The organism is Agrobacterium sp. RAC06, from assembly GCF_001713475.1.
Classification (GTDB): domain Bacteria; phylum Pseudomonadota; class Alphaproteobacteria; order Rhizobiales; family Rhizobiaceae; genus Allorhizobium.
In genome coordinates, this window is record NZ_CP016499.1 from 2,147,080 (window position 1) to 2,377,765 (window position 230,686).

General features: G+C 60.4%; 200 protein-coding genes, 2 tRNA genes and 1 pseudogene (2 of these 203 running past the window's edge). 79 read left to right on the forward strand and 124 right to left on the reverse strand.

The genetic code is table 11. From position 1 onward, the window contains the following. The 30 genes from BSY240_RS10380 to flgF all read right to left on the reverse strand — a co-directional run. Positions 1–244, reverse strand: partial view of a flagellar biosynthetic protein FliQ gene (locus BSY240_RS10380; protein ID WP_054150832.1) — the 5' portion only. The gene continues 23 nt to the left of window position 1, outside the view; the window shows 244 of its 267 coding nt (coding positions 1–244); its start codon is at positions 242–244; the stop codon falls past the left edge of the window. A gap of 58 nt (positions 245–302) precedes the next feature. Continuing rightward, positions 303–746 (reverse strand): flagellar hook assembly protein FlgD, encoded by a 444-nt coding sequence (flgD, locus tag BSY240_RS10385; protein ID WP_069042258.1) that lies wholly within the window; start codon positions 744–746, stop codon positions 303–305. After that, on the reverse strand, positions 737–1,186 hold the full coding sequence (flbT, locus tag BSY240_RS10390; RefSeq protein ID WP_054150834.1) for a flagellar biosynthesis repressor FlbT: 450 nt from the start codon (positions 1,184–1,186) through the stop codon (positions 737–739). The genes flgD and flbT overlap by 10 nt, the downstream gene beginning before the upstream one ends. After that, entirely contained in the window at positions 1,183–1,530 is a 348-nt protein-coding gene (gene flaF / locus BSY240_RS10395) for a flagellar biosynthesis regulator FlaF (RefSeq protein ID WP_006726381.1), read from the reverse strand. The genes flbT and flaF overlap by 4 nt, the downstream gene beginning before the upstream one ends. Positions 1,531–1,566: 36 nt before the next feature. Then, positions 1,567–2,631, reverse strand: coding sequence for a flagellar hook-associated family protein (locus BSY240_RS10400; RefSeq protein ID WP_069042259.1), 1,065 nt, complete (start codon positions 2,629–2,631; stop codon positions 1,567–1,569). 5 nt (positions 2,632–2,636) lie between these two features. Next, complete coding sequence (flgK, locus tag BSY240_RS10405) at positions 2,637–4,091, reverse strand: flagellar hook-associated protein FlgK (RefSeq protein WP_054150836.1); 1,455 nt, start codon at positions 4,089–4,091, stop codon at positions 2,637–2,639. Positions 4,092–4,112: 21 nt separating this feature from the next. After that, a complete protein-coding gene (locus tag BSY240_RS10410; RefSeq protein WP_054150837.1) occupies positions 4,113–5,339 on the reverse strand; it encodes a flagellar hook protein FlgE in 1,227 nt (408 codons plus the stop codon). A gap of 138 nt (positions 5,340–5,477) precedes the next feature. Further along, entirely contained in the window at positions 5,478–6,149 is a 672-nt protein-coding gene (rem, locus tag BSY240_RS10415; protein ID WP_054150838.1) for a transcriptional activator Rem, read from the reverse strand. A gap of 280 nt (positions 6,150–6,429) precedes the next feature. Then, the gene (locus BSY240_RS10420; RefSeq protein ID WP_054150839.1) at positions 6,430–6,987 is read right to left on the reverse strand and encodes a transglycosylase SLT domain-containing protein; all 558 of its coding nucleotides are present in this window, start codon (positions 6,985–6,987) and stop codon (positions 6,430–6,432) included. Then, the gene (locus BSY240_RS10425) at positions 6,935–8,332 is read right to left on the reverse strand and encodes a flagellar hook-length control protein FliK (protein ID WP_069042260.1); all 1,398 of its coding nucleotides are present in this window, start codon (positions 8,330–8,332) and stop codon (positions 6,935–6,937) included. The genes BSY240_RS10420 and BSY240_RS10425 overlap by 53 nt, the downstream gene beginning before the upstream one ends. Position 8,333: 1 nt before the next feature. Then, positions 8,334–9,656 (reverse strand): chemotaxis protein MotC, encoded by a 1,323-nt coding sequence (gene motC / locus BSY240_RS10430; protein WP_069042261.1) that lies wholly within the window; start codon positions 9,654–9,656, stop codon positions 8,334–8,336. 2 nt (positions 9,657–9,658) lie between these two features. Beyond that, positions 9,659–10,981 carry a MotB family protein gene (locus tag BSY240_RS10435; RefSeq protein ID WP_069042262.1) on the reverse strand — a complete coding sequence of 441 codons (1,323 nt, stop codon included), beginning with the start codon at positions 10,979–10,981 and terminating at the stop codon, positions 9,659–9,661. After that, entirely contained in the window at positions 10,978–11,625 is a 648-nt protein-coding gene (locus BSY240_RS10440) for a GTPase (RefSeq protein WP_069042263.1), read from the reverse strand. The genes BSY240_RS10435 and BSY240_RS10440 overlap by 4 nt, the downstream gene beginning before the upstream one ends. Before the next feature lie 263 nt (positions 11,626–11,888). Then, positions 11,889–12,848 carry a flagellin N-terminal helical domain-containing protein gene (locus tag BSY240_RS10445; protein WP_054150844.1) on the reverse strand — a complete coding sequence of 320 codons (960 nt, stop codon included), beginning with the start codon at positions 12,846–12,848 and terminating at the stop codon, positions 11,889–11,891. Positions 12,849–13,153: 305 nt separating this feature from the next. Next, positions 13,154–14,152, reverse strand: coding sequence for a flagellin N-terminal helical domain-containing protein (locus BSY240_RS10450; protein WP_054150845.1), 999 nt, complete (start codon positions 14,150–14,152; stop codon positions 13,154–13,156). Between the two features lie 222 nt (positions 14,153–14,374). After that, a complete protein-coding gene (locus BSY240_RS10455) occupies positions 14,375–15,370 on the reverse strand; it encodes a flagellin N-terminal helical domain-containing protein (protein ID WP_069042264.1) in 996 nt (331 codons plus the stop codon). A gap of 402 nt (positions 15,371–15,772) precedes the next feature. Then, positions 15,773–16,699 (reverse strand): flagellin N-terminal helical domain-containing protein, encoded by a 927-nt coding sequence (locus BSY240_RS10460; protein ID WP_069042265.1) that lies wholly within the window; start codon positions 16,697–16,699, stop codon positions 15,773–15,775. 248 nt (positions 16,700–16,947) lie between these two features. Further along, complete coding sequence (gene fliP, locus BSY240_RS10465) at positions 16,948–17,685, reverse strand: flagellar type III secretion system pore protein FliP (protein WP_069042266.1); 738 nt, start codon at positions 17,683–17,685, stop codon at positions 16,948–16,950. Continuing rightward, positions 17,682–18,200, reverse strand: a complete 519-nt coding sequence (locus tag BSY240_RS10470) for a flagellar basal body-associated FliL family protein (protein WP_069042267.1) — start codon at positions 18,198–18,200, stop codon at positions 17,682–17,684. The genes fliP and BSY240_RS10470 overlap by 4 nt, the downstream gene beginning before the upstream one ends. A gap of 19 nt (positions 18,201–18,219) precedes the next feature. Next, positions 18,220–18,939: a flagellar basal body L-ring protein FlgH gene (gene flgH, locus BSY240_RS10475; RefSeq protein WP_069042268.1), complete on the reverse strand. Its 720-nt coding sequence runs from the start codon at positions 18,937–18,939 to the stop codon at positions 18,220–18,222. Then, on the reverse strand, positions 18,936–19,472 hold the full coding sequence (locus BSY240_RS10480; protein WP_069042269.1) for a MotE family protein: 537 nt from the start codon (positions 19,470–19,472) through the stop codon (positions 18,936–18,938). Before BSY240_RS10480 ends, flgH begins: the two co-directional genes overlap by 4 nt. After that, entirely contained in the window at positions 19,469–20,572 is a 1,104-nt protein-coding gene (locus BSY240_RS10485) for a flagellar basal body P-ring protein FlgI (RefSeq protein ID WP_371418506.1), read from the reverse strand. Before BSY240_RS10485 ends, BSY240_RS10480 begins: the two co-directional genes overlap by 4 nt. Positions 20,573–20,586: 14 nt before the next feature. Continuing rightward, positions 20,587–21,063, reverse strand: a complete 477-nt coding sequence (gene flgA, locus BSY240_RS10490; protein ID WP_069042271.1) for a flagellar basal body P-ring formation chaperone FlgA — start codon at positions 21,061–21,063, stop codon at positions 20,587–20,589. 17 nt (positions 21,064–21,080) lie between these two features. Continuing rightward, positions 21,081–21,869, reverse strand: a complete 789-nt coding sequence (gene flgG, locus BSY240_RS10495) for a flagellar basal-body rod protein FlgG (RefSeq protein ID WP_006726361.1) — start codon at positions 21,867–21,869, stop codon at positions 21,081–21,083. Positions 21,870–21,884: 15 nt separating this feature from the next. Continuing rightward, positions 21,885–22,220, reverse strand: a complete 336-nt coding sequence (locus tag BSY240_RS10500; RefSeq protein WP_054150854.1) for a flagellar hook-basal body complex protein FliE — start codon at positions 22,218–22,220, stop codon at positions 21,885–21,887. Further along, positions 22,217–22,639: a flagellar basal body rod protein FlgC gene (flgC, locus tag BSY240_RS10505; RefSeq protein WP_054150855.1), complete on the reverse strand. Its 423-nt coding sequence runs from the start codon at positions 22,637–22,639 to the stop codon at positions 22,217–22,219. The genes BSY240_RS10500 and flgC overlap by 4 nt, the downstream gene beginning before the upstream one ends. Then, positions 22,639–23,034 (reverse strand): flagellar basal body rod protein FlgB, encoded by a 396-nt coding sequence (gene flgB / locus BSY240_RS10510; protein WP_054150856.1) that lies wholly within the window; start codon positions 23,032–23,034, stop codon positions 22,639–22,641. The genes flgC and flgB overlap by 1 nt, the downstream gene beginning before the upstream one ends. 75 nt (positions 23,035–23,109) lie before the next feature. Continuing rightward, positions 23,110–23,685, reverse strand: a complete 576-nt coding sequence (locus BSY240_RS10515) for a flagellar protein (protein ID WP_069042272.1) — start codon at positions 23,683–23,685, stop codon at positions 23,110–23,112. A gap of 2 nt (positions 23,686–23,687) precedes the next feature. Further along, positions 23,688–25,076, reverse strand: coding sequence for a flagellar protein export ATPase FliI (gene fliI / locus BSY240_RS10520; protein ID WP_069042273.1), 1,389 nt, complete (start codon positions 25,074–25,076; stop codon positions 23,688–23,690). Positions 25,077–25,094: 18 nt separating this feature from the next. Continuing rightward, on the reverse strand, positions 25,095–25,829 hold the full coding sequence (gene flgF / locus BSY240_RS10525) for a flagellar basal-body rod protein FlgF (RefSeq protein ID WP_054150859.1): 735 nt from the start codon (positions 25,827–25,829) through the stop codon (positions 25,095–25,097). Between the two features lie 222 nt (positions 25,830–26,051). Here flgF and motA point away from each other — a divergent pair, with 222 nt between their 5' ends. From motA to BSY240_RS10555, 6 genes are all read left to right on the forward strand, one after another. Continuing rightward, the gene (gene motA / locus BSY240_RS10530) at positions 26,052–26,930 is read left to right on the forward strand and encodes a flagellar motor stator protein MotA (protein ID WP_054150860.1); all 879 of its coding nucleotides are present in this window, start codon (positions 26,052–26,054) and stop codon (positions 26,928–26,930) included. A gap of 2 nt (positions 26,931–26,932) precedes the next feature. Continuing rightward, on the forward strand, positions 26,933–27,880 hold the full coding sequence (locus tag BSY240_RS10535; RefSeq protein WP_054150861.1) for a FliM/FliN family flagellar motor switch protein: 948 nt from the start codon (positions 26,933–26,935) through the stop codon (positions 27,878–27,880). A 61-nt stretch (positions 27,881–27,941) separates the two neighbouring features. Next, positions 27,942–28,571, forward strand: a complete 630-nt coding sequence (fliN, locus tag BSY240_RS10540) for a flagellar motor switch protein FliN (protein WP_054150862.1) — start codon at positions 27,942–27,944, stop codon at positions 28,569–28,571. Positions 28,572–28,599: 28 nt separating this feature from the next. Continuing rightward, positions 28,600–29,640 (forward strand): flagellar motor switch protein FliG, encoded by a 1,041-nt coding sequence (fliG, locus tag BSY240_RS10545; protein ID WP_006726285.1) that lies wholly within the window; start codon positions 28,600–28,602, stop codon positions 29,638–29,640. 182 nt (positions 29,641–29,822) lie between these two features. Next, positions 29,823–30,905, forward strand: coding sequence for a flagellar biosynthesis protein FlhB (gene flhB, locus BSY240_RS10550; protein WP_069042274.1), 1,083 nt, complete (start codon positions 29,823–29,825; stop codon positions 30,903–30,905). Between the two features lie 5 nt (positions 30,906–30,910). After that, complete coding sequence (locus BSY240_RS10555; RefSeq protein WP_054150864.1) at positions 30,911–31,351, forward strand: hypothetical protein; 441 nt, start codon at positions 30,911–30,913, stop codon at positions 31,349–31,351. Between the two features lie 7 nt (positions 31,352–31,358). Here BSY240_RS10555 and visR read toward each other — a convergent pair whose 3' ends face one another. The 13 genes from visR to BSY240_RS10620 form a co-directional block, all read right to left on the reverse strand. Continuing rightward, on the reverse strand, positions 31,359–32,108 hold the full coding sequence (visR, locus tag BSY240_RS10560) for a transcriptional regulator VisR (protein ID WP_054150865.1): 750 nt from the start codon (positions 32,106–32,108) through the stop codon (positions 31,359–31,361). Between the two features lie 10 nt (positions 32,109–32,118). Further along, a complete protein-coding gene (gene visN, locus BSY240_RS10565; RefSeq protein ID WP_054150866.1) occupies positions 32,119–32,868 on the reverse strand; it encodes a transcriptional regulator VisN in 750 nt (249 codons plus the stop codon). Between the two features lie 268 nt (positions 32,869–33,136). Continuing rightward, positions 33,137–34,831, reverse strand: coding sequence for a flagellar basal-body MS-ring/collar protein FliF (gene fliF, locus BSY240_RS10570; RefSeq protein ID WP_069042275.1), 1,695 nt, complete (start codon positions 34,829–34,831; stop codon positions 33,137–33,139). A gap of 172 nt (positions 34,832–35,003) precedes the next feature. Further along, positions 35,004–35,393: a chemotaxis protein CheT gene (gene cheT, locus BSY240_RS10575; protein ID WP_006726291.1), complete on the reverse strand. Its 390-nt coding sequence runs from the start codon at positions 35,391–35,393 to the stop codon at positions 35,004–35,006. Positions 35,394–35,406: 13 nt separating this feature from the next. After that, positions 35,407–35,961 carry a chemoreceptor glutamine deamidase CheD gene (gene cheD, locus BSY240_RS10580; RefSeq protein ID WP_069042276.1) on the reverse strand — a complete coding sequence of 185 codons (555 nt, stop codon included), beginning with the start codon at positions 35,959–35,961 and terminating at the stop codon, positions 35,407–35,409. After that, positions 35,958–36,347 (reverse strand): response regulator, encoded by a 390-nt coding sequence (locus tag BSY240_RS10585; RefSeq protein ID WP_006726293.1) that lies wholly within the window; start codon positions 36,345–36,347, stop codon positions 35,958–35,960. The genes cheD and BSY240_RS10585 overlap by 4 nt, the downstream gene beginning before the upstream one ends. Then, positions 36,347–37,393 (reverse strand): protein-glutamate O-methylesterase CheB, encoded by a 1,047-nt coding sequence (gene cheB, locus BSY240_RS10590; RefSeq protein WP_054150869.1) that lies wholly within the window; start codon positions 37,391–37,393, stop codon positions 36,347–36,349. Before cheB ends, BSY240_RS10585 begins: the two co-directional genes overlap by 1 nt. Then, a complete protein-coding gene (gene cheR, locus BSY240_RS10595) occupies positions 37,393–38,295 on the reverse strand; it encodes a protein-glutamate O-methyltransferase CheR (protein WP_054150870.1) in 903 nt (300 codons plus the stop codon). Before cheR ends, cheB begins: the two co-directional genes overlap by 1 nt. Beyond that, complete coding sequence (locus BSY240_RS10600) at positions 38,292–38,762, reverse strand: chemotaxis protein CheW (protein WP_069042277.1); 471 nt, start codon at positions 38,760–38,762, stop codon at positions 38,292–38,294. Before BSY240_RS10600 ends, cheR begins: the two co-directional genes overlap by 4 nt. A gap of 4 nt (positions 38,763–38,766) precedes the next feature. Further along, on the reverse strand, positions 38,767–41,034 hold the full coding sequence (locus BSY240_RS10605) for a chemotaxis protein CheA (protein WP_069042278.1): 2,268 nt from the start codon (positions 41,032–41,034) through the stop codon (positions 38,767–38,769). Positions 41,035–41,050: 16 nt separating this feature from the next. Continuing rightward, positions 41,051–41,416 (reverse strand): chemotaxis response regulator CheY1, encoded by a 366-nt coding sequence (gene cheY1, locus BSY240_RS10610; RefSeq protein ID WP_006726298.1) that lies wholly within the window; start codon positions 41,414–41,416, stop codon positions 41,051–41,053. Further along, the gene (locus BSY240_RS10615; protein ID WP_054150873.1) at positions 41,413–41,712 is read right to left on the reverse strand and encodes an STAS domain-containing protein; all 300 of its coding nucleotides are present in this window, start codon (positions 41,710–41,712) and stop codon (positions 41,413–41,415) included. Before BSY240_RS10615 ends, cheY1 begins: the two co-directional genes overlap by 4 nt. A 135-nt stretch (positions 41,713–41,847) precedes the next feature. Beyond that, on the reverse strand, positions 41,848–43,485 hold the full coding sequence (locus BSY240_RS10620; protein WP_069042279.1) for a globin-coupled sensor protein: 1,638 nt from the start codon (positions 43,483–43,485) through the stop codon (positions 41,848–41,850). A gap of 415 nt (positions 43,486–43,900) precedes the next feature. On the opposite strand from BSY240_RS10620, the gene ku (BSY240_RS10625) reads away from it, so the two are divergent. Together ku (BSY240_RS10625) and ligD are read left to right on the forward strand one after the other, a co-directional pair. Continuing rightward, positions 43,901–44,740: a non-homologous end joining protein Ku gene (gene ku / locus BSY240_RS10625; RefSeq protein WP_069042280.1), complete on the forward strand. Its 840-nt coding sequence runs from the start codon at positions 43,901–43,903 to the stop codon at positions 44,738–44,740. A 2-nt stretch (positions 44,741–44,742) separates the two neighbouring features. Then, the gene (gene ligD / locus BSY240_RS10630) at positions 44,743–47,331 is read left to right on the forward strand and encodes a DNA ligase D (RefSeq protein WP_069042281.1); all 2,589 of its coding nucleotides are present in this window, start codon (positions 44,743–44,745) and stop codon (positions 47,329–47,331) included. Between the two features lie 7 nt (positions 47,332–47,338). On the opposite strand, the gene ku (BSY240_RS10635) is transcribed toward ligD, so the two are convergent. Next, the gene (ku, locus tag BSY240_RS10635; RefSeq protein WP_069042282.1) at positions 47,339–48,145 is read right to left on the reverse strand and encodes a non-homologous end joining protein Ku; all 807 of its coding nucleotides are present in this window, start codon (positions 48,143–48,145) and stop codon (positions 47,339–47,341) included. 287 nt (positions 48,146–48,432) lie between these two features. Here ku (BSY240_RS10635) and BSY240_RS10640 point away from each other — a divergent pair, with 287 nt between their 5' ends. Together BSY240_RS10640 and glgA are read left to right on the forward strand one after the other, a co-directional pair. Then, on the forward strand, positions 48,433–48,696 hold the full coding sequence (locus BSY240_RS10640) for a DUF2934 domain-containing protein (RefSeq protein ID WP_054150877.1): 264 nt from the start codon (positions 48,433–48,435) through the stop codon (positions 48,694–48,696). A gap of 128 nt (positions 48,697–48,824) precedes the next feature. Beyond that, a complete protein-coding gene (gene glgA / locus BSY240_RS10645; RefSeq protein ID WP_069043933.1) occupies positions 48,825–50,276 on the forward strand; it encodes a glycogen synthase GlgA in 1,452 nt (483 codons plus the stop codon). Between the two features lie 272 nt (positions 50,277–50,548). Here glgA and BSY240_RS10655 read toward each other — a convergent pair whose 3' ends face one another. After that, positions 50,549–50,827, reverse strand: a complete 279-nt coding sequence (locus BSY240_RS10655; RefSeq protein ID WP_069042284.1) for a hypothetical protein — start codon at positions 50,825–50,827, stop codon at positions 50,549–50,551. 100 nt (positions 50,828–50,927) lie between these two features. Here BSY240_RS10655 and BSY240_RS10660 point away from each other — a divergent pair, with 100 nt between their 5' ends. Together BSY240_RS10660 and BSY240_RS10665 are read left to right on the forward strand one after the other, a co-directional pair. Next, positions 50,928–51,248 carry a hypothetical protein gene (locus tag BSY240_RS10660; RefSeq protein ID WP_069043934.1) on the forward strand — a complete coding sequence of 107 codons (321 nt, stop codon included), beginning with the start codon at positions 50,928–50,930 and terminating at the stop codon, positions 51,246–51,248. Between the two features lie 2 nt (positions 51,249–51,250). Beyond that, positions 51,251–51,442: a hypothetical protein gene (locus tag BSY240_RS10665; RefSeq protein WP_054150881.1), complete on the forward strand. Its 192-nt coding sequence runs from the start codon at positions 51,251–51,253 to the stop codon at positions 51,440–51,442. A gap of 5 nt (positions 51,443–51,447) precedes the next feature. Here BSY240_RS10665 and BSY240_RS10670 read toward each other — a convergent pair whose 3' ends face one another. Both BSY240_RS10670 and BSY240_RS10675 read right to left on the reverse strand, forming a co-directional pair. Then, positions 51,448–51,678: a hypothetical protein gene (locus BSY240_RS10670; protein WP_054150882.1), complete on the reverse strand. Its 231-nt coding sequence runs from the start codon at positions 51,676–51,678 to the stop codon at positions 51,448–51,450. 62 nt (positions 51,679–51,740) lie between these two features. Continuing rightward, positions 51,741–53,432 (reverse strand): sensor histidine kinase, encoded by a 1,692-nt coding sequence (locus BSY240_RS10675; RefSeq protein ID WP_083229615.1) that lies wholly within the window; start codon positions 53,430–53,432, stop codon positions 51,741–51,743. Between the two features lie 101 nt (positions 53,433–53,533). Between BSY240_RS10675 and BSY240_RS10680 the strand changes: the two genes are divergently transcribed. Next, a complete protein-coding gene (locus BSY240_RS10680) occupies positions 53,534–53,809 on the forward strand; it encodes a BON domain-containing protein (RefSeq protein WP_069042286.1) in 276 nt (91 codons plus the stop codon). A gap of 149 nt (positions 53,810–53,958) precedes the next feature. On the opposite strand, the gene BSY240_RS10685 is transcribed toward BSY240_RS10680, so the two are convergent. Next, complete coding sequence (locus BSY240_RS10685; protein ID WP_069042287.1) at positions 53,959–54,213, reverse strand: hypothetical protein; 255 nt, start codon at positions 54,211–54,213, stop codon at positions 53,959–53,961. Positions 54,214–54,578: 365 nt separating this feature from the next. On the opposite strand from BSY240_RS10685, the gene BSY240_RS24140 reads away from it, so the two are divergent. Next, on the forward strand, positions 54,579–54,755 hold the full coding sequence (locus BSY240_RS24140) for a hypothetical protein (RefSeq protein WP_171901566.1): 177 nt from the start codon (positions 54,579–54,581) through the stop codon (positions 54,753–54,755). Between the two features lie 22 nt (positions 54,756–54,777). Here the strand turns inward: BSY240_RS24140 and BSY240_RS10695 are convergent, their stop codons facing one another. Next, a complete protein-coding gene (locus tag BSY240_RS10695; protein ID WP_069042289.1) occupies positions 54,778–55,872 on the reverse strand; it encodes a glycoside hydrolase family 25 protein in 1,095 nt (364 codons plus the stop codon). A gap of 265 nt (positions 55,873–56,137) precedes the next feature. Between BSY240_RS10695 and BSY240_RS10700 the strand changes: the two genes are divergently transcribed. The 3 genes from BSY240_RS10700 to BSY240_RS10710 all read left to right on the forward strand — a co-directional run bounded on the left by BSY240_RS10700 (position 56,138) and on the right by BSY240_RS10710 (position 58,419). Beyond that, positions 56,138–56,677, forward strand: coding sequence for a histidine phosphatase family protein (locus tag BSY240_RS10700; protein WP_236759341.1), 540 nt, complete (start codon positions 56,138–56,140; stop codon positions 56,675–56,677). A 396-nt stretch (positions 56,678–57,073) separates the two neighbouring features. Further along, positions 57,074–57,583: an acyl-CoA thioesterase gene (locus BSY240_RS10705; protein ID WP_054150889.1), complete on the forward strand. Its 510-nt coding sequence runs from the start codon at positions 57,074–57,076 to the stop codon at positions 57,581–57,583. A gap of 80 nt (positions 57,584–57,663) precedes the next feature. Further along, positions 57,664–58,419: an SDR family oxidoreductase gene (locus BSY240_RS10710; RefSeq protein ID WP_069042291.1), complete on the forward strand. Its 756-nt coding sequence runs from the start codon at positions 57,664–57,666 to the stop codon at positions 58,417–58,419. Positions 58,420–58,442: 23 nt separating this feature from the next. Here BSY240_RS10710 and BSY240_RS10715 read toward each other — a convergent pair whose 3' ends face one another. Continuing rightward, a complete protein-coding gene (locus BSY240_RS10715; RefSeq protein ID WP_069042292.1) occupies positions 58,443–59,093 on the reverse strand; it encodes a GntR family transcriptional regulator in 651 nt (216 codons plus the stop codon). Positions 59,094–59,457: 364 nt separating this feature from the next. Between BSY240_RS10715 and BSY240_RS10720 the strand changes: the two genes are divergently transcribed. From BSY240_RS10720 to BSY240_RS10740, 5 genes are read left to right on the forward strand one after another with little or no spacing between them, the layout of a single operon-like run. Next, positions 59,458–60,672: an NRAMP family divalent metal transporter gene (locus BSY240_RS10720; RefSeq protein WP_150127541.1), complete on the forward strand. Its 1,215-nt coding sequence runs from the start codon at positions 59,458–59,460 to the stop codon at positions 60,670–60,672. Positions 60,673–60,694: 22 nt separating this feature from the next. Next, positions 60,695–61,459 (forward strand): LamB/YcsF family protein, encoded by a 765-nt coding sequence (locus BSY240_RS10725; protein WP_069042293.1) that lies wholly within the window; start codon positions 60,695–60,697, stop codon positions 61,457–61,459. Positions 61,460–61,480: 21 nt separating this feature from the next. Beyond that, positions 61,481–62,287 (forward strand): putative hydro-lyase, encoded by an 807-nt coding sequence (locus tag BSY240_RS10730; RefSeq protein WP_069042294.1) that lies wholly within the window; start codon positions 61,481–61,483, stop codon positions 62,285–62,287. Between the two features lie 7 nt (positions 62,288–62,294). Continuing rightward, positions 62,295–63,896, forward strand: a complete 1,602-nt coding sequence (locus BSY240_RS10735; RefSeq protein WP_069042295.1) for a 5-oxoprolinase/urea amidolyase family protein — start codon at positions 62,295–62,297, stop codon at positions 63,894–63,896. Positions 63,897–63,943: 47 nt separating this feature from the next. After that, the gene (locus BSY240_RS10740; protein WP_069042296.1) at positions 63,944–65,680 is read left to right on the forward strand and encodes an acetyl/propionyl/methylcrotonyl-CoA carboxylase subunit alpha; all 1,737 of its coding nucleotides are present in this window, start codon (positions 63,944–63,946) and stop codon (positions 65,678–65,680) included. Between the two features lie 115 nt (positions 65,681–65,795). On the opposite strand, the gene BSY240_RS10745 is transcribed toward BSY240_RS10740, so the two are convergent. The 3 genes from BSY240_RS10745 to BSY240_RS10755 all read right to left on the reverse strand — a co-directional run bounded on the left by BSY240_RS10745 (position 65,796) and on the right by BSY240_RS10755 (position 68,697). Then, entirely contained in the window at positions 65,796–65,987 is a 192-nt protein-coding gene (locus BSY240_RS10745; RefSeq protein ID WP_054150897.1) for a CsbD family protein, read from the reverse strand. A gap of 276 nt (positions 65,988–66,263) precedes the next feature. Continuing rightward, a complete protein-coding gene (locus BSY240_RS10750; protein WP_054150898.1) occupies positions 66,264–67,091 on the reverse strand; it encodes a p-hydroxycinnamoyl CoA hydratase/lyase in 828 nt (275 codons plus the stop codon). A 49-nt stretch (positions 67,092–67,140) separates the two neighbouring features. Beyond that, complete coding sequence (locus BSY240_RS10755; RefSeq protein WP_069042297.1) at positions 67,141–68,697, reverse strand: AMP-binding protein; 1,557 nt, start codon at positions 68,695–68,697, stop codon at positions 67,141–67,143. A 165-nt stretch (positions 68,698–68,862) separates the two neighbouring features. Between BSY240_RS10755 and BSY240_RS10760 the strand changes: the two genes are divergently transcribed. Next, complete coding sequence (locus BSY240_RS10760; protein WP_054150900.1) at positions 68,863–69,375, forward strand: MarR family winged helix-turn-helix transcriptional regulator; 513 nt, start codon at positions 68,863–68,865, stop codon at positions 69,373–69,375. Between the two features lie 64 nt (positions 69,376–69,439). On the opposite strand, the gene BSY240_RS10765 is transcribed toward BSY240_RS10760, so the two are convergent. Next, complete coding sequence (locus BSY240_RS10765) at positions 69,440–70,885, reverse strand: aldehyde dehydrogenase (RefSeq protein ID WP_069043936.1); 1,446 nt, start codon at positions 70,883–70,885, stop codon at positions 69,440–69,442. Positions 70,886–71,092: 207 nt separating this feature from the next. Continuing rightward, entirely contained in the window at positions 71,093–72,265 is a 1,173-nt protein-coding gene (pobA, locus tag BSY240_RS10770; protein WP_069042298.1) for a 4-hydroxybenzoate 3-monooxygenase, read from the reverse strand. Between the two features lie 122 nt (positions 72,266–72,387). On the opposite strand from pobA, the gene BSY240_RS10775 reads away from it, so the two are divergent. Beyond that, positions 72,388–73,308 (forward strand): helix-turn-helix domain-containing protein, encoded by a 921-nt coding sequence (locus BSY240_RS10775; protein ID WP_069043937.1) that lies wholly within the window; start codon positions 72,388–72,390, stop codon positions 73,306–73,308. On the opposite strand, the gene BSY240_RS10780 is transcribed toward BSY240_RS10775, so the two are convergent. Next, on the reverse strand, positions 73,295–74,896 hold the full coding sequence (locus BSY240_RS10780; RefSeq protein WP_069042299.1) for a sulfatase: 1,602 nt from the start codon (positions 74,894–74,896) through the stop codon (positions 73,295–73,297). The two genes, BSY240_RS10775 and BSY240_RS10780, sit on opposite strands and share 14 nt — an antisense overlap. A gap of 134 nt (positions 74,897–75,030) precedes the next feature. Here BSY240_RS10780 and BSY240_RS10785 point away from each other — a divergent pair, with 134 nt between their 5' ends. Continuing rightward, positions 75,031–75,951 (forward strand): lysylphosphatidylglycerol synthase transmembrane domain-containing protein, encoded by a 921-nt coding sequence (locus BSY240_RS10785; protein ID WP_069042300.1) that lies wholly within the window; start codon positions 75,031–75,033, stop codon positions 75,949–75,951. A gap of 8 nt (positions 75,952–75,959) precedes the next feature. Here BSY240_RS10785 and BSY240_RS10790 read toward each other — a convergent pair whose 3' ends face one another. Genes BSY240_RS10790 through ribA form a run of 3 tightly spaced genes read right to left on the reverse strand, consistent with a single transcriptional unit; the run spans position 75,960 to position 78,662 of the window. Continuing rightward, positions 75,960–76,718: an FkbM family methyltransferase gene (locus BSY240_RS10790; RefSeq protein ID WP_069042301.1), complete on the reverse strand. Its 759-nt coding sequence runs from the start codon at positions 76,716–76,718 to the stop codon at positions 75,960–75,962. After that, positions 76,715–77,527 (reverse strand): CDP-alcohol phosphatidyltransferase family protein, encoded by an 813-nt coding sequence (locus BSY240_RS10795; RefSeq protein ID WP_069042302.1) that lies wholly within the window; start codon positions 77,525–77,527, stop codon positions 76,715–76,717. The genes BSY240_RS10790 and BSY240_RS10795 overlap by 4 nt, the downstream gene beginning before the upstream one ends. Positions 77,528–77,555: 28 nt before the next feature. After that, positions 77,556–78,662, reverse strand: coding sequence for a GTP cyclohydrolase II RibA (ribA, locus tag BSY240_RS10800; protein WP_069042303.1), 1,107 nt, complete (start codon positions 78,660–78,662; stop codon positions 77,556–77,558). Here ribA and BSY240_RS10805 point away from each other — a divergent pair. Genes BSY240_RS10805 through BSY240_RS10820 form a run of 4 tightly spaced genes read left to right on the forward strand, consistent with a single transcriptional unit; the run spans position 78,633 to position 82,069 of the window. Next, a complete protein-coding gene (locus tag BSY240_RS10805) occupies positions 78,633–79,823 on the forward strand; it encodes a zinc-dependent alcohol dehydrogenase (protein ID WP_236759342.1) in 1,191 nt (396 codons plus the stop codon). The genes ribA and BSY240_RS10805 overlap by 30 nt on opposite strands. Before the next feature lie 13 nt (positions 79,824–79,836). Continuing rightward, entirely contained in the window at positions 79,837–80,235 is a 399-nt protein-coding gene (locus BSY240_RS10810) for a 6-pyruvoyl trahydropterin synthase family protein (protein WP_054150908.1), read from the forward strand. Beyond that, positions 80,232–81,275, forward strand: coding sequence for a glycosyltransferase family 4 protein (locus BSY240_RS10815; RefSeq protein WP_069042305.1), 1,044 nt, complete (start codon positions 80,232–80,234; stop codon positions 81,273–81,275). Before BSY240_RS10810 ends, BSY240_RS10815 begins: the two co-directional genes overlap by 4 nt. Then, on the forward strand, positions 81,272–82,069 hold the full coding sequence (locus tag BSY240_RS10820; protein WP_069042306.1) for a class I SAM-dependent methyltransferase: 798 nt from the start codon (positions 81,272–81,274) through the stop codon (positions 82,067–82,069). The genes BSY240_RS10815 and BSY240_RS10820 overlap by 4 nt, the downstream gene beginning before the upstream one ends. On the opposite strand, the gene BSY240_RS10825 is transcribed toward BSY240_RS10820, so the two are convergent. The 3 genes from BSY240_RS10825 to BSY240_RS10835 all read right to left on the reverse strand — a co-directional run bounded on the left by BSY240_RS10825 (position 82,022) and on the right by BSY240_RS10835 (position 84,711). After that, positions 82,022–82,831 carry a RibD family protein gene (locus tag BSY240_RS10825; RefSeq protein WP_069042307.1) on the reverse strand — a complete coding sequence of 270 codons (810 nt, stop codon included), beginning with the start codon at positions 82,829–82,831 and terminating at the stop codon, positions 82,022–82,024. The genes BSY240_RS10820 and BSY240_RS10825 overlap by 48 nt on opposite strands. A gap of 22 nt (positions 82,832–82,853) precedes the next feature. After that, the gene (locus BSY240_RS10830) at positions 82,854–83,390 is read right to left on the reverse strand and encodes a cytochrome b (RefSeq protein ID WP_069042308.1); all 537 of its coding nucleotides are present in this window, start codon (positions 83,388–83,390) and stop codon (positions 82,854–82,856) included. A 142-nt stretch (positions 83,391–83,532) separates the two neighbouring features. Further along, positions 83,533–84,711, reverse strand: coding sequence for a hypothetical protein (locus tag BSY240_RS10835; protein WP_069042309.1), 1,179 nt, complete (start codon positions 84,709–84,711; stop codon positions 83,533–83,535). Positions 84,712–85,039: 328 nt separating this feature from the next. On the opposite strand from BSY240_RS10835, the gene BSY240_RS10840 reads away from it, so the two are divergent. After that, positions 85,040–86,002, forward strand: a complete 963-nt coding sequence (locus tag BSY240_RS10840; RefSeq protein WP_083229616.1) for a transglutaminase-like cysteine peptidase — start codon at positions 85,040–85,042, stop codon at positions 86,000–86,002. Between the two features lie 33 nt (positions 86,003–86,035). Here BSY240_RS10840 and BSY240_RS10845 read toward each other — a convergent pair whose 3' ends face one another. The 6 genes from BSY240_RS10845 to BSY240_RS10870 form a co-directional block, all read right to left on the reverse strand. Continuing rightward, a complete protein-coding gene (locus tag BSY240_RS10845; protein ID WP_236759343.1) occupies positions 86,036–86,692 on the reverse strand; it encodes a ribbon-helix-helix domain-containing protein in 657 nt (218 codons plus the stop codon). Positions 86,693–86,695: 3 nt separating this feature from the next. Further along, positions 86,696–87,988, reverse strand: a complete 1,293-nt coding sequence (locus BSY240_RS10850; RefSeq protein ID WP_054150915.1) for an HlyD family type I secretion periplasmic adaptor subunit — start codon at positions 87,986–87,988, stop codon at positions 86,696–86,698. Beyond that, positions 87,985–90,138 carry a type I secretion system permease/ATPase gene (locus BSY240_RS10855; RefSeq protein WP_069042311.1) on the reverse strand — a complete coding sequence of 718 codons (2,154 nt, stop codon included), beginning with the start codon at positions 90,136–90,138 and terminating at the stop codon, positions 87,985–87,987. The genes BSY240_RS10850 and BSY240_RS10855 overlap by 4 nt, the downstream gene beginning before the upstream one ends. 21 nt (positions 90,139–90,159) lie before the next feature. Then, complete coding sequence (locus tag BSY240_RS10860; RefSeq protein WP_069042312.1) at positions 90,160–91,512, reverse strand: TolC family outer membrane protein; 1,353 nt, start codon at positions 91,510–91,512, stop codon at positions 90,160–90,162. Between the two features lie 541 nt (positions 91,513–92,053). Further along, the gene (locus BSY240_RS10865; protein WP_069042313.1) at positions 92,054–102,400 is read right to left on the reverse strand and encodes a DUF5801 repeats-in-toxin domain-containing protein; all 10,347 of its coding nucleotides are present in this window, start codon (positions 102,398–102,400) and stop codon (positions 92,054–92,056) included. A gap of 323 nt (positions 102,401–102,723) precedes the next feature. Further along, the gene (locus BSY240_RS10870; protein ID WP_069042314.1) at positions 102,724–103,521 is read right to left on the reverse strand and encodes an NAD-dependent epimerase/dehydratase family protein; all 798 of its coding nucleotides are present in this window, start codon (positions 103,519–103,521) and stop codon (positions 102,724–102,726) included. Positions 103,522–103,667: 146 nt separating this feature from the next. Between BSY240_RS10870 and BSY240_RS10875 the strand changes: the two genes are divergently transcribed. The 9 genes from BSY240_RS10875 to BSY240_RS10915 all read left to right on the forward strand — a co-directional run bounded on the left by BSY240_RS10875 (position 103,668) and on the right by BSY240_RS10915 (position 112,668). Next, positions 103,668–104,411 carry a FadR/GntR family transcriptional regulator gene (locus BSY240_RS10875; protein WP_069042315.1) on the forward strand — a complete coding sequence of 248 codons (744 nt, stop codon included), beginning with the start codon at positions 103,668–103,670 and terminating at the stop codon, positions 104,409–104,411. A gap of 69 nt (positions 104,412–104,480) precedes the next feature. Next, the gene (gene kdgD, locus BSY240_RS10880) at positions 104,481–105,386 is read left to right on the forward strand and encodes a 5-dehydro-4-deoxyglucarate dehydratase (RefSeq protein ID WP_054148998.1); all 906 of its coding nucleotides are present in this window, start codon (positions 104,481–104,483) and stop codon (positions 105,384–105,386) included. 17 nt (positions 105,387–105,403) lie between these two features. Beyond that, a complete protein-coding gene (locus tag BSY240_RS10885) occupies positions 105,404–106,543 on the forward strand; it encodes a mandelate racemase/muconate lactonizing enzyme family protein (RefSeq protein ID WP_069042316.1) in 1,140 nt (379 codons plus the stop codon). Beyond that, complete coding sequence (locus tag BSY240_RS10890; protein ID WP_069042317.1) at positions 106,540–107,418, forward strand: amidohydrolase family protein; 879 nt, start codon at positions 106,540–106,542, stop codon at positions 107,416–107,418. The genes BSY240_RS10885 and BSY240_RS10890 overlap by 4 nt, the downstream gene beginning before the upstream one ends. A gap of 62 nt (positions 107,419–107,480) precedes the next feature. After that, entirely contained in the window at positions 107,481–108,455 is a 975-nt protein-coding gene (locus BSY240_RS10895; RefSeq protein ID WP_054149001.1) for a TRAP transporter substrate-binding protein, read from the forward strand. 64 nt (positions 108,456–108,519) lie between these two features. Beyond that, entirely contained in the window at positions 108,520–109,047 is a 528-nt protein-coding gene (locus BSY240_RS10900; RefSeq protein WP_054149002.1) for a TRAP transporter small permease, read from the forward strand. Further along, a complete protein-coding gene (locus BSY240_RS10905; protein WP_054149003.1) occupies positions 109,047–110,327 on the forward strand; it encodes a TRAP transporter large permease in 1,281 nt (426 codons plus the stop codon). The genes BSY240_RS10900 and BSY240_RS10905 overlap by 1 nt, the downstream gene beginning before the upstream one ends. Before the next feature lie 194 nt (positions 110,328–110,521). Further along, the gene (locus tag BSY240_RS10910) at positions 110,522–111,574 is read left to right on the forward strand and encodes an ornithine cyclodeaminase (RefSeq protein WP_069042318.1); all 1,053 of its coding nucleotides are present in this window, start codon (positions 110,522–110,524) and stop codon (positions 111,572–111,574) included. Between the two features lie 86 nt (positions 111,575–111,660). Further along, a complete protein-coding gene (locus tag BSY240_RS10915) occupies positions 111,661–112,668 on the forward strand; it encodes a GGDEF domain-containing protein (RefSeq protein ID WP_171901567.1) in 1,008 nt (335 codons plus the stop codon). Positions 112,669–112,690: 22 nt separating this feature from the next. Here BSY240_RS10915 and BSY240_RS10920 read toward each other — a convergent pair whose 3' ends face one another. Genes BSY240_RS10920 through BSY240_RS10930 form a run of 3 tightly spaced genes read right to left on the reverse strand, consistent with a single transcriptional unit; the run spans position 112,691 to position 115,272 of the window. Beyond that, on the reverse strand, positions 112,691–113,248 hold the full coding sequence (locus BSY240_RS10920; RefSeq protein ID WP_069042320.1) for a regulatory protein RecX: 558 nt from the start codon (positions 113,246–113,248) through the stop codon (positions 112,691–112,693). A 60-nt stretch (positions 113,249–113,308) separates the two neighbouring features. Next, positions 113,309–114,031 carry a response regulator transcription factor gene (locus BSY240_RS10925; RefSeq protein WP_054149007.1) on the reverse strand — a complete coding sequence of 241 codons (723 nt, stop codon included), beginning with the start codon at positions 114,029–114,031 and terminating at the stop codon, positions 113,309–113,311. Beyond that, a complete protein-coding gene (locus BSY240_RS10930; RefSeq protein WP_069042321.1) occupies positions 114,028–115,272 on the reverse strand; it encodes a GAF domain-containing sensor histidine kinase in 1,245 nt (414 codons plus the stop codon). The genes BSY240_RS10925 and BSY240_RS10930 overlap by 4 nt, the downstream gene beginning before the upstream one ends. A 258-nt stretch (positions 115,273–115,530) precedes the next feature. Between BSY240_RS10930 and BSY240_RS10935 the strand changes: the two genes are divergently transcribed. The 5 genes from BSY240_RS10935 to BSY240_RS10955 all read left to right on the forward strand — a co-directional run bounded on the left by BSY240_RS10935 (position 115,531) and on the right by BSY240_RS10955 (position 120,925). After that, entirely contained in the window at positions 115,531–116,547 is a 1,017-nt protein-coding gene (locus tag BSY240_RS10935; RefSeq protein WP_069042322.1) for an ABC transporter substrate-binding protein, read from the forward strand. Between the two features lie 85 nt (positions 116,548–116,632). Further along, the gene (locus BSY240_RS10940) at positions 116,633–118,099 is read left to right on the forward strand and encodes an ATP-binding cassette domain-containing protein (RefSeq protein WP_150127452.1); all 1,467 of its coding nucleotides are present in this window, start codon (positions 116,633–116,635) and stop codon (positions 118,097–118,099) included. Beyond that, positions 118,096–119,043 (forward strand): ABC transporter permease, encoded by a 948-nt coding sequence (locus tag BSY240_RS10945; protein ID WP_069042323.1) that lies wholly within the window; start codon positions 118,096–118,098, stop codon positions 119,041–119,043. Before BSY240_RS10940 ends, BSY240_RS10945 begins: the two co-directional genes overlap by 4 nt. Next, positions 119,040–119,993 carry an ABC transporter permease gene (locus BSY240_RS10950; protein WP_069042324.1) on the forward strand — a complete coding sequence of 318 codons (954 nt, stop codon included), beginning with the start codon at positions 119,040–119,042 and terminating at the stop codon, positions 119,991–119,993. The genes BSY240_RS10945 and BSY240_RS10950 overlap by 4 nt, the downstream gene beginning before the upstream one ends. 20 nt (positions 119,994–120,013) lie before the next feature. Further along, the gene (locus BSY240_RS10955) at positions 120,014–120,925 is read left to right on the forward strand and encodes an SMP-30/gluconolactonase/LRE family protein (protein WP_069042325.1); all 912 of its coding nucleotides are present in this window, start codon (positions 120,014–120,016) and stop codon (positions 120,923–120,925) included. Positions 120,926–121,062: 137 nt separating this feature from the next. Here the strand turns inward: BSY240_RS10955 and BSY240_RS10960 are convergent, their stop codons facing one another. Beyond that, positions 121,063–121,962, reverse strand: coding sequence for an SDR family oxidoreductase (locus BSY240_RS10960; RefSeq protein ID WP_069042326.1), 900 nt, complete (start codon positions 121,960–121,962; stop codon positions 121,063–121,065). Positions 121,963–122,089: 127 nt separating this feature from the next. Here BSY240_RS10960 and BSY240_RS10965 point away from each other — a divergent pair, with 127 nt between their 5' ends. Together BSY240_RS10965 and BSY240_RS10970 are read left to right on the forward strand one after the other, a co-directional pair. After that, a complete protein-coding gene (locus tag BSY240_RS10965) occupies positions 122,090–122,551 on the forward strand; it encodes a winged helix-turn-helix transcriptional regulator (protein WP_082347620.1) in 462 nt (153 codons plus the stop codon). A 98-nt stretch (positions 122,552–122,649) separates the two neighbouring features. Continuing rightward, positions 122,650–123,942 (forward strand): TadE/TadG family type IV pilus assembly protein, encoded by a 1,293-nt coding sequence (locus BSY240_RS10970; protein WP_054149015.1) that lies wholly within the window; start codon positions 122,650–122,652, stop codon positions 123,940–123,942. A gap of 17 nt (positions 123,943–123,959) precedes the next feature. On the opposite strand, the gene BSY240_RS10975 is transcribed toward BSY240_RS10970, so the two are convergent. Further along, positions 123,960–125,222, reverse strand: coding sequence for a PAS domain-containing protein (locus BSY240_RS10975; protein ID WP_236759345.1), 1,263 nt, complete (start codon positions 125,220–125,222; stop codon positions 123,960–123,962). Positions 125,223–125,342: 120 nt separating this feature from the next. Between BSY240_RS10975 and BSY240_RS24145 the strand changes: the two genes are divergently transcribed. Then, a complete protein-coding gene (locus BSY240_RS24145; protein ID WP_171901568.1) occupies positions 125,343–125,513 on the forward strand; it encodes a hypothetical protein in 171 nt (56 codons plus the stop codon). 12 nt (positions 125,514–125,525) lie between these two features. On the opposite strand, the gene BSY240_RS10980 is transcribed toward BSY240_RS24145, so the two are convergent. The 4 genes from BSY240_RS10980 to BSY240_RS10995 form a co-directional block, all read right to left on the reverse strand. Next, positions 125,526–126,446, reverse strand: coding sequence for a sugar kinase (locus tag BSY240_RS10980; protein WP_083229617.1), 921 nt, complete (start codon positions 126,444–126,446; stop codon positions 125,526–125,528). A gap of 29 nt (positions 126,447–126,475) precedes the next feature. Beyond that, complete coding sequence (gene kduD / locus BSY240_RS10985) at positions 126,476–127,231, reverse strand: 2-dehydro-3-deoxy-D-gluconate 5-dehydrogenase KduD (RefSeq protein ID WP_069042327.1); 756 nt, start codon at positions 127,229–127,231, stop codon at positions 126,476–126,478. Between the two features lie 42 nt (positions 127,232–127,273). Continuing rightward, a complete protein-coding gene (locus BSY240_RS10990) occupies positions 127,274–128,008 on the reverse strand; it encodes a GntR family transcriptional regulator (protein WP_236759346.1) in 735 nt (244 codons plus the stop codon). A 125-nt stretch (positions 128,009–128,133) separates the two neighbouring features. Continuing rightward, a complete protein-coding gene (locus BSY240_RS10995; protein ID WP_069042328.1) occupies positions 128,134–128,937 on the reverse strand; it encodes a class I SAM-dependent methyltransferase in 804 nt (267 codons plus the stop codon). A gap of 125 nt (positions 128,938–129,062) precedes the next feature. Between BSY240_RS10995 and BSY240_RS11000 the strand changes: the two genes are divergently transcribed. The 3 genes from BSY240_RS11000 to BSY240_RS11010 all read left to right on the forward strand — a co-directional run bounded on the left by BSY240_RS11000 (position 129,063) and on the right by BSY240_RS11010 (position 132,072). Then, the gene (locus BSY240_RS11000) at positions 129,063–130,193 is read left to right on the forward strand and encodes an ABC transporter substrate-binding protein (protein ID WP_171901617.1); all 1,131 of its coding nucleotides are present in this window, start codon (positions 129,063–129,065) and stop codon (positions 130,191–130,193) included. A 68-nt stretch (positions 130,194–130,261) separates the two neighbouring features. Next, entirely contained in the window at positions 130,262–131,326 is a 1,065-nt protein-coding gene (locus BSY240_RS11005) for a FecCD family ABC transporter permease (protein WP_054149022.1), read from the forward strand. Beyond that, positions 131,320–132,072 carry an ABC transporter ATP-binding protein gene (locus BSY240_RS11010; RefSeq protein ID WP_054149023.1) on the forward strand — a complete coding sequence of 251 codons (753 nt, stop codon included), beginning with the start codon at positions 131,320–131,322 and terminating at the stop codon, positions 132,070–132,072. The genes BSY240_RS11005 and BSY240_RS11010 overlap by 7 nt, the downstream gene beginning before the upstream one ends. A gap of 4 nt (positions 132,073–132,076) precedes the next feature. Here the strand turns inward: BSY240_RS11010 and BSY240_RS11015 are convergent, their stop codons facing one another. Both BSY240_RS11015 and BSY240_RS11020 read right to left on the reverse strand, forming a co-directional pair. Further along, the gene (locus BSY240_RS11015) at positions 132,077–132,703 is read right to left on the reverse strand and encodes a YitT family protein (protein ID WP_054149024.1); all 627 of its coding nucleotides are present in this window, start codon (positions 132,701–132,703) and stop codon (positions 132,077–132,079) included. Positions 132,704–132,707: 4 nt separating this feature from the next. After that, entirely contained in the window at positions 132,708–133,880 is a 1,173-nt protein-coding gene (locus BSY240_RS11020; RefSeq protein ID WP_069042330.1) for an amino acid aminotransferase, read from the reverse strand. Positions 133,881–134,047: 167 nt separating this feature from the next. Between BSY240_RS11020 and BSY240_RS11025 the strand changes: the two genes are divergently transcribed. Continuing rightward, entirely contained in the window at positions 134,048–134,518 is a 471-nt protein-coding gene (locus BSY240_RS11025) for an Lrp/AsnC family transcriptional regulator (RefSeq protein ID WP_054149026.1), read from the forward strand. A 56-nt stretch (positions 134,519–134,574) separates the two neighbouring features. Here BSY240_RS11025 and BSY240_RS11030 read toward each other — a convergent pair whose 3' ends face one another. From BSY240_RS11030 to BSY240_RS11065, 8 genes are all read right to left on the reverse strand, one after another. Beyond that, positions 134,575–135,417: a dipeptide ABC transporter ATP-binding protein gene (locus tag BSY240_RS11030; protein ID WP_054149163.1), complete on the reverse strand. Its 843-nt coding sequence runs from the start codon at positions 135,415–135,417 to the stop codon at positions 134,575–134,577. An 8-nt stretch (positions 135,418–135,425) separates the two neighbouring features. Then, a complete protein-coding gene (locus BSY240_RS11035; protein WP_076391946.1) occupies positions 135,426–136,274 on the reverse strand; it encodes an ABC transporter ATP-binding protein in 849 nt (282 codons plus the stop codon). A gap of 2 nt (positions 136,275–136,276) precedes the next feature. Then, positions 136,277–137,185 (reverse strand): ABC transporter permease subunit, encoded by a 909-nt coding sequence (locus tag BSY240_RS11040; protein ID WP_069042331.1) that lies wholly within the window; start codon positions 137,183–137,185, stop codon positions 136,277–136,279. 14 nt (positions 137,186–137,199) lie between these two features. Next, complete coding sequence (locus BSY240_RS11045; RefSeq protein ID WP_069042332.1) at positions 137,200–138,204, reverse strand: ABC transporter permease subunit; 1,005 nt, start codon at positions 138,202–138,204, stop codon at positions 137,200–137,202. 162 nt (positions 138,205–138,366) lie between these two features. Then, positions 138,367–139,965, reverse strand: a complete 1,599-nt coding sequence (locus BSY240_RS11050) for an ABC transporter substrate-binding protein (RefSeq protein ID WP_054149029.1) — start codon at positions 139,963–139,965, stop codon at positions 138,367–138,369. A 531-nt stretch (positions 139,966–140,496) separates the two neighbouring features. Then, positions 140,497–143,568, reverse strand: a complete 3,072-nt coding sequence (locus BSY240_RS11055; RefSeq protein ID WP_069042333.1) for an efflux RND transporter permease subunit — start codon at positions 143,566–143,568, stop codon at positions 140,497–140,499. A 36-nt stretch (positions 143,569–143,604) separates the two neighbouring features. Further along, complete coding sequence (locus BSY240_RS11060) at positions 143,605–144,762, reverse strand: efflux RND transporter periplasmic adaptor subunit (RefSeq protein ID WP_069042334.1); 1,158 nt, start codon at positions 144,760–144,762, stop codon at positions 143,605–143,607. Between the two features lie 24 nt (positions 144,763–144,786). Continuing rightward, the gene (locus BSY240_RS11065) at positions 144,787–145,389 is read right to left on the reverse strand and encodes a TetR family transcriptional regulator (protein ID WP_069042335.1); all 603 of its coding nucleotides are present in this window, start codon (positions 145,387–145,389) and stop codon (positions 144,787–144,789) included. 520 nt (positions 145,390–145,909) lie between these two features. Here BSY240_RS11065 and BSY240_RS11070 point away from each other — a divergent pair. From BSY240_RS11070 to BSY240_RS11080, 3 genes are read left to right on the forward strand one after another with little or no spacing between them, the layout of a single operon-like run. Beyond that, positions 145,910–146,671: a helix-turn-helix domain-containing protein gene (locus BSY240_RS11070; protein WP_069042336.1), complete on the forward strand. Its 762-nt coding sequence runs from the start codon at positions 145,910–145,912 to the stop codon at positions 146,669–146,671. Between the two features lie 53 nt (positions 146,672–146,724). Then, positions 146,725–147,108 (forward strand): type II toxin-antitoxin system RelE/ParE family toxin, encoded by a 384-nt coding sequence (locus BSY240_RS11075; protein WP_069042337.1) that lies wholly within the window; start codon positions 146,725–146,727, stop codon positions 147,106–147,108. After that, positions 147,092–147,409, forward strand: a complete 318-nt coding sequence (locus BSY240_RS11080; protein ID WP_069042338.1) for a helix-turn-helix domain-containing protein — start codon at positions 147,092–147,094, stop codon at positions 147,407–147,409. The genes BSY240_RS11075 and BSY240_RS11080 overlap by 17 nt, the downstream gene beginning before the upstream one ends. A gap of 153 nt (positions 147,410–147,562) precedes the next feature. On the opposite strand, the pseudogene BSY240_RS24370 reads toward BSY240_RS11080, so the two are convergent. From BSY240_RS24370 to BSY240_RS23975, 3 genes and pseudogenes are all read right to left on the reverse strand, one after another. Next, positions 147,563–147,697 (reverse strand): annotated as a pseudogene (locus BSY240_RS24370) (integrase); the annotation flags it as partial. Between the two features lie 306 nt (positions 147,698–148,003). Further along, positions 148,004–152,932: a glycosyltransferase gene (locus BSY240_RS11090; RefSeq protein WP_069042340.1), complete on the reverse strand. Its 4,929-nt coding sequence runs from the start codon at positions 152,930–152,932 to the stop codon at positions 148,004–148,006. A 396-nt stretch (positions 152,933–153,328) separates the two neighbouring features. After that, positions 153,329–153,637 (reverse strand): hypothetical protein, encoded by a 309-nt coding sequence (locus BSY240_RS23975; protein WP_150127454.1) that lies wholly within the window; start codon positions 153,635–153,637, stop codon positions 153,329–153,331. A gap of 255 nt (positions 153,638–153,892) precedes the next feature. Between BSY240_RS23975 and BSY240_RS11095 the strand changes: the two genes are divergently transcribed. Beyond that, positions 153,893–155,203: a hypothetical protein gene (locus BSY240_RS11095; protein WP_069042341.1), complete on the forward strand. Its 1,311-nt coding sequence runs from the start codon at positions 153,893–153,895 to the stop codon at positions 155,201–155,203. A gap of 296 nt (positions 155,204–155,499) precedes the next feature. On the opposite strand, the gene BSY240_RS11100 is transcribed toward BSY240_RS11095, so the two are convergent. Beyond that, the gene (locus BSY240_RS11100) at positions 155,500–156,402 is read right to left on the reverse strand and encodes an ArdC family protein (protein ID WP_069042342.1); all 903 of its coding nucleotides are present in this window, start codon (positions 156,400–156,402) and stop codon (positions 155,500–155,502) included. A gap of 677 nt (positions 156,403–157,079) precedes the next feature. Here BSY240_RS11100 and BSY240_RS11105 point away from each other — a divergent pair. Continuing rightward, positions 157,080–158,060 carry a sugar-binding transcriptional regulator gene (locus BSY240_RS11105; RefSeq protein WP_069042343.1) on the forward strand — a complete coding sequence of 327 codons (981 nt, stop codon included), beginning with the start codon at positions 157,080–157,082 and terminating at the stop codon, positions 158,058–158,060. Positions 158,061–158,119: 59 nt separating this feature from the next. Further along, positions 158,120–160,174 carry a bifunctional aldolase/short-chain dehydrogenase gene (locus BSY240_RS11110; RefSeq protein WP_069043942.1) on the forward strand — a complete coding sequence of 685 codons (2,055 nt, stop codon included), beginning with the start codon at positions 158,120–158,122 and terminating at the stop codon, positions 160,172–160,174. A 100-nt stretch (positions 160,175–160,274) separates the two neighbouring features. Here the strand turns inward: BSY240_RS11110 and BSY240_RS11115 are convergent, their stop codons facing one another. Genes BSY240_RS11115 through BSY240_RS11125 form a run of 3 tightly spaced genes read right to left on the reverse strand, consistent with a single transcriptional unit; the run spans position 160,275 to position 163,931 of the window. Beyond that, entirely contained in the window at positions 160,275–161,318 is a 1,044-nt protein-coding gene (locus BSY240_RS11115; RefSeq protein ID WP_069043943.1) for a substrate-binding domain-containing protein, read from the reverse strand. Between the two features lie 49 nt (positions 161,319–161,367). Further along, positions 161,368–162,417, reverse strand: coding sequence for an ABC transporter permease (locus tag BSY240_RS11120; protein ID WP_069042344.1), 1,050 nt, complete (start codon positions 162,415–162,417; stop codon positions 161,368–161,370). After that, positions 162,414–163,931 carry a sugar ABC transporter ATP-binding protein gene (locus BSY240_RS11125; RefSeq protein ID WP_069042345.1) on the reverse strand — a complete coding sequence of 506 codons (1,518 nt, stop codon included), beginning with the start codon at positions 163,929–163,931 and terminating at the stop codon, positions 162,414–162,416. The genes BSY240_RS11120 and BSY240_RS11125 overlap by 4 nt, the downstream gene beginning before the upstream one ends. 145 nt (positions 163,932–164,076) lie before the next feature. On the opposite strand from BSY240_RS11125, the gene mtnK reads away from it, so the two are divergent. Genes mtnK through BSY240_RS11150 form a run of 5 tightly spaced genes read left to right on the forward strand, consistent with a single transcriptional unit; the run spans position 164,077 to position 169,501 of the window. Continuing rightward, the gene (mtnK, locus tag BSY240_RS11130; RefSeq protein ID WP_069042346.1) at positions 164,077–165,348 is read left to right on the forward strand and encodes an S-methyl-5-thioribose kinase; all 1,272 of its coding nucleotides are present in this window, start codon (positions 164,077–164,079) and stop codon (positions 165,346–165,348) included. Beyond that, complete coding sequence (mtnA, locus tag BSY240_RS11135) at positions 165,345–166,439, forward strand: S-methyl-5-thioribose-1-phosphate isomerase (RefSeq protein ID WP_069042347.1); 1,095 nt, start codon at positions 165,345–165,347, stop codon at positions 166,437–166,439. Before mtnK ends, mtnA begins: the two co-directional genes overlap by 4 nt. A gap of 4 nt (positions 166,440–166,443) precedes the next feature. Then, a complete protein-coding gene (locus tag BSY240_RS11140; RefSeq protein WP_069042348.1) occupies positions 166,444–167,379 on the forward strand; it encodes a transketolase in 936 nt (311 codons plus the stop codon). A gap of 2 nt (positions 167,380–167,381) precedes the next feature. Next, positions 167,382–168,383, forward strand: coding sequence for a transketolase family protein (locus BSY240_RS11145; protein ID WP_069042349.1), 1,002 nt, complete (start codon positions 167,382–167,384; stop codon positions 168,381–168,383). Next, positions 168,383–169,501 carry a RuBisCO large subunit C-terminal-like domain-containing protein gene (locus BSY240_RS11150; protein WP_069042350.1) on the forward strand — a complete coding sequence of 373 codons (1,119 nt, stop codon included), beginning with the start codon at positions 168,383–168,385 and terminating at the stop codon, positions 169,499–169,501. The genes BSY240_RS11145 and BSY240_RS11150 overlap by 1 nt, the downstream gene beginning before the upstream one ends. An 856-nt stretch (positions 169,502–170,357) precedes the next feature. Here BSY240_RS11150 and BSY240_RS11155 read toward each other — a convergent pair. Further along, complete coding sequence (locus BSY240_RS11155) at positions 170,358–170,648, reverse strand: hypothetical protein (RefSeq protein ID WP_069042351.1); 291 nt, start codon at positions 170,646–170,648, stop codon at positions 170,358–170,360. Next, entirely contained in the window at positions 170,645–171,319 is a 675-nt protein-coding gene (locus BSY240_RS11160) for a ParA family protein (protein WP_069042352.1), read from the reverse strand. The genes BSY240_RS11155 and BSY240_RS11160 overlap by 4 nt, the downstream gene beginning before the upstream one ends. A 235-nt stretch (positions 171,320–171,554) precedes the next feature. On the opposite strand from BSY240_RS11160, the gene BSY240_RS11165 reads away from it, so the two are divergent. Then, on the forward strand, positions 171,555–171,818 hold the full coding sequence (locus tag BSY240_RS11165) for a hypothetical protein (RefSeq protein ID WP_069042353.1): 264 nt from the start codon (positions 171,555–171,557) through the stop codon (positions 171,816–171,818). Positions 171,819–172,183: 365 nt separating this feature from the next. Continuing rightward, the gene (locus BSY240_RS11170; RefSeq protein ID WP_069042354.1) at positions 172,184–172,894 is read left to right on the forward strand and encodes an SOS response-associated peptidase; all 711 of its coding nucleotides are present in this window, start codon (positions 172,184–172,186) and stop codon (positions 172,892–172,894) included. Between the two features lie 602 nt (positions 172,895–173,496). Here the strand turns inward: BSY240_RS11170 and BSY240_RS11180 are convergent. From BSY240_RS11180 to traA, 3 genes are all read right to left on the reverse strand, one after another. Further along, on the reverse strand, positions 173,497–173,982 hold the full coding sequence (locus tag BSY240_RS11180; protein WP_069042356.1) for a thermonuclease family protein: 486 nt from the start codon (positions 173,980–173,982) through the stop codon (positions 173,497–173,499). A gap of 317 nt (positions 173,983–174,299) precedes the next feature. Beyond that, positions 174,300–175,433 carry a Fic family protein gene (locus BSY240_RS11185; protein ID WP_069042357.1) on the reverse strand — a complete coding sequence of 378 codons (1,134 nt, stop codon included), beginning with the start codon at positions 175,431–175,433 and terminating at the stop codon, positions 174,300–174,302. A gap of 364 nt (positions 175,434–175,797) precedes the next feature. Continuing rightward, positions 175,798–179,259, reverse strand: coding sequence for a Ti-type conjugative transfer relaxase TraA (gene traA, locus BSY240_RS11190; protein WP_069042358.1), 3,462 nt, complete (start codon positions 179,257–179,259; stop codon positions 175,798–175,800). A gap of 202 nt (positions 179,260–179,461) precedes the next feature. Here traA and BSY240_RS11195 point away from each other — a divergent pair, with 202 nt between their 5' ends. Next, on the forward strand, positions 179,462–179,779 hold the full coding sequence (locus tag BSY240_RS11195) for a mobilization protein (protein ID WP_069042359.1): 318 nt from the start codon (positions 179,462–179,464) through the stop codon (positions 179,777–179,779). Beyond that, the gene (locus BSY240_RS11200) at positions 179,776–181,377 is read left to right on the forward strand and encodes a type IV secretory system conjugative DNA transfer family protein (RefSeq protein WP_069042360.1); all 1,602 of its coding nucleotides are present in this window, start codon (positions 179,776–179,778) and stop codon (positions 181,375–181,377) included. The genes BSY240_RS11195 and BSY240_RS11200 overlap by 4 nt, the downstream gene beginning before the upstream one ends. Before the next feature lie 312 nt (positions 181,378–181,689). Here BSY240_RS11200 and BSY240_RS11205 read toward each other — a convergent pair whose 3' ends face one another. Next, positions 181,690–182,580: a LysR family transcriptional regulator gene (locus BSY240_RS11205; RefSeq protein ID WP_069042361.1), complete on the reverse strand. Its 891-nt coding sequence runs from the start codon at positions 182,578–182,580 to the stop codon at positions 181,690–181,692. Between the two features lie 201 nt (positions 182,581–182,781). Between BSY240_RS11205 and BSY240_RS23980 the strand changes: the two genes are divergently transcribed. The 7 genes from BSY240_RS23980 (at position 182,782) to BSY240_RS11235 (ending at position 197,149) form a co-directional block, all read left to right on the forward strand. Beyond that, positions 182,782–183,021, forward strand: coding sequence for a transcriptional regulator (locus BSY240_RS23980; protein ID WP_150127455.1), 240 nt, complete (start codon positions 182,782–182,784; stop codon positions 183,019–183,021). Positions 183,022–183,562: 541 nt separating this feature from the next. Then, positions 183,563–184,984, forward strand: a complete 1,422-nt coding sequence (locus BSY240_RS11210; RefSeq protein ID WP_210183758.1) for a DNA cytosine methyltransferase — start codon at positions 183,563–183,565, stop codon at positions 184,982–184,984. A 103-nt stretch (positions 184,985–185,087) separates the two neighbouring features. Beyond that, a complete protein-coding gene (locus BSY240_RS11215) occupies positions 185,088–186,179 on the forward strand; it encodes an MvaI/BcnI family restriction endonuclease (RefSeq protein ID WP_171901569.1) in 1,092 nt (363 codons plus the stop codon). A 99-nt stretch (positions 186,180–186,278) separates the two neighbouring features. After that, on the forward strand, positions 186,279–186,665 hold the full coding sequence (locus BSY240_RS11220) for a very short patch repair endonuclease (RefSeq protein ID WP_335622544.1): 387 nt from the start codon (positions 186,279–186,281) through the stop codon (positions 186,663–186,665). 71 nt (positions 186,666–186,736) lie between these two features. Beyond that, positions 186,737–189,763 carry a hypothetical protein gene (locus BSY240_RS11225; RefSeq protein WP_069042364.1) on the forward strand — a complete coding sequence of 1,009 codons (3,027 nt, stop codon included), beginning with the start codon at positions 186,737–186,739 and terminating at the stop codon, positions 189,761–189,763. Continuing rightward, positions 189,732–195,200 (forward strand): DEAD/DEAH box helicase, encoded by a 5,469-nt coding sequence (locus BSY240_RS11230; protein WP_069042365.1) that lies wholly within the window; start codon positions 189,732–189,734, stop codon positions 195,198–195,200. The genes BSY240_RS11225 and BSY240_RS11230 overlap by 32 nt, the downstream gene beginning before the upstream one ends. Further along, positions 195,197–197,149, forward strand: a complete 1,953-nt coding sequence (locus BSY240_RS11235) for a DNA/RNA helicase (protein WP_069042366.1) — start codon at positions 195,197–195,199, stop codon at positions 197,147–197,149. Before BSY240_RS11230 ends, BSY240_RS11235 begins: the two co-directional genes overlap by 4 nt. Before the next feature lie 14 nt (positions 197,150–197,163). On the opposite strand, the gene BSY240_RS24260 is transcribed toward BSY240_RS11235, so the two are convergent. Beyond that, entirely contained in the window at positions 197,164–198,033 is an 870-nt protein-coding gene (locus BSY240_RS24260; RefSeq protein WP_069042367.1) for a hypothetical protein, read from the reverse strand. A gap of 865 nt (positions 198,034–198,898) precedes the next feature. Here BSY240_RS24260 and BSY240_RS11245 point away from each other — a divergent pair. Both BSY240_RS11245 and BSY240_RS11250 read left to right on the forward strand, forming a co-directional pair. Next, positions 198,899–199,123 carry a hypothetical protein gene (locus tag BSY240_RS11245; RefSeq protein ID WP_150127456.1) on the forward strand — a complete coding sequence of 75 codons (225 nt, stop codon included), beginning with the start codon at positions 198,899–198,901 and terminating at the stop codon, positions 199,121–199,123. Further along, positions 199,120–200,211, forward strand: a complete 1,092-nt coding sequence (locus BSY240_RS11250) for a tyrosine-type recombinase/integrase (RefSeq protein WP_069042369.1) — start codon at positions 199,120–199,122, stop codon at positions 200,209–200,211. The genes BSY240_RS11245 and BSY240_RS11250 overlap by 4 nt, the downstream gene beginning before the upstream one ends. A gap of 70 nt (positions 200,212–200,281) precedes the next feature. Here BSY240_RS11250 and BSY240_RS11255 read toward each other — a convergent pair. From BSY240_RS11255 to BSY240_RS11300, 10 genes are all read right to left on the reverse strand, one after another. After that, positions 200,282–200,357, reverse strand: a tRNA-Phe gene (locus BSY240_RS11255). Between the two features lie 206 nt (positions 200,358–200,563). Beyond that, positions 200,564–200,776, reverse strand: a complete 213-nt coding sequence (gene yacG / locus BSY240_RS11260) for a DNA gyrase inhibitor YacG (RefSeq protein ID WP_054149033.1) — start codon at positions 200,774–200,776, stop codon at positions 200,564–200,566. A 2-nt stretch (positions 200,777–200,778) separates the two neighbouring features. After that, positions 200,779–201,399, reverse strand: coding sequence for a Maf-like protein (locus tag BSY240_RS11265; RefSeq protein WP_054149034.1), 621 nt, complete (start codon positions 201,397–201,399; stop codon positions 200,779–200,781). A gap of 40 nt (positions 201,400–201,439) precedes the next feature. Next, on the reverse strand, positions 201,440–201,658 hold the full coding sequence (gene infA / locus BSY240_RS11270) for a translation initiation factor IF-1 (RefSeq protein WP_004435948.1): 219 nt from the start codon (positions 201,656–201,658) through the stop codon (positions 201,440–201,442). A 143-nt stretch (positions 201,659–201,801) separates the two neighbouring features. Then, positions 201,802–202,263: an arsenate-mycothiol transferase ArsC gene (locus BSY240_RS11275; protein ID WP_069042370.1), complete on the reverse strand. Its 462-nt coding sequence runs from the start codon at positions 202,261–202,263 to the stop codon at positions 201,802–201,804. Between the two features lie 5 nt (positions 202,264–202,268). Continuing rightward, positions 202,269–202,742: a UPF0262 family protein gene (locus BSY240_RS11280; protein ID WP_069042371.1), complete on the reverse strand. Its 474-nt coding sequence runs from the start codon at positions 202,740–202,742 to the stop codon at positions 202,269–202,271. 3 nt (positions 202,743–202,745) lie between these two features. Then, entirely contained in the window at positions 202,746–204,044 is a 1,299-nt protein-coding gene (gene hisD / locus BSY240_RS11285) for a histidinol dehydrogenase (protein ID WP_069042372.1), read from the reverse strand. A gap of 108 nt (positions 204,045–204,152) precedes the next feature. Next, on the reverse strand, positions 204,153–204,590 hold the full coding sequence (locus BSY240_RS11290; protein ID WP_054149038.1) for a DUF2948 family protein: 438 nt from the start codon (positions 204,588–204,590) through the stop codon (positions 204,153–204,155). Positions 204,591–204,728: 138 nt separating this feature from the next. Continuing rightward, positions 204,729–206,021 (reverse strand): UDP-N-acetylglucosamine 1-carboxyvinyltransferase, encoded by a 1,293-nt coding sequence (gene murA, locus BSY240_RS11295; RefSeq protein WP_069042373.1) that lies wholly within the window; start codon positions 206,019–206,021, stop codon positions 204,729–204,731. A 126-nt stretch (positions 206,022–206,147) separates the two neighbouring features. Further along, positions 206,148–206,462, reverse strand: a complete 315-nt coding sequence (locus BSY240_RS11300) for a hypothetical protein (protein WP_069042374.1) — start codon at positions 206,460–206,462, stop codon at positions 206,148–206,150. A 154-nt stretch (positions 206,463–206,616) separates the two neighbouring features. On the opposite strand from BSY240_RS11300, the gene BSY240_RS11305 reads away from it, so the two are divergent. After that, positions 206,617–206,691: transfer RNA gene (locus BSY240_RS11305), tRNA-Thr, on the forward strand. 69 nt (positions 206,692–206,760) lie between these two features. On the opposite strand, the gene BSY240_RS11310 is transcribed toward BSY240_RS11305, so the two are convergent. Together BSY240_RS11310 and BSY240_RS11315 are read right to left on the reverse strand one after the other, a co-directional pair. After that, the gene (locus BSY240_RS11310) at positions 206,761–207,381 is read right to left on the reverse strand and encodes a hypothetical protein (protein WP_069042375.1); all 621 of its coding nucleotides are present in this window, start codon (positions 207,379–207,381) and stop codon (positions 206,761–206,763) included. Positions 207,382–207,435: 54 nt separating this feature from the next. Continuing rightward, a complete protein-coding gene (locus BSY240_RS11315) occupies positions 207,436–208,356 on the reverse strand; it encodes a hydrogen peroxide-inducible genes activator (protein ID WP_054149041.1) in 921 nt (306 codons plus the stop codon). Between the two features lie 260 nt (positions 208,357–208,616). Here BSY240_RS11315 and katG point away from each other — a divergent pair, with 260 nt between their 5' ends. Continuing rightward, on the forward strand, positions 208,617–210,794 hold the full coding sequence (katG, locus tag BSY240_RS11320; protein WP_069042376.1) for a catalase/peroxidase HPI: 2,178 nt from the start codon (positions 208,617–208,619) through the stop codon (positions 210,792–210,794). Between the two features lie 88 nt (positions 210,795–210,882). Here the strand turns inward: katG and BSY240_RS11325 are convergent, their stop codons facing one another. The 6 genes from BSY240_RS11325 to mscL all read right to left on the reverse strand — a co-directional run bounded on the left by BSY240_RS11325 (position 210,883) and on the right by mscL (position 218,973). Continuing rightward, entirely contained in the window at positions 210,883–211,995 is a 1,113-nt protein-coding gene (locus BSY240_RS11325) for an ABC transporter permease (protein WP_069042377.1), read from the reverse strand. Positions 211,996–211,998: 3 nt separating this feature from the next. After that, the gene (rbbA, locus tag BSY240_RS11330) at positions 211,999–214,776 is read right to left on the reverse strand and encodes a ribosome-associated ATPase/putative transporter RbbA (protein ID WP_069042378.1); all 2,778 of its coding nucleotides are present in this window, start codon (positions 214,774–214,776) and stop codon (positions 211,999–212,001) included. Position 214,777: 1 nt separating this feature from the next. After that, a complete protein-coding gene (locus BSY240_RS11335) occupies positions 214,778–215,848 on the reverse strand; it encodes an HlyD family secretion protein (protein ID WP_069042379.1) in 1,071 nt (356 codons plus the stop codon). A gap of 191 nt (positions 215,849–216,039) precedes the next feature. Continuing rightward, positions 216,040–217,071 (reverse strand): UDP-glucose 4-epimerase GalE, encoded by a 1,032-nt coding sequence (galE, locus tag BSY240_RS11340; RefSeq protein WP_069042380.1) that lies wholly within the window; start codon positions 217,069–217,071, stop codon positions 216,040–216,042. Between the two features lie 175 nt (positions 217,072–217,246). Continuing rightward, on the reverse strand, positions 217,247–218,416 hold the full coding sequence (locus tag BSY240_RS11345; protein WP_069042381.1) for a pyridoxal phosphate-dependent aminotransferase: 1,170 nt from the start codon (positions 218,414–218,416) through the stop codon (positions 217,247–217,249). Positions 218,417–218,547: 131 nt separating this feature from the next. Continuing rightward, positions 218,548–218,973: a large conductance mechanosensitive channel protein MscL gene (gene mscL, locus BSY240_RS11350; RefSeq protein ID WP_054149048.1), complete on the reverse strand. Its 426-nt coding sequence runs from the start codon at positions 218,971–218,973 to the stop codon at positions 218,548–218,550. A gap of 200 nt (positions 218,974–219,173) precedes the next feature. Between mscL and BSY240_RS11355 the strand changes: the two genes are divergently transcribed. Beyond that, positions 219,174–222,680, forward strand: coding sequence for a hybrid sensor histidine kinase/response regulator (locus BSY240_RS11355; RefSeq protein WP_069042382.1), 3,507 nt, complete (start codon positions 219,174–219,176; stop codon positions 222,678–222,680). 33 nt (positions 222,681–222,713) lie between these two features. On the opposite strand, the gene BSY240_RS11360 is transcribed toward BSY240_RS11355, so the two are convergent. Both BSY240_RS11360 and BSY240_RS11365 read right to left on the reverse strand, forming a co-directional pair. Continuing rightward, complete coding sequence (locus BSY240_RS11360) at positions 222,714–224,192, reverse strand: pyruvate kinase (protein ID WP_069042383.1); 1,479 nt, start codon at positions 224,190–224,192, stop codon at positions 222,714–222,716. A gap of 78 nt (positions 224,193–224,270) precedes the next feature. Then, positions 224,271–225,986: a GH32 C-terminal domain-containing protein gene (locus BSY240_RS11365; RefSeq protein WP_069042384.1), complete on the reverse strand. Its 1,716-nt coding sequence runs from the start codon at positions 225,984–225,986 to the stop codon at positions 224,271–224,273. Between the two features lie 94 nt (positions 225,987–226,080). On the opposite strand from BSY240_RS11365, the gene BSY240_RS11370 reads away from it, so the two are divergent. Beyond that, positions 226,081–227,175 carry a glycerophosphodiester phosphodiesterase family protein gene (locus tag BSY240_RS11370; protein WP_236759246.1) on the forward strand — a complete coding sequence of 365 codons (1,095 nt, stop codon included), beginning with the start codon at positions 226,081–226,083 and terminating at the stop codon, positions 227,173–227,175. Between the two features lie 72 nt (positions 227,176–227,247). Here BSY240_RS11370 and BSY240_RS11375 read toward each other — a convergent pair whose 3' ends face one another. The 3 genes in view from BSY240_RS11375 to BSY240_RS11385 are tightly spaced (at most 31 nt apart) and all read right to left on the reverse strand, a layout consistent with a single transcriptional unit that may run on beyond the window. Then, positions 227,248–229,464 carry an FAD-dependent oxidoreductase gene (locus tag BSY240_RS11375; protein ID WP_083229618.1) on the reverse strand — a complete coding sequence of 739 codons (2,217 nt, stop codon included), beginning with the start codon at positions 229,462–229,464 and terminating at the stop codon, positions 227,248–227,250. 31 nt (positions 229,465–229,495) lie between these two features. Beyond that, on the reverse strand, positions 229,496–229,693 hold the full coding sequence (locus tag BSY240_RS11380; protein ID WP_069042386.1) for a hypothetical protein: 198 nt from the start codon (positions 229,691–229,693) through the stop codon (positions 229,496–229,498). Between the two features lie 10 nt (positions 229,694–229,703). Beyond that, positions 229,704–230,686, reverse strand: partial view of an acetyl-CoA C-acetyltransferase gene (locus BSY240_RS11385; RefSeq protein ID WP_069042387.1) — the 3' portion only. The gene runs 226 nt beyond the window's last position; only the last 983 of its 1,209 coding nucleotides appear in the window; its start codon lies beyond the right edge, outside the window; it ends in the stop codon at positions 229,704–229,706.

The window sequence follows — 230,686 nt, forward strand, 5'->3', positions numbered from 1 at the left end:
AGAAAACGAGGTTGCTGAAGAGATTGATCTGGGCTCCGACGAAAGGCGCCGAGATGCCGATCGTGATCATGATGGCAAGGATCTTCGGCACGAATGTCAGGGTCATTTCCTGGACCTGGGTCAGCGCCTGGATCAACGCGATGACGACACCGACGATCATGCCGGCGGCCACGGCCGGCCCGGAAGCGATGATGATTGTCCAGATTGCAGCCTGGAGAATGTCGAGAGCGTCTGCCTCATTCATGAGACGGTATCCTTTCGGAGTGGCGAATCACGCCTTCCACTCCGAAAGGCCTAGCATGTCACGTGCCGCTCGTCGTGGGCTTGGTCCCGACGCGGACGCCCACGGTGATGGGGATTTCCTTGCCCTCAGCGGTCGTTGCCACCATCGTGTCGCTATAGACGCGAACCGAGGCGATGACGCCGGTGGTCTTTTCATCGGCGCTGGTGATGGTCTTGCCGATGTAGGAGGAGGCGTTGCTCAGCGCGTTGCCGGTGATCAACGTCTCGAGGTTCGAGTTCGTCTGGATCGTCTGCTCGACCTGGGAGAAGGTGGCAAGCTGCGAGATCTGCTCCGTCGCATCCATAGGATTCGTCGGATCCTGGTTCTTCATCTGGGCGATCAGGAGCTTCAAGAAGCTATCGTAATCGATCGATGCCTTCTCGGCAGCCTTGCTCGCCGTGCTGCTGGTGGCAGACGATGTCGTCGTGGCCGCAGTGGTGGCAGCTACACCGTCTACCGCCATGGCGCAATCTCCTTGCGGATCTGCTCGATGGTCGCCGGCGTCATTTCCTGGTTGTTCAGGATGCGGTCCTCAATCGGATAGAGCTGACGGATCGCCTTCAAGGCATCGAAAGCGCGACCGGAGGAGACCATGCCATCGATGCGCTTCAGCTCAGCGAGGATCTCTTCGTTCTCGAAGCAGGACAGCAGCATGATGACCGACTTGCGGAACATCGCCAGCGACTGATCCTTGCCTTCCGGATTGATCAGCATCATCTGGGCGATGAAGTAGAGCTGACGCAGCGGCGTGGTCGCCTGCTCCGGCTGCAGAACGTGGTTCTCGAGCAGGAAAGTGACATCGTTCAGGAACTCGAGGGCAACCTTGCGGTCGACGCGCAGAACCGCTCCATTGATGAAAATACGTTCGCCCGACTTGAGCGAGATGCGCAAAGTGCTCTTCATTTAAGTCCATCCCTGATGATGGTTGTCACGTCGATGATGCCCTGGAAGTTCTCGGACTCACGCTTGCGGATCCGGTCACACTCTTTCAAAATCCAGATGGCGATGGAAATCAGATTGGCGCGTACTTCGTCGCCGAGCTGGTTCTCGGGGTTTTGCAGATCTTCGATCAGCCGGATCCAGACCCGGCGGGTATAAAACAGAGCTTCGATCGCCTCGCGGGAGTAGCCCTTCTTTTCACGGGCCGCGCTCAGAAGCTGGATGCAACGGTCAAGGGCCTGCCGTTCGCGCTCCTTGGCGTCAGCGACGCCATCTTCCATAATCTCGGCATATGAGAACTGGTACATTCAGTTGCCCTTCAGGTTCATTTCACCCTTTGCTCATCAAAGGTAGTTTACAAGACTCAAGCCCTGGATCCTCGATGTCAGCGTGTATGATGCTTCCACCATGGCAAGCAGAGAGTTAACGCGAGTCGACGCTTCGTACGCATCTACTTCAATTTTGCTCGACAGGCTGGTTTCGATAATATCCACCTGAACCTTGAGCGAGGCATCCGCCTTCTCAATTCGGTTCTCGGAAAGACCAAGTTCCGAGCGCGTCGAGTTGATGCCGGTGATGGCGCGGCCCGTGTAGTCGATCGCCTTGTTGATCGCGACCGTCACTGCGGCGGCCGGCGCACCGATCGTCATGAGTTCCTTGGTCACGATGGCAGAGAGCGCGAAGTAGCGGAAACCGTCTTCATTGGCCGAGGCCGATGTCTGGACAGTTTCAGACTGCGTGATGCGGCTGGTCATCGCCTGGTCGGTCGCGTTCGACCAATCGGTGTTCCAGTCGGCTCCGGTATACATCGGCTCCAGCGTGGAGGTGATGAAATCCTCCATGCTCGGGACTGCACCACTCGGGACGATCGTCGCGACGCTCGCCGTATCGGTCGGCGCGAAGCCGAAATAGGCGGTAAAGGCGTTGTCGAAAGCCGTCTTCGCCGGCGACGTGTCCGTGTACTCGCTGAACGGCTTCACATCGGTGTTGATGCCTGCGAACAGGAATTCACCATTGGCCGACTGGTTGGCCATGCTCGTCATCGTCGAGAGGGAGTTCGATACGGTCATCACGGTGGTGTTGATCGTGTCGCTGTTCGACGACCCGGAGATGGTGATCAGCGCGTTGTTCATCTCTTCGGCGGCGGTCGCGATCTGCTTCAGCGCTTCCTGGGAGGCGGACAGTCGCTGCGTCGCGATCGAGTTGTTGCTGATCATCGAGTTCAGCCGCAGGCTTTCACGGTTCAGGTCCACGACGGTCGAGGTCTTGCTGCCCAGTTCGGCACCGATGTCGGCGTAGAAGCCGGTGCTGACTTCCTGCTGTGACTTCAAGAGCTCATTTTGCGCCTGCCGAATGGTCAGTCGCATGGATGTCTGGGTGGAAAGATTGGAGACGCTAGCTGTCGACATTGGGATTACCTCACCATATCCATGACGGCCTTCAGCATCTCATCCACCGTTGAGACGAGCTTGGCTGCGGCCTTATAGGACTGTTCGACATCGAGCAGCATCGAGAGTTCTTCGTCGAGACTGACCGCCGTCTTGGAGGAGTAGGTCTGGAACGTACGCTCATAGAGCGCCTGCTTGTTTTCAAACGCCGTCGAGGCGTTCGAACGCAGCTCTTCGAGCCAGCCGATCGAGTTGCTGGCGAAGGACAAAACACTTGCATCCGTCTTCAGGTCCGCATCGGCGGAGAAGCTTCTGTTCGCGGCGAGTTCGTCGACATAGCTGTTGATCAGATCGGTGAAGCCCGATGATCCATCGACGTTCTGCACATAGGCGGCGCCATTGATGCCACCGTCACGGATCAGCATGGGATCGCCGCCGGCATCCGAGCGAACGGCCGGATTGACTTGAATGAGGGCAGCCAGGCCAGGCTCGACCGTTCCCGTCAAGGGAATTGTGCCGGTCGGCCAGGTGAACAGGCCCGGCAGTTCGCCGCCGCCGCCGGTGTCGACTTCCTGGAAGGCTTCGATCAGGCCACGCGCGATTTCATCGAGCTGGGTCTGGAAGGTCGGCGCAATGACATCGCGGATCTGAACGAGCGAAGCAAGCGAACCCTGGCCATCGGTATTGCCGCCGATGCCGGCGCGAACCGCCGTTCCGTCGATGTAGATGGCATTGCCGGAGACGGTCGAATCATAGGTAAAGGTGCGCACGAAGCTGACTTCGCGCGGCTCCGTCTCGAACAGCGTCGTGCCGTCATAGGTGTACAGAACCATGTCGCTGTTATCGCGCATGTTCACGGACACGCCGACGATATTGGAGATCTCCTTGAGGAGCGTGTCGCGGCGATCGAGATAGTCGTCGGCATTGCCGCCGGTCGCCGTCTGACGCACGACCGTGTCGTTGACGATCTTGAACTCGGCAAGCAGCTTGTTCAGCGACTCGACCTGCTGAAACATCTGCGCATCGGTGTCTTCGCGCAGTTTCTGCGTCGACATCGTCGTATTGTTCAGCGAGTTGACGACGTCGATTGCATCCGTCACGACCGTGGAAGCGAGTGCGTATTCGCCCGGGGCGGCGGCGAAAGCCTGCAGGCTGCTTTGCAGGTTCGCGAGATAGTTGGATGGCGACAATTCCTTGTCATTGCCACCAAGCGCATTGGAAAGCGTGGTCAGGCCGTCCAGAAGTGTCGACTGCGCACTCTGCTGCCCCGTCGACGATGCCATCTGGCGCAGCAGAGCCATCTGCTGCGACCGTTCATTCTGCACCGTCGAGAAACCGTAGACGGTCTGCGTGACCACCGCATCACGGCGCACGTAGTTCTCGTTGCCGGTGTTGGCGATGTTCGTCGAGATTACGGACGTCTGCTGGGACGTATTCCGGAAAATCGAGTTGGCCGTATTCAGTGACGATGCAAGCGACATAGGACTAACCTACTCTTTCGATTATCTCTTCAGGTTGACCAGGACTTCCATCAATTCGGAGCCGGTCTGGAATACCTTGGAGTTTGCAGTGTAGTTGCGCTGGGACTCGATCATCGCGGTGAGCTCTTCAGCGACATCCACGTTGGAGTCTTCAAGTGCGCCCGACAGGATCGTGCCGAAGCCGCTGGAGCCGGCATAGCCAAGGATGACGACACCGGAGTCGTTCGACTGGGTGTACATGTTGCCGGCCACCGGATTGAGATTGTCCGGGCTCTGGACACTGGCGAGCGCGACGCGGAAGGTCGGCACCAAATCGCCGTTGTCGTAGGCAATCGAAACGATGCCCTTGTCGTCGATTTCGTAACCCTTGACCTTCGAGGCGGCGTTGCCGTCCACCTTGCCCAGCTGGACGGAGAAATCCGAGGCGAGCTGGGTCGTATCGCCAATGCTGATCAGGATACCGGTACCAGGGTCGCCGACTTCAGCGCCGTCTACAGTGTAGGGATCAAGCGGCAGCTCGGCTGGATCGGGAGTTACGAGTTTGCCGTCCGCGTCAAAAACCAACGTTTGGGGCGCAAGGACCTGAGTGCCGTTATCCCGTTCAACCGCAGAGACCTCCCACGTATTGTCGGCGATCTTCTCATAGGTGAAATCGATCAATCGGCTTGATCCTTGACTGTCAAAGACGGTCAGAGACGTCTTCTTGATGTCAGTGGCAACACCTACCTCGGCCGAGTTCGGCAGGTTCACGTTCAGCGTGCCTGTCAGTGATCTGACTGCCGAAATCCCCGAACCGGAGAGGTCCACTGGCTCCAAGCCATCGAAACCATTCACGACAATCGTCGGATCGACCTCAGAATCATAGGGATAACCCTGCAGCGTATAGCCGGCCGTGTTCTTCAGGGTTCCGTCGTCCTGCAGAACAAAGGAACCGGCACGCGTCATATAGGGGGTGCCGTCGTCGCCCTTGACGATGAAGAAGCCGTCGCCATTGATGGCGAGGTCCGTCGTCGACGTCGTGTAGCTGAAGGTACCCTGGCTCGAAATCGAGTAGCGCACGTCCGTTTCGACACCGCCGGAATTGTAGGCGCCGTTCGTGGTCGGCAAAATCATGGATGAAAATTGCACCGAGGCCTTTTTGTAGCCGACAGTGCTGGAATTGGCGATGTTGTCAGCGACGGTGCTCAGCCGGTTCGACTGGGCATTCATGCCGGAGACACCCGTTCGCATGGTTCCGTAAAGGCTCATGTCAAAATCCTCGTTTGCTAGTCGATTTGGAGAGTATGAGGTGGGCCTTGCGTGAAGCTGTCTGGCTTGAGCGCCCAGCTTTTTCCCTCGCGTCGAGGGAAAAAAATGCGGCCGCTCAAGGGCGGCCGCAGGTAGAGATCAGCTCCAGTCGATGCAGTAGCCGAGGAAGCGTTTGGAATCGACAGGATCGAAACCCAGCTTCTTGCGCAGCTTCTTGCGAAGCTTGGAAATGTGACTTTCAACGACGTTCTCTTCGACTTCCTCGTCGAAGATCCCGTAGATCGCGTTGAAGATCTGCGTCTTCGATACGCGTCGGCCGCGGTTTGCGACCAAATATTCCAGGATGCGGCGCTCGCGGCGCGGCAAGGGGAAGACGTCGCCGGCGATCTCGGGATCACGGCCGTCGGAGAAGACCTTGATCGGACCGATCTCGGTGAAATTGGTGATTGCCCGCAGACGCCGGCGGATAGCCGCAGCGCGCGCCAGGATTTCACGGGGATGCACGGGCTTACGTACGACGTCATCGACTCCGCAATCGAAGAGCGCCAAAGTAGCCTCCAGGGATGGATGATCGCTGACCGCGATCACCGGCGCCTGGGTCCGGTCACGAATTGCCCGCGGCAATTCGAGGGTCATCTCGCCCTGGCCGAGGACGAACGCCTCAACCGCTGCAATGTCGGAATCGGCCGCTGTATTGACCCATTCCCCGAACTCCCGGGGGTCGAACCCCGTCGAGGGAATCCCCTCGCGTCCAAATAGTGATGTGTATCCGTCTTTCACGAGCTCGCGCTCATCTACCACGACGATCATTCAGCCGCCTCCGAATCAGTGTGGTGTTTCGATGCACCATGGGTACGAATCGGGGGATTCATGAACAACTAGGAGAACTTAACCATAGTAATTAACGATTGATTAACCATTTGGTGCCGATTTGAACTAGATCTAGTATGTTTTGAACTACGCTGACACAATTTTTCGGTGGAAAAGTTAACGCAAGTTTCGCACAAGGTCTTGCATGAGCTCTCGTTACCGCAGTGTCGCCACAATTCGCAAATCGGCACAATCGTGGCTGTCAAACAATCATGGGTTGCTATTCACCGCAAAATTGTCGCGCATTGGGCGTCCAGTTCCCATAGCCCGTGGCAACCAGATTGGAGATCACACGGCACACGTAACGCTTCTGGGCGGGATCATTATTAGGTCCTGCATGATAGCGCGCAACCGCCATCGTCCAGGTTTCATGACGATTGTGAAGGTTGCTGAGGAAGCGAGCGGCATATTCCACGTTGCGCCTCGGGTCAAACATCGCCTCGACTGAGGTAAAGTGCTCCCCGTGGAAGTGCTGATTGATCTGCATGCAGCCGACATCGATCAACTTCGCTCCGCCCATTCTTGCACGCTCGAAGCCGTCGAGAGCAGCATCCAGATCGTCGAAGTAATAGGCTTTGCCCTCGACGTTCATGGCATAGGGGGCAAGACTGCCCTTGCGGCCAGTCTCTGTCAGGCCGACCGAATAGAGAATGCCTTCGGGAACGCCGTATTTGGCAGCGGCCGCGCTGATGGCGCCCTCACAGGCACCGCGACTTGCCTCTACCTCAGACGTAAAGCTGATCAGGGCGAGCGCCGCGATTGCCGGAAGCGGGAACATCCGTCGTATCAGCAACACGCTCATCCGCCATCCTCACGCTATTTCCTGGCGCGTCACCGCGCTGCTGTCGTTCACCGCCCTGATTTCCGGGCTGGAATGCCTGTTGGCCGGACTGCTGGTTCTGCGATCCATTCTGTCCTGCATCTGCGCTGCGATCCGCCGACGGGGTCTGCATGGTCACCTGGACCTGGTCGACGACCAGACCCTGGGCCCGGAGTGCCTTCAGGATGTCGCTCTGATCGTTTGAGAGCTGGCGGAAGGCCGCCGGGTTGTCGACGGTCAGTTGAACACTCAGCTCTTCGCCTGACAGGCGCAGGGTAGCGGTGACACTGCCGAGCTCAATCGGTGTCATCTGGAGCTTCAACGTATGCACGACCTTGCCCTGGCTGGACTGGGCAGCGGCATTGGCGAGCTCTGAGCCGGGCGCCATGGCACCGAGCCACTCATTGTCGCCCAGCATCGCTGCAGTAATGGACGCGGCATTGGATGTGGAGACTGGAGCGATATAGCGGCGGCTATCGACGACCGTGACCGTTTCAACCACTTTCTGCTCGGTCTGCTCCGGAGAAGACGCCCCCTCCCCGCGCAGAACAAGTGGCTGCCCCTTGCCGTCTGCCCGGATGAAGCGGAAATCGCGATCGCCGTCCGAGCTGTCGTCATCCGAAGCGGCGTTATCGGCGGCGTCATGGGCCTTGGCGTCAATAAGGTTCCCGGCGAGAACCTTCTGATCGTCCTTGTCCGACTTGTCGCCCTTGGCTGGCTCTTTGCCCTTCTCGGCGGGATCAATCTTGCCACCCGCCAGAAGCTGAAGCACATCGGCGAGGTCCGCCACCGGAGTTTCGGACGGGGACGCCTCGCCTGCAGCCTGCTCGGTCGCCACTGGTTCGCCTTCACCGGTTTCCTTGCGATCCCGAACGGCCGCCATCGCCTTCGCCAGTTGCGCCTTCAGTTCCGGATCGAGGCCTTCGATCTCGACCTGAGGCTCCTTATCGCCCTGAGCATTTGCTTTGGTCTTGGCCTGCGCCTTGGCGAGAGCCCGGATCAGATCCCCCGTCGAGACGTCATCCGGAAGTGCATCGAGTTCCGCCAGCAAAGCATCATCGATGAAGGATCGTTCACTCGCCCGCGCCATCTTTGCATCTGGCTGATTTACCTCTGCCTCCGAGGCTTCCGTCTCGTCGCGTGTGCGATCCTGCTTCGACGCACCTGCCTCCTGCTCGCCGGATTTGGAGAGCACCTTGGAGAAGCTGCCGTCGTCCGCCGCCTTGTCTGCGCGGCCCGAGCCGCTTGCAGCCGCCGGGCCATCCGTCGCGGGCATTCTGGGGGCGGAAAGTGCGTCCATCATGTTACGGGCCTTCTTTCTGGAGAAGATCGTCGATTGCGTCGAGCTTAGAGCGTCCGGAATCGACGAAGCTACGCAATTCCGGGTCGATTTCGGTTTGCTCGGCAGGAAGTGTCGCGGCTGCGTCGGCGACTGGCTGCGTTGCGTCAGCCTGCGTAACTGAGGCCGGCTCCGGCTGGGCAAACGGATCCTGCAGGTCCGGATCAGCCGATGCGGATTGTGCCGGATCGTCGATGCTCACAGCTTCCGCCAAAGGCGTCTGGGAACGCTGAATGGGTTCGGGTTTGCGCAGGACTTCTTTAGCGATGGTTTCAGCCGCCTGCCTCAAGGCGCGATCCCTGGGCGACAACATGTCTTCCGGGACCTGCATCAAGGCCGCCATCGCGTCGGTGACATTCTCAGTGGGGACACGCACGAGGCTGCCATAGAGTTTCGCCAGAGCGTCGGCACCTTCCTCGGTGCCGGAAAGCAGCTTTGCCTGCTCGGCCGCCATGGTCGCCAGTTGGTTGTGGCCGGCAATGGCCGCCTCACGGGCAATCCGTAGGTAGACCTCACGGCGCCGATCCGCGTCCATGTAGCCGAGTGTGGCTTCGATGTCGGTGGGCTTCAGCACCTCGTAATGCTCCACGACGAAACGGACGAACAGATCAGCGAACTGGCTGGCATAGGGAGAATAGAGGAAGCGACGCGCATAGCCATTGGCGTAAAGCGAGGCCTTGTCGACGATCTTGGCATCGACCGCGACCGCAAGCGACCGTCGCAGGGCCGCTTCCTCTACGATGGTGCCGGGCGCCGTAAGGCGGGCCCAATCGTAGAACTTGAGCGCAGCGGCCGGATCGCGCGTCAGGGTCACATTGCCGGCGACCAGCGCCAGATAGGGGCCGATCTTGTCATTCTTGTATTCGACGGCCATGTCGCCGAGGGTCTTGCCGATGAGAGTACCCTTGCCGCTCAGATACTTGCGCAAGGCATCACTGACCCGGTTGTCGAAGTTGCCCTCGATGTCGCGGGCGACCAGGAATTCCAGGGTTGCCGGATTTCCTCCGCTCATCGCGTAAATCAGGGCTGCATCGACGTTGCGAGGATCCTGGAAAATCTTCGGGTCGGCCGTGCGCAAACGCTCGTCGATCGTGTTGAGCACGAACCGCTGCATGTCGGCTGCAGAATGGTCGCCGCGCACCACAGTATCCTGGACGAATTGCAGCGATCGCAGCATTCGATACGGCTCGATCGCCTCGTCCGTCGACTGCGCATGGCCGAACGATCCGACCGAAAAGACGGTCAGACCGGACAGCAGCAGGCGGAGGGTGAGACGGCGGATGAGCATGGTCAGCCCTGCTCCGCTTCGATCAGGATCTCGATGCGACGGTTGGCGTCTGCGAGCGGATCCTCCGGCACCTGCAGGCGCCGATCGGCAAAGCCGGAGACCTGTTCGACACGATCTTCGTCAAGACCGCCGCGGACCAGCATGAAATAGGCGCTGTGGGCGCGGGCCATGGAAAGCCGCCAGTTGTCATTTTCCGTGCCGCGGAACGGGCGGGCGTCCGTATGGCCACGGATCACGATGCGGCCCGGCTTTTCCTGCAGGATCTGACCGAGTTTCTCCATGGCGACCACCAGTTCCCGGCGTGGCACGGCCGAGCCGAGATTGAACATGGCGGCATCGCTCTGATCGCTGATCGTGACCAGCAAGCCACCTTCCGTCGGCGTGACGATGAGCCCCTCGGCCAGCTTGCCGGCTGCTCCGCCAATGGCATTTGCGATTTCAGCCTTGAGGGTGTCCGCCGCCGCAAGCTGAGCCTCGAGCTCAGCCTCGGCGGTTTCCGGCTTCTCAGCAACTCCCTCGAGCGGCTGTTCGGTCTGGCCGATCTCCGACGCGTCTGCGTCGGCCGGCTTGTCAGCGGCCATCGCTTCTGATGGCGTGGCTGCCGGATCCGGTTTCTGACCGGGCACTACAAGGGCGATCTGCTGTTCGGGCTCGGTCGAAGGTTCAGACGTGTCAGCGTCGGATGGCGAGGCGGTCTGTGCCTGCTCGGCCGGCGTCTGCGCGTCGGTCGGATCGCCCGGCGGACCGTTGGCGGTCTGAACCTGCTGCGTCCAGAAATCCGGATCGAAAGGATCGCGATAGGCCTCACCGCCCTGAGCGCCGGTAGACGGGCCAGAGTCGGCTGCGCCGCCTTCGCCCTTGGCGCTGACATTGGCCTGTTGCCCGACTTCCTGGGCAATTTCAGCCAGAACCGAATAGGGGTTTTCGAAGAAGTCGGCCTCCGAATAATTGGCTTCGTCGCCCGAGGAGGCCGTCTGGTCGTCACCGGTCGCGGCGGCGGAACCTACCTTGTCCTGGTCTTCATCGACCTGGGAGCGTTCCTTCTTCTCTTGGCCCTCGCTGGTTTCGACCGGCTTCTCGAGCCCCTTTTCGGTGGGCTTTTCGTCGGCAAGCTGAATTGGATTGAAGTAACTGGCCACCGTGGCCTTGGTCTCTTCATTGGCAGCATTGACCAGCCACATGACGAGGAAGAAGGCCATCATCGCTGTCATGAAGTCGGCAAAGGCGATCTTCCACGCTCCGCCATGCGCGCCATCGTGGTCACCCTTGCGGCGCTTGACGATGATGATCTGGCTCTTGCCGTGGTGGTGGTTCTCGTCGCTCATGCCAGCACTTTCTTCAGGCTCGCCGTAAAGGCCGAGATGCGGGTGACGAGCGCGGCATCGCCGAATTCAGCCGAGAGATCGAGGTCCGGATCCTCGACATGGCGCAGGAAACTTGTCTGCTCCGGCATTTCCGACTGCAGCTTTTCAAACAGGAGACGAGGCCCCTTGACCTCAATCGTGCCTGCCTCGCCCGCATTTATGGCTGCCTTCAAGAGTTCAGCCAGGTCTTTCACAGCCTTCTCGGCAAGGGCCTCGCCAATCGCCGGAGCGAGCGCAATCGCCGCCTGTTCGCTCACGGCCATCGAGAGCCTCTCGATCACGTCCGGCAGCTTCGTCGCGAGCAGGTCTGCAAATTCATCACGCAGTTTCTGGTCACGCTCGGCCAGCGCCTGCGCGTGGGCTATCTCGATTGCCTGCCGGTCCACCTCGAAACGCTCCGCAGCTGCCTTTTCACCGGCTTCATGACCCTCGGCATAGGCCTCCCGCTTGATGGCCTCGACGTCGACTGCCTCGGGTTCGGGAAGCGCCGGGAAGTCCATGTCGAAGGCATCCACCGACGGCATATCGAAGGCCGGCGCCGGCGGCGCAGGTGGCGCGACCGTTGTCGAAAAGTCCTTGAGATAACGGGCCAAAGGCATGCTCATGGGCAATCGCCTCCATCGGCGACAGATTGGACACGGCTGAAGTGCAATTCCAGGAGAAGAAGATCAAACATCAGCATGTCCGTACGCGTTCTCTCATCTTCAAGGATCGTTCAAAGCTCATTCGGCACGGCTTGGCTTCTGATGCCACGTGCGCTTCCTGAAGCTAGGGGTTCAAACTTGCGCGAAGATGAATGAGGCTGGTGGCGACCTGCTTCAAAACGGCACGGAACCGCTGGATACCAGTATATCCAGCGGTTCAAGGCTTATCGCTGGAAGAGCGTCAGGAGCTTTTCTGCGCTGCTATTGGCGATCGAGAGTGCCTGGATGCCAAGCTGCTGCTGGGTCTGCAACGCCTTCAGACGCGTCGATTCCTCGTTCATGTCGGCATCGACCAGACGGCCAATGCCCTTGTCGATCACGTCCATGAGGTTCGAGACGAAGGTGTCCTGCATCTCGATACGGCTGGTGATGGCGCCGAGGGTGGCGGCGGCATCGGTCAGCTGCTGGATGACGTTGTCGACGACGGCAATCATGTCGTCGAGCGCTTCCTTGGACGTGTTGGTGTTTATCGCGATCTCGTCGCCACCGGTCGGCGCCCCCATGTCGAGGAGGTAATATTCGCGTGCACCGGTACCGGTGTTGCGCAGCACGTCGGCGTCGATTGACTTGGTGAGGAAGCCGCGAGACGCATCCTGGATATCGATCAGCACGGATTCGGCGGTGTCAAAGTCGAGGGTCGTGACCTGAACGCTGCCGTCGGCTCCGCGGACGAAGGAGGAAACGACCTGCTTGGTACCCAACTCCAGCGCATTGGTGTTGTAAAGCCAGTTTTCACCCGAGAAGGATGCGGACTGGGCAGAAGAAATCAGCTGGTTCTTCAGCTGCGTCATTTCTTCGTTGATCTTGTTCTTGTCGACGCCGGGCTCGCTCGCGGCAACCAGCTTTGCCTTGATCGTGGACATCACGTCGACGACATTGTCGAGCGCCGTGTAAGCGGTATCAACGGTTGCCGCACCGAGGCCAAGTGCGTCGGAAACTGTCGAGAGCGCAGCATTGTCGGAACGCATCGTCGTGGCGATTGACCAATAGCCGGCATTGTCGGCTGCCGTTTCGACCCGGTAACCCGACGATACGCGCCGCTGGGTCATCTCGAGATTGTTGTCGATCGAACGAAGTGTCTGCAGCGCCGCCATGGCGGCCGCATTGGTCATAATACTGGTCATGCTTGGTGCCCCTAAGCGTGTCGGACTGCGCATCCGGCGACTTGCCGGCACGACGGGAGGGCATCATGCAAAACGCGCGAACGCGCGATCCCCGTCACTGTTAACAAATCGTTAACAGCGGCAGTTAACAAACAGACCAAGGACATGGCAAGGCACAGGCTTGTCTTTTGTAGTTCAAACGAAATTGCCAAAAGTTTCGCGCAAGGCTCAAACGAAAATCCGCGCCTCTTGCGAGGCGCGGATTCACACCGAGAACATCCGACACTGTCAGGGCGGGACGAAGTCGCCCCTAGCCAGAGCGCCGCTTACTGACGGAAGAGTGTCAGGATGCTTTCGGAAGAGGTGTTGGCGATCGAGAGCGACTGGATGGCCAGCTGCTGCTGGGTCTGCAGCGCCTTGAGGCGGGTCGATTCTTCGTTCATGTCGGCATCGACGAGACGACCGACACCACTGTCAATCGAGTCGGTCAGAGCCGCAACGAAGTCCTCCTGCATGCCGATGCGCATGGAAATCGAACCCAAGGCTGCTGCCGCACTGGTCATCTGCTGCAGGCCGTATTCAACCAGAGACAGGGCTTCCTGCATGCCGGCAGTGGTCAGGCCGGTGATGTCGAGCTGATCGATGGAAACGCCCGCGATTTCAGCCGCGGCTGCACCGACCACGCCGTCATTGTCCCAGTCGACAAAGGCGTCGAAGGTATCGGATACGCTGCCAATGATACCGGAGTTGTAGTCGATCAGGCCGGTCGCGTCGCCACCGAACAGAACTGTCATGCCGTCTGCTGTCGTTGCATCGAGAGAGTAGAGAGTGGTCGACACGGAAACATTGCCGCTGGAGTCGCGAATGAAGCCTGACACAACCGTCACGTCGACGGGTGCCGTGACCGTATCGGGGCCGGTTGCGACCCAGTTCTGGCCGCTGAAGCTCGCCGATTCGGAGATCGAGCGAAGCTGCTCCTGCAGCTGGTCGATTTCTTCCTGAATCTTCGACTTATCGACGCCTTCTTCCGTGGCGGCGACGACCTTTGCCTTGATTTCCTTCATCACCTCGATGGAGCTTTCCATCGCGGCATAGGCCGTATCGATCTTGGCGGCGCCGAGACCAAGTGCGTCCTGGACGGCGGAGAGCGCCATGTTGTCCGAGCGCATCGTTGTTGCGATCGACCAATAGGCGGCGTTGTCGGAAGCTCCGCCGACACGCAGACCGGAGGATACACGCGCCTGGGTATCCTGCATCTTCGAGTCGATGGAACGGAGAGTCTGGAGTGCAGCCATCGCTGCATTGTTCGTCAAAATGCTGGTCACGGTCGTGTCCCTTAAATGGCTAGATTTGGGGACATCCCGGTCTTTCCGGGAACGATGAAGCGGCCTAATGCCCTTAACCAGTTCTTCGTCTTGGTTAACTCATCGTTACATGAGCCCATGTAACGACCGTATGGTTAACGCATGGTTAAAGAGATCTGATAAAATCGTTAAAATGCAAAAAGCCGCCCCGGAGGGCGGCTTCTATTTTCAGACTCTTCGGTCTTAACGGAAGAGCGAAAGGATAACTTCCGAAGAAGAGTTGGCGATCGAGAGCGACTGAACGGCCAGCTGCTGCTGGGTCTGCAGTGCCTTGAGGCGGGTCGATTCTTCGTTCATGTCGGCGTCGACGAGACGACCGACGCCCGAGTCGAGCGAGTCAGACAGCTTGTTGACGAAGTCTTCCTGCAGATCGATGCGCATCGAGATCGAACCAAGGTCAGCGCCGGCGCTTGTCATGTAGGCCAGAGCTGCATCGACGAGCGTCAGGGCTTCTGCCATGGCCGCGCCGTCAAAACCGTTGATGTCCAGCGTGTAGACAGACATACCACCTACGGCGGTCGCTGCGGCGTCGGTACCGGCGGCGGTCGGGTCGAAGTCGGTGGTCGTGAAGTCGGCTGCATTCGTGCCAAGGATACCACTGGTTGTATCAACTGCACCAGTCGCGTCGCCGCCGAACAGAAGGGTCATGCTACCAGCCGTTTCGGCGTCGAGCGTGTAGGATGTGGTCTTTACGGCAACGTTGTTGGCGGCATCACGGACGAAGCCGGATACAACGGTCACCTGGGCAGCGGTCGTCGAAGTGTCAGTGCCACCAGCGATCCAGTTTTCGCCGGAGAAAGAGGCCGAGTCGGCGATCGACTTCAGCTGGCCCTGAAGCTGCGTGATTTCTTCCTGGACCTTGGCCTTGTCGACACCTTCTTCGGTCGCGGTGACCAGCTTGGCCTTGATTTCCTTCACGACATCGATGGCCGATTCCATACCGGCATAAGCGGTATCGATCTTGGAGGCGCCGAGGCCGAGGGCGTCAGACACGGCGGAGAGCGCCATGTTGTCGGACTTCATGGTGGTGGCGATCGACCAATAGGCGGCGTTGTCGGAAGCTTCGCCGACGCGCTGACCAGACGAAACGCGGGCCTGAGTGTCTTCCATGCTGCTGCCGATGGAGCGCAAGGTCTGGAGTGCCGACATGGCGGCGATATTGGTAAGAATGCTCGTCATGGTAGTGTTGCCCCTTGAATGGCTGACTAAGAAGGGACATTCCGGTCTCACCGGTAACGGCGCACAGCATCATGCCTGCTAACTGGCTGATTTTTAATAGTTAGCTCGCCGTTTCGATAGACTTAGATAAAACCATCAAGGTTAATGAAGACCTAAACGAAACGATGTGACGGCAGATTTTCGTTTTTTTTTGCAACCTTCGCGCGTACGCGCGCGTAGCAGATGATGATTAATAAAACGCAAAGGCCGCGTTCGTTTGCGAACGCGGCCTTCGTGTAGCTTCCGTTCCGGTTCAGCCTCCGGAGGGTTAAGCCTTCCCTTCGCACGCCTCTGGTCAGCCACCAAGGCATATCGGCGTCGGGATAGTCTAGCCGGCCCTTACGGGCCGACCTGATCTTGCGATTAACGGAAGAGCGACAGGATGTTCTGCGAGTCGTTGTTCGCGATCGAGAGAGCCTGGATCGCCAGCTGCTGCTGGGTCTGCAGGGCCTTCAGGCGGGTCGACTCTTCGTTCATGTCGGCGTCGACAAGACGGCCAACGCCCTTCTCGATGGCGTCAGACAGCTTGCCTGCGAATTCAGTCTGAAGGTCAATTCGCTTCGAGACCGAGCCGAGTTCAGCGCCAGCGCTCGTCATTTTCTCAAGAGCAGCGTCGACAGATGCGAGAGCCACTTCAAGATCGTCGTTCTCGACGTCGAGGTCGGTGATCTTGATCGACTGCACCGCCGCAGCCGCGCCGCTGACCGTAACGTTGTCGGTGCTCGTCAGGATCGATTCCTGAGCGTCATCGACTTCACCCTGCGCGTCAAAACGGTAGAGCAGGTTGTTCTGATCCAGGGTGTAGGTCGTGGTCTTAACACCGACATTGCCCGATGCATCGCGGATGAAGCCCGACACGACCGTCTTGTCGCCAGCAGTTTCAACCGCCAGCCAGTTTTCGCCGTTGAAGGACGAGCTCTTGGCGATCGACACCAGCTGTTCCTTCAGCTGCGTGATCTCTTCCTGAACCTTGGCCTTGTCAACGCCTTCTTCGGTGGCGGCGACAACCTTGGTCTTGATTTCCTTCATAACGTCGATGGCGGATTCCATACCGGCATATGCGGTATCAACCTTTGCAGCACCAACGCCGAGAGCGTCGGTAACTGCGCCGAGCGCCATGTTGTCAGAGCGCATGCCCGTCGAGATCGACCAGTAGGCAGCGTTGTCGGAGGCCTTGGAAACCTTCATGCCGGTCGAGATGGAGTTCTGCGTGGCTTCCATATTGGAAGCAATGGAGCGCAGGGTGGAGAGCGCGGACATCGCGCTGGAGTTGGTCAGAATGCTGGCCATAGGATTTGTCCCTTAAAAACGAGATACAAGAGGGGACATACCGGACTAAAAGACTTACCGGTCACGGACGTTCGGCATCATGCCTTTTGGTATTTTTCGTTGCTACCAGACCCGTCGTGCGAGGTCCAAACTCGCAGCCAATCCTTGCCAACTTCTTTACAATTGAAGGCAGCTCAAGGGACGCTGATGACGTGGTAAACCGCCCGTAAGGGAGCGTGGTGAATCAACCGTAAGCGGGGATGGTTAACTTAAACGAACGACCGGACGAGACTGCCGACGAGCAGGTTCCAGCCGTCGATCAAGACGAAGAACAGGATCTTGAACGGCAGCGAGATCGAGGTGGGTGGCAGCATCATCATACCCATGGCCATGGTGATGGTTGCCACCACCATGTCGATGACGAGGAAGGGCAGGATGATCAGGAAGCCGATCTCGAAGCCGCGTCGGATTTCCGACAGCATGAAAGCCGGGATGAGGATACGGTAGTCGATCTGGCCGTCCACTATGGTTGCCTGGCCGCGCTCATTGGCAATATCGACGAAAAGCGCGAGATCCCTGTCGCGCGTGTTTGCGGTCATAAAGGCGCGAAACGGCTCGGCAATGAGGGCGACCGCCTCAGCTTCGGTGATCTGATTGTTGATGAGCGGCTGAACGCCTTCACGCCAGGAGCGGTCCATGGTCGGCGCCATGACATAGAAGGTCATGAACAGCGCCATGCTGGTGAGGATCATGTTCGACGGCGTGGTGGCAAGCCCCATGCCGGAGCGAAGAATGGAGAAGGCGATCAGGAAACGCGGGAAACTCGTGACCATGATCAGAATGCCGGGCGCGATCGACAGCACCGTCAGCAGCCCGAAGGTACGAATGATCCACGCCGCCACCGACCCATCGATCGGGGTGTTGAAGATATCCGTCGGCAACTGCTGGGCCACAGCCAGTTGCGGCGCCATCATCATGACAGCGACGAGGAGTAGAAACCGAATCATTCGATCACGAGCGTTCTGAACATCACCTTGGATACGCGGCCTTCCGAGCGCAGGTCAACTCGCTCCTGAAGGTCATCCTTGAGATATTGAAAGCCGCGCGGGCCCTCGACCTGTTGCAGTGATACGGTGCGAAGATAGGCCATGATGTCCTGGTGCACCGCTTCGGCGATCTGGACATCCGGCGGGCCGTTGAACATCAGGGCCACTTCGAGACGGATCCAGTTTTCCGACGGGTATGCGAGGTTTGTCGTGATCGGCTCAAGCGCCACGACACCATTGGCCTCGGTGGAGATCGGAGGAAGTCCCTCCTCGTCTTTCTTGGCCTCACCACCCTTTTCACCGGCCGCCGCTTCAGCGGCCTTGGCTGCGTCTTCGGCCTGCTTCACTTGGGGGGCGAGCATGTTGCCGATCACCCAGCCGCCACCGCCACCGACGGCGGTGAGGACCACGAGCGGGATGACGAGTGCCATCAGCCCGGACTTCTTCTTGGCTTGGCCTTCCTGACCTTCTTCCATGTCTCTTGCCTCCCCCGCGTCAGAACGGCGAGTAGATGTCGACGACCTGCTGGCCGATTGGCGGCTGCTGGACCTCGGTCAGACGGCCGCGACCACCATAGGAGATGCGGGCCTCTGCGATCCGGTCATAAGAGATCTCGTTGTCCGCGTTGACATCCTGCGGCCGGACGATACCGGCGACGTTCAGGATGCGAAGCTCGTGGTTCACGCGCACTTCCTGCGAACCGCTGATCAGCAGGTTGCCGTTTTCGAGCACACCCGTGACGACCGCGGCGACGAGCAGGTTCAAGCGCTCCGAGCGTTCCGTGGAGCCTTTGCCGGACGAACTGGTCGTGGAATCAGTCGACAGATCTCCGGTGGTCCCCGTCGCCGTAGAGAAGCCGAGGAAGTTGGAAATCTCAGCTCCCCAAGACAGGCCCGTATTGTTGTCACGACTGCGATCGGTCTCGTTATTGAACGACGCGCGGTCATTGATCTCAATGTTGACGGTGAGGATGTCGCCGACGTTCAGCGCACGCGCATCCTTGAATAGCGCGGACTGGCTGTCGCTCCACAGGGAATAGCCGCTTGCGGTCTGGGCCTGCTGCTTCGGGTACATCGCCATCTGCGGGGTCTGGCTGTAGCGCAGTCCGGACCCGATCGGGCTCATCGACGGTGCATTGCCGATCTCCTTGATGGTCTGGCTCTGGCAGCCGGCCAGGAGGAGAACGGCCAGCAGTGCCGGGAAACGCTTCATCATGATGGGTCCTTCGATGTATTGGGGTTGCCGGCGCTCGACATGATCGAAGCGACCTGGGCAGCCTTGGCCGGGCTCATCTCTGTCAGGATGAGACTCGACTGGCGCGGCGGCAGTTTCATGATGATGGCGGCCGCCAGCATGACGTTGGTTTCCTCAAGTTGAGGAGCTGCCGCATCCGGCGCCATTTTCCGGTAGATTTCGACGAGCTGCCCTTCGGCCTGCCTCATGAATTCGTTGCGACGGGTCAGCCAGTCCTCGTATTCCGCGCGGCGCTCTTCGAGGATGGCGATGCGGCTGTCCACGTCGGCCTGCAGCTTGTCGAGTTCCTGCTTCTGCAGGAGGTAACGCTGGTCGCGTGCTGCATCGGCGATGCCGGTGCAGAACTGGCGGATTTCGGCTTCTGTCGCACTTCCAAGCGGCTGTTGCTGGCCGACCGCGTTCTGGGCGAAGGCCGGCAAGGTGGCGATGGCAACGACCATAGCCACGTTGCGCAGCGACTTGGCAGAGGGGCGAAGACAATCGAGATGGATCATTGCAGCACGAGCTCCGCTTGCAGCGCACCGGCGGACTTGATGCCCTGCAGGATGGCAATGACGCCGTCCGGCTTGATGCCAATGCTGTTGAGGCCGCTGACGAGGGTTCTGAGATCAGGTCCATCGACGATTGCGATCTGATCGCCTTCCTGCCGGATCGAGATATCTGTCTGCGGCTGGACAGCCGTCTCACCGCGCGAGAACGCCTCTGGCTGAATGATCTGCGGGGTTTCCTGCACCTGAACGGTCAGCGTTCCATAGCTCACGGCAACGCGCGAGACACGGACATCGGCGCCGATGACGATGGTACCGGTACGCTCGTTGATGACGACACGGGCCGGCGAATCCGTTGCGACGACCAGGTTTTCGATATCGGCCATCAGGCGGGCGAGGTCGGCCGTGCGGGGTTTCTGGACAACCACTTCCTGGCTGTCGCGTGCCTCGGCGATCGGCGCGCCGTAGTTGGCAGCCGCATAGGCGTTGATCGTATCAGCGATACGAAGCGACGTGGTGAAGTCGGCGTTGCGGAGCTGCAGCACGAGATTGACGCTATCCTTGAACTTGGACGGCAGTTCGCGCTCGATGATGGCACCCGTCGGCACGCGGCCGGAGGTGGTAATGCCTTGCTGCACGGCTGCAGCATCGCCCTGGGCATTGAAGCCCGATACGACGACAGACCCCTGCGCAACGGCGTAGATCTGACCGTCAGCGCCGGTCAGCGACGTCATGACCAGCGTGCCACCGCGCAGAGACGTTGCGTCACCCAGCGAGCTCACGGTCACGTCGATGCGGCTTCCGGGGCTTGCGAAAGGCGGCAGATTGGCGGTGACCATGACGGCCGCGACGTTCTTGGCGTTCGACTGCCCGCCCTGCGTTGAAATGCCAAGGTTCTGGAGCATCGCGCGCATCGACTGGTCGGTAAACGGCGAAGAACGCAGGCTGTCGCCGGTTCCCTGCAGACCGACCACGAGGCCATAACCGATGAGCTGGTTGTCTCGTCCGGACTGGAGCGAGGCGATGTCCTTGATGCGCGAATTGGCGCTCATGGCCGGCTCGAGGGGAGCCAAGACCAGCGCCAGCGCGCAGAGCGCAATCCGCATGGGAGCAATCAATCTCATTTTGCCATCACCTGTACCGTGCCATCCGCCATGACCGTGCCAGACACGATCGAGCCGGAATCGATATTGCGCACCTTCACGACCTCGCCGACCGAGGCGTCGGTCAGCGGCGTACCGCTGGCGCTGATCAGCATGGTGCCGATCGAGAAGGTCAGACGAACGCTGCTTCCGCGCTTGACCGCAAACGCTTCGCGGAGGCCATGGACCGGAATGGTCCGACCGGGGAGCAAGGTGCGCTTGGCCACCATGCCGACCACTTCTTCCCTGGTGCGGGCATAGCCTCCGGCCAGATTCGGATTGGTTACGGGAACCACATCGACCTGCTCGGATGCAATGGTTTCGCCTGGATAGATCACCTGTTTGGGGATCACGGCCGTGTTCTGCGCCAGGGCAGTGCCGGCGCCGAGAGCCATGGCGGCGACGGCGACAGCCATCGCGCGCAAGGCATGTCCGAATTTCCGGCGAAACCTCATGTTTGCCTCCAGTTGTCTTACTTGAGGTTCTTGCTGACGATCTGAGCCATCTCGTCGGCAGTGGTGATGACCTTGGAATTCATCTCGTAGGCGCGCTGGGCCGAGATCATGTCCGTGATCTCCTTCACCGAGTCGACGTTCGAAGCTTCCAGGTAGGACTGCTTGATGTAGCCGAAGCCCGGATCTTCCGGCGCACCCACGATTGCGGCACCCGAGGCTGCGGTTTCGGCGAACAGGTTGTCACCGAGCGGCTTCAGACCGGCTTCGTTGACGAAGTTGGCGATGGTCAGCTGTCCGAGGTCGGTGTAGTCGGCATCGTTGCCGATGCGGGCCTGAACCTGGCCTGTCCGGCTGATCACCACTTCGCTGGCATCCTGCGGGATCGTGATCTGCGGCGTGACGAGGTAACCGTCGATCGTGACCAGCTGGCCCTCGGCATTCATGTTGAATGCACCGGAGCGGCTGTAGAGCGTTGCACCGTCAGGGCTTTCGATCTGGAACCAGCCGCGGCCGATGAGCGCGAGGTCCAATTCGTTACCGGTCTGCGTCAGCTGACCCTGGGTATGAATATTGCGGACGGCCGCCGTCTGCACGCCAAGACCGATGTTGGCGCCTTCCGGCACGATCGCCTGGTTTGCGCGGTTCGGTACGCCTTGGGCCCGCTCCGTCTGGTAGAGGAGGTCGGAAAACTCAGCACGTGCGCGCTTGAAGCCCGTCGTGTTGATGTTGGCGATGTTGTTGGCGATGACCTCAAGATTGGTCTGCTGGGCATCCATACCCGTGGCTGCGATGGCGAGCGCTCTCATAGTTCGGTACCCCTGTCAGATCTGCATCTTGGTGATTTCGAGATAGGCGTTGACGATCTTGTCGCGGAACGCGATCGCCGTCTGGAGCGATTGCTCGGCCTGCATGACGGCATCGACCACTTCGCGGGTCGTCGCCTTGCCCAGTATCCCATCGAAGGAGACCTGTTCAGCCTGCTTCAGGTTGTTGGCTGCGCCCGACGCAACATTGCTCAGCGCTGCCATGAAGGTCTCGCCGGTCATGGTGCCAGGCGTCGTACCCTCGGTGGTCAGGCCCTTGGACGAAAACGAGCTGGACAGTGAATCCAGGCCACCGATGCCCAATGCGCTGGTCTTCGTGATAGATTCGATCATTGCGAGGCCCTCAGGAGCGCGATTGTCTGAGAGAGCATTTCACGAGTCTGCTTGATGGTTTGCAGATTCGCTTCATACGTGCGGTTGGATTCACGCATGTCAGCCATCTCGATCAGAATGTTGACGTTCGGCATCTTGACGATGCCGCGCTCGTCAGCCGCCGGGTTACCCGGATCGTATTCCGCAATGAAATCACTCTGATCCACGCCGAGCTTCTTGACCTCGACGGTCTGTGCACCCGTCACGCGATCCAGCTCGGCACCAAAGGTAATCGTCTTGCGGCGATAGGGATCAGCGCCAGGCGTATCGCCCGTGGTGCGCGCATTGGCGATGTTTTCCGATACAATGCGAAGGCGGGTCGACTGGGCTTCCAGCCCGCTTCCCGCAACCCGCAAGGTTGCCATCAATGGATCAGTCATCAGCGTTTCACCGTCATTAGCATCATGCGATGGAAGGAGGAGACCAACGAGGTATTCAGCTCGTGGTTGCGTTTGTTTTCACCGGTCTTTCTCAGTTCGTCCGAGAGCGCGACCGTGTTGCCCGATTCCTGAATGCCGATCTCGTTGTTGAGATCTTCGTCCTCGACGGCGATGTTACGATCGCTGAAGTCGTTGGCAGCCATGTGGCCCGGCTGGGTGACGGCCATGCCCTGCACGGTGCTCGTCCGGTCCAGGACCGCACTGAAGGGCGTGATATCCTTGGCCAGAAATTTCGGGGTATTGGCGTTGGCAATGTTGGTCGCCACGACCTGCTGCCGCACCGAAAGCCATTCCGACTGTCGGGATGCCAGCTCGAACAACTGGATGGGATTCATGGGCGTTACTCCGTCTTTTACTGATCGGAGCCTAGGCCCTTAATCTTGCGTGGGACTTGCCCGCCCCGCGCCTTTTCAATTGTTTCGAACAACTTCGCCGGTCGAGGTTACAATGACCCATTTTCCGTCACGCTGCTCAAGCGTGGCGACACGGCTGTTGTCGGGCAGGATCGAACCCACCCGCACGAGAAACATGCCGGACTTGTCTTCGATCAGCGCACGACCATTGGCGACATGCAAAAGACGGAAGCCGCTTTTTCCCGGAAATGGCTGCGCGCTCGGCACATCGAGCGCTTCCGGCTGTTCCCGCCCCAAGGTCGGGACGGTCGCGGTGACGATCTGGTCAACCGCCTCCACCTCGCCCTCGCCCTCGCTATTATCTTCATCATCATCGTTGTCCACGAGAGCAAGCGGCGATACGCTGAAGACGTTGCGTCCCGGGCCCTCGGGCAGATCACGCGTAGGCCCCCACTCGGCAAGCCGGACGCCGAATTTCCCTTCATTGAAGAAAACGTACCAGGGAAACAGCGCGGCACTGCATGCCAGCGCAATGCCGGTGAAGGCCAGAACACGGTCAACGGGCGGAACACGGCGCTTCGCCAAGACCGGTCGCAGCGGAGCCACGGGCTCGTCAGCATCGAAATCGGTCATGGTCACCCCCTTTGTCTCATGCCTTGCCCGCCGGCAGCCGCCTTGAGAGCGTTTGCCAGATCGGCGTAGGCATCAAGTGCCGGTTTCTCGCCCGGCGTCTGCTTCAGAATGTCGTAGATGACCGGCACCTGCTTGATCGCCATGTCCAGATCGGGGTCGGAACCATTGCGGTAGCCGCCGATCAGGCGCAGGTCTCGGGTTTCCTCGAAGCGATGAATGAGCGCCTTGAGGCGCGACACCAGCTTCTCCTGCTCGGGCGTCCAGGCCTTGCGGGCCAGACGGGAGATCGATGTCAAAGGATTGATCGGCGGATAACGTCCCTCGTCGGCAAGGGCGCGATCAAGCACGATGTGACCGTCGAGGATACCGCGTGTCGAGTCGGCAATCGGGTCGTTGTGGTTGTCGCCGTCGACGAGGATCGAGATGATCGCGGTGATGGTTCCCGCCGCTTCCGCGCCCGGACCGGCACGCTCAAGAAGGCGTGGCAATTCCGTGAAGACCGAGGCCGGATAACCGCGGGCAATCGGTGGCTCGCCGGCGGCCGTGGCCACCTCGCGGATTGCATGGGCAAAACGCGTGACACTGTCGACGATGAAGAGAACGTTCTGGCCCTTGTCGCGGAAGTGCTCGGCAATGGTGATCGCCGTCAGCGGCGCCATCTTTCTGAGCATCGGGCTCTCGTCGCTGGTCGCGACCACAGCGATCGATTTCGCCATGTTGTCGCCGAGCGTGTCCTCGATGAATTCGCGCACTTCGCGACCACGTTCGCCGACCAGGGCGATGACGACCTTGTCGAAGGCATCGGCGCGGGCGAGCATGGACAGAAGCGTCGACTTGCCGACGCCGGACCCGGCGAAGATGCCAAGACGCTGGCCGAGGCAAAGCGGCGAGAAGATGTCGATTGCACGAACACCGGTCTTGAAACCGGTCTCGACACGCTGCCGTGTCATGGAAGGTGGTGCCGTCGTCGAGATTGGACGACGCTCGGGTCCAGGCGCCAGCGCCGGACCGTTGTCGATGGGATCGCCCAGCGCGTTGATGGTGCGGCCACACCAGCTGTCGTCGGGTGCGATGCGGAAGGCACCCTTGCGGATCACGACATCGTGGATGCCGATGGGTTCGCCGGGTTCGATCGGGCAGACGTAACAGACATCCGGCTCTACACGCACGACCTCGCCGAGATGCACGCCCGTCGACGAACGGTGCGCGACGAATTCACCGAGGCGGACATGGCGCGAGAGGCCGGTTACCGTGTAGTGCCCGGCTGCGATGGTGCGAACATGGCCGCCCTGCGTGACGGAATTGCTCGGCCGGGAATAACGCTGCGCCAACGCCGCCAGTTGCCCGAGCTTGGGTGACAGCGGAAATTCGTCTGGTGTCGGCGCGCTCATGATTATCCGCTTTCAGGCTTAGTTGCCGCCGCCGAGGACCTTGATCGCCTCGCTCATGGTATTCTCGCTCGAACTGATCAGAGCGCTGATGGCTTCGAAAGCGCGATTGACCTGGATGAGCTGGGTCATTTCGCCGATGCCGTTGACGTTGGAGTTTTCGACATAGCCCTGAAGAATCGAGATTTCCGGGTTGTCGACGACCGGCTGCGGGTTGTCGACGGTGGTCACGCCGCTGTTCTCATATCGAAGGAAGCCGTTGCGCACGTCCGCAGTGAAGATGCCGAGCGTGGCGACGACACGACCGTCCTGTATGATCTGACCACTGGCCCCGACTTCCGGCGGACCGCCGGCGCGGTTGAGCTGGATCGGCGCGCCACCGGCATCGAGAACCGGGTAGCCACGGGTCGAAACCAGCTCGCCAGTGTCAGTCATGGTGAAACGGCCATCGCGTGTCAGCACCTGGCCGACCGGTGTGTCGATTGAAAACCAGGCGTCACCCTTGATCGCGAAGTCCAGCACATTGCCGGTCTCGCGCAGTTCGCCGCTCTTGGTCGACAGATAGTCGTTGCCCTGGCTCACGAATGCGATTTTCGCATTAAGCTCATTGCCGGTTCGGCTCAGCATCTCGTCGAATTTCACATCCGTCGAGCGAAAGCCCACCGTGTTCACATTGGCCATGTTGTCGGCGATGGTGGTGAGACGACGCTCAAGGGCCATCTGCGACGACAGGGACACATAGATACCGGATTGCACCGCTTTGCCTCCGCAAGTGAATAATATCAGTAAATCATTATTTAACGCAGGATAGCCTACGCTCCATTCCACTCTTCTTGCGGCAAAAGGCTTGCGCGAAACTGTCGAGACGGAACCAGGCCTTAAGAAGCGGGGACACCCAAAAGGAAACCCTGATTCAGCCTCACGCAAGGCAGGTGCCTTATCGCTCAAAGTGAATAGTAACGTTCGGGTACGGGCAAAATGAACATTATCATCGGATTCGTGATCACTCTGGGCTGCGTGCTCGGCGGCTACATGGCCATGGGTGGCAAGCTCGCCGTGCTCAACCAGCCGTTCGAGCTGCTCATCATCGGAGGCGCGGGCGTCGGCGGCTTCATCATGGCTAACTCCATGAAGGTCATAAAGGATACCGGAAAGGCTGTTGGCGAAGCCATAAAGTACAAGGTACCCAAGGAACGCGACTATCTGGACGTGCTGGGTGTTCTCTATTCTCTGATGCGTGACCTTCGCACGAAGTCGCGCAACGAGATCGAAGCCCATATCGACAACCCGGAAGAATCCTCGATCTTCACGGCAGCTCCGAACCTGCTGAAGAACAAGGAACTGACCTCCTTCATCTGCGACTATGTCCGCCTGATCATCATCGGCAATGCCCGCAGCCACGAGATCGAAGCGCTGATGGACGAAGAGATCGAGACGATTCTCTACGACAAGATGAAACCCTATTATTCGCTGAACACGGTCGGTGACGCCTTCCCGGCCATCGGTATCATCGCGGCCGTGCTCGGGATCATCAAGACCATGGGCTACATCAACGAATCGCCAGAGGTGATCGGCGGCCTGGTTGGCGCCGCACTGGTCGGCACCATGCTCGGTATCTTCCTGTCCTACTGCCTCGTCAGCCCGCTGATCGCACAGATAAAGGTCGTCCGCACCAAGCAGCATCGCCTCTACATCATCGTGAAGCAGACACTGCTTGCCTACATGAACGGCTCGGTGCCGCAGGTGGCACTCGAATACGGCCGCAAGACAATTTCCTCCCATGAGCGTCCGTCGATCGACGCCGTCGAGCAGGAAATGATGAACCCGGGTGGCGGCGGTGAAAGCAAGGCAGCTTGATCATGACCGAGACCATCCCTGAGACAGCACCCAGCATGGACCGCGCGCTTCTCGCCAAACTGACCGGCGGGCTGGGCGATTCGAAAACCCTGCAGCGCCTGTGCAGCGACTTCGGCCAGCTCTATGTCGAGTTCCTGCCGGACGTCTTCCACAGCGAGACCGGGCTCACCATGCAGGTTCACTACAACGGCCACGAAAGCGGCCTGATGACGGACCTGGTTGCCGATCTCGGCGACAATGTCTCGCTTGCCGACGGGCAATTGCGCAACTGGTCACCGAACTTCGTGCTGGCATGCGGCAACAGCTTCGTCATCACGCTGATGGAAAATCTTCTCGGTGCCCTGCCGGAGACGATCCAGGAGCCGATCGAGCGCCCTCTGTCGCAGATCGAACTCGATCTGGCCGTCATGGTTTTCGACAAGATCGCAAACGTTCTGCGCTCGGGCGTCAACGCGCCCGGCGGGTTCGAGCCGCTGCTCGAAAAGGCTCACAATGCCGAAGATCGTCAGAAGCTGGAAGAAGACCATGTTGACGAATACGCGGTGACAGTGAAGCTCGGCATCACGCTTGGCACGGTCACCTCGGAATTCTACCTGATGATTCCGCAGAAGGCGCTCCTCAAGACTGTCGTCACGATGCCGAAGTCGAAGAACCAGGCCAGCAAGTCGAAGAAGGAATGGCAGGAACAGATCGCCGAGCAGGTTCGTCGCTCCCAGGTCACCCTGGAAGCCCGGGTCCGACTCGATTCGCTGACGCTCGCCACCGTTTCGCGCCTCGTCGCCGGCGACGTCATTCCCTTCCACGACAAGGGCGACGTGATGGTGGATGTCAGCGCCAACGGCAAGAATCTCTACCGCTGCGAGTTCGGCCGCGCAGGCGATCGATACACCGTGCGCGTAAAGGACAATGTGAGCAGCGAAGATGAGATTCTAAAGCATTTGATGAGCTAGCAATTTACCGGGGCTCGCCGCACGGCAGCTTGAGGCAAGTTTCAAGAGGAATAATCAACCCATGGCAACGAAGAAGACACCACCGAAGGATGACGACGCGCTGGCGATGCCGGGCGCGAGCGACACCGATTTCGATCAGGCCGTCGATGACCTGCGCGGCGTCCTCAAGGCTGACGCGGACGGCGGTCTCGGGGACTTCGGTTCGGACCTTGGTCTCAAGGACGACCCGCTCGCAGCGTTTGAGTCGGATTTCGGCGGCGGCGCTGCAGCTGGCCCAAGCGATGACTTCGGACTTGGCGATTTCGGCGGCTCCAGCGATCTCGGCGGTGGCAGCGATTTTGGCGGCTCAAGCGATTTCGGTGGTGGCAGCGATTTCGGCGGCGGCGCCGACTTCGGCGGCTCCAGCGGCTCGCAGCAGGAACCGGGCAGCGGCCTCACCGCCAATCTCGACCTGATCATGGACATCCCGATCGAGGTCCAGATCGTGCTCGGCTCCAGCCGGATGCAGGTTTCCGGACTGATGAACCTGGAAGAAGGCGCCATTATCGCGCTGGACAAGAAGATCGGCGAACCTGTCGAGATCATGGTGAATGGTCGTCGCATTGCGCGCGGCGAGATCACCGTTCTCGAGAACGACGATACACGATTTGGTGTCAAACTGATTGAAGTGATGGCGACCAAGACATCCTGACCCATGACGGGCCAGAGAGGACAAGACCATGATGGACTTCGACGATTTTGGCGGCCCCTTAACCGGAAAACCGCTTTCCCAGGCCGATAAGGCAGCCGCCGTGCTGCTGGCCATGGGAAAGGGCGTTGCCGGCAAGCTGCTCAAATACTTCACGCAGGCGGAGCTGCAGACGATCATCGCATCGGCACAGACCCTGCGTACCATTCCGCCGGATGAACTGACCGAGCTCGTCAACGAGTTCGAAGACCTGTTCACCGAAGGTGCGGGCCTCATGGACAATGCCAAGGCCATCGAGAGCATTCTCGAAGAAGGTCTGACGCCCGAGGAAGTCGACGGACTTCTCGGACGTCGTACCGCGTTCCAGGCCTATGAAGCTTCCATCTGGGACCGTCTGCAGGACGCCGATCCTGATTTCATCGCGCGCTTCCTGATGCGCGAGCACCCGCAGACTGTCGCCTACATTCTCTCGATGCTGCCCTCGTCCTTCGGCGCCAAGGTGCTCCTGAAGCTGCCCGAAAGCCGTCGCGCAGACATCATGAACCGCACGGTGAACCTGAAGAATGTCAGCCCGAAGGCTGCCCAGATCATCGAGAACCGGGTTCACGACCTGATCGCCGAAATCGAAGCCGAAAAGAACTCGACAGGTTCGGCCAAGGTGGCGGAACTGATGAACGAACTGGAAAAGACCGAAGTCGATACATTGCTCACCTCGCTGGAATCGATCAGCAAGGAATCGGTCAACAAGGTTCGCCCGAAGATCTTCCTGTTCGAAGATCTGCTCGTCATGCCGCAGCGCAGCCGCGTGCTCCTGCTGAACGACATCTCCGGTGATATCCTGACCATGGCGCTGCGTGGTGCCAGCGCGGAGATCAAGGAATGCGTGCTGGCCTCGATCAGCCCTCGCTCCCGCCGCATGATCGAATCAGACCTGCAGGCCGGAACCGCCGGAATCAACCCGCGGGAGATCGCGATCGCACGCCGTGCAGTGGCGCAGGAAGCGATCCGCCTCGCCAATGCCGGTCAGATTCAGCTGAAAGATACCGAAGGCGGCGATACGCAGGCGGCCTGAGCGGTCACCTCTGTTGAAAACCCGATCCTTTTGATCACCCGCCGATTGAACCCCAATCGGCGGGTGTCTACGTTCAAGGCACCGGCACCTTTCCGGTGGCCGTGGGCGCCAAGCGCAGACGGCTCAATCGACCGGGGCATCATCGAACCCGCCCGGTGCAGCCTCCGAGGATGGCAGCGGCCATGGCCGAAGATGACGACAAAGACAGCAAAACCGAAGACCCGACCGAGAAAAAGCTTCGGGACGCGATGGAGAAGGGAAACGTGCCGAGCTCACGCGAAGCACCGCTCTTTGCGACTGCACTCGGCTTCTATCTCTTCGCGGTGTTCTTCATGCCCGGGGCGGTCACGCGCCTGGCACAATCGCTGAAGGACATCTTCGAGCGCCCCGACCAATGGTATCTCGGCACGGCCGTCGACGTCGTCTCTCTCTTCACCCATCTCGCGTGGGAGATCGGCGCCTTCCTCGCTCCCATGCTGATCATGCTGATCTTGCTCGGGGTTACGGCCAATGTCGCGCAGAACATGCCCTACTTCGTTCTGGAGCGAATCAGGCCCCAGGTGAACCGGATCTCGCTCTTCGCCGGCTGGAACCGGATCTTCAGCGCCCAGGGCATGGTCGAATTCGCCAAATCGATCTTCAAGATCGTCGTGCTTTCGGCGATCATGGTGTTTGCGCTGCGCAACGATTACTTCGCCGTCATCGACACGATGTTCTCCGACCCTCAGGTCATTTTCGTCAAGATGTCGGAGATCCTGAACAAGATGATGATCATCGTCGTCATGGCGACGGCACTGCTGGCAACAGTCGATATCTTCTGGACGCGGTATCACTGGTACGAACAGCTGCGCATGACCAAACAAGAGGTGAAGGAAGAGTACAAGCAGGCTCAGGGTGACCCGATCGTCAAGGCCCGCCAGCGCTCCATTGCTCGAGATCGGGCCCGCAAACGCATGATTGCCAGCGTTCCCCGTGCGACGTTGGTGATCACCAATCCGACTCACTACGCGGTGGCCTTGCGATATGTGCGCGAGGAAAACGAGGCACCGATGGTCGTTGCCAAGGGGCAGGATCTCGTGGCGCTGAAAATCCGCGAAATCGCTCGCGAAAACGACATCCCCATTTTTGAGGATCCCCCGCTCGCCCGCTCCATGTTTGCGCAAGTCTCGGTGGATAGCGTCATTCCGTCAGTATTTTACAAGGCAGTCGCAGAGCTCGTGCACCGGGTCTATGCGTCCAAGGCCCCCAAGAGACGGATACGCTAGGCCCGATGAAGAAGTGCTCCTATACCAACCAGCGTGAACGCATCGTTGCGGAGGCTATCAGCCCCGTCGCGAGTGAATTGCGCCTTCTCGACGCTGCCGACCTCATTTCACTCCTACGTTTTGAACTTTACGGAAATCTCTCGGACCTCGTTTCGTCCGCAGCCGAACTCTATTTCCATCCTGGTACCGTCGTCTTCGGCGCCGGGGGCGATTATCGGCTCGAATGGGGTGGTCCGCCGGAAGTCGTGCTCGATCTTGAGATCAAGCCGCGTGGTATTACTATCTACTCGCAGCTGACGCTGACCAACGAGCATGCCGGCCTCGATATCAAGCATATCGCGTTTCACGACACCTCCGGAGATCCGGACGGCAATACGCGTATGCTGGAAGAACGCCTGGAAGAAGCGCGCTTCGTCAAGGGACAGGCGTCCCCGCTCTACGGATGAGACGGGTTCAGGTGATGTAGCCGAGGCGGATCGCCTTGGCGATCGCCTGGATGCGGTTGACCGAATCAAGCTTGATGGTTGCCGATCCCAGATAGGCGTTGACGGTATGCACCGACAGGCCGAGACGTTCTGCGATCTCTTCGCTGATGCGTCCATCTCCTGCAAGCTGCAGGCAGGCGATCTCACGTTCACTCAAGGTTTCGGATGGTGCCGCCCGGCGTTCATCAAGCGACAGGATATCGGTCATCACCTTGTAGCAGCGGCTATGCACCGCAAGGATCAGCTCGCCGGGCAGATCGGCTCCGCCAATCGTCGGAAAGACAACATAGCCGTTCCCGACAGCACCGAGACGCACTGGAAACGCGATACCGGAATAGGGCAGCAGACGCTCTTGCAACTGGACGGCAAAGGGCGTGAAGTCGGATGCATCCAGGAAGCTCGTCTTCTCTTCTGCGCTCCAGAGCAGAGGCAGGGTCGAAGTCTCAATATGCGCCAGAAGTGCATCCCCATAGGCCCCGATGAAAGCTTCCCGGCCGCTGCTGAGGCCGCTGCTCCAGTTCTCGAATTCCGGATCGAGGCGTCGCTTGTGCGGCAGGCTGGCGCCGGCCACGCGAAACGCTGCAAAGCCGCGTGCATTCAGAGATCGCTGCAGCGACACGAGCTTCGGGAAGATGTCCGAACGGGAGGTGACGGGGCGCTGGCCTGACCAAGTCGCATCTTCAAGGATGTTTCCGCCTGGTCTGGTGGTCGTGGCCATTCCTGCTCCCTCAAACGAGATTGTTGCGCACCGCATAGGCGATGGCTTCCGAGCGTGTCTTCGTCGCAGTCTTGCGCATCACGCTCGTGATGTAGTTGTTGATCGTATTGCGCGAGATGCCGAGAATCGTGGCGATCTCGTCGCTGGTCTTGCCCTCGGCAATCCAGAACAGGCACTCCAGTTCACGATCGGTCAAATCGAAGTCGCGATCGCTCTTGTGCCCCTTGTTCGCAGACAGGCTCAGCGCATAAGCGGCAAGCAGGCCGACTTCCCGCAAGCGCTCGGGCGACAGCACATAGTCCTGCGGGAAGAGCAGAAGCAGTGCAAGTCGGGTTCGTCCGACATTGAGGGTCACCGTGCAATACTGGCGGCTGGTGCCGGCAGGGACATGCGCATCGTCGGGGAGAATGGCATATTTAGGCTGCAGCACCGAAAGGCACTTCTCGAGCTCGGTCGACTGGGAATAGCTCGCGGCCAGTTCGCTCTCGAGGCGGCGGACCAGATCGAACGGCCAATCGGCGGCCACGACGAAGTCGAGCCCTTCTTCCTGGACGAGATCGTAGCGCGCGAGCAAGTGATGCGAGGCGCCGACATAATCACACAGAACGCGAAGGCAATGACCCATGTCGCCCGAGAGCGCCGGGGTCGCCAGCCTTCGGATCAACACGTCCTTCGACGATGAGCCTTTCTGCAGAGGCTCTGCCGGAGAAGCGGCACGAGACCGCCCCTCATTGCCCTCTGTTGTCAGCTCGGCATCCATTCAATGTGCCCCTTTGAAGTGACAGCCTAGCATTGTCGCAGTCTTCGCCACGTCCGAGTGCAGGCGACTCACATACGGCCCAATCTCCGACTACCGAATCATGTTCACTGTAAAATATAAAGTGGCAAAGGTCACAAGCATTTGCGGTATTGCGAGACGGGTCCAAGCATGCCCGGCGATGACCTTTGGCGCAACCCCGTATCGATATGGGACTACAATGCAAAACCGCGCCCGGAGGGCGCGGTCGGTACTGGCTTGTTCTTCAAAATCAGGCGGCGTTGTCCACAGCCCATTTGCGAAGGATCTTGGCGGCGCGCTCTTCCGAGATTTCCACCATGCGCGAAAGGCGCCGCTCCGGACCTTCCTTGACCCGGCGGTTGAAGCCGCCATTCGGGTCGTCGTCCATCGTAAGAAGGTCGTCGGTCGAGTCGAAGCCGAAGTCGGATCCGAAACCATCCATAAGACCGCCCCCTGACCCGCCACCGAGGGCAGGCGAGAAGTCGGGGAGCTCGAGACCGGCAGCCTGCTCGCCAATTCCGCCGGCGAGTGCCGTATCGGCACCACCGCCACCCGCGGTGCGGATCATCGGACGGATGCCCATCCAGACAATGAGGAAAGCGACGGCGACGAAGGCCAAGGAGTTGATGATGCCACCGATGTTGCGGCTCAGGATTTCCATGAAGCCGGGGCCCGTCGCGGATTCTTCGAGCAACTGGTTTTCCAGGAATTCCATGGCTGTCAGTGTGACGACGTCACCGCGATTGGTGTCGAGGCCAGCTGCAGACGTCACGATCTTCTGCATCTCAGCGAGATAGGCGTCGATCTTGGCCTGGTCGACGGGCTCTCCCACCATCATGGCAATGCGACCACGGTTGACGACGACGGCGACGGAGAGCTTCTCGACGGTGTAGCTGTTCTTGACCGTCGCGACGGTCTTGCTGTTGATCTCGTAGTTGGTCTGCTCTTCCTTCTTGTCCTGCTCGTCGGACGATTCAGGGCCACCGCCGCCGGCATCGGGCGCGGCCTGAGGAATGTTCTGTTCGACCGTGGCTGCCGTATCCGACTGGCGCTGCAGGGATTTCTGCGCTTCCTTGGTGACGCGAACAGAGCGCTCGACGCGCGATTCCGGATCGTAGATCGTTTCCTGGATCTGCTGGCTGTCGGTGTTGATCTGGGCCGTGACGCTGGAGCGGAAGTTGTCCATTCCGAGGAAAGGCGCCAAGGCCTTGTCGATATTGGTTTCGATTTCGCGCTGAACGGACTGAACAACGCCCAGCGAGCGGGAGGCTTCGCCACCCGTTTCGTCGCCCGCTGCAAGCAGCTGGCCGGTGGAATCCAGAATCGTCACGTCCTCGACGTCCAGACCCGGGACGGACGAGGCGACCAACTGGCGGATCGATGCTGCTGCCTTGCGGCCGGCATCCGTCGAGGCGCGAATCATGACGGACGCCGTCGGCTTCTGTTCGCCGCGACGGAAGTTGCCGATGTCCGGCATGACGATGTGGACGCGGGCTGCGGCAATGCCTGCGATCTGCTGGATGGTGCGTGCGACTTCACCTTCCAGCGCGCGGACACGCGTGACTTCCTGCATGAACGAGGTCAGACCCAGCGAGCCGACATTGTCGAAGAGCTCGTAGCCGGCATTGGCGCTGTTGGGCAGTCCACGCTCGGCGAGCAGGAGGCGCGCCTTTCCGGTCATGCCGGCACGCACACTGATGCTCTGGCCATCGGCACCGGTCTCGAAATCGATGCCCGATTCGGCAAGAGCGATGCTGATCTGGTTCATGTCGACCGGCTCGAGGCCGACATAGAGCGTCTCGTAGGAGGGTTTGTTGACGTAAAGAGCGCCTGCAATGATGATCGCGAAGGAAACGACAGCAACCCCAGCCATGGCCAGGATCTTCGTCTGGCCCATCGCCGCGAAATTTTTAGATATCTGAAGTAATTGATTTAACAGATTCATTCTGTCTCGCACCATCTACAAGGAGGGTCTGGGCGCTTTTGCCCTTGGCGCGACAATAGAAATCGAAACTTGTGCGAACGTTTCGCGGGACGGGAAAGCCGAATTCATTTCGGCATCCGGCAGATTCAGGATCTGCGGCCCGTACGTACAAAGACAGAGTTCTGAAGGTAGGTCAAAAGAAGTCGAAGTCGCCTGCAGCCTTGACCAGCGGTTGCGAATGGCCGTGACGAAGGCCTGCCCCCAGCGCCTTCTGCATGTCGGCCAGCTTCACGAGGCTCAAGGCCGTCGTCATGTCGATCATCCAGTCCGACGGGATCGTCCCGGTGATTGTGTCGACGAATTCGGCCAGTCCGCGCGCCTTTTGAACGGCAAGGTCAATGCCTTGCAGAACCTTGAGGCTGTCTGGATGCTCCAGTACCTTCGGGCCGCCGAGTTCGAGCAGGTGCGGTTCCACACGCTCGATCAGATAAGCCACGTCATGCAGCTCGCTGACGATGCGCATGAGGATCTCCGGAAGTTCTTCCCGTGTATCCTGGTTTCCCGCCAAGTGTTCGTTTTGCATCCGATGTCCAGTACTAGAAGAACTCGATTGAGGTTTCCACCGGCTTCGAAACAGGAACCGGACGCTGCTCCAGCGCCACCGTCTTCTGCGTTTCTGCGCCCGTGAGCGGATACTGTCTTGCCCGGCCGCTGACCGGCCAGAATTCCAGCTTGCGGCCGTGGTCTCCGCCCGTGGAGGACCCGACGACCTTGATGCCTTCGTCGCGCAGGAATTGCTGGGCAAATGCTGCGTTCTGTTCGCCGACATTCGAGAACGTCGCGATCGTCTTGGCGCCACCGAAAACCCTGGCTTCCAAGCGATCCCTGCGAGCGCCCTGCTTCAGAAGGCCGTTGATCAACAGCTCCATGAGGTGAACGCCGTAGCGGGTTGCGTCGCCGCCACCAGCACCGGGCACTGCCGAACCCGGAAGCAGGAAGTGGTTCATGCCACCTACTCCTGCAATCGGATCCCGAATACAGGCAGCAACACACGAACCGAGGATCGTCGACAGGACCACATTCGGATCCTTGCTGACCTTCCACTCCCCTTGAATAATGTGGACGCGCTTTGCTGCACCGTCTTCAGTCATTTCAGCGCTCCGAATACAGCTTCGATGGCCGCCTTCATCTTCTCGATCGTGAACGGTTTCGCCAGGACGTTGTTCGCACCCAGCTGTGCAGCCTTCTGGACTAGCGCACGGTCGCCCTGCGCGGTCAGGATGATGAAGGCCGCCTTCTTGGTGTTGGGATTGGTGCGTACCGCCTGGAGCAAGCCCAAGCCGTCCATCTTCGGCATGTTGAAGTCCGAGATGACAAGGTGATGGGGCTGCTGCTCCATGATCTTCATGCCCTGCTCGCCGTCACCGGCTGCAGTGATCTGCTTGAAGCCCAGCTGGGTCAGCGCGTCGCTGAGCAGCAGGCGACTTGTGACCTGATCGTCGACGATCAGAACTTTGATTTTTTCGGCTAGGGACATTATTCGATACCTTCTTTTCGGGCAGCAGTGAGTTTGAGGATTTCCTCGCCAATGGAGGTGAGAGGCAGTTGATGCTCGACAGCGCCCAGCTCATAGGCGACTCGTGGCATCCCGTAGACCACACAGGTCTTTTCGTTCTGGCCGATGGTGCGAGCACCGGCGTGACGCATCTTCAGAAGACCGGAGGCGCCATCGCGCCCCATGCCCGTCAGGATCACTCCGACGGCGTTGCGGCCGGCAAGCTCGGCAACCGAGTCGAAGAGAACATCGACAGAAGGCCGGTGTCCGTTGACCGGCGCGCGATCCACCAGTCGGCAGCAGGGCGCCGATGCATTCGAGACCTGCATGTGACGCTCGCCGCCCGGGGCAAGGTAGATCTTGCCGATCTCGAGCCGTGCGCCATCCGTGGCCTCCTCCACCACGGGGGCGCAAAGACGGTTCAAGCGCTCGGCGAAGCTCTTCGTGAACGTTGGAGGCATGTGCTGCGTAATCACCGTCGGCGGGCAATTGCGCGGGAATTTCTGCAGGACGGCGATCAGCGCTTCGACGCCGCCGGTGGACGAGCCGATGGCCACGATCTTGCGGCCGACGCGGAAGTCTGCAGCAGGTGCAGTCGCGACCGGCTGGATCTGCGGTGCCGAATGATGCCGGTGCTGGGAACGTGCCGCCGCCTTGACCTTCTCGGCAAGCTCGCCGAACGGACGAGGCTCTCCTGGCTGGGGCTTCGCCACACAGTCGAAGGCGCCGATTTCGAGTGCCGCCAGAGTGGCTTCCGCGCCGCGATGCGTCATGGTCGAAACCATGATTACCGGCATGGGCCGCAGCTTCATGATCTTTTCCAGGAACTCAAGGCCGTTCATGTTCGGCATCTCGATGTCGAGGGTCAGGACATCGGGATTGAGTTGCTTTATCGCTGCGCGAGCTTCCATGGCATCGCCGGCCTGACCGATGACGCTGACATCCGGATCCTGGTTGAGGACGGCCGTGATCAGTCCACGCATCGTAGGGCTGTCATCGACGACGAGAACGCGTGCAGGTGCCGCCATTACTTTCGCCCTCCGTTCTTGCCGATGTAGCGATAGGTGGTGATACCGATATTGTCGAAATCGTTCTTCGAGTCACCCGAGACACGCTCGGAGTGGCCGATATACAGGTGTCCGCCGATCGGCAGCAGATCGGCAAAACGGGTCCAGATGCGCATCTGTGTCGGCTCGTCGAAGTAGATCACGACGTTGCGGCAGAAGATGACGTCGAACTTGCCCTTGAAGGGCCACTGGGCCATCAGGTTCAGCTCGTTATAGGTGATCAGACGCTTCAGGCGATCGTCGACCTGGAACTTGCGGCGTCCGCCGATCTCAACTTCCTTGAACCACTGCTTGCGGATGGCAGGCGACACGGTTTCGAGCGCCTGCTCGTCATAGGCACCCTGTCGGGCGATGGCGAGGATCTTCGGATCGATATCGGTGGCAAGGATCTTGAAGTCGTAGTCCAGAACGTTCGGAAAGGCCTGGAATACGGTCAAGGCAATCGAATAGGGCTCCTGGCCGTCCGAGCTTGCGGCTGACCAGATGCGCACGCGTCCGCCGGACTTCGCACGCTGAATGAGCCCCGGCAGTACCTCGTCACGAAGATGCTCGAAGTGATGGTTCTCGCGGAAGAAGCGCGTGAAGTTGGTCGTCAGGTGCGAGAGCATTTCGCGGCGCTCGGCCGATCCCTCCGGCGAGGCGACGAGCTGGCAATAGGCGCGGAAACCGGACAGGCCAAGATTGCGGATATGCTTGGACAGTCGCGAGTAGACGAGCGAAGCCTTGCTGTCGTTCAGCGCGATGCCCGCATCCGAGTAGATCATGGCAGCAATCTCGTTCAGGTCCCGTCGGGTCAGCGGGTATTCACCGCTGGCCAGAACTTCGTCGTCCGATTGACGGGATGTACTCATTGCAAAGGTCATGCAGCCTCGCTTTCGGCGGCTTCGTTGAAAAGTGCACCAAGCTCGACCATGCAGATCATCCGCTTGTCGATGGCGAGAATGCCACGGGCATATTGTTTTTCGAGGTCGGAGGAGACCTCCGGCGTCGGCTGAATGTCCGCATCGCTCACCGTGAGGATGTCGGAGACGGCATCCACCAGGAGACCCACGACCCGAGACTTGACCTGGGCCACGATGATGACGTGGCGGGCGGTCGGCTCGGCGGGCTTCATGCCCAGACGCAGGGACAGGTCCATGATCGGCAGGACGGCACCACGCAAGTTGATGACGCCCATAACGTAGTGCGGGGAATGCGGCAGCGGGGTTGCCGGGGTCCATCCCCGGATCTCGCGTACCGACATGATGTTTACGCAGAACTCCTGATCGCCAATACGGAAGGCGATGAGCTCCCGATCTCCCTGGACCAAGTTTTTGACCGCATACGACATACTATTACCCTGCGACGGCTAACGACATTTCCTGCTTGAGGGACTGACCACGCGAAGCGGCGACAACGGCGTCCACATCAAGGATCAGTGCGACGCGTCCATCACCGAGGATGGTTGCGGCAGCAATGCCCGGAACGTGGGTGTAGTTGGCTTCCAGCGACTTGATAACGACCTGACGCTGCCCCTGGATGGCATCGACCATCAGAGCGCGCTGGCCACCGCCTTCGGATTCCACCAGAAGGGCGACGCCTTCGATCGGGTTTGCCTGAGACGATCGGAAGTTGAGGATTCGACCCACATCGACCAGCGGGCAGAAGGAGTTGCGGATCGAAATCAGGCGCTGGTTTGCGCCGAACGAATGGACGTGCTGGGCCTCCGGCTGCAGCGTCTCGACGATGGCCGTGAGCGGGACGACGAGGGTCTGGCCGGCAACCGTGACGACCATGCCGTCGAGGACGGCGAGGGTCAGCGGTAGGCTCATGGTGAAGGTCGAGCCCTGCCCCGGACGCGAGGTGATCGAGATACGACCGCCAAGTGCCTGGATGGAGCGCTTGACCACGTCCATGCCGACGCCGCGACCGGAAATGTCCGAGATCTTGTCCGCCGTGGAAAAGCCCGGCATGAAGATCAGGTTGTCGATTTCCTCGTCCGTCAGGTTGGCATCGGCCGCGATCAGATCGTTGTCGATGGCCTTCTGGCGCACGCGTTCGCGATTGATGCCGGCGCCGTCGTCGACGAGTTCGATGACGATGCGGCCCGAACGATGCTTCGCGGTGAGCCTGACAGTGCCTTCCGGGTTCTTGCCGGCGGCGGCACGCTTCTCGGGGCTTTCGATACCGTGGTCGACAGCGTTACGGATCATGTGCGTCAGCGGCTCGGCCAGCTTGTCGATGACCGTTTTGTCGACTTCGGTGTTTTCACCTTCCGTGACGAGGCGGATCGACTTTCCGACCATGTCGGCCACTTCGCGAACAATACGCGACATGCGCTGGAAGACCGGCTTCACAGGCTGCGCGCGGATTGCCATGACCGAGTCCTGGATCTCGCGGGTAAGCTGCTGCAGCTCCTCGAGGCCCATGTTTACGGCCGACGTACCGGTCGCATCGTTTTCGATGACGCTCTGGGAGAGCATCGCCTGGTTGATGACGAGTTCGCCGACGAGGTTGATGAGGCGGTCAACGCGATCGAGGTCAACGCGGATGGTCTGGCCGGCGGCGTTATTGGCCTGAGCGGCGGCTGCGGCTGCGGCCGCTGCGGCGGCAGCCGGAGATTCCTTCTTCTCAGGCTTGGCAGCGCCGGCGGCCATTTTCATGACGCTGGACGCGGTCTCTGCGGCTTCGACAGCAGCGACTACGGTTTCATCAGCGGCATCTTCCGGCCCCTCATCCAGGGCAGAGAGATCGAAGGGAACCGGGACCATCGGCAATTCTTCGGTCGCCGCTGCGGTCTCGGTCTCGCGCAACTTGATCTCGAGATCGCAATCCCATTCTGCGAATTCGAAGACCTGACGGATGCCTTCTTCACCCTTCTCGGCCTTGATCTGGATTGTCCAGTGGAAGTAAGCGGCTTCGGGGTCGAGTTCATCGAGAGCCGGGAGGTCGTCCATGTTACAGTTGATGCTCATCTCGCCAAGGCGAGAGAGATCACGCAGCAACAGGGCGGCTTCATTGCCCTTGGAGTAAAGCTCGCGGCGCGGCTTGAAGCTGACGTCGAAGGTCGAGGGGACGATGGTCTCCTCCTCTTCGCCCTCGAAACCGTCGAAGGTAAAGGGGATCGGCTGGAAGCCGCTGTCGTCTGTCGGAGGGGCTGCGGCCGGAGCAGGAGCAGGAGCGGCTGCCTTGGGAGCGGGCTTGGCTGCGGCCACAGGGGCTGCGGACGGTGCCGGGACATCGCCGTTCGCCAGCGCTTCCAGCTCCTTGACGAGACCGCTCGAGCGGCTTTCATCAACGCTGCCGCCGTCACGCGAGGCGCTGACCAAGTCGGCCAGAACGTCGGCCGACTTCAGCATCACCTTCATGACTTCCGGGCCAGGCTCCAGCTTGTTGGAACGAACGCAATCAAGAGTCGTCTCGAAGACGTGCGCAAAGGCAACCAGGTCATCAAGACCGAAGGCACCTGCGCCGCCCTTGATGGAGTGAACCGCGCGGAATACGGCGTTGACCGTCTCCGGATCGCGATCTCCATCATTCATTTTCAGAAGACCGGATTCCAGTTCCGCGAGCTGCTCCTCGCATTCCTGGAAAAAGATCTCTTTGATTTCGTTCATATCCATAGGAGAAAATCCCGGCTTAGGCGGTTACACGCTCGATGGCATCGATCAGCTTGGTCGGATCGAAAGGCTTGACGATCCAGCCTGTCGCACCGGCCTGGCGGGCGCGGTTCTTCTTTTCAGCATCGCTTTCCGTGGTCAGGACCAGGATCGGAACCGCACGATACTTTTCGTTGCGGCGGACACCCTCGATGAAACCGAACCCGTCGAGACGCGGCATGTTGATGTCGGTCACGATGACGTCGGGATTGCATTCTTCGAGCACTTCCAGGCCCTCGACGCCGTCTTCGGCCTGAATGGTCTCGAAGCCTGCGTTGTTGAGGGTGACCAGAAGCATGTTTCGAATGGTTCTGGAGTCATCCACGGTGAGCACTTTTTTCTTCATTGCCGGATCTCCTTAGCGAGCAGATGATCGATGTTCACGCCAATCAGTTGAAGGGTTTTCAGGAAAGCCTCGGAGGCCTTTCCATACGAGAAGGGATGCTTGTCAGCTTCCCAGGCCTTGGCGGCTGCCATCAGGACCTGCACGCACTGAGCACCGACACGCTCGACGCCAGAGGCATCGATCGTCAAAGGGGCACCACGCATCGAGAGTATGTTGGCCTTGAGATTGGATGCCTCATTCAGGTCCAATACCGCGGCCAGTTTCAGACTCTTCTGATCGCCTTTCTTACTTGCCATCATTTCTTTCCTTATGTCCCAAGGCTGCGGCACCCAGGCACGAATGTGGTTCCCAGGAGAACCATTCCCCCGGATGGATTGCCGAACTTCCCGCCCTTAACTTCCTTGTGTAGCGCATGGTGGTAAACAATCCCCTCACCCTCCGAGCCCGGCGATATGGACCGGGAAGCCAAAATCGGCGGGTTCGTCTGCCATCGTTTCCGGAGCGGCATAAGCGGTGGCGACCGCAACCGGTGCCCTCTGTTCGCGCTGACCGGAAAGCTGGATGCGACCGGCTGCACTGGGCGTCCGACGGGTCTGCCGCTCGATGTGAAATTCACGGATCGTCGCACCCAGTTCCAGGATGACCTTGTGCAAATCGTCCGTGCCCTGGCTCGACTGGCGCGCGACGGTTGCGGTGTTACCGATGTCGACGCCTAGCGCAGCGACCGTTCCGGCAATGCCGGCGAGCTCGCTGGCCTGGCGGTCGGTCGTGGCGGCCATGTCCGACACGGTTCCGCTGATATCGCCGACCTGGAGCACGATGTCGGCGATTGCGCCTTGTGTCTTCGCCACCATTTCCACACCGGCTTCGACCTGGTTTTTCGTCGTCGCGACCAGCGTCTTGATTTCACGGGCAGCGTCGGCGGAGCGCTGGGCGAGTGCGCGGACTTCCTGAGCGACGACGGCAAAGCCACGGCCACTGTCGCCGGCACGCGCAGCCTCGATCCCGGCGTTCAGCGCCAGAAGGTTCGTCTGGAAGGCGATCTCGTCGATCGCTCCGATGATGTGGCCGATCTGCTCGGCAGATGCTTCGATGTCGGCCATGGCGGAAATCGCCTGCCCGACGACCTCGCCACTCGACTGAACGGAGTTTCTGGTCGCGGCAACCGTGGCTTCCGCGCGCTTCGTCTGCCCGGCACTTTCGCGCACGCTGCTGGTGAGGTCCTGCAGGGCACGGCTCGTCTCGTCCAGCGCACCGGATTGATCCTCGGCGCGGTTCGCATAGGTACGGGCAGTTTCGGCCATTCGACCGGTTGCGTCTCGGGCGACTGCGAGCTTCTCCTCGGAGGAGAGGAAGGCGGTCTGGAGCTGCTCGAGCGCCTCATTCATGCGACCTGCGAGGTCAGCATAGGCTTCCGGCACATCTGCTGCAGTGCGGGCGGTCAAATCGCCTGATGCCAGCGCATCGACGACCGGGCCGAACACGCCTTCGAATTCGGCGCGATCATGTTCCCGCTGGGCTGCGAGATCGCGATGGTGTTTCAGGCGCAATTCGTTGAAGCGAAGCGATACCGCTATCTCGACATCGACCATCACCAGCCGGACAAGGGCGGCGACCAGATCGGAAACTTCCTTTTGGCGACGGCGGCTCGACGGCAGCAGGCCGGAACCCGTCGCTTCTCCGATCGCGCTCGCCACCAGATGCTCCAGTACCACCGCGTGTCCCGCCACGTGCCAGCGCGGATCGAGACCCATGCGGCTTTCGCTGTCGGAGAGAACCTTTACCCGTTCGGCATAGAGCGCATCGAAGCGGGCATCGGTGAGGACATCCCAGTGGGATGAAAGAAGATCGTGAAGCCGGTCATACTGGCGTTCACTGCTGAACACGCGCGCTGCATCCGGAGAGGACTGGAGGCGTTGGAAAAGATCGCGAAGGGCCGTCTTCAAGGGCTGAGAGAGAACATGGCGGTTCTGACGGAGAAGCTCACACTGGGCCTCGTCGAGGCCGGCAAAGCGCAAGCGATCGCGCAGGCTGCCTGCCTGTGATCCTGTCGCCCGCTCCGTGGACATCCCCTGACCCGTCATTCGTCCCGCACTATGGCCGCCTGTACGGCGGACCTTCCGTCGCTCGACAGTGCTGCAGGCCAGATGGCGGAGGAAAGAGTGCTCGGGAACCCGCTCCCGTTGCCGTCCGCATCATGGTCTGACAGCTCATCGAACTGTTTCCATGTGAAATACAGACCGGACCAGAACCGGTACGACGGGATGGCGTCATGCCCGAAGGAAACTCTCAAGCGAGTCCCACTCCGACGTGTCACCCAATCTTTATGGTTAATTCCTTGCTTGAAGGTTAATGAAATCTCCACTTCAAGCCGCAATCCCTAATATGAGGAAATAACGTTCCATCCCCATATGCCGGAGGTTGCAGACGGCGGAACAAAGCCGCACTCCGCGTCGTTGCGCCGAAAAGCAACAGGAGTGGAACGTGAGCGCACGGGCTATCTGGAAAGGGCATCTTGCCATCGGCGATCTCGGATGCGCCGTTGCGCTCTACTCTGCGGTCAATGCGCAGGAGCGCACCTCCTTCCACATCATCAACCGAGATACCGGGAACCGCGTCCGACGCGAATATGTCGATGAGGACAGCGGTCGGCCTGTCGGCAAGGACGATCTCGTTAAGGGGTACGATACGACAGAGGGCCAGACCGTCATTCTCGAGCCTGACGAGATCCGCGATGCCGTTCCCGAAAGCGACAAGCGTCTGGAACTGTCGGCTTTTCTGGATTGCGACAAGATCGATACCCTCTACTTGGAGCGTCCGTATTTCCTGGCGCCGGCCGATCGGCAATCCGTTGAGGCTTATGACCTGATCCGCAGTACCATGGAAACGCAAGGTGTCGCTGCGATTGCCAGGACCGTTCTGTTTCGCAGGGTCCGGAGCGTGCTTGTCAGACCTCAGGGACGCGGGCTGATCGCGACGACCCTCAATTATGACTACGAGGTCCGGGATCCGGCCGAGAGCTTTTCCGACATTTCCAAGGTCCGGATCGACAAGGAAATGATGGATCTTGCGCGTCACATCATCAGCACAAAGATGGGGGAATTCGACCCGGGCCAGTATGAGGACCGGTATGAGGCGGCCCTGACGGAGCTCGTGAAGGCCAAGATCGCAGGGCGCAAACCGAAGAAGCTGCCGAAGCGGAAACCGGAGAACGTCACCAGCCTGCTAGACGCACTGCGCAAGAGTGCCGGCGGCAAGGAGGAGAAATCCGCACCGAAGCGGGAGACGGCTGCGGCTACCACAAAGCAGAAGAAGGCGAGCTGACCATGTCGCTCTCCGAGTATCGCCGCAAACGCGACTTCAAGGCCACGCCGGAACCGAAGGCCGCAAAGGTCACGAGCAAGGGCAACAGTTTCGTCATCCAGAAACATGCGGCCAGACGCCTGCATTACGACCTGCGTCTGGAAATGGACGGTGTGCTGAAAAGCTGGGCCGTCACGCGCGGTCCGAGCCTCGTGCCGGGCGAGAAGCGGCTGGCGGTGCATGTGGAGGATCACCCTCTCGCTTACGGCGACTTCGAAGGTGTCATCCCGCCCGGACAATACGGATCCGGCGAAGTGATCGTCTGGGACCGTGGTACGTGGGAACCGCTCCACGACACCGGCAAAGGTTACAAGAAGGGCCACCTCGAGTTCACGCTGAAGGGCGAGAAACTCGGCGGACACTGGCATCTGGTGCGCATGGCGCGCAAGGAAGACGAAACACGCGAGAACTGGCTGTTGATCAAGGGAGAAGACGAGGCGGCACGGCAACCGGATGATCCCGACATCATCGAGGAGAAGCCGCTTTCGGTGAAGAGCGGCCGATCGATCGAAAGTCTGAAGGGCGATGGCAAGGCTGCCGTCTGGAACTCACGCAAGACGTCAAAATCATCCAAGACAGGGAAGACGCCAGCAACTCGCCATGCCTCTTCCAGCCAGAGTGGCTCTAAGATCAAGGGGACAAAGCCAGGCAGCCTCCCGGAGTTTCTGCCGCCTGCCCTTGCGCGCCTGGTCAAGTCGGCCCCCAAGGGTGATCGATGGTTGCACGAAATCAAGCTGGACGGTTACCGGATCCAGGCACGGATCGATCATGGTCGGGTGCAGCTATTGACGCGGACGGGTCTGGACTGGACGGAGCGCTTCGGTGAGCGGATCGCATCGGCCCTCAAGGGGCTGCCTGTTCAGACCGCGCTGCTCGATGGTGAAATCGTGGTCGAGAGCGGCAATGGCAGCAGCGACTTTTCCCTGCTGCAGCAGGATCTGAGCGACGGTCGCGATGATCGCTTCACACACTACCTCTTCGATATCATGTATCTTGACGGAGAGGATCTGACGGGTGCCTCGCTCAGGGACCGCAAGGCAGTGCTGGAGTCATTGATCAGCGAGGTCAGCCTACCGCTCAAATATTCCAGCCATTTCGACGAGAGCGGTGATCTCGTCCTCAAACATGCCTGCCGCCTCAGTCTCGAAGGGGTGATCTCCAAGGTCGCCGATGCGCCCTATCGGTCCGGCCGCGGACGGGATTGGGTCAAGTCGAAATGTACGGCCCGCCAGGAACTGATCATCGGCGGCTATGTGCCCTCCTCCGTTTCAGACAAGGCCATCGGTTCTCTGATCATGGGCGTCAACGAAGTGGACGGACTGCGCCATGTCGGGCGTGTTGGCACCGGATACAGCCGAACGCTGGCCCGGCAGATATTCACCAAGCTTCAGCCACTGTTGCGCGACAAGAGCCCGTTTAAAGACAAGCTGACGGGCACCGAACGAAAGGACGCGGTTTTCGTCGAGCCGGAGATTGTCGCCGAGATCGAGTTTCGCGGATGGACGGGAGACGCTCACCTGCGCCATGCCTCCTTCCGGGGGCTGCGCGAGGACAAGGCCGCACGGGACGTGGTCCAGGAGGCGCCGACGGAAACTGCATCGACCAAGAAGGCAGGGGCTGGCAAGACTGGCTCGTCAACGGACAGGAAGAAAAAGGCCGAAGCGCAGGCTGCACGCCGTGCCATTACCCTGACACATCCCGACCGGCTCTATTGGCCTGAGGCCGGCGTCACGAAGGAAGGGCTTGCGGACTACTACGCCATGGTCTGGCCCCGTATCGCCCCGTTCATCGTCGACCGACCACTCGCCTTGTTGCGATGCCCCGAGGGGCACGAGAAGACGTGCTTTTTCCAGAAGCATGGGTGGCGTGGCATGCGCAAGGAGATCATCACCATCCGCGACCCGAAAGACGACGAGGGTCACGTTGGAATCCACGATATCGAAGGGCTGTTGTCCCTGGTGCAGGGGGCGGCGCTCGAAATCCACCCCTGGGGCTCGCGAGCGGGCGATCTCGAGCGGCCCGACATGGTGAACATCGACCTCGATCCCGGTCCTGATGTCACCTGGGAACGGGTGATTGAAGCGGCCTTCGAGGTGCGTCAGCGCTTTGAAGAAATGGGCCTTACCGGTTTCGTCAAGACATCCGGTGGGAAAGGCCTGCATGTGGTGGCGCCACTCAAACCGAAGGCGAAATGGCCTGAAGTCAAAGCGGCCATGAAGGCACTGGCGGACGGCATGAGCGCTGACAGTCCGACCGATTACGTCTCGACGGTCAGCAAGGCAAAACGCAAGGGAAAGATCCTGATCGACTATCTGCGCAATGGCAGGGGGGCAACGGCGGTCGCCCCCTATTCCACACGAGCCCGGGCCGGCGCTCCGGTGTCGATGCCGCTCGCGTTCGAGGAGTTGAGCCCCCACATCCTTCCCAACCATTTCACGGTCGAAAACGTGCCTGCGCGGCTGGCGAGCCTCGATGCCGATCCGTGGGCCGATTTCCGCAGGGCCGAAGCGCCGTTGGCATCAACAGACGGGAAAAAGAGGAAGACCCGCTAGGGAACGGCTATTTCCGCGTCGTCTTTTTCTCGGAGGCAAGGCTTCGTTTGAGGGCCTCCATGATGTCGATGACATTGTCCTTGCGCTCCGGCTCTGCCGCTGTCTTCGGCTTCGTCCGCCTGGACTTCTTCGTGCGGCTTTCGATGATTTCGTGCAGGCGCTCCTCGACCGGATCCCGGACCAGCTTCGGATCCCAGTCTCTGAGGCGCGCCTCCATCAGCTTCTTCATCATGGTCTTGGCACTGGCAGAGACTTCGGAACGGCCTGCCTGCTTGAAGAAGGGATCGGGTTCGCGAACCTCGTCGCCATAGCGCATCGTCCAGACGACCATGCCGTCGTCGCGGGGAACGAGCAGCACGTCATGTTCGCGGCGATAGAGTACGAGACGGGCGATGCCGCCGGTGTCGGTCTTACGCATGGCTTCGCGGATGACCGCGAAGGCTTCCTCGCTCACCTTGTCGGCGGGCGCGAGATAGTGCGGACTGTCGTACCAGATCCAGCCGATCGAGCTGCGAGGGACGAAGCTTTCAATGTCGATCGTCCGTGTGCTTTCCAGCGCCACATCATCGAGTTCGTCGTCCTCGAACAGAACGTAATCGTCCTCGCTGCGCTCGTAGCCCTTCACCTGATCTTCATCGTCGACGGGCTTGCCGGTTTCGGCATCGACATAGCGGCTTACAACCCGGTTGCCGGTCTTGCGATTGATGTTGTGAAAACGAAGCTTGCTGCTTTCGGTGACGGCGGGTGTCATCGCCACCCGACAGGTCACGAGGGAGAGTTTCAGATAGCCTTTCCAGAACGCGCGCTGCACCATTTGCCCAACCTCCCGAACGGCATCAGCCGCGGCACTGCCACTGAAAACGCCCCCGGCAAGGAACGGTTCCGATGAGCGCTCAAATCGCCAGTTGCAACGGGAACCGATTGCCCCTGATGGCGTTCCTCTCTTGCCTGTTCCTCTCCAATGATGAGCCGGAGGATTTGAAGTCGGTATGGGGGTATCGAAGACAGATCTGACCGGGGAGCCGGCGGGTGCGACGAGACCGCACTCGGCCGAATACGATTGCGTGCGGAACGTGCAATGGGCGACGACGGAGAATTGCCATGCCTGAACGAGACTATGACTGGATTGCCCGGCGGGCCTATTCGCTGTGGGAAGAGGAAGGCCGTCCCGATGGTCGGGACGAAGCTCATTGGCAGACAGCACTCACCGACTGGGAAACCCTGCAGGCAGCAGCACGCCAGACCACGGCCAAGTCCGGCCGCCGGATCGCAGAGGCCCAGACTTCGGCAGAGCAAGAAGGTCTTGTCATCACCGAGGAACCGGTTCGTCCGGCCAAAAAGGCGGTAAGGAGCCGGAAAGGGTGACCAAGGTGCCAGGAGGCGATCTTTCATTGGCGCTCAGCCGGGCGCAATTCATCCAGCGGGTGCGGGACGCCTATCACCGGGACGAGGAAGAGCATCGCCCGGGCCGTCACTACCCGACGAGGGTTCCCTTGCATGTGCTGGCGGTCACCTCGGAAATCTATCCGCTGATCAAGACCGGCGGTCTGGCGGACGTAACCGGAGCGCTGCCAAAGGCACTTTCCTCCTATGGCATAGAAACCCATACGCTCGTGCCCGGATATCCGTCGATCCTCGCGCTCGCGCGTCTTCATCCGCCACTGATGGAGTTCGACGATCTGCTCGGCGAGAAGGCGACCTTGCGCCACCTGGAAATCGACGGCCTCAGCCTCTTCGTTCTTGATGCACCGACGCTCTATGATCGTCCCGGCGGTCCCTATGTCGACGAGCACGGCGTCGATCATGCCGACAACTGGAAGCGGTTTGCGGTGCTCTCGCTTGCCGGCGCCGAGATTGCGGCTGGGGTCTTGCCCGGCTGGAAGCCGGATCTGGTCCATACCCATGACTGGCAGTCTGCGCTGACCTCGGTCTATCTGCGGCAGATGGGCTCTGCCGTGCCTGTTGTGCTCACCATCCACAACCTCGCTTTCCAGGGGCAGTATTCGGCATCGCTGCTGCCGCAGATCGGTCTGCCGCCGGAGGTCTATTCCGTCGAGCAGATGGAGTATTTCGGCGACATCAGCTACCTCAAGGGTGGCCTGGTGACGGCCGATCACATCACCGTCGTCAGCCCCACCTATGCGCGCGAAATTCTCTCGCCGACCTTCGGCATGGGATTGGACGGTGTGCTGAATGCGCGCATGGACAGATTGCAGGGGATCGTCAACGGGATCGACAAGGAGGTCTGGAATCCGGCCACGGACCCCTACCTGCCCTTCCGCTACGATGTGAAGACGGTGCGCAACAAGAGGAATAACAAGGCCCTCCTGCTCGAACGCTTCAACCTGGAGCCGGGCGACGGTCCTCTCTTCTCCGCTGTAACCCGGATCACGTGGCAAAAGGGCATGGACATGCTGGCCGAAGTCGCGGACGAGATCTTCTACCGGGGTGGGCGGCTCATCGTGCATGGCCAGGGTGACCACGACATCGAGGATGCCCTGAAGGCGACTGCGGCGCGCTTCCCGGGACGCATGGCAGTGTCGGTCGGCTACAGCGAGCCCACGGCGCATCTCATTCATGGCGGTTCCGACGCAATTATTCAGCCGTCGCGTTTCGAGCCCTGCGGCCTCACTCAACTCTATGCGCTGCGTTACGGGTGCGTGCCCGTAGTATCACGCACCGGAGGCCTGTCCGAAACGATCATCGACGCCAATGATGCGGCGATTTCAGCCCGCGTGGCCACCGGCTTCCAGTTCCATCCGGTTCGACAGGAAGGGCTGCGCCATGCCTTGCGTCGCGCAATCGATGCCTATGGCGATAAGCGCCAATGGGCAAGGCTGCAGTTGCAGGCGATGCGTGCGGACTATTCCTGGGACCGCAGTGCCGAAAGCTATGCGGAAGTCTATGGAAGGCTGACGGAACCGAGTGCAGAGTTGCATCACTGACCCGTGCTGTCATTCCACATGAACAGAGGGCCCGGAAGATACCGGGCCCTCTGTTCATTTCAGGATCTGCGATCAGGGATTTGTCCGTCCGCTCGGTCTGCTCTGGCCCGCACCACCCGTCCCCGTCTGCGGGGTGGGGTCCGGGTCGGTTTCCATCGCCGGCAAAGTACCCGGGGCCACATCCTGCTGCGAGTTAGTGGAGTTGTTGCTGCCATCGCCGCATGCGGTGAGCAATGCAAGGCCGGCAAAAACAGCCGTTGTCTTCGTCCAGGTCATCTCCAATCCTCGCTGTGATAGTCGCCATCGCCGTTTAAGCGCTCACGAAAAGCTATGGTGCGTTCGAGTGCTGCAATGTCATCGCTGCTCGCCGGAACCGGGTCTTCGGCGATGGCCTCGAGTACAGCGGGGTCGATGGCGCCAGAGCGGATTGCCTGGCGCAGTGTTTCGCGTGTCTGCCGTTCCGCCTCCAGTTGGGCGAACAGCGCGACAATCAGCCGGTCACGCGGATCGGGGAAGCGACGCCAGCGTGGCGGACGCACCGTCTCGGACATGATCCACTCCTTTTCGACAGAAGAAATTACGCCTTCAGGAAACTTTTGGGGCGGCCCAATGTTCCCCTTTCTAAGGCTGATCACAGAAGGAGAAAGCACAGTGGACAGCGATCTGAAGACGCTGGAGGCCCGGCTCAACGCACACCGGGAAATCCTGGTCTCGCTCCTGAGCGAAATCCTGATCTCACCGGAGGGTGCTCCAGAACTGCTGCGCAATCTCGAACAGGAAGTGCTCCTGCGCGACGGTGCGGAAGATCCGGGCGCAGAGCCGTCCGCCGGCATTGGGCGCGGTCATGAGAAGGGTGAGGTGATCCGGGAGATCCTCGACACGGCCAAGGGGCGCGCAGCCGCCCTCCGGCGCACAGTGACTGACCTCAATGAACCGAACGGCTTTACCGAGGCGATCAAGGAGAGGAAATGAATATGATCACAAAAATAATGACGAGACTGCTCGCACAGGTGCGCAAGCCGAAGCATAGCGGCACAGCGGCCAAGGAACACCCGCAGGTGGCATTGCCGCTGCGCGCCGATCTGCCGCTTCGTGAGCGCTCCCGCGCGCTCGTGGCAGTGCCCGCCCAGATCAATGGCGCGCGCATGGGGTCAGGCAAATTCTGACCTGATCAGCGACGGTTGGTCTGTTCGCGGATGTCGAAATTGGCGTCCCAGTCTTTCGGCGCGTCTTTCTCGCCCGGAGGCCACTTGTTGACGGTGGCGTCTTCGGATCCTGTCACCACGGTCGGCTTGGCGCTGGCAACACCGTTGTTGTCGCCGCCGGCCTGTGTGCCCGCGAACTGGCCCTTCGCATCGTCATGAATTCGGGTCTTGTCGGCTTCACGGTGATCGTCAGTCATGGTCGGTCCTCCAAAGTGGTCATCATCAACCCCGTGGCGTACCGAAAGGTTCCTCTGACCGCCTAGTCGGTGGATCCTGCAAGGAAAGAGGACAGCGGCGCGACCAGCGTCCAACGCAAGCCTGCAGGGTCGAAATCGATGGTGACGTCGCCGGCAAATGCGCTGGCCGCATGACGATCGATGACGGTCGATCCAAAGCCACGCCGAGTGGGCTTTGTGACCGGCGGGCCGTACTGTTCGATCCATTGCAGCCGAAGTCGGGGCTCTTCATCTGGCGTCTCCGGCTCCAGCACCTCCCATTCGATCCGAAGCCGGCCTTCGAGAACCGATAGCGCGCCGTATTTGACGGAATTGGTCGCCAGTTCGTGAAAAGCCAGGCCGAGGTTTTGGACTGCATTCGCATTCACCAGCAGATCCGGACCACGGCGATGGATGCGGTCAGCCGATCCGGTGACGGTGGTCAGCTGCAAATCGACGAGAGAGGTCAGCGGAATGCCTCCCCATTGCTGCTTGGCAAGCGCCTCGATCGATTGGGCGAGCCCTGCCAGGCGACCGCTGACGGCCCGCTGAAACTCCTCGACATCATCGGTGCCGCGCGCCAGCTGCCGCATCATCGCCTGGACGAGCGAGAGGATGTTCTTGGTGCGGTGAACGAGTTCCTGCAGAATGAAGTGAATGCGTTCCTCCGCCTCCGCCCTGTCGAAGGACGCATTCGACAGAGCCACTGCCACTTGGTTGGCCTCGACGATCTTGGTGCGCTCCGGCGAGACGATCTCGCCATGGCCGATGCGTTCCGCCATAAAGGCAATCCTGCGGATCGCTGAGCGCAAGTGGTGTGCCGCAACGAGAACGATGCCGAGCAGCAGAGTGAGTAGCACGAGGCTGCCGATCAAGAGGCTCTGCCACAGGGTGATGAACGAGCCCTTGAGGCTGTCGACCGGGCCCCAGACCAGAGCCCGCCATGGCCAGTCCGCGACTTTCGCGTACCCCATCAGATATTGCCGACCATTCTGATAGAATACGGCACTGTTGTTGGAGCCGTACATCAAATCCAGCCAGCTTTGCTCGATCTCAGCACCGGAAGGCTGGTTTTCGGCGCCATTTGACACGACGATGCGACCATCGCCATCCACCAGCGCGGACGACCATCCGGGCGGTAAGGCGTCGCGGGCGGCAAGGCTTGCAAGGCTCGCCGCATCCTGTGTGAGCACGATGGCGTCGATACCGTCCGATGTCCGTGCGGTGACGGGCATGGTGAGGTTGACCACCCAGCGCTCACTCGTCGCGCCGAAGAAGACGTTTGAGAGCTCGGCCTTGCCGGAGCGCAGAGCCGCCATGACCGAGCCCGGATTGGCCATGGGTTTCAGCGTAGCGCCCCAAGGCATCCGCGTGTTCAGGATTTGCACCCCGTCCCGCCGCGCCAACATGACATAGAGAGAGCTTTCCTTGAGGCTTTCTCCGACGCGCGCGTGGAATGCCTGGAGGTCGCCCTGCTGCAACTCGACGGAGTTTGCCACAAGGGCAAGCGTCGTTTCCATATCGGCGATCTTGCGCTCGACGGCACGGCTAATGGCCTGGGCGTCATCCGCCACGTCGGTGCGCATGGTCTGAAATTGTGATCGCTCAAGCTGCAACAGCAAAAAGGCGACAAAGGCGAGCAGCGGCACTGTCGCCAGAACGGCCATCGCGGCGAGGTATGAGCCGATCGACGCTGTCGGAAAGAGACCAGCAAACAACCTGCCAACGCGGTTCAAGGCGCTACCCTCCCGCAGCTGAGCTTAGAAATCATGGGCACCTTGGCGAACCAAATCCGAGGGCGGGCGTTAGGAAGGTAACCGCGACACAGGAGGTTTCCATGATTTTCAAGCCGCAGCGTTTCCATGGAGAGGAGCCCGAAGTGGCCGAAGAGTTCCCGGCCGAGGCGCGACTCGAACAGCAGGTTGCCGACGCGCTGGCCGCCTCCGACGGCGTCGGGGCCGAAGGCCTTCGCGTCGTCGCAACTGGCAAGGAGATCTTCCTGTTTGGCGTGGTGGCGACGCGCGACGAGATGGACAGGGCCGTGGAAGTTGCACTCGCAGTTCCCGGGGTCGAAAAGGTCACGGTTCGGATGGAAAGCGACGAAGCGCCCTGACAGCGGAGACTTGGTCTCGCAAATGTCGCGCTGCCGCATGACAGACGGCCGCCGGGGAAAGGCTTCACACCAACCCCACGGCCCCGTCGAAGCCACCTTTGCGATGATCGATCTCACCGATATTCCGATTTTTCTCGCCAGACGAAATGTCAGGCGCGCCCACCCATGCCGGTCGTGCCGTCCGGCCCCCATGCCTGCGCAATGCCGGCGATCTCCTGCATGCGCCCCCGCAAATCCTGCTGGCGCAAAACCGTCACCTTCTGGATGGAAACCTGGCTAGCGGAACGGTCCCGTGCGGCTTCTACCGCGAGCCGATAGCTCGGATAGACGGCCGACTGTCCCTCCTCCGAGAGGAAACACCAACCGTTCGCCTGGGGGACTATATCGCAATACACCTGTGTCATGCCGCACTCCTCCTGATACCGCCCGAACGCGCGATCGGCTGAAGGGTTCCTGCCAGGATGCAATTTTTCTTCGTCAGCGCCTGCTAACCGCAGGTAACGATCAGGCTTCCTGCCGCGAACCGTGAGAGATGCCGCATGTATGGTTGAGCATGTTGCGGCATGACCGCTCGCCCTTTCGCTCGGTGCATCCTGCGGATCGAAGCATGGGGAGAAGCGGGAGGTTACGGCACTGATGCGAGGAACCTAGAATGGCGGCCGTAAGGGCGGGAGGGTTTTCAGGAACAAAGTCGAGGGCGGCGGAATTGCTTCTTCATGATGCCGAACTCGGCCGCATCCCGCGGCGGGCGGCTCTCAGGGAGATGATCATGACGACCCCAACCCCTTCGACACCCTATGACGACCAGCCCCCGATGCCCGCTCCGACCTGGACCCCGGAAGTCCCGATCGATGAGCCGCAACCGGATGTCTTGCCGGACGAGGTGCCGACACCCAATCCCGACGAGACGCGTGATCCGCCGGTGACGGAGCCATCACCAATCTGAGGCGAAGGTGTGAACGCGGGCCTCAACGCAGGCCCGCAACACGCTCCCAGCTCTTCTTTCCGGCGACCCAATTCTGCCAGTCGGTGACCGAGCCATAGAAGACGTTCAGGTCGATCTTGCCGTTGACGCCCTGCGACAGGCCGGAGCCGGAATACTGCCAGAAGACCCATTTGCGGTCCGGATAGACCTTGGACGGATGGGCCGCAACAGAGCGCAGCCAGAAGGGATAATCGCGGAAGTGGCCGCGCAGATTGTCCTTGTAGAAGTCAGGGGCCGTGTAGATGACCGGCCTCTTGCCGTAGTGTCGCTCGAGACGATCCATGAAGACCTGCATCTTTTCGCGCGCCTTTTCCGGCGACAGGCGGAAGCGGCAGCTGGATTCGCCATTGTATTCGACGTCGATAACAGGCGGCAGGGCATCCGGATCACGCGGCACGTTGCGGATGAACCAGTCCGCCTGCTCCGAGGCCACGCGGCACCAATAGAAGAAGTGATAGGCGCCGCGCTTTACGCCGGCCTCCTTGGCTCGATCCCAATTGGTGCGAAACATCGGATCGAGATGGTCGCCACCATCCGTGGCCTTGATATAGGCGAAGTTGGCGCCCTGGCTGCGCAAGGTCTGCCAGTCGATGTTGCCCTGCCAGCGCGAAACGTCGACGCCGTGTACGGCATGATGTTTCGGTGCCACCTTGCCGAAATTGATCGGTTTGGCGTCGCTGAAGCGCTGATTGTAAACACGATGACGTCCGCTGGACCGCGCTGCCGGGTCCCGAGGTGCCAGGACCGCGCGTATCGGGGAGGACAGCATGGCCATTGGGCGCTGATCGGGTACGGGCATGCCGGCGGTCATCGACGGCGTATCGAAATGCGCCTGGTTCGGCGTGTCACCAGCCCAGGACAAAGCCTGCGGGTCACGGCCGGAGGTAGAGGTGCTGGACGAAATGGAACCGGTTTGCTCGCTGACGGCAACGGCGGGTGTCGGGGCTGCTGCAGTCTGAACCTGTTCAGGCGCTGGGTTTGAACGCAATTGCAGGGCTTCTATCGGATTGGTCCGAGCGCTGCAGCCGGCAAGTACCAGACAGCCGATGAGGAGCGAAGGGACAACCTTGGAACGCATGGCACAGAACTCAAAACTAATGCCGGGCGCATTCGAAGTCGGACACCCGGGGCCTCTGGGAATTGCTAACAAAGCTTTACCGGGAAAAGGTGAATGCAATCTTTACGGGCCGCATCAGGCTTCGATGCTGTGACGCCAAATACTGTCCGTTCACACAGATGTGCAGCCTCGGCGCGATCCTAAGGGTTTCGGACTCCGTAAAATGTATATTCGGATATCCTGAGCCCAGGGAACGACCGCCATGCCTTCGCGACGCTCTTTTCTGATGACTTCGTTGTTCGTACTGGCGAGCCAGCCGGCGCGCAGTGCCGATCCCTGGGAAGCACTGCGCACTAGGCGCGCCTTAGTGCTTCTCCGGCATGCGATCGCGCCGGGGACAGGCGATCCTCCGGGCATGCGCGTCGGCGATTGCAGCACACAGCGCAATCTCTCCGATGAGGGCCGGACCCAGGCGCAGCGCATCGGCTCCTTGCTGCGCGAAAACGGGATCGACAGGGCGGCGGTCTATTCGAGCGAATGGTGCCGGTGTCTCGACACCGCGCGTCTACTGGACCTCGGGCCGGTGTCGCCGCAGCCGCTTCTCAATTCCTTTTTCGGCCGGGCGGAGAACGGCGCCACACAGACGGAAGCGCTCAGGGCTTGGCTATCGAGCAGTCCGGGCGACCTGCCTCTGGTACTCGTCACGCATCAGGTCAACATCACGGGGCTGACATCGATCGTTCCGCATAGCGGTGAACTCGTCTTCACGAGCATGAATGCAGCCGGCGCGGTCAGCGTTATCGGCCGGCAGTCCGCCGGGGCATGACAGGAAAAATCATGCGGCACAAATGGGGACCGCGCGTGATGAAATGACTTGAAACATGCTTAGGTGCGGCGGCAATCCAGACATGCCCCAGCGGACGCGCCGGCAGGGTCGGCGGCCGCATATTTCTCCAAATGCAGGCATGACGGGAGTCTAAAATCTGCATCGATCGGTTCGTGCGCTTGGTCTGCCGTGTCAATGGGATCAATCCCGAGGTGTCGTCGCAGTCACGGCAAAATCGTGCACGCTGTGCTGACCTCGCAGAGTTGGCAGGAAGCACGACGCGTCGGCTGCCTCAGTGGTGCCTCAACAACTCTTCTGCCTGCGCAGTGTGACACTTGCGCCTATCGCGCCGCACAATAGGATGGGGAGCAGAATAGAAAGCGCAGAGGGCATCTCATGGACGAACCGCACGACACCAGTCAACTCGAGATGGTGGTCCTGATGACACCCGACATGGCCAACTTTTCCGGCAAGGTGCATGGCGGCGCGCTGCTCAATCTGCTCGATCGGGTGGCCTATTCCTGCGCTTCGCGCTACTCGCAGCAATATGCGGTGACCTTGTCGGTGGATCAGGTCGTCTTTCGCCAGCCGATCCATGTCGGCGAGCTCGTAACATTCCGCGCCTCGATCAACCATGCCGGTAGGACCTCCATGGAAGTCGGCATTCGGGTCGAGGCCGAGAACATCCGGACCGGCGAGCGGCGGCACACGAATTCCTGTTACTTCACCATGGTCGCTGTCGATGCCGAAGGCAGACCGACGGCTGTCCCTCTCTATGCGGCGCAAACCGACATTCGCAAACGCCGCCAGCGCGCTGCCGAAACACGACGGGCGCTGCGCCTGGAGTTCGAAGCGCGCTTCAGGGAAGCGAGCCAGACCGCGGACGAAACTCTTCCAGCGAACTGAGTAGCCGTCCAATTGCCTTGACTTTGATTGTGCCTTGGCCAAGTCCGGCGTGACGATCATTGTGAGTGAAGGCGGATACCATGCACAAGCTTTTCGATCTTTCGGGCCGACGGGCGCTGATCACCGGTTCATCTCAAGGCATCGGGCTTGCGCTCGCATCCGGCTTGCAGCAGGCCGGCGCGGAGATCGTGCTCAACGGACGCAGTCTGGACAAACTCGAGGTGGCTGCAGCCGAGCTTGGACCCGAGGTGCGGATTCTGCCGTTTGACGTGACCGATCATGTGGCTGTGCGCGAGGCGGTCGATCGCTTCGAGGCGGATGTCGGGCCGATCGACATCCTTGTCAACAATGCCGGCATGCAGCATCGGGCGCCGCTGGAAGACTTCCCGGCCGATGCGTTCGAAAAGCTACTGGCCGCGAATGTCTCGAGCGTTTTCAATGTCGGTCAGGCCGTCGCGCGTCACATGATCGACCGCAAGCGTGGCAAGATCATCAATATCGCCAGCGTCCAGACGGCGCTCGCGCGTCCGACGATCGCGCCCTATACGGCGACCAAGGGAGCCGTCGGGAACCTCACCAAGGGCATGGCGACGGATTGGGCGCGCCATGGGCTGCAATGCAACGCGATTGCGCCTGGCTATTTCGAGACACCGCTCAACGAAGCCCTCGTGGCAGATCCGGAGTTCACGGCCTGGCTGTCGAAGCGTACGCCGGCGGGACGCTGGGGCAAGGTCGAGGAATTGGCTGGGGCCTGCGTCTTTCTCGCGTCCGATGCGTCGTCCTTCGTCAACGGCCATATTCTCTATGTGGACGGAGGCATTACCGCGTCCCTCTGAGCGCCACCTGTAGGTATCTGTCTTCAGATCCGGGAGAAGGCCGCCAGCACCGTCCGTTCGGACTGCAGGAGATAGGCTTCCAAGGCAGCAGCCGCTCCCTTCGGATCGCCCGCCACGAGCTTTTCGAGAATGGCTGCATTCATCTCGACATAGGGCGCGTGGAGCAGTTCCGGCTCCTTCAGGAGGCCGAAGCTCAAGCGCAGTTCGGCAGCGATCTGCGCATAAAACCCTGCCAGTCTTTCACTGTCGGCCAGATCGACGATTGCTGCGTGGAATTTCATGTTCTCGCTACCGACCGCAGTCCAGTCGTTGACCTTGCTCGCCGCACGGGCGGTCTCGACGGCCGCCTGCATGCGAATAACTGCCGGATGGTTGGGATAGGCATTGGACAGTGCCTGACACTCGACCAGGCGGCGAACGCGATAGATATCAATGATCGAGGCCATGCTGGGCGTTGCGACGAAGACACCCCTGTTCGGTTCGTGCTGAAGCAGACCGTCTTTGGTCAAGAGCCGGAAGGCCTCGCGCAGCGAGTTGCGCGAAACAGCAAAGTCGGCGCTCAAGGCAGCTTCCGACAAGCGCTGTCCGGGCTTCAGCTCTCCGCTGATCAGTCTGTCGCGAATTGCTTCCGCCAGGCGTGGCGCCAAGGCCGCCGTCGTTTCCGTCTCTGCCATGCTCATTCCCCAGGTGCCGGTCAGCCCGGTGCAGCTTCACAAGCCATCCCGAAGCGACGATCGGTGGACAGCTTCGCTGCCTTATCGTCCATGTGCGAAATCGCAGCAAGGCGGGAGCCAATCACGGCCAAAAATTGTTCTTGGAGATTCGAAATCTGCTTATCCGAGCATCAAATTGCTCAACATTACGGCAATCAAGTAGAACGATGAAATAAAATCGTTGAACAATATTGACAGAATTGTGAAACCACGAGAGGCTAACCTAGCAGGTGAACAACAAGCCCCGCGCAAAGCAGGGCAGGTCAACCGAGAGGGTAACATGGAACAGACATCGACAGCTCCCGATGGAGCCGTATCCGGCGGCATGTCCGCCAAGACGCGCCGCGGCGCCTTGATCGCCGCAATCTTCCTCATGGCAACGTCCGCCATCGGGCCTGGTTTCATCACCCAGACAGCCACATTCACAACCAAGCTCGGATCGGCCTTTGCCTTCGCGATCCTCGCCTCGATCCTCATCGACTTCGTCGTGCAGCTGAACATCTGGCGGATCGTCACGCTGACGAAAATGCGTGCCTCCGACATTGCGAACGCCGCCATTCCCGGCACCGGTTATGTGCTGGCGATCCTCGTCATCGTCGGCGGGTTATTCTTCAACATCGGCAATATCGGCGGTGCGGGCCTTGGCCTGAATGCGCTTCTCGGCCTCGACCCCAAGCTGGGCGGATCGATCAGCGCACTGATTGCGATCGGCATCTTCCTGTCGCACCGCGCAGGTGTGGCGATCGACCGCGTCATCGTGGTCGCCGGCCTGTTGATGATCGTCCTGACCGTCTACGTCGCGCTTGTCTCGCAGCCGCCGGTGGGTGACGCCTTCTTCCAGACCTTCCTGCCGAGCACGATTGATTTTGCCACGATCACGACGATCGTCGGCGGCACGGTCGGCGGCTACATCACCTATTCCGGCGCACATCGCCTGCTCGACAAGGGCACTGTCGGCATCGAAAACCTCGGCGCCGTGAACCGCGCTGCCCTCACCGGCATCGCCGTCACCGGCGTCATGCGCTACGTACTCTTCCTCGCCATCCTCGGCGTCGTCGCAAGCGGTGTCGTCATCGACGTCACTGGCAAGGGTGCCAACCCGGCGGCCCAGGCTTTCCAGGCGGCGGCCGGCGATGTCGGCATGCGGATCTTCGGGGCCATCTTCTGGGCAGCCGCGATCACCTCCGTGATCGGCGCGGCCTATACCTCGGTGTCCTTCGTCACAGTCTTCAAGAAGGACATGACCGAACGCGCCCGCAACATAGCGACCGTCATCTTCATCGCCGTCTCGCTGTTCTTCTACATCATCATCACGACGCCGCCGGCACAGATGCTGGTCTTCGTCGGTGGTCTGAATGGCCTCATCCTGCCGATCGGTCTGACAATCTTCATCTATGCCGGCTGGGCCCGGTCCGACCTGATGGGCGGCTATCGCTATCCGCGTTGGCTGCTGATCCTGGGCGCTCTGACTTGCGCGCTCACCTGGTACATGGGCTACAAGTCGATTGGGCCGATCTTCGCGCTGCTGACCGCCGCGTAACTCGCACCAAAGGGAGGACGACATGACTGCCATCGATCTGAACAGCGACCTCGGCGAAAGCTATGGCGCCTGGGCCATGGGCGACGACGAGGCGATGCTCTCCATCGTCTCCAGCGCCAATGTCGCCTGCGGTTTCCATGCCGGTGATCCACTCGGCATCTGGAAGACCGTGAAGGCTGCCGCCGAGCGCGGCGTTTCGATCGGGGCGCATGTCTCCTATCCGGATCGCGTCGGCTTTGGCCGGCGCGACATGGATGTCACCTCGGCGGAGCTGACCGCCGACGTGATCTACCAGATCGGCGCGATCAAGGGCGTTGCGGCGGCAGCGGGGGTCAGCGTCGGCTATGTGAAGCCGCATGGGGCGCTCTACAACCGCATAGCCCACGACGCCAAGCAGGGTCAGGCCGTCATCGATGGCATCAAGGCGATCGATCCGACACTGGTGATGATGGGCCTTGCGGGATCACCGATCCTGGAACTCGCTCGCGCCTCAGGCCTCGCCGTAGTTGCCGAGGCCTTTGCCGACCGGGCCTATACGCCCGCAGGTGCGCTCGTGTCCCGTCGCGAAGCCGGTGCGGTCCTGCATGATTCCGCAGTCATCGCACAGCGCATGCTGCAGCTCGCGCATGACGGCACGATCGAGGCGATCGACGGGTCCAGGATCAAGATCGATGCGCAGTCCATCTGCGTCCATGGCGACAGCCCCGGCGCCGTCGCCATCGCGCAGGAAATCCGACAGGCCTTCGAAAAGGACGGCATCGCGGTGCGCTCCTTCCTCAATCGCTGAGATCCGCAAGGAGAGACTTCGATGATCGATCTTGAGACCTTGCGCCATGTCGATGCGGCCGAAGCACGGACGGCCCGCGAACGCTATCGCGCGGGTGCCGTCGAGCCGACATCCGGCGTGGCACCGGGCTTTACACAGGCGAACATGATCGTCTTGCCGCGCGACTGGGCCTTCGACTTCCTGCTCTATGCACAGCGCAATCCGAAAGCCTGCCCGGTGCTCGACGTGTCCGATCCGGGTTCGCATGCGACCGTGCTTGCCGAGGGCGCTGATCTGCGCCGCGATGTGCCGCTCTATCGGATCTGGCGCGACGGCCAGCTTGCCGAGGAGGTGACGGACGCAAGTGCAGCCTGGGCGGAGCATCCCGATCTCGTCAGCTTCCTGATCGGCTGCAGCTTCACCTTCGAAACGCCGATGATGGAGGCGGGCATCGAGATCCGCCACATCACCGACAAGTCGAATGTGCCGATGTACCTGACCAATCGCGCCTGCCGGCCTGCGGGTCGACTGCAAGGCAATCTGGTCGTCTCGATGCGGCCCATCCCGGCGGGGCGCGTTGCGGATGCTGCCACGATTTCGGGCCGCTTCCCGGCGGTTCACGGCGCACCCGTGCATATTGGCGCGCCGGAAGAGCTCGGCATTGCCGATCTCGGCAAACCGGAATTCGGCGATGCCGTTCGGATTGGCCCCGGTGAAGTGCCGGTCTTCTGGGCCTGCGGAGTGACGCCGCAAGCTGCGGTCATGGCCTCGAAAGTTCCGTTTGCCATCACCCACGCACCCGGCCACATGTTCATCACCGACATTCCCGATTCCGCCTATCACGCCTGAGGCCAAGATGCGTTTTCTTCCCGTCAGCCTGACCGTTCTGATCGTCGAATTGAAGGATCTCGACGAGACGCTCGCGCTCTTCGCCTCGCTGGAGGCGCAGCCGGTCGACGGCGTCGTCGACATCGTGCCGGCCGCGCGCACATTGATGATCCGCTTTCGTCCGGAGACGCTGACGGCTGAAAGGCTCGCGGCGGCGATCAGCACGCGCGACCTCTCGGCGAAGATCCCGCCATCCGACATGCTGGTCGAGATCCCCGTCAGCTACGACGGGGAGGATCTCCAGGATGTCGCTGATCTGACGGGCTTGTCGATTGAGGACGTGATCGATCGACATACCGCGAGCGAGTTCACAGTCGCCTTCTGCGGCTTTGCTCCCGGCTTCGGTTATCTCGTCGGCGGCGATCCGATGCTGCAGGTACCGCGACGCCAGAGCCCGCGCACGAAGATCCCCGCCGGCTCCGTTGCACTCGCGGGTGCATTCTCCGGTGTCTATCCGCAGGCGAGCCCCGGCGGCTGGCAGATCATCGGCACGACGCCCGTGAAAATGTGGGATCTGACGCGCGAGCCGCCGGCCCTCTTCCAGCCGGGATACCGGGTGCGCTTCTTTGATTTGGCCAAGCGGACACAGACTGTCACTACCTCGGTCACATCGGATGTAGCCCCGCCCCCTGTTATCGAGCATGCGGCATCCACATCCATCAGGGTTACGGCCGCCCCGATGCCGGCACTGGTGCAGGATCTCGGTCGCTTCGGTCAGACGGGGCAAGGCGTCTCGTCCGCCGGTGCGCTGGACCAGGGCGCGTTCCGGGCTGCGAACCGCACCGTCGGCAATCCTGTCGGCGCCGCCTGTCTCGAAATTGCGCTAGGCGGTTTCTCGTTCGAGATCTCCGGCCCCGGTGTGATGGCGCTGACCGGTGCTCCCTGCCCTGTCGCCATCCTGGACGCGAAGGGCCGTGTGACCGAGGCGTCCAGCTATCAGCCGATCTCGCTCGAAGCCGGCGATCGCGTGACGCTCGGCTTTGCCGCACGAGGCGCTCGCAGCTATCTCGCATTTCGCGGTGGTATCGACGTAGCGCCGGTTCTCGGCAGCGCATCGACAGATACCTTGGCCGTCGTGGGACCAGAGGCGGTTGGCCTGGGCGCGGTGCTTGCGATTGGCACGTCCGAGCGCGGTCTTTCGCCTGTATCGCTCACCGAGAGCCCAGCCTTCGACTGTCCCACACCCGGTGACATCGTCACGCTAGACGTGGTCATGGGGCCGCGCAGCGACTGGTTCACCGAGCACGGCATCGCCACACTTGCATCCCAGGTCTACGACGTGACGCCGCAGTCGAATCGGGTCGGTATCCGGCTTTCAGGGCCAGAATCACTTGAACGCAAGGATAAGGCGGAGCTTCCAAGCGAGGGAACGGCGACCGGCGCCATCCAGGTTCCGCATAGCGGCCAGCCGGTGCTCTTCCTCGCCGATCATCCGCTGACCGGCGGCTATCCGGTCATCGGCACGGTTGCCGAATATCATCTCGATCTTGCCGGGCAGATCCCGGTGAATGCAAAAATCCAGTTCCGGCCCATCACGCGCTTCGCCGAGATCGTGCCCGACAGGGCATGACGCTTACCGCCGCGATGAGAGGCCAGGGAGACACTGAGGAGACCCCGATGAAGAAAGTGCTGATTGCCAATCGCGGCGAAATCGCCGTGCGTATCATCCGCGCCTGCCGCGACTACGGGCTCCAGTCCGTCGCCGTCTATGCCGACCCCGACATGGACGCGCAATTCGTCAAGCTTGCAGACGAGGCCTATGGTCTCGGTGGCAGCCGCCCGGCGGAGACCTATCTCGACATTGAAAAGCTCATCGCCATTGCGAGGCGTTCAGGAGCCGATGCCGTCCATCCCGGCTACGGCTTTCTCTCCGAGCGCGCCGAGTTCGCCCGCGCGGTTCAGGAGGCCGGGCTTGCGTGGATTGGCCCGGCCCCTGAAGTCATCGAAGCGCTCGGCGACAAGGTAGAGGCACGGCGGATCGCGCAGTCGGTCGGTGCGCCGCTGGTCGCAGGCAGCGATGGTCCGGTCGAAACCGCCGAAGAGGTCATTGATTTTGCCAGGAAGTATGGGCTTCCCGTCGCGATCAAGGCCGCCCATGGCGGCGGTGGGCGCGGCCTGAAGGTCGCCTGGAAGATGGAGGAAGTGGCCGAGCTCTATCATTCGGCCGTGCGCGAGGCCGAGGCCGCGTTTGGTCGTGGCGAGTGTTTCCTAGAGCGTTTCCTCGACCGGCCGCGCCATATCGAGGCGCAGGTTCTCGCCGACAAACATGGCAATGTGCTCGTCCTCGGGACGCGTGACTGCTCGCTGCAGCGGCGCAACCAGAAACTCGTTGAGGAGGCACCAGCGCCCTTCCTGACCGACGCGCAGCGTCAGTCGATCCATGACGCGGCCAAGAAGATTTGCGCAGCCGCCGGTTATTCGGGTGCGGGTACGGTCGAATTCCTGCTCGGGGTCGATGGCACCATCTCGTTCTTGGAAGTGAACACCCGTCTGCAGGTCGAGCATCCCGTAACCGAGGAAACCACAGGCATCGATCTCGTGGTGGAGCAGTTCCGTATTGCCGAAGGCAAGGCGCTCGAAGTGCTTGAGACCCCTGCGCCGCGCGGCCACTCAATCGAATTTCGCATCAATGCCGAAGACCCGGGCCGCGGCTTCCTGCCGACGCCGGGTAAGATCACCCGTTTCGATCCGCCTTCGGGTCCCGGCGTTCGTCTGGACACCGGTGTCACTAGTGGCTCCACCATCCCCGGGACCTTCGATTCTCTCATGGCGAAGCTGATTGTGACCGGCTCGACGCGCAAGCAGGCGCTGGCGCGGGCTCGAAGGGCACTCGCAGAGTTCAAGATTGAAGGCGTGGCGACCGTCCTGCCCTTCCATCGCGCTGCCATGGAAAGCCGCGACTTCACCGGAGAAGAGGGCTTCCGCGTCCACACACGCTGGATCGAGACGGATTTCGCAGAGCCGCTTGCGGCCGCCTCCCGTCCAGAGCCGGTATGTGACACGTCCCTGATCCGGACCCATGTCGAGATCGATGGCAAAAGACATGAACTGGCGATCCCAGCCATACTGCTTTCCGGCCTCGGCAATATCTCCGGCGGACAGGCTGGCGGTGTACAAGCCTCATCCGGCAAGACGGAAGACAGCATGAGCATTGCCGCGCCCATTTCGGGCACGTTGCAGGCGTTCAAGGTCGAGGAGGGTGCAGAGGTCCAAAGCGGCGATCTGATTGCGGTGATGGAAGCGATGAAGATGGAAACCCAGGTCATCGCTGCGCGCAGTGGTCGTGTCAGCTTCAAGAGCGAGGCAGGCGCCTATCTGGCTGCCGGGCAAGAGATCGCGCGCTATCTGGACTGAGGGCCTGTGCACTGACAGGGTCGGCGAAACCTCGTCGACCAATTTCATCTACTCGGCCGCGCCTGAATAGCAAAAGGCCCGCCAATGGCGGGCCAAACGCTGAAGCCGAAGACCCTCAGGCCTTGTCGACGACATTCTTCACGGCTTCCTTTGCCTCACCCTTGGCCTGCTGGCCATGGCCCTTGGCTTCCTGAGCGGCGCCCTTGGCTTCCATGCTGTGGTTGTCGGTCGCGTCGCCGACAGCCTGCTTGGCCTTGCCTGCGAGTTCATTCGACTTGCCGGAAATCTTGTCGGATGTGGAACCCATTTTCGTTCTCCTTGTTGGCGGTGACGCACAGCTTCCAATTCGCTACCCGGTCATCTGCCGGGAAAGTCCATCTCGCGCTGCTTTACGATCCGCTTGATCCTAAAATGCTTTAAGGCGAGAATCGTTCCGATGTTTGAGGCCAAATGTACTGCATGAGGCTGGTTCATGTGTGCTGTGACGGCGTGACTTGTCCCTTCACAACGGCTCTCCCGGACACACAAAAACCGGTGACACCGCGAAGCATCACCGGTTTGATTGATCCGTCTGACTGGACGCTCAGCGCTTGTAGGCGCCGAGACCGGGGCGATAGGTCTTGTCGTCGAGGAACTGCTTAAGGCCCTCGGCGCGGCCATTGCTCTTGTCGAGGAAGAGCATCTGCTCCAGCTTGGCGTAGATGTAGTCGTCGGCCTGTTCCCAAGGCATGTTGCGCACGCGCTTGAACGTGTCCTTGGCAGCCTTGAGCACCACCGGGTTCTTTTCGAGCAGGCTTGCACAGAGAGCGCGGACGCGGGTCTCGAGATCAGCCAGCGGCACGGACTCGTTGACGAGGCCCATCTCGCGCGCCTTCTGACCGCCGAAGGTCTCGCCGGTCATGATGTAATAGAGCGAGTCGCGGTGGTTCATCACTTCTGCGACGGCGCGCGTGACATTGCCACCCGGCAGAATGCCCCAGTTGATTTCCGAAAGGCCGAAGGTTGCCTCATCAGCAGCAATTGCGAGATCGCAGGAAACGAGTGGCGTGAAGGCGCCGCCGAAGCACCAGCCGTTGACCATGGCGATGGTCGGCTTTTCGAAATACATCAGGCGGTTCCACCAGCCACCGGACTGACGGCGGCTCTTCAGAACGGCCGCACGGCCCTTGCCGTCGTTCTCGCGGAAATACTCCTTCAAGTCCATGCCAGCCGACCAGGACTGGCCAGCGCCACGCAGAACGAGGACGCCGCAGCGATCATCGGCTTCCAATTCGTCCAGCACTTCCAGCATGCGGATGTTGAGCTTCGGACTCATTGCATTGCGCTTTTCCGGACGGTTCAGCGTGACGAAGGCGATGCCGTTGTCGAATTCGACCAGAACCGGATCTGGCGTGGTGTTTGTCTCAGTCATGGTGGCTCCTTGAGGCTTTTCGTGGGGGCTCACGCCCGGTCGAAGGTGTTCAGCTGTTGGCATGGGCCTGGCGCAGAATGTGCTTCTGCGCCTTTCCGGATGCCGTTCGCGGGATATGGTCGAGGAATACGATGCGTGCGGGACGCTTGTAGGATGCCAGACGATCGGCACAATGGGCGAGGATTTCGTCGGCAGAGGGCAAGTCTGCCTGGGCAACGATAAAGGCGACGCCGCATTCACCCCATTTCGGATCGGGCAGCCCGAGCACGGCAACGTCCCTTACCTTGGGATGCGCGCCGATGACGGCCTCTATCTCCGCCGGGAAGACGTTCTCCCCGCCGGAAATATACATGTCCTTGAGCCTGTCCGGGACGGAGATGACGCCGCCTTCGGCACGTCGACCAAGATCCCCGGTGCGATACCACTCGCCGACGAAGGCCCGGGCGGTCTCGCCCGGATTGTTCCAGTAGCCCGGCGTCACTGAGGGACCCTTCACCCAGATTTCTCCGACGTCGCCATCCGGCACGTCCTGACCGTCATCGCCGACCAGCCGGACGGCGAGAAGTGGTGCGGGATAGCCGACGCTGCCAGGATGCCGCGCGACCGCATCACGATCCAGCGGCATGTGAATGGTCGTGCCGGCTTCGCTCATGCCATAGCCGTTGACGAGCGGAATGCCGTCTTGGAGGAAGGTTTCGATCAGCGCCGGCGACAGTGGCGCCCCGCCGATGAAGATCGCCTGCAGTGCTTTCAGAGCCGTCGGGTCCCAGGCGGAAGAGTTTCTAAGGGCCGCGGCCATCTGCGGGACGGCGAAATAGTGGGTGATGCCCAGCGCCGGATCTCCGAGGACGGAAAGGGTGCGGTCGGGCATGAAGCGATCGGAGATGACCAGGCGTCCGCCCATCATCAGTGTCGTGCGGCCGATCGCAACCAGACCGATGGTGTGGAAAAACGGCAGGTCACAGAGCGTGACGGAGTGGCTGGTGACTTCACCGACCAGCGAAAAGTTGACGGCAGAGGCAAAGGCATTGCGGCGTGTGATGACCACACCCTTGGGGCTCCCTGTCGTCCCCGAGGTGTAGAGCATGATGCAGGGTGCATCCGCATCGACCGCGGCTGGCTCTGCCCGCGGTGAAGACGCGACCATCTCGGCCCAGCCACCGTCGCCTTCAATGGGGATGGTTCGCGGCATTGCCTCGGAGATCTCCGCGAGGACCGACGCGAACTCTGGATCATGCAGCAGCAGCGAGGGTTCACAATCGGCGATGATCTGTCCGAGTTCGGCCGCTCCGAGACGCCAGTTCAAGGGTACGAAGACCAGACCAGCGCGCTGACACGCCAGGCAGACGGTGATTTGCTCGATGGAGTTGCGTCCCAAAAAGGCGATGCGCTGCATGACCGGATTATCACCAACGATCTCCAGAAGCCGGTAGGCCGCGCGGGCCACGGCCAGATCCAATGCCCCATAATTCAGGGTTCGGCCGGTCGCCACTTCGTAGACCGCCGGCCGTTCTGGCGTCACCTGGGCTCGGTAGATGACGGGATCGTCCGTCTCAAGACCGACGGCTCCCCTGACTGCCAAAACAGACTTGATTTCAGGCTGCATGTTTGTCCTCCTCATCGCCACCCCTCAGGGGCCTCCTTGGCGAATTGTATGTTAAACATACTAATTGACCTCCAAGTGTTTGACAAGCGGCAATTTGACTGTTGCAGTCGAAAGTGATCATGAATGATTCCGTAAGTTCGATGCCGCATGATTGGAAGAGGAGCCATGACTCGACACAATGACCTGAAGCCCGCGAACGACGACGATGTCTTCGAAGTGGGCTCGCCATTACGCACAGGCCGCCTCGACGACATTCTCGGCTTTCACCTCAGGATGGCGAATGTCGCCATCTATCAGGACTACACGGCCGCCATGGGCGACATCGGGCTGACGCAGAAGCAGTTTGCCGTCCTCGAACTGATCGCCGCAAATCCGAGGGTGAGCCAGATCGACATCGCCAACCAGCTCAGCATGGACAGGGCAACGATGATGGCGCTGGTGAACCGTCTGGAAAGCCGCAATCTTCTGGAACGGCAACCATCCCCCATCGATCGGCGACGCCAGGAGCTGCTGTTGACCGAGGCGGGGGCCGAGATCCTGAAACAGGCCCGCAACATCCAGAAACAGCATGAACTGCGCTTCACCGCGCGATTTACGCCCGAGGAACTGCAAGCATTCATCGAAGGGCTGAAGCGTGTCTATGCGGATATCATGCCACGCAACAGCCAGACCGACTGACCGTTGTCGACATGCTTGCGAAAGAAAAACGGCCGCCCGGAAGGCGGCCGTTTCATTTCCATGATCAGAAGGGATAGTGCTGGTTCGGATCTTCGATCGTGATCCAGCGCAGCTCCGTAAACTCGGAGATCGCGGCCTTGCCGCCGAAGCGACCATAGCCACTGCCCTTAACGCCGCCGAAAGGCATCTGCGGCTCATCGAAGACCGTGGGGCCATTGATGTGGCAAATGCCGGACTCGATGCGCGCGGCGACAGCGAGCGCGCGGCGGATGTCGCGGCTGAAGACGGCGCCGGAGAGACCATACTCGGTATCGTTGGCAACGCGGATCGCTTCTTCCTCATCCTTCACGCGCATGATCGGCTTGACCGGGCCGAAGCTTTCTTCCTGATACATCCGCATGTCCGAGGTGACATTGTCGAGCAGAGTTGCTTCGACGACGCTGCCTTCGCGCTTGCCACCGGCAACGAGCTTTGCACCCTTGGAAACGGCGTCGGCGATCAGCTCATCCATCTTCTTTGCAGATTCGAGGCTGATGAGCGAGCCGAGCACGACGTGGCCCTTCGGATCGCCGGCCGGCAGCTTCGATGCCTTGGCGGCGAGCTTTGCGACGAACTCGTCGGCGATTTTTTCATCGACGATGATACGCTCGGTCGACATGCAGATCTGGCCCATATTGGCGAAGGCGCCAAAGGCGGCGGCGTTCACGGCCGCGTCAATGTCGGCATCATCGAGGATGACGAGCGGCGCCTTGCCGCCGAGCTCCAGAAGGGCCGGCTTCAGATGACGGCCGCACAGTTCGCCGATGATCTTGCCGACCTTGGTGGAGCCGGTGAAATTGACGCGCTTGACTGCCGGGTTGGTGATCAGGGCTTCGACGATCTGGGCTGCATCCTCGGGCGCATTGGTGATGACGCTGATGGCACCAGTCGGAAGGCCGGCTTCAACGAGGCACTGAGCGATCAGACGATGGGTACCAGGGCACTGCTCCGATGCCTTCAGGATCACGGTGTTGCCGCAGGCGAGCGGCATGGCGACCGCACGGGTGCCGAGGATGATCGGCGCATTCCACGGCGCGATGCCAAGGCAAACGCCGACGGCCTGGCGCATGCCCATGGAGAGCGAACCCGGCTTGTTGGACGGGATGACTTCGCCCGAGATCTGGGTGGTCATGGAAGCGGCTTCGCGCAACATGCTTGCAGCAACCATGACGTTGAAGGCGCCCCAATGGCCGGTGGCTCCGGTTTCGGCGACCACGAGTTCGGAGAACTCGGCGGTCTTCGATTCCATGATGTCAGCAGCCTTGAGCAGGATCTTGCGGCGCTCACCGGGGCCGGTCTTCGACCAGGCCGGGAAGGCTGCTGCAGCTGCGTCTACGGCTGCGTTGGCATCCTCGAGGCTTGCGGCCGAGGCCGTGGTCGCCACTTCCTGCGTAAAAGGATTGATGCGGGTAAAAGTGCGTCCGCCCGCGGCCGCCTTTTCGGCACCATTGATCAACAGCGAAACATGCATATTCATGGATCTTCCTCCTCCATTATTTTCAGGTTCAGAAATTGGTCCGTCGTTTTCTTCCGGCCCCGCCTGCTCTCTTGCGATCAGGTCTCGATCCTCCAGAGAGCAGGTTATTCCTAAACGGACCGGCAACCTCCCCGATCCGCTCTATTTTGTAAGTCTAGCAAACAATTGTTTTTTGACAAGTGGTGCCGCCTGGACGAGACGTCAATAGGGCAGCCCGACATAGTTCTCCGCCATGGCCGTGGACGCCGCTCTCGAATGGGTGAGGTAGTCGAGCTCGGCTTCCTGGATCTTCTGGCCGAAATCTCCGGTATCCGGAAAACGGTGCAGCAATGTGGTCATCGACCAGGAGAAGCGAACAGCCTTCCAGACACGCTTAAGGGCACGGGCCGAATAGGCATCGAGTGCGGCATTTGACTTTTCCTGATAGTGCTCGATAAGCCCCTCGATCAGGTAGTGCACGTCGGATGCGGCAAGGTTCAGGCCCTTGGCGCCCGTCGGCGGCACGATATGCGCGGCATCGCCGACGAGGAACATCCGCCCGAAGCGCATCGGCTCGGCGACGAAGGAACGCAGCGGCGCGATCGACTTTTCGAAGCTCGACCCCGTCACCATGGCCTCAGCGTGGTGGGCCGGCAGGCGACGGCGCAGCTCGTCCCAGAAGCGATCGTCGGACCACATCTCGACCTTGTCGTCGAGCGAGCACTGAACATAGTAGCGGCTGCGGGTTTCGGAGCGCATCGAGCACAGCGCAAAACCGCGCGGGTGGTTGGCATAAATGAGTTCATGGTTGACCGGCGGCACGTCGGCGAGGATCCCCAGCCAGCCGAAGGGATAGATCTTCTCGAAGGTCTTGATCGCGCCTTCGGGCACTGCCTTGCGGCTGGCGCCATGGAAGCCGTCACATCCGGCGATGAAGTCGCAATCGATGCGCTGCGTGACACCATCCTTCTCGAAGGTGACATGCGGCTGGTCGCCGTCGAAACCGGAGGGAACGACATTCGTGGCATCATAGATCACCACACCGCCGTCGCGCTCGCGGCGCTCGATGAGATCGCGCGTCAGCTCCGTCTGGCCGTAGACCATGACCCGCTTGCCACCGGTCAGATCGAAGAGATCGATACGATGGTCGCGGCCATCGAACGTGAGGGAGAAACCGTCATGCGGAAGACCTTCCCGATGCAGGCGCTCGCCGACGCCGGCGCGATCCACGAGGCCGACAGTTCCTTCTTCGAGCACCCCGGCCCGCACGCGAGACAGAATGTGGTCCTTGCCGACGCGGTCGACGATCACATTGTCGATGCCTGCATTGGTGAGAAGCTGCCCGAGCAAGAGGCCGGACGGGCCCGATCCAATGATGACGACTTTGGTTCGCATGTTTCCTCCCACGATGCAGCCATTTGTCTTTCGACAAGTTTTGACGGCGAGCGCGGCCGTCAACAATGGACGCATCGCGTCTTTTGTTGCACAAATCGAACATGACGAAACGCAAGCAGCCAATGCGGACCTCGATCCCGACTTACGAGCTTTATGGCGAGGACGATCCCGCGGGTTCGCGATTCTGGGTGCATTGCGAGACAATTCCGGCCCGAAGTGCACTGCATCACTGGGAAATCGGGCTGCACAGACACGAACGCTATTTCCAAATCCTGCTCGTGACAGGCGGCTCCGGCGATGCGGTCTTCGAAGGAGAGATTGCCCGTTTCGAACCGGTCTCGATCGTCACCGTTCCGCCCGCTATCGGGCACGGGTTCCGCTTTTCACCAGAGATCGACGGCTACGTCTTTACCTTTCTTGCCAGTCGCTTGCCGGTCCGACCGGGTGAGCCGAGCGCGCTCGGGCAGTTCCTGTCGACACCAAGCGTGACCCGCCTTGCCCCGCAGGATCCGGAGGGGCAGTTGATTCTCTCCCACCTGCTCAGGGTCGCGAGCGAATGGCAGGGGCGGCTTACGGGGCGCACCGTGCTGATGGAGACGGGGCTCGCCGCGGCTCTGGCGCTTGCAGCCCGTCTCGCTGCCCAGGGTGAAACCGAGAAAGAGGCGACCGATGAGAACGATCGCAGGCTTGAGGCCTTCTCGTCATTGCTGCACCGGGAGGTTCGCAACCATCGTCCGGCATCGTTCTACGCCCATGCGCTGGGGATAACGGCGACCCATCTGAACCGTGTGCTCAAGACGAAGACAGGCCTTGGTACGCAGGAGCTGGTGGCGAGACGCCTGATCGAGGAAGCACAACGCGAGCTGCTGTTCACGCCCGGCAGCATCAAGGAAGTCTCGTTCCGCCTCGGCTTTTCCGATCCGGCCTATTTCTCCCGCTTCTTCAGTCGCCAGACCGGGATGACACCGGCCAGCTGGCGCGCTCAGGAACAGATCCGCCTGGGATCTCGGGCGGAAGATGCAGAAACAGTCAAGGCTGGCTGAACAGATCGATCAGAACCGGCCGCATCTCGTTCATCGGCCACTCGCGGGTCTGCGTCTCCGGGCGCATGCCGGGGAGGAACCCTTCCCGCTCAAAGCGGGCGACGAGGTCCCGATCCGCCGATACGACATGGATCGGGACGGCGCGCGAAGCATTGGGGCCGGTGATTATGGCCGCAGGCTGATGGTCTCCGAGGATGACGAAGACGGTATCCTCGCCAAAGCGTGACATGTAACTGCCGAGAGTTTCGAGGGAATAGTCGATCGTCTGGATATATTGCGCGCGCACACGCTCCGGGTCGGCCCAGACGACCCGAGGCGGGTCGCCGCTTTCCGCCTGTGCGTTGAAGATCGAGCCGTCGCCGACGGCGTCCCAGTCGATGAGGCTGGCAACGGGTGTCCACGGCGCATGGCTGGAGATCAGCGCCACTTCCGCCATCACGCGTTCGCCCGCAGCCCGTGCAGGGGCGCGACCCAGGCGCTCGAAGGCTGACAGGGTATACTGATCCGGCATCGTGACCCAGTTGAAGGGCTTGCCCTGGTAATCGAGGTCGGCTGCCGCCAGGATCTGGCGATATCCGTAATATGCGGCTTCAGGCCACTCCATCGTAATGGCAGGCATGGCCGCGATGCTCTTCCATCCGGCTTCGGCAAACAGCCTGTTGAGGCTCGGTTGCTGGCTGATCATCAAGCGGTCGTAGCGCGCCTGGCTGTCGACCCAGAGGCCGGAGAGGAGCGTTCCGTGCGCCAGCCAGCTGAGACCGCCAACGGTCGGAGCGGTGACCCAGGCACTGGCGGAAACGAGACCGGCTCGCTCAATCTCGGCTTGGACGCTTGCGAGGCGTGGTCGGGTGATCGACGCATATCGAGGATCCTCCAGCGCCGAGCGGCCATAGGATTCAACGAAGATAAGCACGAAGTCCTTGTCCTTGACGCGTCCGAAGAGCCCGGCGCCGTTGCGGGGGCCCTCTCCCCGCGACAGAGCGGTTTCAAAGACATGCATGTCCTGAACAGAGCGGATGACAAGCGTCAGTCGCTTGTTGAGGTAAGAGGGCATGCGCGCTTCGACCCGGGGCGCGTCCAAAACAATCGCAATCCCGCCGAGAAGGGTGATCGCCACCAGCGACAGAACAAGCCATGAGCGCACGGGGCGCCCGATTTCCGTTAATCGGCGTGCCGCCCACAGAAACAGCATCAGTATGGCGGACAAGCCCAGAAGCGCGGCCGCGACAGCAGCAAAGGCTGCCAATGTGCCGACGGTCCCTGAAAACAGATTCCAGCCATCGGCCAGCATCTTGATATCGAGATAGGGATTGAACGGGCGCTGAAAAGCAGCCTGGGTGCCGATGTCGGCCATCTTCAGGAACAGGATCAGAAGCAGGACCAGTCCGCACAGAAGCCCGATCGGCCGACGTAGACTGCGCGGGACCGCGAGCAAGAGCAGCATCATCAATGCCCATTCGAGCGGCAGACGGGTAAAAGCATTGAGGGCGACAGCATCGGGGTGGTCCGGCAAGGTGAAAGCAAACCAGGCGATCACTGTCACCACGAGGGCGCCGATATAGGGCTTAAGCGTGTCGGCTGACTTCATGATCCAGTCACTCCGCTACCGAGAAGGGCAGATCGATTGCACGCGGGAGGATTTGCCGTCATGAAGGTCCGCTGCCTCTCTTTCCGCGTATAGGATAGCAAACGACCACTCACCCCCGACGAAAGCCCCGCCGCTTGCCCATTCTGCGTCTCCTTGCTCCCGTCGCGTTGATCGCGCTCCTGGCATTTCTCCTGTCCAGAACGGATCTGACCGCGCTGGGCGCCGCCTTCTCGCAGATCTCCCTTACGCATGTCATCGCCGGTCTTGCCCTGGTGCAGGTGCAGATCATCGTGTCGGCGCTGCGCTGGCGCTTTACCGCGAGCCGTCTCGGCGAACCGTTCCCGGCGAGCGTCGCGATCAGCGAGTACTACGTGGCGAGCCTTCTCAACCAAAGCCTTCCCGGCGGCGTCGCCGGTGATGCCGTGCGCGCCTACCGCATGCGCAATGCCGGCGCCGGCGGCTGGAAAGGACCAGCCAAGGCCGTGATCTTCGAGCGGCTTTCCGGCCAGGCTGCGTTTTTCGTTCTGGCGCTTTCCGGCCTGTTCGCCTGGCCGCTGGTCCTCGGAGGCGAGGATGCCGGACGTCAGGCCTTGCTGCTGGTGCTCTGCTTCTTCCTGTTTGCCGCCGCAGTCTGCGCGGGCCTGATCATCGTGAAGCGTCGGTACAAAGGGTTCAGCCATATCGGCGATGACCTGTTGCGCGTCTTCATCCGCCGTGGCGCGCTGCCTGTTCAGGCGGGGCTCAGCCTTGTGATCGTCGGCAGTTACGTCGCGACCTTCTTTCTTGCGAGCCATGCTGTTGGCGCGCCCCTCCCCGGCATTGCGGCATTCACGATCATTCCGCTCTGCCTGATCGCGATGCTGATCCCCGCTGGTTTCGGAGGCTGGGGTACGCGGGAAGCCGCCGCGATGGCGCTCTGGCCACTGCTTGGCGCCACCGAGAGCCAGGGATTGGCTGCGAGCGTCGTTTATGGAGCTCTCTCTCTTGCCGGCGCCCTGCCGGGTCTCGCGATCCTCTCGCTCGAGGCCATCCGCGGAAAGCCGCGTCGCGCCTGAACGCATCGTCATCGGCTCTCTATCCGGGCGTAAACGTCGCCGGATTGCGCTTCGGGAGGCATTTGCGACAGCTCGACCAGCAGCTCGTCTGCCGATTTCCACCGGTCCGACACGAACCGATGCTGCTCTCCGACGACCCGGTTGAAGCGATAACTGCCGATGCCCATCAGACGATCGATCGCGTTGGACGCAACGGAGGGCATGGCCGGAATGTATTCGAAGGCGATCAGGGGCATCGGCTTTGAAAGGCCGTAGAGAATTTCCGCCTCCGCGCCCTCGACGTCTATCTTGCAAAAGGCAGGCATACCGTATTTCGCGACGAGATGATCGAGCGTCACCATCGGCACCGTGACCTTGCGGTCCCAGACGACCTGCGAAAACCCCTTGCTTTGCTTCACCGTCTCGACGAAGCGGCTGGAGATGCTTGTGACCGTCGGATGGCGGCTCGAGATCAGCAAATCGATCTGCCCGGCGGTCCGACCGACGGCCACCCGTTCGAAGCCGGTCAACGCGCCTGCAAAACGGTTTTCGATGAAGTCTGCGAAAGCTGGCTGGGGTTCGACCGCCACGACTTTCGCTCCGAGCTTCAACAGGGTGCTGCTGCGGCTGCCGACATGGGCGCCGATGTCGAAGACGAGATCACCCGGCTTGACGATCGACGCATAGAATTGCCGCAGCGCCGATCTGCGCCAGGGCTGGCCGTAGTAGACGACGAGCGAGCGGGCGAGCCCGAATGATGTCGAGAGACGCTCGCTGAGACTGGTCATGACGTGACGGGCCGACGCAGCAGGTAGATCACGTCCACCGTAAACGAATAGGCGAGCGCCAGAAGCGCGACCGCTGCGATGGCGGTAGAATAGGGAACGGTCACGAAGGGGATCAGGATCAGGCAGAGTGCCGAAATCTGGATCACGCAGACAAGCTTGCGTCGGAACGAGGGGAAGAGCTCGCCGTTCAGCTTCGGCAACACCCAGCCTGCGGCCACGAAACCGTAGCGCATCAGGCCGATCAGCAATACCCAGAGACCCGCCTTTTCCAAGAAGGCTGCGGCGACGGACAGGACCAGGATCAGCACTGCATCGACTTCCATATCGAAGCGGGCACCGAAGGACGATTCATGTCCGTAGCTGCGCGCGAGATAACCATCGACGCCGTCGAGCGCCAAGGCGATGAGAACCACACCGGCAAGTGTCCAGAGTGCCGTATCGGTCGCAGCGAGACTGTCGAAGCACAGCACGGTCGCGCCAGTCAGGCTAACGAGACAAGCGCGAAAGGCGGTGACGAGATTGGCCGGGCCGAACTTGCGATGGGGGTGATCGGGCAGAGCATAGACCACCAGCGCAAACATCAGCGCGAGCGACAGAATGACCGAGGCCACGAAATCCCAGCCGAGCGGGAGGTGAAAGGAGACGATCACCGCGACGACCGATGTGCCGACAAGCAGGCCTGAGAGGCCCGCCAGTGTGTTCATCAGCAGTCCACGACGCTGTCGCAGCATCGCGACCCAGTCGAGCTGGGCATCTGCCCATGGCCGACCGAAACCATCGCCGCCAAGCCGTTCAGGCTCGCTTGCCATCTTGCAATCCTCCCTGCCCGCCTGGAGCTTATTCTGCCGCGACCAGAGTTTCCAGATCGAGCATGTGGCCGGCGCGCAAGGTCTTGGTGCGCAGATAGTTTTCGTTTTCCGCCGTGACCCGACCGGTGACCGACGCCCGTGCCTCGACTTCGATGCCGCCCAGCTTGAGGCCGGCGATCTTGGTCGGGTTGTTGGTGTAGACCGCCACCTTCGCGATCTCGAGATGCCGGAGCATGGCAACGGCTGCTTCATAACGGCGATGATCTTCGGCGAGCCCGAGCTCGGCATCCGCATCGATCGTGTCGAGGCCGAGATGCTGATAGCCATAAGCACGCATCTTGGCGCCGATGCCCGTGCCGCGACCTTCCTGGTCGAGATAGAGCAGCACGCCGCCGCCCGCCTGCTTGAGCAGGGCAAAACCATTGCGCAGCTGGTCACCGCAATCGCATTTCAGGGAGCCGCAGAGGTCTCCGGTAAGGCAGGACGAGTGAATGCGGATCGGCACGGTCTTCGTGACATCCGGCTTACCGACGATGATGGCGACCTGATCCTTCTGAGCCAGGCCACCGCGGAAGACGACGAAGTCGGCATCACCAAGATCCTTCAACGGAACGCGGGTGCGAACGACTTGGTCGAAGCGCTGACGGGCGGCATCAGCGCCTTTCAAACGGCTGGAGGCGATCTCGCAGCAACCGCCGAACCGATCTGTCATGGTCGTGACATCCGCCAGCACCATGGCCGGCAGCAACAGCGCCAGGCGGGCCAGTTCTGTCGTCTGTGTCGCCAGTGCATCCGCCGGCTGCCACAATGCAGGCTTTTCCGCACCAAGTGTGTAAGCAAGCCGTGAGGCATCATCGAAAGACAGACCGGCCAGCGGCGTGATCACGTCCTGTTCGGCTCCGATCCCCAAACGACCGGCCCGCGGCGCGGTCAACAGGAGGCTGTGCCGGTTCTCGGTGACGGCTGCGAATTGATCGAAAAGCGAGGGCGCTACACAGTCGAGCGCCAGGACAGCAAGCTTTCGTTCTCCCTCCGTTACGATCACGGGTCGGCCATAGCGCAGCTCGGCTACGGCGCGTTCTACTTCGATCTCGGCGGTCGAGAATTGGAAAGCGGACTGGCTGGACTTGGACATGAGGCGTACTCTCCCTATCAGTGGCAACCATTACGCCGAAGTTTCAGCGATGGTTTGCGCATCCGCCATAAATTTATTTTGATGGCGGCTAAGGAACAAAATGTCTTCTTCGGCAATACGTTCCATTGGTGCGCATATTTAGGGTGGGGGATCTGCAGTTTGAAGCTCGAGGTGAATGAACAATCCGTATCTGCCGGAAAGACGGCGGCTGCGCTGTGGTTCGAGGCAAAGGAAATCTGCCGGCTCCGGCATGAGCCGCTTGGCATGCCTGCTGGAAACGAAGTGCTCGTGCGAACACTCTACAGCGGGATCAGCCGCGGGACAGAGTCCCTGATCTTTCAAGGCGCGGTTCCTCAAAGCGAATTTGAACGCATGCGCGGACCGCATATGGAAGGCGAGTTCCCCTTTCCGGTCAAATATGGCTATGCGGCCGTCGGTGAAATCGTCGATGGTCCCCGTGAACTCATCGGACGCAATGTCTTTGCCCTTCATCCTCATCAGGATCGCTTCATCCTCCCGTCAGACCAAGTAACCCTGTTACCGGAGACGCTGCCGCCGCGACGGGCGGTGCTTGCCGCCAATATGGAAACAGCGCTCAACATTATCTGGGATGCAGGCGTGCAGCCGGGCGACCGCGTCGCCGTCTTCGGCGCCGGCGTTGTCGGGACGCTCGTCGCCTATATCGCCTCGCGGATTGCAGGCACGGAAACTGTCTTGATCGACAAGGATCCGTCGCGCCGTAATCTGGCTTCCGATCTGGACCTCACGTTTGCCGAGCCCGACATGATCGACGGGGAATTCGACATCTTGATCAACGCCAGCGCAGCCGCGGTCGCGCTCGAAAACGCCATCGCCCATGCGGGCTTTGAAGCGAGAATTGTCGAAGCCAGCTGGTATGGCGACCGCATGGTCAGCATTCCCCTGGGCGGTGCGTTTCATTCTCGACGCCTGTCCCTCGTCAGTTCGCAAGTCGGCGGAATTCCTTCGTCACGCCGGGCTCGCTGGACCTATCACCGGCGAATGAGCAAGGCGCTGGAACTGCTCCTGGATCCGCGTCTCGAGCGCCTTATCTCCGGTGAGACCGCTTTTTCTGAACTGCCAGACGCCTACGCTCGTATCCTCTCCACACAGGACACCCTGTGCCATCGCATCCGCTACTGACGAAAGAGATCTCATGTTCGCTGTTGAAGTCCGAGACCATATCATGATCGCCCACAGCCTGCCGCGTCCGGTCTTCGGGCCTGCACAGGGGATGCATGGCGCAACCTTTGTCGTCGATGCGGCCTTTTTCACCAAGGACGTGGACGAGGATGGCCTCGCCGTCGATATCGGTGCTGCGACAACCGTTCTGTCCGAGGTCTTGAAGCCGCTGAACTATCAGAACCTGGACGAGCTTGCGGTCTTCAAAGGCAAGATCAGCACGACGGAAGTCATTGCAAAACACATCTTTGACCAACTGGCGCAGGCCGTGTCCGACAAGCGTCTTGGCCCCGGCAGCCATCGGATCTGCCGCCTGAAGGTCATGCTGCACGAATCCCATGCGGCCCGTGGCTGGTACGAGGCCGATCTTTGAACCCTTCCCTCGTGTTCGCCTATCCGGGCGACCTGGCTCTGAAGACCGGCGGTTATGGCTACGACCGCCGAGTTATCGATGGACTTCGCGAATGCGGCTGGCAGGTCAGGCTTCTGCCGGTTGGCGACGGGTTTCCGGTTCCCACCGCAGACACGCTGGACCGGGCGGAAGCAGCCCTGTCGACACTGCCGGACGGGACGCTCGTTATGATCGACGGGCTCGCCTTCGGCGTCCTCGACGCCTGGGCAAGAGACCATGTCGAACGGCTTCGGATCATTGCTCTTGTTCATCATCCGCTCGCCCTCGAAACAGGGTTGTCGGACGAAGAGCAGCATCGCTTCCGACAGAGCGAACAGAGGGCGCTGGCGACAGCCCGGCATGTGATCGTGACCTCGCCGATGACGGCACGTGAACTTGCATCCAATTATGGCGTCGCGTCTTCCCGCATTACGGTCGCCCTGCCCGGGATCGACAAGAGCGATACAAGGCGCGTCGTCAATGCGGCCCCGCAGATCCTGTCGGTCGGCACACTCACCCGGCGCAAGGGTCATGACGTGCTGCTGAGGGCTCTCAAATCGGTCGAGGATCTCGACTGGCAGGCCGTGATCATTGGAAGCAAGAGCCTCGATCCTTCGACGAGCGAAGCGCTGGCGCGACAGGTGGAAGCGCTGGGCCTGGAAGCGCGCGTTCAGTTACTCGGCGAGGTGGACGACCCGCGGGTGAACTTCGCCTCGGCGGACATGTTTGCACTGGCGAGCCGATACGAAGGCTATGGGATGGTGTTTGCCGAAGCTCTGTCTCACGGGCTTCCGATCGTGGCGTGCCATGCCGGAGCGGTTCCAGACGTCGTTCCTGCTGACGCGGGGATTTTGGTGCCGGTCGATGACGCACCGGCTTTCGGAGAGGCGCTCCGTCGTCTGCTGCAAAGCCCGCAGGAGCGCGAGACGCGGTCTGCGGCGGCCCTTCAAGCCGGCAGCCTCTTGCCAACATGGGCAGACACGGCAGCAATCATCTCCAACACATTGGATGGAATTTCATGAGTGGCTTCAACAAGGACTGGCTGGCACTGCGCGAACCTGTCGATATGAGGGCGCGGGCGAAGCCGCTGGTCGAGCAATTGTCGCAGCATCTCGGCGGTATCGAACGCCCCAACATACTCGATATCGGCTGCGGCACCGGCTCGACCTGGCGGAGCCTGGCACATCGCTTCCCGGCCCATGCGAAATGGCAGTTGCTCGACTACGACCCGCTGCTGCTGGCGGAGGCCGAACGCCGTATCGGGGATCAACAGGATGTCTATTTTCGCCAGTTCGATCTGAACAAGATCGATACGCTGCCGCTCACCGAGGTGAGCGTGGTGACGGCATCGGCTCTCTTCGATCTCTGCTCGGCAGACTTCTGCGATCACTTTGCCGAGACTCTCGCTGTGAGCAAAACGCGGCTCTATGCCGCGCTGAACTATGACGGCGTCATGGAATGGTCCGTTGCTCATCCGCTTGATGAACAGGTCGCCAAAGACTTCAATCAGCACCAGCATTTCGACAAGGGCTTTGGGCCGGCACTCGGCCCAGACGCGACCGCGCATCTGAAGCAAGCTTTCGAGCGTTTGGGCTATGCGGTCTCGGTTGCCACCAGCCCTTGGGTGATGGGCCCTGATGACGGTGACCTGCAGGCCGCTTTTCTCGAGGGGCTCGAACAGCCGCTATCGGAGATCGGTACTCTGACTGACGTCCAAATCAGGCACTGGCTGGATTTCAGGCTTGCGAAGATCGCAGAGGCCGGCAGCTCATGCGTGGTCGGCCACTCGGATATCCTCGCGCTCCCCCGACACTGAAACAGCTGGGTTTTTCAGATCGCAATCGAACAGGATGTCGCTGCCGAGGCTATAGACCTTGGCAGCCGGCCGGTGAGCGCTTGAAAGCTTGTCGATCGGCGGCAGCGCGATGCCGGCAGGTCCCGAGCCAATGATCAGCGGGGCGATCGCGACGTGCAGGCGATCGACGAGATCGGCTTCGATGAAGCGGGCAATCGTGCGTGCGCCTCCCTCGACGAGGATGCGACGCAAGCCGCGGTCCGCGAGTGCATCGAGGATGTCCTGAGGATCAAGGCCGCCCTTGCCCCTGCGAACTCTGATGACGTCGGCTCCATGGGATTTGACCGGTGCATCATGCCCCTGCACGAGAATGACTGGTGCGCCGCCGTCGCGAAACAGGCGTTCCTCGCCGGTCAGTTCCGCGCGACAATCAATCACGACGCGGACGGGATTGGGGCCCTTCACTGCCCTGACGGAAAGTCTCGGGTCGTCGCATTTGACGGTGCCGACACCGACGACCACGGCTTCCACGAGCGCGCGACAGCGATGAAGATGGGCGATGCCGTCGCTTCCGGAAATGTCGCGTGCGTCACCTGATGGCGTGGCCACGCGGCCATCGAGCGACTGGCCGACCTGCGCCAGAACAAAGCCGCGCTCTGCGGCGGCAATCGGTGCGTACAGGGCCATGACGGGATCGCCTTCGTCTGCACCGGTCTGGCTTGCGCTGCCGCGCATGGCAAGAAGGCGCGCCCAAAGCTGGTCCGTCATTTCGATCTTACGCATCGAGGTCCTGTCCCGGAGAGTTTTACAAAATGCGATAAAGCGTACCGTCGCGGCGGATCACGTGATGGAAGACCACCGCCGAAATATGCAACGCAAAGAGAGCCAAAATGATCCACGCGCTCCAGGCATGGATTGCCGAAAGGGTGGACGCTATTTCCGGTGACTTGCCGATCGGGCTCCAGACAGTGAACAGACCAAACCATTTGAGCGGAAAGCCATGGGCATTGGTTGCCAGAAACCCGGAAACCGGCATGACGATCAAGAAGACATAGAGAAGCCCGTGCACCACGTGGGCGGCTGCCTTTTCCAATCGCGGTGCCTCGACCAGAGGCGCCCCGCTCGTCAGCCTTGCGCCGATCCGCACCAGCATCAGCCACAGGACCAGAAAGCCCAGGCTTTCATGGATCAGATAGAAGTCGAGCTTGACGTCATCCTTCACGAACCCAATCATCTGGCCAAGCGGCCAGGTAATGAGGACAAGGACTGCAATCAGCCAATGGAGGATGCGCAACGTGCCTGCATAGCGTTCGCCCGCCACCATCGATTGTGCGCCGTTCATTACACTTTGCTCCGATCCCAGACCATTCGTGCGCCAGACCTCCTCGCCTGCCGCCCATCAGTCATCCGCCATCAGGATGTGACGGTTTGACAACAATGTAAACGGAAGATCAGGGCTCGTAGATCATGTCACGCTGTGGTGATCAGAGCGTCGGAGGCGCTTTCTGGAAGAAAACATAGGAGCCTTTGGCGACCTTGAAGATATCGCAGTTGCGCCGGACCTTGCGATCGCCCTCCAGACGGAAGACCCCGAGCGAGCCCGAAAAGCCATCCGGCGACATGAGCCGCTCGGGCCCGAAGGCCAGCTCCCGGAAACGGCCAGCGAGGCCAATGGCCATCGCCATGGCGTCGAAGCCGTAGCCGGCCTGGGCAGAGGCCGGCATGCCATAACTCGCCATATACCGGCTGCCGATCCTTGCCTGGACGTTCTGGTCATAGCGACAGACGATGCTGCCTGTCAGCTTCGGCTCATTCAGGTCCTGGGCCGTCAGAACGGCACTCGCGACAATCCTGCGTCCCGGACGCGGCGGCTTGGCGGCATCCGCCTTCTTCAACACCTCGCCCGGCGACTTGATGCCTGGCATCAACACCACCATGTCGGCCTTGCTCCACGAATTGAGAGCCTTTGCAGGCAGCGTGCCGCCGCTCAGTTCGACAATCGGCTCAACCTTGCCGCCAAAGGCCTTGATCTGGCTGGCGATGCGATCAGCCTGAGCCTTTTCTGCCGGAGATGAGGCGAGGATCACCGCATGCGTCGCCCCTTCGGCCATTGCGAAGGACGCGCTTTCTATCAGGCTGTCGGCAGGGCTGGATACGAAGGGATAGACATTTTCAGGCAGGTCCGCCTCGTTTGTCTGGAATGCAACCATGGGGACCTGAAGTCCGCCCAGGCCACGTTGGATCGCTTCAAACTCCGCACCACGGGCGGTAGTGACGATGAAGGATACCTGCTGGCGCGCCAGGGTCCTTGCCGCGGCCTCGATCGCCTCCGGCTTTTCCGTCGTCTCAAGCATGGTGAGCTTCACGACGTCGGAACCGAGCATGTTGACGGCCAGAGCGGCGCCATCCCGGTATTCGCTATCGGCCTGGCGGCCCGGTTGATCCGCACGACGGACACCGAGATAGGCGACCTTCACCGAACCGGATCCCAGGGTCTGGTTGTAGAGACCCGTATCGTTGGCGGGGTTGACGGCCGCAGAGGCTCCGCCTTCACCAGCGTTCGGCTTGAAGTCATCGGTCTGACAAGAGGAGAGAGCGGCAAGCAGCAGAGCCGAAGCTCCGGCGCGCAGGAAGCTCCGCGTAAAGTGTTTTATTCCGACCATGATGGCGCCAAGTCTCGTTCCTGATCCGTTGGCGAACGTTAAGCATTGGCACTCGGCGAAGCAAGAGCGAAGGTGTTCCATATCTGGGCAGACTGCAGCAAAGGCAACAGCTGGGCTCGACTGGCAATACAGGAGAACGGCTTAGATTCCAGACGCCTTCAACGCCTGGATTTCCTGCCTTCTGGCCACCTTGGTTAACAAGACCTGCCAATTATCCACCGGATTTTACTTTAATATAGCGATGCATATTCAAAGTATAGAAGCCATCTATACGAACCGATAATTCAAGCATTGCCGCTATTCTTCAAGCAACAATTGGAGAATAGCGATGCTCAAGAACAACAAGAAAATTGTCGCAGTCTCGGCCCTCGTAGCGGCTACCCTAGTTTCATCGGGTTCGATGGCGGCTCCCATGCTGCCACATACGATGACTTCTTACTCAAACGTCGCCCAGACGCTCGTGCTTGGAATGAGCCCCCTTGCAGGCTCGCTCGGCACAAATCTCTTCGGCAAGATCGAGCAGCGCTGGTCCCAGACCACGGAACTCTTTGCCCAGTCGATCGCCACACAGGTCGTCGCGTTCGCTCCGCTGCGTACGGACCTCTCGACCGGCACCGTCGCGACAGCGCCAAAAGAAATAGCACCCAACCGGCGCAAGACACCAACCGATGATGTCTTCGACTCTGTGGCCATTCCCTTCAAGAAACTCGGCGCACTGAAGAAGGCGGCACCGACCTTTTCTGAGATCGCCAAGGGTACCGCGCTTCAGTGCGGCGGCGCCAATTGTTTCGACATGGATGCTGTGGTCCACCGGACATCGGCCGGCGGCGGCATGTCTTCGCTCCGCGACAAGCTCAACCTCGTCAATCACGAGGTGAACCGCCGCATCAAGTACCGCAAGGATATCGACAGTCACGGTCGGGTGGATCAGTGGTCCTCCCCGTCCCAGACCCTCGCTTCCGGCTACGGCGACTGCGAAGACTATGCCCTCTTGAAAATGGCGGTCCTCGAAGCACAAGGCTTTTCACTGCAGGACATGACCGTCGTCATCCTCTACGACAAAAAGCGGCACTTCTATCATGCCGTTCTGTCGGTCGAGATCCAGGGAACGCACTACATCCTGGACAACATGCGGGATCAGGTTCTGGCGGACAGCCGCCTGCCCGATTACCAGCCGCTATTCTCCATTTCCAATGGCCGCGGCTTTCTGCACGGTACCCGCACAAAGGGTAAAGCCATGGCCATGAAGAGCTTCGACAGCATCGCACCGGGCGAAGGCGGGGAACTCTGAGCGGATCTTCCGCTCCACCCGTGGAATTCGACCTCAGCCTCGGACGACGTAGCCGATGACCATCTGCTTCTGATGGTTTGGGGCCATGGCAAGGTTCATCTGGCCGGTCAGCTGCTTTCCGGCGCAGGTGGCGGTGAAACCCGTCGTGATCATCTTGCCCTTGGATGAAAGGCTCTGCAGCGCTTCATCGACCTGCGTGTCGAGAACAAAGCGGAAGCCCGCCGACAGCTGGGCGATATTGCCCAGCACAAGCTTCTGCTTCAGCATGGTCATGAAGGGTTCGTTGAAAAACTGGATCTTCTTGTCACGTGTAAGCACGATGGCGGGCGTCGGGCAGGCCTGGATCAGCGCATTCAGATTTTCAACCGAATAAACGTTTTCCATCAGCGACAGCCGACGCCACATCCAGCGAAATGCAAGCACACGCAGCATGGATGCCAGATTGCCATTCTCGCCCATCTGGCCGGCAGCCTGCTCCACCACATCGCCCAGAGATTGCCGCGAACCGTTCAGCAACCAGGCAAGGCCGTCCCAGTATACGCTTTCCAGCCTGATACCCCGGCGCGCCCCACCCTTGCCGATGATCGCGCGGAATTTCGGTTCCGCGTCATGTTCCTCGACATGCCGCATCGCGGCCGGGTTCAATTCGGCCGGTTCTGAGTAGGCGGCTTGCCGATCGGGAAGGGCCATGGCTCACCGCTCGGTCAGGGCGACGGATTGCGCCTTGTTGATCGGCTTCATGAGATAGCTGAGGATGGTCTTGCGACCGGTCATGATTTCCGCCGAGGCAACCATGCCCGGAATGATGGGATAGCTCTTGCCACCGCGCATCAACTCGGACTGGTCCGTTTTTACCTGGACCAGATAGAAGGTCTCGCCCTTGTCCTTATCGACAATACTGTCGGCGGAGATATTGGTCACCACGCCTTCCAGGCCGCCGAAGATCGAGAAGTCGTAAGCCGTGACTTTCACGATCGCCTTCTGGCCGCGCGTTACGAATGCGACGTCACGCGGCGAAATCTTGGCTTCGATCAGAAGCGTATCTGCGGTGGGGACAATGCCGGCGACCACGGTGCCGGGGTCGACATAGGCGCCGATCGTATTGACCTCGAGCGTGTTGACGATGCCATCCACCGGAGAGCGGATATCGGTGCGGCTGACACGATCGGTCGCGCCGCGGATCGTTTCGTCGATGACCGAGAGTTCAGCGAGGGTCTGTGCCTTTTCCGTCAAGGCCTGCTGACGCAACTGAAGCGCCAGTTCCTCCACCTGAAGACGCGCTTCCTCTACTGCGCCGCGGAGCCGCTCGAGGCTCTCCTGATAGACCGTGATCTGGCCGCGCTGATCTGTCAGTTCGCGCTCAAGCGCAATCAACTCGGTTTGTGCCACGAGGCCCTTCTTCGCCAGCGGGCTCATGAGATCGTATTGCCGCGTCGCCTGGGTGATGTTCTGCTCGAGGCGCACGATATTGGCCTGCGCCTCGCTCAGTTCGTTCTCGCGCTGACGCACGCGCTCCCGAAGCACGCCCGCCTTGTTGATGTAGGATGCCTTGTTGGCAGCGAAGAGCCGCTCCTCATTTGCACAAACCTGGCTTGCGACCGATAGAACGTCGTCCGGGCAGACGAAAGCGACGTCGTAGGAGCCCGCCTCCTCCAGCGCCAGGCGCGCAATCTTGGCGCCAAGGGCCCGCGCCCTTGCAACGGACTCGCCGAGCGACGATTCCGTCGTCGTGTTGTTGAGCTGGACGATCAGTTCACCCTTGCGCACGACCTGGCCGACCTGAACGGCGATGGTTTCGACCACGCCTGCTTCGGAGGACTGCACGATCTGTGTCTTGGAGACGGGAATGACCTTCCCTTCCCCTCTCGCGATCTCGTCGATCTCGGCGATTGCAGCCCATGCCAGAAAAAGCACGATAAGGGACGCCACGAGGAACACTATCATGCGGGCCATGAACGGAGGCGTGTCGGCAACCGGACGGCTCATGGCTTCACGCCCTTCTTCTGCATGGCTTCGATAACCTGATGCTTCGGCCCGTCGGCCACCACACGGCCCTTGTCGAGGACGATCAGACGGTCGACGAGATCGAGCATGGTGAAGCGATGGGTGGCAATCAGAAGCGTGGTGTTCTTGTCGAAGGCGCTCGACAACCGGTTGATCAGATGTCGCTCGCTTGCCAGATCCATCGCCCCCGATGGCTCATCGAGGAAAACGATCTTCGGCTTGGTTAGCAGGAGACGTGCAATCGTCATGGCCTGTTTCTGGCCGCTCGACAGGTTGGAACCGCGCTCGCCGACCGGCATGTCGAAGCCACGGGGATGGCGCGAGACGAACTCTTCAACGCCCGTCATGCGGGCCACTTCGAGTAGTTCCTCGTCGGTGGCGTCCGCGCGACCGATCAGGAGGTTTTCCTTGACCGTTCCGGAGAAGAGATCCGAAGATTGACCCGCGACAGCAACGGCCGAACGCACTTCCGACATGTGATATTGGCGAATATCGACGCCATCGATCAGCACGCGCCCGTCCGTCGGGACGAAGAGGCCATCGAGCAGACGGCCAAGCGTCGTCTTGCCGGAACCGATCCGGCCGATGATGCCGACCTTTTCCCCCGGCGCGACTGTCAGGGACAGCTTGCTGATGACCGGATTGTCCGAGCCCGGATACTGAAAGTTCACGTCCTGGAAACTGAAACCGCCATGCTTGATCTCGCGGTTGACGAAACCGACCGTCGACGGCCGATCCTCGGGCTGCTCCATCACCTGATCGAGAATTCTGAGCGACAGCGTCGCCTGACGGAAACGCGCGAGCGTCATGGCGATCTGGCCGAGTGGCGCGCCGGCACGGCTGGCAAGCATCACGGTGGCGATGATCGCGCCCATGGCGAGGCGCCCTTCCGAGAACTCGTAAGTGCCGGCAATCACGATAAGCACGCCGACAATCTGCTGGATCAGTGCCGTCAGGTTGATGGCATTGGTCGAGATATGCTTGATCTCTTCGCTCGTTCGGCTCGAATGCTTCATCAATTCCTGCCAGCGACGCAGCATGGTCGCTTCGGCGCGCAGGCTTTTCAGCGTTTCGATGGTGGAGATCGTTTCCACCAGAAGCGCCTGCCGTTTCGACGCCTCGTTCGAGGCCGCCGCCATCCGGTGGCCGATCTGAGCCTGGGCGCGAAGGCCGATCGCGATGGAGAGTATCAGCGCAACGGCCGGAATGATCGCAAGCCAGCCGGAGATCAGATAGATGACGATCAGGAAGATGAAGACGAAGGCCGTATCGATCATCAGACCGATCGTGTTCGAGGTGAAGAACTCACGCACAAACTCGTATTGCATGACGCGATTGGCATATTCGCCCGTCGACAACGGACGCGAGGCAAGCGTCGTGTTGAGCACCTTGTCGAAGATCATCTGCGACAGACGAAGGTCGGCGTTGCGCCCGGCGTGGTCGATCAGCGAGGCGCGCGCTTCCTTCAGCAGATAGTCAAAGAGATAGGCGAGCATGATGCCAGCCGCGAGCACCCACAAGGTCGGGATTGCCTTGTTGGGCAACACACGGTCGTAGACGTTCATCGTGAAGAGCGGCGAGGCAAGTGCGATCAGGTTGATGAACAGTGCCGCAAGAATGACGCGCAGATAGGTGCGCCAATAGGGCATCAATGCCCGCACAAGCCAATGGCGCTTCTCGATCTCGTCCGCGCTACCGATATGCGCGTTTTCACTGTCGTTCCGATAGAAGAGCGTGAAGGCGAACAGGAATTCCGGGCCGAGCGCCATAAGCTCCTGGTGCGTCAACCGCACCGAAGCGGCTCCCTCGCGAATATCGAGCGTGTAGACACCGTCTTCGCTGACCTCGAGCAAGGGTAGCGTTCCGCCATCCTTGAGGACGACGATGGCTGGACAATCAAAATCGTTTTCGCGGATCGCACGTTCGCCAATCCGCATGACCTGCAGGCCAATCCGCTCGGCGACATGTTCCACATCGTCGAGTTCGAGAGATTCAACGATTTCGTCCGGCAGACCTGAGAAAAGTACGGTATCGGAGCTGGGCCGACCGTAAAATGTGGCGACAGCCTTGAATGACGCACGAAAGCTCAGGCGGGCACGAGGGCCCGCCGGTTCGATCAACGAATTTAACATGTCATCCTATCGGATGGGCGTTTACTGGAGCGGCGCCAGGAGGTCCATCGGAATTCCCGCCTTTTGCCGCGGATCCCGCTCGACATAGGCCCCATTCGGGGTCGTCTTCACGGAGAATTCGTTGCGCGCGTAAGCGTCGGTCTGACCGACTGCCTTTACATTCATGGTCTTCAGCAGAGAGCCCGAAGCCGCCAGGATCTTGTACTCCGCGAACAGGGCTGCAACGCGGGCCGTTTCGGCGACGATGCTGGTGTTGAAGCGGGTGTTCTGCGCGTCGAGAACGTCCAGAAGCGAGCGCTGGCCGATCTTGAACTGCTCGCCATAAGACGAAACAAGCTGGGCATTCTGCGAGGACTGCGAGTTCAGGATCTGGGAGAGCTCGCCGCGGCTGCGGCGCTCATTCCAGGCCGAACGCACGGACTCTTCGATCTCACGATGAACCTGATCGGATGCGTAACGCTGTTCGCTGGCGCGACGGATCTGCTCCTGCTCGCGGGCCTGGTCGATACCACCGCGATAGAGGTTCCAACGGGCGACCAGGCGCACCTGAACGTCGTTGGTGTTGCCCTGGCTGGTGCCGACGTCATTGCCGACGCTGGCCCGACCTTCGAGATCGACGGTCGGGGCGTAGTTGGAGCGCGCAGCACGCACTGCCGCGTCAGCGGCATCGATGTCGGCGCGGGCCGAATAGATGCGCGGATTGTTGGATTTTGCGGTTGCGATGGCATCGTCGAGCGTGCGCGGAAGCAGCTTGGCAACCGAGGCCGGCACCTTTGCATTGGTGATCGGCTCGCCGACCGTCTTCAGGAAACGGATCTTGGTGAGCTCCAGCTCCTCCTGAGCTTCGCGCAGGCGAGCCTTGGCGGCGGCGAGACGCTCACGCCCCTGAACGGCGTCGACTTCGGTCAGCGCACCACCGGAGATACCCTGGTTGATATCAGAGAGAATGCCGTTGTGGAACGAGACGTTCTGCTGCGCCACACCAACGATCTTGGCCTGCAGGATGTATTCGAGATAGTCCTGAACGACCTGCAGGGCGATCGTCTCCGAACGCTCCAGAACACGGAAGGACGCACCGTCGACGCGCGAGGCCTGCTGATCGACCTGGGCCCGGCGGCCGCCGCCATCCAGAAGCCGCTGGGTGACCGTGAGGCCGACCTCGGAAGAATTAAAATCCTCGGAGTCCCGGCTCAGGTTTCCCGTGCTCTCGTTCGAGAGCCGGCGCTTTCCCACGCTTGCCTCCAGATCGATCGACGGGAGATAGAGACCGCGCGCCTGGCGCAGTTCGAACTCGACCGCCTCGCGGTTCTGGACCGCTTGCGAAATCTGCGGATTGGTCGTCAGCGCCTTTTGAATGGCCTCCTGCAGCGACATGGCGCTCGCTGGGGCAACAGACGCGATTGCAAAGGCTGCCGAGGTGTACAAGGCTGCGAATAAAGTCTTTTTGGTAAACAAAGGTCTGCCCCTACCCAATTCTTGCTTGGAGGCCGTTATATACCGGGGCACCGGTCGCTGGGAAGTCCAATCGGCATGTCCAAAAGATGCACCCAATTTTGATCTGTTGGAACGAAAATCGAGTTTTTTCAGATCTTGAGAAAAGAATTACTCGAAGTTTCGAACTTGTATGGCCAAGGTCAACTATTGCGCGCAGTCATTCGAATCATTTTGCTGGGCTTCGACGTTAACCGTGCAACAAAGCCCCCGTATTTTCAGGTGAAATCCGGCAGATGCGATGGAACTGTCTCCAATAGGCAACACCCATTTAAGCACCTGCGACCGTCGACGGGCAGCAACGCATGCGCAAAGCCAGAGTCCTTTTCGAATCGTCGCCAAGTAAAGTCCGCTTCAGCGCGGCCGTGAAAAGAAAAAGGGCGCCGATCTGGCGCCCTTTCTCCTAGTAAAACCACTATCTGTCTTAGTCGTGCGGGGTAACGACCGCATGCTTGTCGTCGAACAGCACCTTGATGGCGGTGTCGTGGTTCTGCAGGACCACGACGTCCTTCCAGGTGTCGGCACCGGTCTGGACGCTGACCGTGGTGTTGCCGTCGTCAACCGTTGCCCGCAGATGCGAGGCTGCGGTCTCAGCAGACGCCTGTTCACCAAGCAGGCTGTCGAGCAGGGCCGTGACATCGAGCACATCGCCGTCACCGTTGAAGTCGGTGATGACATCGGCCACATCGAGCTCGTCAAGCGCCGTTCCGTCGAAGACAAAGGTGTCGTTGCCGGCACCGCCGGTCATCACCACCTGGCCCATGCCGCCATGCAGGATGTCATCGCCATCCGTTCCCATGACCGTCAGCGGATCCGCATCCGACCCGAAGATCGTATCGAAGCCGACTTCCATGAAATCGCCGGTCGAACCGTCCGCGAAGGTGAACGTGCCCGTCGAGAAGACCGTCTGACCATCTTCCTGACCGCCGGTGTTGTCGGTGGTGAGCGAGATGCTCGTGACGCCGTTGTCGAAAAGGCTCGACAGCTCGCCCTCGTCGCTGATGCCGTTGTTGTTGGCATCAACCCAGATCTTCAGCTTGGAGAAGGCATCGTCGCTTGAGTCGATCTTGCCGTCGCCATTGCTGTCGAGCGAGGCAAGAGCCGCCACGCCGCTGGCAAACTTGCCCCCATTGAAGTCCGGCGTGAAGATTTCCGAGCCGTTGTCGATCAGGCCGTTGCCATCTACGTCAAAGGCCAGGATGCCATCATCGCTGGTCCAGGCGATCTGGTCGGTCTTGCCATCGGCATTGATGTCGAAGCTGACGCCATTGTCGATCGACGAGAAGGCGAAGCCGTTCTTGTCGAGGTCGAGGATGATCGGGTCGGCGCCAGGCTCCTTCACGCTGACTTGCAGTTCGTATTCCTTGTTATTGCCGATCGCTCCCATTCTGTTATCCGCAGAGCTGCTGTATCTGCCGACTTGAATATAATAGGTCCCCGCATTGAGCGTTCTCTCGATATAGGCCTCATTGTTGCTGGATGAAAGATCATCATTCCAAGCCACCAGGGTTTTGTCCTGGTTGAAAACAGCGAGAACCGAGTCAAATTCAGCGTTATCGATATCAAGTCGAACAAAGGTACCATCGGCCTCGATTACGAGCTTGTAGAAATCGGTTTTTCTGTCGGATCCCTTCGCAGAGATGGTCACAGACGGATTATTTTGGGCATCCGTCACATGGGGGTCATTTGATTTAACGTAATTCAAAGATGTCAGATCATACGCAGAGTTGAAATTCGGACCCGCGGAGGCCTGAATGTCGTATTGCGTTGCTGTGTCCGCCAGAACCGTGAAGGACACGGTTCCGACATCTGACTTGTACTGGTTACTTCCATTCGTCTGACCATTGTCTCGAACTGTATAGTCGAACGAGGCGACGCCAGTGAAGTTACCCGCAGGCGTGAACAGGATGTTCGTACCGCTGATCACAGCCGTACCACCTACAACATTCGACACACCGGTGATTGTCAAAGACTGTGACGATTCATTCGACGGACCGGCATTATCATTGCGCAGAAGTGATTCGAAGCTAATTCTGCGAACACCGCTATCTTCGGCAATCGACGACAAGACATCATCAACAGCCGTCGGGGCATCGTTCACCGCAGTGACCGTAATGTTTACGGTGTCCGTGTCGGACTTGTTACCACCGGCTCCGGTATTGCCATTGTCCGTTGTGGTGATCTTCAACTGATCAGAACCATTGAAGTTCAGGTCGCCCTTGTACTTCAAGCCGGTCAGTGCTGCGTTAATCTCGGCTACCGTACCGGTCAGAGTAATCGTCGAACCCGACAGCGCGCCGACCTTCAGATCCCCCTCTTTGACTTCAAGCTTGACGGTCAGGCTACCACCGCCGGCGTCGACGTCTGCGATCTGGACGCCGGTGATAGCCAGTTCGGTATCCTCAACCGCTGTCAGAGACGACGGCACTGTGTTCACCGGGGCATCGTTCACCGGGGTCACCGTGAACGATACAGAGCCAACGCTTGTCTTGAAGTCGTTTGAACCATTCGTCTGACCATTATCTCGCACCGTGTAGTCGAACGAGGCGACACCGGCGAAATTGGCGGCAGGCGTGAACAGAATGTTGGTACCTCTTATCTCAGCTGTACCCCCGACGACATTCGACAATTCCGTGATTGTCAGCGACTGTGTCGACTCGTTCGACGGCCCCCTGCTGTCATTGCCTAGCAGCGATGCAAAGCTGATAGTGCGGACAGTGCTGTCTTCCGAAACTGCAGACAGAACATCATCCGTGGCAGTTGGCGCATCATTCACCGGAGTCACGGTGATGGCGACTGTATCCACATCCGTCTTGGCGCCACCGAGGCCGGTGTTGCCGTTGTCGGTCGTGGTGATCTTGAGCTCGTCGCTGCCGTTGAAGTTCAGGTCGCCCTTGTACTTCATGCCGAGCAGAGCCGCGTTGATCGCAGTGAGAGAGCCCGTCAGCGTGACGGTGCCGGATCCATTGTTGGATACGACGAGGTCATCTTCGCTTGCGAGCGTCAGCGTGCCCTTCTTCACCTCGAGCTTGACCGTCAGGTCGCCGTTGCCGGCATCGACGTCGCTCACGCTCACGTTGGTGATCGAAAGCTCGATGTCCTCAGCAGCAGTCAACGTGGACGGTACCGCGTTTTCCGGTGCGTCGTTGACGGCCTGGACATTCACCACGAGATTTGCCGTGATCGTATCGCCGTCGCCATCCACCAATGTGTAGGTGAACGTTTCCGGCGTGTTCGACACGAGCTGTGCCGGGGCATTGTACTCCCAAGCGCCGGTCCTGAAGTTGAACATCAACGATCCGCCCAGAGCGGTGGTTACGTTCAGAACCTCGTTTGCCTCGCTGCCATCCCAGGTGTGCGTGACATCATCCACGAGGATGGACTGGATGCGTCCACCATCTGCGCCGAAGCTGTCGTTACTGAGGACGTTGCCGGAAGCGGAGGTCGGGACAGCTGATGCCGGCGTCATTGTCGCCAACAATGCTGCGTCGTCTGCCTTGGTGATCAGGATCGCTTCGCCGGGATGGGCAACATCGCCGAGATCATCGTCGTTATCATTGAGGTTCGAGCCAACGCCTACCGCGTAGGACGTCATGCCATTCGTCCCAACGAACGCCTCCCAATCCGCCTTTTCGTCATTGTTCAGTGCGCTTGGGCCGCTAACATTTCCGTCGGAGAAGAAATAGACTGTCGAGCCGGGACGAGCATTTTCAGTAATCGCTGCGATGGCGCGATCATAGTTGGTGCCGCCCGTCTCCTGCGGAATGTTATCCTCAATGTACTTTTCCGCGTCTTCTTTGCTCAGCCAATCGGTCGAAGAAGCGCCGTTGTTGAAAGTCACGATCAAGACGTGTGTGGCATCGGAGCGTTCGAGCAGATTAAGCGCAGCCTTCTTTGCGACGTCCAAGCGAGATTCGTATACCCCGTCGGTAATGGCGTCTGCATTCATGCTGCCTGATACGTCAAACGCGAGGATAAGATTACCACCTACACCCGGAGCAGATTCCCGAACCGTGGCACTTTCGCCAACCGCCACCGGAACATCATCAACGATCTCGATCTTGAACGAACCCGTCAGCACATCCTGATCACCGTCGGTCGCCGTGTAGGTTACCTCAACACTGAATGTGTTCTCACCGTTGTCGGCGAAGCCATGGGCCAGGGTATTGTCGAGAAGGTCGAACTTGTAAGTGCCGTCACTGTTGAGCGTGACCTTCCAAGAGCCGTCGCCTGCCGTGAGAGTCTTGTTCGTCGCGCTCCATTCCGCAGCAGGTGCCGACAGAGCAATGCTTCCGCCATCGGCCCCAAGCGAGATGTTCAGATTTCCGGTTGCAGAGAGCAGTTCTTTCGGCGTGGTTTCGTCATTCCCGAGGGCGAGGTCGTCTTCATTAAGGGACAGACCGGTCGTCGGCGTGCTGACCAAGGTCGGCATGTCATCCAGGATGTCGATCTGGATGCTGCTCGACGACGTATCACCGTCGCCGTCCGTGACGGTGAAGTTCACCTTCATGCGCAGCGGATCAGCGGCACCCGTGACATTCGCTTCCGGATGATCGATCGGGCCGAGCTGCGTCACAGTGTAGGCGCCCGTAACCGGGTTGGTCACTTCGACGCGGAAGATGACAGTGCCGTCGGCAAGCTTGCCTTCGATCTTCAGCGGATCGCCAGCAACATTCGCAACAGTGATCGGCAGCCCGCCAGAGGTCAGCGGGATCGTGGTGAAGCTACCCTCATCCGGATCGTTGATGACAGTACCACCGAAGCCATAGGCGATCGAGGTCACCTTAGCGCCATCGGCACCAGCGTCGAACAAGAACTGGCCATTCGCCGAGCTCTGGATGAAGGCACCCGTGTTGACATTCGCGTCTTCCGTCAACGTCACTCGGCCGGAGTAGCGAGCGACAGGACCATCGTCGAGGATGTCGATCTGGATGCTGCTCGACGACGTATCACCGTCGCCGTCCGTAACGGTGAAGTTCACCTTCATGCGCAGCGGATCAGCGGCACCCGTGACATTCGCTTCCGGATGATCGATCGGGCCGAGCTGCGTCACAGTGTAGGCGCCCGTAACCGGGTTGGTCACTTCGACGCGGAAGATGACAGTGCCGTCGGCAAGCTTGCCTTCGATCTTCAGCGGATCGCCAGCAACATTCGCAACAGTGATCGGCAGCCCGCCAGAGGTCAGCGGGATCGTGGTGAAGCTACCCTCATCCGGATCGTTGATGACAGTACCACCGAAGCCATAGGCGATCGAGGTCACCTTAGCGCCATCGGCACCAGCGTCGAACAAGAACTGGCCATTCGCCGAGCTCTGGATGAAGGCACCCGTGTTGACATTCGCGTCTTCCGTCAACGTCACCCGGCCGGAGTAGCGAGCGACAGGCGCATCGTCGAGGATGTCGATCTGGATGCTGCTCGACGACGTATCACCATCGCCGTCCGTGACGGTGAAGTTCACCTTCATGCGCAGCGGATCAGCGGCACCCGTGACATTCGCTTCCGGATGATCGATCGGGCCGAGCTGCGTCACAGTGTAGGCGCCCGTAACCGGGTTGGTCACTTCGACGCGGAAGATGACAGTGCCGTCGGCAAGCTTGCCTTCGATCTTCAGCGGATCGCCAGCAACATTCGCAACCGTGATCGGCAGCCCGCCAGAGGTCAGCGGGATCGTGGTGAAGCTACCCTCATCCGGATCGTTGATGACAGTACCACCGAAGCCATAGGCGATCGAGGTCACCTTAGCGCCATCGGCACCAGCGTCGAACAAGAACTGGCCATTCGCCGAGCTCTGGATGAAGGCACCCGTGTTGACATTCGCGTCTTCCGTCAACGTCACTCGGCCGGAGTAGCGAGCGACAGGACCATCGTCTTCGAACTGGATGCGGCTTCCTACAGCCACTTCGCTGACGGCCTTGTCGCCATCGAAGTCAGTGACCGTCAGGACGGCGTTGACCTTACCGGCGAGGGTCTGCAGCGCAGTCGACGGATTGCGGTCATTCGCGTCGTCGTTCTCGTCGTGGTCGGACGGATCATCGTGCCTGATCGAGACATACTGGACCAGGGAGAGGGTGCCGTTGTCCGAAAGATGCAGGGCAAAGGCTGCCGGGTCGGACGAATTCACGGTGGAATTACCGTCCGGGCCGTCATAGCGGCCGACGATCAGACCATTTTCCAGGAACAATACGATCGAGCGACCATCCGTGGTGAAGAGGCCAGAGGGGGTGCGGTCTCCACCGTTGATCTTCAGATCCCACTCAATTTTCACATCATCATCGGCGCCGCCGTTGATGTCAGCCGCGACAAAATTCGACTGCTGAGCGAACTGAGCCGACATGTTCGGATCTTCGCCCTTCGTGCCGACAAACCTGAAGACGTTAAGAGGGCCGTCCACATCTTCGTTCTGCCGCTTGTCACTTTCATCGACCACAAGTGTCTCGTTAGTGTTGCGGGCAACTGCCGTCGGCACGTCATCCTTGATGGTGATCGTGAAGGCATCCTTGAGGATGACGCTGTCGCCATCATGGTCGGTCGCCTTGATGATCGAACCGAAATCGATCGCCTCGACGTCCTTGTAACGGAAACCGTCCTGCAGATCGGTGTTCTGACCTTTACCGAGATCATGGTCGAGCTGGTCATGAAGTTCGAAGGTGTAGGAACCGTCTTCATTGACCGTGAGCTTGAAGACAAGACGATCACCTTCGCCATAACCGGAATTGCCGGCGTCGTTGTCATAGGCGTAAAGCGTCCTGCCCTGGATGTCGTAGCTGAGCTCTGCTCCCTTGGACGACAGACCGAGATACCGCAGCTCTGAGACCGCCGTCTGCTCGCTGATGAAGGAGAAATTGACCGTATCGTCCGCGCCGCCCTTGATCAGGTTGGCGAGCGAACCGGAGATGAAGGCCGGACCCGGCTGGTTGTTGTTCGGGCTGCCGGTGAAGGAGCCGTCGCTGTTGCCGTCGTTCGGGCTGGTGCCGACCGAGCGGCTGGTCTTGATGTCGTCTTCGTCGACGAGGCGCTCTTCCTTGGCACCGCTCAGTTCCGGAACGTCGTCCTTGATGGTGATCGAGAAGGCATCTTTCAGAATGACGCTGTCGCCGTCAAAGTCGGTTGCCTTGATGATCGAACCAAAGTCAATCGCCTCGACATCCTTGTAACGGAAACCGTCCTGCAGATCGGTGTTCTGCCCCTTGCCGAGGTCGTGGTCGAGCTGGTCGTGAAGCTCGAAGGTGTAGGAGCCGTCTTCATTGACCGTCAACTTGAAGACGAGGCGGTCCCCCTGGCCGTAACCGGCGTCACCCGCGTCGTTGTCATAGGCGTAAAGTGTCTTGCCCTGGATGTCGTAGCTGAGCTTGACGCCCTTCGACGACAGGCCGAGGAACTGAAGCTCTGAGACCGCCGTCTGTTCGCGGATGAAGGAGAACTTCACGGTATCGTCCGCGCCGCCCTTGATCAGGTTGGCGAGCGAGCCGGAAATGAAGGCCGGACCCGGCTGGTTGTTGTTCGGGCTGCCTGTGTATGAACCGTCGCCGTTGCCGTCGTTCGGGCTCGTGCCGACCGAGCGGCTCGTCCTGATGTCGTCTTCATCGACGAGGCGGTTTTCTTCACGGCCGCTCAGTTCCGGAACGTCGTCGCGGATCTTGATCGAGAAGGCATTGTTCAGCGAGACGCTGTCACCATCATAGTCCGTGGCCTTGATGAGGGCACCGAAGTTGATCGCGGTGACATCCTTAAACCACAGGCCATCCTGCAGGTCGAAGTTCTCATCCGAATTGGTCGGGCGCTCCCGGAAATCATCGCCTGGGGCGTCGTGGTCGAGCTGATCGTAGAGACGGAATTCGTAGGATCCGTTGCCATTCAGCTTCAGTTCGAAAACGAGGCGATCGCCAAACTGCGGGTCGTAGCTTTTGCCAAGTTCCGGGCCCGCGTTGTCGAAGGCGTAGAGAACGCCGTTGCGAATTTCATAGCTGAGTTCGGCGCCCTTGGAAGAAAGGCCGAGGCTCTCCAGCATGCCGCGCGCGACATCACCGTTGATGAAGGAGAAGGTCAGCGATTCGTCGGCGCCAGACTTAACGAGACTTGCCAGCGAACCCGAGAGGAACGCCGGGCCGGGCTGGTTGTTGCCCTGGCTGCCGGTAAAGGAGCCGTCAGCATTACCATCGTTCGGGCTCGTTCCAAGCGATTCACCGGGGAAACGGTTACCCAATGTGGAAATGTCGTCTTCATCCACCGTGCGGTGTTCGGACGCACCACGGACGAGTTCCGGAACGTCGTCGCGGATCGTAACGGAGAAGTAGCCCGTCAGCGGCACGCTATCGCCGTCGAAGTCGGATGCCTTGATGATCTGACCGAAGTCGATGTCCCGGACGTCGCCTTCGACATCATCCTGGAGATCGGTGTTCTGCCCCTTGCCGAGGTCGTGGTCGAGCTGGTCGAAGAGCTTGAATGCATATTCGCCGTTGGCTTCCACGGTAAGCGTGAAGACCAGGCGATCCGGCCCCGCATTGTAGACGACACCCGGCTCACCAGCGTTGACGAAGGCGTACAGCGTATCACCGATGAGATCGAAGGACAGTTCGCCACCCTTCGAGGTCAGGCCGAGCCGTGTCAGCACTGCACGGGCCGCGTCCTCATCAATAATCGAATAGGTCGTGAACCGGTTGTCCGCGCCGAAATCAACCATGCCGGCTAAGGAGCCGGACACTGTGGCCGGGCCAGGATTGTTCGATCCACGATCGCCCGTGAAGGATCCATCACGGTTGCCGTCGTTCGGGCTCGTGCCAAGCGACTCGCCCGGAATATCCCGACCAATGGTCGAGATATCGTCTTCATCCACCGTATGAGCGATCGGCCGACCGATGATCACCGGCTCATCGTCCTCGACGCGAACCGTAAACTTGCCATCGGCGCTGTCGCCATCGGAATCGGTTGCCGTGAAGGGGATCTCAAAGTCGAGGAAGTCGACCGGGTTCAGTTTCGGCCCCTCATCGCCATCGAAGATCGCGACCTGCAGTTCAGGACCATCAACCGGAGGCACCTCGATGACCGTGTCGCCGTCAGTCGGTTCATCAACGCGGACTACGGGCTCGTAGTGATCGAGATTGCCAACCAGCTCAAAGGTGTAGGAGCCATTGGCTGTCGTCGGGTTCAGCGTGATGATGAAAATCGTTTCACCTTCGCCCGGATATGGGAATTCGAGGAACTTGTCCCCTTCACCTTCGATGTACAGGGCCTTGAGCGGGCCGTCGAAGAAAGGCTTGTATGCGACCAGCTGATAGCCGCCATTCCACTTGCCGTCAGTGCCAGTGGTGTAGTCGATGCGGTAGGACAGCGGAAAACCGTCGGAGCTCAGGCCCGCGAGACCAGGAATCGCCGCCTGGATCTCTTCCGATGTCGAAGAGGTGTCGAGGCCCGTAAAGCTGACTGTACGGCCAACCGGGTCATCACCGTTCGGCTCACCGCCTTCACCCAGAGTTTCGCTCTTGAGATCATTGTCCGCACCCCAGCGAATGCCGAGCGAACCTTCAGCCTTCGAAGTGCTCGAAAGCGGCATATCCGAGTCGGACTCCGAGTCCGAAACACGCTTTACGAGCTTTGACTCGACAACCTTGCTTGTGAGATCGTCTTCGTTGACAGAACCGCCGACCGGGGCGCCAATCGTCGGCGCATCGTCTTGCACGTCTATATTGAAGGTGCCAGTGACGCTGTCGCCGTCCTGGTCGGTGACGGTGTAGGTAAAGCCGAGGCGCAGGAGATCGTCAAGATCATCCTGGGAGCCGTTACTGCCCGCGTCAGGATGCTCGAGCTTGCCAAAAAGTTCGAAGGTGAAGTCACCCTCGACACGGTTGGTGATCGTGATGGTGAAGACGAGGTTGCCGGCGGAATCGCGGCCTTCGAGCGCGAGGAAGTCGAGGTCCGCAGCGTCGGTCGGCGCCGGGAAGCTCGTGACCGTGATCGGGAGACCGCCCGAAGTGAAGCCGCCGAGAACCTTGAGGCCATCGCCTTCATTGACATCGGACGCGCCAACGAAACCGATGGCCGTGATCGTGCCGGAATCCGGGCCCGGATTGAAGGGCAGACGGCCGCTGATGATCTTCACGCCATCGCCGCCGGCAATGACAGCCTCGTCGTAGATGAACGAGGTCGTCAGCGGGGTCGGGATGGAGGGCCGGCCATTACCACCGAACACGGCAGCCGTGCGAAGTTCGTCGCCGAAGCTGGTATCGCCCAGCAGATCTGCCAGAGCCAGATCTTCCGGGCCGGCGTCAATCGGATCGTCATTGAAGTTGCGGCTCGCAGCGGGCGTCGACTGGGCCGAGAAGGTCCCATCCGGCCCGGCCGCAACGTTGATGTTGCTCTCTTCAAGGGCGGCAAAGAGCGCGACCTGCGGCAGCTCGACATCGCCGACCACAAAGGTCGGGATGTTTGCAGCGCCGCCAATCACGGTGATCTCGGTGCCATCTGCCAGGACGAGGACGAGGTTTTCACCGTCGACCTGGAATTCGAGGTTGTCGAGTTCGATGCCAGCCGGCAGCGTCACGACATTATCGTTGTCGGGCGTTACTTCGCTCGGGATCACGGCTGCGGCGACGTCAACCGGCTGCTGGGCCGGCAGGCGATCGGTGCGACCGGCGTCGGGCGTTTCCGCCTGAGCCACTTCAATTCCCTCTACGGTCTCGCTGGCGAAACCCAGATGCTGCTCGACCGCAGAGTCGAACTCGCCTGCTGCGGAAGTATTGTCGATGCTGGACAGGCGCGGATCTTCGATGGACATGGTAACTCACCCCTTAACAAGTTGAGGGCAGTTAAATCCCGATGCCGGGGCAAGTGCAACGGTTTCTTAACCCTGAATACATAACCGGTTATGCTTGCAGCGACCATTATTGAAAAAGAAGTTAATTCCGAGCCGAAAAATCCTTTTATTTCTGCAGTTTACTCAAATTTTAACGAATGAGCCCCAGCGACTGGAATGGCATCCATAGACTGCACTGGCGAGCACTAAGGCCACTTGAAGCAGTATCCAGAGGGCCACTGAAAACAAGCAAAGGCCGGACACTCGTCAGGTATCCGGCCACTCAAGAAAACGGGACGGCAAGATCAGTCTTCCGCGAAGATCGGGTCGTCGATGAAGGGGCCACCCTGATAGACCGCGATCGTGTCGCCCGGCTTCGGCCTTGCCACCGCTGCATCGATTTCGGCGCGGAAGCGCTCGGCGTTATCCGTCGGCTGCCAGCCGAGATAAGAGACATGGGAATTGTCCCACCAGCGGGTGTCGTTGTTCGAGCAGCCCCAGATCACCGGGCAGCCCAGGCGCGGGACACGGAAGATGCATTCGATCATCGACAAAAAGTCTTCGTAACTCATCCAGGTGGAGAGCATGCGGTGGTTTTTCGGCTTCTCCATGCAACTGCCGATGCGCACCAGAGCCGTCTCCTGGCCGAACTTTTCGAAATACATGCGGGCGAGCGCCTCGCCGAAGCATTTGGACACGCCGTAAAGCCCGTCCGGGCGCATGGGCATCTCGTGGTCGAGATACTCGTCCTGGCGATAAAAGCCGATCGTATGGTTGGAGCTAGCAAACAGGATGCGCGGCATGTCGTTCGCGCGCGCGGCCTCATAGAGGTTATAAAGGCCGAGCAGATTGGCGTTCATGATCTTGGAGAACTTGTCTTCAACCGAGATGCCACCAAGATGGATGATAGCGTCACAGCCTTCAACGAGCCTGTCGACGGCCGCCCGATCGCCAAGATCGCAAACCATTGCCTCCTCATGCGCCGCGACCTGACCGAGATCAACGATATCCGAGACCCTGACGATCTCCGCAAGCCCCTTCAAGCGCCCGCGCATTGCGCTGCCCAACCCGCCGGCAGCCCCCGTCAGCAAAAGCCTCTTCACGCGCAGTCCTCCATGATGTCACACCTCGATTTATCATACAGGTTGCCCTGACCCGGTCAATATCGTAAACCTTATGGGCGACAGGCTGACAAAGCCCGACGCATGGATGATGATGTGCGCAGGTACACAGGGGCGGGGAAACACGTATGGCATTGCAGGCAAGAATCGAAGCGGGCTCAGGGACCCTTGTGGAGAAACTCGGCGACACGTTGCGCAAGGCGATCGGCGCCGGCCAGTTTCCACCGGGCAGCAAGCTGCCGAGCGAAGCCCAGCTATCAGAAGCCCATGGCGTGTCGCGAACCGTCGTGCGCGAGGCGATCGCATCGCTGCGGGCTGACCGGCTGGTCGAGGCCCGCCAGGGCGCTGGCGTTTTCGTCCTCACACCTCAGGAGCCGACACCTGCCCCCTTGCTGATCGGCAATGTGGATCCGGCGCGCGTTTCGTCGATGATTGAACTCCTGGAACTCCGAACGGCAGTCGAAGTAGAGGCTGCAGGCCTCGCCGCATTGCGACGCTCCCCCGCACAGGAAGAAGTCATACTTGAACGACACTACGCTATCCGCGCCTGTCTTGAGGCGGGCCAATCGACCACGGAAGCCGATTTTGCCCTTCATCTCGCCATCGCCGAAGCGACCAACAACCCCCGTTTCCGTGAATTTCTGGCCATGATCGGCAAGAATGTCATCCCGCGGGCCGCATTGCGCGACGAAGACAGCGAGGAAGACCAGTCCGCATACCTGCGCCTCATCGATGCAGAACATGCAGATATCGTCGAGGCGATTTCCCAGGGCGACGAGGAGGCCGCTCGCGACGCCATGCGCCGACATTTGCGCGGCAGTCAGGCGCGCTACCGCGCCCTTTTGCGCGAGCAGCGCCAACCTGTACGATAACATTTGACATAGGCGTCGTTAATACGTATGACAACTTGGCCGGAGGAGGCCAAGAGAGGACATTCGAACATGACGCCGCAAGATATCAAGGCCGCGCTCGGCGCCGGCCTGCTCTCCTTTCCTGTCACGCATTTCGATGACGCAGGGAATTTCAAGTCCGACAGCTATGCAGAGCATGTGGCGTGGCTGTCAGGCTTCGACGCGCCTGTGCTGTTTGCAGCTGGCGGCACGGGAGAGTTCTTTTCGCTGACGCCATCGGAAGTTCCGCGCGTGGTTGCCGCAGCCAAGGAAGCCGCCGGGAAGACGGCGATCGTCTCGGGCTGTGGATATGGCACCGACATTGCCATCGAGATCGCGCGATCTGTCGAAAAGGTCGGTGCTGATGGCATCCTGCTGTTGCCGCATTACCTGATCGACGCGCCGCAAGAGGGCATGTACCAGCACGTCAAGCGCATCTGCCAATCCGTCGGCATCGGCGTCATGGTCTACAACCGTGACAATTCGGTTCTCGGTGTCGAGACGCTGCAGCGCCTGTGCGACGAGTGCCCGAACCTGATCGGCTTCAAGGATGGCACCGGCGATATAGGGCTCGTGCGCCAGATCACGGCGACCATGGGCGATCGCCTCACCTATCTCGGCGGCATGCCGACGGCTGAACTCTTCGCCGAGGCCTATCTCGGCGCTGGTTTCACCACCTATTCATCCGCCGTCTTCAACTTCGTGCCGGGGCTGGCCGTCGACTTCTACAAGGCGCTGCGCGCCGGTGAACGCGAGCGGTGCGAGACGATCCTCAAGGACTTCTTCTATCCGTTCATGGCTATCCGCAGCCGGCGCAAGGGTTATGCCGTCTCTGCCGTGAAGGCCGGTGTGCGTCTGCAGGGCTTTGCCGCCGGCAAGGTGCGCCCTCCCCTCGATGATCTGACGGCGGAAGAAGAAGAGATGATGGCCAAGCTTATTGCGCCGTGGAAGCGCTGAGCAAAGGACGCGCAGACATGAAGATCGCAGAGGTTCGCACCCATCTTCTCGAGCACAGGCTCGCCGTCCCGTTCCAGAGCGCTTCCATGCGCTTTGACCGGCGGGCGCATGTGCTGGTGGAGATCGTCTGCGACAACGGGCTGACGGGCTGGGGCGAATGCCTCGGGCCGGCTCGGCCGAATGCGGCGGTGGTCGCGGCCTATCGCAACTGGCTGGTCGGCATGAACCCGCTGGAGACCGAGAAGATCTGGGCGGTTCTCTACAACGCCCTTCGCGATCAGGGCCAGCGCGGCCTGACACTCACGGCGCTTTCAGGCATCGACATCGCGCTCTGGGATATCAAGGGCAAGCATTTCGGTACATCCGTGTCGACGCTGCTCGGTGGACGCTTCCGCGAGAGTGTGAAGGCCTACGCGACCGGCAGCTTCAAGCGCGACGGCGTTGATCGGGTCGAGGACAATGCGAGTGACATCGCGCTCTATCGCTCCCAGGGCTTTCACGCATCCAAGATCAAGGTCGGTTTCGGGATCGAGGAGGATCTGCGGGTCATCCGGGCTGCACGCGAAGCAGCCGGCTCCGAGATGCGCCTGATGGCCGATGGCAATCATGGCTATGGTGTTCTGGAGGCCGTCGAATTCGGCCGCCGGGCTGCAGAGTATGGTCTCGACTGGTTCGAGGAACCCGTCGTCCCCGAACACCTCGCCGCCTATCGCGAAGTTCGGGCCAGGCAGCCGATCCCGGTAGCCGGCGGCGAAACCTGGCAAAGCCGCTGGGGCATGAAGGAACCGATCGAGACCCGCGCAATCGACATCGTCCAGCCGGATCTTGCCGGTGTCGGCGGCTTCACCGAGGCGAAACGCGTCGCCGATCTCGCGGCATTGCACGGTGTGCGGGTCGTGCCGCATGTCTGGGGCACGGCCGTGCATATTGCGGCAGCCCTGCAGTTCATCGCGGCGATGGTGCCGGATCCGGTGCGCGTCAACCCGATCGAGCCGATCCTCGAATTCGATCGTACCGACAACCCCTTCCGCCAGGCCGTGATCCAGACGCCGATCGAACACGAGAATGGCGTCGTCGCCATCCCCAACGCTCCCGGGCTTGGCATCGAAATCAACCGCGATGCCCTCCAGGAATTCAAGATGAAGGACGAGGCATGAGCCTGATCCGCACCCTGTCCGGCGCCAAGCCAAAGATCGTCCTGCCGAAGGGTGCTATCGACACCCAGATGCATGCCTATCTGCCCGGCTATCCGGCTCTTCCCGGCGGGCCTGGCCTTCCAGCCGGCGACCTGCCGACACCTGCGCAATATCGCCAGTTCATGGACTGGATCGGCATCGATCGCGTCATCGTCACGCAGGGCATGGCGCATCAGCTGGACAATTCCAATCTCGTCGCATGCCTTGAGCAGTTCGGGGACATCGCCTGGGGCATCGCGGCCGTCGATGCCAGCACAAGCGCAGCCGAGCTCGACCGCTTGTCAGCGGCCCGCGTCCGTGGTGCACGCATCATGAACCTGCCGGGCGGCGCGGCCAATCTGACCAAGCTTGAGGAAGTGGACGCGATTGCCGCCAGCCGCGACTGGATGATCGCCATCCAGTTCGATGGTAGCGACATCCTCGACTACGAGGAGCGGCTCTCGAAACTGAAATCCCGCTGGGTGCTCGACCATCACGGCAAGTTCTTTTGCGGCGTGACACCCGAAAGCCCTCAGGTTCAGGCAACAAAGCGGCTGATCGACGGCGGCCGCTGCTGGTTCAAGTTTGCCGGCGCCTACGAGTCCTCCAAGACGGGCGGGCCCGATTTCGCCGACGTGGCCGCCGTTGCCCGATCAATTGCGGCGCATGCGCCCGAACGCATCGTCTGGGGCTCGAACTGGCCGCACAATCTGGCGCGAACACAGGCGGACTATCCAGACGATGCGGCCCTTGCCGACACCGTGCTTGGCTGGTTGCCCGATGAGGAAGCCCGCCGTCTCGCGCTCGTGGACAACAGCCAAGAACTTTTCGGCATCCCGCCTTCTGAAGGCAGATAGTCGAACTGCTAATCCGTCGAAACGGGAGGTTTCGACGGCTCAATCAAAGAGGAGGAAGACCAATGAAAACTGCCGCAATGCTTAGCCTCGCAATGGGGCTCACCCTTGGTGCGGGTGCTGCCTTCGCCCAGGAAATCACGCTGCGTTCCGCCGACATCCATCCCGATGGTTATCCAACGGTCGATGCCGTCAAGTTCATGGGCGAATTGGTCAAGGAACGCACCAACGGCCGCATCGCCATTCAGGTGATGAACAACGCCGCACTGGGCTCGGAAAAGGACACGATAGAGCAGACGCGCTTCGGCGTCATCGACATGAACCGCGTCAACAGCGCGCCGTTCAACAACCTCGTACCGGAAACCGTCGTCTTCGGCCTGCCCTTCCTGTTCCGCGACACCGAGCACATGCACAAGGTGGTCGATGGAGACATCGGCGACGAAGTGCTGGCTGCCTTCGAACCGCACGGCCTGATTGGTCTCGCCTTCTACGATTCCGGCGCGCGCTCCTTCTATTCGACCAAAACCCCGATCAACAGCCTTGCCGATCTCAAGGGCATGAAGGTCCGCGTCCAGCAGTCGGACCTCTGGATCGCGATGATGGAAGCCTTTGGCGCGAACCCGACGCCGATGCCTTTCGGTGAAGTCTATTCGTCGCTCGAAACTGGCGTGGTCGACGCTGCCGAAAACAACTGGCCCTCGTATGAGTCCTCGCGTCACTTCGAAGTGGCCAAGAACTACACACTGACCGACCATTCGCTGACGCCGGAAATCCTCGCGATCTCGAAGGTGACCTGGGACAAGCTGACACCGGAAGACCAGACGATCATCCGGGAAGCGGCAAAGGAATCCGTCGGCAAGATGCGTGAGCTGTGGCAGGCCCGCGAAAAGGCGTCGGAGGAGAAGATCCGGGCATCTGGTGCGAACATCATCACCGTCGACAAGGCGGAGTTCGCCGCTGCCATGCAGCCGGTCTATGACAAGTTCATCACCGATCCCAAGATGAAGGATCTCGTCGAGCGCGTTCGCGCCGTCAAGTGAGACAACAGACCGGCCGCATCCGAGATGCGGCCGGTTTTTCTTATCCTGGATTTCGGAGGGATCCATGTTGCGTTTCATGCGGGCTGTCAGGCCCGGCCTCAGCTGGCTGAGCCGCGCCTGCCTTTATCTGGCCGGCCTCGGCGTGGTCCTGATGACCATCATCATCGGCTGGCAGGTTTTCGGCCGTTACGTGCTCAACGACACACCGAGCTGGTCCGAGCCCCTGTCGCTCCAGCTGATGTCCTGGTTCATCCTGCTGGGTGCTGCCGTCGGCGTGCGCGAAAGCGTGCATCTCGGGCTCGACATCGTTCGCCACAACATGGCGCCTCGCGTCCAGCGCCTGATGGATCTCGTCAGCCTCGGCCTGATCTGCCTGTTCGGCGGCGCCATGTCCTACTACGGGACGCAGTTGGCCATAGGCACCTGGACGGCTCGTATCCCGGTGCTCGGATGGCCGGGTGGCATAGATTTCATCCCGCTCATCGTCGGTGGCGCGATGATCTCCATCTTCGCGCTTGAACGCTTTATCGACACGTTCATCGGACAGGTCGAAGCAGTCGCCGACGAAATCGCTCAGGCCGAGGTGGTGTGATGGCCTATACGATCCTCTTCGGTACCTTCGCCTTCCTGATGGTCCTCGGCATGCCCATCGCTTTTTGCCTTGGGATCGCGTCGCTGGCGACCGTCATCTATATCGGCATCCCGCCGATTGTAATTTTCCAGCAGCTGAATTCGGGGATGAATGTCTTCGCCATGATGGCGATCCCCTTCTTCATCTTTGCTGGCGACCTGATGGTTCGTGGCGGCATCGCCTTCCGTCTCATTCGCTTTGCCTCCGGCTTCGTGGGACACATGCGCGGCGGTCTGGGGCAGGTGAATATCGTCTCATCGACGCTGTTCGGCGGCATTTCGGGTTCGGCGGTTGCCGACGCATCTGCTATCGGCGGCCTGATGGTGCCGCAGATGGCGGCGCGCGGCTACGATCGCGGTTACGCCGTGAACGTCACGATCAGCTCTGCCCTGATCGCCCTGATGATTCCGCCGTCGCACAACATGATCCTTTACTCGATCTCAGCGGGCGGAACGGTCTCGGTTGCGGATCTCTTCACCGCAGGCATCATTCCCGGGATGCTGCTGACCGTCGCCCTGATGGTCACCGCCTATGTCGTGGCCCGCAGACGTGGGTATCCGGCCGAACCCTTTCCTGGCTTCGGGAAACTGCTGGTCTTCTTCTTCGCCGCCCTGCCAGGTCTGTTGCTGATCGCAATCATCTTCGGCGGCGTGCGCTCCGGCGTCTTCACGGCGACCGAAAGCTCCTGCATCGCGGTTATCTACGCCTTTCTCGTCGCCGTTCTCGTCTATCGTGAGCTGAACTGGAGCGGCTTCGTGGAGGCGATCCTGGGGGCTGTGAAAACCACATCATTGGTGTTGCTCGTCATCGGCATGGCCGCTGCCTTTGCATGGCTCATGTCCTTTCTCCAAGTGCAGGTCACGCTCATCCAGCTGGTCAAGTCTATCTCGGACAATCCGATGGTCGTCCTGCTGCTGATCACCGTGGTTCTCCTGATGCTTGGCACCTTCATGGACATGGCGCCTTTGATCATCATCACGACGCCGGTCTTCCTTCCGATCGTCCAAGCCTTCGGCATCGATCCCGTGCATTTCGGCGTCATCATGATCCTGAACGCCGGGATAGGCCTGATCACGCCACCGGTTGGGACCGTGCTCTTCGTCGGCTGTGCCGTGGGCAAGATCACCATCCGGGAGGCGATGCAGACGATCTGGCCATTCTTTGGCGCCTGCGTGACGGTGCTTTTGTTGGTCACCTTCATTCCCGAAATATCGCTCTGGCTGCCAGCGCAGTTCAAGTGATCCTCCCGCCCTCGCATTCCGAGGGTTCTCAGCAGGGGCCTCGGCCCCTGCCTTTTTTCCTGCCCGAGCGACATAGTGCACATTCGATACTGTCATTTTGGCAAGTGAACCACACAAAATGACAGATTCTCGCCATTTCGGCGAAGCGCGACCACCGCTACAGTGATCCAACCTTTGTTTTCAACCGGTGGATCATGACAGCGCCAGCCCCTTCGGAAAAAGCCCTCGTCCCCTTCGTCAGCGTCGAAAACATGATGCGGCTCGTGCATCACATCGGAATCGAGCGCGCGCTCACCGAGCTTACCGACGTTATCGAAGCCGATTTCAAACGCTGGGAACTGTTCGACAAGACGCCGCGCGTCGCGTCGCATTCCCGCGAGGGCGTCATCGAGCTGATGCCGACATCGGATGGGGAGATCTATTCGTTCAAATACGTCAACGGCCATCCGAAGAACATGGCCGAAGGCCTGCAGACTGTGACGGCCTTCGGTCTGCTCGCCGATGTCTCGACTGGCTATCCGGTTCTGCTCACCGAAATGACCCTGCTTACGGCGCTGAGGACAGCGGCAACGTCCGCCATGGCCGCACGCCATCTGGCACCGAAGGGTGCGACCACCATGGCGATGATCGGCAACGGGGCGCAAGCGGAGTTCCAGGCGCTGGCGATGAAGGCCGTGCTCGGCATCACCCATGTCAGGCTCTTCGACATCGATCCGAAGGCACCGGAGAAAACACGGCGCAACCTGGAGGGCTCCGGCCTTCATGTCACGGCCTGCACAACGTCACAGGCGGCGATCGAAGGCGCGCAAATCATCACCACCTGCACCGCCGACAAGCAGTATGCGACCATCCTGACGGACAACATGGTCGGCGCCGGCGTGCACATCAACGCGATCGGTGGCGACTGCCCCGGCAAGACCGAGCTGCATCGCGATATCCTCTCCCGTGCCGACACCTTCGTCGAGTATCCGCCGCAGACGCGGATCGAAGGCGAGATCCAGCAGATGGATCCGGACTATCCCGTCACCGAACTCTGGCAGGTGGTCACCGGTCAGATCGAGGGCCGCAAGAGCGAGAAGCAGATTACACTGTTCGACAGCGTCGGCTTCGCGATCGAGGACTTTTCGGCGTTGCGCTACGTGCGCGAGCGCGTGCTTGGGACCGCCTTCTTCCAGTCCGTCGACCTGATCGCCGATCCGGACGATCCGCGTGACCTGTTCGGCATGCTGCAGCGGGCCAAGAGGTGATCAACCGGTCGGGGCGGCTGCGGCAATTTAAGCAGACAGAAATATTTGGGGCTTAATGTCTCCCTATGGCGGAGGAGCATGCCCGAATGAATGAAGTTGAACGCCTACGGATACTCGATCAATACGGCATTCTGGATACACCACTTGAAGAACCCTTCGAGCGTATCTCGGCTCTTGCACGCCTGATATTCGACACCCCGATCGTGCTAATTTCGCTGGTCGACGACCGGCGCCAGTGGTTCAAGACGAATATCGGCATCGATATTCGCGAAACCCCACGCGAGCAGGCTTTTTGCAACGAGACGATCCGGAGCGATGACGTGCTTGTGATCTCTGACGCAGAACATGATATTCGAACGGCACTAAATCCCCTCGTTACCGGTAGCCCGCACATTCGCTTTTACGCTGGCGCGCCCTTGATTACGCCCGAGAAGGCGCGACTGGGATCTCTGTGCGTCATCGACCGAGCACCCCGTCGCTTCGATGAGCGACAGAAGGCAATCCTTCAGTCGCTTGCCGGTCTCGTAATGAAGGAGATGGAACTAAGGCGGCAGACCGATCATGACTGGCTCACTGGCGCTACGTCTCGCTCCGCATTCTATGGAACTTGGGAGCGACTGGCCGCCCGAATGACGCCACCGTCGATCGGCCTGATCAGCTTCGACATCGATCACTTCAAGCAGATCAACGACCGATTTGGTCATATGGCAGGCGATCGTGTGCTGATCGACGTTGTGGAGGTGTGCCGTGGCGTCCTGCGCGATGGGGATGTGATCTCACGGATGGGAGGCGAGGAATTCGCCGTTCTCTTGCCGGGGGCTACTGCCAAGAGCGCGCTTGCCGTCGCCGAGCGGCTGCGCCAGGCCATCGAAAGTTCGCGGAGGCCAGAGGGCGATGGCACGGTCACGGCGAGTTTCGGTGTCACCATGCTCGATCAGAGCGACATTGGTCTGGCAGATCCGCTGCGACGCGCGGACGACGCTCTCTATCAATCCAAGGCCAACGGCCGCAATCGAGTCACCTGTTCCTGGGCCATGCCTGCGGAAATAGGCCCTGGCGTCGGTAGCGTGCGCAATGGGTCTTTAAGCAGATAGTCTGCCCGTTGGTCCGATCCGTTCATGCCGGCCCGAGAAGAATGTCTTCGGCTTCTTCACGTTCCATTTCGAGCACACGCTTGGCCAGATCGAAGCCGAAACCCTGGCGGGCAAAGGAGGCGATCTCCTTGCTCCAGCGGGCGTCATCGGCTTCAACATCCGGCCGGCGGAAGGGCCCGAAGGCCTTCTTGCGCGCGTAGACCACGGCCGAGCGAAAATCGTCGGCGTCGACGAGAACGGCTTCGACGATACTGCGGTCGACCCCCTTCTCAGCAAGCTTGCGGGCAATCGCACGCTTGGAGCGACCGCTGCGCGCCGCCGAATTCGCACGGATCTCGGCGTAATTCTGGTCGTCTAGCGCCTTCATGCTGCGCCCGAAGGCAAGGGCCGTCTCGGCCAGCGCGTTTAGCTGCCCCTCACTGATATCTTCGAACTTGCTGCGCGCCTTGCGCCTGATGGCGTCGGCGAGTTCCCGTTCGGTCATCATGCGCTTGGCAAGCCGATAGGCAGCCGAGTTCTTCGCCCAGGCCAACATGCGTGGCGTTGGCTGATCTTCAGTGGCTTTCGACGGTTCGTCCATGGGCCCGGTGTCCCAACTTCGTGGGCGATCGTCAACAGACTTCTGGACGGTCGGGATCGGTCAATGAGACCGCAGCCACTCCGCAAGTTCGGCCTCGGCGCGCTCGAGGGCGCTGTAGTTCAACAGCTTGCGCAGAAGCGCGACCGTCACCGCTCGTGCTCGAAGGTTGAAGCGCCCCTCGTCGCTGTCCTCGACCGACATCTGGTAAACACCGAGCTTTTCGTAAAGCTGCTGCAGACGGTTCTGGACGCTGCGGATCGACAGGCCCCGGCGCCGAGCGATCGTGCGGTCAGTGAGGCCGAGCGCGATATCCACCAGGATTTCGTATTCGCTGTCGCTGAAGCCTCGCACCTGACCGAGGCTCTTCTGCTGCATGCCGCGAACCTCGCGGTCGATGACGCATTGCGCCTCGACGAAGATGCTGCGAAGCGCGAGTTTCAGGCGCTCGTCGGAGGCTGATTTGAGCACGTAGCCGTAAGCTGCCCCATCCGGCACGATGCGGGAGACGCCACGCACATAGGCCTCGTCGGAATAGTTCGACCAGAAGAGAATGCGGGTATCAGGGCGCTCCTTCCAGATGGTGCGCGCCGCCTCAATGCCGTTGCGGGCGTTCATCTGCAGGTCCATGACGACATGGGCGGACTTGTGGTCGCGGGCAAGGCGCTCGCCTTCGGCCCCATTTCCGGCTTCGATGACCTTGTCGCATTCGGGAAGAGCGGCACAGACGGCCTCCAGCAAATACGACCGATGCAGCGGATCGTCTTCGACGATGAGAACCTTCACTTGATGTCCTCCAGCAATCCTGCCTTGGCAAGGGTAAGCGGCATCTGCACGCGCATTACCGTCCCTCGTCCCTCGCGCGTCGTCCCCAGTGTCAGCTTGGCGGAAATGAGCCGCGCCCGCGTCACCATATTGTCGATGCCGCCACCGGCGCTGCGGTCCGAGCGGGAAAGACCCTCCCCGTCATCGGACACCTCGATCGTCAGGGCATGTGCCGTACTCTTCAACTTCAGCTCCAGCACATTTGCCTGCGCATGGCGCACGGCGTTGTTGATGGCTTCCTGCGCAATCCGGAACAGGGCGATGCGGACAGACTGGTCGATGGTGTCGATCAGACCGTCCGTGTCGTCGCTGAGGCTCCAGGCAAGCTGCGAGCCGTGGTCGCGCACGGCGCGGTCGAGATGGTTCTCGATGGCGTGGGCAAAGCCGAAGAGCTGCAGGACGGAGGGCTTGGCCTCCTCGATGATTTCGCGGAGGTCCTGCATGCAATGCTGAAGGCCGCGTCCGACCGGCTCCAGCGCCTCGCCTTTCACGTCTCCTTCCTGCATGAGCCGATCGATGCGCCGCGACAGGCGGGTGAGGTCGGCGAGCGTCTGATCGTGCAGATCCATGCCGATGCGCTGCCGCTCGCGTTCCAGTGCTTCCGTCAGGCTCAAAGCCCCGGCCCGCAGCCCCTCCTCGCGGGCGCGTGCCTCGGCCTCGACGATCGCCGATTGTTTGGCCTGTTCGGCGGCTCTCAAGGCAAAGAAGTAGGGCGCGAGTAGGTCGGCGATGGACTGGGCATTGGCCACGTCCTGCTCGGTGTAGAAACCGACCGCATGCGACGAGCAACTGAGCGCGCCGATAACCTCACCGCGCACCTTGAGCGGTACATGGAGACGGCTGCGCAAATTGTGCTCGAAGATCGGGCGCGTGAAGGGCGTGTCGACGTGGTAGCGCGTTTCCTGCTGCGCATCATCCGTCAAAAGGAAGTCGATTTCGCCCCAGAGCAGGGTGCGGATCGGGCTGCTCGCGACCGGTGCGGGCGTGGTCTGACCCCAGAAGGTATCCAGGCCGGTCTCGTAAGCCGTGTGGTAGAGGCCGTTGACCATGGTGATGCAGACATCGAGGTGGTCATGCGGCACGATATGCGATACTTCGACGCCCACGGCCTTGATGGCCGAGCGGAAATCGAGCTGCCCGGCCAGGAGCCTGGATATGCCGAGATAGTGATCGAGCAGCGCTGACGGCGCGATCTTGAGCATGATGTCCTCCCCGCGACCACTCCCACGGCCGCATCTCCTTCATAACACATCTCGACAGGGTGGTCGTCCTGCGGGATCCCGCAGGACTTTGCGCAATTCCCGCAAACGTCCTGCCGTCCCGAACCTGTACAGGCGTCGCCATTGCCTCCATCCTGATCCTGCCGAGAAGAGGAACTCGGCGGGGAATTCAGACCGGGACACGCCCGGCTGTTTGGAGGAAACCGGTGCCAAGAGCGCCGGACAACAGGGAGTGAGATCATGAAGACCAGCAGAACCCTTCTGGCGAGCGCGGCACTGTGCCTTATCGCCACATCCATGCCCGCAATGGCCGATACATCGGCCAAGAAGATTGCCCTTTCGAACAACTATGCCGGCAATTCCTGGCGTCAGGCCATGTTGACCAGCTGGGAAAAGGTGACCGGCGAGGCCGTGAAGGCCGGACAGGTCGCAGCCGCCGACGCCTTCACCACCGCAGAAAACCAGGCGACCGAACAGGCAGCCCAGATCCAGAACATGATCCTGCAGGGCTATGATGCCATCGTCATCAACGCCGCTTCGCCGACTGCACTCAACGGCGCCGTCAAGGAAGCCTGTGACGCCGGCATCACCGTCGTCTCCTTCGACGGGATCGTGACTGAACCCTGCGCCTGGCGCATCGCCGTCGACTTCAAGGAAATGGGTCGCAGCCAGGTCGAGTACCTTTCCGGCAAGCTGCCGCAGGGCGGCAATCTCTTGGAAATCCGCGGCCTCGCCGGCGTCTTCGTCGATGACGAAATCTCGGCAGGCATCCATGCCGGTGTCGAGCAGTTCCCGCAGTTCAAGATCGTCGGCTCCGTGCATGGCGACTGGGCGCAGGACGTCGCGCAGAAGGCCGTCGCAGGCATTCTGCCGAGCCTGCCGGAACTCGTCGGCGTCGTTACCCAGGGTGGCGATGGTTATGGTGCCGCCCAGGCGATTGCGGCTGCCAACCGTCCGATGCCCGTCATCGTCATGGGCAACCGCGAGGACGAGCTGAAGTGGTGGAAAGAGCAGAAGGACGCCAACAAGTATGAGACCATGTCGGTCTCGATTGCGCCCGGCGTATCCACGCTTGCCTTCTGGGTCGCCCAGCAGATCCTCGACGGCAAGGAGGTGAAGAAGGACCTCGTCGTCCCCTTCCTGCGCATCGACCAGGACAATCTCGAAGCAAACCTGGCCAATACCCAGGCCGGCGGCGTCGCGAATGTCGAGTATTCGCTCGAAGACGCCCAGAAGGTCATCGATTCTGCGATGTAACCGACCGGAACCTCCCCGAACCGTCCGGCCTTCGGGCCGGGCGGTGTGGGGAACCTTTGGCGCGTGAGTGAGAGAGTTGTGCAGTATGAATGCCATGCTCGATAAGGGCGATGGACGGCCCGTCGTCAGCGTTACCGATGCAAGAGTGAGTTTCGGCGCGGTGAAGGCGCTCGACGGCGTCACGCTGGAGATCGGCGCCGGAGAATGTGTCGGCCTGGTCGGCCATAACGGTGCCGGCAAATCCACCATCGTCAACGTCATCAATGGCGGACTCACCCCGCATGAGGGCACAATCCGATACGGTCACGGCAGCGGAGGCCACAGCATCAATGCTGCGCGCGACGCCGGCATTCGCTGCGTTTTCCAGGAACTGTCGCTCTGCCCGAACCTGACGATCGTGGAGAACACCCGCGTCATGCATCGCAGCTTGAAAGGCTGGGGTTGGCGCAAGCGGGGTGCTGCCCTGATCGAGAGCAAATTGCAGGAAATCTTCCCGGGCCATTCGATCGACTGCCACGAGGCCGTCGGCATGCTCACCATCGCGGAACGCCAGATGGTGGAGATCGCGATCACCTTCTGCGAGATCGGCGCTCCCGTCCGTCTCGTCATCCTGGACGAGCCGACCTCGTCGTTGGATGCGCGGCTTGCCGAACAACTGCTCGCCTATGTCGAGCGCTTCGTCCGCGATGGTGGCTCGATCCTTTTCATCTCCCATATTCTTGGCGAGATCCTCTCGGTCTCCAACCGCATCGTCGTGATGAAGGATGGCAGGGTGGTCAGCCAGAGGCCGGCTGAGGAATTTTCAGAACACGGCCTGATCGAGGCCATGGGCAGCGTGGTGAAGACTCGCGACGCCCGTACGAACCTGCAGAAGACGAACACGGCAAGTGTGCTGACCGCCGCGCCGGTGCGCGGGCGCGGCCTCCCCTTCCAGGCCATGAAGGGTGAGATTGTCGGTTTCGCCGGTCTCGGCGGCCACGGCCAGACGGACATGCTGGTCGGCCTCTTCGAGTCCCGAACCGGCAACTGGCTGCGGGCCAATGACCCCGAAGTCGCCTTCGTCGCCGGCGACCGTGCGGTCAACGGCACCTTCACGCTGTGGAGCATCTTGAGAAACCTCAGTATCGGCATCCTGCCGGATCTGTCGCGGCTGCAGACCCTGGATTTCGATCGGGAGGAGACGCTGGGCCAGACGTGGAAGGACCGGATCGGCATCCGTACCCCCGACATGGACAATCCGATCCTGTCGCTTTCGGGCGGAAACCAGCAGAAGGTTCTGTTCGCCCGGGCGCTCGCCAGCCGCGCGCCCGTGGTTTTAATGGACGACCCGATGCGTGGCGTCGATTTTGGCACCAAGCAGGAGGTCTATGCGATCCTGCGCCAGGAGGCGGACGCCGGGCGGACCTTCGTCTGGTACTCGACCGAGATGGACGAGGTCTGCCTCTGCGACCGGGTCTATGTGTTCAACAACGGCATGATCGTTGCCGAACTGAAGGGCGAAGAGGTGACGGAAGAGAACATCCTCTCCGCCTCCTTCCAGGAGGCTGCATGACGAAGTTCTTCTCAGCCGATGGCCTGCGTCTCGTCATCCCGGCCCTTTCGCTGGTCGGACTGCTCGCCGCGGTCTTCTATCTCCAGCCGCGAGCCATGAGCTATACCGGGCTGAACCTGCTGTTCAATCTCGCAGTACCGATCGCGCTCGCGACCATTGCGCAGATGCTGATCATGACGGTCAACGACCTTGATCTGTCGATGGGCACCTTCGTCAGCTTCGTCGCTTGCGTGACGGCGACCTTCCTGCAGTCTTCGCCTCTGCTGGGCGTCCTCATCCTGATGGCAGCGATCGGTGTCTATGCGCTGATCGGCGTCATGATCTACCTTAGAGATCTGCCGTCGATCGTCGTGACGCTCGGCATGAGCTTTGTCTGGGGTGGGCTTGCCGTCCTCATCCTGCCGGCGCCCGGTGGCGAGGCGCCCGGCTGGATCCGGACAATCATGACGGTCAAGCCGCCACTGCTGCCCATGGCCATCGTCGCTAGCATCCTGATCGCCGCCGTCAGCCACTATGTCATCATGCGCTCGTCCTTCGGCGTCGTCTTGCGCGGCGTCGGCGGCAATAGCCGCTCGGTTGCCCGGGCCGGATGGTCGATCATCGGCGCACGCGCCGCCGTCTATGGTCTTGCCGCCTTCTTTGCCGTACTCGCCGGCATGGCACTCGTGGGACTGACCACCTCAGCGGACGCCAATATCGCGCTGCGCTACACGCTGCTCTCGATCGCCGGCGTCATTCTCGGTGGCGGCGAATTCGTCGGCGGGCGCGTTTCGCCGATCGGTGCCGTCATCGGTGCGCTCACACTGACGCTGGCCGGCTCCTTCCTGTCCTTCCTGCGGATCTCGCCGGACTGGCAGATCGGCGCCCAAGGCGCGATCCTGATCCTCGTGCTGACGCTGCGTCTTGCCCTCAATCGCGCCGAAGGCCGGAAGGGCAAGTCATGACCCAAGCACTCTCCACGCTCTTCTCCCGGACCTGGATCTGGTCCTTCATTGCTGCGGCCAGCGTCTTCCTCGTCACCATCGTCTTCACGGGCGGGGCGAGCACCGTCGGGCTCGCACAGGCCGCCCTCACCTTCGGCGCCTTCTCGGTTCTGGTCGGCCTCGGTCAGATGCTGGTGATCACGCTCGGCCCTGGAAATATCGACCTATCGGTTCCCGCCAACATGACACTTGCGGCAACGGTCTCGCTCAAGGTGATGAATGTCGAGAACAGCATGATCCTGACCGGGCTTGTCGTTGCCATCGGTGTCGGGATCGCGATCGGCATCGGCAACTATGCGCTCATCAAACTGCTCCGCATTCCGCCGATCATCGCGACCCTGTCGATGAGCTTCATCGTGCAGTCCACGGCGATCTGGACAAACCGGGGCTTGCGCATCAAGCCGCCGAGCTGGCTTGCCGACTTCACCACTTCCTCGACGGCTGGCATCCCGAATGTCGCGCTCGTCGCCTTGGTGCTCTCCGCGCTCGTCTGGTACGTGATCAACCGCACCGTCTATGGACGCTCCATCGCCGCGATCGGCCAGAGCATCCGCGCCGCCCGCATGGCCGGCATCCCCATCGACGGCACGCGGCTTGCGACCTACCTGCTCTGCGCCGTGCTCGCTTCGCTCTGCGGCTACCTGCTTGCCAGCTTCTCGGGCGGCGCAGCCCTCAACATGGGCACGGAATATCTCCTGATGTCGATTGCCGTCGTCGTTATCGGCGGCACGGCGGTTGCCGGCGGCAATTCGAATGTTCCGGGGATATGGGGCGCCTCGCTCTTCATGTTCCTTGTCGTTTCGATGCTGAACACCTACGGCTTTGGCGCAGGCATCCGCCTCATTCTCACCGGTCTCATCATCATCGCCGTCATCATGCTGCCGACCACGCGCAGCGCCGGCAAAACCTGAAGCCCTGCCAGGATCGTCCCATGGAAAACCCGCATTACGAGATCCGCGACCCCCGCTTCCGCGACCTGCTCGTGTCCAGCGCCGGCCTGGATGAGCTTTACACCGGCTGCCGATGGGCCGAGGGTCCCGTCTGGTTCAACGATGGCGGCTATCTGCTGTTCAGCGACATTCCGAACGAACGCGTTCTGCGCTGGATCGAGGGTGCGGGAACCTCTGTCTATCGCTCACCGTCGCATTTCATCAACGGCAATACCCGCGACCGCGAGGGACGGCTCGTTTCCTGCGAACACGGCGGGCGCCGTGTCATCCGCACCGAGATCGACGGGACGATCACGACGCTTGCGGATCGCTACCAGGGCAAGCGGCTGAATTCCCCCAATGACGTCGTGGTGAAATCAGACGGCAGCGTGTGGTTCAGCGACCCGTCCTACGGCATTCTCTCTGACTACGAGGGCTACAAGGCCGACGAGGAACAGGCGAGCCGCAACGTCTACCGGCTCGATCCTACCACCGGCGAGCTTGCCGTCATGATCGACGACTTCCTGCAGCCGAACGGGCTTTGCTTCTCGCCGGACGAGCGCCTGCTCTACGTCGCGGATTCCGGCGCAAGCCACAAGCCAGACGCCCCGAGATACATCCGCGTCTTCGATGTCACCGATGGCAAGCGTCTGACGAATGCGCGCGTCTTTGTCCATATCGACAAGGGCATTCCCGACGGCATGCGGACGGATGTCGACGGAAACCTCTGGTCGAGCGCTGCCGACGGCGTGCATTGCTTCCATCCCGATGGCACGCTGCTCGGCAAGATCCTGGTGCCGCAGGCCGTCGCCAACCTGACCTTCGGCGGCCCGCGCAAGAACCGCCTGTTCATCACGGCCTCGACATCGCTGTACGCGATCTACACCGCGACACGAGGTGCGCAGACGCCCTGAGTCGCGCCCGACTGCATAAAAAACAGGACCGCCCGCTCAGGAGAACGGGCGGTCGCGCGGTCATGCCACGTGTGGGATATGGCACGACCGGACCGGCCTGGCGGCGACCGATGAGGCGATTACGTGAGGAAGAGCGATCACGCAGTCATGGATTTGAAAGCTTCGGCCTGGCTCTCTACCCAGCTTTCGAAGCTCTGCGGCTCCGTGCCCGTCAGCGTCTTGAAGTCACCAGTGACGCGAGCCAGACCACCGTTTCCGACCATCGTATCGATAGAGGCAAAGACGCGCGCGACGGGTTCGGGCAGACCAGCTCCAACCATGCCCTGCACGAGGCCTTCGACCGGAACATCGATCACGGTGATCTCCTTGCCGGCAGAGGCGGAGATGAGGGATGCCATTTCGCGATGCGTGTAGGAAGAAGAACCCGTCAGCGTGTAGACGGTCTTTTCCTTGTCTGCGGCGACGAGCGCCGCAGCAATCGCACGACCGATGTCATCGCGTGCGATGTGCGCCACCTTGCCGTCACCGGCAGCCGAGTACCAATGGCCCGAGGCAAGGGCGGGGCCTGCGCTCATCATGACGTTTTCGAAATACCAGTTGTTGCGCAGAATGGTCCAGGCCGGCACCGAGCTTGCCTCGATGGCCGCTTCCGTCCCTTCGTGGTCGGGGGCGAAGAGCAGAGCTGAGTTCACGGGCTCCGGCATCGAGGTATAAAGCAGATGGCGGACACCGGCCTTTTCTGCTGCGGCAACGGCTGCGCGATGCTGAACGAGACGATGCCCCGGCCGGTCGAGCGTATCCGTGCTGATGACAAGCACCTTTTCGGCCTCGGCGAATGCGGCCTCCATGGATGCGGCATCATCAAAATCGACCCGGCGCACCAACACGCCCTTCGCAGCCAGTTCTACCAGCTGCTCCGGCTTGCGGCTGGCAGCGATGATGTCGCCTGCGGCGACGCCCGAGGTCTCAAGGAGATGATGGACGACGCGCTGGCCGAGCTGGCCCGATGCGCCGGTGACAAGATACTTCGCGGTCATGGTTCTCTCATTTTCTGGACCCTAAACTTTAGGGATTGTTTAATTTACAGAGTAGGTCTATATTGCAGACTTCATATCTACCGTAAAGTAGGCAGTTTTTTAGAACCAGGTTCTGAGGATGGTACCGATGACAGCACATGGGAAGACGAAGACCGATTACACCGCAGCGATCCGTACGGTGATGGCCATGATCGAGACGCCGGCGAATACGGTTTTCGATGCCGGGAATTGCCCGGTTCGCGATGTCTTTTCCCATATCGGGGACAAATGGGCTTCCCTAATCCTGCAGACGCTTGGCTACAGGCCGCACCGTTTCGGCGAGCTTAAGCGAGCAATCCCCGACATCTCGCAGGCCATGCTCACGGGTACATTGCGCAGCCTCCAGCGCGACGGTCTGGTTCATCGCGAGGTCTTCCCGACCCAGCCGCCAAGTGTCGAGTACAGGCTGACGGAGCTTGGGCAATCCTTATTGGGGCCAGTCGCGGCCCTGGTGGTCTGGACGGCGGAACATCATGGTCGCATCCGCGAGGCGCGGGCTCTCTATGATGGCGAGAATCCGCCCGTGAAGAAGAAGGTCGCAGCCGCCTGACTGGCATGCTTCGCTGGTCAGGAATTTGCTAACCATGCAGATGAACGAAAACGATACGCAGCACCCATAAATTACCCCCTTATATATGGGGGTATATTATGTTCAGAAGATTTCTCTGCGACCGCAGTGGCAATTTCGGCGTCTTGACGGCGATCCTGCTTGTGCCCGTCATCGGAGCGGCTGGCCTGGCCATCGATATCAGCAACGCGCTGACGGTGCGAAGCACCCTCCAGGCGGCTGCCGACGCAGCTGCGATCGCAGCCGTTGCCGAAACCTCCGCCGGCGTCATGCAGGCGATGCAAATGAAATCCGACGGACAGCTATCGGCTGCGATCGCAGATGCCAAGAAGGTGTTTCTCGGTCACGCCAAGATGTCTCAGCACTACGATCTCAAGAACTTCGATGTGGAAGTCGTCAAGACCGGAACCCAGTTAAAGGCCGTCTTCACCTTCAACGCGACCATTCCCACCACACTTGCACGGGTCATGGGGCAGAAGGACGTCACCGTCAGCGGCAAGGCCGAAGCCGTCTATCAGACAGACACATTCCGGGACTTCTACCTGCTTCTCGACAACACGCCGTCCATGGGCGTCGGAGCGACTCCGGCAGACGTCACCAAGATGGTCAACAACACCAGAGACAAGTGTGCCTTCGCGTGCCACATCGTCAAAAACGGTGTCGAGGACACGAACAGCTACTATTACCTCGCCAAGAAACTCGGCGTGACGATCCGCATCGACGTCGTGGCCAAGGCGACGGCAGCGCTCATGGACACGGCCAAGAAGTCGCGCAAGAGCTCCAATCAGTATCGCATGGCCGTCTACACCTTCGGCGAACGGGCCGAGGACACCAAGTTGCTGGAAGTCTCCGCACTTACCGACAATCTCGATCAGGTTCAGACCAAGGCGTCCAAGATCGGGCTGATGTCGATCCCCTGGCAGGGTTACGACAACGACCAGCAGACAGATTTCGACCGCGCCCTCAAGAGTATCGGCGATCTCATGGGCGCGTCCGGCACCGGTGCTTCTGCAAGTGATCCGGAAAAGATCGTGTTCTTTGTCTCAGATGGAGTGGGCGACGCCTACAAGCCAAGCACCTGCACCAAGAAGACCACCAATGGGCGCTGTCAGGAGCCGATCGACACCGCGCAATGCGAAGCCCTCAAGAAGAAGGGCTATCGCATCGCCGTTCTCTATACGACCTATCTGCCGCTTCCCACCAATGACTGGTACAAGAGGTGGATCAGCCCGTTCCAGTCCGAAATCCCTACGCGCATGCAGTCTTGCGCATCGCCGGGTCTCTATTTCGAAGTGAGCCCGAGCGAGGGCATCGCAGACGCCATGAATGCGCTATTCCTCAAGATCGTGAGCACGCCCCGGATCTCCAGCTGAGAGTACGATCCGAGGGCTCAGCTTCTCCGCATGGGGAAGCCCTGCAGGGACACGGTGTTGCCGTCACTGAACGCCAGGCCCTCTCGCTCGAAGGCCTCTCGAATCGCGCTCAGCGAGGCCGGCCGCGTCGAACGCTCTCCCTCCCCCTCGATCCGCCGGATCGACGAGACCGATACGCCGGACTGCCGCGAAAGGTCTTCGAGGGTCCATTGCAACATGGCCCGTCCCGCCCGGATCTGCATCGGCGTCACCGAGGGATCGGCGGCAGACCCGCCGCTGCCCATCATGGCAAATTCCTGATGGCGGATGATCATGCCCAGCCATTCATGCGAGCGCCCACCCTTGTGAAGCACGGGCACTGCGCGGGCATGAAACCATTCATATTCACCGTCCGCCCGACGGATGCGCTGATTGGAGCTATAAGGAGAGAGCGAGGAAACAGCTTGTTGCCAGGCGGCGTTCACCGCTTCGCGATCATCTGGGTGGACCGCGCTTAGCCAGTTGCCGTCGAACATATCGGACTCACGTTGCCCGGTCAGCGTCGTCCAGCCAGAGGAAAATACGGGCTCGCCAGCCGCCGTCGCGCGCCATTCCATGGTCGCGACGGCGCTGATCAATGCTCTGTAGCGGCCGGTGCTTTCGTCCAGCGCCTGACGGCTCTCATGTTGTTGCGAGACGTCCTGGAGGAGCCCGATGGCGCGCGCCGGGCGCTGCTCGGCGTCAAGCACCACCTCGGACCGGAACTCGACCCAGCGTACGGTCCTGTCGCCGCGGATGATGCGAAAATTCCGATTCACAGGCACACCCGAGCGTATCAGCGACCAGATATCTTCGCAGAATGTGCGATCCTCCGGATGTACCTGGTCGACCAGATCCGTCATTCGGAACGGCAGGGTTTGCTTAACCCCGATCACTCGCAAGAGGCCCGGGCTGCAGCTGCATTGACCGGTGGTGATATCGCAGGTCCAGAAGCCTGTATTGCCGTTTTCTTCGACGAGTTTCAGGAAATGTGTCGACGAAACGCCTGATATCTTCCTGGCGGCAATAGACGCGTCTCCCGCCTGTGCGGAAGAGGCATCACCCAGGGCGGAATCCAGAAAACTTCTCATTGCAGTTCGGCAAAGTCCATCATGCGTCCGACGGGAAAGCCCTCGATCTCGGTCTATTGACAACAGTTCTCCCTGAAATGGGACGCTAGCGGCGGCGAAGGCTGCAGACAAGGGTGAAGTGGAAGATTGTGAATGCGCGCGGCCCGAAGGCGCAGCGTTTCTCTCCGCCATCTCAACAATACGTCCCGATCTCAAGCCTCATCCATGAGGAAACACGCAAGCAGCAGGCTTGTTGTTGGCCCATGATCATGGCAGGAAGTTTCCAGATGAGCATCACGAGAGAGCCATAGCATGTCGAACGTCATCAAGTTCGAGCGCCCGCCCGAAGACAAACCGCCGAAGCCGAAGGCCAGTGTTTCACCTTCGATGCGCAAGATCCTGATCTGGGCCGGGATCGCCGCGGCATTCGTGCTTGCATGGGCCTATTTTACCCTTGTCGGCGGCGGCGCTGCTCCGGCTTGAGCCCAAGGCTCCTTAGGCCTGCGTTACGGCATCCGGGACCAAAGCTCCCCGGGCGCCTATTACCCTACCCGCCAGTCTGGCGCCGGCAGCAACCGCATTCTCAACGGATGCGCCATTCAGTTCTGCAGCCAGGTAGCCAGCGTTGAAACTGTCGCCTGCAGCGGTCGTATCAACAACATGTTCGACCGAGGGGATGGAGAAGCGGGACAGTTCACCGCTGCTGCCTGCAAATGTGACGTCCTCGGATCCGTTCTTGACGATGACCCTTCGAGCCCCTTCCGCCTGATAACGTTTCGCCGTCGCGGCTGGATCGGCATCGCCAAACCATGTCGCCTCGTCTTCGAAGGACGGAAGGCAGAGGTCACTCACCGCGGCCGCCCGATGCACCCAGCCCCTCATGGTCTCCGGGTTGTCCCAGAGACGCGGCCGGAGATTGGGGTCGAAGACAACCGTTCCGCCCTTGCCTGCAAACTGGCCAAGCGCCTCGATCAGCGCCAGACGGTCCTGGTTCGAGAGAATGGCCAAGGTGATGCCGGACCAGTAGGCGAGATCCGCGCCCTCAAGTGCACGATTGAGGGCCCCAGGATCACTGGCGAGCCGCTTTGCGGCACTATCGTTGCGCCAATAGGTGAAACTGCGCTCGCCGTCCTTCAAGGTGATGTAGTAGAGCCCGATCGTCTTGTCGGGCAGGCGGCGGACATGGTCGGTCCCGATGCCCTCACTGTTAAGGAAATCGACCATCCTGTCGGAGAGCCCGTCCGTACCGACGGCGCTCACATAGTCGACCTGCCAGTCCTGCCCCAGACTGTGACGCAGGTAATAGGCGGTATTGAGCGTGTCTCCGGCGAACCCCATGCTGAGCATACCGGGTGAACCGGTCTCCGACAGCTCGCCCATGCATTCGCCGATCGATACGATCCGTCCCATCTTCATCCCCCCGCCTTGTCGCTTCCCGTTCCTACCTAGCGCGCCAGCCAACCGCCGTCGACGGGCAGGATCGTGCCGTGCACATAAGCGGAGGCGTCCGAGGCCAGGAAGACTGCGGCGCCACCGAGTTCTTCCGGATTGCCCCAGCGGCCTGCCGGGATCCGGCCGAGAATGTCGGTGGACCGCTTCGGATCTTCCCGCAAGGCGGTCGTGTTGTTGGTGACGAAATAACCCGGCGCAATCGCGTTCACGTTGATGCCCTTGGCAGCCCATTCACAGGCCAGCAGGCGGGTCAGCCCCGCGAGGCCACTCTTGGACGCGGTATAGGAGGGAATGCGGATCCCTCCCTGGAAGGAGAGCATGGAAGCGATGTTGATAATCTTGCCGCGGCCACTCGGAATCATGCGCTTGGCGACGGCCTGCGACAGGAAAAAGGCCGTCTTCAGGTTGACGTCCATGACGGCATCCCAATCAGCTTCGGTGAAGTCGATGGCATCGGCACGGCGGATGATGCCGGCATTGTTGACGAGAATGTCGACCGAGCCGAAAGCGGATACCGCCGCCTCGACGATATCGTCGACCGGCTCGATGGTCGACAGGTCGGCGGCAAAGGATGCGAAACGACCGCCTGCAGCGGCAATCATGGCCTCCGTTTCGTCCATGCCTGATCGGCCGACGCCGAGAACAGCGGCACCAGCGCCGGCCAGTGCCACGGCAATGGCCTGACCGATGCCGGTATTGGCTCCGGTGACGATGGCCGTGCGGCCCGAAAGGTCGAAGGATGGTTTCATGATGCTACTCCCGGGATTTCTGGAAAGGATCGCCTGCTTGCTCTAGGCGTCAATGAAGAGGTCGGGATCGAGATGCTCGATGGCGTCCAGTTCCTCAGTCATGCGGCCGATATGCTGGCTCATGGCCAGAACCGCCGCACCGTCGTCGCGGTCACGGATCCCGTCGATGATCGCCGCATGCTCGGCGATGACGATATCCAGCCGCCCTGAACGGGGCAGCGTGATGAACCGATAGCGGTCGATATGAACCTTGACCTGCGCAATAACCGTCCAGATCCCGGGGTAACCGGCGATGTCGGCGATCAACTGATGGAATTCGGTGTCGAGACGGTGGAAGAGCGGAATGTCACCGGCCTCGGCCGCTTTTATCAGGGCCGCCTGATTGTCTTCGAGCGAGTGCAAGCGGCTGCCGTCCTTCATCGCGACAATGGCGAGCGAGACGGTGGTCACCTCAAGCGCCTTGCGGATAAGGATTGCCTCGTAGAGCGCACGGCGGGGTATGCGAGACACGAAAGTGCCCGACTGCGGATAGATCTCCACAAGCCCCTCATCCGCCAGTCTCAGCAGAGCTTCGCGCACAGGCGTGCGGCTGACACCGAAGCGCTGGCCGAGTTGCTTCTCGTTCAGGGTATCCAACGGCTTCAATTGCAGGCGGACAATTTCGTCCTGCAAGATCGCATGGATCTGCGTCGCAGCACGTCCATCCCGCGTCCTCCCGCGTTGATGATCGGCAGGAACAATGCGCGAGCGTAACCCGCTTTTGGACATTTCCGACATGCGGCCTCCGAAAACTGAGATACTAGTATATCAGTTTTCGGAGGCTGTAAATGCAAGGAGCCTCTGTTTCAAGCCACCGTTTCTGAAACAGCTATACAGTCAGGAAAGGCAGTAATGCGATGACGTCACTTCTCGGCGCAGATCGCGTAGCGGTGCTGAGTGGCTCGCTCCAGGCCTTTGAAAAACGAGAAGTTCTTGCGTTGCGCCCTGTGTATAGCAGCCATGTCCTGATCAACGGTGATTTTTGAGAAGCCCGCCTTCTTCAGAAGATCTGCAACGGCATGCGCGTGAGCACCGCCGGAAAAATGAACGCGGGACAGGATACGGGTGTGCGTTTCGGCCATATCGGGATTCGGGGCGCCGTGCAGGGCATCGCGGGCCAGACCGAGGCGGCGCGCGAAACCGGTCAGCTTTTTCAAGAGACGGGTCAATGTGGAGGTGTTGACGAAGTCGCCATCGACGATCAGCACCTTGCCACCCGGTTTCAGGACGCGGTGCCACTCCTTGAAGCAGGCAAGCGGATCGACGAGCGTCCAGACAAGGTGACGATTGGTGATCACATCATAGGCCTCGTCGTCCTCCATGGTGCGCTCGGCGTCACCCATCAGAAAGCGGATCTGTCGTCCACGGTCCTTGGCCTTTGCCTGCGCGCGCTCCAGCATTGGCTCGGCCCAATCCAGCCCGGTAACCTTGAAGCCGAGATCGTCGAGCAGGTGCGAGATCACGGCCGTTCCGCAGGCGAGGTCGAGCGCTGCCCGCCCCTCGCCTTCGCCGAGATGCTTGCGGAACAGGGCGTGCCAGGCCGCCCGCTCGTCTTCCGAAAAGATCTCGTGACCCGGCTGAGTGTCGAATGTCTCGGCCCGCAGAGACCAGTAGGCTTTGATTTCGTCGCGAAGGTCATGGTTGGAGAGGGAGCTAACGGCTTGCATTTTCACGGTCTTTCGGATTCGGGCAGAGAGGCTGGAACACTTCTAAAAGATAATTCTTGACTGATAAAGTCATAAAAACATAGATCACGACATAATCACAAGCAGGAGAACTGATCGTGTTCAAAATGGAGAAGGTGGCTTCTGCCGCCGCGATTTCGCTCGTCCTTTTTTCAAGCGTCGCGTTGGCTGGCGAGACCGTGAAGATCACGGACATCACTGGTCGTGAGGTCGAGGTGAGCGTTCCGGTCGAACGCGTCATTCTCGGCGAGGGTCGTCAGATCTACTTCACGGCAGCACTCGACACCGACAATCCGTTCGGCCGCGTCATTGGCTGGCGCGACGACTTCAAGAAGGCCGACCTCGATGGCTACAACATCTACCTGAAGAAATTTCCGGAGATGGAGAAGATCCCAACCTTCGGCGGCATGAAGGACGGCACCTTCGACATCGAGCAGGCAGTTGCACTGAAGCCCGACGTCATCATCATGAACACGGAAGCAAAGTCTGCGACTGAAGAGAGCGGTTATATCGAGAAGCTCGCCGCCGTTGGCATTCCGCTCGTCTACATCGACTTCCGCGAAAAGCCGATGGAGCACACGGATGATTCCATGCGCATCATCGGCAAGCTGTTCGGCAAGGAAGAGCGCGCCGAAGAATTCGTCAAGTTCCATGACGAGCAGATCGCCAAGGTGACCGACGTGCTGGCCAGCCAGACGGACCTGAAAAAGCCTGTCGTCTTCATGGAACGCGCCGGTGGCTATTCCGACGATTGCTGCATGTCCTTCGGCAACGAGAACTTCGGCAAGATGGTCGAACTCGCCGGCGGCGTGAACATGGCCAAGGACTTCATCCCGGGCACCTTCGGCACCGTCAATCCGGAGCAGATCATCGCATCGAACCCCGACCAGGTCATCGTGACCGGCTCGAACTGGGAACTGTATGTTCCCGGCGGCAAGTGGGTCGGCGTTGGTCCGGGCGCCGACAAGGCTGAAGCCGCGCGCAAGCTTTCCGAGCTGATGAAGCGCCCCGGCTTCACCGACATCAAGGCCGTCCAGGATGGCAATGTGCACGCGATCTGGCACCAGTTCTACAACAGCCCGTACCAGTTCGTTGCCGTACAGCAGATCGCCAAGTGGCTGCATCCGGATCTCTTCAAGGATCTCGACGCGGACGCCACCTTCAAGGACATGCATGAGCGCTTCCTGCCGGTCGATTACCAGCCTGGCTACTTCGCCTCGCTGAAGGCTGGCTCCTGACATCCATCCGGCCGGCCGGCGACCGCCGGCCGCTTGCCCTTGGGGGCGTAACCGACAGGAAAAGACTTATGGCCACCACCGTCGAAGCGGCCGCTCCGGCCTCCAGCGACATCTACCGAAGCCTGACGACGAAGCGCCTGGCAATCCTTGCCGGGCTTTCACTCTGTCTGGTGCTGTCGATCGCCGTCGATATGGCCTATGGCCCCGCGCGCTACACCCTGTCGGAAGTCGTCTCGACGATCTGGGATCCGGCCTCGGCAGGCAACCAGCTTCGGGTCGTCATCTGGGATATCCGCATGCCGATCGCGCTGATGGCCGTCACTGTTGGGGCGTGCCTGTCGCTTGCCGGTGCGCAGATGCAGACGATCCTGGCCAATCCGCTCGCCTCTCCCTTTACGCTCGGCATTTCGGCGGCTGCCAGTTTCGGTGCGGCGCTCGGGCTTGTCGCAGGCGTTGCCGTCTTTCCAGCGGCCGTGCAGTACATGGTGCCGATCAACGCCTTCCTGATGGCAATGCTCGCATCGCTCTTCATCTATGGCGTCTCGACCATGCGAGGCGTGACGGTTGAGACCATCATCCTGCTCGGCATAGCTCTGGTCTTCACCTTCAATGCGCTGCTTTCGCTGCTCGAATATCTTGCCTCTGAACAGGCGCTCGCCGCCGTTGTCTTCTGGACCATGGGATCGCTGACCAAGGCGACCTGGGGCAAGGTGGCGGTGACCTTCGCCGTGCTCGTCTTCTGCGTACCCCTCTTTGCGCGCCGCGCCTGGGCACTGACGGCGCTTCGCCTCGGTGACGACAAGGCCGCATCCTTCGGGGTCAATGTCCGGGCACTCCGGCTTGAGACTATGCTGCTCGTCAGCCTGCTCGCCGCCATCCCCGTTTCTTTCGTCGGGACGATCGGTTTCATCGGCCTCGTCGGGCCGCATATCGCTCGTATGTTGCTCGGAGAAGACCAGCGCTTCTTTCTCCCGGGTTCGATCCTCTGTGGCGCGCTCCTGCTGTCCGTCACCTCGGTCGTGTCGAAATTGCTGATCCCGGGCGCCATCCTGCCGATCGGTGTTATCACTGCACTCGTCGGGGTGCCCTTCTTCTTCTCCCTCATCTTCACCAACAGGAGGCGCGCATGGTAGCCCTCAGGCTTGAAGCGGTCGGTGCCCAATACGGTCGCCATCGCGTCTTCACCGACATCACCACCGGTGACATCGCCGGCGGAATGCTGACAGCTGTCATCGGTCCGAATGCGGCGGGCAAGTCGACGCTGTTCAAGCGGATAGCAGGCCTGCTGAAGGGCGAAGGCGTCATCCATGTCTCCGGAGAGGAGAGCCAGCGGCCGATTTGTTACATGCCGCAGGACACAGGTGCCAATGCTGTCCTGACCGTCTACGAGAGCATTCTGCTTGCATCCAAGCAGGGCTCTGGTTGGAAAGTGGCCGACGGCGAACTTTTTGAGATCGATCGCATTCTTGCTTCACTTCGGATTTCGGACCTCGCATTTCGAGATCTTGGGGAACTGTCCGGTGGACAACGTCAGCTCGTCGCCATCGCCCAGGCGCTGGTGCGCAAGCCGGAAGTGCTGTTGATGGACGAGCCGACGTCGGCGCTCGATCTCTTCCGCCAGATCGAAGTCCTTCAATTCATGCGCGAACTTGCAACCGAAAGCGGGATCACCGTTCTGATCGCCCTGCACGACCTGAACCACGCGATGCGTTATTGCGACCATGCGCTCGTGGTTGCGGACGGGCGACTGATTGCAAGCGGCGCGACTGCGGATGTGATCACGCCTTCCCTGCTTCGAGATGTGTACCGGGTCGATGCCCGCATTGAGGCCTGCACGCAAGGCCGGCCTCTCGTCATCGTGGACGCGGCGCTGGCATAAGCCCTTAGCTCAGCCCCATATAACGGCCGGGCTTGTGGTTGATCGCGAGGATCAGGTTGGCGATGGCAGCGCCCAGCACCGAGAGTGCCAACCGGTCGGCCGGCAGCACGAAGAAGGCGATTGCGAGGATCGTGAGATCGACACCAAGCTGGAAATAACCGGCGCGCAGCCCTGTCTTTTCCTGCAGATACATGGCGAGGATATTGATGCCGCCGAGACCCGTGCGGTGGCGGAAAAGCATCAGCAAGCCAGTACCGATCAAGCCGCCGCCGATCACCGTGGCGTAGAGTGGATCGAGATGGGAAAAATCGATCCATTGGCCGTTCAGCTTCGACAGGATCGACACCAGCGCCACGGCTGTGAAGGTGCGCAGCGTGAAGGCCCACCCCATGCGTTTGACCGCCAGGATGTAGAAGGGCAAATTGACGACGAAGAAGATGACGCCGAAGCCCCAGCCACTGACATAGGACAGAAGCAGCGCGAGGCCGGCGCTCGACCCGACCGTCAGCATGGTTTCGGTGTAGATCAGCGTCCCGAGCGACACGAACATCGTGCCGGAAATCATCGCGAGCACGTCTTCATAAAGGCGATGACGCTCTGCGCCCGCCTGGTTCACGGTGGTCGTGGTCATGGTTTCAGCCCAGAAGCGGTTTCAGAACAGCGGCGACGCGCGGAATATCCTGGCTCTTCAGGCCCGCAATATTGATGCGTCCAGAGGTCGGCATGTAGATGCCGTGATCCTTGCGCAGCGACAGCACGTCGGCTTCCTTGAGCGGCAGGAGCGAGAACATGCCCTGCTGCTCGGCGATCTGCGGCGCAAGCTGCCAACCGTCGCCGAGGGCCGTGGCCAGTTCGCGACGCAGGCCATTGAGACGGTCGCGCATGCTGTTCAGTTCGTCGATCCAGTCCTGGCGCAGGCTCTCTGTCGAGAGGATCGTGCGCACGACGGCCGCACCATGATCCGGTGGCATGGAATAGCTGGTCCGCGCCATGGTCACGAGATTGGAGCGAGCAATGTCGGCCGCCTCCTGCGTCTCGGCAACAGCAAAGATGGCGCCTGTGCGTTCACGGTAAATGCCGAAGGATTTGGAGCAGGAAACCGCGACCAAGGCTTCCGGCACTGCAGCGATAATGGTGCGCAGACCAGCGGCATCTTCCTCGATGCCGGCGCCAAACCCTTGATAGGCAGAATCGATCAGTGGCACGAGGCGACGTTCGGCGATCACGGCCGCGAGTTCTTCCCACTGGGCAGACGTGAGCGTGGCGCCGGTCGGGTTGTGGCAGCTCGCATGAATGAGCACGGCATCACCGCGCGGGGCGCTGCTCAGCGCCTTCATCATGCTGGCAAAGCGCACGTCCTGTGTCGGCACGTCGAAATAGGGATAGGTCTCAACGCTGAGGCCGGTGGCGCCGAAGATACCGGCATGGTTCGGCCAGCTGGGCAGACCAAGATGAATGCGGCCGCTGCTCGCGCGCGCGATGAGATCCGACGCAAGACGCAGCGCCCCCGAACCGCCGGGGGTCTGAACGCCCGCGGCGAACTTGCCCTGTCCCTTGCCGCCGACAAGATCCCAGAGCAGGTCGAGGAAGACCCTGTCGCCTTCCGGCGCCACATAGGACTTGCTGTCCTGCTTCTCCAACAGCTCCTTCTCGGCCGCCTTGACCGAGCGCATCACAGGCGTGCGCCCGAGATCATCACGGTAGACTCCGACCCCGAGGTCGATCTTGTCGGCGCGCTGATCGGCATTGTAGAGCCCGATCAGGGCAAGCAACGGGTCATTGGGCTGCGAGGCGAGCTTGTCGAACATCGGGGACCTTCGTCAAAGTGCAATTGTGTTGGACCAGAGATATCAAGTTTGCCGCGCAAAGTCTCTGCGGATTTCATGCCCGGCGTCAGGGGTGACTTAAGATGAATTGCCAGACATCCAGCTTTGACGATAAAATATTGCGCACTGATGGACGGTAGAGATCGATAATGGAAGCTGAGAGCGCCACACTGGACAGGATCGATCGGAAGATCATTGCCTGTCTTCTGAACGATGCAAGCCTGAACAATGCGGAACTCGCCGAGCGTGTCGGGCTGACCGCCGCCCCCCTTTCGCGTCGGCTCGCCAGACTCTATTCGAGCGGCATCATACGGCAGGCGATCGTGGTCGATGCGCCGCGCGTCGGCCTCGGCCTGCAGGCCTTCGTCGAAATCACCCTGGATCGCACGACGCCGCAGGTGGGCGAACGTTTTATCGAACATGTCGGCAAACTGCCCGAAGTAGTCGAGATCCATGCCGTTGCCGGCGGCTTCGATTTTCTGCTGAAGATCTCGGTTCGTGACATGACGGACTACAAGCGCCTGATCTGGCAGGAATTCGATCGACTGGCCGAGATCAAAACAATCAGGTCGACGATGGTATTCGACAGTCCGAAGATCTCTTACGGCTATCTGCCATAACGAAAAAGGGCGCCGACCGGGCGCCCTTTGTCATCGCATCAAGCTTTAGAAAGCGATCAACCGGCCGCCGCTGCCAGCTGGCGCTTTGCCATGCGGGCGCGGATCGATTCCACGTCGGCGCGCGGTGTCGCAGCAAATAGCGTGCGTGTATATTCGTGCTGCGGGTCAGAGAAGACCGCATCGCGTGTGCCGTATTCCACGGCCTCACCGTAATACATCACCATCACCTCGTCGGCGATGTAGCGCACAACCGAGAGGTCGTGGCTGATGAAGACATAGGTCAGGCCAAACTCTTCCTGCAGGTCGGCAAGCAGGTTCAGCACCTGGGCCTGGACCGAGAGGTCGAGCGCCGAAACCGGTTCGTCGAGCACGAGCAGCTTCGGATTGAGCATCAACGCACGAGCAATCGCGATACGCTGGCGCTGGCCGCCCGAGAACATGTGCGGGTAGCGGTTATAGTGCTCCGGACCGAGGCCGACCTTGATCAGCATTTCGGTTGCGCGTTCCCGCCGCTCGGCCGAGCTCATCTTGGTGTTGATGAGCAAGGGCTCGCCGAGCACATCGCCGATCTTCTGGCGCGGATTGAGCGAGCCATAGGGGTTCTGGAAGACGATCTGCACCTTCTGGCGCATGTCCGATGTTAGATGGCCAGGACGCAAGTCGACCTTCTGGCCGTCGATCAACAACTCGCCCGCCGTTGGCTCATCGATGAAGGTCAGGATGCGGGCAAGCGTGGACTTGCCGCAACCGCTTTCGCCGACGATGGCGAGCGTCTTACCCTTGTCGAGCTTGAAAGACACGCCTTTGACAGCGTGGACGATCTTGTCTTCCTTGAAGAGACCTTGCGACACACGGTAGTCGCGCTTGACGTCGCGAATTTCGAGCATCGGGGTTTGCATCTCTGTGGTCATGCGGCACCTCCCGTTTCTGCGGCGGCCAGGAAGTCGGAGACCGTCGTCAGGCGGTCGCCGGTGGCGTTTTCCGGCAGGGCCGAAAGCAGCGCGCGGGTATAGGGGTTCTTCGGGTTTTCGAAGAGCGAGAGCACATCGGCCTCTTCCATCTTCCGGCCCTTGTACTGGACGATGACGCGGTCCGCGGTCTCGGCAACCACAGCCATGTCGTGGGTGATCATGATGAGGCCCATGCCGGTCTCGGCCTGGATCTTCATGAGGAGGTCGAGGATCTGCTTCTGGATCGTCACGTCGAGCGCGGTCGTCGGCTCGTCTGCGATCAGGAGTTTGGGATTGCAGGCGATCGCAATCGCGATCATCACGCGCTGACACTGACCGCCCGACATCTGGTGCGGGAAGTGGTTGAGGCGTTCCGCAGGATCCGGCAGTCCGACCAGCTTGAAGAGCTCGATGGCGCGTTCGCGGCATTCCTTTTTGCCGAGGCCCATGTGCAGGCGCAGGACTTCCTCGATCTGGAAGCCGACGGTGAAGCAGGGATTAAGGCTTGCGACCGGCTCCTGGAAGATCATGGCGACATCCTTGCCGATCAGCTTGCGCCGGTCGGCTGCCGAGATCTTCTGGATGTCACGGCCCTGGAATTCCATCTTGTCGGCGGTGATCTTTGCAGTCCAGGGCAAAAGGCCCATGACGGCAAGCATGGCGACAGACTTGCCGGAGCCGCTTTCTCCGACGATGGCAAGCACTTCACCCGGCTCCACCGACATCGACACGCCGTCGACGGCCTTGAACCAACCACTGGCCGTCTCGAACTGGACGGTGAGGTTCTGAATCTCGAGAAGTGCCATGATCAGGACCTCTTCAGCTTGGGATCGAGCGCATCGCGCAGGCCGTCACCCATGAGGTTGATGGCGAGAACGGTGATCAGGATGGCGAGACCCGGGAAGGTGACGACCCACCAGGCGCGCAGTATGAATTCGCGCGCTTCGGCCAGCATCGTGCCCCATTCGGGTGCCGGAGGCTGGGCGCCCATACCGAGGAAGCCGAGGGCGGCTGCATCGAGGATGGCGTTCGAGAAGGAGAGCGTAGCCTGAACGATCAGCGGCGCCATGCAGTTCGGCAGGATCGTCTTGAACATCAGGCGGAAGGGACTTGCACCGGCTAGCCGTGCGGCCGTCACGTAGTCACGTGTCTTTTCCGACATCACCGCAGCACGGGTCAGGCGGACGAAATGCGGCTGCAGGACCAGCGCGATCGCGATCATGCCATTGGTCAGGCCGGGGCCGAGGATCGCGACGAGCACAAGTGCCAGCAGCAGCGACGGGAAGGCCAGGATGATGTCCATCAGGCGCATGATCGCGGTGTCGAGCCAGCCACCGTAATAGCCGGCGATGACACCAATCGCGATGCCCGTCGTCAGCGACAGCGTCGTAACGAACACACCGATGAACAGAGAATACTGCGAACCGTAGATCAGGCGCGAGAGGATGTCGCGTCCGACGGGATCGGTGCCGAGCGGGAAGCTCCAGTTACCACCTTCAAGCCAGGCGGGCGGAAGCAGAACCGCATCACGATATTGCTCGAAGGGCGAATGGGGTGCGATGACGCCGGCGAAGACGGCGATCAGCACGAGAGCGACGAAGACGACGAGGCCTGCGACGGCACCGCGGTTTTCGGAAAAGTAGAACCAGAATTCGGCCAGCATCTGGCGGCGCATCTGGGCGCTCGAAACCGGCTGGCTGGTTGTTGTCTCTGCCATGGGACTTTATCCTTCTAGTGGCGGATGCGCGGGTTGATCAGGCCGTAGAGCAGGTCGACGATGAGATTCACGACCATGATGATGCCGGCAATCAGGAGGAGGCCTCCCTGGATGACCGGGTAGTCACGGCGGAACACACTGTCGACCATCCACTTGCCGATGCCCGGCCAGGAAAAGATCGTTTCGGTCAGGATCGCGCCGGCCAGCAGGACACCGATCTGCAGGCCGATCGTGGTGATGACCGGGATCATGGCATTGCGCAGCGCATGCAGGCTGACGACGCGGAAAGGCGAGAGGCCCTTGGCGCGGGCCGTCCGGATATAATCTTCCGACAGGACTTCCAGCATGGCCGAGCGCGTCTGCCGCGCGATGACGGCGAGAGGAATGGTCGCAAGCACGATCGTCGGCAGGATGAGATGGCTGACGGCCGAGGCAAAGGCGCCCTTCTGTCCCGACAGCAGGCTGTCGATCAGCATGAAACCCGTGACCGGCGGGAAGAAGAACATCAGCGAGATGCGTCCCGATACCGGTGTCCACTGCAGGATGCCGGAGAACAGGATCATCAATAGAAGGCCCCACCAGAAGATCGGCATGGAATAGCCGACAAGGGCAATTCCCATCATGGTCTGGTCGAAGAATGAACCGCGCTTGATCGCAGCGATGATGCCGGCGGGAACGCCGATCGCGACGGCCAACAGGATCGCACAGATGGACAATTCGACGGTGGCGGGGAACAGCGCGAAGAACTGGTCGATGATCGGGCTCTTCGAGACAATCGAAGTGCCGAAGTCACCGGTCAGGACGCCGCCGAGATAATCGAAGTACTGGACGACGACAGGACGGTCGAGACCGAGCTGCGCACTGATCTGTGCGTGCCGCTCGGGCGACATGACGCGCTCACCGGAGAGCAGCGCAACCGGATCGCCAGGAAGAAGCCGGATGAAAGCGAAGGCAATGATCGAGACGCCGAGAAAGGTCGGGATCAAGACGGCGAGCCGTCGCAGGAGAAAGCCAAACATGTGTGAGACCTGTTGTTTAAGGGAGGTCGAACCACGGCACCAAGGCCATCTGTGGTTACCCGAAACGCTTCACCTGAGCTTTCGAGCATGACGCGAGATTGGTCTTGCATCAACGACAAACGCCGCGGGCCAGGGCCCGCGGCGAAAGATTGCGTGTTCCGATTACTCGGCGATGTCGACGTTTTCGAAGGTGAAGTCGCCAAGTGGGCTCTGGACGAAGCCAGAGACTTCCTTGCGCATCGGAACGATCGAGAGCGAATGGTCGATCGTGGCCCAAGGCGCTTCGCGCTTGAAGACGAGCTGCGCTTCTTCGTAGAGCTTGGTGCGCTCGGCCTGGTCGGAGGTGACCTTGGCCTTCTTCACCAGGGCGTCGAACTCCTCGTTGCACCACTGAGCGCGGTTGTTGCCGCCGACGGCAGAGCAGCCGAGCAGCGTGTCGAGGAAGTTGTCCGGGTCGCCGTTGTCGCCGGTCCAGCCGAGCATGACGGCGCCGTCACGATCCTTGGCCTTCGAGCGGTCGAGATACTCGGCCCATTCGTAGGAGACGATCTCGACGGTGACGCCGATCTTGGAGAAATCGTCCTGGATGATTTCAGCGGCGCGACGTGCGTTCAGCATGTAGGGGCGCGAAACCGGCATTGCCCAGACCTTCATCGAAAGGCCGGTTACACCAGCGGCTTCGAGTTCTGCCTTCGCAGCTTCCAGGTCATACGCGTCGTCCTGAGTGGACTGGTTGTAAGACCACATGGTCGGCGGGATCGGGTTCTTGGCCGGAGTCGCCATGCCCTGGAATACGGCGTCGACGATGGCTTCCTTGTTGATCGCCTTGTTCAGCGCCTTACGCACTTCCGGCTTGTCGAACGGAGCCTGGGTCGTGTTGTAGGCCAGGTAAGCGACGTTCAGGCCTTCCTGTTCCATGACCGTCAGAGCCGGGTCGGACTTCATGGTCTCGACGTCGGCTGCGTTCGGGAACGGCATCAGGTGGCATTCGCCAGCCTTGAGCTTCTGGTAACGAACGGCAGCATCCGTGGTGATCGCGAAGACGAGATCGTCGATCTTCGGCGCGCCACCCCAATAATCGGCGTTCTTCTTGTAGCGGATGACGGCGTCCTGCTGGTAACCGACGAAGGAGAACGGACCCGTGCCGACCGGCATCTGGTTCAGCTGTTCCTTCTTGCCTTCAGCTTCGAGCTTGTCGGCATATTCCTTCGAAACGATCGATGCGAAGGGCATTGCAAGGTTCGCGAGGAACGGTGCTTCCGGCTTGTTGAGCGTGATCTTGACCGTCATGTCGTCGACCTTTTCGATCGACTTGATCAGCTCGGGGAAGCCCATGCCTGCGGCATATTCCCAGGAGGTGCCGGCAACATACTGGTTCCACGGATGATCGGCCTTCAGCTGGCGATCCAGCGAGAAGAGGACGTCATCGGCGTTGAAATCACGCGACGGAGTGAAGAACTCGGTCGTGTGGAACTTGACGCCCGAACGAAGCTTGAAGGTGTATTCGGTGCCTTCGGCGTTGACTTCATAGCTTTCGGCCAGACCGGCTTCCGCTTCGGTGGTGCCGGGCTTGAATTCCATCAGGCGGCTGTAGATCGGATGCGCGGAGGCATCAAAGGTCGTGCCGGCGGTGTACATGCCGGGATCGAAGCCTTCCGGCGATCCTTCCGAGCAGTAAACGAAGGTCTTGGCGCTTGCCGCGCCCGACAGGAAAGTGGCGGCAGCGAGTGCTGCAGCTGCAAGAGCGAACTTGGTTTTCATGAACAGTCTCCCAAAGGCAAAGGACGAGCGTCCTCGCCGGTTCTTTTGGTCCCGCGGCGCGTGGATCGCGCCCGTGTTTTGTGAAGGTCGGGGTCAACCGGTCTTCCGGCGATCGAAGGGTCTCCAGCCGCGCGTCGTAATCTGACAAGCAGCAGAGGTCGTCCACTCGATCACTGATGCAGTGTCTTATCGCCTTCGGAAACGTTGTAAAGAGAGATTCGGCTCAATTCCGTCACAGAATTGGTCTGGTTTTCGCCACAATAGACGGATGGCAGTTCAAATGTTTTCTAAAACGACAGGTCGCTTTGGGAACTCATCGAACATTAGAGATCTTTGATTGACCCTAAGAATCAAGGCCGCGCCACGTAGTGCGTCGCAAAAAGACAAGGACATTTGGCCGAGTCGCGGTGGTCTAGCAACGGAAAGAAAATTTATCAACCGATCAAAAAAAACAATGAAACGCAACGCCATCGGCACGGGCGAAAAGGGGAAGGAGGAGAGGCTTGGGGACCCTCTCCTCCTCTCCTTCAGTCACGCTTTGTGGGGAGAGCGACCGAAGAAGAAAGCATAGGCTGCAGGCAGAACCAGAATGGTCAGGACGGTTGCGACCAGAATGCCGCCCATCATCGCGTAAGCCAGCGGCCCCCAGAAGATGCCGCGTGAAATCGGGATCAGCGCGAGAACTGCGGTCAGCGCCGTCAGCATGATTGGGCGGAAGCGGCGGACAGCCGATCCGATGATCGCTTCACGCCGTTCCATGCCAGCTGCGATGTCCTGGTCGATCTGGTCGATCAAAATGATCGAGTTGCGGATGATGATGCCGAGCAGGGCGATAACGCCAAGGATCGCGACAAATCCGAAGGGGGCGCCTGAAATGAGGAGGGCCGCGGCGGCCCCGATGATGCCGAGCGGTCCGGTCGCCAGCACCAGCATGGCCTTGCCGAAATGCTGAAGCTGGATCATTAGCAGCACCACAATGACCAGCAGCATGATCGGCGCCTTGGCCGCAATCGAATTCTGGCTCTCGGCGCTGTCCTCCGCTCCGCCCTGGATCTCGATCGCGTAACCAGCCGGCAGGCTGTCGCGCAAGGACTGCATTTCGTCGAACATCTTCAAGGTCACGTCGTTCGATTGCAGACCGTCCGGCAAGGTGGCTCGCACCGTGATCGTCGGCAAACGATTGCGACGCCATTCGATGCCCTGCTCCAGCTTCGGCACGACCTTGGCAATCTGCGACAAGGGGATGAATGCCCCGAGATCGGTCGGGACATAGATCGAATTGACTGCCGTCAACAGGCGGCGGCTATCTTCCGGCTCCCGGGCCACGATCGAGATTGTTTCCTCACCGGCGCGAACATCGGCGAGTGGCGCACCGCTCATTGTCGCCTGCAGCATCTGACGCAGGCGCTGTGAGGAGACGCCGAGGGCACGGGCACGATCCTGGTCGACGACCAGCGTCATCGCGGGGACCGGCTCAAGCCAGTCGTCATGGACAGCCTGCAAAACGGGGTTCTGGTTGAAGCGCGCCTTTACCTGATCGGCAATGCGACGAACCTCGTCCCGCTCCGGTCCGCTTACACGCATCTGCACGGCCCATCCGGTCGGCGGCCCTAGGAACAGTCGATCGACCTTACCGCGCACCGAGGGGAAGTCTTCCGCCAGTGCCATGCGCAACTTGGTGATCAGACGTTCGCGCGCATCCTCGTCCCTCGCCATGACCAAGAGCTGGGCATAGTTCGGATTGCGCAACTGCTGGTCGAGCGGCAGGAAGAAGCGCGGCGCGCCCTCACCCACATAGGTTGCGACGAAGCGCTGATCCGGATCGGTCAGCAATACCGCTTCGAGGCGCCGGGCCTCAGCCTCGACTTCCTTGATCGAGGTACCCTCGGGCAACCACATGTCGACAAGGATTTCCGGTCGTGACGACTGCGGGAAGAAGTTCTTCGGGATGAACTGGAAGGACCAGAGGCTGACCGCAAAGATGGCGAGCGTCGAGACGATCACGATGATGCGGTGCTCCACCGCCCAGGAGACGGTCGCACGGAGGCGACGATAGAAGCGGGTGTCGAAAGCGTCGTGATGGCTGCCGGCATGGGCCCTCTGCTTCAGGATCATGTAACCGAGCCAGGGCGTGAAGTAGACGGCGACGAACCAGGAAATGACCAGGGAGATACCCACGACATAAAACAGCGAGCGGACATATTCACCGGCTGTCGATTCCGCGAAGCCGACCGGGATGAAACCGGCTGTGGTTATGAGTGTTCCGGTGAGCATTGGAAAGGCCGTCGAGGAATAGGCGAAACTCGCCGCATCCAGCTTCTCAAGCCCCTCCTCCAGTTTTCGCTCCATCATCTCCACGACGATCATCGCGTCATCGACCAGCAGGCCTAGCGCGATGATCAGGGCACCGAGCGAGATCCGCTGCAGGTCGAGCCCGAGTTCGTACATGACGGCGAAGGTTGCGGCGAGCACCAGCGGTATGGCGATCGCAATCACCAGGCCAGAGCGCCAGCCGATGGAGACGAAGGAGACGACGAGCACGATCAGCAGGGCTTCGCCGAGCGCCTTCATGAATTCACCGATTGCCTCGCGAACCACTTCCGGCTGGTTGGAAATCTGCGATACCTCGAGGCCGATTGGCAGCGTCGCCTCGAAACGCTCCAGCGTCTCCTCCACGGCATCACCGACATCGGTCACCTTGAAGCCCTTGGCCATGACGACGCCGACCTGGACGGAGTCCTTGCCGTTGAACCGGAACTTGCGCTGGTAGGGATCCTCGAGACCTTCGGTGACCGTGGCGATATCGCCCAGACGCGTGACCTGGTTGCCGGAATTCAGGCGCAGTTCGCGGATGTCTTCCGCGGCGGAGAAACCGCCATCGACGGATATGCGGACCGATCGGGATCCCGTGTCGATACTCCCGGTGGCATCAATCGCATTCTGGCCGGCAAGTGCGCTCTGCAGGTCGGTGAAGGTCAGACCGCGTTCGGCAAGCGCCTTGGACGACACTTCGATAAAGATCTTCTGCGGTTGATCGCCCAAGATCACCGCCTTTTCGACCCCTTCGGTCGACAAGAGGACATCGCGCGCCTGGATCGCATGCTGCTTGAGCTCGGGATAGCTGTAGCCATCGCCTGTCAGCGCATAGAGCGTGATGTAGGTATCGCCGAACTCGTCGTTGAAATATGGGCCCAGCAGACCTTCGGGCAGCTCGTTCTCGATGTCGCCGACCTTCTTGCGGACCTGGTAGAAGGCATCAGCCACATCATCGGCATCGGTATTGCCCGTCACCTGCAGCGTGATGATCGCCGAACCCGGTCGGGTGTAGGACTTGACCCAGTCCAGATAGGGCGTCTCCTGCAGCTTGCGCTCGATCTTGTTGACCACCTGATCCTGCATGTCGGCCAGCGATGCGCCCGGCCAGAAGGCCTGCACCACCATGACGCGGAAGGTGAAGTCCGGATCTTCCTTCTGGCCCATTCGCATCAGTCCGAAGAGACCCGTCAGGATGATGAGGCCGAAGAGGAAACGGGCTATGCTGGGATGAGCGATGGCCCAACGGGACAGGTTGAACGAGCCCGGCTCGACAGGAGAGTTTGTCATGATTGAAATGTCCCGAAGGTAGGGGGCGCGCTGGGCTTACCGGGTTGCGGCGTCGGGCGTGACGGTGGCGGTTGTCGGACCAGCCTCGGCCGAGCGCGAGAGGTTCTCGTTGGCCAGCCGAACCTTCATGTCTTCCGCCATGAACTGCGTGCCTGCCACGACCACGAGATCACCGGGCTTCAAGCCTGCAGACACCTGGATACCCGTATCGGAAAACGTGTCGATCGTGACCGATCGCGCATGGACCGTGGCGTCGGTCCGATCGACGGTCCAGACTTTCGGCTGCTTGGCGGCATCCTGAGCAAGGGCGGAAAGTGGCAGTTCGAACAGGCTCTTGTCCGATGGTGCCAGCGCCGTCACACGCGCGGTCATGCCAAGCAGGATCTGCGGATTGTCGGGAAGCGTGATGCGCACGGCAAAGGTTCGCGACGTTGCATCCGCGCTGCCCGCAACTTCGCGGACGGTGCCTTTGAGGGCAAGGCCATCCTTCGACCAGAAGCCGACTTCGACCTCCTTGCCGGGGGCGAATGCAAAGATCTCGTTTTCCGGCACTGCGATGAGTGCTTCCTTCTCCCCGTCGGCCGCGACCGTGACAACAGGGCTGCCTGCCGCCACAACCTGGCCGGCGTCCGCGCTGATGGCGGTGACAATGCCCGGCTTGTCCGCCTTCAACTCGCCATAGGCGACCTGGTTTCTCGCCTGCTCAAGCGAGGAACGCTGGCTGTCGCGCGTGGCGAGGGCCTGATTGTAGGTGAGTTGCGCCTGCTCAAGCTGCGCCTTGGTCGTCACCTGCTGGCGGTAGAGGGCATCTGCACGTTTCAGGGCGAAGTCCGCCGTTTCCAGCTGGCGGTCGGCGGCGGCGAGGCTCGCCTCGGCACTGCGCATCTGCAACTGGTAATCCGTCACATCGAGGCGCGCCAGAACATCACCCGGCATCACACGATCCCCAATATCGACCGGGCGCTCGATGATCTTGCCGGCCACGCGGAAACCGGTGGCGGCCTCACTGCGGGCCTTTACCGTTCCGGAATAACGCAATTCACGCGCGGTCGACGGCGCCTCGACTTCGAGCACCTTCACGGGGCGAAGGCTCGGCTGCTCCACAGTTTCTGCCCCGCCTTCCGTGCAGGCTGCGAGCCCGAAGGCGGCGAAAAGGGACAATGCAGTCAGGGACAGGCGGGCGCTGGCGGACATAGTGGTTCCTCCCCGGCGGGGGTCTCAGACTTTGAGGGCTCGGATGGCAAATTCGGTCAGATCTTCCGGACCAGCGCGATTGGTCTTGCCAATACACTGGGCGACCATCTGGGGATGGTGCAATGGCGAGGTCGCCGCGCCGAAACAGCGCGCCGCATGGGCCGGATCGCCCTTGGCGAACTCTCCCTTTTCCATGCCTTCGGCAATGATGTCTGTCAGGATGGCCTGGATTTCGTCGATATGCTGATCAATGACACCCCAGCTCTGCTCGATTGCGGCCACGACCATGTCATGCACCTTGCGCTCATCGAGCATGGTGGCCACGGTGAACTCGAAAAGCGTCATGGAATAGCGGCGCAGCCTTTCCTCCGCGCTGACCGGAAGGGCGGCGATGGACTGGGCGATTGACAGGCTCTGGTGCAAGAGGCGGGCGCAGACGCCCTCCAGCAACTCGCTCTTCGAGCCGAAAAACCTGTAGATGTTGGCAGGCGACATGCCGAGTTCCTTCGCCACATCGGCGACCGTCGTCTTGCTATAGCCATAGTGTCGAAACTGCCGCTCCGCCGCCTCGAGGATGCGGGTGGCCATATCGGCTGTTTCGGTGGCCTGGACTGCGCTTGGGGTCATGATGATTTACGTCTGACGATTTTTGAATTTCGTTAGCCGTAAATCAAAAATCGTCAGCGGTCAATCAGATGAGAGGAACAGCGTGTGAGAATGGTGGGCACGGTCCCGCTGCGCAGCAGAACCACTGCGTGCGGGAATAGGAAGCGCCGATCACCGTGAAGAAAGACCTAAGATGCAGATGTAACGCCCGACCTTTTCAGGACGCCAAGCAAACGCTTTGTGCAAGATCCAAGGGGATGGGGGCAGACGATAAATCTGGGAAGATCGGAGAATGGTGCCCGGAGGCGGATTTGAACCACCGACACGCGGATTTTCAAACCGCTTTTGCTGTCGGAATACTGTGCACTTGGCTGAAACAGCACGTCAAACTACCACCCCGAAATCAATCACTTAAGTCACAAATGTCAAGGTCTCTTGAGCGTCTCTACGTCATTGGTGGCGACACTGCTCCATACAGAGCGGCCTTCAGCTCAACTGCCCACGAGACCCCTTCTGCGACGATGTCGAATGGGAGGTGGGCATGACCAATCACCGTCCGTTTCGAGAAGTGAAACTGCAGTGGCTCCAGCAACTGAGCTGCGACAAGGATCTCAGCGATAACGCTCGGTCGGTAGCATTGTACATCGTCACCACACACATGAACGGCCACACCGAGAAGGCGTGGCCGTCCTATCGAACGATTGCCGACGCGACCGGCAAGAGCGTCAAGACCATCCAGCGTGCGATCCGGGAACTCGAAGACAAACAGTGGCTCGATGTCCGGCGCGGGAATGGAACAGGGCACAATACAGAATATCGTCCCTCTGCGTTGTCGATCCTACGAGCATCCGAGGCACGTGAAAAGACGGACAGAATTGTCACCCTTCGCCCAGACGAAGGCGGCCAGATCCGTCCACGAAGGCAGTCAGATATGTCCGGCAAAGGCGGTCAGATATGTCCACCGAATCCAGAGAAAGAAAAAATATATAAACCTAACGCGCGCGAAGAGGCGCAATCCCGCCCCGAAAGACCGTCAGCGGTCCCGTTGGTGTTCGTACCCGCGACAAGGACTGCTCAGATCGACCAATGGCGCATCTGGCTGAGAGAAAGTCAGCTTCCTGACATCGAGGCGCTTAGTCTGATGACCGTCGTTGGCGGTAGGTCAGGTTACTCGCTGCCAGGCAATTGGCCACCGGGTGACGCAGCAGCGGGACGTCTTTCAACAATCGCATTCCTGAGACAGCGCCACGCTCACCTTGCCAACCGCTGGGCCGGCCAGACCGACATCCGCCGGGCATCGTGAACCTGTTGAAAGGTAACGCTATGTGTAATATGTATTCGGGGATTTGAGCTGACATGCGCATTTTCAAAAATGCTTGGTTCGACAAATTCGCACGCAAAGCGCACATCACAGATGGATTGTTGATGGACGCGATTAGGCGTGCTGAGCTCGGATTGATCGATGCGGATCTTGGTGGCGGGCTTATCAAGCAACGACTGGCAAGGCCAGGTCGCGGAAAGTCTGGTGGCTACCGAACGCTTGTTCTGTTTCGCTCCGGGGAGCGTGCAGTCTTCGTGTTCGGCTTCTCCAAGAATGACCGCGCGAACATCAGCGCTGAGGATGAAGTGGCGCTCAAAAAAGCTGCAAAACTGATTCTCGGCCTACCGGACGACGCTATGGCCAGAGAAGTACAAAGCGGCAGGATGAAGGAGGTAACGGGTAGTGAGCAAGGGCTATAAGAGCGAGATCATGGCTTCTGTCCACGAGATGGTCGAAGGCCTTCACCAAAGTGGAGCAGTGGACAAACGCACGATGCGCGAGTTCGACATGGCCTGCCTCAAAGAGGTTCAATCAATTGAGCCAGGTGAGATCCGTATGATCCGCGAGCGAGAGCAGGTCTCGCAACCAGTATTTGCGAGGTATCTGAATGTGAGCAAAGGCCTCGTCTCCGACTGGGAGCGCGGGGTAAAGAAGCCAGGAGGCCCTGCTCTGCGGCTGCTTACGGTCATCAAGGCCAAAGGACTTCAAGCGATCGCTTGAGGAACACGCTATCGCGCAACTGACGCGAATTTCTTGAGTGGCCAATTTGGGGCCGATGGCCGACAGTCCGCTTTTGCACCACGTGGCGCAAAAGCGGACTTCTTACATGAGCATCCTCAAGAATGTGCCTGAGCCTCGCCCCAAGGACGCCCGTTAGATTTCAGTCCGCTCAGCCAGTTCTAGTGCGTCTTCAATGTCGACGCCAAGGTACCTCCCTGTGTTCTCGATCTTGGTATGGCCATGCAGGATCTGGATAGCTCGAAGGATGCCTGTGGACTTATAGACCATGTTCAGGAGCTTCTTGACACCGACGCGCTTGCCTGCGTTCCAAGCCGGACGACCCAGCGCAGCAGGATTATACTGTGACATCCCCGTTTTAATTCTCCTATCGTCACCCTTGGCCAGAGGGAGAATGCGCACCTTCGTTGATATGACGGGGCCGACTGCAGACCGTCTGATTCCGGCTTCGCTGATGGCAAAGCGAACGCTCATCGCAACCGACGATGTAATCCCGGGGGGGCTCGGTTCGAGCCCCTAGTCCATCTGCCATTCTTTCCTTCGCCGTATCAATTACTTAAGTCGATCCTGACGGCGCTATAGCCTCAAGAAGTCAAGCGACAGGCCGCGTGCAGCCTTTTCCCAGGTCAGGCGAATCTCAAGCTCCGCGCGCAACTTCGCAGCCCGGGCGAATGTGGCTTTATGGTCCGACAGCGCGGCGCCAACTTTCGCTGCCCACTCTTCACGATTCGCCGCGTCAGCGAGCGCTACAGGTGCAATGCTGGGCTCAAAAAGGTGTGCGTCGAGTCCTTGGTTCAACTCAGGATCGCGCAGGTATTCAGCGAGGCCGCTTTCCGCCGAAATGATGGCAGGCACGCCGGCGGCAATCGCTTCGAGACCAGTCAGCCCGAATCCTTCCGCGACCGACGGCATGATTATCAGCGCTGAGCCGAGGTAGTCCTGCACGAGTTTCGCCGGTTCAGTCGAGAACGACCTTAGCTGTACAAATTGCGAATAGTCCTTGAACTCCCCGATATTCTCGAACTCGGCAAGTGCCTTTTCTTTCGTGAAACCGCGCATCACCAGCTTCGGCGTCTGCCCGGATTTCCAGAGCCGCTCGGTCGCAACCCTCTTGATCACGTCGCACGCCAGCAGACCTCCCTTAACGCCGGCGTCCTCCATGCGGCCCGACATCAAGCAGGAATTCATTTGAAGATTTTGGGGGTCTGGGACCAACTTCAGCAATGGCGGGCTGAGGCCCGGCACGAGCATGGTCATGGTAGGCAAAGGCGCTTGCCACAGAAAGCTTCTCTTGATGCGTGGCCCCACAGCGACGACCAAATTGGCCAGCTCCGCGAGTGCGATCTGATCGTCGAGTTTTGCCTCGCCTCGTAGCGGATCGAAAAGGGCATCTCCATGAGGCGTTTTCAACCCTTCGTTTTCGTGGGGAATAGTGTGGAGAAAATGGACGTATTTAGCGCCGAACCGGGTGGCCAAAGCGCGCGCGGCGGGACCTGTGATATGATCATGACCGATCAGCAGATCCGGTTTGGTGCTGAGGTGTCCCGCCTCGCACAAAAGGAACTGCGCGTGCCCCCCAATCTGGACTGAGTCAGGGCATCGGACGAGCTCAACCCGGGCCGTTTTTGCATCAAGGACGTCGGCGTCGGACGCATTCGGGACGAGACACAGAACGGTGTGCCCAAGTGCGGCTAGCGCGATACAGAGCTCGCGGTTGAGCGTAGATATCCCGCCGTGATGCGAAGCCCATTCAGTCGCCACTGCAAGTATGGTGCGCCGATCTGCGATTGGTAGGAGGCCCGACGGCGCCGGTGCGGGCACCGCGATGTCCATTTCGATAGGCACGTCGTCGCTGTCAGCTGTCTTGGCCTTGGACTTTTCCTCAACGTCCGGTTCGGGCGGCTCGGTCGGAGCGCCCATGTAGCCGATCCTTGCCAGAATATCGGCGGGATCCTCACGACGCGTTGCCTTTGCACGGACTGCGTGGCGGGCCTGCTCGATCGACCAGCCCAGAGCATCTTGCAGTTCGGGCAATGCATCGCGCATTCGGTACATTTGCTCGAGCGCGGCGTTTGTCCCCGCTGCGACTAGCCGCGACAGCAGTACACTGCGCAATTGCTCGACATAATCCGGCACTCCAAGAACGCGCGCGCCAGCCCCGGTCGGCGGGCGCTCGGGCAGCAAGACGACCAGATCAATATAGGCCTGAGCCAAGGCATATTCGGACAGCGCGTCGAAATCGAACGAGCGATGGAAGGCAACGTCGTGAGCGAAGCTAGTCCAGATCGAGCGGGCGAGCGCCTCGTTTCGCTCGCGCAACGCAAGCAACTCGAACCACGTGTCTGCCGGCCTTTTGCAAAGGAGCTCAACGACACCCTTTTCAATCCGAGAGCCTTCCGTCGCCGCACCTGCTAGCTTCGCGGAAGACGAAGTCAGGGCATCGTGGATGAGCTGTACCGCGCGTAGGTCGCCGTTGCGCACTAGATACGCTAGAATCTCAGACGCCGCGTCAATGCTCTTGAGATCTCCGGCACGGCGCAACTCGTGCAGAAGTTCCGAAAGCGGTCGGTCGAGCAAGCCGTCAAGGAGCTCAAACACCCGCGTGCTCAACCCCTCGGATGCAGCGCCGGAGGCGATCTGCCGGACTGCGGCGAGCACCGAATCTGGCGCAAGGCGATAGGCGACTCGCATCAGGTCACGCTGGGGATTTCCTTCGGTGTAAAAGTCGTTCCCTTGAAAGCCAAGCACCGCCGGTGCCCAGACAGCCCAGGTTTCGGCGGACAGTCCTTCGAAGGTGCTCGGCTCCTCGTCGCGCAGTAAGCGCAGCGCCCGGACGCCGGCATTGGCAGGCCGGTGACTGGTGCTCGTGCCCAGCCAACTGATATCGGTCAGCGGGGCGTCGCGAAGATAGACGAGGGCCGTCCGACAAATTCGCTCGCGCTCTCGGCCGTCGAGCGCCTGCCAGCCCGGCGTCGCGGTCAGATCGGTCTCGAACTCGAAATGCCCATCATAGTCGCCGTTCGGCTCGTGGAAGAGCTCGAGGTTGAGTTGCCACCACAGTGACGCTTCGCCCGCTTCGATCCGGTCGAGAAGATTGATCACTGACGACCGCCAAGACGTCTTGGCTTTAGTTTCTCGCTCCTCTGCTTCGTGCCTCTCGCGTTGCCGTTCGACACTCTTGCGCATGTACTCGGCAGCAGTCGAATCCAGATCGATCGAGTAACGGGCTGCGAGAGTTCGCTGCAGCTCGGGAACGCGCGATGCTGCCTCCCAGACACGATCGAGTGTGTCAAACGGCAGCGATTGTGTAAGGTCAGCGATGATCTGAGTAAGCGGCCCGCGTAGGTCTGCACGCTCCGCCAGCATCATCGCGAGATACGAGTCGAGATCGTCCGGTCTGACCAGACCGGCCAAGTGATGCACAAGCAGTGCTACGGCGCGAGACGGATCGTCCGCATGCCGAAGGGTTTCAAGCACAAATGCGGATCGCGCTTCGGAATTATCCGGCCACGGCAGCGATACCACACCGTTATTCAGGACGATCTGATAGATTTTGCGGTCAGCAGTGACGACAAAGGCCGCCAGCGCCTTCCGTACTTCGGGATCAGCAATCCGGGCAATGATCGCGCGAAACAGCTTGACCATTACCGGCTGGAGCCGGTCATGCTCGCCTTGATCGATGTCAAGCCGGCGCTGCAGCCAGGCAATGGTGTCGAGCGCTTGGCGCGAGGTGAGATCCGGCGCTGCGAACCGGTGGAGAAAAAGCTGGTAACTGCCGATGAAATTCTTTTGGCGAGGGACCGTCAGCGCCCCAAGCAATTGGCGAAATGGCAACGCTTTCGGCCAGCAAATCGATAGCAGGACGCCGCGCAAGCGATCTTCTGTGTCACTATCGAGATCGCCCGCCAGAAGCGGCGCGAGGAGTTCGGGTGCGTCGTCCCCGTTTAATCTCGCAACCGTGCGTGCAGCCATCGATCTGATCGGCCCGTCGGCTTTGGGATCACCAGCCACCTCGAGCAGCACCGGCGTCAAACCAATTTCTCTTGCCTCCGCTGTGATATCGATCGCAGCACGCCGCTCGAAGGGCGGCGTCAGAGCGCCGGCGATGACAGGCCGCAATTGCTCGGTGAGTTCTGGGTGTCGCAAGGAGCCGAACAACGGAACCAACTGATCGTACTGGTCGAGCAAATCGCCCGCCGCAAATCGCTTCAGTATCGCCGCCGTCAGCCTGGACTGATCCGCAGGCTCAAGGACGGCGGCCTGCGCGCGCAGCAATATATCGGGCTGCCGCTCGAGGAGCATATCGAAAAATGGCGGGACCATCGCTGCAGCCCAGCCCGCCACCTCAAGAAGCTGTGGCGCGATCCCGCCGGGTCCGCCGAGTTCGGGTACATTCAGTAAAGACAGGATCTGATCAGCAGACAGGCGATGATCGGCCAGATATCGAGCTGTGAGATAATCGACGAACGTCCTGTGGGTCCATTCGAAGATCCCCGGTTCCACTTCGGCGAAAAGCGGCGTGCGCAGAATTTCGGTAAGCAGCGCGGGTGTCGCAACGACGCTCCCAGCCGTGGACGGTTCAAGGCCTCCGGCAATTCGAGCGATCGGCAGAATGTCCGGGCTGACTGCAGCGACGCCGGGAGTGAACCGCATGATACCGGAGAAGGTCGTTGCAACAGCGAGGCGGCCGGCGACAACCATGCGGGTCGCGGGGTTCGCGACGGCGCCCCCCCCCAACGCGCGTTCGACGACGCGCTCGAGCAGATCCGCCTGCCTCGCCGGCAGCGTTTCACTTCCAATATGGCTCCGAAGCAGCAGTCTCAGCAACAACGGGCGGCTCGCCACCGCCCGCAACTGTTCACCCAGCAGACGTTCGGAAAGACGCTCGCGTTCGGCGACCTGCGGCTCCGTGCGCTCGACTGCTGCGAGGATGTCTTCTTCTTCGAGCGGCGCCAGCGTTAGCTTCTTGAAGCTTCCGATTGGCCAGCGCTGTTCAATTACCCGGTCAAGCCCCTCGGTCCAAGCCGCTGTTCGGCATGTCAACGCGATCCGTAGCAACGCTCTCTTGCGATTGCTGGAAAAAAGCTGATCGAGGAAATGGCTAAGGAGTTGTTCAGCCGACGACGGCAATCCGGCGATCTCGTCAATGCCATCGATCAGGATATGCCATGGCCGCTCATCGTCAGCCCAGCGGCGGTGATGTTCGGACGTGATCAACGCGTCGAGTTCGGTGGGGAACTTACCGTCCCCGCCGCGGAGCAGATCGAACTGCTCGCCCTTGTCCCCTAGCCAGGCCGCGAGTCCTTCTATCTCGTGCGTCTTGCCCATACCGGGGTCGCCTAAGAGCACAAGGCACGGTGTTTCCGCTATTTCGGTCAACACCACGGGGGTGGTTTCGCTCGTCGCGTCCCAACGATCCGTCCCAACGGGCTCGCCACCTTCCGGAATCCAGTGTCGCGTCCAGGCAAAACTCTCTTCGCGCGCGTCGATGTGGCTGATTGTCATCGCGACTTGTTAGCCGATTCGGATGCATTGGGCCAATCGCGTGATACAACCAGACTGACCCATTTCAGCGAAACACCGCGTGTCCCATTAGGTGAGATTCGCTCGAAAGTGCTTGGCTCAGCAACGACCGTTAAGCGCAAATGGCACCCGCCAGCCGACAAGCTCAAGAAGTGGCAGCTATCGGGGTCGCGGCTGTCGGTCTCGGATGACCACATCGGAGGCGCGAAGCTGCCGCCCCTTGCCGTTGAACCGTCACTGTCGACGTCATCGTCCTAAACCAATTCGTCCGATGAAGGATGCGGGCGGTCGCATATTGGCTGGGGGCCATACACTGCGATCCGTTTTCGAGGGTCGGAGGTTCGCACCCCGCCCGCACGTTTACAAACCAACCATTCATCAGTCGCGACAATTCCAAGATTTTACCTCTTGCAACTGGGGAAGCCCTTTCCCTCGCTCTAGTGAATTGAAGGAAGCTGATAGGCGCGTCCGATCGACGTTAGATAGCGCGCAATTCGGCGAGGAGGTGGTCTCTCGACCGTATCGCACAATGATATCGAGCAGCTTCACCTGCACCGTCTCGCAGCTTTGCTGTGCAAGATCCCGGTCCCCAATCAGGTATCCATCCCCGACCGGAGTTGGACTGCATCCAGTGGCAATCACCTCGTCGATGAAGTCGGGAATGTCTGTGCGGGACATCTTCTTCATGGGGCGCCTGCAGGTTACTCGCAGAGACATAATAACGCACAGATAGCCACTGGCGACGAGGGCTGCACCCAACTCGCGAGAGGTCGACCGCCCTTACCCTTCGAGATCACGACGGTACCCTGCCAATCACAACGGCGCTTGATGCGATGGAATTGGACGAGGAAGCGGCAATGCGGCGGTAGTGGCGCAGTCGCTTGCCACGGACTGCCCGGTGCCGATATCGTTCCCGTATCCTGAACGAGACAGTTTTCGAGCATGCAACTGACGCGCATTGAGCTTTACCAAAGGGTCTGCAACTCGCCCCTGAACAAGATTGCACCTGAACTCGGACTATCGGCGCCAGCCTTGTCAGCCATCTGCAAGAAGCATGATGTGCCGTTTCCAGGGGCGGGTTACTGGACCCGAAAGGCAATGGGCCTGCCCGCGGAACTCCTACCCCTTCCCGTGGCCGATGACGATATCATCGACCTCTCACAACCGGTCAAAAGGCCGCAACGACAAGGGCCACCTCTGACCCGAGAGCCTCGCAAGAAGAGGAGCGTCAAGCCCCACCGGAGATCACGGCATCCTTTCCTCCTTGGCGTCGAGGAGCATTTTCGTAAGACCCGAGTTGCTGAGGAGTATGAGTTTCTTCGCCCATACAAGAGAATTCTTCCAGATATCGTCGCCTCAGAGAGCTCCCTGCCCCGCGCGCTTGCGATTGCCAACCAGCTTTATCTCACTATCGAAGAAGCCGGCTGCAAACTGCGTATCGCGACAGCAGAGGAAAAGCTGCAACGCATCGACATCGACGAACGGGAAAACGAGCGCAAGGATCGTAAGTATGGTCGCTACCAATCCGGCCGCCCATGGGGTCCCGACCGAGCGACTGTTTTCGAGATCGGGACGGTTCCGATCGGCATCGCAGTGACCGAGATGACGGAGCGCGTCACGATGCGGTACCTTGAAGGGAGTTACCATCGAGTCGACAGCAAGATCATCAGGTCGGCCAAGGCCTGGCAGCTGGTTCATTCCTACACGCATCTTCAGGACGTACCCAGCGGACGTTTCAAGATCGTCGCCTACTCGCCGAAATCAGGGGTCGAATGGTCGATATCGAGGCAGGATACTGAGCAAGCCTCGCTGGAAAGCATGATCCCTGAGTTTGTCGAAGCCCTGCAAGTTGCGGTGAGCAAGGTGCAAGCCTTGATGATTGCTGCCGACGAAGCGGCCGAACAACGCAGACAAGAATGGAAAGCAGAGTGGGAGCGGTACCTCCGCAAAGAGGACAAGCGAAAGTCGGCAGAAGCCCTGCTCGAAAGCCAGAAACAGTTGGTCCAGATCATCGAGCAATGGACAAAAGTCATGGCGGTGGAGCAGTTTTTCAGGCAGGCGGAAAATCGTCTGGTTGACGTTGCGGACGACCGGCGCGAGCACATCGAAACGCGTCTTGCGCTAGCCAGGAAAATGATCGGTGATACCGACCCCTTCCAGTTCCTCGCATCCTGGGTCGCGCCTGAAGAGCGCTACAAGTCTCCTTACGATGATGCCCCTGAACCCAAACCGGAAAAATCTAGCTCCGCGTGAGATTAATATCTGGACCGCTCATACAGCCTGAGGCACCTTGCGAGCGGGCCAGGGTTCTCTCCAGGCAATCTCAGCTCAATTCGTTAATGCGCGTCAATGTTGACGCATCTTGATGCTGCCGCGTGCCAGCCTCCCGCTTCGAAGCAGCATAGGAGTGCCGCTTCGCCCCCCGGAGACCCGGTTTAAAGATATTCGAGCTTCCACTTAGGCCACTGAGGAAAGTGTCGTGAAATCTGGTCTGCGGCTGACGTCTTCCGGCAGTCGTACATTTCTCCAGCCAACAAGGAAACCGCCGCTTACGCGACGGCCCCCTCGCCTGCGTTTGGAGAGCTCTGCAGACCATGCAGATATTCGACCGCCCGCTGCGCATGAGCCGCGGCGCTGAATATGGCCCGTTTGTCCTCTTTCAGCACCTTGAGCCAGCTCTGAATATAGGCTGCATGATCGGCAGCGGGCTTCGGCGTCAAGGCGAGATCCGCACACAGGAACGCGGCACCCAGTTCGGCCACAAGCTCTTCGCGGGCATAACCTTCATCACCCCATTTCTTGCGCCCGAAGTCGCGGTTCAGGCGGTCTTCTCTTTTCGTCCAGTGGACAATCTCATGCGCAAGCGTCGCCGCGTGCGCCTCAGGGCTCCGGAAACTCTCGAAGAGAGGCATCTGCACATGATCGCTGCCGGCATTGTAGTAGGCTCGATTGCCGCCATGACGGATATCGGCACCCGTAGCGGCAAAGAACTGATCCACATGGGCAATACGCTGGACGGGATCCATCACCGGCTCCGGCCTCACATGATACTGCTCGGGCAGCCCCTCGATCTGTTCGGTGTTGAAGACCGCGTAGGATTTCAGAAACGGAATCTGCTTCACCTCGTCGCCGGACTCCTCCTCGTCCTCTGCCCGGGGGATCGTCCCCGCATAGACGACCATACTGCCCTTCTCACCCTTTCGCACATGGGCGCCGAGTTCATCGGCCTGGCGGAAGGTCATCCAGCAGGCCGATGAGTAACCCGCCTCAGTTGCCGCCGCCCACAGCATCAGTATATTGATGCCGCAATAGGGAAGTCCGTTGTGGCGCAGCGGTCTTGAGATCCGTTCGGCCGCGTTGCCGGCACTCCAGGGCTTCAGCCAGGTCAGTTCGCCCTTTTCGAGATCGGCAATGATCTTCGCCGTCACCTTCGCGTAAACATCGCTTCTCATGTCCCTTCTCCTTTGATCGGGTTGCGCATGCAACCAATCTGCCCCTCTGGCGAAGAGCGGGGGGGAGCCCGTCCAGACCCAAAGGCGTCCGGGGTGGTGCGGGCGCAGGGGCTAAGAGCCCCGAGCCACGGCCCGGACGGCTTTGCCCGAAGGGTTCAAGGTCTTGACGGGTGATGGGGCGTCAGCCCCTTATTTGGAGAGAGGCCCAATGGCTCCGCATTCTTCGAACGGTTTGATGCCTCGAGGAGAGCTTGAACACCGAGGGAGCACCGGAAGTAAACAATTTCGGCTCATGCCGACCGTGCGGCGACGAATGCGTCGACTTGGTGTCGCACCTCCGCCCTGTATTGCTCGGACAGGGTCAGGTGGAGGGAGGAACCGCCTGCCTGCATCTTCTCGGCAGGAAGCTCAAGTGTGCCGACTGCGACATGTCGACGGAACGGCCGTTCGTCGACAGGAGCCAGCGGTATGTCGACATCGTCGACAGATCCGTTCCTCAGAATGGCTCAGCCATCAGGACGATCGCATCTAACGGAACGGCAGAAATCGGATCGGGAGCATCGCAAATGGCGTCTTGCCTGAACCCTGTACCGCCCGAACGACAGGCGTACCCACGAAGCGGTTGACTTTTGTCAGCGGTAGTGAATTATGTCAGAAGCACCTGACGAGTACATCATATGTCGATCCGCGCCACCGACCAAATCATTCACAAGGCCGCCTGGCTTTACTACACACATGGGCTCCGTCAGGACGAAGTGGCGCAAAGGCTGGAAATCTCCAGAGCCTCGGTTGCAATGTATCTTCGCCGAGCGCGCGAGATGGGTATCGTTACGATCACCACCTCCTCGGAACTCTTTTCGGATGAAGTGCTGGCACGCGAACTTGAAGACGCAACGGGGCTGACGACCGTCTGGATAGTGCCGGAAGACCGTCAGGCCATGGATCCGGCGGCCGAAATGCCTGTCGTTGCCGCGTCCGTCTTCCTTGAGCTGATAAACAAGGGTGAGCGGGTGGGCGTAGCCTGGGGTCGCACTGTCTATCACATCGCCGACGTGATGCCCTTCGCTGACCTGCGCGGTGTAACTGTTGTCCAGCTCTGCGGCAATTTGGGAGCCCCATACTCCTATCGCCCAGACCAGTGCACCACGGAAATTGCCCGACGTTTGAATGCAGAGGGCATCAATTTTTACGCACCGCTGGTGCTCTCTTCGGAGCGACTGGCCGACGAGCTACGCGGCGAGCCGGTCATTCAGGAGCAGCTTGCCGCAATTTCCGACTGCCAGCTGGCGCTCTATTCCGTCGGGGGCATCGAGGCTGACAGTCATCTCGTAAAATGCGGAGCTCTTTCGGCACAAGACATGCACGAAATGGGCGAACTGGGAGCAGCAGGCGTCATTGCCGGACAACTCATCGATCAGGACGGCCGCTGGATGGATTGCGCCCATAATCGACGTTGCATCTCTGCAGATCTTGATTCCATCAGAGCGATCAAGAAACGAATGCTTGTCGTCCAGGAAGACAACAAGTTCGAACCGCTCGTCGCTGCATTGAAGGGCGGCTTTGCTTCGCATCTGATCGTCACCACCTCGATGGCACGAAGGGTTCTGCAACACTGGAGCCGCGAGGGGCTCGGCAAGGTGGGTTCGGGCACGGCTTGAACCCTTGGAGTTTGGGTCCACCGATGCCGGTCGGGCCGGTATATCGGGAGGTCAATATCATGGAGAATCTCTGGCGCGACGACGAGGCGGAACGTTTCGTTGCAAGCTATGCTGCGAAGGGCGTCAATCGTGACCTGGCGCTACGCACCTACACGACACGTCTTCTTGGGGGGGAGCCGCGTCTCGTTCTGCACGGCGGCGGCAACACGTCCGTCAAGACCGAGGTGACCGATCTCGTTGGCGATACCCATGCCGTCCTCTGCGTCAAAGGCAGTGGCTGGGACATGGGCAGCATCGAACCGGCGGGCTTGCCGGCCGTAAAGCTCGCTTCACTGTTGAAGAGCCGCAGACTGGCGACGCTCTCCGACGAGAACATGGTGACGCTATTGCGCGCCAACCTGATTGACCCGGGTGCTCCCAATCCATCGGTGGAAGCACTTCTGCATGCCTTCCTGCCCCACAAGTTCATCGACCACACCCATTCGACGGCGATCCTTGCGATTGCCGACCAGGCAGAGAGCCGGGAAATGAGCCGCCAACTGTTCGGCAGCAAGATGGGCTTCGTGCCATACATCATGCCAGGATTTGCCTTGGCAAAGGCGGCGGCTGAGGTATTCGACCAGGATCCCACAGTCGAGGGACTGATCCTCGACAAACACGGGATCTTCACCTTCGGCGATACGGCCCAAGAAGCCTACGACCGGATGATCCACTATGTCACCGTTGCCGAGGATCACGTCAGGAACAATGGTCGCAATCCCTTCACGCCGGCCAGTATCCCGACCGAACTCGCAAATGTGGGCGATATCGCACCGCTCCTGCGCGGTGCCGTCGCCGTTTCCAAAGGCGAAGGCCGCTACGATCGCATGGTAAACGTGTTCCGCACCTCGCCGCAGATCCTGGACTTCGTCAATGCAGCCGAAGTCGTCGACATGGCCGCCAGAGGGGTATCCACCCCAGACCTCTCGATCCGCATAAAGACCGGCCCAATGGTGCTGCCCGCACCTTCCAGGGACGACACCCCCGGTTACCGCGCTGTAATCAACGAGAGGGTTGCCGCCTTCGCTGCTGACTATACAGAGTATTTCCGCAGCAATGACGCCCGCGACGACGTCGTGCGCATCATGCTCGATCCCATGCCACGCCTGACGCTTGTGCCGGGCCTTGGCATGTTCGGCCATGGCCGAACCTTCAAGGATGCAACAATCGCGGCGGATGTCGGCGAGATGTGGATCGAGGCAGCACGCGACGCAGAAGCTTTGGGGCGCTTCGAGCCAGTGAGCAGGCCCGATCTTTTCGACCTCGAATACTGGTCGCTGGAACAGGCAAAGCTCGCCGGCGCCAAGCCAAAACCCTTTACGGGCCAGGTCGCCGTGGTCACCGGTGGAGCCGGAGCCATCGGTGCGGCCATCGTAAAGGCATTTGCAGCCGAGGGCGCCCATGTCGTGGCGCTCGATCTCGATGGCGACAAGGCGGCGGCGACAGCCAGGTCCGCTGGAAACAGCTCGATTGGCATCGCCTGCGACATCACCGATCCTATCTCCGTGCGTGCCGCCTTCGACACGACGGTCGCCACCTTTGGGGGCGTCGACATCGTGGTATCGAATGCCGGTGCGGCATGGGAAAGCCCGATCGCCACCATGGATGATGCGCTGCTCCGCCGGAGCTTCGAACTGAACTTCTTCGCTCATCAGACGGTGGCACAGAATGCGGTGCGCATCATGAAGGCGCAACAGACCGGGGGTGTGCTTCTGTTCAATGCCTCCAAGCAGGCGGTCAATCCGGGAGCCAAATTCGGTGCATACGGGCTGCCGAAGGCTGCCACACTGTTCCTGTCCCGCCAGTACGCGCTTGAGCATGGAGCAGACAACATCCGGGTGAACGCCGTGAATGCGGATCGCATCCGCTCTGGTCTGCTCAACGACGAGATGATCGCCAACCGTGCTGCCGCCCGTGGCCTTTCCGTAAAGGAATACATGGGAGGCAACCTGCTCGGCCTGGAAGTCACGGCCGAGGATGTGGCACGAGCATTCGTACACCACGCACTCGCCGAACGCACGACCGCCGATGTCACCACTGTCGACGGCGGCAACATCGCAGCGGCGATGCGCTGACCTTCCGAACGGATCGGGCATTTGCCCGATTTGCTTCGCCACCTAAAACAAAAGGGGCGGTCCGCCGGACCGCCCCTTCTTCATGGCGATGGACAGGAATTCAAGGCTTGGGCATCCAATCCGGCATAGCGACATCTGCATGCGCGAATTGCGGCAGCTTCGCACCCAGTTCTTCCATATTCTTGATGTCCTGCTCGTTCAGGTCCTTCTGCGTGATGAGCGTTGGCGGCACGATGACCTGCTTGCCCGGATCTTCTCCGGCCAGCAGCATGGCAAGTGTCCGCACGGAAACCTGGCCGACGACCGCCGGGTTTGTCGCGGCGGTCGCAACCCAGGCGGAGCCCGGCTCGCGCATCGCGGCGATGTCGGAGGTCGAGATATCGGCGGAATAGATCTTCACGCTGGAGGACATACCCGCTTCGTCGACGGCGATCTTCACACCCTTGGCGAACTCATCATAAGGCGCGAACATCACGGTAATGTCGGGATTGGCCGAGATGACCGAACGGGCCTGGTTGGCGACCGAATTCGCAATCGGGTTGTCCATCGTGCCGAACTGGGCCGCTTCGTTGATACCCGGATACTTGGCCTTGAATTCTTTCCATGTCTCATCGCGGCGGTCGAGTGGCGCAATGCCGGCGACGTAAACATAGCCGGCCTTGAAGCTCTCACCATTGTCCTTCACAGCCTCCTCAAGCGCCAGGCGGGCCAGATCCCGGTCGGACTGTTCGACCTGCGGGATCATATCGTTTTCGACATTCACATCAAAGGCAACGACCTTGATGCCAGCGTCGACTGCACGCTGAGCAGCTTCCTTCATCGACTCCGTGAGCCCGTGCTGGATGATAATGCCCTGCACGCCAAGCGCGATCGCCTGATCCACCATATCGGCCTGGAGGGCCGCGTCCTGCCGGCTGTCAAGGACCTGAAGCTGGACACCGAGCGCCTTGGCCTGCGCCTCCACCCCGGCGAGGTATGACTGGAAGAAGTCGCCTGTCGACAGGTAGCGCACGAGCGCGATCTTGACGTCACCGGGGTTGTCGAACGGCTTGGGCATATCGGCTGCAAAGGATGGTGCCACGAATGTCGTTGCAGCCATCAGTCCGAGCGTCATCCTGCCGAGAGTCCTTCGTGTAAAATGCATTTCGGTCTCCTCCACTTTGAACATTGACTTTTCGCCGAGACCTCCCGTCTCAGCGTTTGCCTCTTTTCGAGAGCGCAAAGGTGAAAATCAGGGCTATGACAAGCACTGCGCCCTTGACGAAATCCTGCGTGTAATAGGGCGCGTTCATCATCGTCAGACCCTGCAGAAGGATGCCGACGAACAGCGCGCCGATGGCGGTGCCGAATGCATTCGGCTTGGCGGCCCCCAGTACCGCAAAGCCGATGAGGGCGGCGGCCACAGCATCCAGAAGCAGATTGTTGCCCGAGGCTATGTCTCCGCGACCGAGACGAGCGGCAAGCAGGATTCCGCCAATCGAAGCGAAAACGCCGGAGATCATATAGGCTGTGATCTTGTAGGCATTCACCGGCGCACCGGCCAGACTGGCCGCACGCTCGTTGGAGCCAACTGCATACATCATGCGGCCGAAACGGGTGTATTCGAGGAAGAACCAGATGACGATCGCCAGCACGATCAGAACGACCACCGAGACCGGAACGAGGTTTGGCAGGATCAGATCGAACCGATGGCGGCCGAGCGCCAGGAATGCCGGACTGAAAGCGCCGGTCGCTGTTGAACCGTCAGGAAGTGTCATGCCAGCTGCGATCGAGCGGCCCTCGGTCGGAATGCGCTGAAGCCCCAGAAGCAGGAACATCATGCCGAGCGTCGCCAAGAGGTCCGGTACCCGCATGTAGACGATGATCAGGCCGTTGATGAGGCCAACAGCCATGCCGACAGCAAGGCAGACAAGTGTCGCGGTCAAGGCATCGCCACCCAGCACCACCATCACATAAGAGGAGGCCATCATGGCTGTCGTGGCGACAGAGCCGATCGAAAGATCGAAGCCGCCGACCACAAGCGTGGCCGTTACGCCAAGCGCCAGGATCCCCGTGATCGACACCGATTGCAGGATGAAGACCGCACTCTGAGGCGAGGCAAAGCCCCCGGTAACCAGAGAGAAATAGAGGACCATTCCTGCGAGAAGAACAAGAAAGCCGTATTTGATCGCCGCTTCACGTATGTTCAGACCGGCCGGTGGAACGACGCCGGTGGTGGCGGATTTGCTCTCTTCATTCATCATCTTGCGCTCACCTGTTGATAGGAATTTCCGGCGATCTCGGATAGCAGCCGCTCGACATCGATGTCTGTATTGCGGTGCTCGCCAACGATGGTCTGTTCCGACATCACCAGGATGCGATCGGCGACCTCGAAGGCTTCGTCGAGTTCCGTCAGGAAAAGAATGGTAGATCGGCCCGCGGCGGAAGCGCGAAGCTTGTCGCCAATGTCCCGGCGCGCGGCAATGTCGACACCCTGGAAGGGCTCATCGAGGATCAGCAGGCGTGACGGTTCGGATAGCCAGCGGCCGACCATGACCTTCTGCTGATTGCCGCCTGACAGCGTCTGCATCTCGTCGCGCTCACTTCGGCAAACAACGCCCAGATCGGCGATCTGCTGTCGCGCCTTTGCTCTCTCCGCCCGACGGCTGGCAACACCCAGGGAGGAAAGGCGTCGCAGGAACGGCAGGCTGATATTCTCATAGATATTGAAATCCGGCACGATGCCGCTGATCGCCCGGTCCTTGGCAACAAGGAAAACGCCGCGCGCAATGGCCTGTCTTGTTGTCCTTGGCGCGTAACGCGTGCCGTCGAGTGTCATCTCGCCGGCGGCCGGTGTGCGGGCGCCGAAAAGTGTCTCGGCGAGCGCGCTCTTGCCGACGCCAACGAGCCCCGTGACCGCGACGATCTCTCCATCACCGAGGTCAAAATCGAATGGACGTGTCTGCGAAGAAAGCTTCAGTCCGCGAACGCTAAAGACCGGACGGCCCGCTGCACGCACGGCAACGTCGCCAGCGGCGACCTTTCGTCCGAGCATCGCGTTCACTGCGCCCTCATAGTCCAGGTCCGGACCTTCAAAACGGCCAGTAATGCGGCCGTCGCGCAGCGCCAGAATGCTGTCAGCAAGGCGACGAATATCTGACATGCGATGGGAAATGTAGAGAATGGCGACGCCACGCTCTTTCAGCCGATCGACAAGCTCGAACAGGCGGTCGGCCTCGGCGCTCGATAGCGACGAGGTGGGCTCGTCGAGGATCAGAACCCGCGGCTCATGGGCCATTGCCCTTGCAATCGCCACCATTTGACGGTCCGCGAGGGTCAGGTCGTTGATGCTCGCGGAAAGATCGATCGAAAGACCCATGCGTTGTGCGACGGCCGCAGCCTCGCGGCGTACCCGGCGCGGATTGAAGAACAATCTGGCGCCGCGTCCATTCAGCCGGTCAAGAGTAAGGTTGGTCGCAACATCAAGGTCGGCAACAACGCCGTCATTGATGTTCTGGTGCACGGTAACCACCCCTGCCCGGATCGCCTCGGCTGGCGTAGCTGGCTCGAAAGCAGCTCCCGAAAGCGTGATGGTGCCTGCGTCCCGCGTGTAGACACCGGAGAGAATCCGCACGAGCGTGGATTTGCCGGCACCGTTGGCACCCATCAAGACCGTTACCGCGCCAGCCTTGAGCTCGAGATCCAACCCCTGGAGCACCGGCACCTGGCCAAACGATTTGCGCACGCCCTCCACGCGAAACACTGCGATTTCACCCATGCATTCCTCCCATTGGCATCACGTTAGGATAGCCATTCATCAAATGTCAAGGCCGTTGACAATTGACAGAATCTCGCCTTAGCTTTGCGCAAAGACAGCATGGAGCATGCGGTGGAGGCCGCCCCGTGCACAGGAGGAGATTGCCATGGACAGCCAGGCCTTCGAGGCTCTCAGTGCGGATACATTGCCGGTTCGACTAGGCGGAAACACTGCCGTCACGGACCGGATAGGTGAGGATTCATCTCGGTGGACCATCAGGGAAGTCGGCGACGGCAACCTCAATCTGGTCTTCATCGTGACGGGCGAAAAGGGCGCAGTCATCGTCAAGCAGGCGCTACCCTATGTGCGACTCGTCGGTGAGAGCTGGCCGCTGCCGCTCAAGCGTTCGTTCTTCGAGTATCATGCACTGACGCGTCAGGCGCGGCGCGATCCGGGCATGGTGCCGGAAGTCTTTTTCTTCGACGAGACCCAGGCGATCATCGTCATGGAGTTTCTGACGCCGCACGTCATCCTCAGGCGGGCCCTGATCGATGGGAGACCACTGCCGAGAGTGGGGCGCGATCTCGGCCTGTTTGTTGCCCGCACGCTGTTTCGCGGCTCCGACTTGTCTATGGTGACGCGTGAGAAGAAGGCGGATGTCGCACTGTTCTGCGACAACGTCGAGCTCTGCGACATTACGGAAAACCTCGTCTTCTCCGATCCCTATTTCGAAGCGACACTCAACCGCCACACCACACCACAACTCGATCCGCTCGTGGCTGAACTGCGATCCGACCGGGACTTAAAGGTCGAGGCGCAGCGCTTGAAGCACATCTTCTCGGCCAAGGCAGAAACGCTCTGCCATGGCGACCTGCATACGGGCTCCGTGATGGTGACGGAACACGAGACGCGCGTCATCGACCCGGAGTTCGCCTTTTACGGCCCGATCAGCTTCGACGTCGGCATGTTGATCGCCAATTTCTGGATAAGCTACTTCTCGCAGGCGGGCCATGAGACCACCCCTGGTGCTCGCGACGAGATGCGCCTCTACCTGCTTGAGACGATCGAGACGTTGTGGGACACATTCCGCAGCGAGTTTGCCCATCTCTGGCGCACCGAGCGCCGGGGCATCCTCTACCAAGCGAGCCTGTTCGAAGATCGACGGGATCCGCTTGCCGCCGAGCAGGCATTGAACATCGTCATCGATGAGATCTGGTCCGAAATGCTCGGGTTCGCCGGCATCGAGATCCACCGTCGTGTCCTCGGCCTCGCACACAATGCCGATTTCGAAACCATCGCCGATCCCGAACGCCGTGCATCCTGCGAAAGCAAGGCGCTCAAGCTCGGGCGTCACCTCGCCGTCAATCGACAGCGCATCCACAGTCTCCGGGACATCCGAACTGCCGTGGAGCGACTTGAAAAGGAGATTCTCGCGTGAAAGTCGGAGAACGCCACTACCATACCATCTGGGTGAACGAAGACGGTCGCTCGGTCGACATCATCGACCAGCGCTGGCTGCCGCACGAATTCCGGATCGTGACCTTGAAGAGCGTCAACGACGTTGCAGTCGCAATCCGCGACATGTGGGTGCGCGGGGCGCCCCTGATTGGTGTGACCGCCGCCTATGGCGTTGCAATCGCCATGGCAAAGGACCCATCGGACGCGCATCTCGATGCCGTCTGGGAGGAGTTGAACGAGACCCGCCCGACAGCAATAAACCTGCGCTGGGCACTGAATGCCATGCGCGCTCACCTCGCCGATCTGCCGGCGGACGATCGTGCCGAGGCTGCCTACAAGCGTGCCGCCGAGATCGCCGAGGAGGATGTTGAACTCAACCGCTCCATCGGCGCCAATGGTCTCGCGGTGATCCGTCAGATCGCCTCGACGAAGAAACCGGGTGAACCGGTCCGTATCCTCACGCATTGCAATGCCGGATGGCTCGCGACGGTCGATTACGGCACCGCCACCGCCCCCATCTACATGGCCGTCGAAGCGGGCATTCCTGTTCATGTCTATGTCGATGAAACGCGGCCGCGGAACCAGGGGGCCTATCTCACAGCCTGGGAGATGAACGGACATGGCGTGCCCCATACGCTGATCGTCGACAATGCCGGCGGGCACCTGATGCAGCACGGCGATATCGACATGGTGATCGTGGGAACCGATCGGACCACTGCAAACGGCGACGTCTGCAACAAGATTGGCACCTATCTCAAGGCGCTCGCAGCCCGCGACAACGGCGTACCGTTTTATGTGGCACTGCCTTCGCCGACCATCGACTGGACGGTGCGTGACGGTGTGAAGGAGATACCGATCGAGGAACGCGCCGCCGATGAGGTGAGCTTCGTCCAGGGGCGCGCAACGGACGGCTCGATTGCGACCGTGCGCATCTCGCCGGAGGGCAGCCCTGCCGCCAACCCTGCTTTCGACGTCACGCCTGCGCGCCTGATCACCGGCCTCATTACCGAGCGCGGTATTGCTGCGGCGTCGCCCGAGGGTCTGAAGGCCCTTTTCCCGGAACGGAGCTGAGACTATGAGCCTGCCCAACGAAAAATCCACCGAAGAGATCGCACTCGGCATCCGGCGTCGCGTGTTCTTTCACACGATGAAGCACAATGGTGGCTATCTCAGCCAGGCCTGCTCGGCAGCAGAAAGCCTGGCCCTGCTCTATAACGAATTGCTGAAGCTCGGCGAACCAACGCTGCCCAAGGTACCATTGCCGTTCCGCGGCGTTCCCTCGGCAAACAACCCGGATTCCTTCACCGGCGCCGGCTATCATGGCCCAATCGGCCCGGAATATGACCGTTTCTTCATTTCACCCGCTCATTATGCACTCGTGATCTATTCGGCGCTGATCGAGACAGGCCGCATGGACGAACATGCGCTCGACCACTTCAACAAGGACGGCGGTTCGGTTGAGATGATCGGTGCCGAGCACAGCCCCGGCATGGAGGTGACAACCGGGTCCCTCGCCCAGGGGCTCTCCATGGCATCGGGTGTCGCCTGGGCGCGGCTTCGGAGAAAGGAATCTGGCCAAGTCTGGGTCTACATGTCCGACGGCGAATTCCAGGAGGGACAGACCTGGGAATGCCTGGCGGCGATGAGTTACCATCAGATCGACAATATTCGCGTCGTCGTCGACGTGAACCGGCAGCAATGCGACGGCGCCATGTCATCGGTGCTCGATCTTGGCGATCTCGCAGCCCGTGTCACATCATTCGGCGTGACATGCCGCTCGGTTAACGGCCATGACCTTGATGCCCTCCGGAACGCAGCAAGCAGTGCCGAGCCGGGCAAGCCGCTCGTCATACTTGCCAATACCTCGCCGTATCAGGGCATGGATTTCCTGAAGAAACGCTTCCCGCGGCTGCACTATGTCCGCTTCAAGAGCGTCGAGGAAAGGCAGGAAATGCGGGTCGCACTTGCCGCCGAACTCGGTATCGATCTTAACGCGATGGAAGGAGCCTGATCATGGTCGAAATCGTCAACCGACCCTATGCCAGGGCTTTCGAAGCTTTCGCCACGGCGCGCCCTGAAGTACTCTGCCTGTCTGCCGACCTCACTTCCTCCTGCGAGGTCGATGGTTTCCGGGACCGTCATCCCGACCAGTTTCTGTCGCTGGGCATGGCCGAGCAGAACATGCTCTCCTTTGCCGGCGGTCTCGCCATGCAGGGATACCGCCCCTTTATCCATACGTTTTCAGTCTTCCTGTATCGCCGGCCTTACGACCAGTTGATCAACTCCATTGCCTATTCCAACCGCAAGGTCCGCCTGATCGGCTTCCTGCCCGGCATCACCACGCCCGGCGGCATCACCCACCAGGCGATCGAAGACATAGCCATCCTGCGCGCCGTCCCGAACATGACGATCCTCGAAACGGGTGATGCGACGGAAGTGGAGACCGTGCTCGAAGTCGCCGACAGCATCGACGGGCCCGTTTATGTTCGCATCCTTCGCGGCGAGGTGCCGCGGCTGTTCTCGACGCCGTTTGAGTTCAACAAACTGCGTACGCTGTCACAGGGTGATGACATTCTGGTCGTCTCCTCCGGCGTTTGCACCGAGGAAGCCCTGCGTGCCACGGGGCCGCTCACGGCGCGCGGTATCGGCGTCCATCATCTGCACGCCTCCACCCTGAAACCCTTCGACCGTGACGGGCTGATCGAAGCCGCGCGCGGCAAGAAGGGCGTCATTACCCTGGAAAACCACACGATCATCGGCGGCCTCGGCTCTTCGGTGGCGGAAATCCTTGCCGAAGAAGGGCTCGGCATCCGTCTGAAGCGTCTCGGCCTGAAAGATACCTTCGCCCACGGCGCGTCAAAACCCTATCTCATGAAGAAATACGGGCTCGACGCCGGTGCGCTCGTGGCCGCTGTCGGTGAGCTCACCGGCAGGTCAGTTGATATCGGCGAGGATGAGCTTGCGGAAGTTCGCCTGGATCACGTCCATTCGGCCCAGAAGGCGGAGGCGCTGTGATGGCTCCACGCTTCAGCGTCACTTATTTCGTTCGTGCAAGTGATGAAGAGGAGGCTAGACAACGCGCCCTCGACATCGCGCTGGAACAGACGGTAGAAATTCCCCGCAGCTGCGTTCCGAAGGGCTATGTCGAGGATGAGATACTCGGCAGGCTGGAGACCTTGGAGAAAGACCCATCCGGCAGGCCGGGATATCTCGCCGACATCTCCTATTCGGAAGATGACGTTGGCGGTGATTTCCTGCAATTCCTCAACATCGTCTTTGGCAACAGTTCGATCAAGCCGGGTCTGAAGGTCGAAGACATTGCGCTGTCGCCGGGCATCCTCGCCTTGAGCAAGGGACCTCGCCATGGCATTGCCGGACTGCGCGCGAGGGCAGGCATAGGCCAAACCCCGCTGCTCATGTCGGCCATCAAGCCTGTCGGGCTGCCGACTTCCGAACTGGCTCGTCTGGCCCATGACTTCGCGCTGGGCGGAATGCACTTCGTCAAGGACGATCACGGGCTTGTCGACCAGAAGACCTCGCCGTTTGAGGAGCGGCTAAGGGCCTGCGTCGAGGCAGTCGGTGAGGCGAACGCGAAAACGGACGGGCGCACAAGCTTCGTGCCCAATGTTACCGGTCCGGCAACAATGATCGTCGAGCGTGCAATGTTGGCACAAGAGACCGGCGCGGGCGCCGTGATGATTGCTCCGGCACTGGCCGGCTACGATATCATCCGAATCCTGGCCGCGGAGCCGGATTTCTCGCTGCCGATCATCTCCCACCCCGCGTTTTCCGGCGCCAACGTTGTGTCGCCCGATTGCGGTTTTTCCCATCGCAGCTTCTTCGGCACCTTGCATAGGCTGATGGGCGCCGACGCGGTCATCTATCCGAATTTCGGCGGCAGGTTCGGTTTCACCCGGGACGAGTGCCTGTCTATTGCCAAAGCCTGTGCGGACGAAATCGGGGGGCCGAAGGCGATCGTTGCGGCTCCTGGTGGCGGCATGACGTTCAGCCGCGTACCCGAAATGCGCGAGGCCTATGGGAGTGATGTCATGTACCTGATCGGTGGCGCGCTGCTTCAGGAAGAGAATCTGGTCGACGCCTGCCGACGCCTCGTCTCAGCGGTATATTCGTAAGGCAAATGCGTCTGAAGCTATCGTAGCTGCGTCAGCGAATGCACCTGCCCAGCGTGTCGCGCATGTCGCCAAATGGGCGGAGGCATGAAACGGGCCGGCCCCTTTAGGATCTGGCTGGATGGAGAAGGCGCGAGGGTTCCTGAGGCAGGATTGGAGCAAAGATTGGGGGTAGAGGTCTGCCGCGACCCGACATGCGTGAACGGCAATTGACCGACAGGCATCTGTCTTTCGCCAAGGACAATGTTGGCAGCCTATTCGGCCATCAGAATGCAACCCGGTCCGGGTCCACGATATCCCAGTGCTCTTGTGCAGTCTCAGTTCGCGCTTTCTGATCTCGGAGCTTCAACGAGAACGATCGCCCCGACGGGTGGCCTGTTCCGCCGGCCAAGATCGTCCTTACGGAAGCCGGTGAAGTCGGGCGGACGCTCCACAGGGCAAGTGTCCAATGGCGGCGCCAAGATCGCCGCGCGAGAGAAAAGCAACTCTGCTGGGCAATATTCTGGCACGCATGGCAAGTTCAGCGGTCGCGACACGCCGCCATAGTCGTGCGTTTCGAATATCCTGTCCCAGTCTTCGCAGGCCGGCTTCACCTTGGGGACACATTTCAATCGTCCACATTTGAACGACTCTGGCCACCAATCAATCATATTTGATGGATTGAGGCGGGGCCAATGTGTTCTCACGGGACGGAATGCGTACCAAAAGAACGCCGCTCTTGCTGCCACCCCATCCCGGCGAGAAGAACCTATCCGGCAGACCCTTGAGTCACGATGCAAGGCCCGATCTCAGCCCAACGGTCACGCTGATTAACGCGCGTCAATGATGACGCATGAGCAAGCAGGCATGGAACTAGCTGTCATACGCCTGCCCGGTCCATCAACTCCTTCAGCGCCTCGGGATAGGACATCCTGTTCTGCTCGCAGAATATCAGGAACCGGTTGAAGGTCGACACCGGCGGCCGGATGTTCAGGTTGGCCGAAGGCTCTGAGGGCTTGCGGCGCGTCAGCTTCTGGATCGGCTCCCGTGCCACGAAACCATGGCGTTCACCGATCTCGTCAATCCGCGCGTCAGCGATCTTTAGCGGCTCTTCCGCATCAGGCGTGATGTTGGCAAGTTTGCCACCGAAACCCAGGTTCTTCCCGCTCACGCTGCAACCCTCGCATCAATAACCAGATTCACCAGCTCCTCCGCGAGCCGGAATGCATTGTCTCTTGCGGCCGGCAAGCCATTTACGTTCCTCGGATCAAGCTCATCGAGATCCTGCTGGTAAAAAAACATCGCCTTGTAGGCGGACCGCTCATTCAGATGGTTTCGAAACATCGGCACCTCGCTTGCCTTCAATTGCGCCGTGATCTGCGTTTCCAGCTTGGAGGCTATCGCTGGCGACGTCCGTGTGAACAGCACCCTGTAGGGAATGGTCTTTTCGAAGGCCTGTTCTTCCTCGCGGATGAGATGGATCGCCCGCGCCGCAAGCTCCGCATCCGGCGGACTTGCCTGGATCGGAATGATCACGAGTTGCGCCCGGGCGAGCGCTCGGGACATGAGCCGGCTCGCGGTACCTTCAAGGTCGACGAACACGAACTGGTATTTCTTGCGGTAGTCATCAAGCTTGCCGGTGATCGTAGCCTCGGTGATCCCGCCATCTACGACAACAGGATTCCTCGAACTCCCTGCCCGCCAACCCTGGATCGCCCTGTTGGGGTCGCAGTCGAGAATGATGACGCTTGCACCCTGCTGCGCCAGCGACGTGGCAAGCACGAGGGCTGCTGTCGACTTTCCCGCCCCTCCCTTAGGGTTGGCTACTGTGATCACCGGCATTGTAGGCCTCCAGCTTAACTCGATACAACGCATTATAATGCGTCAAGATACGTTATAATGCGTCTTGACGCGACACAATGCGATCAGCAGCTACGGAGCGGCTTTTCGGAGAGTTTTCCAGCGATGATTGCCACGTGTAAGGACCTTGCCTCAGATCAGTTTTCGCGGGATACAGCGGTCGGCGGCAATTTCAACGATGGTCGGGCCATATGCGGCCGCCCACGAGACACTGCCCATGCAAGCTTCCAAGGGAGCCCGCACAATTGCCAACTTCGCCGACCGCAAGATTTACGTTGAGTGTCTGAGATGTGAGATCCGGCGCCGCTACGACGGCAGCGCCATGCTCGCCCGTGTCAGTGCTCGGGTTGCGATGCCTGATCTGCTGAACATGATCGCCCGTGGCAACGGCTGCATCCTGAACGATGCACCGACACCAAACGGCATCAGGTGTGGTATGCACTATTGTGGCGCGGTCGAGACGATCTGCGACCGAACTTGATCGAGGTCCATGCTGATCAACTCCCTGGAAAGCACACCAGCGGATGGCTGCCTCTATACTCTTCACATCTTCGAAAAGGCCGCAGAATCATAGATGGTGCATGGCAAACCGTGAGGACTGGAGCGAACAACGCTCGACTTGCGGCTGCAGCATCGATCTGCATATCATGCCGGCGTCGGCTCAATGTTGCGCTTCATGCCGAAGGGTCGGCCTTGCTCGACACGTTATGCTACGAGACACTAGCCCGCGTCGTATTCCGGCATGGACTGCGGCCAATTGCTAAGGTGCCGTCGCAGAACGGGCCCGGTTACCCCTGCTTCATGTCCACTATGCATCTTTAGATTAGTCGAACGAGGACAGTTTGGATGTGCAACCTCTACAACATCACGACCAATCAGGAAGCCATCAGGGCGCTTACCAAGGCGATCGACCGCCTTGGCAACCTCGAGCCGACGCTGAACGTCTACCCCGACCAGATGGCGCCGATCGTCCGCAACAGTGCGGGCGGGCGCGAAGCAACAATGGTGCGCTGGGGGATGCCCTCATCGCAGAAGGCACTCTTTGACGCCGCCTCCAAGCGTGCCGACAAGCTGCGCGAGAAGGGCAAGCCCGTCGATTTCGACCACCTGCTGAAGCACGAGCCCGATCGTGGGACGACGAACATCCGCAACACGGCCAGCTCCCACTGGAAGCGCTGGCTAGGCGTCGAGAACCGCTGCGTTGTGCCGCTCAATCGGTTCGCCGAACCGGATCCCGCCTCCAAGCCGGAGGGTGGCGTCACGCCAAACGCCTGGTTTGCCGGTGACGCAACCGAACCGCTGATGTTCTTCGCGGGGATCTGGGTTTCGCAATGGGAAAGCGTGCGGAAGGTGAAGGACGGCCTAATACGTGACGATCTATTCGGCTTCCTGACGACGGAGCCAAACGGGGTCGTTGGCCCCATTCATCCGAAAGCTATGCCAGTGATCCTGAAGCGAGAAGAGGAGATTGAAACATGGCTCACCGCACCTTGGCCTGAGGCGAAACTGCTCCAGCGCCCGCTCCCGGATAGTGAACTGGTGCTCCTTCGGACCTAATGCAAAGTTTAGCACGCTACGTCGAGGAACCGTCCGGTTGAGCGCAGATACGCTATGATTTCTAAGATCAAGTGATCTCTTTCACCATATCGGTTGCAGATCTCCCATACGACTTCCGCCTTCTCATCCGGAAGGTTGGGATCGCCGATGACGTAGAGTTCGCGGCCTACCCCGCATATCGGCACACCAGCATCGACCAGCTCGGAAACGAAACTCGGGATGTCGTCCATTTGCATTCGGCGAAAGGTACTCGCCGAGATGTTTGGGGCAACCCAGAATTCTTAGTGGCAATGGACGCTACCAGTCTTTCTGTCCATGTGGCAGCATTGACCCGGCGGCAAACTCTTGCGGCAGCCTCCGCCGTGAGCGCCGGCCGGTGCGAAGGACGAAGCGAGTAGCGCGACGGCAAGCGAAATACGAAGGGTCATGATCTCCTCCCTTGTAGAGGGGCGACCATAACAATCAGCGCGAGCGTGTCCATCAGGTTGAGGAAACTAGGTTAAACCGCGCCAAGGGCGCGAGCGATCTGCAGCCCTACCGAGACGACGATGCCCGCGATTAATAGGGCGAGCAAGCCGATCTCAAAAGCGTTTCTCACGGTTTCACTCGCATTTCGCGCCACGGACGACGCACGGCCATTCGAACCGACCGGCCCACAGACCTCTATTGCTCGCCTGGGCTTGTCTCTGATCGGCAGCGTACCTGCCGCGGCTATACTTTGGCCAGTCGATCGCATGCCCCTGCTGGACCATCCATTTGTGGACGTCGGCACCGTCAGCACGGCGGCATGTTCCCACGAGCCTGTCCCAGCTTTTGCCCTTGATCTGACAGGTTGTCGGGCGAGATCTCGCCAGATACACATCGAGCGCCTCAGCAGAGACCTTGCCGCACCAGTAGGGCTTTCCGCTCGCATCCTCGCAGCGCTGCCGAGCCTCAGGGGCGTCTATTCCGTCAAAGCGGATCCGCTGCCCGCGGATCTCGATCGTATCGCCGTCGATCACTGAAGCGCGGCCGGTGACTTCCTGTGCTTGGGCTTGGGGCGGAAAAGCCGCCAGAATGAATATGACGGCGCCCAAAAGTACTCTCATTGCATGCTCCGAACAATTACCGTGCGTTGCATCGTATGGAAACGGACAGATTGCAAGGTGGCACTAGGGGCCGCGGGCGGCGATCCATTGATCGCTCGTATTGCCGGTCGCCATCGGGAGTATAGTCCGCCGGTCTTGAACCTCAGATACCGTTGCGAGTATGCCGCATTTTGAGTGCGGCGCTTTCGACCACTCAGCCACCTCTCCGGTCACTTCGGTCAGCGCTCGATGGCGCGGGCTGCCTCAAGCGGCGAGAGTGGTGGCTTACACGCACGAAAACTCACGCGTCCAGCGGCGAGCTGTGGCCGCAATGCGCCTCAGTCCCGCACGATCTGCAGCAGGGGCTCAAAGCTGTAGAGTGCCGGTCGACGCCCGGCTGCAGGCTCCAGAGTTCGAATTAGTTCCTTATCGACCAGAATACGTGTGAACCGGTGTGCCGTGGTCTCGGGAATGCCCGACCGGCTGGTGAAAACGTTGTTGCGGAACACAGGTCGGGAAAAAAGGAAGTCGAGTGCTGCCGTGGCCCATTGGGAGCTCAAAAGTTGGGGGAACTCCCTCTTCAATTCCTCATAGAGATCACGTATCCGCTCCGCAGTCGCCAAGTTCTTCTGCGCCTGCGCCTCCAGCGCCTCCAGAAAAAACACGATCCACTCGGTCCATGCACCCGACTTCGAGACCTCCCGCATACGGTCGATATACTCATCGCGACGATCTTCGAAATAACTACTGATGTAGAAATGCGGCGCCGAGATCGCACCAGATTTCCAGAGCATCAGCGTGATTAGCATCCGGCCAATGCGACCGTTACCGTCCTTAAAGGGATGTAGAGCCTCGAATTCGAGATGAGCCAGCGCGGTCTTGATGAGAATCTGCCACTCGTCAGACTGGATGAAGGCAGATAGCCGTTCCATTCCATCGTTAAGCTGTTCGGGTCGCATAGGCACGAACAAGACCTTTCGTCTTGTCCTGTCGGCCAGATAATTCTGCTCGTTCTTGAATTCGCCAGGAGACAGCTGTGCGCCGCGTCCGAAGCCCAGGAGCACTTTGTGCGCGCTTTTGATGAGAAAGCTCGACAGAGGAGCGCCTTGTTCCATGGCACGTTGGGCAGCACTCAAGGCGCGGCTGTAAAGAAAGACCTCAACTGCCTCATTGGGGTAGTTACCGTTGGCGATATCCTCGTTGTCTTCCTGATCCGCTTCGTAGCGCAACACCTCGTCCAGCGTGCTAACGGTGCCTTCCATACGCGAGGAGACAACGGCTTCCTGGTTCCGCAAAGGAGCGAGCAGGATTTCGCTGTTATGCATGCCCTTGAGCATCTGATCATACCGTGCCAACGCCGCAGATGCTGAAGCTATCGGCATTATTAGCTTGTTGGCATCCATTCCGGATGGCGGGAACTGATCGTAGTGATAGTTCACGGCTTCGCTAAGATCGAGACTGGGGCGGTTCATGATTACGGTCCAAAAGGTGCAACAGAAGCTAAAAGCCTGAGCGAGCCGGTATGGCATATAGTCTGGTTGACTGTCAAAATATCTATTTTTTGAAAGACAAATTAGTTTGAGCCATGCGTGTGACACTCAACCGCGCTTGAGTCCCATTCAGGACTCTTTGTGAAAGTCAAACTCGCTTGTCTTCCATAAGAGAGATGCAAACAGTTTCGCCTGCCAGAAAGACTAAAAAATGACAGGCAACGACGGCGAGGGCTTTATTCGAACCCACGATACCCTTGCGAATATGCCGCATTCCCAGTGCCGAGTTCTCCGCCCTGATCCTTCTCCCTCCCCAATTCCTAGGAAAAGCCAAGTAGGCTTGCACCTACATCCCCATACCCAACCCAAGCCCCTTCCTCTCACTCCTCACTAGTTCCTCCTGCCTGAACATCTCCGCCGTCTTCGCGCGATACGTGATCTGGGCCACCTCAACCAATCGCGCCAGCCCTGCCTCATCCACCTGCCCCCTGGCCCGTTTCGCCGGGTCCAGACCCCTGATATCGCTTCTGCCAAACCGCTGCCTCATCCCATCGGTGACTGCCTCCGCCTCTTCAAGCGCCCGCTTACCCTCCGGCGTCCCGACGAGCTTCTCCAGAAACGCATGCCTCTCCTCACGCTCGAGTCCATCCAATTGCCGAAGTATTGTTTCAGTCCGCGGACTTAACCCTGGCACCTCGATCACATCCTCCTTCTCCCGCGTCCACTGTTCGGACTTCACCGCCTCCTCATATCGCCTCGTCCAGTGGCGTGCCGCACGTACGACATGGGCACCTAACGGGCCAGCCATCTGACGCGCTTGCCTGCGCTCCCAGTTTTCGCCCAGAAGCCCAGCCCTGCCACGCATCTCGCCGAATGCCTCCGGACGTTTGGCCACCGCCTCAGCCAGATCAGCGACATCCCCGTTGCGCTCACGGAGCGTCTTTGCGACCAGTCCAGCAAATTGTTCTGGATTGGCAAACACACTGCGCCCAAGTGAGCGCACACCACCGAGGACCTGGTCGAGATGCCGCGATGCCTCTGCCAGCGCCACCTCCTCGATCGTCTGGGCATAGTGGGTGATCACCGGCACAAGCGGCTGGACCTTGCCGTCTTGCGCGTCGGCCGCCGGACTATTTTCGATCCTATGCGCCCGACCCATCTCTGCCCGAGCAGTCTCCTCCAAGGGCTGCCGATCGGCGGGCGAGCGAACGCGCGCACCCAAAGCGCCGTAGTGAGCCGCGAGCCGATCGTCAGCCCGCTGTGCCCCATCCCGTTGTGGCGTTGGGCCGAGGACAATCTCACTCGTGACACCAATGCCCTCCCCGAGCCCGCGCCGGGCCGCGAATGCATGCGCGTAGTCAAGCACCGACTCCTTGGCGCCTGATCGCCCAAGACTGGCGGCGAGTGTCTTCATGTCCTTCAGTTCGTCGCGCCCGGCATAAAGCGTGACTGCCTCCCGATGCCTGGTCATTGCGACATAGGTCAGATGTCGATCCATGGTGGCGGATGCCATGACGAAGGCGCGATCGACCGTTGCCCCTTGCGCCTTGTGGATCGTCGTGGCGTAGCCATGGTCAAAACTCTGGTAACTTCTGACCGGTATGGAGATGACACGGGCAGCATTCTGCCCTGCGCCGTCGAGCCTCACCTGTAGTGCGTCAAGCTCGACGGCAGTCACCGTCCCCAGCATCCCGTTCTTCACCCCTAGATCCCGGTTGTTCTCCAGGAGCACGATGCGGTCACCTGGCGCGAAGCCGCGCTTGCCGTCATTCGTCTGATAGACGATCTCCCGGTCGACGCTGTCCGCCCCCTGCCCTTGCCCTTGATCTTGACCTTGCCGAATGCCCTGCCACGGCTCTCCTGCTTCATTGACCTGATCGGCTTTCGCCAGATCTCCCCGCGCCTGCAATGCAGATCGGACCGCATCGTTGATGGCCCCGACATCGACACGCCGGTGAGCGAGCGCAATACGTGAACCCTCCGGTCGTGAATCCCGATCGGCGAGATAATCCTGCACCAGCGCTTCACGTGCACCCTCTCGGTTTTCGGCAAAGCGCACTTGGTCGCGTTCGGCATAGGCAGACAGACCCTCGCCAGTACGATGGGTGGCAAAGGCAATCGAGGCCTGTCGCTGCCAGTCCTCTTTCTGCCGTCGGATCTCCGAGAGTTCTACCGCACCGATCCGCTCGGCAATCGCCCTGAACGGTGATCCCGCCCCGATCGCCTGCAGCTGTTCGTGATCGCCAACCAGAACCAGCTTTGCACCGCGCCTCTCGACCTCTTCGACAAATCTGCCAAGCTGGCGACTGCCGATCATGCCAGCTTCGTCGATGACCAGGATGTCACCAGACTGGAGCTCCGCCCTTCCCGCCTGCCAGCTGTGCTCCCAGGAGGCGAGCGTACGCGAGATGATGCCGGAGGATTCCTCCAGCCCCTCCGCCGCCTTGCCGGCAAGAGCTGCCCCATGCACCCGATACCCTTGCGCCTCCCAGGCGGTGCGCGCTGCCGCCAGCATGGTCGACTTGCCAGCCCCGGCGAAGCCGATGACCGCGGCAATGCGCTCGGGACCGGTGACATGCCGGACCGCAAGCCGCTGTTCTTCGCTCAGTCCTGCTGGAGGAGTGTAGCGGACCCAGGGGACAGTTCGTGTTCGCTGTTCAACTGTCCGCCAGCTCGAGCCATCTGTCATTGCACTGATGGCCTCGTCCTGTAGCCTCAAGGCACGGTCGACATGATGTCGGTCGACGCCATGGCCACTCCCATCATGGGACGCGTGCGAGCCGACTTGAGTGAATGAGTGGCGGCTCATTCGATCCGCACGCAGGGCCATGGCGTGCTCGATCTCCAGCATCTCGCGTGTCGTATAGCGGGCAAGCTCACCACCCGTCTCCTTGCGCAATTCCACCAGGGCCTTCGATCCCATGACCGCGGCAAAGGCATTGCGGAACTGGCTTGCATCATCGATGTAACGGTGGAGTGCCCTCGCCACATCGTATCGATCGAAGACGCTTTTCTCGCCGGTGATCAGCGTCAGTACCTGCTCCGGCTTCTCGCGGATCAGCTCGGCATTGCGCCGTGCCGCCTCGTCATCGATCCGTGTGCGGGAGACAGAGCCTCCGCGCCGGTCGATCTCGGAGGCATGCACACCCATGTGCTCGGTCGGCTCGATCTCCAGCCCACGTTCAAGGTGCGAGCGATGATCGATCCTCACCTCATGGCCTGCCAGCATCAGTGCCCGGTTAGCATGCGTCTCCCAGGCCTGGCGGATTTCCCGCAACTGCATCTGTGACGTCGGCATGTTATGGTTCAACAGCCACTTGTTCTCCCGCTCGATCAGCGTCTTCTCGCCAAGTCCGGATGCCTCGACCTTGCGCGTCGTCATCATCACATGGGCATGGCTGTTGCGGATGTCGCTGTCGCCGCCGGGCGCATGAATGGCAAAGTCGACGGCTGCCCCATGTCGGTCTGCAAGATCACGGGCAAAGGCACGCACCATCGCTAACCTCTCTCCCGCATTCAGCTCATGCGGAAGCGCCACTTCGAACTCACGCGCCAGCCGGGCATCCTTGCGCTTCTCGGCAAACTCAACCGCGTTCCACAGCGCAGATCTGTCGAGCGCCCACCTAGCCTGCGAGCCCTCGGGAAGCACGATCTCCACATGCACGACACCGGCCTTGGCTGTGAAGTCATGCACCAGACCGTCGCGCTCGTTGACGATCCGGCTTGCAGTTCGATAGGCGATTGCGGCCACGGCACTTCGGCCGCCCGAGCGGCTCACCGGCTTCATGCTGCAATGGTAGATCGCCATTCGCAGTCTCCAGCACGTCGTGGGGTCACCTGAGCACTGAGTTGCGCAGCAACTCGTAAGTGCGCCCTTGTTGCCTTCTTCGCTTCGCTTGTCAGCCACCGGGATGCGGCTTCGCCGCCCGTCGCTTACCGCAACAGATTTGTACCTTGTGCGATTTTCCCCATCCGCGTCGAATTAAGTCTTGTTTCGAAAGGACGAGGCGATGGCGAGACGCAGCATTCAGGAAAGACTGAGACAGCTCGAAGCCCGCAGAGACGTGCTGGTGGCACGGTTGGGCAAAGAGCAGCGAGCCCGTGATACAAGACGTAAGATCCTGATCGGAGCACTCGTGCTCGTCCGGATCGAACGGCAGCCGGAGCGATACCTAAACGGCCGTCTCGATGAATGGCTGAGGGCCGAACTGCCGGGCTTCCTCACCCGTGACAATGACCGGCAGCTATTCGACGATATCCTCGAGCTCGAGAAGCTAGAGCAACAGGAGAAGCCGAACGACCTTGCCGACGGGGAGGAGCAGCCATGACCCTCATCACGCGCCTTCGCCTGCTGGCAATCGGCATCAAGCTTGCCGTGATCTACCTGTTCATGGCCTATCTCGTGGTCGGCATCATTCTCGGCATAGATGTCGTCATCCAGCACAATGCAGAACCCGGCGAAGAGCGCGGTTGGCTGAGCAGCAATCTGCCCGATGTGCTGAAGTATGTGCCCTTGATCGCAGCGGGCATCGGAGTTCTCATTCCCTTCCTCGCCCGGGCTCGTGCCTCATGGGTCCATGGGACGGCAGAATGGGCAACACCGAAGGAGCTGATCAGGCTGACCAGGAGCAATGACGGGCTGCTGACCGGTCGGGATCTGCATTCTGGCAAGCTGCTGCACCATGATGGACCGGGCCATCTCCTCACCATGGCACCGACGAGAACCGGCAAGGGTGTGGGCACGATCATTCCCAATCTCCTGACCATTGATCGATCGGTGATCTGCATCGATCCGAAGGGCGAGAATGCCAGGATCACGGCACGCGCCAGGCTGACGTTCGGCCCGGTCTACATCCTTGATCCCTTCGCCGTGACCGGCTTCAACACCTCTGCCTTCAATCCTCTCGACCGTCTTGATCCCCAGAGCCTCGATCTTGCTGAAGATGCCGGCACGCTTGCCGATGCGCTCGTCTTCGATGAACCGGGCATGGCAGGAGAAGCGCATTGGAACGAGGAGGCAAAGGCGCTGATCGCGGGACTGATCCTGATGATCGTTGCAACAGCGCGACCCCACGAGCGGCATCTTGGAACGCTCCGCCGGTATCTCACCGCCGACCCGCATCGGTTCACAGATCTGCTGAAGGACATGCAGCAGATGCCTGAAGCAAATGGCCTGATTGCGCGTGCTGCCAATCGCCATCTCGGCAAGGCGGACCGGGAGGCGGCCGGCGTGCTCTCCGCTGCCCAGCGCCACACGCACTTCCTGGACAGTCCGCGCATGGTGGAGGTGCTGAAGCGATCGGATTTCCGCTTTGCCGATCTGAAACACCAGGCAGCAACCGTCTTCCTTGTCCTGCCGCCGGATCGGTTGTCGACCTATTCACGGTGGCTGAGATTGCTCATCACCCAGAGCCTCACCGACATGGCGCGTGATCCCGCCATTCCGGAAAAGCCCGTCCTTTATCTGCTCGACGAGTTCGCAGCGCTTGGCCATCTCGCACCTGTCGAACGGGCCATGGGTCTGATGGCAGGCTACGGCGTCCAGCTCTGGCCAATCCTGCAGGACCTGCATCAACTGCGGGCTACCTACGGCGAACGCTCTGGCACCTTTCTCTCCAATGCCAGCGTACTTCAGGTATTCGGCGTCAACGACATCGAGACCGCAAGTCTGATTGCCCGGACCATCGGCCGCATGGACGAACGGCACGTCACGCAATCCTGGAGCAGTCCCAACCTACCGTGGAAGCCACCCAGCATCACATCGAGCGAGCATATCGTTGCCCGTGACCTGATGACCCCGGATGAGATCATGCGGCTCCCTGACGAAGCAATGATCCTGCTCAACAGGGGGCAGAGACCGGCACTGGCGCGCAAGATCCGCTACCACTCCGACCCGGAGTTCCGCACTCTCTTCGACCCGTCTTGAGTGGCAAGCATACGCGAAGCGCCAAGAGCGCGCAGACCGCACCCGACGGGCCCATACCGACCCTGATCAAAGCCGCGCTTGCGCGAGATCCGGGTCAGACAATGAAGAATATCGGAGCGTTCAGCATAGCGGCGACCGCAGGGCGCGAACGCGGGAATTCTCGTCACGTCAGGGCCGGAAGAAGCGAAGCCGCAGGAGCCTGAGCATAGCGACCCCCAATTGGGGTCAGGCGGGACCGACTTCGCCCGGCCATGGCGTTCCGCTTCAAGGAGGCAGTGGGCTAGGTGAGCGCAGTAGCCCACACCACGTCCCTCAATTGCCCGGCCTTCCCAGCGTCCGGGCAATATCGATGATGTCATCACGGGCGGCCGTCGGATCATCCTTGCTCCAGGCAACACCAAGCCCGATCTTCAGATCGATCCCCGTCACCTTCTTCAGCACCACGTCCCTGCCCGGCAGATCTGCCGTCCACTCCGGGGCAAAGCCCACCCCGAGACCTGAGGAGACAAGCGTGATCAGCGAGAAGGTGTCGTCACAGGTATAGGCGACATTGTCATTCAGCCCGTGCTCCTCGAAGGTCTCTGCAAAATAGCGCTCGGTGAAGGACAGGTTCTGTCGTTTGAAGGCGATGATCTTCTCCGCCCTCAAATCCTCGATCGTCACCTCGTGCTTCGAGGCGAGCGGGTTTCCCGTTGGCACAGCCAGCCGGTACCGCTCATGGGCAATCGAGAAGAAGCGCAAGGAACCGATGTTCTCGACAGGCCGGATGAAGCCGAGGTTCAACTTGCCGCATTCCAGCTGCCGGATGATTTCCGATGTCGAACCGTTCGAGACATGCAGGCGGATGTCGGGAAACTTCCGGCCGATCCGGGCGAGGAATGCCGGCAGTACCCCTGTCGTTGCCGGATAGATCGTGCCGATCCTGATTTCCCGCATGGTCCTGCCTCCTGCCGCACGCGCCATCTCGGCTGAGAGATCGAGCTCTCCCAACATCCTGATACAGCGATCGTAGAACACCTCCCCTGCCCGCGTCAGCTCCACCTTGCGGGTCGAGCGAGTTAAGAGCTGCACCCCAAGCCCCTTCTCCAGCGCCTGGACCTGGGTGCTCAGTGCCGGCTGGGCAATGTTCACCCGCATGGCGGCACGACCGAAGTGGAGTTCCTCGGCTACAGCGACGAAGTAGGAGAGTTGGCGGAGTTCCATTGGCAGCTCCTGTGCACGGCTAAGCCTGCAGCCCTCGACGCTGGCACTTCGTTGAAGGCTGACACTGATAGACCTATGGATACAGGCGAGCAGGCGCAGCTATGCGAATCGATAGCTTACGCCTACAGTTGTAGTCATAGACGCCGTGACGCCACAGGTCAAGCGTTTTCGCTACACACGTATTCATTTTTTGGAAGTTTCATGGCAGAGCTGACTCCAGAAGCAAATCGGGCCGCTCGGGCGATGTTGAAATGGTCGGTCCGCAATCTGGCAGACAACGCCGGGATTGCATTTTCTACAGTGCATCGCTTCGAATCTACGGGATCGGCAACTGAACGCACTAAGGAAAAGATCAAGGCAGCCTATGCTGCCCACGGCGTCGAAATAACGAACGGAGATTACACCGGCGCCAGGCTTCGACTTGATCGAGGGACTTCGTAGAGCGAACCAACTGCCTCACGGCGGCCTATCGATAAAGCTGGGCACTGGGCAGAGGGCAGAGGGCAGAGGGCAGAGGGCAGAGGGCAGAGGGCAGAGGGCAGAGGGCAGAGGGCAGAGGCTGCGGCAATTTTGGGCAGATTGAGCAAGTGAAAAACTAGAACCGACGGCATAAGATTCGTGGGAACCAGAGTGCAAATTCCTTCACACCGAAGTGGAGGATGACTTCGCCCCCCCCCAACAGGCCCGCGATACCGACAGAACCGAGCACGCCTTCGAGGACGATTGCGGATCGTGGCGACTGGTGGAACCTTGAGGCCTTCTTGGCTGGTCCACCTTTACTTCTGGAAGAGAATCGAGGTCTTGACGTGCACACACCAGCTGGGCCTCAGCTCCCGATTCAACCCCGTTGCTCCAACAATTTTGCGACCGCCCAAACACGCTTCCATTTGGTATATTTCCCTATGGATTATTCGCCAACATACCTGGACCGGCAGCATCCGTTGGACTACATTGAAGATTAATCGACTCACCGCGAGGAAGCATGCTTCAAAGAAACATGGCCTGGGATACCATAGGATCCAGGGGAACAGACACTATTCCCACTTCAAACATCTATTCGATGATTGACCTATTTGCTGGGTGCGGCGGACTGTCGCTAGGGTTCGAGAACGCGGGGTTCACACCCGTTTTCGTCAATGAACTCGACGGGGACGCGCGTGCAAGCTACTTGTTGAACCGTCATCATAAACTTGGAGGATTGCGGTTCTCTGAAAACCGTGACCTCCACAGCAGCGACGCCCATGAGCTCAAGGGACAGCGCCTAGAGCAACTCGTAGCAGACCTTGCGAACATCCCCGAGCTCGACCTCCAGGTGGATAAACGCTCGCGTCCCGAAGCTGGAGGGGGCAGCTCCATCGACGTGTTGGCGGGAGGACCTCCCTGTCAGGGATTTTCTGGAATAGGCATCAGGCGCTCCTATTCGGTGGATAAGAAGGAGCTTCCTTCCAACCGCCTCTATGTCCGGATGGCCGACGTGATAAGGCGCGTGCGACCCCGTGTTTTCTTGTTTGAGAATGTTCGCGGCTTGCTGAATTCAAGATGGACGAGGGATGGAGGCGACATGATCTTTCCTGATGTCCTTGCGGAGTTCAGGAAGATCACAGGCTATGAAGTGCGCTGGTCGCTGGTGTTTGCCAAGGATTATGGGGTGCCACAAAACAGGCCACGTGTCCTGCTTGTTGGGATAAGGAAGGACATTCTGGAAAAATGTACGTTCCTTGAGCCGGGCCGTGATGCGAATGATGCGATCGCTTGCGGGTTCCTGCCCGCGGGCGCGCCCGGACAATTTCCTGACCTTATTGACCTGCTAGATGATCTTATTGACGATTCAGTTCCGCCAAAACTTCATTTGCAGGAATTTGGTCCCGGTGCGTTTGAGACGCAGAAATACCTCCGACCACCCCGGACACAAATACAGAAAAAGCTGCGCAAGGCTCCTAAGTGGTACCGCGGCAAAAACGTGAGCCTAACCGAGCAAGAATACAGCCGTCATAAAGAGGACGTGGTAGCGAAATTCGAGTACATGCTGCGCAACCACGGGCGGATACCTGAGCATTTCAAGACCAAGAAATTCTCCCAGCGCCTGCTTAAGCCGCAGTGGGGCGAGGATGGTCCTAACATTACCGCGACCTCGCTCCCGGATGACTATGTTCACTTTGCGCAGCCACGCATACTGACAGTGCGCGAGTGGGCTCGTCTCCAACTATTCCCGGACTGGTACCAGTTCGCCGGGAAACGCACCACTGGAGGAATCAGGCGCGCGGGTAATCCGCGGGAAGGCGTATTTGAACGCGAAGTTCCGAAATACACCCAAATCGGGAATGCCGTCCCCGTCGGCCTTGCCGAGCATGTCGGTGGGCATTTCAAGCGAATACTAGACGAAGCCTTAGGTCGGGATGCTTGAGAAAAGCGATACAGGCATAAGCAAAACCCTGAAGCTTTTCAATTCGTATGAGCTTGAGGTTGGGCTCCTTGTGCCCACTCCCACTGGGCTGAAGAAGTCAATAATGGACGCCACGGCGTCCGTTCGCGATTTCCTGCGGGATTTCGAGTTTCACGACTATAACGCTCAGCAGAAAGGCAGTGATGCCAAAGTCGGGCGGCGGGCCTACTACGTATACGCCAACCGCGTCGAAGAGACGACGGTGTCGCTCTATCGTCCCGAAACCAAGAATGGCGATCCGCGCATTTGGTTTAGCAAGATGGGCACCTATGCAGAGCCCTTCAATTTGCTGGCCCTGTTAATCCATCACGGTGAACTGTATCTGGTCAACTGCAGCAGGCCGGAAATCACGGCCTCCTTGAATGATGCAAGCACGCCACTTGGTTCCATCGCAGCGCAGCTTCGCAAGGCCATCGACCCGGCAGTGGTCGAATTGCTCGACATGATCCAAGAGATTTCGCGGAGGGGTTTCATTCCGACGCTGCGTCCCGGCGATACCGGCATCGGCATGACACTCGAGACCCATCTTGGTATTGCGGCTAACGCGAGCAAGGCGCCAGACTATAAAGGCATCGAGATCAAGGCGAAGAGACTACGCGGTAAGAAACCGAACAGGGTGACGCTGTTTTCACAGGTGCCGAACTGGTCGTTGAGCCCGATCAATTCGGCATGGAACCTTCTCTCGACCTACGGCTACCAACGGTCCGGGAAACTCAGGCTCAACCATGAAATCAATGCTACGAGCCCCAACTCCCTCGGATTCCAACTGGAGGTCGATGCGGGCAGGGACTGGCTGAAACAGAACCATGTTGACGTGGTCAAGGATGCAAAGCGCCACGTCGTCACTTGGGAGATGGAGCATCTCAGGAAACGGCTAGCAGAAAAGCACCCCCAGACCTTTTGGGTTGGTGCACAGTGCCGGGGGCGTGGCGCTGGCGAAGAATTTCACTATATACAAGTCGAGCACACGCGCGCACCCAAAGTGCGGAATTTCGACGCGCTGCTTGAAGGTGGGCTGATATCCGTGGACTACCTCATGTCGCAGAAGGAGCCCACAAAGCAGAGGGTGCGGGACCATGGATACTTGTTTAAGATCCACCCTTCGGACTTTGATGCGCTATTTCCGCCTGCGGACGTTCATCTGCTCGCACACTAATAGGGCCGCTAAACGAGCAATGAAGTTAGGATACTGCTGGATGCAGTTCGGATCGCTGGCATGGTCGATACCCTAACTCCCGCGGAACGTTCAACACGGATGGCTCTCATCCGGTCGCGTGATACATCCCCGGAGCTCGCCCTGCGCCGAGCGCTTCACCGCCGCGGATTTCGGTATCGGGTGAACGATAAGCGCTTACCGGGGAAACCCGACTTAGTCTTCAAAAAACATGGGGTCGTCATCTTCGTGCACGGTTGCTTTTGGCACCGGCACGAAGGCTGCTCGGTCGCGAACAAGCCAAAGTCAAATACCGCGTTTTGGACGGCGAAATTCGACAGGAACGTGCAGCGCGATGCACAAGTGCAAGATCGCCTTGCTCAAATGGGTTGGGACGTTTGGGTCGTGTGGGAGTGTGACTTAAATACAAAAGCCAAGGTCGAAGCGACCGCGGAACGGCTGCAGGGGATGCTATTAAGGGTTGAATAGGCCGGGCGGCTATGATCTCATAAGGATATAGAAAACAATACATTACGAAATGCAAACTGGCGGGGGGCGGTTTGAGCGCGACATACATAAAATATAACCATGCGCTCAACGAATTGTTCTTCTCCGGGCGCTTTGCCTGGCGGCCGGTCTACCTGTCCCTTGATGCGAAGATGCGCCGCGAACTTGCTGGAATGCTCGGCGAGGACGAAGACGGGCTTGAAGAGAAGATCTGCAGCGTGGCAGGGAATGTGTTGGACAAGCACGGCGATCCGTATGCGGCCATGAATGCCCATGCGCGCATTTGGTGGAGTAAATCACGGTCGACGCCACCGCCATTTACCGCCTTGCTGTTTACGCTTTCGCACGCCGCCGCCCTCATGGCGGCCGAGGGGGATTTCGGGTCTAACAATTATTATTTGAGGCTGGCGCAAGTTACGGGGCGTGACCGACAGGTCCTTAGTTTCAACGGTAAATCCACGGATCGACTTTGGGAACTGCTGAACCTCTGGCTGACTGAAAACGACTATGAGTTTGGCCGCCCCACCTCGGCTGCAATCAACAAGTGGACATATGTCGGCAAAGCGCTGTCCCAAGTTGTCGTCCGCGCAGGCGACCGGGAGCTCTTCCATGATCTTTTCGCCCGGTACGGTTTTTCCGGAAATGAATCCATCTCCGCAGATGAGATGCGCCACTATTTGGCAAACTGGATTCTAACTAGCAAGCCCAACCGCCGCTTGAAGGCCGCTTGGCAGAAGCCGGAGCTTCAGCAGCGCGTGTGTGAAACGGCGGTTGCGGAGCTTGCAAACTGGGGTAGCGCAGACGGCACGCCCACCAAAGGCGTTGCATCCTCTGGAAAGAGGTCAGTCAAGCTGTCGTTGATTGCAAGCTTTGTGACGCGCTTCCCGCGTCCAACGAAGTTGGACTTGCAGCTCGGACGAACCGAGGAGCGAAGCGAGCCTTTGCGGCCCCTGTCGATCGAAGGGGCGCCCGGGCAGGAATTTGCTTTGGCAAACGAGGACTTTGGAACTTTCGCGACTATCCTACCGCGCCCCATAGGTGCGGATGGGCGCAGCCTAAGCCGATCGTACAGCTTTGCCGTGCCCGGTCAGGAAGCGAACCTTGATTGGCAACCTCGTCTTGTCATTCCACTCGCCAAGGCAAACGACGGGCCCTATTGGATTGAAGTGACGCGGGTCACGTTTGGCCAGCCTCACCTTATCCTTGTGCGAAACATCAGTAGCTTTCCGAAAAAGGTTGAGACCTATCTGTCGGATGCTGCCTTGGAGATGCCCGCAAAGCTGACGTCGCAAGAGTTGCCGGGCCTTCCCTCGGATTGGGTCTTGTACAAAGACGCAAGGCTAGGCCAGCCATGTTCGACGCCACCCTTGGACCTAGAAGCTCTCGTGCCGATCGGAGACGAGGGTGCGCTGGTCGTTGAGGGAAGCTTCCAACTTGCACGGGGGATTTTCCATTCGCGTTCCAGTCTAGTCGCTAGTTTCCTGGCTTCCACTGGACCTACCGAAATTTTCGCCATGCCCATCGCAGCCACGGCAGGCGAAATCCTTGGTCGGGCCAAGGATGCTGGCAAGGCATGCCGGCTTGAGATCGCGGGAGGGGCTGCCAAGGGATATCCCGGATTGCGGCTGGAAAGCCGCAAGGGCCCCACTGTCGTGGCAAGCACTGAAATCCTCCTGCGAGATGCCAACAATCCGCGCCCCCTCGATAGGCAAGGCAGGGATGCCCTCTGCTACACTGCGATCGTGTCAGCAAGTAGCCATGCGCAAGGCCAAGGGCAGGAAATCCCCATCCGGGTCGCTGGCATGCTCACTGCAGGGATCAATGTCGCCGTCGATGACATAGGGAGTTCGCCCGTCGAAGGGGACTTGCCGACTGGCGACTGGGAAGAGGTGCAGGATGCAACCCTTACAAGCCCCATCCTGAACCATGTAGCGAACCAGACATGCGCGGAACGTGGCTACCACATATGGCTATGCGAGACGCTGGAGCCTGGCAGGCCTAAGAAGACCCCGCTAAGGCAGGAGTGCAAAGACTGCGCCCAAGCCATCGTCGTTGTAGATCGCGGGAAAACCACGGCGCGCATCTTGGCCCCAACCCTCCGCCCCTTGAAGACGTTCACGGGCGTCGGCAGCCCCGAGGCTCCCCGCATCGACCACGACTTGTTATTTGATGCCTTGTGTTTCCTTGGCACAGGTTCCTGGGGGCGGTTTGAAACGCTATTAGCCGACAAGGTGGATATGCCATGGCAGGCCAGGGAAATCGCACATAATTATTCGTTGCTAGGCCTGCTGGATATCGAGCTGCGACCAGGCACTAACATTGTGCAGCGCTGGTCAGTACCCGCCAGCGTGGTTAGCTTCATCGACGAAGAGTCAGCATTCCTATCCGGTTTCCGCTGCCAGTCCATGCTTGAGTCTATCTTTACTGCCGTGCGTAAAGCCGGAGGGGAGATCGTGCAGGCGCGCCGCTCATTTGTCCCTGCGCATGTAGAGATAAACAGCCTGTCTCCCGAGGCATTGTCGCGAGCCTTGGACGGAATCGCGGACCCCTTGGGACGTCCAATATCCATCAACCAACACCCTGGCCGCGCTATCGCGCGCGCATGTCTCGAATGGAGCGATCTCGATTCCTGCCTGATACCGATCTCGATAGGGCGTCAATCTAACTTGCAGGTCTTTAACCTGCAGACGGCGCGCTGGGAAACGACTAACGCGATTAGTTCGCAGGGTGGCGCATATCGATGGAACGATGGCAGGCAGGCCTATGCCTTTGTCGACGAAAGTGGCCGGGGATTGGCCGGTCCATACCAAGTCGTAAAACTGATGGCGGCCCGGTCCAAGCGGCGCCAGCTCCACGCTTATGATGGAAAGAAGCGAGCACTTCTTTCCACCTTGGGATGCGACGTCCCCGGCCTGCTTGGGCGCGCCCTCGTTGCGTGCTCTGGAACATTGCCCGAGATTTCCGACGGCTTGCTCAAATACAGCAATGTCGATCCCGCGACTGCCCGATACGTCCTTGATGCCATGTACAAGAAAGAAGAAGCACGCGATGAAGCACGCTACGCCCACCAGCGTCATTGATTATGTTCGGGACGGTTACCGCCGCTACTATGACAGCGCGTTCTGGATGCGAGATCCCGCCATCATGGCGGAACGCTTGGCGATCCTAAACTCCTACGGAGTGATGGCGCAGGAGCCACTGATCGAGGCAGTACCGCAATATCCGTCCCTTAGGCCTATTGAAGAGACCTGCCGGGAGGCGGGGCTTGATCCGGCCGTAGCGAAAAACCTTGCCCATGTCGTTTTCGGGGGCGATACCAGCATCAAGCTGAGGGAACACCAAGCGCAGGCCTTGCGCACGGGCATGCGAGGCGATGAGGAAGGACGATGCAATGTCGTCGTCACTTCAGGAACGGGCTCGGGCAAGACTGAGTCGTTCCTGTTGCCCCTGTTGGCGCGCCTCATGCAGGAGCGTCGTAACGGCGTGGGACCAGTGGGCCTCAACCCTTGGTGGGAACGCGAGTTGACCACGGCTAATGCGACCTGGCGACACGCCCGCGATGGCATGGAACCTTATGTTACGCCTGCCGTGCGCGCGATGGTGCTCTATCCAACGAATGCTCTGGTGGAAGACCAGATCTCACGACTGCGCCAAGCGGCAGCGCGCGCCTTGGCCATCCATGGGAAGCCGCTATTCTACTTTGGACGCTACACTGGCGCGACCATTGGCTCGACATGGGTTCCCCCGGTAGCGCTCAAGGCAGCAGACCGCAATCGCATCAACGAGGTCGGCCGCGAGGTGAACCGCATTGCACGCGAGGTCGTAGCGATCGAGCAGGCCATGCGGGCCGAAGGGCGCAAGGAGGACGGCGTCCTTGAGGTTTGCAGCCAATTCCAAGATCCCCGCATCGGGGAAATGCTCACGCGCTGGGACATGATCGCGTCCCCGCCAGATATCCTCATCACCAACACCAGCATGATGAACATCATGCTTATGCGTGACGTGGAGGCGCCTATCTTCGAGAGCACGCGCCGTTGGCTTCAGCAAGATAGCAACAACAAGTTCACGCTCATCGTCGACGAACTTCATAGCTACCGTGGCACGCAAGGGACCGAAGTGGCCCTTGTTGTGCGCAACATGCTCGATCGCCTCGGTTTGGGTCCAGATTCCGAGCAGCTGCGCTGCATTGCAACGAGCGCCTCCTTGGATGGTGAAGCGGGCAAGGAATACCTAGAGCAATTCTTTGGCGTTCCCGGCCGGACGTTTGCCATCTACCCCGGAAATCCGAAAGTGTTCGATGTCGAGCTGCCGGTTAATCCAAGTGTTATCGAAAAAAACTCTGCGGCCCTCGCCGATGGAGGAGAGGCGGCTACCGCGGCGCTGGCTTTGATTACGAGTCATTTCTCGCCGAGGGAAGCCCTCGCCTCCGCGTGCCGCGTTGCCGGCCAGGCACTGGTCTTTAATCCCACGACGGGCAAGCAAGAACCGGTGGTGCGCCCGGCATCATTGTCGTCAATATCGGCCGCCCTGTTTGGCGAGGAGACGAGGACCGATCTCCTTGAGCCGTTGTTCATTGCCGCGAAGATGGAAGGTCGCGGATCGTGGGAAGAGCCAAAGCCCACGTTCCGGTCCCACATGTTCCTTCGTCAGGTCCAAGGCATATGGGCGTGCTCAAATCCATCTTGCACGGAAGTCCCCGAGAATTTCCGGTCGGAAGGGCGCAAGATCGGCCGCCTGTTCAAGGCACCAGCCATGAAGTGCAATTGCGGTGGGCAAGTCCTTGAACTCCTCTATTGCTATGATTGCGGGGAAGCTTTCCTCGGAGGCTTTGTCGTGCCGTCCACGGATGGCGGGCTGTCAGGGCTTACATTCCTGGAAGCAACGAAGGCAGGGGAAGGCAATAGCAAGGCAAGCCAGGTCTTTGAGCGCACCCGCGACGAATTCCGTTGGTACTGGCCCGGTGGAAAGATTCCTGCCGGGAATGCGAGCTGGACTCATACATCACCAAGCAAAAAAACGATCAGGTTGCAGTTTGTGAAAGGTCGATTCGATCCCTTCGTCGGAACACTCAACCAAGGGGAAGATGGTGGCGTTGTATTCGACGTGTCTGGCAATCTTGCTGACAATGAGAAAATAGCCGCCCTTCCTGAAAACTGCCCTTGCTGCGGCAGCTCTCGTTCCTTCTTCAATTCCCGCGACAGCAAGACCTTCTTCAGGGGCGTCGTTGAAACGCCGATCCGCGGGTTGCGGACCGGTTTGAATGTCACGACGCAGCTCGTGGCGGACCGTGTGATGTTCGCCACTAGTGATACCAATGACGCGGAAAAAATGATTGCGTTCACGGATAGTCGTGACGATGCAGCGGACCTCGCGGCTGGGTTGGAGCTTCATCACTTCCGAGATCTCATCCGCCAGCTAATATTCGTAGGCATACAACCGCGCGCCGTACCCTCCAGTGGAGAGCTTGAGACACTCGTCGGCAAGGATCCCGATTCTGATCCTGAGGTGCGCCGCGTCCTAGACGAGGCAGAGCGGCGGACACCTGGCGTATTCAATGCCGTTAGGGCCAATAAATTCAGCGCTGCAAGTACAAGCGAGAAAGAACTCATCGCCAAGCATGATGCCAGCCTCGCGGCCAATTCCGTGACCTGGCCGTCCCTGCTGACATCAATGCGCAATGAACTCATCAGGCTGGGGCAAAACCCTGCTGGAACTGAGGCTAGCCGCTCAAAATGGGGTGACGGCAAGACGCCGTGGTGGCGTTACTTTGACCCGCCAAACGATGAATGGAAGCCTCTGGACAACGACGTCGCGGCCGACGAACGTCGCCGGATCATGGGGTATTTTTCAACTCATGTCGCGAAATCCTTGTTCGACAAGGCTGGACGCGACATGGAGTCCATGCGGATCGCTACCATCGAGGTTGAAGGCAGGGCTGGGCCCGCCCTCGGCCTCGATGAGGAGGTTGCGCACGGGGTGTTGGCTAACGTTGTTCGCGTCCTCGGTCATACACGGCATTTTGTCGGCGAGCGTACAAGGACTTCAACGAACCTGCCCCAAGCCGTGGCCGCTTATGTCGACAAAGTTTCCGGCCTGCTCAACCGAGATAAAAACGAGCTAGGTGCCACCATCGGTGAATTCCTGGGAAGTCGAGGGATCATCAGCGAGAATTGGCTCTTGCGGATGGACAATCACACAAACCTTCCCTTGAAAATTGTTCCGGCTGGGGAACGGCCGCTCTTTAGGTGCGACAGCTGTTCTCGCCTCACCATGGTGCTACCCGTCAAGGCATGCACGACACCGCATTGCCAAGGGCATCAGTTCACCCAAGTCGAGAATCCCGGCGAAGACTACTATAGCTGGGTATCTCGCGAGCCCGCCCATCGCACGGCCGTGGCGGAGCTGACGGGTCAGACAAAGCCAATGAGCGAGCAGCGACGCAGGCAAAGGCTGTTCAAGGGCACGGCCTTCCTTGGCGACGAAACGATAACAACGCATGGACTAGAGGCGCTATCCGTCACGACGACGATGGAGGTCGGCGTCGACATCGGTTCCTTGAAGCTTGTCCTGATGGCCAACATGCCTCCCCAGCGCTTCAATTACCAGCAGCGCGTGGGTCGCGCCGGTCGTGCGGGACAGGCATTCTCATATGCTGTCACGATCTCGCGTGGCGCTGCCCACGACGACTATTATTTCAACAATCCGGAACGAATGACAGGTGATGTTCCGCCGCAGCCGCAGCTTGATCTTTCCCGCCCAGAGATCATCCGGCGCGTCCTTGCTGCAGAATGCTTACGCCGTGCATTTGGACAATTGGATCCGGGCCCAACCCGCAACGAAGAGAGCCTGCATGGAAATTTTGGCCGGGCGGGCGAGTGGCTAGGGATCTACCGAGAGCCCGTTACAGCTTGGTTGGCCGGGGCAAGCGACGTTGACTATGTTGCTGCACGCCTTGCTGCCCACACTGGGTTGGTTGGCCGGGAACGAGTGCTTGTAGACTATATTCGCACCAGCTTGCCTGCCGAGATTGATGAGTGCGTTCAGGATTCCCGTTTCATCCAAGAGGAATTGAGCCACCGCTTGGCGGTCGCTGGCCTGATGCCGATGTTTGGATTCCCGACGCAAGTACGCAGCTTGTTTCGCGACGATTTCAAGGCAAGCAAGGTCGAGCAAACCGTCATCAGTGATCGTCCGCTAGATCATGCGGTCTGGGCATTCTCTCCCGGCTCTGAGATTCCTAAAGACAAACAGCTCAATACGGCGAGCGGGTTCGTCTTCAAGAAGGATGGGTTCAGAGGTATCGAGAACCAGCCTGAACCTTTGGGGAAAGCGATGCCGTTCACGCGCTGCACAAGTCCGTCTTGCGGTGCGATCGCGCATGGCAGCAGCACGAGTTGTGGAGTTTGCCAGCAGCCGTCACGCAACTTCTCCCTGTACCAACCAAAAGGCTTCTTGGCTTCATACAAGGCAAATGACTATGACGGCCAAAGACAGCGCGGCCCCGCGCTTCCGCCGCCTGTCCGTGCCTTCCCGCAAGAATACGGCGATCTCGCATGTGGTCCGATGAAACTGGCCATAGGGCCTGGACCCATCGCTGTCGTGAATGACAATGGAGGACGCCTGTACGATTTTTATCAAGAGATCAACAATCGGGTTGCTGTAAGGGATCCCGACCTTTTCCGGGTGTCCGTGCCGTGGCCAGACCCGACAACGCAACCATTCGACAAGGGGGCGATTGGCGCGGTGTTCACAACGGATGTCCTCAGCTTCCATATCGCAGGAGCAGCGGGGATCGGGAACCTTGGCGTTCTAGATGTGCGAGGCCAACCTTCCGCCCGCGCGGCGATGGCGTCTTTTGCTGAGTTGGTGAAGCTTTCACTTGCAACCGCGCTTGACGTCGATCCCTCGGAATTCCGCGTGGGTCGCCAGCCGCTTGCGGTTCCGACCTGTGAAACTGAGCAAGTTTTCGTAGCAGACGCCTTGGAGAATGGTGCTGGCTACGCCCGCTGGGCGTCCGAGCCGGCGCACATGGAGGGCGCAATCAAAGCGTTCTACGGCAGCGTCGCGCCAAAGTGGGAGCACCCTCGCCATTCTGATGACTGTGATCGGTCATGTCCTGACTGCCTGCGCAATTACAGCAACCGTTTTAGCCACGGCATGCTGGATTGGCGGCTGGCTCTGGACCTTGCTGACCTGATTCTCGGCAATCCCCTCAAGCTGGAGCGATGGTTGGAGGGAGCGGAGGATCCTTCGATCGATGCTTTCCTGCGGATTTGCGAGGGGGCAGGATTGTCCGTTGAGCGGGACTACAGCAGCGAGGGATTGCCGGTCTTGCGATCCGGGAGTCGCGCATTGGTCCTCGGCCATCCATTGTGGCATACACAGAATGGTTTGCTGCAACCCCAACAAATATCAGCGCGTGACGAGCTGAGGACGAGTGGCGTTGAGCCCTTGTTCGTTGACGTCAGGGATTTTTCGGCCCGCAGTGCGGCCTATTTCTTGAGGTTGCAATCTTGATCGAGCTTGTAGGTATCTCCGGAAGTCCTGAAAATGAAGCAGCGCTCGCCATCAAGCAGGCGTTTATGCAAACTTGGCCCGGCATCGAGTCTTCTCCGGAAGAGGAGGACTTGATTAGGATTGCCTCAAACGTGAAGCTTTCGGGGCACAAGGTTAGCGATATAGACGTCGTGGTCATGGCACGGCTGAGAAACAAGCGATACATCGTGACAAACGCCGTCATCCACGATGCCGATGGAAATCGCATCCTCGGCGGACAAGTGCGCGTACGGTCTTTCGTCGCGGCTATAGAAGTCAAGGACCACACTGCGGATGGCATGCAAATCGCCGCCGGTGGTGTAATGGTCCGGTACGGAGGTAGGTGGAAGAGCGCGACGGACCAGAATGAAGAGCAGAGGTACGCCCTGCTAGAGTATCTACAGGGTGCAACGAACGCTAATCCATGGGTCTATCGATGCCTGATGCTGCGCGGAATCGACCAGCTCCCGAAAGTCCGGGGCCGAATCCATCCTTCCGCAGGCGCAGTAGCCGGACAGTTCACCACGGCAAACCTGCTTGTGGCCATGGCATCCGTCAATGGAATACCGAAGATCGGACATGAACATGTCATTCGATCGGCAAATGATGAGGTTATGGAGCAGGTCATCGATGATCCCTTGCTCATACCCATGGTGCCTTCCGATCTTGATCGCAAGCGGATGGACCGCATTGCCGCTCGGCCAGCAGAGGCCCGGGAACTCGCGGAATTTCTGGGCGAACATCGCGTGCATCTTCGTGGCCACGGAGGAACAGGCAAGACCATTTTGCTCTTGCAGGCAGCATACGAAGCCTATGTCCGTCATGGAAAGAGGTGCCTGCTGCTGACCTACAACACGGCTCTGGCCGCGGATATCCAGCGGACGCTTGCGTTGATGAACATCCCCGCTGACGGGGAAGGCGGTGGCCTTGCCATCCGTACAGTCATGTCATTCATGTTTTCTTGGTTGCGCAGGCTCGGCGTTGCCGAGGGCGGGGAGCTAGATTTTTCATCCTATGAAGCGAAATGCCGAGAAGCACTGGATTACATCGACCAAGGCGCGGTGGGAGAGGCAGAAATTGAAGCCATAAAGGCCGAGGATTTCATTCAGTTTGATTTTGATGCCGTCCTGATCGACGAAGCACAAGACTGGCCACAGCCCGAGGCAGACTTGCTGTGCCGCCTATATGGTGGCAACAGGATTTCCCTAGCCGATGGAATGTCGCAGATTATTCGTGGCAACCCCACCAATTGGAAATCTTCGGTCATAGGCCAGCCCAAGGTCGGACAGCGCCACTTGCAAGGTGGACTGCGTATGAAAGCGAATCTCTGTGTATTTGCTAATGCGCTGGCCGAGGAAGTTGGCCTGCCATGGCGCGTGGACGTGAACCGGGATGCGCCCGGAGGGCGGGTCATTGTCATTGAGGGAAGCTATTGCGACGCAACTGAGCTTCAGAAAGATGTAATGGCGTCTGCGCTGAAGACGGGCAATATGCCCTTGGATCTCCTTCATTGCGTGCCGCCGTCCGGGGTCACCGAAAAGGAAGGCCGGAGGTCAAGCCGGCTAGGCCAAGCCTTCATGCAGCAAAACTGGAGCATCTGGGATGCCGTGGACGAACGCATACGACGCCAATTCCCTCGGTCGGCGGAAGAGCTTCGCATCCTCCAGTATGATTCTTGCCGAGGCCTAGAAGGCTGGACTACCGTTTTGGAGGGACTGGACGAGTTTTGGGAGCTAAAACGTTCACAAGCGGCGCGGGACCTCCACGACGGTTTTGCGACGGGTGCGTCGCCGGAAGCTATCGCCTGGCGATGGTGCATGATCCCCCTTACGCGCCCGATTGATACGCTGGTGGTTACCTGCTGTCCGAGCAGCGTGGTTGGCCAGGTGCTGTCTGACATGCGGAAGAAATTGCCTGATTTCTTTACCTAGCGTTAGTCCTTGGCCTAAGGACCGACGCCTGCAAAAAGACCATTCTTCACTACTATTGCTTTTTCAATGCTCGTCACTACGTCGCTGTCGAATGCGCTGCCGAAATTCCGGACGAATATCTCCGAAACCGAAAGGGCGACGCCGGAAGATGTTGGCTGGCCCCAGAAATTGCCGCCTGACAAATTATTCGTCCGCTTGACAGGCATTGAAGTCGACTTGAAGGCGCTTTTCTGTGTGGGAGTCGTCACGAAAGAGTATGTGAACGCTTTTAAGTGCTTCACTGAATATCCGTTCCGGCCCAACTTGATGTTCGTGCCTTTGTCGAAAGACGCCCGATATACCATGTCCCACAGCATCGGTATTTGCGCGTTATCGTTCCAATTGGCTTTACACTGGACGATCCCGAGTTCGATGTCGCCAAAAGCCTTGGCGACTGCGACATCGAGCGCGGCCTTATAGCCACGCCCTGCACCCGGGTATGGAAAACCTGCGGGATAAACGATGACGCAGAGGTCTGACTCCGTGTTGGTCTGGTATGACCCATATGTCATAGTCGTTGCGTCGAGTAGGCATGTTGGCACCAGTTGGCGGGATTGCCTCATAGCAACGCCCCTTGTCCCCGAGAGTACTAAGTTCAGGTACCAGCAGACCAAGCACTCCCAGGCCATCCCCGCACCTGAAACGGCACTCTGGGTCCGGGCTCCCGTAGTCGTCTTGAAGAAGATTTCTCTGAGTTGCGACCCCAGGTGGTAGATCCTCGCGGCGTTCGTTAGGCCGTCAGTGCGCAACAGGATTTCTTTTTTCCATAGCGGCCAACATGCGGCCCATGTAGTCGTGGACACGATTGCCTTCATGGCTTTGGCGCGATGCTCTTCAATGGACATAATCTTCTATCACTCACTTAGGCGCTCATCGGACATCAGTTGTTTCTGGCCTACTCGAAACGGCCGTTCATCTGTGGCTTGATTCGTCCGACGAAAACTAGCGTTCGGTGGGCTTGCCTGTGGATTGAATGACCCCGATGGTGCAAGCGCACGACGGACTATCGTTTCGGCGCGACTAAATGTCATGTGCATCGAGCTAAATCAGCAGCAGATCGCCGCGTGCCAGTTCGCTGAGCATATTGCGTTGCATGCAATTGCGCGATCAATGGCCGATCCAAGTAACCATGTGGGTCGCCGGCAACGCGTTAATCGTCTGGCTTCTTCTAGCCATCGACTACCAGAGGAACGATAGCGTGATCAGGCAGCTGCAAAGGTAGCCTGCCCTCGGCCTCTGCAGGCCGTCCAGACGATCAACAAGTTATTTGTCCGGCATGCTGCAGCAGCCCGCGGCCGCCGTGCGCCGTTACTTGAACCCGATTTAAGTTGCACGTGAAAGCAACGCGTTGGTGGCTCAGAGCGTGGCCTGCCATGGAAAGGCACTCACAGCCTTTTAGATCCGTCAACAACAGATCTGCACATTGACAAAACGATAGGGTTCAAAAACGTCGCCGCAGACAGCGGCTTCTACACCAAAACACCGAATTGCGACATTCCTGCCTCCTCTCGAAAATACAATTCCTGAGCGAAAACAAAGGGTAACATAGCCTACGCCCTGTCGTCTGATTGACAGATTTGCGGATTTACACCCTGTCAAATCGATGCACTCTGTTTCCTATGAATGCGCATTCGAGCCGGCGGGTCAGAATGAGTCCCGCCACACAGACACCAGCACGTGGAACCGGAGACTGCCGAAATGACAAACACCATGTTGAACATAAAGGTCGTTCAGCCCCGCATGATGTCGATGCGACAAGCGGCCGATTACATCGGAATACCACTCAAGCGCTTCAGCCGGATCTGCTCCGTCAGACCGGTTGCACTGGCTGACGGAGACGATCGCTATGACATTCGTGACCTCGACCAGTGGCTCGACCACCTAAAGGCCGGGCACGCCGACCCCGACAACGAAATCGTGGGGCGGCTCGGATGACGACGGGAAGAGAAAGACGCACCAACAAGTACAAGGGCTGGCAAATCTTCCGTGACAAGGACGGCCATTGGCGATGCTATCACCGCAAGTCCCGCCACAAGATCGACTGCGTGAGGTTCGAACCCTACAGCCTGCCCTTCGACATGGAAGTTCATCGGATCAACGAGCTCCTGGCAGAGAAGCAGGCAAAGCCTGGCACACTCGGCATGCTGATCACGCGCTATCGGGATAGTGTCCGGTTTAGAACCGAGCTGGCACCAAGGACGCGCGCCGACTACCAGAATTGTTTCGACTACCTGCAGGCGATCGAGGACACGCCACTTGACCGCTTCAATCCGCCGCTAATCGCGAAGATCCGCGACAAGGCCCTCGAGCAGCGCAAGTTCAGATTCGCGAACTATGTCCGCTCCGTACTGTCGGTGATCTTCGACTGGGGTATCGAGTACGGCTATACGAAGGACAACCCGGCCTCGCGGGTCAAACCGGCCCGTCGACCGAAGTCCCTGCCTGACGCCAACAGGCCCTGGACGGACGCTGAGCGCGAAACGGTACTTGCGGCACTTCCATCCCATATGAAGCTGCCGATCGCGCTGATGATGTTCTACGCGCTCGATCCGCAGGATGCACTTAGCCTCCCCCGGTCGGCGATCTCGGATGCCGGGCTGGACACCCGTCGCAACAAGACTGGACGACCAATCTACCTGCCATTGTTCGAACCGGTCGCCGAGGCAATGGCCAATGCACCTCAACACGATGCCGTCACGCTATGCGCCAACAGCCGGGGCTTGCCCTGGACCTATCACGGCTTCAGTACCAACTGGATCAAGCTGAAGGGCAAGCTCGAGGTGGAGGGTGCCATCCAGCCGGGCCTGACGTTGAAGGGACTAAGGCACACCGTCGCGACCATCCTTGCCGAGATGGGCCGCGATCACGGCACGATCGCGCTGGTGCTCGGCCACGCCACCGAGGCCATGGCAAAGCATTATTCAAGACGCGCCGACATGACCCGACAAGCGACATCGGTGGTCGCGGATTTCGGGGAAGAATTGAACAAACGGAAAACGAGAGTTGTCAAACCGGCTGGCTGAAACTGTCAAACCCAAGAAAACAAGGAGATGAGAAATGTTCGAAAACTATAGCCATATCAAGGGCTTGGAATGGTGCCCGGAGGCGGATTTGAACCACCGACACGCGGATTTTCAATCCGCTGCTCTACCAACTGAGCTATCCGGGCATCTCGGCTTGTTTGCAAAGCCTGCCGGTCTTTATTTCAAGACCGCCGGGGCGTTTCCCCGGGAGCGAGCGGGGTTATAACATCTTGTTCGGCCATGTCCAGCGGCTTCGACCACTTTTTTGAAGAAGATGTGAAAATCGCTGAAAGGTGAACGAGAACAAGGGGATCGGGGGAGGTCGCGAACAGGCTTTACGGCCAGCGAGCGATCAGTCGCGGTAGTCGTCGTCCGCCTTGGACTCGTCGTCGGCAACAGGGATGGCGTAGGAGCCCTTCAGCCAGCGCGAGAGGTCGAGATTTCGGCAGCGATCGGAGCAGAACGGATAATTGTCCCGCGTCGAGGGACGGCTGCATTCGGGGCATGGCCGCGTCTTGCGCAGCGGCTCGACCTTGGCGGTCCGCTGTTCGTCTCCGTCTGCCATGGTCAGCCCTCCGTCCAGCCCGTATGCACGTCATAGCCCTCGCCCGAGAGCATCTGCAGCGTCTCGAAGAGCGGCAGGCCGACAACGTTGGTGTAGGATCCGACGATCTTCTGGACGAAACTGCCGGCAATGCCCTGGATGGCATAGGCGCCGGCCTTGCCACGCCATTCGCCTGACGCGAGGTAGCATTCGATGTCGTAGCCGGAGAGGCGCTTGAAGCGGACCTTGGTTTCGACGATCTTCTGGCGCAGCTTGCCATCAGGGGCGATCAGGCAGACCCCAGTGAAGACCCAGTGGCTGCGGCCCGACAGAAGATGCAGGGCCGAGGAGGCCTCCTGCATCAGTTCAGCCTTGGGCAGGATGCGGCGCCCGACCGCGACCACGGTGTCGGCAGCGAGAATGTAGCTATCGCCCCAGGTCAGATCCTTGCGCACCTGCAGATGAGCCGCCCTCGCCTTGTCTGCCGACAGGCGGCGAGCGAGCGAGCGCGGATGCTCCGACTTCTTCGGAGTCTCATCGAGATCCATCGGCATCAGGCGTGCGGGATCGATACCTGCCTGCTTGAGGAGATCCACGCGGCGCGGCGACCCGGAGGCCAAAATCAGCTTCTGTCTCAATTCCATCCGAACGCGCTCCTCAAGCCTTAAGGTCTTGGCCCAAGGTTTACTTGAAGCGGTAGGTGATACGGCCCTTGGTCAGGTCGTAAGGGGTCATTTCGACCAGGACCTTGTCGCCGGCGAGAACGCGGATACGGTTCTTGCGCATGCGGCCCGCGGTATGGGCGATGATTTCGTGTTCGTTTTCAAGCTTTACGCGGAAGGTGGCGTTCGGCAGCAATTCGGTGACGACGCCTGGGAATTCGAGGACTTCTTCTTTAGCCATAGAGTGGTTGTCTTTCCTGGGGTTTTAGGAGGGGCGCACGAGGGGCCCCTGAAAATGTGGGCGGAAACTACACAATCGCCCGGCATTTGTGAACCTTGTAGATTCGGCTTTTGGATTTTGTTTCAAGAGGGGCAAAACCGGCGCTAATCCGGGGCTAGAACCAGCCTGTCCCGGATCAGCTTCGTCAGGCGATCCCGCACGTCTCGATAGGCGGTGAGCCGCTGTTCGCGACTGCCGGTTTCGACGGTCGGATCCGGCATCGGCCAATATTCAACCTCGACCGCGGAAGACCGCGTCAATTCGAGGGCTGCGTGATGGGCTTCCGGCGTGAGAGTGATCACGAGGTCGAAGTAGTCGTCTTCCAGATCTTCCAGCGTCTGGGGCTGGCGCCGGCCGAGCGACAGGCCGATTTCATCGAGCACGACATCGACGAAGGGATCGCGCTCGCCCTTCTTGACGCCCGCAGAGGCAACCCAGGTGCCGGACGGCAGGGCCTGTCTCGCAATCGCCTCGGCCATGGGGCTGCGGATGACGTTTTGGCCGCACATGAAGAGGACCGCGCCGGGCCGCGACGGACGGCGGCTGTCGTCTGCGCCCTCGCTCATCGAGCCTAGCCCCGCCAATAGAGCACGCAGACCAGGGTGAAGAGACGCCGTGCAGTATCGAAGTCGATCTTGATCTTGCCGGAGAGCCTGTCCATCAGTGTCTGGGAGCCATCATTGTGGATGCCACGGCGGCCCATGTCGATAGCTTCGATCTGCGACGGCGTCGAGGAGCGGATCGCCTCGTAATAGCTTTCGCAAATCATGAAGTAGTCTTTGATAATCCGCTGCAAGGGCGTCAGCGACAGGATGTGCACGGCGACATCCTCGCCGGTCTCCGTCTTGATAGAGAAGACGAGCTTGCGATCCATCAGTGACAGAAAGAGGTGATAGGGACCGCCAGGATGGCCGGCGGGCTCGAACGAGTTTTCCTCGATCAGGTCGAAGATGGCAACGGCCCGCTCATGCTCGACATCAGGGGTCGAGCGCCCGATGGTCTCGTCCAGCACGACATCTGAGAGCCGGAAGTCGCCCGCCGCCATGTGCTAGTCCCCGAGATTGAGTCGGATGGCGACGGAGCGGGCATGGGCTTCGAGCCCTTCCGATTTCGCCAGCGCAATCGCAGCCGGCGCAAGCTTGCGCAACTGCTCCGGCCCGAGCCGCAGGATCGAGGTGCGCTTGACATAGTCCAGCACCCCCAGCCCAGAGGAGAAGCGTGCGGATCGCGCCGTCGGCAGAACGTGGTTCGAACCGCCGACATAGTCGCCGATCACCTCCGGCGTATGGCGACCGACGAAGATGGCACCGGCATTTCGGATGCCTTCGAACAGCGGCTCCGGATCGTCGACGGCGAGTTCCAGATGCTCGGCTGCGATGCGGTTGGCCAGAGGTATCGAATCCTCGAGCTTCTCCACCATGATGATCGCGCCGAAATCGCGCCAGCTGGCCGACGCCGTCTCGGCGCGCGGAAGGGATTTCAGCTGCCGCTCGACGGCCGCCTCCACCGCCTCGCCGAGTGCGCGATTGTCAGTGATGACGATGGACTGGGCGCCCGGATCGTGCTCGGCCTGGGCGAGAAGGTCGGCCGCCAGCCAATCCGGGTCATTGTCTTTGTCGGCGATGATGAGGACTTCGGAGGGACCGGCGATCATGTCGATGCCGACGGTGCCGAAGACGTGGCGCTTGGCTGCTGCGACATAGGCATTGCCCGGGCCGACGATCTTGGCAACCGGCGCGATCGTCTCTGTGCCATAGGCAAGGGCTGCCACGGCCTGGGCGCCGCCAATGCGATAGATCTCGGTGACACCGGCAATGCTCGCGGCTGCCAGCACGGTCGGGTTGATGGTCCCGCCCGTTGCCGGCACGACCATGACAACGCGCGGAACGCCTGCCACCTTGGCCGGCAGCGCATTCATCAACACCGAGCTCGGATAGCTCGCCGTGCCGCCAGGCACGTAAAGGCCGACGGCATCGATCGCCGTCCAGCGCGATCCGAGTCCGACCCCGATCGCATCCTCGTAAATGTCGTCCTTCGGCATCTGGCGGGCATGGTGACGCTCGATGCGCTCGGCGGCGAGATTCAGGGCGTCGATCAGCTCAGGCGCAGTCGAGGCGAGTGCTGCTGCAATCTCTTCATCCGTCACCCGCATGGAAACGGTCGAAAAATCCACGCCATCGAAGCGTTTGGAATAGTCGGCGAGTGCCGCATCGCCACGCGCGCGCACATCGTCGATGATCTTGCGCACGACATCGTTGACGTCGTCGGAAACTTCACGCTTGGTCGTCAGGAAGGCCGCAAAACGCGCCTCGAAATCTCCCGATGCCTGATCCAGCCAGATTGCCACGCCCCGTATTTCCCTCTCAAGCATTCTCAATTCAATCAAGCCGCGACGATTGCCCGCCACTCGGCCTCATCAGCCGGCCTCGTGTGCCAGCCCCGCGATCCAGCCGTCTCAGCCGGCCTCGTGTTCCGGCCGAGCCGTCGTTTCCCAGGCGCCGCCGATATCGGCAAGCTGGGCCTCGATGCATTCCACTTCGAGGGCAACCATACCACCGCCTGCCAAGACGAGCTCGACGACGCCATCGGGACCGTCGCCCTTGGGCACGTAACGGATCGCGAGCAGGCTCATGACTTCCTCGGCCTTGCCTCGGTCGAAACCGATCGAGCGAACCGCCTCGACGCGCTTGAAGCTCAAGGCCGCACGACGGCGCTCGAAGCTCTTGGTTGCGCGTGCCGCCTTTTCCCAGACGAAGCGGTTGGCGGCGAGCGAAAACAGGCCCGAGCGGGCCGAAAAGCTCAGGTCACCGACCTTGAACACGGCGTCCTGCATGTGGGCCGAGATGATCGCGAGATCATCGGCATCGAGCGCCAGCAGCTTCAGGTCCGTCATGTCACCTCACAGTATCGCCTCTCGGCGGTGCCCGTCGAATTCATGTTTTGGACATAGGTTGCGGCTTGTCCAGTGGCAACGGGGCAAAAAGACTTTTCGCCCCGCATCGCTGTGAAAGAGTGCGCCCGAGCCGAGGGCTCAGTCGGTGATGCGCTCAACAATGGCACCGCAGCGGGTGAGCTTTTCTTCGAGCCGTTCGAAGCCGCGGTCGAGATGGTAGACGCGGGAGACCATGGTCTCGCCTTCGGCTGCCAAACCGGCAATGACCAGCGAGACGGAGGCGCGCAGATCGGTTGCCATGACCGGGGCGCCACGCAGGCGGGTGACACCCTCGATGCGGGCCGTCTGGCCGGAGAGCGTGATCTTGGCGCCAAGGCGGGCGAGTTCCTGCACATGCATGAAACGGTTCTCGAAGATCGTCTCGGTGACGTGGGACACGCCTTGCGCGCGCGTCATCAGACCCATGAACTGCGCCTGGAGGTCGGTCGGGAAACCGGGGAAGGGTTCGGTGACGATATCGACGGGGCGAATGGCATCGCCATGGCCGATGACGCGGATGCCGCCGTCAACGGCCGAAACTTCGGCCCCGGCGCGGCGGATGGCCTCGACGGCAGTGTCGAGAAGCGTGATATCGGTGCCAGCCAGGGTCACGTCACCGCCGGTCATGGCAACCGCCATGGCATAGGTCCCGGTCTCGATGCGGTCAGGCAGCACCCGATGGCGCGCACCCGACAGGCTGGTGACGCCCTCGATGGTGATCGTCGAGGTGCCGGCACCTGATATCTTCGCACCCATGGCGATCAGGCAATTGGCGAGATCGACGACTTCAGGTTCACGCGCCGCATTGCCGATCACGGTGGTCCCGCGGGCAAGCGAAGCCGCCATCAGCATGACATGGGTCGCGCCGACGGAAACCTTGGGGAAGGTGTAGCGGGCGCCGATCAGGCCGCCCTTCGGTGCCTTGGCATTGATGTAGCCGCTGTCGATTTCCATCTCGGCACCGAGCGCGGTCAGCCCCTCGATGAAGAGATCGACCGGACGCGTGCCGATGGCGCAGCCGCCCGGCAGGGAGACGCGGGCCTGGCCTTCGCGGGCGAGCAGCGGGCCGATGACCCAGAAGCTGGCGCGCATCTTCGAGACAAGCTCGTAAGGTGCGGTCGTATCGGCGACGGTGCGGCAGGTAAAATGCACGGTGCGCGAATAGGAACCGTCCTGATGTTCGCGGCGACCATTGACGGCGATGTCGACGCCGTGATTGCCGAGAATCCGGATGAGACCTTCGACATCGGCCAGATGCGGCACGTTTTCGAGCGTCAGCGTATCAGACGTCAAAAGCGAGGCGATCATCAGGGGAAGCGCTGCGTTCTTGGCGCCCGAGATCGGGATGATCCCGTTCAACGCATTGCCACCAACAATCCTGATGCGATCCATAAGAGCCTGCGATACGGGCGAGAGATGCCCGCCTTTCCTTGAGAACGTGTGAGGGGAAGCCAATCCGGCGAGGCTGGCTCTTTAGACGAAAACAACGAGCGGTTCAATTGAAGCCGCAACGCTCGGTTAATCACCGGGTTTGGGCGAATTTGCGACAGGATTGGCATTGCCCATATCCCGATCACCGCCCTCGCCCTCCGCCGCGGGCTCCACCGAAGCAGCCTGCGCGGCCGGCAGACCCACGCCGTCTTCAGCCTCACCAGCTCGCCGTGCCCGAGACTGCTGCTTGCGACGGGCGAGATTTTCCCTGAGTTTCGCCGCCGCGCGTTCACGCCGCCGCTGTTCGGCGTCGGAGAGCGCACGTTTTCCACGATCGGCGAGCGGCGCGGCTTCGGGCCGGCCTTCGTCCGCTTCGCCCTTGTTTTCCGGGTCATTTGTCATGAGCGGGTGATATCCGATTGGATAAAAATCGCAAAGTGCCTTCCGGCCCCGTCACAAAACTTGGCTACACAAACGCTTTACGGCTTGCGCTGCCCGAAACTCTATGGCAATAGGCGCCTCGTTCCGGGCCGACCAAACGCGTCGCCCGCCAGATGCTGCTATAGCTCAGGGGTAGAGCACTCCCTTGGTAAGGGAGAGGCCGAGAGTTCAAATCTCTCTAGCAGCACCATTTCACTCGCATATTCTGTTCCACCTGACGTTGATGGTTGTTGCGCTACCAGTCGATTGACGGGTGCACTCAACCTAGGCCCGCGTGCTTTTCGACCATACGGGCTACTGCCCGCTTTTCGGTTTTGGAGCGAATCTGCCTGGAAGTCATTCGCGTGGGAATGAGGATGGTCTGTTGCACTTCATTGCGACGTAGCCTGAACGATCTTTCCGCTGCGGCAAGGCGATCGTGCCACGTGTAGCTGCCAACCGTGACGACCGTGAGCGTGTGAGCCTCAGCCAGTTGGTGCAGAGCGTTTTCCTTGCCGAGCACGGTCGTCAGCAATTCCTCGAAAGAGCCGAGCTCCAGAAAATCGCCGCTGCACAAGGGGCCCTGAACCAGTTCACTACGCCTGTCTGGCGGCGAAAAGCCGGCGCGATCTGCCTCGCTCAGGGAATAGAGTTGCTCCCGATCGGCAAAGGACAAACGCAGGAAGACCGCCTGGACGAAAATGATTTCGGGGCTCATGTTGGTGATGATGCAACGCGCGGCAATCGTATCGCCGCCTCCCCGGGTGATCAGGATCTTGGGCCGGATCTGGTGCCGATAGCTCGAATAGAAAAGCTGCAGATAGAGCATCCAGACGCCCAGCATCGCGAAGCTCGAAAGAGCCGATATGATGCCGTGATTCTCCTTCAGCCAGATCCACATCGTCCGCTCCCTTCCCATGTCGAACGCCTCGAGCGATGGAAGGTTTCGCGCCCGTCAGAAAGACTGGGTGGCGAACCGGAGCTGCAGGTCCCCGGCCGCCCGGCGCACCAGTTCGGCCACTTCCGTCAGCTGTCTGGCGATGGGGCTCGTCTTTCGCCAGATCATGCCGATCCTCCGTGACGGCTGGGGGTCCTCAAAGCGGGCGATGGAGACGTCGGCGGAGCGGGTTTCGACCGGCATGGCAATCTCGGGAATAAGCGTCACACCGATCCCGGCGCCGACCATCTGGACAAGGGTGGATAGCGAGCTCCCGTCAAGGATCTCGCGTGGGCGCACCGCCCCCATGTCGCAAAAAGAGAGGGCCTGCTCGCGGAAACAATGCCCCTCCTCCAGCAGAAGCAGGCGCATCTCGCGCAGCATTTCCCTGTTCGGCACCGGCTTGCCGGCGTCTTCCTTCGGGCGGACGAGCACGAAGTTTTCCTCGAAGAGCGGCATCTCGGTCAGCGATGGCTCCGAGACCGGCAAGGCGACGATCGCCGTGTCCAGGCGGCCCTCTGCCAGTTCCTGCAGGAGCTTCGGGGTCACGGTTTCGCGGACATGGATATCGAGATCGGGGTTTTCGCGGGTGAGCGCTGATATCATGCCGGGCAACAGATAGGGAGCGACCGTCGGGATGACACCGATCCTTAGGCGTCCAACCAGATGTTTGCGATGAGCACGGGCGAGGTCGCCCAGTTCGTCGACGGAGCGCAGGATGTCGCGCACCCGCAGCAGGAATTCCTCTCCGAACGCAGAAAGGCGCAGCTGTCTGGCCGAGCGCTCGAACAGTTCCACACCGAGGGTCTCCTCAAGCTCCTTGATCTGAACCGACAGGGCTGGCTGGGAAATCGAACAGGCTTCGGCCGCGCGCCCGAAATGGCCATGACGGGCCAGCGCCTCGAAATAGCGCAGCTGCCGGAGTGTGAAATTGATCATAACCTAATCCTATGGAACTGATCACAATTTCCAACTTACATTAATCGAAGGGCTTTGCTAGAACAATTCCAGATGATGTCGGCGTGTCGCCTAAAGGGGGTGGCACAGCTGGTCTGGTTCCCAAGAAGCCAGGCGGACGACGGATCCGGCGGGACGCTCCAATGTCCTGTCGCCAGTTCATCGGGTTGTGATGCGGACGTGCTCTTCAAGAGTGTCAGCAATCCGATCCTGGGAAAGCGGGTTCTTCAAGGAGGCAATTTATGGATACCCTGAGCAACAAAGGCACCGGCAAATGTCCGGTCATGCATGGTTCGAACACGGAAAGCGGCGCAAACGTCATGGCCTGGTGGCCGAATGCGCTGAACCTCGACATCCTGCACCAGCACGACACCAAGACCGACCCGATGGGCAAGGGCTTCGATTACCGTGAAGCCGTCAAGCAGCTCGACGCTGCAGCGCTGAAGGCCGACATGAAGGCCCTGCTGCGCGACAGCCAGGAGTGGTGGCCGGCCGACTGGGGTCACTACGGCGGCCTGATGATCCGTCTCGCCTGGCACTCTGCCGGCTCCTACCGTCTGGCCGACGGCCGCGGCGGCGGCGGCACGGGCAATATCCGTTTTGCGCCGCTCAACTCCTGGCCTGACAATGCCAGCCTCGACAAGGCACGCCGCCTTCTGTGGCCGCTGAAGAAGAAGTACGGCAACAAGATCTCCTGGGCCGACCTGATCCTCTTTGCCGGTACCGTCGCTTATGAAGACATGGGTCTGAAGACCTTCGGCTTCTCCTTCGGCCGCCCGGATATCTGGGGCCCGGAAAAGGACGTCTACTGGGGTGCGGAAAAGCAGTGGCTTGCCCCCTCCGACAGCCGCTACGATGACGTGACCAAGCCCAACACGATGGAAAACCCGCTCGCCGCTGTGCAGATGGGTCTCATCTACGTGAACCCGGAAGGCGTGAACGGCAAGCCTGATCCGATGGCGACTGCCGCCCAGGTGCGTGAAACCTTCGCCCGCATGGCAATGAACGACGAAGAGACCGCAGCGCTGACCGCTGGTGGCCACACCGTCGGCAAGGCACACGGCAATGGCGACGCGCAGGCACTCGGCGTCGAGCCGGAAGCTGGTGATCTGGAAAACCAGGGCTTCGGCTGGATGAACCCGAACCAGAACGGCAAGGCGAGCCTGGCTGTCACCTCGGGCATCGAAGGCGCATGGACTGCCAACCCGACCGTCTTCGACATGGGCTATTTCGAACTGCTGTTCGGCTATGACTGGGAGCTGACGCACAGCCCCGCTGGTGCCCAGCAGTGGGCTCCGATCGGCATCAAGGAAGAGCATATGCCGGTGGACGCCACCGACCCGTCGATCCGTCGCATGCCGATGATGACCGATGCCGACATGGCCATGAAGGTCGACCCGGTCTACCGCGCCATCTGCGAAAAGTTCATGGCGGATCCGGCCTACTTCCAGGACACCTTTGCCCGCGCCTGGTTCAAGCTGACCCACCGCGATCTCGGTCCGAAGGTTCGCTACATCGGTCCGGAAGCCCCGACCGAAGAGCTGATCTGGCAGGATCCGGTGCCGGCTGGTGTTGTCAACTACGACGTCAGCGCCGTGAAGGCGAAGATCGCCGCTTCGGGTCTGTCGACCGCCGAACTGGTTGCCACCGCCTGGGACAGCGCCCGCACCTATCGTCAGTCTGACATGCGTGGCGGTGCGAACGGTGCGCGCATCCGTCTGGCTCCGCAGCGTGACTGGGAAGGCAACGAGCCGGCCCGTCTCGGCAAGGTCCTGTCGGTTCTGGAGCCGATCGCAGCCGAGTTCGGCGCCAGTGTCGCCGACGTCATCGTTCTGGCCGGCAATGTCGGCATCGAAACGGCTGCCAAGGCTGCTGGTTACGACGTGACCGTGCCGTTTGCCGCAGGTCGTGGCGATGCCACTATCGAGCAGACGGATGCGGAAAGCTTCGCTCCGCTCGAGCCACTCGCCGACGGTTTCCGCAACTGGACCAAGAAGGACTACGTCGTCAGCCCCGAAGAGATGCTGCTCGATCGCGCCCAGCTCATGGGCCTGACGGGTGCGGAAATGACGGTGCTGCTCGGCGGTCTGCGTGTGCTCGGCACCAACTATGGCGGCACCAAGCATGGCGTGTTCACCATCCGCGAAGGCCAGCTGACGAACGACTTCTTCGTCAACCTGACCGACATGGGTTTCACCTGGAAGCCGACCGGCAAGAACTCTTACGACATCTGCGATCGCAAGACCGGTGAGAAGAAGTTCACCGCGACGCGCGCCGATCTCGTCTTCGGTTCGAACTCGGTCCTGCGCGCCTATGCGGAAGTTTACGCTCAGGACGACAACCAGGAGAAGTTCGTGAAGGACTTCGTCGCTGCCTGGGTCAAAGTCATGAACGCCGATCGCTTCGATCTCGAAGCCTGAGAGCGAAGGCAACGAGCCTCGTGCCCTGAGGCTCGGAACCGCTAGAAGAAGCCGGAGATGCAGCCGCCTCTCCGGCTTTTTCTTGGTCTCAGCGCAGAAAGGCGCGGAAGCGGCGCAGGGACAGGACGAAGAACACGGCCGAGATGGCAAGCAGAGCCAGGATCTGAGGCCAGACGACGTCGAGCCCGGCATCCCTGAAAAGTACCGCCTGGGCCATGATGACGAAGTGCGTGTTGGGTGCCGCCGACATGATCCACTGGATCACCTCGGGCATGCTTTCACGGGGCGTCATGCCGCCCGACAGGATCTGCAGCGGCAGAAGAACCAGCATCAGCAACAAACCGAACTGTGGCATCGACCCGGCGACCGTGGCGAGGAAGATGCCCATGGATGTCGCGGCAACCAGTTGTAGCGCCGCCCCGATGAGGAAAAGGCTCATGGAGCCCTGAAGGGGCACGTTTAGCGCGCCTTGCACGACGACGAAGAGCGAAAACATAGTTGCCAGCAGCACGACCAGGCCCATCGACCAGATCTTGCTCAGCATGATTTCCGCAGGCGTGACCGGCATGACGAGGAGATGTTCGATCGTACCGTGCTCTCTCTCCCGGATCAGGGCCGCCCCGGTCAGGATAATCGACAGCATGGTGACGGCAGAAATGACTTCGTTGATCGATCCGAACCAGCCCTTGTCGAGCTCGGGATTGAAGCGCGCCCGGAGCGTCAGGCCGACGCTCACCTGATCCGCTGCGTCTCCCCGGTTCAGGAAATCCGTCACTTCACGCGTGACGATTTCTTGAATGTACCTGCCGCCGGAAAAGGCCTGGGTCATCTGGGTCGCGTCAACGTTGAGCTGGATCTGCGGGCTGCGACCGGCCAGAAGATCGCGCTGAAAGCCGGGCGGAATGTCGAGCACAAAGGTGTCGAGACCGGCATTCATGCGCGGATCGATGTCGGCCGGTGTGATCATCTGCGGGGGTAGGAAATAAGGCGGGTAGAGCGCGCTTTCGATACGGGCAGATACCTGTGAGCGATCCTCGTCGACAATCGCGACCGCCGCCTTGTTCAGCGTCTCTGGCTCTGCGGTTGCGGCGGTGTAGATGTTCAGGGTGAAGGCATAGACGATCAGGAATAGCAGGGCCGGGTCGCGAGCGAGGCCGCGCAGTTCCTTCTTGCCGAGTTCAAGGATGTTTGCCAGCCGCATGGGTCACACCGCCTGCTTCTTGAGGAGGAAGGTGCCTGCGACCAGCAGGAGCGGACCCACGATTGCGAGCGCCAGCAATTGTGGCTCCAGATCCGCAAACGTCAGCCCCTTGGAGAAGACGCCGCGCGAGATCGTGACGAAATGGCTTGCCGGATAGATCTGCCCGATCAGGGCGCCTGCCCCTTGCAGAGCGGAGACGGGCGACAGCATGCCGGAAAACTGGACGGCCGGGATAATGGTGATCAGCGTGGTGCCGAAGATCGCCGAGATCTGGCTTTTCATGAAGCTCGACAAGAGCAGACCGAGCGCCGTGGCGGCAAAGACATAGAGCAAGGCTCCCAGTGCCAGAACAGCAAAGCTTCCGGTAAGCGGCACCTGGAAGCCGAAGACGGCGAAGGCGGTCAGGGTGAGGAAGTTCAGGAAAGCGATACCGATGTACGGCAGTTGCTTGCCGAGCAGAAATTCGAGACGCGTCACCGGCGTGACGTAGAAGTTAATGATCGAGCCGAGTTCCTTTTCTCGCACCACGCTCAACACGGACAGCATGGCCGGGATGAGCATCAGCAGGAGCGGGATGACCGCCGGGACCATGGAGACCAGGCTCTCCACATTCGGATTGTAGCGATAGCGCAATTCGATCTCGAAAGGCGCCAGAGTGGCTTTGTCGCCGTAAAGTTCGCGGGCCTTGCGGGCGAGCCAGCTTGCATGCATGCTCTGGACATAACCCGAGACGGTTTCGGCCCGAGCCGGCATCGCTCCGTCGATCCAGGCACCCACGTCGACATTGCGATTGCCACGAGCCAGATCTCGGCCGAAGCCGGGCGGGATCTCGATCGCGAGGCTGATGTCGCCGGCGCGCATGCGGCGATCGAGCTCCTGGTAGTCGATCAACGGCGGCCGCTCGATAAAATATCGGGAACCGGCGATCTCCGCGATGTATTCCCGGCTCAAGACCGTGTCGTCGCGGTCGAGAGCCGCGAAGGTCAGGTTCTCGACATCGAGATTAATGCCATAGCCGATGACGAACATCAGAATGAGGCTGCCGAGCATGGCAAGCGTCGCACGAATGGGGTCACGGATGAGCTCGAGCGCTTCACGGCGGCTGAAGGCGAGCAGCCGACGGCGATCGAGGAGCGGGCGATGACGTTTCACCTTTGTTGTTTTTGCGGGAGGTGAAACGACAGCTTCTTCACTCTCCCCGGCGCCAAACGTGGGTACTGCCTGTTCGCCGATCGCCTGCTCCAGATGATGAATGAAGGCCTGCTCCAGGTTTTCTGCCCCACTGCCGGAAACAATTGCCTCTGGCGTATCGGTGACCAGGACCTTGCCGGCATGCATCAGCGAGATCCTGTCGCAAAGTGCTGCCTCGTTCATGAAATGGGTCGACACGAAGATGGTCACGCTGTCGCGCCGGGAAAGGTCGGCCAGCAAAGCCCAAAAGCCGTCACGCGCCACGGGATCCACACCCGACGTGGGTTCGTCGAGGATCAGGATGTCGGGACGGTGGATCAGGGCGACGGCGAGCGACAGCCGCTGGCGCATCCCGAGCGGCAGGGCGTCGGGGAATTCTTCGAGCGCCCCTACAAAGCCAAATCGATCCGCCAGTTCCTCCAGCCGTGGCCCGATTTCGGCATTGGGCATACCGAAGAGACGGCCATGCAGTTCGAGGTTCTGCCGAAGCGTCAGTTCGCCGTAGAGCGAGAAGGCCTGGCTCATGTAGCCAACGCGGCGACGGATCGCGATGTCCTTTGGATCGACGGGATGGCCGAAGACTTCCGCCCTGCCCTCGGACGCGGCCAGCAGCCCCGTCAGCATCTTCATCGTCGTCGTCTTGCCGCAGCCGTTCGAGCCGAGAAAACCGAAGATCTCGCCGCGCGGAATCTCGAAACTGACACCGTCAACGGCGGTGAAATCACCGAAGCGCATGGTCAGATGCTCTGCACGGATCGCGATGTCGCCAACATCCGTCCCTAGACGTCTCGCAATCCGCAGCGGTTCGTTTCGGCCACGTTTCTCTTCGGGCAGCAAGGCGACGAAGGCAGCATCGAGTGTCGCGGTTGCCGTTCTCTCACGCAACTCGCCCGGTGTCCCCGTGTCCAGTATGCGCCCGTCGTCCATGGCGACCAGCCAGTCGAAGCGCTCGGCCTCCTCCATATAGGCGGTCGCCACGATGACACTCATGCCAGGCCGCTCGGCCCTGATGCCATCGATCAGTTCCCAGAACTGCCGGCGCGACAACGGGTCGACGCCGGTGGTCGGTTCGTCGAGGATCAGAAGATCGGGATCGTGGATAAGGGCACAGCAGAGGCCGAGCTTCTGCTTCATACCGCCCGACAGCTTGCCCGCGGGACGGTCCGCGAAAGGCGTCAGCCCTGTGGCGTGCAAGAGCCCGGCGATGCGCCGCTCGCGCTCGCGCCGATCCTGGCCGAACAGGCGGCCGAAGAACTCGACATTCTCGTAGACCGAAAGTGTCGGATAGAGGTTCTTGCCCAGGCCTTGTGGCATATAGGCGATGCGCGGGCAGGATTTGCTCCGGTGTGAGGCTCGGGCCATATCGCCGCCGAAGACCTCGACCCGACCGGTCTGGATCTGGCGGGCACCAGAGACGAGCGACAACAGGCTCGACTTGCCGACACCATCAGGGCCGATCAAGCCGACCATCCGGCCCGCCGGCACATCCAGCGAGACGTCATTCAGCGCCAGCGTCTTGCCATAGGCGAGGCTCACCCCTTGAAGGCGCACGACAGGACCGACCAATCGCGTTTGCGCCGCGCCGTTCATGTCACTGCACCAGTGTGGCGGTCAGGCTTTCGGGCCAGGGCGCTGCCGGGTCGAGATTGACATAGGCGATCCCTGGCAGGCCAGTCTTGACCTGCTGGATGTATTTCTTGAGCAAAGTCTCGGGGATCTTGGCCTTGACGCGGAACATCAGTTTCTGCCGCTCCTGGTCGGTTTCCACGGTCTTGGGCGTGAACTGCGCGACATCGGCGACGAAACTGACCTTGGCCGGGATGGTATAGGCTGCGGCGGCATCCAGCACGATGCGGGCTTCACTACCGAGCGCGATGCGCCCAACCTCTGCCGTCGGCAGGAAGAAGGCCATGTAGACATCGGCGAGATCGACGATGTTCAAGACGCGACCGCCGGCGCTCAAGACTTCGCCGAGCTGGGCAACACGGTACTGCACGCGGCCATCCCTCGGCGCCCTGAGCGTACTGTCGGCAATGTCGGCGTCTATGCTTTCGATTGCAGCGGCGGCGGCGGCAACGGCCGCTTCGGCATCGATTACCTGGGCCCGGGCCGCACCGATCGCCGCCTCCGAGGCCGCCACCTGAGCTTTCGATGCGGCCAGTGCCGCACGGGCGCTTGCGGCTGCAGCGCGTCCGTCATCAACCACCTGCTGGCTCGTGGTGCGACTTTCCATCAGCCGTTCCGTGCGGGCCAGTGTGGTTTCTGCTGAGTTCAACTGAGCTTCGCGCTGGGAAACCGTCGCAAGGGCGGCCTCGCGCTCGGCCTCCCGCTGGGCAACAATGCTTCTGGCGGTATCGACGGCAACGAGCGTGCGGCGATGTTCAGCCACGGCCTGACGGCGATGTGCATCGAGCTGGTTCGTTTCCATCAACGCCAGCACCTGCCCGGCGCTGACGAAATCGCCTTCGTCGACGAGAATGTCTTTCACCCGCCCTCCGGTCTTCGTGGAAATGTCGATTTCCACTGCCTCGATGCGACCATTGCCGTGCGCGATATTTGCCGGCAGGCCGTCACCTTCAAAGGTCTTCCAGCCATAATAGGCCCCGCCGCCCACCACGATCATCAGCAATGCGACCAGCCAGCCGCTTTGACGCTTTGCCATCCGCCATCTCCGAGATCCGCCTGCCATCGCCGGACATCGGCTTCTCCAGGACGGCATAGACATAGACGCCTGGACGGTCAGCGAACTTGATCCACGTCAATTAGAGATTGCTTCGCCCGATCGTTTCACCTCAGCAAAACGCCGCCCCGGCGAACCGGGACGGCGTCTCTCTGGCGCAACGAACCATGCGTCTAGAAACCGCTGGCAAGCCGGCGGCGAAGATCGTCGATATCGGGGGTGGCCCGCTCCTGAAGCCGCCGTTCCCAGGCAAGCGCCGTGTTGACGATGACGCCCAGATCGTCATAGCGCGGCATCCAGTCCAGAACCTGCTTCGCCAGTGTGGAGTCCGCCACGATGAGCGGCGCATCGCCTGGACGACGCGGCGCGTAATCGACCCGGAAATCGGCGTTGGTGGCACGACGCACCGCTTCGATGATGTCGAGCACCGAATATCCCTTGCCGTAGCCGCAGTTGGCCACCAGGGGCCCGCCACCCTTTCGCAAGTATCGCAACGCCTGGAGGTGTGCATCTACGAGGTCGTTGATGTGAATGTAGTCCCGCACACCCGTGCCATCTGGGGTGTCGTAGTCAGTGCCATAGACAGACATCGAGGACCGTTTGCCGAGTGCTGCCTCACAAGCCACCTTCAGCAGATGCGTGGCACCGACGGCCGAATTTCCGGCGCGCCCCTGCACATCGGCACCGGCGACGTTGAAATAGCGCAGCGCCACGTAGCAGAGACCATGGGCACGCGCCGTATCGCGCAGCATCATTTCGCTCATCAGCTTGGACTGCCCATAGGGCGATTCCGGCCGCAGTGGCGCATCCTCCCGCACCGGCAGCGGCTTGTCCGGCAGACCGTAGACGGCCGCCGTCGACGAGAAGATGACCTTGTCGATCCCCGCCTTGACGGCGGCCGACAGAAGACGGCGGGTGTTTTCGGTATTGTTTTCGTAATAGCTCAGGGGGTTGGCGATCGATTCCGGAACGACAATCGAGCCTGCAAAGTGGATGATCGCCTCAATGTCGTTCTCGGCGAAGACCTGCTTGAGGACAGTCGGCTTGGCTATATCGCCGAGGTAGAAGCGCGCCTGGGGCGCAACCGCCCAACGAAAGCCCGTGGACAGCCGGTCGACCACGACCACTTCTTCCCCGGCATCGAGGAGAGCCCAGACCATATGGCTGCCGATGAAGCCTGCGCCGCCTGTCACCAAGATCGCCATGACTTTTCTTCCCGTGTTCTTCTTATCGGGACATGAAAAGCACGCGCATCTTACGGAATGCTTATCGAAAGCCTCCAAGCCACTGAAACGGCTCACCTATTCGAATTCTTCGTAAAGTTCGAGTAAGTCGTTTCAGTCAAATTTTATCGATTCACCACCCGATCGTTTCGGGAGATCAGAGCGCCTTGATATAGCCGCTGAGGCGTTCGGCTGCGTCTTCGATATGGGCGGGGTTGCGCAGGAAGCAGGCCCTTAGGAAGGGCAGGCCACCCTCGCCGAACGCCGTGCCCGGTGCCATGCCGACGCCGGTCTTGTCGACGATATCAAGGGCTGCCTTGCGGCTGTCGGTGATGCCGTCGATTTTCAGGAAGGCATAGAGCGCTCCTTCCGGCTTCAAGGTCTCGACCCTGTTGGTGGCGATCAGGGCATCGCAGAGGATGTCGCGCGAGGCGGTGGCGCGCGCAATATTCTCCCGTATGAATTCGTCCCCCTGATCGAGGGCCACGACCGCACCGCGCTGCATGAACTGCGCGACGCCCGAGGTCGAATACTGGATGAGGTTTTCGAGCACCTGACCGATTTCCGGCGGGGCAACGATCCAGCCGACGCGCCAGCCGGTCATCGACCAGTTCTTCGAGAAGGAATTGGCAAACATCACCTTGTCGCCCTCTTCCATCACATCGAAGAAAGACGGCGCCCGTTCGGATGCACCGTAGTAGTAGAGCGCATAGATTTCGTCGGCTAGGATCCAGATGCCATGGCGGCGGGCGATCTCGAGGATTGCCTTCAGGTCTTCGCGCGTCGCCGTCCAGCCAGTGGGATTCGACGGCGTGTTGATGAAGAGCGCCTTGGTCTTCGGCGTAATCGCCTTTTCCAGCCGATCGAGATCGAGCATCCAGCGACCGTCGGTGAAGGAAAGCGGAACGCAGACGGACTTAGCGCCAGCGAGATCGATCGCCGAGACGATGTTCGGCCAGCAGGGCGAGAGGTAAATCATCTCATCGCCAGGCGAGGTCAAAGCCTGGACGGCAAGCGCAATGGCCTGCATGCCCGAAGCCGTGACGTAAAAATGTTCGACCGGCAGATCGACAGCGAAGTGGCGCTTGTAGTAGCGCGAGAGCGCCTGGCGGAGTTCGGGAATACCGCGCTGCCAGGTGTAGAAGGTCTCCCCACCAAGCAGGGCGTCGCTGGCCGCACGATTGATGAAGTCGGGCGTCGGCAGATCGCCCTCGCCCGCCCAGAGAGGCAGAAGCCCGTCACGACCCCGTGCGTAGTTGATGATCTCGACGATACCGCTTTCCGGTGCGGCGAGCGCGCGGGGGCTGAGACTGTCTAACAGGGCCATGGGAAATTCACTCCTTCGATCGGTGCCGACTGTCTAACCGATCACCGGGCAAAAATCCCATGATATTCCTTGAGGACAAGATCGATCCTGCTGATGGGTTCTGCGATCCGCTGCCGGATCGCAGAGAGGTTTCAGCGGGTCTTGAGAAGGTCGCGGATCTCGGTCAGAAGCATCACGTCAGCCGGTGGCGGAGCGGCTTCGGAGGCCTTCAGCTCTTCCTTTTCAATCGACTTGCGCAGCGAATTCACGCCCTTGACCATCAGGAAGATGATCCAGGCGAGGATCATGAAGTTAATGATAACCGTGATGAAGTTGCCGTAGGCGAAGACGGCACCCTGCTCGCGGGCGGCGGCCAGCGTGTTTGCCGTGACATTGCTGCTCAAAGGCAGGAAATAATTGGAAAAGTCGAAGCCGCCAAAAATGAAGCCGACAACCGGCATGACGATGTCCTCGACCAGCGAACTGACGATCAGACCGAAGGCGCCGCCGATGATCACGCCAACGGCAAGGTCCATGACGTTGCCGCGGGCGATGAATGTCTTGAATTCGTGTAGCATATTCCCCTGCTCCTAAATGGTCCGAGAGTCACCGGCGCAGAACCGGTCCAAGATCATGGTTAATCAATCTTCACGCTTTCGAAAATGGTAATTCGGCACACGTCGCCATTCCCTTTCGACTAAGGTCAATATTCGAAACGATTTCAAAAGACGCCGACATGCCCTAAGGTTCCGGCTCGGGCGCAGTCGAGGAGGAAAAGGTGTTCCCAGGCTGGATCATCGTTGCGTCAGCGATCGGTTACCTGTTGCTCCTGTTTGCCGTTGCGAGCTACGGGGACCGGAAGACGCGCGTGCACGGTGTTCCTGCCGGGGGACGGCCGGTCGTCTATGCGCTCAGCCTCGCCGTCTATTGCACGTCCTGGACCTATTTCGGCGGCGTGGGCCTTGCCGCCGAACACGGCCTCGAATTCATGGCGATCTACATCGGCCCGATCCTGATGTATACGCTCGGCATGCCGATCCTGAGGCGGATCGTCGAACTTGCCAAGACAGAAAAGATCACCTCCGGCGCTGACTTCGTGGCGGCACGATACGGCAAGAACCCCGTCGTCGGCATGCTGGTCACCGTGATCTACCTTGTCGGCATCATCCCCTATATCGCGCTGCAGCTGAAAGCGGTCTCGAGTTCGGTTGCGGCCGTCATGGATCCGACCGCCTACGGCATCGGCACCGGCAATCTCTACTTTATCGACCTGCCGCTGATCGTCGCCTTCATCCTTGCCTGCTTCGCGGTGATCTTCGGCACGCGCCATACGGATGCGACAGAGCACCAGGACGGCCTGATCCTTGCCATCGCCATGGAATCGGTCGTCAAGCTCATCGCTTTCTGGACACTCGGCGTCTTCGTCATCTGGGTGATGTTCGATGGACCTGCCGATCTGTGGCAGAAGGCCGTGGAGAGCGAGGCGGTCATGGCCGCACTGACGCATGAAACGCCGCCCAGCCGTTGGCTGCTGTTGATTGCGCTTTCGGCCTTCGCGATCATCATGCTGCCCCGGCAGTTCCACGTTACCGTGGTCGAAAACCGTACACCCCGGGAACTGAAGCTCGCCGGAATCCTGATGCCGATTTACCTGATCGCCATCAACATCTTCGTTTTGCCGGCGGCAATCGCCGGTGTGCTGATGTTTGGCGGCAGCGGCGATGCCGATCTCTACGTGCTCTCGCTGCCACTTGAAGCTGGCTCCGGCTTCGTGTCGCTGCTCACCTTCATCGGCGGCTTCTCAGCCGCGACCGCCATGGTGATCGTCGCCTCCGTGGCGCTGGCGATCATGGTGTCGAACGACATGGTCCTGCCGATCTTCCTGCGGCAAAAGCTGGTGGGGCGACCCAGCCAACGCGAGGACTTCGCCAAGACGCTGCTGCATATCCGGCGCACGGCGATCTTCGGCGTCCTCCTGCTCGGCTATGTATACTTCCGCTCCGCCGACAATACGACGGGGCTCGCCAAGATCGGCCTGCTCTCCTTCACCGCCATCGCGCAGATCGCACCGGCCATGTTCGGCGGCTTGATCTGGCGACGGGCCAATGCACGTGGCGCAATCGCCGGGCTCACCATCGGGTTCTTGGTCTGGGCCTATCTGCTCTTCCTGCCGAGCCTCGGCGCCGAAGATCACTCCTGGATCGCGTCCGCAGTGCTGGGTTTCCTGTTGCCCGGTCTATCGATGTTCGAGCCGCAATATGCGGATCCGCTGGTCAATGCGACAATCTTCAGCCTGCTGATCAACACACTCGCCTTCGTCATCGGTTCGCTCAGCCGCAATCCGCGCCCAGTGGAGCGCATCCAGTCGGCGATCTTCATCAAGCGCCAGCCCCGCTCCAACTCCGCAACCCGGGGATGGAAGACGAGTGTCGCCGTCGGCGACCTCAAGGCTGCGATTGCCCGCTATCTCGGCAATGAGCGCATGGAGCGGTCATTCCGGTCCTACGAGCAGACGGTCGGCCGCAAACTCGCTGACGACAGTCCGGCCGACATGGCCTTCATCCATTTTTCCGAACAGCTGCTCGGCAGCGCGATCGGCTCCTCTTCGGCACGTCTGGTCCTGTCGCTGATCCTGCAGAAGGCCGAGGATCCATCGGCCGATACGGTCTGGCTGCTCGACCAGGCCTCGGAGGCACTGCAATACAATCAGGACATGATGCAGACGGCACTCGCCCAGATGGAGCAGGGGATCGCCGTCTTCGACGCGTCCGACCGCCTGACGATATGGAACCGGCGCTTCCGCACGCTGCTGGACCTGCCGGAGCATGTCGGCCAGGTCGGATTTCCGCTGCTCGACATGATCGCCATTCTGGCGCAGCGAGGCGATGTTCCGGCCGGTGACACACAGGCTGTGATCCGAAGTTTCCACCAGTTCGACAGGCCGTTCCAGATGGTGCTGGCCGGCGGACAGCGGATCATCGAAGTGCGCTGCAACCTGATGCCCGACAAGGGCCTCGTCGCGACTTTCAGCGACATTACCTCCCGAGTTGAGGCTGACCAGGCCCTGAAGCAGGCCAACGAGACACTGGAGCAACGCGTCAGCGAACGCACGGCCGAATTGACACGGGTGAACCATGCCCTGGCGGAGGCCCGCGCGGCAGCCGATGAGGCCAATATCGGAAAAACCCGCTTCTTTGCCGCGGCCGGCCACGACATCCTGCAGCCGCTGAATGCCGCGCGACTCTATTCCTCGTCACTGGTCGAGCGGCTCGGCGATTCCCAGAACAGCGCGTTGGTCGGCAATATCGATTCCGCTCTAGAATCGGTCGAGAGCATTCTCGGTGCCGTTCTCGACATTTCGCGTCTGGACACCGGCGCGATGAAGCCACGCTTTTCCAGCGTGCCGTTGAACAGCCTCTTGCAAAGGATCGAAACCGACTTCGCGCCGATGGCTCGAGAAAAGGACCTCAAGCTCGTGGTGATGCCGACAACACTGTCGGTCCGCTCGGATCCGACCCTGCTGCGCCGCCTCGTCCAGAACCTTGTTTCGAACGCGATCAAGTACACGCCGTCAGGCCGCGTCGTGGTCGGGGCCCGGCGTCAAGGCGACAAGGTGGTGATCCAGGTGACGGATAGCGGCATCGGCATCCCCTCGTCCAAGTTTCGCACCGTGTTCAAGGAGTTCGCGCGGCTCGAAGAAGGCATGCGCACAGCATCCGGTCTCGGCCTCGGCTTGTCGATCGTCGACCGCATCGCCAAGGTGCTGCAACACCCGGTGGAACTCGCCTCGAAGCCTGGCAAGGGTACGACGTTCAAGGTTGTCATGCCGCTCGACGTCGCCAAGCCGGCCGCCCAGGGCGTCGTATCGATCGATGCCGGCAGTCGCTCCACGCCGGCGCTGCAGGGCTTCCGGGTGCTGTGCATCGACAACGAGCCGAAGATCCTCGAAGGCATGCAGCTTCTCATCTCCGGTTGGGGTTGCACTGTCGAATGCGCAGGCTCGATCGCCGAGATGGACGAACTGATCAAGTCCACCAAGGCTCCGGATCTGGTCATTGTCGACTACCATCTGGACGATGGCAGCGGCATCGGGGCAGTTCTCAGGCTAAGAGCACTGACACAGGCCGACATCCCCGCTCTTCTGATCACAGCCGATCGCTCGGCGGAGGTGCGTGCGGAGGCCGAGCGCCATTCGATAACCCTGCAGCACAAGCCGGTGCGGCCTGCTGCGCTTCGTGCCTTCATCACGCAGATCTCCTCGCAACGCAGTGCGGCAGCTGAATAGCTCTGCGGATAAGTGGGCTTGAGATACCCGATATCACCAGCTCTTCAGGGCGCGCAGCGTCGGCGTCTTCTTGAAGACGTGATCGTTCATGCGCCCCATCAGACGGTCGAGAAGCGAGACCGCCTCGACCACGGCGGGCCCCTTGTTCAGCATCACGCATTCGGCCCGCGCCGCCATAGCGGCATCGGTCATCTCGCCGCGTGTCGGAATGCCCTGCTTAACCATGTCTTCCAGCACCTGTGTCGCCCAGATGCAGGGCACGGAGGCCGCCTCGCAGATCCAGAGGATCTCCTCCTGCATTTCCGCCAGCCGTTCAAAGCCGATTTCAGCAGCGAGATCGCCACGTGCGATCATCACACCGAACGGCCCGCGCTGGCGTGCCCGCGCGATAAGGGCCGGAAGATTGGTGAGCGCGAGCGGCTGCTCGATCTTGGCGATCAGGCCGAGCTGCCGATCGGTCCTGCCGTGACGAGCGAGGACGTCGTCGAGCAGATCGATGTCTTCCGGTCGACTGACAAAGGAATAGCCGATCAGATCGGCGCATTCGATGACCATCTCAAGGTCGGCTTCGTCCTTGCTGGTCAGCGGCGAAAGCCCGAGCGCGGTGTCGGGAAGGTTGATGCCCTTTTCGGGCTTCAGGCGAGTGCCGCCGGATTTGGTGCGCCGAACGACGATGATCGCCTCCTCCGCTGCGACGCTTTCGACAACCGCTTCGAGCTTTCCGTCATCGTAACGGAGCCGATCACCGACGGAGAGTCGGGTGACCATTTCCGGTAGCGAGACCGCAGCCGAGTGCGGGGCTTTCTCATCGATACGCGGAGCAGCATTTGCGACGAGGCGGACGCGATCACCGATCTGCAGCCTCGGCTTTTTGTCGACCGAGGCCACGTCGCCCGTTCTGATCTTTGGACCGGCAATGTCCATCAGAACCTTGATGTCACGTCCGCAGACGCCGGCGGCTGCCTGGACGAAAGCTGTCATGGTGCGCCACGCCTCCGGATCGTCATGGGCGCAATTGATGCGGGCGACATCCATGCCGGCCCGGGCGAGATCCAAAATAAGGTCGGGACTTTCGGCGGCCTGACTGGGCAGCGTCACCATGATTCGCGTCCGGCGGCTAGCCGGCTTTGTGCCAAACAGGTCAACAGTGGCAGCCTCAAGCCGCGCCTCGCCAGCAAAAAAATCTGTTTCCGCCGGCATGGCGGGAGCCTCTGCCCGGACGCCCGAAAGCGATGCCAGCGCATGGATCACGGCGTCGATCGTTGGCAGGACACGGCTCTCCAGCCGGCCCATGGAAGAGAGGCCAAGCGACATGAGGCGCCGTTGCAACAGACGAATATCGTGATGACGCAAAGCAAGGTAATGGGCCAGATTGGCGATCGCCGGATCCGCTTCGCCATTCCCTGACGACAAAAGCGAAGCTCCGTCGAGGATCGCTTGCCTAAGCGTCACCATCTCGGTGTGGGTTTCAGCTGCGCGAATGGTGGCGTCGGTGGTCTCTCGCATGTTCATGATCGGCCCTGCCTGGTTGTTGCAGAACCCTAATCCCGGCTTGTTGACAGCCCAATGACAGTCGATGTCGCAGGGATCTCAGAGCCTGAGGCTCCATACGGTGGCGTTGACCACGACACCGGGCTCAGCCACGAGCCTTGCCGCCCTTACCGGCTCAAAGCCAGCAATCCGCTTGGTGCCGGCGACGCGCCCGCCATCGGCAAAAACCTCCAGAGAGCCGTAGTCGAGGAAGACGCGCAGGCGGCGGGCGCCGGCCGCCTTCGCCAGATAGCGCGGACCCGGCGGCTCCTCGGGGCGGTCGAGATAGCCGTACAGGATCTCAAGGCCTTCCTCATGCTGGGCAACGGCCAGGCGAATGTCCGGATGGTCGAACTCCAGGCGAAACGCGCCGCCTGCCTCCGACAGCTCGAAGGTTATTTCGGCAGCGCCATTGGGCAGCTCTATGAGTTGCCCGGACGCCAGCCGCGTACGATCGAGCATGCGCGCGCGCAGGCTTTCGGCCGCGCCAATGGGAGGCGTCAGCAACGTATCTCCTTCGAGAACCAGCGTGCGCGGCAATGTCATCGCAGAGGGAAAATCGACGGTCGGACCGGTATCCGCCCAATTGCCGAGCCAGCCGATGCCGACCGGCGTGTTGCCATCGACGAATGCCTGGAAAGCATAGTTGTCGGTGCCGAAATCGAGTTCGCGGCCGAAGGACTTGGCGAAACTACGGCCGTCGAACCAACCGATATCGATCATCGTCAGATTATGTCGACCGGTCTCCTTGTCCTCGCCGTTCATCAGGCCATAGATCAGCGCCCAGCGGGTGGCTGGGTCGCGGTAGTCGCCATCCATGGGCAGAAGGCAGGGGCATTCGAGGGCCGAGGTTTGATAGCGGGTCTCGGTGTAGAGCTTGCCGACATAGGCCCAGCCGGCTGCGGCCGTGTTGTCCTCCGTCTGGTAAAGCAGCACCACGCCGCCCGTGCCGCTCTGACTGCCGAGCAGCGTTTTCCACAACCCATCCGGACCGCGGAAAACGTAAGGGTCGCGAAAGTCGAATGTCAGGCCTTCGCCATCCGGTCGACGGGGCAGGAAGACTTCTGCTGCACCCGCGCTGAACAGATCAGTCGATGTCGCCGTCAGCTGGATTTCCTGCTCGGGCATGCGCTCGGCGATCTTCTCCGTGAAGAAAACCCGGATGCCGGGCCCGTCGGTCCGCGCAATCGCCGAACCGGAGAAGGCGCCTCCGCGCTTGTCCGGTCGCACCGTCAGTTCCTCGGAGGGGAAGAGGAAGACCGGCAGATGCCGCCAGCGCAAATAGTCCGAAGAGACGGCGTGGCCCCAATGCATGTTGTTCCAGATGCGTCCATGCGAATAGTGCTGGTAGAAGAGATGCGGGCGTCCTCCGAATCGACCGAAGCCGTTCGGGTCATTCATCCAGCCGAAGGGCGGGCGGAAGTGATATCCATAAGGCAGATCCGGCGGCTCGTTCGAAGGATTGGTATGGATGACCGTGATGCCTGTCTCCAGCACGTCCGAAGGCGTGAACCAGTAGGCGACAGAGAGCGACGTAACCGCCATGTCATAGGCGAGGGTGACCGTGCCTCCGCCGAATACCTGATAGATGCGGAAGGAGTTCTCTTCCGCATTCGAAGCCTGCACTTCACCAAACTTGCCATTTGCGCTGTACAACGACACCGCCCCCGGCTCTTCCGGCGTCACCGCCTTTAGCCAGAGATGCAGCACGGCGTTCACAGGAAGTTCGACTTCGATAGCCCTGTAGTGATCCGGTATGCCGGTCGCTGTCGTCATGCAGGTCTCCCTTTTCTTTCTAGGCCAGCGCTCAACGGAAGGAGCTACGTGGCTGTTCCATGCCTCGTTGTCACAGAGGCTTCAGAAAACCGTCATGGCGGCTTCACTCAAAGCGCCTACTGCGGCGAGAACGACACTGAAGATCGGAGCCCTGCTCATGCGTCTCGCCGTTCTCGTCCTCGGCCTGCTTCTGACCCTCGTCACGGGGGCTGCAAGCCTTGCCCCCATTCCTCCGTCCAATCGTGCGGCCCTCATTCACGAGCGCCTGACCGAGGCCAACCTCAATCGCGATCATGTCATGGTCGTGGCCCATCGCGCCGGCTGGAAGAAGGATGGGGTCGTCGTTCGCGCCGAAAACTCGTTTGCCGCCATCGACCACGCCGTTTCGACCGGGGTTGAAATGGTGGAGCTCGATGTGAGGCGTTCGAAAGACGGCACCCTTGTCATCATGCATGATGAAACACTCGATCGCACCACCAGCTGCCAGGGAAAAGTGGTCGAGTTCACCCTTGCACAGCTTAGAACCTGCCGGCTCTTGGTAGAGGGAGACCGTCGCCCGACAGACGAACATGTCTTCACGCTCGAAGAAGCGATGCTGCATGCGCGCGGCCGGATCCTGATCAACATCGACAACAAGCTCGAGCCGGAAGCCCTGGTGGAAGTCGCGGATCTTGCCCGCAGCCTCGGTATGAGCGACGGCGTGCTTCTGAAGATGGCAGTGTGGAATGCTGAGCGGCTGCAACTCGCTCGCGACATCCGCCGCGCCATCGGGGCCGAGTTCGCTTTCATGCCGATCCTCGCCGATGACGCCGTGACCGAGCCCGCATTCATCGACCGTACCCAATCAGCGCTCGGCGCACCGGCCGCCGAGCTTGTCCACTGGTATCGGGATTCATCGGAGCCGATCACCTCGGATGGCGGACCTCTGCTCTCGCCCCTCGCCCGCGCGGCTGCGGTCCGCAATAACACCCATCTTTGGATCAACACCTATCCGATCACCGATCGCCCTGAGGGCATGGTGGCGGGGGGACGCGGCGATTATCTCGCACTTTCGACAGGGCGACCGGAGGATGTCTGGGGCTTCTTCATCGAACGGGGCGTGACCATCATCCAGACGGACGAGCCGGAAGCAGTGATTGCGTGGCTCGACGCGCAGGGGCTGCGGCGGTCGTATGAGCTGACGAACTGAAGCTTCACACAAGACCCGAACGAAAAAAGGCGGCCTGGGGGCCGCCTTTTCCAATTCATTCAGGACCTAAGCTCATGCGGCCTTAGCGGCTTCGCCGTAGGGGTCGAAGCGGCCGTAGAAGGTTTCACCCTTGGCGGCCATGTCCTTGAGGAGCGGCGTTGGCGTGAAGTGCGGGCCGTAGTCTTTGGCGAGGCGTTCGCAGAGTTCCACGAAGGTCTTCACACCCATGCCGTCGATATAGGACAGGGCACCGCCGGTGTAGGGTGCAAAACCGAAGCCCAGGATCGAGCCGACATCGGCTTCGCGCGGGTCGGTGACAATGCCTTCCTCGACGGTGCGGGCGGCTTCGAGCGCGATAGTTGCGAGGAAGCGTTCCTGCAGTGTCTTGACGTCGACGGCTTCCGGCTTCTGCTGCGGGTAGAGATCCTTCAGGCCCGGCCAGATATGCTTCTTCGCGGGCTTTGCCGGATAGTCGTAGAAGCCCTTGCCGTTCTTGCGGCCAAAGCGCTCTTCTTTTTCGACCATGCGGGCAACCAGCTCCATGTGGCGCGGGTCAATCGCCTTCTCGCCGAGGTCAGCAACGGTTGCCTTCAGGATCTTGTAGGAGAGATCGATCGCCACTTCGTCGTTCAGCGCCAGCGGACCGACCGGCATGCCGGCGAACTTTGCGGCATTCTCGATCATGACCGGCGGCACGCCTTCGATGAGCATGTTGTAGCTCTCGGACATGTAGCGCAGGACGCAGCGGTTGACGAAGAAGCCGCGCGTGTCGTTGACGACGATCGGGGTCTTCTTGATCGCGGCAACATAATCGAGGGCCACCGCCAGCGCCTTGTCACCCGTCTCCTTGCCGAGAATGACTTCGGTCAGCATCATCTTCTCGACCGGCGAGAAGAAGTGGATGCCGATGAAATCGACCGGGCGCTTGGAGTTTCCGGCCAAGCCCGTGATCGGCAGGGTCGAGGTGTTGGAGGCAAAGATCGCGCCTTCCGGCAGCACGGCCTCGACCTTCTCGATGACGGCCTTCTTGACATCACGGTCTTCGAAGACGGCCTCGATGACGAGATCGGCGTCAGCGAGCGTGCCGTAATCGTCGGACGGCGTGATCAGCGAAAGGAGCTTTTCGCCCTCGTCCTTGGTGAGCTTTCCCTTACCGACGGCACCGGCAACGAGGCCTTCCGAATGGGTCTTGCCCTTTCCGGCAGCTTCCATGTCGCGGTCAATCAGCACGACATTGATGCCGGCAGCGGCTGTCACATAGGCGATCGAGGCGCCCATGAAACCGGCGCCGACGACGCCGACCTTCTTGATCTCGGACTTTGGCTGACCCGCCGGGCGGCGGGCACCCTTGTTCAGTTCCTGCATCGAGACGAAGAGCGAGCGGATCATCGAATAGGCTTCGGTGGTCTGGACGATCTCGGTGAAGTAGCGCTGCTCGATCCTGAGACCCGTGTCGAAGGGCACCTGGAGGCCTTCATAAACGCTCTTAAGGATGGCAAGCGCTGCCGGGTAGTTGCCTGCGGTTTCGCGGCGCATGATCGCGGAAGCGGCCGGCCATAGCTGGGCTGCGGCCGGCGTCCAGATGCCACCGCCGGGAACCTTGAAGCCCTTTTCGTCCCAGGGGGCGACAGGCTTCAGACCGTCCTTGATCATCTGCTTGGCAGCGTTGATCAGTTCGCCTGGCTCGACGACCTGATGCACCAGGTTCATAGCCTTGGCGCGAGCTGCCGACAGCGTCTGACCGGTGGTCATCATCTGCAGGGCGTCCTGCGTGTTGGCGAGGCGGGCGACGCGCTGCGTGCCGCCGGCGCCCGGGAAGATGCCGACCTTGACTTCCGGCAGGCCGATCTTGACCTGCTTGGCGCTCGACGCCACGCGGCCATGGCAGGCGAGCGACAGTTCGGTCGCGCCGCCCATGCAGGTGCCGTTGATGGCGGAGACCCACGGCTTGCCGTTGGTCTCGATCTTGCGCCACAGCCAGGTCATGCGACCGGCGGCGTCAAACAGCTTCTGGACAGCAGCGGTCGGGTCCTTGGCCTTTTCCTCTTCGAGCATGGAGAACATGCCCTTGATCATGGTGAGATCGGCGCCGCCGGAGAAGGAGGACTTGCCCGAGGTGAAGACCACGCCCTTGATGCCATCATCGGCAACCGTCTGCTCGAGGATCTTCTCGATCTCGTCCATGACTTCGACGGTGAAGACGTTCATCGACTTGTCGGGCATGTCCCAGGTGACGAGGGCAATGCCGTCTGCGTCGGTCTCGATGGTAAAGTTCTTGTAGGTCATGATGGGATTCCTCTTCCCTGAAATCTTTTGTCGCTCAGAAGACGCCGAGAACGAAACACAGCCAGGTCACCAGAAGTCCGAGAATGACAACACTGAGCCAAAAGGTGATGCGGTTCGAAAGGACATCCTTTTTGGCGAGGATAGGAGGCCCCTTTTCGGCGGCCTCTTTCATGTCGCTTTCGATCTTTCTCAGCTCGAAGTGTCGTTTGGTCTCGTTGTGGTGACCGGCCATGGTGCGCTCCTCAAACGCGCTCGATAACCGTCGCCGTACCCATGCCGGCGCCGATGCAGAGCGTGACCAGCGCGGTGTTCAGATCGCGGCGTTCCAGCTCGTCGAGCACCGTGCCGAGGATCATCGCGCCGGTGGCACCGAGCGGATGGCCCATGGCGATCGCGCCGCCGGCGACGTTCATCTTCGAATGGTCGACGTTGAAATGCTGCATGAAGCGCAGGACGACGGCGGCAAACGCCTCGTTCAGTTCGAACAGGTCGAAGTCGGAGATCTTCATGCCGGTGCGCTTCAGGAGCTTTTCCGTCACGTCAACCGGGCCGGTCAGCATGAGCGCTGGGTCGGAGCCGATATTGGTGAAGGCGCGGATGCGCGCGCGCGGCTTCAGACCCATCGAGTCCCCGCCAGCCTTGGAGCCGACGAGAACGGCAGCAGCACCATCGACGATGCCGGACGAATTGCCGGCATGGTGGATGTAGTTGATGCGCTCGATTTCCGGATGGGCCTGGATGGCGACGGCTTCGAAGCCACCCATTTCGCCGGGCATCTGGAAGGAAGGATTCAGGCTTGCCAGCGACTGCATGTCGGTGCCGGGGCGCATGTGTTCGTCGCGGTCGAGAATGACGAGGCCGTTGCCGTCCTTCACCGGGATGACGGACTTGGCGAAGTTGCCGGCAGCCCAGGAGGCGGCGGAGCGCTTCTGGCTCTCGACGGCATAGGCATCGACATCGTCGCGGGTGAAGCCATACTTGGTGGCGATCAGGTCGGCAGACACACCCTGCGGCATGAAATAGCCGGGGAAGTTGACCGAGGGGTCCATGTACCAGGCACCGCCCGACATGCCCATGCCGACGCGGGACATGCTTTCGACGCCACCAGCGATGACGATGTCGTCCGAGCCAGCCACGACCTTGCCGGCGGCAAGGTTGATCGCGTCGAGGCCGGAGGCGCAGAAGCGCGAGATCTGGATGCCGGGGGCGGCGAAATCATAACCGG

Bases quoted from the DNA above. Each gene is read 5' to 3' on its own strand.
- flgD (WP_069042258.1), bottom strand. From the start codon at position 746: ATGGCGGTAGACGGTGTAGCTGCCACCACTGCGGCCACGACGACATCG.
- flbT (WP_054150834.1), bottom strand. From the start codon at position 1,186: ATGAAGAGCACTTTGCGCATCTCGCTCAAGTCGGGCGAACGTATTTTC.
- flaF (WP_006726381.1), bottom strand. From the start codon at position 1,530: ATGTACCAGTTCTCATATGCCGAGATTATGGAAGATGGCGTCGCTGAC.
- BSY240_RS10400 (WP_069042259.1), bottom strand. From the start codon at position 2,631: ATGTCGACAGCTAGCGTCTCCAATCTTTCCACCCAGACATCCATGCGA.
- flgK (WP_054150836.1), bottom strand. From the start codon at position 4,091: ATGTCGCTTGCATCGTCACTGAATACGGCCAACTCGATTTTCCGGAAT.
- BSY240_RS10410 (WP_054150837.1), bottom strand. From the start codon at position 5,339: ATGAGCCTTTACGGAACCATGCGAACGGGTGTCTCCGGCATGAATGCC.
- rem (WP_054150838.1), bottom strand. From the start codon at position 6,149: ATGATCGTCGTGGTAGATGAGCGCGAGCTCGTGAAAGACGGATACACA.
- BSY240_RS10420 (WP_054150839.1), bottom strand. From the start codon at position 6,987: ATGTTCCCGCTTCCGGCAATCGCGGCGCTCGCCCTGATCAGCTTTACG.
- BSY240_RS10425 (WP_069042260.1), bottom strand. From the start codon at position 8,332: ATGATGGACGCACTTTCCGCCCCCAGAATGCCCGCGACGGATGGCCCG.
- motC (WP_069042261.1), bottom strand. From the start codon at position 9,656: ATGCTCATCCGCCGTCTCACCCTCCGCCTGCTGCTGTCCGGTCTGACC.
- BSY240_RS10435 (WP_069042262.1), bottom strand. From the start codon at position 10,981: ATGAGCGACGAGAACCACCACCACGGCAAGAGCCAGATCATCATCGTC.
- BSY240_RS10440 (WP_069042263.1), bottom strand. From the start codon at position 11,625: ATGAGCATGCCTTTGGCCCGTTATCTCAAGGACTTTTCGACAACGGTC.
- BSY240_RS10445 (WP_054150844.1), bottom strand. From the start codon at position 12,848: ATGACCAGTATTATGACCAATGCGGCCGCCATGGCGGCGCTGCAGACA.
- BSY240_RS10455 (WP_069042264.1), bottom strand. From the start codon at position 15,370: ATGACGAGCATTCTTACCAATATCGCCGCCATGTCGGCACTCCAGACC.
- BSY240_RS10460 (WP_069042265.1), bottom strand. From the start codon at position 16,699: ATGGCCAGCATTCTGACCAACTCCAGCGCGATGTCCGCGCTCTCCACC.
- fliP (WP_069042266.1), bottom strand. From the start codon at position 17,685: ATGATTCGGTTTCTACTCCTCGTCGCTGTCATGATGATGGCGCCGCAA.
- BSY240_RS10470 (WP_069042267.1), bottom strand. From the start codon at position 18,200: ATGGAAGAAGGTCAGGAAGGCCAAGCCAAGAAGAAGTCCGGGCTGATG.
- flgH (WP_069042268.1), bottom strand. From the start codon at position 18,939: ATGATGAAGCGTTTCCCGGCACTGCTGGCCGTTCTCCTCCTGGCCGGC.
- BSY240_RS10480 (WP_069042269.1), bottom strand. From the start codon at position 19,472: ATGATCCATCTCGATTGTCTTCGCCCCTCTGCCAAGTCGCTGCGCAAC.
- BSY240_RS10485 (WP_371418506.1), bottom strand. From the start codon at position 20,572: ATGCGGATTGCGCTCTGCGCGCTGGCGCTGGTCTTGGCTCCCCTCGAG.
- flgA (WP_069042271.1), bottom strand. From the start codon at position 21,063: ATGAGGTTTCGCCGGAAATTCGGACATGCCTTGCGCGCGATGGCTGTC.
- flgG (WP_006726361.1), bottom strand. From the start codon at position 21,869: ATGAGAGCGCTCGCCATCGCAGCCACGGGTATGGATGCCCAGCAGACC.
- BSY240_RS10500 (WP_054150854.1), bottom strand. From the start codon at position 22,220: ATGATCGAATCTATCACGAAGACCAGCGCATTGGGCATCGGTGGCCTG.
- flgC (WP_054150855.1), bottom strand. From the start codon at position 22,639: ATGACTGATCCATTGATGGCAACCTTGCGGGTTGCGGGAAGCGGGCTG.
- flgB (WP_054150856.1), bottom strand. From the start codon at position 23,034: ATGAATCCCATCCAGTTGTTCGAGCTGGCATCCCGACAGTCGGAATGG.
- BSY240_RS10515 (WP_069042272.1), bottom strand. From the start codon at position 23,685: ATGACCGATTTCGATGCTGACGAGCCCGTGGCTCCGCTGCGACCGGTC.
- fliI (WP_069042273.1), bottom strand. From the start codon at position 25,076: ATGAGCGCGCCGACACCAGACGAATTTCCGCTGTCACCCAAGCTCGGG.
- motA (WP_054150860.1), top strand. From the start codon at position 26,052: ATGAACATTATCATCGGATTCGTGATCACTCTGGGCTGCGTGCTCGGC.
- BSY240_RS10535 (WP_054150861.1), top strand. From the start codon at position 26,933: ATGACCGAGACCATCCCTGAGACAGCACCCAGCATGGACCGCGCGCTT.
- fliN (WP_054150862.1), top strand. From the start codon at position 27,942: ATGGCAACGAAGAAGACACCACCGAAGGATGACGACGCGCTGGCGATG.
- fliG (WP_006726285.1), top strand. From the start codon at position 28,600: ATGATGGACTTCGACGATTTTGGCGGCCCCTTAACCGGAAAACCGCTT.
- flhB (WP_069042274.1), top strand. From the start codon at position 29,823: ATGGCCGAAGATGACGACAAAGACAGCAAAACCGAAGACCCGACCGAG.
- BSY240_RS10555 (WP_054150864.1), top strand. From the start codon at position 30,911: ATGAAGAAGTGCTCCTATACCAACCAGCGTGAACGCATCGTTGCGGAG.
- visR (WP_054150865.1), bottom strand. From the start codon at position 32,108: ATGGCCACGACCACCAGACCAGGCGGAAACATCCTTGAAGATGCGACT.
- visN (WP_054150866.1), bottom strand. From the start codon at position 32,868: ATGGATGCCGAGCTGACAACAGAGGGCAATGAGGGGCGGTCTCGTGCC.
- fliF (WP_069042275.1), bottom strand. From the start codon at position 34,831: ATGAATCTGTTAAATCAATTACTTCAGATATCTAAAAATTTCGCGGCG.
- cheT (WP_006726291.1), bottom strand. From the start codon at position 35,393: ATGCAAAACGAACACTTGGCGGGAAACCAGGATACACGGGAAGAACTT.
- cheD (WP_069042276.1), bottom strand. From the start codon at position 35,961: ATGACTGAAGACGGTGCAGCAAAGCGCGTCCACATTATTCAAGGGGAG.
- BSY240_RS10585 (WP_006726293.1), bottom strand. From the start codon at position 36,347: ATGTCCCTAGCCGAAAAAATCAAAGTTCTGATCGTCGACGATCAGGTC.
- cheB (WP_054150869.1), bottom strand. From the start codon at position 37,393: ATGGCGGCACCTGCACGCGTTCTCGTCGTCGATGACAGCCCTACGATG.
- cheR (WP_054150870.1), bottom strand. From the start codon at position 38,295: ATGACCTTTGCAATGAGTACATCCCGTCAATCGGACGACGAAGTTCTG.
- BSY240_RS10600 (WP_069042277.1), bottom strand. From the start codon at position 38,762: ATGTCGTATGCGGTCAAAAACTTGGTCCAGGGAGATCGGGAGCTCATC.
- BSY240_RS10605 (WP_069042278.1), bottom strand. From the start codon at position 41,034: ATGGATATGAACGAAATCAAAGAGATCTTTTTCCAGGAATGCGAGGAG.
- cheY1 (WP_006726298.1), bottom strand. From the start codon at position 41,416: ATGAAGAAAAAAGTGCTCACCGTGGATGACTCCAGAACCATTCGAAAC.
- BSY240_RS10615 (WP_054150873.1), bottom strand. From the start codon at position 41,712: ATGGCAAGTAAGAAAGGCGATCAGAAGAGTCTGAAACTGGCCGCGGTA.
- BSY240_RS10620 (WP_069042279.1), bottom strand. From the start codon at position 43,485: ATGTCCACGGAGCGGGCGACAGGATCACAGGCAGGCAGCCTGCGCGAT.
- ligD (WP_069042281.1), top strand. From the start codon at position 44,743: ATGTCGCTCTCCGAGTATCGCCGCAAACGCGACTTCAAGGCCACGCCG.
- ku (WP_069042282.1), bottom strand. From the start codon at position 48,145: ATGGTGCAGCGCGCGTTCTGGAAAGGCTATCTGAAACTCTCCCTCGTG.
- BSY240_RS10640 (WP_054150877.1), top strand. From the start codon at position 48,433: ATGCCTGAACGAGACTATGACTGGATTGCCCGGCGGGCCTATTCGCTG.
- BSY240_RS10655 (WP_069042284.1), bottom strand. From the start codon at position 50,827: ATGTCCGAGACGGTGCGTCCGCCACGCTGGCGTCGCTTCCCCGATCCG.
- BSY240_RS10665 (WP_054150881.1), top strand. From the start codon at position 51,251: ATGATCACAAAAATAATGACGAGACTGCTCGCACAGGTGCGCAAGCCG.
- BSY240_RS10670 (WP_054150882.1), bottom strand. From the start codon at position 51,678: ATGACTGACGATCACCGTGAAGCCGACAAGACCCGAATTCATGACGAT.
- BSY240_RS10680 (WP_069042286.1), top strand. From the start codon at position 53,534: ATGATTTTCAAGCCGCAGCGTTTCCATGGAGAGGAGCCCGAAGTGGCC.
- BSY240_RS10685 (WP_069042287.1), bottom strand. From the start codon at position 54,213: ATGACACAGGTGTATTGCGATATAGTCCCCCAGGCGAACGGTTGGTGT.
- BSY240_RS24140 (WP_171901566.1), top strand. From the start codon at position 54,579: ATGACGACCCCAACCCCTTCGACACCCTATGACGACCAGCCCCCGATG.
- BSY240_RS10695 (WP_069042289.1), bottom strand. From the start codon at position 55,872: ATGCGTTCCAAGGTTGTCCCTTCGCTCCTCATCGGCTGTCTGGTACTT.
- BSY240_RS10700 (WP_236759341.1), top strand. From the start codon at position 56,138: ATGACTTCGTTGTTCGTACTGGCGAGCCAGCCGGCGCGCAGTGCCGAT.
- BSY240_RS10705 (WP_054150889.1), top strand. From the start codon at position 57,074: ATGGACGAACCGCACGACACCAGTCAACTCGAGATGGTGGTCCTGATG.
- BSY240_RS10710 (WP_069042291.1), top strand. From the start codon at position 57,664: ATGCACAAGCTTTTCGATCTTTCGGGCCGACGGGCGCTGATCACCGGT.
- BSY240_RS10715 (WP_069042292.1), bottom strand. From the start codon at position 59,093: ATGGCAGAGACGGAAACGACGGCGGCCTTGGCGCCACGCCTGGCGGAA.
- BSY240_RS10720 (WP_150127541.1), top strand. From the start codon at position 59,458: ATGTCCGCCAAGACGCGCCGCGGCGCCTTGATCGCCGCAATCTTCCTC.
- BSY240_RS10725 (WP_069042293.1), top strand. From the start codon at position 60,695: ATGACTGCCATCGATCTGAACAGCGACCTCGGCGAAAGCTATGGCGCC.
- BSY240_RS10730 (WP_069042294.1), top strand. From the start codon at position 61,481: ATGATCGATCTTGAGACCTTGCGCCATGTCGATGCGGCCGAAGCACGG.
- BSY240_RS10735 (WP_069042295.1), top strand. From the start codon at position 62,295: ATGCGTTTTCTTCCCGTCAGCCTGACCGTTCTGATCGTCGAATTGAAG.
- BSY240_RS10740 (WP_069042296.1), top strand. From the start codon at position 63,944: ATGAAGAAAGTGCTGATTGCCAATCGCGGCGAAATCGCCGTGCGTATC.
- BSY240_RS10745 (WP_054150897.1), bottom strand. From the start codon at position 65,987: ATGGGTTCCACATCCGACAAGATTTCCGGCAAGTCGAATGAACTCGCA.
- BSY240_RS10750 (WP_054150898.1), bottom strand. From the start codon at position 67,091: ATGACTGAGACAAACACCACGCCAGATCCGGTTCTGGTCGAATTCGAC.
- BSY240_RS10755 (WP_069042297.1), bottom strand. From the start codon at position 68,697: ATGCAGCCTGAAATCAAGTCTGTTTTGGCAGTCAGGGGAGCCGTCGGT.
- BSY240_RS10760 (WP_054150900.1), top strand. From the start codon at position 68,863: ATGACTCGACACAATGACCTGAAGCCCGCGAACGACGACGATGTCTTC.
- BSY240_RS10765 (WP_069043936.1), bottom strand. From the start codon at position 70,885: ATGCATGTTTCGCTGTTGATCAATGGTGCCGAAAAGGCGGCCGCGGGC.
- pobA (WP_069042298.1), bottom strand. From the start codon at position 72,265: ATGCGAACCAAAGTCGTCATCATTGGATCGGGCCCGTCCGGCCTCTTG.
- BSY240_RS10775 (WP_069043937.1), top strand. From the start codon at position 72,388: ATGCGGACCTCGATCCCGACTTACGAGCTTTATGGCGAGGACGATCCC.
- BSY240_RS10780 (WP_069042299.1), bottom strand. From the start codon at position 74,896: ATGAAGTCAGCCGACACGCTTAAGCCCTATATCGGCGCCCTCGTGGTG.
- BSY240_RS10790 (WP_069042301.1), bottom strand. From the start codon at position 76,718: ATGACCAGTCTCAGCGAGCGTCTCTCGACATCATTCGGGCTCGCCCGC.
- BSY240_RS10795 (WP_069042302.1), bottom strand. From the start codon at position 77,527: ATGGCAAGCGAGCCTGAACGGCTTGGCGGCGATGGTTTCGGTCGGCCA.
- ribA (WP_069042303.1), bottom strand. From the start codon at position 78,662: ATGTCCAAGTCCAGCCAGTCCGCTTTCCAATTCTCGACCGCCGAGATC.
- BSY240_RS10810 (WP_054150908.1), top strand. From the start codon at position 79,837: ATGTTCGCTGTTGAAGTCCGAGACCATATCATGATCGCCCACAGCCTG.
- BSY240_RS10820 (WP_069042306.1), top strand. From the start codon at position 81,272: ATGAGTGGCTTCAACAAGGACTGGCTGGCACTGCGCGAACCTGTCGAT.
- BSY240_RS10825 (WP_069042307.1), bottom strand. From the start codon at position 82,831: ATGCGTAAGATCGAAATGACGGACCAGCTTTGGGCGCGCCTTCTTGCC.
- BSY240_RS10830 (WP_069042308.1), bottom strand. From the start codon at position 83,390: ATGAACGGCGCACAATCGATGGTGGCGGGCGAACGCTATGCAGGCACG.
- BSY240_RS10835 (WP_069042309.1), bottom strand. From the start codon at position 84,711: ATGGTCGGAATAAAACACTTTACGCGGAGCTTCCTGCGCGCCGGAGCT.
- BSY240_RS10840 (WP_083229616.1), top strand. From the start codon at position 85,040: ATGCTCAAGAACAACAAGAAAATTGTCGCAGTCTCGGCCCTCGTAGCG.
- BSY240_RS10845 (WP_236759343.1), bottom strand. From the start codon at position 86,692: ATGGCCCTTCCCGATCGGCAAGCCGCCTACTCAGAACCGGCCGAATTG.
- BSY240_RS10850 (WP_054150915.1), bottom strand. From the start codon at position 87,988: ATGAGCCGTCCGGTTGCCGACACGCCTCCGTTCATGGCCCGCATGATA.
- BSY240_RS10855 (WP_069042311.1), bottom strand. From the start codon at position 90,138: ATGTTAAATTCGTTGATCGAACCGGCGGGCCCTCGTGCCCGCCTGAGC.
- BSY240_RS10860 (WP_069042312.1), bottom strand. From the start codon at position 91,512: ATGTCGCTGCAGGAGGCCATTCAAAAGGCGCTGACGACCAATCCGCAG.
- BSY240_RS10865 (WP_069042313.1), bottom strand. From the start codon at position 102,400: ATGTCCATCGAAGATCCGCGCCTGTCCAGCATCGACAATACTTCCGCA.
- BSY240_RS10875 (WP_069042315.1), top strand. From the start codon at position 103,668: ATGGCATTGCAGGCAAGAATCGAAGCGGGCTCAGGGACCCTTGTGGAG.
- kdgD (WP_054148998.1), top strand. From the start codon at position 104,481: ATGACGCCGCAAGATATCAAGGCCGCGCTCGGCGCCGGCCTGCTCTCC.
- BSY240_RS10885 (WP_069042316.1), top strand. From the start codon at position 105,404: ATGAAGATCGCAGAGGTTCGCACCCATCTTCTCGAGCACAGGCTCGCC.
- BSY240_RS10890 (WP_069042317.1), top strand. From the start codon at position 106,540: ATGAGCCTGATCCGCACCCTGTCCGGCGCCAAGCCAAAGATCGTCCTG.
- BSY240_RS10895 (WP_054149001.1), top strand. From the start codon at position 107,481: ATGAAAACTGCCGCAATGCTTAGCCTCGCAATGGGGCTCACCCTTGGT.
- BSY240_RS10900 (WP_054149002.1), top strand. From the start codon at position 108,520: ATGTTGCGTTTCATGCGGGCTGTCAGGCCCGGCCTCAGCTGGCTGAGC.
- BSY240_RS10905 (WP_054149003.1), top strand. From the start codon at position 109,047: ATGGCCTATACGATCCTCTTCGGTACCTTCGCCTTCCTGATGGTCCTC.
- BSY240_RS10910 (WP_069042318.1), top strand. From the start codon at position 110,522: ATGACAGCGCCAGCCCCTTCGGAAAAAGCCCTCGTCCCCTTCGTCAGC.
- BSY240_RS10915 (WP_171901567.1), top strand. From the start codon at position 111,661: ATGAATGAAGTTGAACGCCTACGGATACTCGATCAATACGGCATTCTG.
- BSY240_RS10920 (WP_069042320.1), bottom strand. From the start codon at position 113,248: ATGGACGAACCGTCGAAAGCCACTGAAGATCAGCCAACGCCACGCATG.
- BSY240_RS10930 (WP_069042321.1), bottom strand. From the start codon at position 115,272: ATGCTCAAGATCGCGCCGTCAGCGCTGCTCGATCACTATCTCGGCATA.
- BSY240_RS10935 (WP_069042322.1), top strand. From the start codon at position 115,531: ATGAAGACCAGCAGAACCCTTCTGGCGAGCGCGGCACTGTGCCTTATC.
- BSY240_RS10940 (WP_150127452.1), top strand. From the start codon at position 116,633: ATGAATGCCATGCTCGATAAGGGCGATGGACGGCCCGTCGTCAGCGTT.
- BSY240_RS10945 (WP_069042323.1), top strand. From the start codon at position 118,096: ATGACGAAGTTCTTCTCAGCCGATGGCCTGCGTCTCGTCATCCCGGCC.
- BSY240_RS10950 (WP_069042324.1), top strand. From the start codon at position 119,040: ATGACCCAAGCACTCTCCACGCTCTTCTCCCGGACCTGGATCTGGTCC.
- BSY240_RS10955 (WP_069042325.1), top strand. From the start codon at position 120,014: ATGGAAAACCCGCATTACGAGATCCGCGACCCCCGCTTCCGCGACCTG.
- BSY240_RS10960 (WP_069042326.1), bottom strand. From the start codon at position 121,962: ATGACCGCGAAGTATCTTGTCACCGGCGCATCGGGCCAGCTCGGCCAG.
- BSY240_RS10965 (WP_082347620.1), top strand. From the start codon at position 122,090: ATGACAGCACATGGGAAGACGAAGACCGATTACACCGCAGCGATCCGT.
- BSY240_RS10970 (WP_054149015.1), top strand. From the start codon at position 122,650: ATGTTCAGAAGATTTCTCTGCGACCGCAGTGGCAATTTCGGCGTCTTG.
- BSY240_RS10975 (WP_236759345.1), bottom strand. From the start codon at position 125,222: ATGGCGGAGAGAAACGCTGCGCCTTCGGGCCGCGCGCATTCACAATCT.
- BSY240_RS24145 (WP_171901568.1), top strand. From the start codon at position 125,343: ATGTCGAACGTCATCAAGTTCGAGCGCCCGCCCGAAGACAAACCGCCG.
- BSY240_RS10980 (WP_083229617.1), bottom strand. From the start codon at position 126,446: ATGAAGATGGGACGGATCGTATCGATCGGCGAATGCATGGGCGAGCTG.
- kduD (WP_069042327.1), bottom strand. From the start codon at position 127,231: ATGAAACCATCCTTCGACCTTTCGGGCCGCACGGCCATCGTCACCGGA.
- BSY240_RS10990 (WP_236759346.1), bottom strand. From the start codon at position 128,008: ATGTCGGAAATGTCCAAAAGCGGGTTACGCTCGCGCATTGTTCCTGCC.
- BSY240_RS10995 (WP_069042328.1), bottom strand. From the start codon at position 128,937: ATGCAAGCCGTTAGCTCCCTCTCCAACCATGACCTTCGCGACGAAATC.
- BSY240_RS11000 (WP_171901617.1), top strand. From the start codon at position 129,063: ATGGAGAAGGTGGCTTCTGCCGCCGCGATTTCGCTCGTCCTTTTTTCA.
- BSY240_RS11005 (WP_054149022.1), top strand. From the start codon at position 130,262: ATGGCCACCACCGTCGAAGCGGCCGCTCCGGCCTCCAGCGACATCTAC.
- BSY240_RS11010 (WP_054149023.1), top strand. From the start codon at position 131,320: ATGGTAGCCCTCAGGCTTGAAGCGGTCGGTGCCCAATACGGTCGCCAT.
- BSY240_RS11015 (WP_054149024.1), bottom strand. From the start codon at position 132,703: ATGACCACGACCACCGTGAACCAGGCGGGCGCAGAGCGTCATCGCCTT.
- BSY240_RS11020 (WP_069042330.1), bottom strand. From the start codon at position 133,880: ATGTTCGACAAGCTCGCCTCGCAGCCCAATGACCCGTTGCTTGCCCTG.
- BSY240_RS11025 (WP_054149026.1), top strand. From the start codon at position 134,048: ATGGAAGCTGAGAGCGCCACACTGGACAGGATCGATCGGAAGATCATT.
- BSY240_RS11030 (WP_054149163.1), bottom strand. From the start codon at position 135,417: ATGCAAACCCCGATGCTCGAAATTCGCGACGTCAAGCGCGACTACCGT.
- BSY240_RS11035 (WP_076391946.1), bottom strand. From the start codon at position 136,274: ATGGCACTTCTCGAGATTCAGAACCTCACCGTCCAGTTCGAGACGGCC.
- BSY240_RS11040 (WP_069042331.1), bottom strand. From the start codon at position 137,185: ATGGCAGAGACAACAACCAGCCAGCCGGTTTCGAGCGCCCAGATGCGC.
- BSY240_RS11045 (WP_069042332.1), bottom strand. From the start codon at position 138,204: ATGTTTGGCTTTCTCCTGCGACGGCTCGCCGTCTTGATCCCGACCTTT.
- BSY240_RS11050 (WP_054149029.1), bottom strand. From the start codon at position 139,965: ATGAAAACCAAGTTCGCTCTTGCAGCTGCAGCACTCGCTGCCGCCACT.
- BSY240_RS11055 (WP_069042333.1), bottom strand. From the start codon at position 143,568: ATGACAAACTCTCCTGTCGAGCCGGGCTCGTTCAACCTGTCCCGTTGG.
- BSY240_RS11060 (WP_069042334.1), bottom strand. From the start codon at position 144,762: ATGTCCGCCAGCGCCCGCCTGTCCCTGACTGCATTGTCCCTTTTCGCC.
- BSY240_RS11065 (WP_069042335.1), bottom strand. From the start codon at position 145,389: ATGACCCCAAGCGCAGTCCAGGCCACCGAAACAGCCGATATGGCCACC.
- BSY240_RS11070 (WP_069042336.1), top strand. From the start codon at position 145,910: ATGACCAATCACCGTCCGTTTCGAGAAGTGAAACTGCAGTGGCTCCAG.
- BSY240_RS11075 (WP_069042337.1), top strand. From the start codon at position 146,725: ATGCGCATTTTCAAAAATGCTTGGTTCGACAAATTCGCACGCAAAGCG.
- BSY240_RS11090 (WP_069042340.1), bottom strand. From the start codon at position 152,932: ATGACAATCAGCCACATCGACGCGCGCGAAGAGAGTTTTGCCTGGACG.
- BSY240_RS23975 (WP_150127454.1), bottom strand. From the start codon at position 153,637: ATGAAGAAGATGTCCCGCACAGACATTCCCGACTTCATCGACGAGGTG.
- BSY240_RS11095 (WP_069042341.1), top strand. From the start codon at position 153,893: ATGCAACTGACGCGCATTGAGCTTTACCAAAGGGTCTGCAACTCGCCC.
- BSY240_RS11100 (WP_069042342.1), bottom strand. From the start codon at position 156,402: ATGAGAAGCGATGTTTACGCGAAGGTGACGGCGAAGATCATTGCCGAT.
- BSY240_RS11105 (WP_069042343.1), top strand. From the start codon at position 157,080: ATGTCGATCCGCGCCACCGACCAAATCATTCACAAGGCCGCCTGGCTT.
- BSY240_RS11110 (WP_069043942.1), top strand. From the start codon at position 158,120: ATGGAGAATCTCTGGCGCGACGACGAGGCGGAACGTTTCGTTGCAAGC.
- BSY240_RS11115 (WP_069043943.1), bottom strand. From the start codon at position 161,318: ATGCATTTTACACGAAGGACTCTCGGCAGGATGACGCTCGGACTGATG.
- BSY240_RS11120 (WP_069042344.1), bottom strand. From the start codon at position 162,417: ATGATGAATGAAGAGAGCAAATCCGCCACCACCGGCGTCGTTCCACCG.
- BSY240_RS11125 (WP_069042345.1), bottom strand. From the start codon at position 163,931: ATGGGTGAAATCGCAGTGTTTCGCGTGGAGGGCGTGCGCAAATCGTTT.
- mtnK (WP_069042346.1), top strand. From the start codon at position 164,077: ATGGACAGCCAGGCCTTCGAGGCTCTCAGTGCGGATACATTGCCGGTT.
- BSY240_RS11140 (WP_069042348.1), top strand. From the start codon at position 166,444: ATGAGCCTGCCCAACGAAAAATCCACCGAAGAGATCGCACTCGGCATC.
- BSY240_RS11145 (WP_069042349.1), top strand. From the start codon at position 167,382: ATGGTCGAAATCGTCAACCGACCCTATGCCAGGGCTTTCGAAGCTTTC.
- BSY240_RS11150 (WP_069042350.1), top strand. From the start codon at position 168,383: ATGGCTCCACGCTTCAGCGTCACTTATTTCGTTCGTGCAAGTGATGAA.
- BSY240_RS11160 (WP_069042352.1), bottom strand. From the start codon at position 171,319: ATGCCGGTGATCACAGTAGCCAACCCTAAGGGAGGGGCGGGAAAGTCG.
- BSY240_RS11165 (WP_069042353.1), top strand. From the start codon at position 171,555: ATGCAAGCTTCCAAGGGAGCCCGCACAATTGCCAACTTCGCCGACCGC.
- BSY240_RS11170 (WP_069042354.1), top strand. From the start codon at position 172,184: ATGTGCAACCTCTACAACATCACGACCAATCAGGAAGCCATCAGGGCG.
- BSY240_RS11180 (WP_069042356.1), bottom strand. From the start codon at position 173,982: ATGAGAGTACTTTTGGGCGCCGTCATATTCATTCTGGCGGCTTTTCCG.
- BSY240_RS11185 (WP_069042357.1), bottom strand. From the start codon at position 175,433: ATGAACCGCCCCAGTCTCGATCTTAGCGAAGCCGTGAACTATCACTAC.
- traA (WP_069042358.1), bottom strand. From the start codon at position 179,259: ATGGCGATCTACCATTGCAGCATGAAGCCGGTGAGCCGCTCGGGCGGC.
- BSY240_RS11195 (WP_069042359.1), top strand. From the start codon at position 179,462: ATGGCGAGACGCAGCATTCAGGAAAGACTGAGACAGCTCGAAGCCCGC.
- BSY240_RS11200 (WP_069042360.1), top strand. From the start codon at position 179,776: ATGACCCTCATCACGCGCCTTCGCCTGCTGGCAATCGGCATCAAGCTT.
- BSY240_RS11205 (WP_069042361.1), bottom strand. From the start codon at position 182,580: ATGGAACTCCGCCAACTCTCCTACTTCGTCGCTGTAGCCGAGGAACTC.
- BSY240_RS23980 (WP_150127455.1), top strand. From the start codon at position 182,782: ATGGCAGAGCTGACTCCAGAAGCAAATCGGGCCGCTCGGGCGATGTTG.
- BSY240_RS11210 (WP_210183758.1), top strand. From the start codon at position 183,563: ATGCTTCAAAGAAACATGGCCTGGGATACCATAGGATCCAGGGGAACA.
- BSY240_RS11215 (WP_171901569.1), top strand. From the start codon at position 185,088: ATGGACGCCACGGCGTCCGTTCGCGATTTCCTGCGGGATTTCGAGTTT.
- BSY240_RS11220 (WP_335622544.1), top strand. From the start codon at position 186,279: ATGGCTCTCATCCGGTCGCGTGATACATCCCCGGAGCTCGCCCTGCGC.
- BSY240_RS11230 (WP_069042365.1), top strand. From the start codon at position 189,732: ATGAAGCACGCTACGCCCACCAGCGTCATTGATTATGTTCGGGACGGT.
- BSY240_RS24260 (WP_069042367.1), bottom strand. From the start codon at position 198,033: ATGTCCATTGAAGAGCATCGCGCCAAAGCCATGAAGGCAATCGTGTCC.
- BSY240_RS11245 (WP_150127456.1), top strand. From the start codon at position 198,899: ATGTTGAACATAAAGGTCGTTCAGCCCCGCATGATGTCGATGCGACAA.
- BSY240_RS11250 (WP_069042369.1), top strand. From the start codon at position 199,120: ATGACGACGGGAAGAGAAAGACGCACCAACAAGTACAAGGGCTGGCAA.
- yacG (WP_054149033.1), bottom strand. From the start codon at position 200,776: ATGGCAGACGGAGACGAACAGCGGACCGCCAAGGTCGAGCCGCTGCGC.
- BSY240_RS11265 (WP_054149034.1), bottom strand. From the start codon at position 201,399: ATGGAATTGAGACAGAAGCTGATTTTGGCCTCCGGGTCGCCGCGCCGC.
- infA (WP_004435948.1), bottom strand. From the start codon at position 201,658: ATGGCTAAAGAAGAAGTCCTCGAATTCCCAGGCGTCGTCACCGAATTG.
- BSY240_RS11275 (WP_069042370.1), bottom strand. From the start codon at position 202,263: ATGAGCGAGGGCGCAGACGACAGCCGCCGTCCGTCGCGGCCCGGCGCG.
- BSY240_RS11280 (WP_069042371.1), bottom strand. From the start codon at position 202,742: ATGGCGGCGGGCGACTTCCGGCTCTCAGATGTCGTGCTGGACGAGACC.
- BSY240_RS11290 (WP_054149038.1), bottom strand. From the start codon at position 204,590: ATGACGGACCTGAAGCTGCTGGCGCTCGATGCCGATGATCTCGCGATC.
- murA (WP_069042373.1), bottom strand. From the start codon at position 206,021: ATGGATCGCATCAGGATTGTTGGTGGCAATGCGTTGAACGGGATCATC.
- BSY240_RS11300 (WP_069042374.1), bottom strand. From the start codon at position 206,462: ATGACAAATGACCCGGAAAACAAGGGCGAAGCGGACGAAGGCCGGCCC.
- BSY240_RS11310 (WP_069042375.1), bottom strand. From the start codon at position 207,381: ATGTGGATCTGGCTGAAGGAGAATCACGGCATCATATCGGCTCTTTCG.
- BSY240_RS11315 (WP_054149041.1), bottom strand. From the start codon at position 208,356: ATGATCAATTTCACACTCCGGCAGCTGCGCTATTTCGAGGCGCTGGCC.
- katG (WP_069042376.1), top strand. From the start codon at position 208,617: ATGGATACCCTGAGCAACAAAGGCACCGGCAAATGTCCGGTCATGCAT.
- BSY240_RS11325 (WP_069042377.1), bottom strand. From the start codon at position 211,995: ATGCGGCTGGCAAACATCCTTGAACTCGGCAAGAAGGAACTGCGCGGC.
- rbbA (WP_069042378.1), bottom strand. From the start codon at position 214,776: ATGAACGGCGCGGCGCAAACGCGATTGGTCGGTCCTGTCGTGCGCCTT.
- BSY240_RS11335 (WP_069042379.1), bottom strand. From the start codon at position 215,848: ATGGCAAAGCGTCAAAGCGGCTGGCTGGTCGCATTGCTGATGATCGTG.
- galE (WP_069042380.1), bottom strand. From the start codon at position 217,071: ATGGCGATCTTGGTGACAGGCGGCGCAGGCTTCATCGGCAGCCATATG.
- BSY240_RS11345 (WP_069042381.1), bottom strand. From the start codon at position 218,416: ATGGCCCTGTTAGACAGTCTCAGCCCCCGCGCGCTCGCCGCACCGGAA.
- mscL (WP_054149048.1), bottom strand. From the start codon at position 218,973: ATGCTACACGAATTCAAGACATTCATCGCCCGCGGCAACGTCATGGAC.
- BSY240_RS11360 (WP_069042383.1), bottom strand. From the start codon at position 224,192: ATGAACATGCGAGAGACCACCGACGCCACCATTCGCGCAGCTGAAACC.
- BSY240_RS11365 (WP_069042384.1), bottom strand. From the start codon at position 225,986: ATGACGACAGCGACCGGCATACCGGATCACTACAGGGCTATCGAAGTC.
- BSY240_RS11370 (WP_236759246.1), top strand. From the start codon at position 226,081: ATGGCGGCTTCACTCAAAGCGCCTACTGCGGCGAGAACGACACTGAAG.
- BSY240_RS11380 (WP_069042386.1), bottom strand. From the start codon at position 229,693: ATGGCCGGTCACCACAACGAGACCAAACGACACTTCGAGCTGAGAAAG.